Here is a 230,686-nt window from a genome sequence, read left to right as displayed (position 1 = left end):
CTTTGATTCGCCACATTGGGTTGATGTCTGTTTTCCCGTTAAGCTTCCCACCTTTTATTTCTTTCAATGCCCCTTCTGGCGGATCACAAAGGGCGTTGTAAATATCTAAGTTATTCATATTATTTCACCTGCAATTTCACATTTTGAATTAATTCTGCACCGTCTAGTGCTTTGCCATCTTTAAGAACTGCCCCAACATCCTTTTTAGATACCTTTACTTCATATGTAGCAAATTCAGGATATTTTTTTGCAAACTCTGTTTCATTGGTGATTTTTACGGCGGTTGACTTTCGAAAACTCAACTTGTTTCTTGCTGTTTCCAGTTTCGTTTTCCCTGTTGATTGTAAAGCCTCTGACAAGTAATTTGTAAGGGCTTCAATTCTATTTTCTTTGGCACGATTTCTCGCCATCAGGTTTTTATATTCTTGCTTGATGGCTTCGGATTCTGCCTTTAAATTTTTGATAAGGCAAGCTATGTTGTCTACCTTTTCCGTAAATTCTCCCTCTACAGCTTCCAATGTATCTTGGATTGCTTCCTCTGGGATTTCGTCATTTTCTATGCACTCTAATAATTGTGCATAAGTTTCTTTTATTTCATATAAGGTCACTTGACATCCTCCTTACTCGCTATACAATACGATTCTTGCCAACGCAATTGCAGCAAGATATTCTCGTTCGTATTTCGTCCCTTTATGCACGGTTTTAACACGCTCCTCAAATTCCTGTGCTGTACCAAAAAAGCAGCCAGCACGTACATATAACCCCTCATTTGACCGGATAAAATATGTTTTTCGCAGCTCGCTGCCTATGCGGTCACAGGCAAAGTATGTGCAACCGGTTAAGCCCTCTAGGCTGCAACACTCACCAAAGCTGCAACACTCACCAAAGCTGCAACACTTACCAAAGCTGCACCACTTACCAAAGCTGCACCACTCACCAAAGCTGCAACACTCACCAAAGCTGCAACACTTACCAAAGCTGCACCACTCACCAAAATATTTTATTTGACTGTAATCCCCTGTGGGGCAGAATTTAACCCCATATTCATTACGTGGTAAAGCGTCAAATTCTTCTTGCGTATATATTTTCATTTTATTCTCCTGTTGACATTTTCCTTATACTAAGTTACAATAATAGTGTTGTATTTTGTTAATTGCTCTTGCATACGGTGCCAGCCGTTGCAGGAGCTTTTTTTATGCTGCATGGTTGTCGACCTCTTCTTTTGATTTTTTATGCAACCGGATTGCTTGTGCTATCCGTGGTATCCAGATAACAGCTACTATCATTGCCATGCCGATACCACAACGTATTAGGCATTCGGCGAAAGATATACTAAAGTTATCGCTTGCACCTAATGCTCCTTGGATCAATAGTACACCGAGGACGATTAAGGCGACTTGTCCGGTTTTTATGATGATTTGTTTCATGGCTCCTCCTATCCTATTTCTGTATTAGCGATCGTAGGATCGCATTTTCTTGTTCCAGCTCTTGCAATCTGCGTTTTAGCTTCGCTTTTTCCCCACTACGGCTAAACCATTCTTCTATTTTGCCCAGTATTGGGGATGTGCCGTTTTCATCTGGCGCATAAATCCAATAGCTTGTATTATTGGGGTCAATGCCAATTTCACTAGCTATCATATCTATAACCTCTCTATAACCTCACATGCCGCTTGTGCCCGCCTGAAAAATAGATCGTTATCTCGGTCTTTCATCTGGCAAAATTCCGCGAGGGTTTCCGCCGAAAAAGTATCGTATCTGTAAGGGTCGTTTCTTTGTGTCATCACCCCCTCATATTTGTCAAGGAGCGCTATTTCTTCGTCGTTGATTATGTAGTGTTCGTGTTTCATTGTTTCCCTCCTTCCAGCCGGATCGGGTCTACATTGAGTGCTCTGGCTATTTTTATAATGGTGTCTTTTGACACACTTTGCTGGACGTTGGTAACGGCAAGTTGTATCGTCTTGGTTGATACGCCGCTTTCCCTTGATAATTCCGCCATTGTCATTTCGTGCGCCGCCATTAGGCTTATGAGCAGCTTGTTATTGATCTTCATATTGTTGTTCTCCTTCTTTTTCAATCAATTCTGATAATTCAACATCTAGCACTTCCGCGATTAGTTCCGCCGTGGACTTACGGCAGTTGCCACCATGCTTGATTAGCCGTGTAAACGTTATCGGCGAGATACCAGTGATTTCTGACAATCCGGCTTGTGTCAATTCCTCTTCTTTTAATTTTTCCAAGAAAAATTTTTTATTAATCTTCATTGGTCTCCCTCCAATGTACTTTTCCATCGTCTCCCCGGTAGAGCTGCCCGCTCTGCCAGGCTTCTACGATTTGTTCCGCTAAGTGGCGGCAAAATAGTTTAAACGCCGGTCCCTCACTATAATGATATGGGGCTCTTGGTATTTCTTTTTTTGTTTCCATTGTTTCCACCTCTTTCTACGCTGGTTTGGTTGTTATCATTGCCAAACAATCCTCGAAACCTTTGATGTAGTTAAGGGCATCTTTTTCTCCTTCATCTTCAATCTTTATAAGGCTTTTTACCAGCTTTTCTGTTCGTTCTAATTTTTTGGGGTCAACAAACAGTTCGATGTTTGTTTTTCGCTTCGCATTTTTACTCATATTTTCACCTCCTGTTGAACCCCCTTTCAATTTGTAGTAAAATGTTGGTAGAAGGGGGGTGATTTTATGAAAATTACATTTGATGATGGAAAAGAATTTGATTTAGAATCTGCTTATCGCGATATTGCTGCTGAGTATGTTTTCCGTAATTTTGAAAAAGATTTGGAAAAAGGAATCCATGACAAATTAAATTATTCTCAAAAATTAGAATTTCTGTTAGAAGAATATGCAAAAGCGTATGGATGCTTGTCTAGAATGGACACTACTCATATTGCTAACTTATTGCGATATGAGAACCCAGACAAATAAGCTTCGTCCCTGGTACTGTCCCATAGTGCCAGGGATATTTTTATCGCTGTCGGGATTCCCACACAAATTCTTCCGCTGAAGCATTGTCATATTTTTTATCTAGTTGTTGTTCGACATCCTTAAATGCTTGTTTAATATCAGCAATTGTCGCACCGGAGTTTTTTACTATTCCCATTACTCTTTCAGCAAAGCACTTGCTTTTAGTGGACTTTTCGCAATCTAAGATATATCGTCCAACAGCTTGTTCCAAAGCTACTACTCCGCCACCCCAATCCTTTTCATTCTTTTTGATTTTTTCGATTTCTGTGATAAGGTCCATTGGCAGTGGGATTGTTTTTGTTGGTAACATTGTTTTCACCTCCTTGTCATTCGCTTAGCTATAATATAACATAGCTTAGATTAAATGTCAAGCTATTTTTTATCGCTTAGCGAATTTTTTTATTGACTTTCTGCTTATCGCAAAGTATAATAAAGACAAAAGAGGTGACATAATGAACGAAAGAATTTTGGAAATTATTAAAACGTTAGGAATCAAAAAAACTGAATTTGCAAAAAGGTTAAATTTATCTCAGCCATATGTTTCTGAATTATGCTCAGGAAAAAAACTCCCTAGCGACCGTACCATAGCGGATATTTGCCGCGAATTTAATATTGACGAAAACTGGCTTAGAACTGGGGAAGGAGAAATGCGCATCCAATTAACAGAAAACGCCCAGTTTGATTTGGTTTGTCAAGAATTAAAATTCTCCGGCAAACATGAAGTAATTAAACAAATCTTAATGGTATATTGGGATTTGCCAGACGATAAAAAGGATATCGTTGATAAATTGGTAGAAGATATCGCTGAAAAAATCGTAAAAGGAAAGCAACAAAAAAAGCCCGAGTAAAAACTCGGGCGATATAAAACAGTTATTTTTTGTATTTGTGAAACGCTTTTTCAAATTGCTTTACTGTTGTAAGTAATTCTTTGAGAAATTGCTCATCATCACAATTGCGATTGATGATAGTTTCAATTTGCTTAATAATTTCGGATTCCAGGCGCAGTTGTCCCTTGGTTTTATTGTTTTGTTTCATGTTTATGTACGCTCCTTTTAACCCTAGCGCTAGCGATTTTTGTATTATTTTGTTATATTTTGTAGCTACAAGTATATTGTAGCATGAATTTTACATCGTGAACGCAAATGGGCTTAAATTGCCGGATCATAGGGCTTGAACGGGTTAAAAGTGTGAATAAACAGTAAACAAAATTCAAAAAAGTGCTTGTTTATGAATTAAAATATAATAAATTTATTCTTTTTACTTATATTTTTTTATAATCTCTGTCACATGTCGTTGCGATAATGGTAATTTAACGCCGTTATCCAATAAAACTGTATTTTGATGGATTTCGTGGACGTGTTTAACGTTAACAATACAAGATCTATGGCAAAAAACGAGGTATCCACAATCTAACTCGCTGTATAACTCTTGTAAGCTTTTCCTTATTTTGAATACGCCATCTAACGTATGCAATTTAGCCCCATGGTGTACAGCTTCTGCGTATATGATACGCCTTTTTAATATGGATTGTTCGTGCCCATATCTAGTAATAGTGTAGTACGTATCTAATTCTCGGATATTTTTTAATTCTCCCAAAACTTCTTTTACTACGCCGTGAATTTTGCTGGTGAAATCTAGCTTGGTAAGCAACATAAATGGGTGATATTTGTATGATGGATAAATTAACCCTCTGTGATGGGTAATGAATACCGCTAAAATATCCGGCTTTAACTTCCGTAATTGCAGCAAAGTTTCGTATCCATTGATTTTGGGCATGTCAATGTCCAAAAATACAATGTCATACAAAGCGGATTCATGCTGTGTTAACAACTCGATCCCGCTAGTGTAATAATCAATCTGAAACATATAATCATATTTTTGCAATTCATCTCGTATTTTCTCGGCAATCAGTTCCGAAAAAATACGTTCGTCATCGCAGACAGCTATATTTATCATAATTATTAATCCCTCCATATAGTAGTAATTAGTATATGGAGTTAATTATAATATATAACGTTTTGTTGGTGCCGGCAAAACGATAGCAATTGATTTTTATACGCCAAGGAGATATAATATTTATATAAACGTAAACCCTTGGCAGTAAACCTTCCACCATACGGGAGAAGTTGAGACCAAAGGTTTTTGTATAGCAGAGGACGGAACGGGCAGCCGTCGCCCATTGTTAGGAGATGCGGGAGTGCCGCCCCGCCTGCTATACCATTTTGTTGATATTAACAAAATGGTATAAAAAATAACCCCCAGTGTTGGCACACCGAGGACTATTTTTTATTATTTACACAATTATTTGTTAGTACACTTTTATTATACCACACATTGGTGTAATATGCAAGCAGAAAGGATTAAGATGAAAGCAGTAATATACGCCCGCTATAGCAGCAACAATCAAACAGAGCAGAGCATAGAAGGGCAATTGAGGGTATGCAATAATTACGCCCAGTCACACGGTATAACTGTGGTAGGCACTTATATTGATAGAGCCTTATCAGGGCGCACAGATAGGCGGCCAGAGTTCCAGCGGATGATTGTGGACGCTGAACGGGCAAGTTGGGACATTGTACTTGTATATAAGTTTGACCGATTCGCTCGCAGCATGTACGATGATAGCCGCTACAAAAAGCACCTGCAAGACTACGGGAAACAGGTAGTATCCGCTTCCGAGCATATCCCTACCGGAGCAGAAGGAAAACTGGCAGAAGGAATGTTGGTGGTATTTAATCAATATTATTCCGAGGAGTTGGCGATCAAAACCCGTAGGGGGATGAAAGAAAGCGCCTACAAATGTCAGGTAACCGGGAACCCGCCGTTCGGGTATTATAATGGGAAAGATAAAAAGTATCATATTAACGACCTGGAAGCGGCAGCAGTGCGGGAAATATATACCCGCTATGCGGCAGGGGATAAGGTACAAGATATTATTAACTGGCTTACTGACCATGGATACAAAACCAGGTTAGGTAAGCAATTTAACAAAAATACAATATCCAATATGATCCGTAATCCTAGATATAAGGGTACTTATATATATGATGATATTATAATAGAGGGTGGTATGCCCGCTATTATAGAAGTAAAAACATGGGAGACAGCGCAAAGGAGGCTTGAAATGGCTAAATCAGGGACATCAAGAAGAAAAGACGTGTACATGTTGACGGGCAAAGCCTATTGCGGTGAGTGCCACGAGGCCATGAACGGGGAAAGTGGCGTAGGGCGCAATGGCACACTATACCGATACTACAAATGCAGCGGCCGCAAAAAGGGGACAGGCTGCACCGCTGAAACAGTACAAAAAGATGTATTAGAACAGACCGTTATCAATCATACACGGTCATTGTTTGGCAACGATAAGACAGCACACAAAATAGCCGCCGAAGTAGCTAGGCAGCTGCAAGACCTTAGAGATAATAATACCGCTGCCAAAGCAGCGGCAAAAGCTCTTGAGGATACCAATAAGGGTATCAATAATATTTTGGCAGCAATAGAGCAGGGGATATTTACAGCCGCCACAAAAGACAGGCTGGAAGAACTGGAAAGTAAAAAAGTCCAGTTGGAAGAAACGCTGGAAATAGAATCTGCTAAAGCGCCGGACTTGTCCGCGGAAGATATCCAACAAATTATAAACAACATTGTCAAAAAATCTAAGAACGACCAGGCATTAATTGATACGTTTATATACCGTGTGTTTGTCTACGATGCCCATTGTGTGATTGTCTACCTTATGCCAGATTTCCCGCCAGAATTAGTTAGTTACGATGATATACAATCCATTTTAGCAGGTAGTGGTTCGCCTGCGGGTAAGGATGGGGAGCCAATAACAGAAACAGATAGGTAAAGAAATATTTACCTATCTGTTTTTTTGTTATATATTATTTTTTATAGATTGAAATACTTCAATCTAGTTGTAATATTTTATATTTGTAATTCCCCTTATTGTGTTTCGGTAGTGGATTCCTATTGATAGATAAATTTTGATTATTTTGGGAATTATTAGGCAATATGAAATTTAGTCTTAAAATTTCTTTTCAGTAAATAGATATTTTCTATAATTATAGAAAAAACTTCTTATAAACTATTTAATGATAACTATAATTATTTTAGTATTTATTTTTTCATAACTGTAATAATTAATTAAAACTACTAATTGAATTGATGATCTATACAAACTCTAAAAAGATACCATATGGGTGTATTTCTTATTAGTATGATGATGTACTGTGCAATTGACTTTTTATTCTGTTCAACTGTTTGTATATAATATCTTCTACACCAGAAGCAACGATTTCAATATTTGTATTTCAAATTGGTGTGTTTTTCTAAAATATTAGATTTTTTTCCTATGATATATTCTATGAATAAATAGGGTAAAATACTTTACTGGTATATGGAGATTGTTCTAGATATCTTTGTACTCCTATGGACTTGCATAACCTTTGTCAGATCCTATATTCTATATACTTTCTATCTATGATATTTTGACACGAATGCTATAGTGCAAAGTCATATGAAATATAATTTAAATACATGCACTAGATTACTATAAATAATGCGATATGATACTAAAATCGCCATTTTGAATCTGCTTAATTTTTTATATTGTTCATGGTAATTCCTTCTTTTACTTTGTAATGCAGCCGATAACTCTACAGCTATTTTAATAAAAATAGATATTCTTTTATCTAAAGATTTTTATTCTCACCGGCTAATCCGGGGTTTCTTTTTGATAAAGCTCCAAAAACAAGCCACTAATCTGAATAGATTAGTGGCTTAAATATTTTTTATTTATGAAGGAGATGTCAAATTAATTATTTTTTCTTTTTCAGGGTTACTACTGCTACGCCTGCCAATACCAGTGCTATTACTCCTGCGATTGGAGCAACATCACCTGTTTTGGCTGCGTTTGCTTTTGTTGTGGTAGATTCTTGCCCTGTTTGTGTACCGTCTGCTTTATTGTCATCTGGTGTTTCGGTAGATGGTTTTTCTACTGCTACCAGACCTTTCATTGCTTCTTGTACTCTTTCTACTGCTGCGTCTACTTCTTCCTGAGTTGCATCTTCGTTCGCCATCACTGCGTTTGCTTCTGCTACTGCTGCTTCCAGTACTGCGTAGCTTTCCGCTGTATATGCGTTTGCATCTTTGCCGTTGGCTTCCGCAATTACTTTTTCCAGGATGGATTTATCCGCTTTGTATCTCAGGTTCAGCATCGCATTTAACAGATTGGTTTCTACTGTTTCGATTTCTGCTTGCATTGCATTGTCTTTATCCGCTAATAAATCTTGTGCTGCTTTCAACGCTTCTAAGAATTCTGCCTGACCTGCTTCTACATAGTCATTCATGTCATAGCCTTCTGCCAAGGATACCAGAGCTTCTAAGGAAGTAATATCTCCTTTGACAAAGCCTAATTTATGGATTTCTGTCATCAATGCTTTCCATGCTGCATCTATTGCATCCTGAGTTGCTGCTGGATCAGCCGCAATTTCTTTTGCTGCATCCAATGCTGCATTAAAGGATTCCTGTACATCTGCGATAACATTGTTAAAGTCATCAGATGCTTTCTGTTCTTCTGCATATTTAATTACTGCATCTAAGATAGATTTATCTCCTTTGAGAACAACTGTAATGGTAGTATCTTGTTTAATATTGGTTAAAGTATACTCTGTCACAGCACCAATTGATTTACCATTCACTAAAATGTCTTGCAGTTCTTTACCATCTTTAACGGAAACTGTAAATGTAGTAGAGCCACCAAATAATACTTCTGAATCTTCGATTGTAACAGTCGCATAATTGTTTTCGATTGCTGTTACAGTATAACTTGGCATGTTTGGTGTATTGTTCCAAATTGGATTTCCACCTTGAACATATGGGATGTAATCCATAGTATGATTGATATTGAGCCAAGTTTCATAGTTGGATTTATCCTGACCACAACTAGCAAAGTCTACTAATTTAACTGGAATACCATTGATAGTTTTTGTTTCTGCAAACAACCAACATCCTTCTTCGCTTCCATCTACAACTTTCATATTTTCTAAGTCACTGGTTTGCAATGTAGCGCCACTAGCAGGCAGGAAGTTATAGTTAGTGTCATATGCAAGTAAAATTGGTCCATAGTAAACAGAAGTTTTACCCGCAAAATTCTTTTCGCCTACCCAATAATGTACTGCGATGTCTAGATTTAATTCTAAGGTATCTCCATTTTTCCATTCACGGTTCATGGTATAGTATTCTCCAGGAACCAAACCGCTAACAGATTCACCATTAATTTTTAATGTGTTTCCTTGCATTGCCCAAACAGGGATTCTCAAATTAAAGTTAAATGTTTCATTTTGTTCCAGATCCAATGTGATTTTAATTGCTCCATCTTTTGGATAATTAGTTTCTTGGTGAATTGTAATTGGATTTCCTGCTGGAGTATAGGAGTGAGCATGGGATGGACCATAATAATTTAAATATAAATCCGTATTATTTGTTAAAACGCCCCATTGTGATAATTCTCCTAAACCACGTGCTGCGTTTGCTTGGCAGCAGTTAAAATCTGGGGAACCACTGTTGTATTGAAATGCGATTTGTTCTTGAGATGAGCCTTTACTGCCATTCATTGGAGTATTGTAGGTAACTTGTTTGTCGTTATTTAACAAGGAGCCTAACATTCCATTGAAATAGGAGATTTCCATTTGGTCCGCTGCGAAGGAATCATGAGATAATTGTAAATATTCTGTGCTAAGAGCCATCCAAGCGACAGTACAGCAAGTTTCAATTGCACCAGTATTGTATGGATCTCCACAAGCTTGTTCACCACTGGTGAAACCTCCTGTATTATGCACATCTGTTTTTTGAATACTGTACCAGATATCCTGCAATGCATTGTAGTAGTTGTCATTATGGTCTACTTCATATAAAGTTCCCAATGTAATAATGGTGTGCAATGCTTCCCATCTTGGCAGTGGAGACTGATAATAATCGTTTCCATTTAATGCGTTATTTAGCCAGTCACCGGATCTTGGCCAGTCTTCTACTACAATCTGACGAGCTGCGTTGAGGTAACGTACATCACCAGTTTCTTGGTATAAAACAGCAAAACCATGGCTAATACCTAAGTTCATTGTCTGGCTTCCAGCAGAATCAAAAGTACGTCCGCCTTCTACAAAATACTTATAAACATAATCAGCAGCTTTTATTGCTGTATTCAAGTAAGTTTGGTTTCCTGTAATTTTATACCAGTTATATAGGCCATAGATGGAATGGTAATGTCCCCAAACATCCCAGTTGCTTCCTTGTCCGCCCATAACGGAATTTCCTGCATAGATTCCTAAATAACCATCTTTTCCTTGTGCGTTTGTCATAGCGTCCGCCAATTCATTTCCAGCAACCAATAGGTCTGGATCTGGATTTAACAAATAGCTATAGGAAATACCAGTCAATAATTTTCCTGGAAACTCATCATACCAAGCAACCAATGCCCCAGTATATTGGGAAGATTGTTTCAAGGAATCCATGTTCCAAACAGTTTTGAAACTATCTTCGGATGAAATTGCAACAGGAGCTGCTTCAGTTCCATTTACATTACCAACAATTGCAAAATTGTCTAAATAAAAGCTCTTGTCCACAGTATCCTCATTTGGATGGATTCTCAATTGGAATTGGTGAACGTCTTTTAAGTCAATTGTATGTTGTTCTTCTCCTAATTCATCCCAATACACTTCAAATACTTCTGGCGTCAGGGCGATTTTGATCCAACCTTTGAATTGAGCAGGAATCAAAAATGCACGATTGGATACAGTAGATTCTGTCCAGTTTACACCATCACCGCATAAATATGCTTTGGAACCGTCTTTCATCTGCCAGGATTCTCTTCCTTTTTTTCCGGTAATATTTTGTTCCTCAAAAGCAAATCGGAATTCCAGATTACCAGAGGTCATTTCGGTATTATCAAGATAGAACCAGACCTCTTTTGCACCAGTCCAATCGATTGTAGCAGTACTATCGCCAACAAATCGTACATCTGTATCAGCGGTAAGAGGTGTATTTTTTAGGCTAGTCCATTGGACAGCCTGTGTTCCATCATAGCCTTTGTACTCGTTAATATCCAATTTGTAAATACCTTGACCTAATGCTCCACTAGCATCGGATAAAATACTGCTTAATGCAATTTTTCCATCTCCTGCGGTTACGGATTCAATCTGTTCGATAATATTAGGGTTATCTTTTAAAGCATTTACTTGCCATTGGTCAATATTACCCTGAATATTTTCTCCAACATATCCTTCCAATCCAAAATCCTTTAACAAGCTAACTGCTCGTTCTGTGTCCGGTTTTGGCATAGTTGGAGCGTCAGGTGTTTCTGGATATTCTGGAGATGGTGGATCAATCGTTTCACCAGCATTTGGATCAGTTTCCTCGGATACGGTTACATTGATTTGAATTGTTGCCATACGAAGTTGTTCATCCGTTACCCGAACAGTAAAGGTATCAGTTCCAGAGAAGCCTTGATTGGGAATATACAACAACATACCAGAATCCTGATTGATATATGCCTGGCCATGAGCAGCACCAAATGTGCGGTAGGTCAACCTGCTGCTGGTTTCACTGGTCGCACTAGCATCGGTAATTGGAGCAGAACCATTTTTATAACAAGTTAAATTTGGATTGTTTAAAATGTTTTGGTTAAATATAGGAGCTCCTATTGTTGGATCAACAGGTTCTACTGGTAAATCCACGCCATTCACATTTCCTACAAATCCAAATCCATCTAAATAGAGAGTCTTGCCAATGTTGCTGTCATTGGAATTGACATGCATGTTAAATTGGTTAATAGAAGTATAACAAACTGTGGTTACATTTCCACCAGATGACCAATATTGAGTAAAGGTAGCATTGCTTAGTGGAATACGAACCCAACCTTTAAACCCTGCATCCAAAGTAATCAAGTTATTTTCTACTTTTTTGGTTGTCCATGCTTTACCATCATTTGTTTGGTAAGTTGTCCCATTTACCAGTTGGAGTGCATGTTGGAATCCATCTGTAGTATCTTCTTGGAAAGCGAACCGAATCTCTGTTGGTTGGTCTCCAAATTCGGTAGCATCCGCATAGAACCAAAGTTCTTCCGCGCCAGTACCATTGGTATCTTTTATTGTACAAGCTTCGCTCCATAAGCGGATATCCACATCGGAATTTGGCAAACCGGCTGTAGATTGATTGATTTTCCACGCCAAGGCAGAACTTCCATTGAATCCTTTGTCTTCGGAAACACTTAAATCATAATATTTGTTTAACATGCCATAGAAGTCGCCCAACATTCCTGGCAAATCGGTGATTCCTTCTACTCCCCACATTTCTTTATAGGAGTAATTTCCTTGTGAGGGCAGTTTGTCTGAAAAGCCTTGGCCAACAATGCCAAAACTATCTAAGTATGCTGTTTTATTTAATGTAGTATCGTTGCCCACAATGTGCATATTTAACTGATTTACATCTTTTAAATACATATCATCATAGCCATTCCAATATGCGGAAAAAGTAGACATATCCAGTGGAATACGAACCCAACCATTAAACCCTACTGGGAAAGTCATCCTTTGGCTACCATCCACTTCTCCTGGAATCCAGTTTAACCCATCATTATAATAGTATAATGCCCCTGATTTCATAGAAAGAGCATGTTGAACATTCAGGGATGTTCCATCTTCCTGATAAACAGTTTCTTGGAAAGCAAAGCGGATTTGTGGTTCCATAGTTCCATATTCCCTAAAGTCCACATGGAACCAAACTTCTTCTGCACCGGACCAATCTGTCTGCCTATTTTCTAATTCATGGTAACGTAGGTCGATATCGCTATAATTTGGGGAAGAAGCAGTATTGGTCCATGCAATAGCATTGCTGCCATCTACACCTTTTCCTTCTGCAATATCCAATGTAAAAATGTTATCCCGGATCATCCCATAAGCATCACCAATAGAAGCCCGAAGCTGTTCCCCTGTAACATCTTCCATTCCCCAAACTTCCTGGAACGTTTGGATGGGTTCAGATGGCGCAGCTGCGCTAACTGTTAAGCCTCCAGTTGCCAAGGATGATGCTAAAATTGCAGCAGCGGTTGCTGCGCTAATTATTTTGCGTAACTTTCGGTTCATTTTTGACCTCCTTTTCAAAAAAGCCTGCAAATTTTAATTTATTTCAATTTCCAATTTCTCTTTTTTTATTAGTTACAACCCTCCTTTAGAATGAAATAATCATTTTTTAGATTGGAAATGAAATGCGCCCAAAACATAAATTATGTAAATAATTACTATTTTCTTTTTTAAAATCGGTATAATTTATGTACTTGATTATATAATATATACAAAGTGGAGAAAAGTCAATTATTAATGAAAAAAATGATAAAAAGCGATAAAAAAATCAAAATCAATCGACTTACAATCATAAATAATCAAAATTAGGGTAAATTAACTTTCATAAATTGGATGATTTTTACCATAATTACTATTTTGGAAATATAGATATTATATGGATAAAAATATTATATTGAAACTATTTTTGGTTTAATAACAGTAGTTTAGATAATCAACTTTTATTTAATTAAATGTGAAAGTAATTATCAAATTGTTTGGATTGGATTTGGTTATAATCGTTATCAAAAATGGATGATTGTTTTTGATTGCAAAATGAGCATATTTTATTGTTATTTAACCGTTTATCAGTTTTTCAATTATATATTGACTTTTTATTTTATTTCAGTTAAACTTTAATTGTAAGAAGAAAACAGTTTTATTGCTAATAAAAAATAATATCTAGTAATAAAACAAACAAATTAGCTTTTTTCTTCTCTTTTCTCATTCTTTATATATTTTTTGAAAATTCATAAGCCCCATTTGTGAATTTTCATCCCTGCAATTGGAATTGTCTCCTTACCAGTTGCAGGGATTTTTTTATTTCGATATGATCGGCAATGAGGAAAACAGGGCTTACGTTAGTGATATAAGAAGGCTGGCGATATAAACCGAATACTTTTTATTAAATTATTTTAATTTTACTACTTGACAAATGGAAATAAAAAGAATAAACTAAATTTAGAATAATAAAATTGCGTTGAAAGGGAAGAAATCCAGAAACTTTGGTTCAGAGAGTTGCCGGATGGTGAAAGGTAACCCAAAATCTGCGATGGAAATCACCCTTGAGCAGCCAGCTGAAATTGAGTAGTTCAAGATTAAGCCAGGCCGGTTTCTCACCGTTAACAAGAGAACGTATTATTGGATACGGTTAAGGGGCTGCATTTTTTTGCAGCAAATAGAGTGGTACCGCGGAGTTATTGCCTTCGTCTCTTTGGATAGAGACGAAGGTTTTTTTATTTTCCTTTTATAAAATAAACCATTCCGTAACATAATTACATTAAGAAAACAATGTAATGTTTAAGGAAAATAATCTGACCAAAATATTCTTAATTGTATCGGCAAGATATCAAAAAGTGAGGATGGATTGTAATGTTGACTTTGGACAAAATTTATCATGCAGCTTATGTATTAAAAAATGTGGCCCGTAAAACAGATTTGATTTATGCCCAAAAATTGCGGCCGGACGCAAGGATTTATTTGAAAACAGAGAATTTACAGGTAACGGGGTCCTTTAAAGTAAGAGGAGCCTACTGTAAGATGGCAGAGCTTTCCGAAGAAGAAAAACAAAAAGGGGTCATTGCCTGCTCCGCCGGCAATCATGCTCAAGGAGTGGCTTTGGCTGCACAAAAAGGGAATATCCCTGCTATGATTTGTATTCCAGAAGGCGCCCCTATTTCCAAAGTAGAAGCAACGAAAAAATATGGTGCCCAAGTGGTTTTGGTCAAAGGTGCTTATGATGATGCTTACCAAAAAGCATTGGAATTGCAAAAAGAAACAGGGCGGACTTTTATCCATCCTTTTGATGATGATGAGGTCATTGCAGGCCAGGGAACAATTGGTTTGGAAATTCTGGATCAGTTACCGGATGTGGATGCAGTAATCGTACCAGTTGGTGGGGGCGGATTAATTGCTGGTGTTGCGTATGCCATCAAAAGTTTAAACCCCCATTGCAAAGTATATGGGGTGCAGTCTGCTGGTGCTCCTTCTATGTTTAACGCAGTAAAACATGGACATATGGAAGAACTGAAATCTGTTGCGACGATTGCCGATGGTATTGCGGTGAAAAAGCCAGGGGATATTACCTATGAACTCTGTAAAAAGTATGTAGACGATATTGTCACTGTAACAGATGATGAAGTATCCAGCGCAATTTTGGCTTTGATTGAAGAACAAAAATTGATTGCAGAAGGTGCAGGAGCAGTAGCTGTTGCGGCGGCTTTGTTCAATAAAGTAGATGTTGTTGGAAAACGGGTGGTATGCCTGGTTTCTGGTGGGAATATTGATGTGAATATTTTGTCCCGTGTGATTACCCGTGGACTATTAAAAGCAGGAAGGACAGCCAACTTTACTATTGCGTTGACGGATAAACCAGGGGAGCTGCAGCGGGTTTCTACCATTGTTGCTGATTTGGGCGCTAATGTGGTTGCGGTACACCATGACCGTGCGGGTGAAAACATGGCGGTAAACGCATGTTTCTTGAAACTGACGATGGAAACCCGTGACCATGAACAGGTAGAGGAGATCCGAAAAGCTTTGGTTGAGGCCGGATATGAAGTTACAGAAATTCACTGAGGAAGAACTTTGGGCTCTATTGAAAGAATGTCGACTTTGCCCCAGAAATTGTGGTGTAGACCGTTTAGAAGGGAAGCAAGGATTTTGCCGTGCGATTGGAAAAGAGATACAGGTGGCACGAACAGCCCTCCATTTTTGGGAAGAACCCTGTTTGTCTGGAACCGCCGGTTCTGGAACCGTCTTTTTTTCCCATTGCAATATGCAGTGCGTGTTCTGCCAAAACTATGAAATCAGCACACAGGATATTGGACAAACCATTGATGTAGACCGGTTAGTAGAGATATTTTTCCGTCTGGAAGAACAAGGTGCGTTAAATTTGAATTTGGTTACCCCAACCCATTATATAGTTCAGATTGTGATTGCCCTCCAGAGAGCTAAACAACAAGGGTTTTCTCTGCCGGTTGTTTATAATTGCAGTGGGTATGAATCCGTTTCCTCTCTGCAATTGTTGGATGGATTGGTGGATATTTATCTGCCGGATTTCAAATATTATGAGGAACAGCTTGCTTTGAAGTACTCCCACGCAAAGCATTATTTTACCTATGCGAAACAAGCGGTCCAGGAGATGATACGTCAAACCGGAATCCCCGTATTTGATTCGGATGGAAGGATGCTATCCGGCACAATTGTCCGGCATTTATTGCTGCCTGGTCAACTGGAAGATTCAAAAACAGTGGTACACTGGTTCGCAAAACACTGGAAGGACCAGGCGTATTTCAGTTTGATGAGCCAGTATACACCGCTATCCTGGGTAGAATCCTATTCAGAGTTAAATAGGAAGGTAACCCAGGAGGAATATGACGAATTATTGGAGTATGCCCTCCAAATGGGGTTGGAACATGTCTTTGTACAGGAAGGAGAAGCGGCCTCCGAAAGTTTTATCCCGTCTTTTCAAAACCAAACCTTGCTATAAAAGGCAGTTGTGAGAATTGGAGTTGATTTTTTCCCTTTTATCCGGTATAATAAAATTGATTTTATATGGAATGAATAGGATCTTTTACTGAATATTAAGAGAAGGATTTCGATACAATGACAAACATACTCAACCAACTGCCAGGTGTACCAGAATTTGTTGGGACTGCTGCTGCTGATACCATTGGGTTGGTAATCGCCAATGTGGATGAGCAACTGCGCAGTAGAATGAACTTGGATTTAACCTATCCTACCATTGGTTTAATAGGTTCCCGTACTGGTGCTGGCGCCCAGATTAAGGCTGTGGATGATGCCGCTAAAATGAGTAATATTGAAGTATTATCCATAGAATTGCCACGTGATACCAAAAGCGGCGGTGGACATGGTAACTTTATTATCATTGGAGGAAAAGATGTTTCCGATGTCCGCCAGGCAGTGGAACTTTCTTTAAAGTTGATTGACCAGAACGCGGGGGAACTTTATATCAGTGAGGCTGGGCATTTGGAAGTACAGTTTACCGCTCGGGCTGGGAAAGCAATTCATATGGCGTTTGGCGCTCCTGTTGATAAAGCGTTTGGTTTTATCTGTTCCTGCCCGGCACCGATTGGGATGGTTATTGCGGATTTGGCAATGAAATCAGCAGGGGTGGAACTGGTCAGTTATGGAACTCCAACCCAGGGGACCAGTTTTTCCAACGAAGTGGTTATCACAATCAGCGGGGAAGCGGATGCAGTCCGTCAGGCAGTAATAAAAGCGCGGGAAACAGGGATTCAACTTTTGTGTACCATGGGAGAATATCCCGACCCGGTAAAGACACCCTATTTATAAAGAAAAAACAAAAACGTTTTGGAGGCTTTATGGCATTCCCAAAACGTTTTTATCATATGGTTAGAAAGGTGATCGAAATGAGTATTGTATTGGATTATTTTAAGGAAATCGCTAAAATCCCCCATGCCACTTACGATGAAAAAAGGATCAGCGATTTTTTGATGGAGTTCGCAAAGCGGCATCAGTTGGAAGCGGAACAGGATGAAATGTACAATGTTATTATGCGGAAGCCATCTAATCTTCCAGGGTATCAGGGGCCAACTGTCATTTTACAGGCGCATATGGATATGGTATATGTTAGTGATGGTACCCGTTCCTATGAAGATGGATTGTTGCTGGAAGAAAAAAATGGCATGTTGAAAGCAGTAGGCACTACATTGGGAGCGGATAATGGCATGGCAGTTGCCTATTATCTGGCTGTTTTAGCAAGCGAAGATTTTTATTACCCTAACTTGGAAGTGGTATTTACAGTTCAGGAAGAGGATGGATTACGTGGTGCCGCTGGTTTGGATTATTCCAAATTAAAAGGAAGTTGTCTGATCAATATGGATTCTGAGGAGGAACAAACTTTTTGCACTGGGTGCGCAGGGGGAGTCAGGACACATATCAAACTTCCAGTACAGGATCAATCAGTATCTGATTTCGTGGGATATCATGTAAGCTTAGAAGGATTACAGGGTGGGCATTCCGGTATGGCAATCCATCTGGAGCGTGGAAATGCCATCCAAATGTGTGGCCGTATATTGCAAAAGATTCGGAAATACGCTTGTTTATCCAAAATTCAGTGTAAAGGCCATGCCAATGTTATTTCCCGTGATGCTAGTATGGTGTTGGCTGTTCGTCCACAAGATCAGCAAAAATTGCAGAAGGATTTACAGCAATTTGAAAGGGAATTTCAACAAGAATTACAGTTTAGCGATACAATTTCGATTGCTGTAAAAGAGTTGCCTTCCTCTGTTTCAACTGTATTTTCTTCTAATACTGTTGATGCTCTTGTAGGGTTGCTAACTTTGATGCCAAACGGTGTGTTGCACAACAACGCTGCAATGGAAGGTCTGGTGGAAACTTCCAATAATATGGGTTCATTGGAACAGTGTGGGGAAGCTCTTGTATTAACTGGCTCGATCCGTAGCAGTGTAGCCAGCAGGAAGCAGCAGGTAGTAAAGCAGCTTGAGGAACTAACCCGGTTATGTGGTGGTACCATTGAATTTTTTGGAGATTACCCACATTGGAGCTATCGTAAGGATTCTCCGTTGCGTGACACAGCGGTACAGGTATATCAAAAATTATATGGCAGGAAACCCGAAATTTTTGCTGTACATGCGGGTTTGGAATGTGGGTATTTTGCCCAGGCAATGCCGGATTTGGATATCCTTTCGTTTGGGCCGGATCTGCATTTTGTGCATACGGTAAAAGAATCCGCTGATTTGGCGTCAGTAGAACGGATGTGGAAATTTTTGAGAGAGTTACTGGCTACATTGGCAAATCATATCGAAACAAGCTGTTAAGCATGACCTTGTTTGCCTGTTTAAGATATTCCTAAACAGGCTTTTTACTTTTTTCTAGTATGACCCTATACAATGCATATTCATAGAGAATGGTTAAGGGGTTACTCAATGTTTAAAATCCAATCAATTTCTCTTTTTTAACTTGCATTTGAATTTTTTTTGCAAACCTATTATAGGAGATTTCCATATTTTCTACTATTAGTTTTTTTCCAGTAATTGTTTTGATAACGATTCTTTCAGAGTTTACCTGATTTTGCTTTACCTGACGTACTACAGAAGAAATTTCACTGAAAGTAAAAGAATAAGGTTTTTTAAAAAAAGAAAAAACGGTTATTTTTTCCCCTTTTATTACTACCTTCCAAGCAAGTGTTTTTAAAATCAGATATATCCCCAACCAAAAGAATAAACCAAAGATACAGTAAAAAATAAAATGGGGAAGTTCTTTTGAAAAGAATGTGAATCCAAGTAAAACAGCACACGATGTTATATTACATAGTATTCCAATTATTATAACTGTACTTGGAATTGAAACAGTAAAATTGTCATCGGAAATTGCTTTACCCGGTTTGTTTTCAGATTTGTGTGTTGATAAAAATGCTAGCGGCAAACAGACTGGAAGAAAAATTATGAATAAAATGATACCAATATTTATGGGTACCACCTCCTATTATGATAGATCAATAAAAGCATATAGTGTTAGTGCTATATTCCTATGAAACATTTAAAAATATTTTTTCATTATGGGCAGTAAACCTTTGATGTCGAAAGGATTGTAGTTTATTATTATGCCCACTGTAATAGTAAACTAGTATGCACTATTGATAACCTGTCATAGAAAACATATTTTCCAATTATTATAACTTAAGTTTACTATCAAATTTTTATTGTTGTCAAGAGTTTTTGTAATATTGAATGATATATTGGGAATTTTTAGTTAGAAAGAATATAGACAATTATTTAAGAATCCATTATAACAGTAGATTTATTTTCTGAATTTTTTGTCAATTTTATCATCTTTTTTCTAATGAAAATAATAGGTAAAAAATCAAAATAATTGTAACAAAAAATTAAAACCCAGCGTAAAATCATTGCGGGCTATTTTGATTTATGCTATAATAAAACGAATAGAGTTTTGTGTAAACTGAGGATTTCTCGGGTAAATCACACAAAGGACTGAAAGTGTATTTTAGTAAAATTCACAAATTTCTCCCTTAGAGATAGGAGATGTCAATGAAAATTATCGGAATTGACCCCGGTTACGCCATTGTGGGCTGGGGTGTTGTGGATTATCAACGTTCCCGTTTTACCACTTTGGATTATGGTGCCATTACTACCAAAGCGGGGATGCCATTTGAGCAGCGCTTGCTAACGATCCATCAGGAATTGGATTCGATTTTAACGATACATAAGCCGGATGCCATGTCAATGGAAAAGCTTTTCTTTACTACCAACCAGAAAACCGCTATTGATGTTGCTCAGGCGAGGGGAGTAATCCTCCTTTGTGCCACCCAACATCAAATTCCATGCTATCATTATACTCCCTTGCAGGTAAAACAATCGGTTGTAGGATATGGAAAAGCGGTAAAAACCCAGGTGATGGAGATGACCAAGAGGCTTCTGCATTTACAGGCTGTGCCTAAACCGGATGATACAGCGGACGCTTTGGCAATTGCTATCTGCCACGCTCATTCCGCTGGTTCCCGTCTAGCACAGTACGGTGCCCGTTACTAAGGGGGAAGGAGAGTCGAAATGATTTATAGTATTTCAGGGAACCTAGTGGTTTCTCAACCTGTAGACGCTTATTTTATTGTTGCGGTAGAATGTAATGGGATTGCGTACGAGATAAAAACTACCTTTACAACGGCTTCCCAGTGCCCGAAAATAGGGGAATCTGTTACCTTATATACCTATCTTCATGTCAGGGAAGACGCACTGGAACTGTTTGGATTCTATGACCAGGAAGAATTGCGCTGCTTTAAGATGTTGATTTCTGTTTCCGGCGTAGGGCCAAAGGCAGCATTATCTATTTTATCCAATGTAACCCCATCCCAATTTGCGCTGTGTGTTGCTTCTGGTGACAGCAAATCTTTAACAAAATCCAAAGGGATTGGTGGAAAAACAGCACAACGAATTGTGTTGGAGTTGAAAGATAAAATTTCTAAAGAGCAGTTATCCAGTAGTGTAGTAGCTGGAAAAGAAATTGAACTGCCTACTAATGCTGGAAATGCGGCGGAAGCTATTAGCGCATTAGTGGTGTTAGGATATTCTAAATCAGAAGCTGCCCAGGCACTCGCTGGAATTGACCCGTCAACTTCTGTAGAAGATATGATTCGGGTTGGATTAAAAGCATTGGCTACCATTCGATAAAAGGAGGAAAAGAACATCAGTATGTTTGACCGTGAAACGGATTTTGAAAGCCGGATTACTACACCGGATTTTTCTCCAGAAGATATGGATGTAGAGTTTACGTTGCGTCCGAAAACCTTAAAAGAATATATTGGCCAGGACAAAGCAAAAGAAAATTTGAGTATTTATATTGAAGCGGCCCGCCAACGTGGGGAGCCTTTGGACCATGTCTTGTTATACGGACCTCCTGGGCTTGGAAAAACCACCTTGTCTATGATTATCGCCAACGAGATGAACGTCAATATCCGTGTCACCTCGGGCCCAGCTATTGAAAAACCAGGGGATTTGGCGGCGTTGCTTTCCAACTTGAATGAAAATGATGTGTTGTTTATTGATGAGATCCACCGGCTTTCCAGGGCGGTAGAAGAAGTATTGTATCCAGCCATGGAAGACTATGCGTTGGATATTATCATAGGCAAAGGGCCTGCTGCCCGCTCTATCCGCATTGACCTGCCAAAATTTACACTGGTAGGGGCTACAACCCGTGCGGGACAATTGACCGCTCCGTTGCGTGACCGATTCGGCGTTATTTTACGGCTGGAACTTTACAATGAAGAACAGCTTTCGGAAATTATTATGAGGAGCGCCAGCCTGCTGGAAATTCCTTGTGAAAGGGATGGGGCTTTGGAACTGGCAAAGCGTTCTCGTGGTACGCCTCGTATCGCCAACCGTTTACTAAAACGTGTTCGTGATTTTGCCCAGGTGTTGGGAGATGGCGTGATTACCAAAAAAATTGTAGATTCCTCCCTGCAAAAATTAGAGATTGATGAACTTGGTCTGGAGCCATTGGACCGCCGGATGCTAACTACCATGATTAAAAACTACAATGGTGGACCAGTTGGGTTAGAAACCATAGCTGCTATTTTGGGGGAAGAAGCGGTTACTATTGAGGATGTTTATGAGCCTTATTTGATGCAGTTGGGCTTTTTGTCCCGTACTCCTCGTGGAAGATGTGTCACCTCATTGGCGTACCAGCATCTTGGAATCAGCCAGGATGGACAGCAAACATTAATATAAATAGAAAATGGATTATTCGAATAGGAGAGATTACATATGGGTCGTTTATTTGGAACAGATGGTGCGAGAGGAATCGCGAATACCGAGTTAACCTGTGAATTAGCAATGCAGATTGGACGTGCTGCGGCAGTGGTATTGACACGGCATAGCCAAGAAGAAAAGCCAATGATTTTGATTGGGCGGGATACCCGTATTTCATCTAAAATGCTGGAAGCTGCACTGGTAGCTGGCTTATGTTCTGTAGGTGCGGATGTCACCTTAATCGGTGTAATTCCTACCCCCGCAGTTGCTTATTTGGTGGGAAAATATGGATGTGACGCTGGGATTATGATTTCTGCATCCCATAATCCGGTGGAATTTAATGGAATTAAAATTTTTAATAACCAAGGCTATAAACTGTCTGATGAGATTGAAAATGAGATTGAAGCTTTAATTTTGGACACCCCTGATCAAATTCCATTGAAACAAGGGGTAGAATTGGGTAGAGTGTTCCAGCGCCGTTCCGCTGTCCATGACTATGTCAACCACATTGCAAGCAGTATTGATGGGGATTTGAAAGGGTTACGGATTGCTGTGGACTGCGCGAATGGCAGCGCCAGCACAACCGCTGATTTATTGTTCCGCAGTTTAGGTGCGGATCCAGTGATTATCCATGCGGAACCAAACGGGGAAAATATCAACGACCGTTGTGGTTCTACTCATATGGAAAGTTTACGTGTCTATATGATGGAACATAACTGTCAGGCTGCAGTTGCCTTTGACGGAGATGCGGATCGTTGCCTTGCGATTGACGAAAATGGTGATGACGTAGATGGCGATAAAATGATTGCCATTTTCGCTAAGGATATGAAAGAACGTGGCTGCCTAGCAAATGATACTGCGGTAGTTACTGTAATGACCAATCTAGGCTTTTTCCACTTTACTGAAAAAGAGGGTATCAAGACTGTCGCTACCAAGGTAGGCGACCGTTATGTACTGGAAAATATGCGTCAAAATGGCCATGTGTTAGGTGGGGAACAATCCGGACATATTATTTTTAGCGATTATGCTTCTACCGGGGATGGACAACTTTCTGCAGTACAATTGCTGAGCATTATGAAACGCACAGGAAAATCTTTGTCTGAGCTGGCTTCTATTATGGAACGATTCCCACAGGTACTGTTGAGCGTACAAGCGGACGCAGCAGCGAAAGATAAATTTAATCAAGATGAAGACTTAAAACAGATGATTGCGGATAGGGATGATGCCTTAGGGAAAGATGGTAGAATTTTAGTCCGTCCATCCGGTACAGAACCAATTATCCGTGTGATGGTAGAAGGAAAAGACCATCAGGAAATTACAAATATCGCAAAGGAAATTGTATCTTTAATCGAGTCCAGAATTTAATGAGTAAGAAGGGAGTATGCAGATGAGAGTTGCAGCGGATTGGAAGGATTATGAAATTATAGATACTTCCAACGGAGAAAAATTAGAGCGTTGGGGGAAAGAGTTCTTTATTCGTCCAGATCCACAGGTGATTTGGCATACTCCACATCAGCATCCTTCCTGGAACCAGATACATGCTCATTATCATCGTTCCAATAGTGGGGGCGGCTCCTGGGAATTTTTAAAGCCCATTCAATCCCCAAAAACAATCTCTTATAAAGGGTTGCGTTTTAAAATAGAACCCACTGGCTTTAAACATATGGGACTATTTCCAGAACAGGCTGTTAACTGGGATTATTTTCGGGAACTCATTCAGTCAAGTGAGCGGCCAATCCAGGTATTAAACCTGTTTTCCTATACCGGTGGGGCAACCCTTGCCTGCGCAGCAGCGGGAGCTTCTGTTTGCCATGTAGACGCCTCAAAAGGGATTGTTTCTTGGGCAAGGGAAAACGCCGTTTTATCCAAGTTGTCTGATCGGCCAATCCGTTGGATTATTGATGACTGTGAAAAATTTGTGATGCGGGAAATCCGCCGTGGCAGAAAATATGATGCCATTATTATGGACCCACCTTCTTATGGAAGAGGGCCAGGCGGTGAAGTTTGGAAACTGGAAGATAAAATTTATGATTTGCTCAACCTGTGTTCCCAGGTATTATCCGACCAGCCACTTTTCTTTGCGTTAAATTCTTATACCACAGGGTTATCCCCTTCTGTTATGAGCTATCTGTTGGGAACAACAGTGGGAACCCGGTTCCGTTCTATTACAGCGGATGAAATCGGGTTACCAGTGAGCAATTCTGGCTTTGTGTTGCCTTGCGGTTCTACTGCGATCGCGGTAAATGAAATCTGAATAAATGTTACAATCAAAACCGCCCGACCTGGCTTTTCAGGCGGACAGGAGTTCAACTAGGAGAACTTTATGAATGAAATGATTCAAACAAAAGATTTGTGTTTTGAATACCAAGGGGAAGAACAAAATACCCAGGTGCTAAAACAGATGAACCTTTCAATCCGTAAAGGGGAATTTATAGCTGTTTTAGGGCACAATGGTTCTGGAAAATCCACCCTTGCCAAACACTTTAATTCCATATTGATCCCTACCAGCGGTACAGTATATGTGGAGGGAATTGATACTTCTCAGGAAGAATTGGTGTTTGACGTGCGTCAGCGGGTTGGCATGGTATTTCAAAATCCAGATAACCAGATTGTAGCCACCTTAGTGGAAGAAGATGTGGCGTTTGCCCCTGAGAATTTAGGAGTACCACCGGAAGAAATCAGAAGTAGGGTAGATTATTCCCTCAAGGCGGTGGGAATGTACGAATACCGCAACCGTGCCCCACATCAGTTGTCCGGCGGACAGAAACAGCGTGTTGCGATAGCCGGGATTATCGCTATGCAGCCGGATTGTATTGTATTGGATGAAGCTACTGCTATGTTGGACCCAAGAGGGCGGCGAGAAGTGCTGGAAACAATCCAAAAGTTAAACCGTGAATTGGGGACAACCATTGTCCATATTACCCATTACATGGAAGAAGCGGTTTTAGCGAACCGTGTGGTTGTGGTAGACAATGGAGAGATTTTATTGGATGGAACGCCAAACGAGGTATTCCGCCACGTAGAACAATTAAAACAGGTGGGGTTGGATGTCCCTCAAGTAACTGAACTCATGTATGAGCTGCGCAAAGATGGCTTTGATGTACCGGAAGATGTATTGACAGAGCAGCAATGTGTGGCAATCTTATCAAAGTTATTGGAGGGTTAAGACGGTGGCAATTATTAAAACAGAACATCTTGTGTATACCTACAATACAGGAACACCACAACAAAAAGTTGCGGTGGACGATGTCAATTTAGAAATTGAACAAGGGGAGTTTGTCGGGGTAATCGGCCATACTGGTTCTGGTAAATCCACCTTGATTCAGCATTTAAATGGTCTGCTTGCCCCCTCTTCTGGAAAAGTATATGTGGATGGGGAGGACATCTGGGCAGATAAATCCAAGCTGCGCCAAGTCCGCTTTAAGGTTGGTCTGGTGTTCCAATATCCAGAATATCAGTTATTCGAAGAAACAGTGGCAAAAGATATTGCGTTTGGTCCAAAAAATATGGGGTTATCGGAAGAAGAAATTGACCAACGGGTACAAGAAGCCGCTGAGTTCGTCGGGCTGCCTAAAAGCTATATGGAAAAAAGCCCATTTGAACTATCCGGTGGACAGAAACGTCGTGTAGCCATTGCTGGGGTAATTGCCATGCGTCCAAAAGTGTTAATTTTGGACGAGCCTACAGCGGGGCTTGATCCAAAAGGACGGAAGAAGATTTTGGGGCAGATTCAGGAATATCATCGCCAGGAACAGAATACGATCCTGTTGGTTTCCCACAGCATGGAAGATGTGGCGCAATATGCTTCTAAAGTCTTAGTTATGAACAATTCCAGATTATTTGCCTATGATACTGTGGATGAAGTTTTCTCTAAAATAGAACAGCTCAAAGAAATGGGGCTTTCTGTACCACAGTTGTCTGAGGTGTTTTACCAGTTGCGCCAAAAAGGGTTTGACGTCAACACCAATATTTATACAGTAGAACAGGCAAAAGAAGAATTGTTGAGAGCGTTGAAGAAAGGAACCGAATTATGCTGAAAGATATTACCATAGGACAATACTTTCCAGGGAATTCGGTTGTACATCGTGCCGACCCCAGGACAAAAATTATCTTAACATTTGTTTATATCGTGTTGCTGTTTTTGATTGATAATCCAATTGGATATATTTTAACTATTGGGTTTACACTATTTTTGTATGGAATTGCACGCATTCCAGTAAAAATGATTTTAAAAAGTTTAAAACCAATTATTCCAATTTTGATTTTTACGGCTATTTTAAACATGTTTTTTGTTTCGGGCGATCCGTTGGTGAAATTTTGGATTTTTTCCATTAGTGGGAAAGGAATTAAAACCGCAATTACCATGGCAATCCGGATTTTATGTCTGATTGCGGGGTCATCCATATTGACGTATACCACATTACCGATTTCATTGACCGATGGGATTGAACATCTACTCCGGCCATTGAAAAAACTCCATTTTCCAGTTCATGAACTAGCGATGATGATGACAATCGCTTTGCGGTTTATCCCTACTTTGATTGAGGAAACGGATAAAATCATGTGTGCCCAAAAGGCAAGGGGGGCGGATATGGAAAGTGGAAATCTGCTGCAAAGAGCAAAAGCGTTGATTCCAATTTTGATTCCGTTATTTATTTCCGCTTTCCGACGTGCAGAGGAACTGGCTATGGCAATGGAAGCCCGCTGCTATCATGGTGGGGAAGGCAGGACCAGATTAAAACAGTTGAAATACTCTAAAGTGGATTTCGGATGTTACATTATTATGGTGCTATTAATTGCCGCTATTATTTGTTTAAATTTATTTGTACCATCATTTTTTTAAAGGATCACTATGAGAAACCTTTTATTTGAAATTTCTTATAATGGAAGCCGTTATCATGGATGGCAGGTACAGCAGAATGCAATTACTGTCCAGCAGGTAGTACAGGATAGTATTGAAAGGCTTTTTCAGAAACGCCTGGATATTTCCGGATGTTCCCGGACAGACACTGGAGTACATGCCAACCAATATTTTTTCCATATGAAAACCGAGTCTAAAATTCCTTGTAACAATATACAGCGGGCAATGAACACCTCTCTGCCAGATGATATTGTGGTGTTGGGTTGTTCAGAAGCCCCATTGGATTTTCATGCCCGGTACAGCTGTACAGGAAAAGAATATGTTTATCAAATTTGGAACGCGGAATATGGCAACCCTTTTTTGCAGGATATGGTATACCATTACCGCTATCCACTTCGGATAGAGCGTATTCAGCAAGCAATGCAATATTTGCTAGGAACCCATGATTTTTCTGCTTTTTGTGCTTTGCATACCGATGTGGAAGATAAAACTAGGACGATTTTCGATGCCAGAGTAGAGCAAGAAGGAAATTTGATCAAGCTGGTTTTTCGAGGAGATGGGTTTTTATATAATATGGTGCGGATTATGGTAGGAACACTGTTATTTGTATCCGAAGGAAAAATCCAACCAGAGCAGATTCCAGAAATCATCCAAAAGAAGGATAGAAGCTTAGCTGGAAAGACAGCGCCAGCCCGAGGGTTGTATTTAAACCGGATTTTTTATTAACGATATGAACCAAGATATTAAGACTATATTCATGGAAGCGCAATGTATATCCAATAAAATAAAATTAACCATACAAACTGTAGGGACAGTATGAATCATAAATGAAAATGAGTAAAAACAAAATACCATTTATGAGGATGTAGTGCCCTTGCTGATACCATATAAAATGGTTAGCAAAATTTTAGTACAAGGAGAACAAAATGGCACGTGTTAAGAACATAGAAGATTATCGAAAAAAAAGGCGCAAAAAGGTTCTGTTAAGACGTGTGCTGTTTTTTTTATTTATTATTTTTATTGTTCTTGGCGGATGGATGATATATCGTTCTTATCAAAATTCCATTGTAGATCAAGGGGTGGCAGAGCAAAAAAACACCAGTTTTCCTGTCTCATTAAAAGGGGATGCTATAAAAGGCTTTACCATGTGTGGCAGTAATGTTGCGCTGCTAACAGATAAAGAATACATGTTATACAGTGCCAAAGGAAGGACATTGCAAACCGTTCAGCATGGTTATTTTAATCCAAGTATTAAATCTTCTTCTAAACGGATCCTGATTTATGATATTAGTGGAACAAAATTTATGGTGGCGAATAAATCAGGGACTATTTTTGATTTATCGACAGAGCAAAAAATTCTGTTTGGAGAAATTGCGGACAATGGCAATATAGCGATTATAACCCAGGATGACCGTTATCAGTGTCGGCTAACGGTTTATGATTCCACTGGTCAGGAAGTATATAAATGGTATTCGGCAGAAGCACTGGTAACCTCCCTTGATTTTACTGGTTCAGGGAAAGGCTGTGTCCTTACAGCGGTAAACACGAAGTCCGGTATTATGCAGTCAGAGCTGATTAAATTGGACTTTGATAAAGAGCAGGAAATTTTTAAGCAGACAATGGAACAGGGAATGGCCGTATCCGTTGTTGTCAAATCCAGTGGGAAAATACAGATGGTGACGGATACTGCGGTCGTCACATTGGATGGTAATGGAAGCCAGATTTCTAGTTACGATTTTTCAAAAGATTTAAAATATTATGTAAATACATCGGGCTATACTGTTGTGCTGCAGGGGGAAGAAGTAAAAGATAACCAAAAATTAACAGTATTGGATTCCAATGGAGGGACGGTAGCGGAGACGACAATCAACGATCAAATCCGAGATTTGGACACAGATGGAAACTATGTTTATTTATTGACCAACCAACAGGTACAAAAATACAACATGAAATTAGAGTTAAAGGGTTCTATTGAAGACCAGGCTGTGGTTAGCCGCATTATCGGAAAAAACAATACTGTATATGGAGTGAGTACCTCCAAGTTAGAATGCAGTTCGTTGTAATAGGAGGCCAAATATGACCAGTATTATTTTGGATTGCTTTGTAATAGGGCTACTTTGTTTATGTGTTTGGGTTGGATACCGGAAAGGGCTAGTGGCTTCTATTGTTTCGTTAGGTGGATATATCATTTCCCTTTTGGCAGCTACCTGGTTGGGAAAGCTATTTGCCCCCATGGTATTTGAACGTTGGCTTCGATCTGGAATGATTGAGAAGGTTGGAGAACAACTGGCTAGTGCAGGCAGTGTAGAGGAATTACAAGCTGCCGTCAACCAAATTTCAGATAAAATACCCAGCTTTTTAAATGGAATCCTGTTTCAGGGGCAAACAGCTTCGGACTATATGGCATCCCATTTGGGGGATAGCGCCTCTTCGATAGCACAAGATCTGGTAGACCAGTTTTTGGGCCCTGCTACCATTTTTTTATTAGAGTGTATTTTATTTGTCCTTTTGTTTGCTGTTTGTAGGCTGTTAGTTCATATTATTTTAAAAATAGCGGTGACTATCAACTATATACCGGTCATTGGCACGGTGAATGGTTTGTTGGGCGGCTGTGTTGGCGTATTTCAGGCAGGTGTTTACTTATTGTTGTTGGCAATGGTTTGTGAGATTATTATTCTCTTTACCCACGACAGTTTAGGCTGGCTGAATACCCAGCAAATAGAGTCTACCTATTTATTTGCTATGTTTTACCGTTTTAACCCATTACACTTCTTTTAATCTATTTTTATTGCAGTAAGTTCATAAACTCGGTATTTATTCATAATATATTACTTGAATTTCTGTTTTATCCAGTGCATAATGGTATTTGTTATCCCAAAAGAGGGGTTGTATTTTGTGTGGTTCACACTTTACGATAAAAGGAGATCAACATGATTTGTAGCAGATGCAAAAAAAGAATGGCTGTTGTTTATGTATCCCGTCAGGAAAACGGTCAGACAATTAATGAAGGGTTATGTTTAAAATGTGCGAAAGAGCTAAACATTCCTCAAATTAAAGAGATGACTGAAAAAATGGGAATTACAGATGATGATATTGAAAACATGAGCAATCAGTTAATGACCATGATGGAGGAAGACTTTGAGCCAGGTGGAGCGGATGTCATGAATCCATTTGTCAGTGGAATGTTTGGCAATGTCAATGGAAATGAAATGGCAGTACCTGCTGAACAGGATGAGGACACGGAAGAAGATGGTTCCGATAAGGATAAAAAATCCAAAAAGAAAAAGAAAGAAAAATATAAATATTTAACTACTTATTGCACTAATTTAAATTTACGTGCCCGCAATGGGGAACTAGATAATATTATTGGAAGGGATCGGGAAATCTACCGTGTAACCCAGATTTTATCCCGCCGTACCAAAAACAACCCTTGCTTGATTGGAGAACCTGGTGTTGGTAAAACAGCAATTGCGGAGGGGATTGCCCAGAAAATCGAAGCCAAAGAAGTTCCTTTCCGTTTGGCTGACAAAGAGGTTTATTTGCTGGATATGACAGCGTTAGTGGCTGGTACACAATTCCGTGGCCAGTTTGAAAGCCGTGTCAAAGGATTGATCAGCGAAGTAAAAAAAGCTGGCAATGTTATTTTGTTTATTGATGAAGTGCATACTTTAGTGGGAACGGGGGATTCTGAAGGTTCCATGAGTGCCGCCAATATTTTGAAGCCAGCATTATCCCGCGGGGAGATCCAGGTGATTGGTGCCACTACCTTTAATGAATACCGGAAACACATTGAAAATGATTCCGCGTTGGAACGCCGTTTCCAACCAGTTACAGTGGATGAACCTACGATTTCCGAAACTGTTGACATCTTAATGGGGATTAAAAAATACTATGAATTACATCATAGGGTACTGGTATCCCCTGAAATTGTCCGCAGTGCGGTGGAACTTTCCGAACGATATATTACAGACCGTTTTCTGCCAGATAAAGCGATTGACTTGTTGGATGAATCCTGTGCATGCCGCTCATTACGCTGTAAAGAGTTGACGGAATATGACCGTTTGAACAAACAGTTAAAAGAGCTGTACCAGGAAGAGGAAGATTTATCATCTGAAACAGAAAACCCTGATTATGAACGGATTGCCAACGTAAAATCCGAAATCAGCAAAGTAAAAGAACATTTAAAAGAGTTGGAGCCAAAGGTAATGAACATCCGTGTTACCATGGAAGATGTGGCAAGGGTGGTAGAATTATGGACAGGTGTTCCAGCAAATAAAATTCAGCAGAATGATATTAAACGTTTGACCACATTGGAAGATGAACTGAAATCCAAAGTGATCGGGCAGGACCATGCAGTAAAACTGGTAGCGGAAGCAATCAAACGGAATCGTGCCCAATTGAGTAAGCGCCGCCGTCCAGCATCGTTTATTTTTGTTGGTCCAACTGGTGTGGGAAAAACAGAGCTGGTAAAGGTGTTGGCATCTACTTTATTTGACGGGGTTGATCCATTGATCCGTTTGGATATGTCCGAATACATGGAGAAACACGCTGTTTCCCGGTTGGTTGGTTCCCCTCCAGGATATGTGGGGTATGACGATGCTGGCCAGTTGACCGAAAAAGTACGCCGTCGCCCTTATTCTGTCATTTTATTTGACGAGATTGAAAAAGCTCATCCGGATGTGATGAATATCCTGTTGCAGATTCTGGATGAAGGAAAGGTAACAGATTCCCATGGTAGGACTGTAAACTTTGAAAACACAGTCATTGTAATGACTTCCAATGCTGGTTCTAGCACCAAAACTGGTGTGGCAGGCTTTAATAAAACGGAAGACCAGGTGGATCAGGAAAAAGCAGTCCGAGCTTTGTCTGAATTCTTGCGTCCTGAGTTTATGAGCCGTGTGGATGAAATTGTGGTATTCCACCACCTAACCCAGGAGAATATGGAAAAAATCGCCTGCTTAATGTTGGACGAATTGAAAGAAGTATTGGCAGAAAAATACATCAAATTCCATTATGACCAAAAAGCGGTTGTTTACTTGACCAAACAGTCGGATGGAGCTCGTTTTGGCGCTCGTGAATTACGGAAAACTATCCGTAAAAAAGTAGAAGATGGAATCGCGAATATTATGATTACCAACACAGATGAAGTGTTAACATCAATTGAACTTTCCGAACAGGATGGGGAATTACTATTCCAAATAAATCAACAATAGAATAAAAGCCTATTATTGTTATTTGCAATAATAGGCTTTTTTCGATATGGATAGACTTCAAGTTATCTTTTGCTGGATAGGTTTTAATCGGTTTATAAATTTTTTACCTGTATTTGTAGCCCTTGCATCACCTGTAAAGCAGCTTGGTTTAATTGGCTATCATTACTGGCAACACAGTGTGCATCCACAATTACTTCTGCTTCTGGTAAAGCTGTTTTTGCCAAAATTGCGTTGGAGATGACACAGATATTAGAGACGATTCCAACCAGTTCAATTTCTTCATAGTTTCCACGCTGTAAAAAGGAAATCAACTCTAAGGAGCCAAAGCTAGGTTTCAAAATAACAGCGTCTTTCTCCTGTTTTTCTTCCGCTACTTTTCCAAATAGTTTCCAACCTTCTGTATGTTGAATACAATGGACGATGGGAAGATATCTGCCCTCTTTTGTATCCAGGTAGTTCTTCTGGTGGGTGTCAAATGTAAATAGGACATCTTGATTTTCCTGATGATATTGTTTTATTTTTTCGCAAATAGGCTGTTCTAGCTGCTCAGCTTCTGGAAAGCCCAGGCTTCCGTTGACAAAATCCTTTTGATAATCTACCACAATTAATAATTTTTTCACTCCAATACCTCCATTTATAAGAAAAGCTTTTTCTTGTATTATAGCATAAACCAAGTGTAAAGTGGCATGCTATTTTTGAGGTGATTTGTTATGAAATCAGAAATCAATTTAAAAGATTTACCAATGGGTTTGGGAATGGCATTGGCACAAAACACAGACGCAATGAAAAAATTTGTGGATTTATCCAAGCCAGAACAAGCTGCTATTATTGACCATACGCACAGTATTCACAGCAAACAGGAAATGCACGATTATATCAATCAAATTTTTGGAGCAGGGCTATAACTTAGCTGGATTTTAGCACAATTTTGAATCCTTCACATATGATATAGTAAGCAATTGCTTCCGAGGTATACCTCAATATCATTTTATTATAGGAGGATTCTTATGGCAGAAAATCAATTTGGCACATTTGGCTGTGGAAATTCTGACGAATTTAAAGAAGCCGTTTGTATCGATGCCGCAAGGATTTACGATTCCTGTGGAGATAAGGATTGTCTTGCTGACTTAAGGGTGTATTTTACTGATGTTACCCAGCCTATTATCGATACTGCTTACACAGTAAAAGCAAAAAACGTGGATGTTGCCAGCGCCTATTTATCGGTTGAGCCGGTACCGTTTAACAAAGGGTTTTATTCGGTGGACATCACATATTTTTTCTTGGTTCAGTTAGATGCCTATACATCTCCGGTTAATCCGCCGACAGCTGTGTGCGGTTTGGCAACAGCGAACAAAAAAGTAATCTTATATGGCAGCGAAGGCAGTGTAAAAGTATTTACCAACGATCAGAATGAACAGGATTATATTGCGCCAAAATACCTTCCAAAGGCACGTTTGCAGGTGGCACAGCCTATGTTGCTTTCCTGTGATTTGTGTGATTGCCCAGAACCAAACCTGGATTGTTGTATTTCCGTTCCAAGCTGTGTATGCAAACAATTTGAAGGTTCCTTTGAATGTGTATTACCACAAAGGATGGTTACTGTGACAATTGGCTTGTTTTCCATTATCCAGTTGGAACGCCAAGTACAAATGATGATCCCTGTTTATGATTTTTGTATTCCAGATAAGGAATGCACCACCACATCAGATAGTCCTTGCGACATCTTTGAAAAAATTCAATTCCCAGTGGATCAATTTTTCCCACCCCGCATTGATGATTGCAGCAGTGATTGTGGAGAATGCGGCAAATAGTTCCATCAACTCAGGCGGTAAACTTCTGGTTTTATACCAGAGGGAACCGCCTGTTTTTTATCTCTGTATATTTGATTTTATTGATATAATTTGCTATAATAAAAGAATAATTGGCATATTATACAATTTCGTGCCACAATCAATGGAGATAGTACAATATAGGGGGTTCGTTTTACATGAAGGTCCAGTTGATTTCTTATACACCAAACCCAGAAAAAACGGTAGCTTGTGCTGCAAAACTCTGTTATAGTCCCATTGGGATTGATCAGGTTTATGACGGGTTAACCGAAGAAAAAGCCAGGGATTTTGTGGACATGCTATCTAGCATGGGGCATGAGAGCCCTATTGAACATGTCAGCTTTACCTTTGGAATCGAAGGGGTATCTCGTGCATTTTTGGCGCAGGTTACTCGTCACCGTTTAGCATCTTACAGTGTGCAAAGCCAACGCTATGTAAAAGAAAATCAATTTGAATATGTAACACCTCCTGAAATTGAGGCTGATCCAAAGGCAAAAGAGATTTTTATAAAAGCAATGGAACAGGATATGGAGAACTATCATGCCTTGGCTGATCTTTTAGCGCAAAAGCATTACCAGGAATTTTTAGAACAAGGCTGCACAGAAAAACAGGCTCGTTCCAAAGCAGAAAAAAAAGCGATTGAAGACGCCCGTTTTGTTCTACCCAACGCCTGTGATACCAAAATGATTTTAACCATGAATGCTCGTAGTTTGATGAATTTTTTCCATCATCGTTGCTGCAATCGTGCTCAATGGGAAATCCGTGCGGTTGCCAATGAAATGCTGCGGTTGGTTTATCAGGTTGCCCCAGCATTGTTCCGGAATGCAGGACCATCCTGCTTAACTGGAAAATGTCCAGAAGGAAAAATGTCCTGTGGAAAAATGGCAGAAGTAAAGGCCTATTTTGAACAATTAAAGCAGGAAAGCGGGGAAGAATAATATGGAACGGCATCAAGAGATTTTAAACCGAATTAATGAATTGGCAAGGACTGCGAAAGAGCGAGACTTAACCCCTGCGGAACTGGTGGAGCGGAATGAACTGCGCCAGGAATATTTAAAAATGTTCCGTGCAAGTTTTAAACAACAGTTGATGGGAATTAAAGTGGTGGACGAACAGGGAAATGATGTTACTCCAGAAAAATTGAAACAAGCACAAAAAGAGGAGCAAGATAAGTAATGCCAGAACGACACTTAATAGTAATCGATGGCTTGGATGGTAGTGGAAAAGCTACCCAAACAGCATTGTTAGCAGAGTATTTTCAATCCAAAGGAATTCCAGTTCGGCAGGTTACATTTCCTGATTATAACAGTAGGTCATCCGAATTAGTAAAAATGTACCTGAATGGAGAAATTTCTAACAATCCAGAGGATATCAATGCCTATGGTGCTGCTGGATTTTATGCGTCGGACCGTTATATCAGCTATTTGACTGACTGGGGAAAAGATTATCAAAGGGGAACATTAATTTTGTGTGACCGCTATGTCAGTTCCAATGCAATCCATCAAATGGTAAAATTGCAGGAAAAAGATTGGGACTCTTTTTTGGATTGGTTGCAGGATTATGAATATGATAAATTGGGGCTTCCACGTCCGGACCAAATCCTATATTTGGATATGCATCCGGATGTATCCCAGAAATTATTGAGCGCCCGTTATCAAGGGGATAACTCGAAAAAAGATATTCATGAAAGCAATCTGAATTATTTATTAAACTGCCGGAAAGCGGCTTTGTACGCAGCAGAAAAATTGGGTTGGACGGTGATTCCTTGTAGCGATAGCCAACAACCCTATACAATTGAAACTATTTCGGAGCAAATCAAAAGAATCATTGGAAAGTAAGGGTATTATGTTGGAATTAAAAGAGATTGAGTTAACGGACAAACCTTGGGTGGATGAATTACTTTCTTATTCGGATTTCCGCGGATGTGAGTATAGTTTTTCCACCATGTTTTTATGGAAATTTATTTATAAAACCAGAATCGCCCGCGTCGGGGATAGATTAATTGTTGGGTCAATGGTAGACGGAAAAATCAGCTTTTTATTTCCGCCAGGTAAAGGGGAGTTACGGCCGGTAATCCAAGCAATGGAAGAATATTCAGTCCAGTTGGGGCAGCCGTTTTATCTTCACAGTGTCAACAAACAGGCACAGGAACAGCTAGAACAGGAATTCCCAGGAAAATTTGAGTTTACCGAAACTAGGGATTATTTTGATTATATTTATTTCACCGAGAAATTAACTACTCTTTCTGGAAAAAAACTTCATTCTAAGCGGAATCATATTAACCGTTTTTTGGAAAATAATGAGGGTAGATGGTCATATGAACCAATTACACCGGAAAATAAAGAAGAATGCCGACAGATGAACAAACGTTGGTGTGCTGTGAATGACTGCTTGATGGATGATGAAAAATTAAGCGAGCAATGTGCTGTTGCGCAGGCATTTCGGCACTTTGATGCACTAGGATTAAAAGGTGGATTAATCCGTGTGGACGGAGAAGTGGTTGCCTATTGTATGGGGGAACCTTTAAATTCTGATACCTTTGTGGTCCACATTGAAAAAGCGATGTCTGAGATTCAGGGAGCTTATCCAATCATCAACCAACAATTTGTAAAAAATACTTGTCAAGATTATCAATATATCAACCGTGAAGATGATACTGGTGCGGAAGGATTGCGCAAAGCAAAGCTCTCTTATTATCCAGCATTATTAGAAGAAAAATGCAATGCAGTTGCAGTTAGGTGAGAACAGAATGATTGAATTTGCAACCAAACAAGATATTCCAGCGTTACAGGCAATTTGGATGGCATGTTTTAGCGACCCAGATAGCTATATCCAATCTTATTACGAACATCGCGGGGAAGTTGCCAAAACTTTAATTATGCGGGAATCGGATGGAACCGTTTCTTCGATGTTGGATATGATTGATATTACTTTAGTTTCCAATGGTAACCGATATCCAGCTTTTTATATTTATGCTGCTTCCACTTTGCCAGAATATCAGGGGCGTAGGTATATGCACAGTTTGATTGAGTATGCCTGTGATTTTGCGGCAAGAGAAGGAAAAGTCGCTTCACTGTTAATTCCCCAGACAAAAAGCTTGGTAGATTTCTATGAAAAACAGGATTTTACAACACCAATCCTGATTGGACAAAAAGAATACCCAGCAAAAAGCACAGCTTCTATTTTATCCCCTTTATCAGAACAAGAATTTGTTCAGATGAAATTAGAATATGAACGTAACCATTCCAGTTATTTGGAACATAGCCCGGAGATGATTGCTTTAATCTATCAACAGGTAAAGATTGCGGGCGGATTTGTTACCAAAATTGAAACTGAAACAACCAGCTCTTATGCTGTGTATTATAAAGAAAAAAGGAAGTTGTGGGTACAGGAAATTTCCTCCCAGGAGGAAAGCTTAGAAAATGACCTGTCTGCCATTTGTGAGTTTGCGGATGTAAAAAAGGCAGAAGTGTCTTTTCCAGGAAATACAAGGCTTTATGGTTTGGCACGCATTTTACAGCCTTGTGATATTGATTGGACAAAGTTTTATATGAATACAATGTTAGATTAAGGAGGAGTTTATCATGGTATACTTATTTTTAGCAGAAGGTTTTGAGGAAGTGGAAGCGTTAACTCCATTGGATTATCTCCGCCGTGCTGGAGTTGAAGTATGCTCTGTTGGGGTGACGGGGCAGATTGTGACCGGATCTCACGGGATTATGGTACATACGGATATTACTCCAGATCAAGTGAATTTTGACCAGATTGAAATGATTGTACTGCCAGGTGGTATGCCAGGTACTTTAAATTTAGAGAAAAACCAGATTGTCCAACAGGCAATTGATGTTTGTACAGCAAACCATCACATAATTGGTGCAATCTGTGCAGCTCCAAGTATTTTGGGACATAAGGGTTTGTTGCAAGGAAAAAAAGCAACCTGTTTTCCAGGATTTGAACCGGATTTAATCGGAGCGAACTACCAAAATCAACCAGTCTGTGTGGACGGTACGATTATTACTTCCCGTGGGGCTGGAGCCGCTCAACAATTTAGTTTTGCTTTAGTAGAACAGCTTTTGGGTAAGGAGAAAGCCGAAATTCTGGCTCAACAGGTACAATGGTAAAACAGGATATTCGCCCAATAAAACAGGAGCTCCGCCAAAAATATAAACAAATCCGGCGGACCATGGACCCACAGATGAAACAAAAAAAGGATAATGATATTTTTGAAAAGGTCATTTCATTAAAGCAATACCAACAGGCGGATATGTTGATTACGTTTGTTTCCACTGAAATAGAGGTGGATACTCATCAGTTGATGGCACATGCTTGGAGTACAGGCAAACAAGTGGTTGTGCCTCGTTGTATTGATGGAACCCGATTGATGGATTTTTGTGAAATACAATCCATGGAGGATTTAGAACCTAGAACATTTTCTGTATTAGAGCCAAAACAAAATTGTTTTATTTTAAATCAATTTCCAAATTCGTTTTGTATTGTTCCTGGTTTGTCTTTTGATTTATCCGGCTTCCGTTTAGGGTATGGAAAAGGATATTATGACCGGTTTTTAAACCAGTATGATGGAACTACAGTTGGAATTTGTTATTCCAGCTGTTTACACCCATCTTTGCCTCATGGAAAATATGATAGGGCAGTACAATGGCTGGTAACAGAAAAATTTAAGAAGCACCTAGAAAAAAGTAGTAATAAATAGGAGGGAATCCATGTCAGAACAGGAAAAGGATCAACAAAAAATAACGGAAGAACCAGTAAAAGAACAGGAAATTTCGACAGTGTCTGCTTCAGATATACAAGATGATACAGTGATTTTTAGCAGTACTTCTGATAAAGAGTTTTTAGCAGAAGAGGAAGAAAAAAACTCAATAGAACAGCCAAGCCGTAAATCGGTAAAAAAGAAGAAAAAAGGGAAAAAGTGGACAGGATTTTTAGTAGCTGGAATAATTATTATCATTTCTATTGGGCTTGCATTCACTATTTTAACAGGTTTTAACGATGTATTTGCCTTGAGTAAACCGGCGATATCAGCAGATATTGAAATTCCTTCCGGTGCTACTACTGCGCAAATTTCCAAATTACTAAAAGAGGAAGGTATCATTGATCAACCATGGTTATTCCGCTTTGTAGTAAAAATGCGTGGAGAAGGTTCTGGATTTCAGGCGGGAGTCCATAGTTTTAGCGCAAAATGGGACTATGACGCGATTATTGAAGAATTGAATATGGTGCCATCAGAAAATCCGAATGTGATAAAAATTACTTTTCCAGAAGGTTCTACCTTGGATGAAATTGTGCGTTTATTAGAAACGAACGGCGTTTGTGATGGAGACCAGTTCTTGCGGGCTTTAGAGGAGAATTCGTTTGACTTTGCCTATCAGGATATGCTCACAGAGGAAAAGAATGATTCTAAATATCATGTGATGGAAGGATATGCTTTTCCAAATACCTATAATTTCTTTAAAAATGAGGATGCAGAATCTGTTGCGCGTAAGTTTTTACAGGCATTTGATGAACATATGCAAGAAGCAAACCTTTATGAACAGATTAAATCCTCCGAATTTAGTTTGGATGAAGTGATTACATTGGCTTCTATTGTCCAGGCTGAGGCTGGAAGTGTAGAGGACATGCCAAAAATAGCATCTGTTTTAATGAACCGTATCCATAATTCTGACCAATACCCGAAATTGGAATGTGATCCTACTAAAAGTTATGCGAAGGAAATTTCAGGGAATTTAAAATCAGAAGGAACATCGGATGCTATTGCGGAGGCGTATGATACCTACGTTACACCTGGTTTACCCCCAGGGGCAATTTGTAACCCGGGAATTGATGCCATCCAGGCTGTCTTACATCCTGCAACTACAGATTATTATTATTTCTGTGCTAATATTGAAACAAAAGAATGTTTTTATGCAAAAACATTAGAAGAACACAATCAAAACCTGAAAAGAGCCGGTTTAATATAAGGGGGATTTCGTTTTTGAACAATCAAAATCAATCATTTCCAAAATTATTATCTCCAGCAGGGGATTTTGAACGTTTGGTTGCAGCAATTCGTTTTGGTGCGGATGAAGTATATCTTGGGGGTTCCCAATTTGGAATGCGTGCGGTATCCGCAAAGTTTGATTTTCCCATGTTAAAAAAAGCAGTAGATTATGCCCATGAACATGGCGTGCGTGTCTATTTAACTTGTAATACGGTTCCAACCAATGAGGAAGCAGATCAATTACCAGAGTTTTTACAAAATGCACGGGATGCTGGTGTAGATGCTTTTATTATTGCGGATATGGGGGTTTTTGCGGCGGCAAGAGAGTATGCGCCAGAAGTTGAAGTTCATATGTCTACGCAGACAGGGATTGTTAATTACCGTACTGCCAATGAGCTGTATCGTATGGGAGCAAAACGCGTTGTTTTAGCCCGTGAATTAAGTATTGACGATATCCGTACCATTCGAGAAAAAACACCTTCTGATTTGGAAATTGAGGTTTTTGTACATGGCGCCATGTGCATGTCTTTTTCTGGCCGTTGTTTGTTGTCTCATTATCTAGTTGACAGGGACGCTAACCGGGGAGAATGCGCCCAGCCTTGCCGTTGGGGATACCATTTAGTAGAAGAAAAACGCCCAGGCCAGTATTTTCCGATTTTTGAGGATGAAAAAGGGAGCTATATTTTAAATGCCAAAGATCTTTGTTTGATTGAATATATTGACCAGTTGGCACAAGCTGGTGTTACCAGTTTAAAAATTGAAGGAAGGGCAAAATCCTCTTATTATGTTTCAGTTATTACCAATGCTTATCGGATTGCCTTGGATCAATATCAGCGGGATCCAGAACATTTCCAGTTGGAACCTTGGCTGTTGGATGAGGTTTGCAAAGTGAGCCATCGCAGATATAACACAGGATTTTTGCTTGGCCGTCCTGAAGATGGACAGTATTATGAAAATGGTGGCTATTTGAGAAATTTTGATGTTGTGGCAATTGTGGACCGTACAGATGGTGAATTTGCGTATTGCACCCAAAGAAATAAATTTTTGGCTGGGGATACCGTAGAGGTATTGGAGCCGGGCAAAAAACCTTTTGAGATGGTAATCAGTCAGATTTTTGATGAAGAAAACCAATTGGTAGATTCCGCCTGCCATGCAATGATGAAATTTAAAATCCCCTATCAGGGAGTATTACAGACTGGCACAATCATCCGTAAAAATAAAGCGGAATCGTAGTTCTAATTGGCTCCTTTTTACAATAGAAAATTTCTTTTACCATGGCAATAACCTATTTCAATGGATAAAAAATTTTTTCTACATCTAATGGACACTAATTTTGACTATATTTTTAATAAAATGATTAGAAGTCGATTTCTTCCTACTTGTATGGCGATCAGAAGATTTTATAAAAACAGTAAAAAACGCACCTGATAAAACAGGTGCGTTTTTGTATACCTTATTTTTGCTTAAAATGTGCATTAGATGATGGAAACATTTCAATAGAAATATTGGAAATATGGTTTCATAAAATCATTTTATAGCTATTTTTTCTTGCGTAAAATGAGTAAACTGATTCCTGATATCAATAGTCCTAATCCTGTGATTGAAACAACATCCCCTGTTTTCGCTGCATCTGCTTTTGGTGTTGCGCTTTCTTGTACGGTTTGGGTCGCTTCACTTCCTGCTGTCCTTATTGGTTCCAGTTTGCTTTGTGCCGCCTTCAGTTCCATTGCTTTTGCATTAATTGCCCCTTCATCTTCTTTACTTAGGTCATTGTTGTTTAACATTTCCTGGGCTTCTGCTAACAGTACTTGGAAGGTTGCTGCGCTTTCTACTGTATATTGGCTTAAATCGATTCCTTTTGCTTCTTCCACTACTTCCTCTAATAAGCTCTTGTCCGCTTTGAATCTCAATTGTAGCATTCCTGCTAGCAGGTTATCTGCTGCTTCATTGATTTCTTCTTGCGTTGCGTCTACATTGTTATAGACTTCTTCTGCTTTTGCTTTCGCTTCTGCATAGATTCCCCAGGTATTTTCTGTATATTCTTCTTGTTGATATTCTTTTGTCGCTTCGATTAATGCTTTTAGTTGTCTTTTATCTGCTGCCTTTTCTAACAGGCTATATGCTGTTTCCAGTTCGTCGTATGCTTTGTCAATTTCTTTTTGCATTGTATTTGGGTCTGCCAACACTGTTGCTGCCTGTTCTAATGCCTTTACAAAATTCTCTTTGGATACAGCATCTTTGTAATCGTCTAGGTCTACTTTGCTCATTTCATCATACAGTGCTTGCAGTTTTGTTTTATCACCTACTTGAAATCCTAGTTTATGGATTTCATTCAATAATGTTCTCCATGCTGTGTCTATTTGTTCCTGGGTTGCGGAATCATTATCATTGATTGCTTTCGCATCGGTCAAAGCCTTGTCAAAACTATCTTTGACAGATGGGATTGCATTGGTATATTCATCCGTTGTTTTTGCGTTTTCCGCATACTGAATGACTGTCTGTAATATCGATTTATCTGTTTCTTCTACCACCGGTTGGGTTTCATCTACAATAAACATAGATTGTATTCCAGTTAAGCTCAATTGAACTTTTGTAATACCATTTTCCACTGTAAAGGTTGCTGCTTGTTTTGTTCCTGTCATGGGGTCCCACAGCATTGGCTGTTCCATTTCTCCATGCAGTGAAACGGTTATATTCATAGCAGTATCACTGGAATTTGCGATAAAGTAGATGTCCTGATTATCCTTTACTTTATGAATGTAGCTTAAATTACCGCCAGAAATAGCTGGAACCTGGTCAATTTCCACATCATAGGTTGGGAGAGCATCATCTAAAACAGTTTGCAGTTTTGTTTCAAATCCAGTTTGAATGAAATATGCTGTACCACCTGCCGCATTGGTATTTTTGGTGTATTCCCCCGTAGAAGATGCCAAGGATTGCCCTGTAACAGGATCAACCTGGAATATTTCTTTAATAATAGAAATTACTTGTTCATTTTCGCTGTCTTCGATTCCACGATAAGGGAGTTGGGTGGTAGCAATTACTTTTCCGCCATTATCGTAGAAATCTTTAATTTTTTCCAGATTGGAAAGGCTGATTACCTTGGTACCTGGAATTACAAAAACTTTATAGTCTTCATAGTTGGTTTCATTTTCTAAATGGAAGGTGTCTCCATCTACAGAACATCTTTCATCAATAATATCTGGATGCAAATAAGTAAAATCTCGACGAGCAGTTAAGGATAAAGTTTCCCCAACACGCATATAGTCTGCGTCAGAAGGGTTATTTGCGTCACCATTGAAGATAAAGCTGGATTCTAAATAATCGATTGGATAAAGCATGGCAATGTCCGCAACATGCCTACCATCTTGCAACATGGTATTTAACCTTCCCATATAGTTATTATAGATTGGCAATTCTTCACGATATCGTTCATTACGGTAGGAAAGTTCAGGTGGAGCATCAACATGGTTGATGTTATCATACCAGATAGCATGTGGAATAATCATATTAACTCCTTTTGCGTACTGGTCCATAGAAGATTTATATAAGATATTTTTATCCATATTTTCTCCCATGGCTCCAAATGATTCGGACATTACCACTCCTTTATCCCAATTGTTGGCAGAAGAAGATATAATTTTATAAGCTTCTTGGGTGTAGCCATAGCTGCCAATAACGTCCACACCAGGAATTTGCTGGTCTTTAAACACTTTCATCAAATCACCATGAAGTCCGACTGGATTGACCCATTCTTCCAATAACATATGTCCCATCAGGTCGATTCCATGGTCGTCACACCAGTCCGCAATCTGTCCAATATAATTTTCTGCGAACAGCTCGGTACGTACATATTGCAACTTATTTCTTGCTTCGTCGGTGTCTTCACCAATATCATACCACAAAGCAGGATAATTTAACACAGGGCTTTCACCATTAAAGGTTTCTTCATAAGCTTTGTTATATTCTGGTGTCCATAAACGCGCTCCTTCCGCACCATAAGGAGTAGTACCCGGCCAAGGCCAGAAAGTTGGTTCGTCATAAAAAGCGGATGTAATGGTACCATTTTCAAAATATTTTTGGAACCGGCTATAGTATTCTTCATAGGTAATATCGATAAAGGCACGTACAGAATCGGCGTCTAAATAATCCATGCCATTGTTGCCGTCTTTTACGCACATAAAGGCCATTACTTTCCAGCTTCCATCTGGGACAGTATATTCCAAATGAGAACTTTCTGGCTGCTGTTGATCTTCATTAATCTGAATTTTTGTATTGCCATCATAAAGTTCCATTTCCCAGATAGTTGGGCTCATTCCATTTAATCCGTCCATTAATAAACGCATTTTTGTAGTTTGGACAGAGTCAAAATTTAAGGTAAGCCCAGCTGAACCAATTGTAGAACCTGTAGCACAATCCACCCAGGAATCACCATTCCAGTATTGTAAATGGAATGAGGTAATACGGTCCAAATCTTCATATAAAACTGCTTTGTTTACATTCCGGACTTCCCCAAAAGAAATCTCTAACCATTGGGGCGCTGTACCCCGGGCAGCTGCATTCCAACGGGTTGTCATATCTCCATCGAATGCTTTATCAGCCTCATAACCTGCTTCGATTTCATAAACAGAAGAAGCGGAATATCCAGCTTTCTCTGGAACAAGTGGGGTAGGAGGAACTTCTAACTGTTGATTTCCATTAAAAATTTGGAACTCGCTAATAGAAGCACTATCCTGTGTAATATTTCTGATATAAAGGCGAACTAATTGGGCAGTAACAGGCTCAAAGCTGTGGGTTGCACCCTGATCGGTAATTTTAGTTCCAGTGGCAACAGTTTTCCACCTATTTTCAGCTATATCCCAGTATTGGATGGAATAGTCTTTGGTTCTATGTAGTTCTTCCAGTTTATCTTCATATACTTTGACAGAATCGAAGGTTTTTTCTTCTCCAAAATTGATTTGCAGATACTCACCACCACCGGATAAGGATTCTGCGTTCCATCTAGTAGAGAGTTCACCATCTACCGCTTTGCTAGCTTCGTAACCACTGGTTACACTATAGGTAGAAGAAGCGGAAACCCCCAGAGGCTGGGTATCTGGGCTGAATGGAGGAGGATCAACAATTGTAGCTTGGTCGCTGATATCAATCCGTTCCATTGTATCCATATTCATCGCAACTGCACCCATTAGTTTTCCTTCTGGAAGGGATAAATAAACTTTTTCACCGTTGGAAGCATCCTGTTCAAATTTATCCAAACGTTTTGTAGTCAGCTCAGGATAATTTTCTTCCAATAATCCTCCAGCGTTATAGCTGGGAAAACCATTTTCATCATATAGTGAGAAGTGCATACCATATTTGCTTCCCTCATCCAATGCAGCTTCGTACAACTCAAAATAGTTATCCGAAAGATATTGGCTAATCCAGTTTGGTAAAATTCCAAAGCCATTATATCCGCTTTGTTGATAGGATTCTCGAACAAGTTCTCGCACTTTTTCTGGCGTCATTTCATCCAGTTCGGTATTCCAAAACCATAGCGGACGGGTTTTACTGCTGTCTGGTGGCGTTTGAAAAGCAGACCATAATTGGTTTCCCGATGTTTCTGATTTTGCGAACGAAACCATGCCTGTACATTGGAGGCATAAGCATCCGGCTAACAATAGACTCATAAATTTAACTCTTTTTTTCATTTTCTCTTTCTGCTCCTTCCCAGTTCCAAGCAAAAATTGCCCGTTATTTTTCATTGAAATGGTAAAATAAATCTGTATCTTCCTATAATAGGAAAAATTTACTAAAATTTATTCTATCAGATTTCTTATCGAAATGATATTGTAGTTTTAAACAAAAAACAGAAGTGTTCTTTGTAAGAATTATTTTTGTATATAAGTAAAACAACGCAAATCATTTTGTTTGCGTTGCGTGTTAGATGAATATGATAAAAAAATAAGCCATCAGTTTTCCTGATGGCTTATGGTTATTGTACATCTTCGATGGATTTCGTAACAGTATGTTCGATTGGTTTCCATTCGATTTTTTTAAATAGGGCAACCAATGCGATTGGAATATAAGTAAACATAAATAAAGGAAATGTAAATAGGGATAGAACTATTTTAACAGGTTTTGCATAAATCTTTTTCCATTCTGTAATTAAAGTTAAACCACCAAAGAAGAAGAAAATACAATAAAAGTTTAAAAGTGTTCCTCCTAATGAAGTTAAGGTTGTTGTAATAATTGCTTGAGATGATTCTGGGGATAATAACCCACAAATTAAGAAGACGGCATTCATTACAATACTGGATAAAGAAACAAACATTGCTGGAGAAATCGTCATAAACATATCAAAGCAAGCAAAACTGTGATTTTTGAAAATGCCTTTTAACAATCCACCGCCATATCTTGCAAATACTTGATAAAATCCTTTTGCCCAACGCAGTCTTTGATTCCATGATTGTTTAAATGTAGTTGGCTGTTCATCATATAATACAGCAGTGCCACAGTAACCAATTTTTTCTCCTTGAATAATATTATCTGCTGAGAACTCAATATCTTCTGTTAAAAGATGGTGCTTCCAGCCGTTATTTTTAATGATAATATCACGATGAACAAGGAATCCTGTGCCAGAAATTGCACAACTTGTATTCAACATCATACGTGCATTATTTAGGTATTTTGATTCCCTTAAGAACCATAGGGAATAACCAGAGGATAGCCAGTTAGTATCATAGTTTTTAGAGTTCCGGTAACTGGTTACAATGCGGTAACCATTATCAAATACTTTGTTCATTTCTGCGATATAATTTTCATCTAACAGATTGTCTGCATCAAAAACAAAATATCCTTCATATGCATCTGCTTTGGAAGAATTATGGATAATTTTAAAAATATAATCTAAGGCATATCCTTTTCCTACTTGTTGTGTATTAAAACGTTCATAAACAATCGCGCCAGCTTCACGGGCAATTTGGGCCGTATTATCGGTACAGTTATCGGCTACTACATAAATATCAATGAGTTTTGCCGGATATTTTTGCTGCCGAATACTTCTGATTAACTGGGCAATTACAGCGCTTTCATTTCTAGCCGAAATAATCACAGCATAACTGTGTTGTTTTGTAGCATCATATTGTTTTGGCTTTTTGAATAAAGCATAAAAAGCATAAAAAAATTGGTATGCATAGCATACTGTAAATATTATCATAATTACCAAATTGAAATTTTGAATAAAATTAAGCAAAAGAACTTCCCCCTATATCCTCTAAAACAATAGCGTTATTTTGTTTTGCTTACAATAAATTTTTAATACCATTTTAACGTAGCATAGTTTAACACAACAAAGATATTCAAGATCAAAAAATATTATAGCATGATATTTTTAAGAAACAATTGAAATATGCAGATTATAAGAAAGTGTTCATAATAAACAATGAAATCCATAAATTTTAATGTTATTTTATGGGTTAGTATGGCAATTTTAACAATAAAAAGATTTGATTTTTTGCATGATTGACAAAAAATTATCATAATTTTGGTAATACATGATTTCATTGGAATTCATTTCAAAATATGTTATAATAAATTTGATTAAAATAGCTGTTTATCATGATCAGAAGATTAAATTGAAACAACAGTACTCGAAATTAAGATTTTAAAAAAGGACTATTATTATGAGTATATTTTTATGTCCATGCTGTGGAAGGCCATTACAACAGGACCCCGCCAAATATTATTGTCCCAAGGGGCATGTATTTGACCGTTCTAAAAGCGGATATGTCAATTTATTACTACCCAATAGTAAGCATTCAAAATTGCCAGGGGACAATAAATTAATGGTTGCTGCACGTCGTAATTTTTTATCCAAAGGGTATTATCAGCCACTGGCAGAACTAATTTGTAAAATAGCAGAACAATACTTCCAAAATGGTGATATTTTGTTGGATGTTGGATGCGGGGAAGGATATTATACCAATCAAATACAGCGCCATCTTAATCATAATCAAACTCAGGTTTCTTTATCAGGGATTGATATTTCTAAATTTGCGTTGGACAAGGCTGCTAAACAGAATAAAGCGATTAATTATGCAGTAGCCAGTGCGTTTCATCTTCCAGTAGATGATCATAGCTGTAACGGTGTATTTAATTTGTTTGCCCCTTATTGTGGGGAAGAACTATTGCGTGTTTTGCGGCCAGATGGATATATGATATTGGCTGTTCCTGGAAAAGAACATTTATGGGAACTAAAACAGGCAGTATACCAACAACCATATAAAAATGAAGTAAAAGACACAATACTGCAAGGATTCCATTTGATTGAGCAACAGCATTTATGCTATCAAATACATCTGGAAGAACCAGAATTGATAGATTCCCTGTTTAAAATGACCCCTTATTACTATAAAACATCTATAGAAGATTACCAACGTTTAGCTTCCTTAAAGGAATTGACGGTTACAGTAGAGTTCCATTTATTCGTATATCAATCCAATTTAAAATAGGAGAATTATTTTTATGGAAAAAGGACATGTTTTAGGATTGTTGCCAATTGGCATCTTTTTGATTATTTTTGTAGGTACAGGAATCATTACAGGAGATTTTTATATTATGCCTGCTGTGGTTGGTTTTTTAGTGGCATTGGTAGTAGCACTATTTCAAAACAGGTCGCTTCCATTGGCAAAAAAGATTGAAACAGCCTGCAAAGGCGCCGGAGATGAAACAATTATTACCATGGTGTTTATCTTTATATTAGCTGGAGCTTTTTCTGGTATTGTAAAAGCTGCTGGTGGGGCAGATAGCACCGTAAATTTTAGCCTTTCTATTATCCCTCCTAATTTGGCTGTAGTGGGTATTTTTATAGTGGGATGCTTTATCTCTCTTTCTATGGGGACTTCGGTAGGAACAATTACTGCCTTAACACCAATCGCGGTTGGTATTTCAGAAAAAACCAATCTTCCATTGGCTTTAACGGTAGGAGCCGTAGTATGTGGGGCCATGTTTGGAGATAACCTTTCTATGATTTCAGATACTACCATTGCTGCAGTACGGACACAAGGTTGTGAAATGAAGGATAAATTTAAACAGAATTTTTTAATCGTCCTGCCAGCGGCAATTGTTACTATTATCATCTTAGTATCACGTACTTTTCATAGTACCTATGTTGTTACAGGGGACATGAGTTACAATATATTTCAGATTTTACCATATTTGGTAGTTTTAATTGGGGCGTTAATTGGCTTTAATGTATTTATTGTATTGTTTTCCGGTATCGGGGTATCTATCATTGTTGGACTGGCAACAGGAAAGTTTGATTTTTTAGGAATGTTTGAGGCTCTGGGTTCTGGTATAGAATCCATGTATGAAATTTCTATCCTTTCCATGGTGGTTGCTGCAGTGGTAGCTTTAGTGAGGCAAAATGGAGGGATTCAGTTCTTAATTTATGCCATCCGAAAATGCTTTAGAGGAAGAAAAGGGGCAGAATTGGGGATTGCCGGAATTTCCGCTGCTGTCGATGTCTGTACGGCGAATAACACCGTAGCGATTGTAATGGCCGGTGGAATTGTAAAGGAAATTGGAGAGGAATATGAAATACCTCCGAAAAGGGTAGCTTCTATTTTAGATATTTTTACCTCAGTGATACAGGGAATCCTTCCGTACGGAGCGCAGTTGTTGACAGCTGCTTCGTTAGCATCCCTACATCCAACGGATATTTTACCAAATTTATATTACCCTGTTTTAATGGGTGTTAGCGCAATTCTATTTATCTGTTTTGGAAAGAAGGTTATCAAAAATAATGGCAAAAAAGAATGATAAAACCAATGTAATGCGTATTTTAGACCAGGCAAATATTCCGTATCGACACTATACATATTCCCATAAAGGGAACGAGGCAGTAGATGGGGTTTCAGTTGCTGAACAACTTGGACAACCTTTGGAACAAGTGTTTAAAACCTTGGTGACAAGAGGACATAGTAAAGATTATTTTGTATTTGTAATTCCAGTAGTAGCAGAGCTAGATTTAAAAACTGCGGCAAGGTCTGTGGAAGAAAAGTCAGTGGAAATGATCCATGTAGCAGAAATCAATAAGATAACTGGCTATATTAGAGGAGGATGTTCCCCTATTGGAATGAAAAAACAGTATCGCACTGTAATCGACTCTACTGCACAAAGTTTAGACACGATGATTTATAGTGGAGGAAAGATTGGATATCAAGTAGAAACTTCTCCAACCGACCTTTCAAGATTAATTGGCGCTAGTTTTGCGGATATTACCAAAAAGTAATTTTGGTTACTGGAGCAGTAATTGATTTTCTAACAGAAATCCTACCATATTATGTAATCGAAATAGATAAAATTTAGTTCCTTTAAAATAATATTTTTATTCTCATTGGAATAAGCAAACTGCCTTATCAAGTGAAAAAGAGAAAAACTCCCTGAATTTACTCAGGGAGTTTTTTCGTAACTAGTGTTTTTTTCGGTTTGCTAAAAAATGTTGGCTTTCTGAGATAACAAGGCCGGTTAATGTTAAGCATGTGCCTAAGATAGTGATCCAAGTTATGTTTTCGTGCAGAATAAGAAAAGATGTAACAATAGTAACCACTGGAACCATATAAATATAAACGCTTGTTTGAATAGCACCAAGCTGTTTTACTGCTAAATTCCAGCTGACAAAACAAAGCGCACAAGCCCCTAAACCCAAAAATAAAATATTGCCCAGATAGGTGGGATTGGAAAAACGGATAAGGTCAAATTTAAAATCCGAGAAAAATAACGCTGGTATCATAAATACAGTCCCATAAAAGAACGTCCTTCTGGTTGTTTGTATCGTATTGTATTCATACATGCTAATTTTTCGAGTGAGAATGGAATATATAGACCAAATAAAGGAAGCTAAAATCGCTAATATCTCCCCAATCGGATTTAGGTGCACATCAGAATAATCCGGAAAGCTAATCAAGCAGATTCCAGTAATAGCTACGATAAAACCGATCAAAAAGTTTATTTTTAATTTTTCACCTTTCAAGAAAAAATGAGATAAAATTGCCGTAAAAAACGGTGAAATAGAAACAATAACACCTACATTAGAAGCCATTGTATAAGTTAAAGCAATGTTTTCCAGCAAATAATACAAGGTTACACCGGTTACCCCAGCTCCTATAAAAAGTAACTCTTGTTTTCCATTAGTTAATTTTAAACGTCGTGGATAGGCAATTACCAACGCGATTAGTCCCAATACAAACCGAAAAAATAATATTTCGATTGGTGTAAAATCTACTAATAAGATTTTTGTAGAAATAAAGGTAGTTCCCCATATGATAATTGTAAATAATGCTGTTAAATGTCCAAAAAATCGCTTATGTTCCATTGTAAATTCCTTTAATTCTTCGTTTATTATATAGTCTATCATAGCAAATATTGTTTTTCAATAGTTGTATAGAATGTTATATGATATTGGTATACCTGATAGAATTAATCTTGTAAAGAGCGCTATCGTAGTTCTCTTTTTTATTTTAAATTTACAGTTGTGTAAAGAGAACGCATATTCTTGAAATATACAGGTAATAGGAATACAACTGCGCCTAACCATGCCATTGGGGTAGCAAAACAAACTCCTTTATATCCCCAAAGATATACTAATCCCAAGGCACATGAAACACGCATTACCAGTTCAATCATGCAAGCGATAAATGGCCCCCATGTAATGCCAATACTTTGTACTGCGGAACGGTAAGTAATTAAAATCCCCAACAGAATATAAAAGGGGACTACAACAAATAAATAATCTTTTGCGTACATAAAAATTTCTGGATTTGGGTTTTCTACAAATAAGGGAACTACCCATGGCTGCAACAATAACATTAATCCAGCAATGAGAATATTGGCTATGGTTGTCATAATAAAACAATCCAGGACGCCTTTTTTTATCCTTGCAACCAGCCCAGCTCCATAGTTTTGTGCCACATAGTTTGAAATAGCAATACCAAATGCGTTATTGATCAATACGGAAATTTGGTCAATTTTTGTAGCTGCGGTATATCCTGCAATTGCGTTGGTTCCAATGCTATTTACAGCAGATTGCATCGCTAATAGTCCAATACACATAACTGACATCTGGAAGCCCATAGGAAATCCAATTCTTAAATGGGAAAAGATATCTTCTTTTGTAATTTTCCAATCTTGCCTTTGTAAATGCATGATATCAAACTTTTTCAAAGCAAACAGGGTACATAAAATAGCCGAAACAAGTTGGGACAATACAGTAGCATAAGCAGCGCCAGCTACTCCCCATCCGAATGGGACGATAAATATATAGTCTAATATAATATTCAGAATAGAGGATAAAATTAGAAAATACAGTGGCGTTTTACTATCTCCCAATGCTCTTAAAATATTGGAAATTAAATTGTAATATACCGTCGCTCCTGTTCCAAGCATGATAACAAACATATAGTCATAAGCCATTTGATAAATATCATTTGGTGTATGGATCCATCCCATTATTGGGTGGGCTAGGGAACAGCTGATAATAGTAATAAAAATGGTAAACAGAATGGATAGCAAAATAGAAGTAGCAACACTGCGTTTCATTTGCATTTTATTTTTGGCTCCGAAGAACTGTCCTAATTTAATACCAAAGCCACTGGTAAGACCTTGGATAAAATATAGAATCAAACATACTACAGTACTGGTCGCCCCAACTGCAGCTAAAGCATCAGCACCCATTGTTTGACCTACAATCATGGTATCCGCTAAAGTATAAAATAGCTGAAATACATTTCCTCCAATAACAGGAATTGAAAATTTTAACAGTACTGGAAACGGGTTTCCCTTTGTCAAATCCTTTTCCATCAAGTCACCTTCTTTTTTCAAAATATAAAAATCAATTTATTATAGAAAAAATAAAAGTGATTTTCAATAGTTTTCTTTATAATAATTTAATTTTATCATTCTATATAATTTATATTATCATCAATTAAATTTTTTGTTATTGAAAAGGCAGTACCTATTTAGATACTGCCTCTCCTAACATTATACGAATTCTTTTACCGCAATCCACATAGCAGGACGTATTTCCATTCGGTTTTCTGCATATTTACCTACCATATTTATTTCACCTACTGTAGATACACAGGATATTAGTCCAGCTGTCATACCAGGAGAACGTAGATACCATCCATTTCGTGGTAAAAATTCTGATAATATGGTATCTTCAAGTTGTTGAGTTGGAAGTGAAAACCTGTTTTGTTTTTCTGGAAAATAAGTTTCTACTTCATCAATGCTAAGTAAAAACAGTTTATCTTTTGTATCTTGTCCTCCTAAAGTACCATATGTTGGATTTGGAGGGGTAGATATAGTGCTAGTTATAATTTTTTGTTGTTCTTGTTTTGAAAAAGCGGTTTTCATAAAATCTTCATTTAACCATTTTCTTAAAGTAGAATGATACCAAGTTCCATAATCATCTGATGAATCAATAAAAGGCTGGCAGTCTAAACTTTTATCGGATAGCAATAATGCGTTTCCGTCCTTTACAGTAAGAATTCTCCATTCAATAGGTTCTTTTTGATTCGGGTCAGTCTGAGGATAGTTGCCAAATGTAACCGTTTGACCGTTGAGGTTTTCGATACAATTTTATAAATAGTGAGAGATATCTTGATAGGAGTCTGCTTTTGAAAAAAGTTCGGCTGCTTCCAGATAATTTCCATTATTAAAATCAGAAATTGCTTGATTGTATTTCATGGATGGAGAAATGACAACAGAAAAAATAATAATACCTATTGTAATTAAAACAGATAAAATTACAATAAGGATAGAGATTGTTGTGGTTTTCTTTTTTCGTCTTAGTTTTTCTTGGTATTGCTGTTCTATTTCTCTTTGCATTTTTTTCTCTGCTTCAGTAATTTTTATTTCACATTGTTTTAATAATTCTTTAGCATCCAAATAATTAATAATTTTTTCTAATTTCGCTCTGGCAATTTGTAAATCAGCTAGATTATTACTCTCTAATAATTCTTTTGCAGAAGAATAGATAGGAACATAACGAGCCTGTTCAATTTTTTCCTTACATAATTCAATTTTATCTTTTGCATCTTTATAATCCGGAATTTCTTCTAAAAGAGATAGAACGCTATGAAATGATGTTACGGTAGATGAAGTTTGAAATTCTTGAATTGCAGACTGATAAACTTTTTCCTGGCAAAATTGTATCTTTTCTTTTGCGTCTTTGTGTTCAGGAACTTTTTCTAGAATTGACATGATACGGATAAAAGCAGGGGATTGGGTTGCAGACTTTAGTTGTTCCATTGCCTGTTGATAGATTTCCTCGTTTTTTTGATAATGATAATTTTTTAAGGTCTGTTCTTGGTAGGATTTTAGTTTTTGAGCTGTTTCTGGGTCAGCAAAACGGAGAGCTTTTTCAAAATTATTGTTGTTCTCAATGGGAATACAAAGCTTAGTTAATTCTTGTTCTGTCTTACAATGATAAAATGCCAGAAGTTTACCTATATACGCATCCGAAAATTCTGGGTCCATATCCAATACTTTTTCACAGTATTCATCTGCGGACGCCCAATCTTCATCTTCCAAAAAAATGTGCGCACGTTTTAACAAGGAATTTACGGTAACACCATTGGTAGCAGTATCATCCTCTTGTTCCTTTTCTGGCTCTACTAGTTTTTGGATTCCATGGGTCAGGTCTTGCATAAAACCTAATTTAGACATATCCAATGCCTGCAAATGGGAGAATTCTTCTGGGAGGTCATAGGGGTCCATATCTTTGTATGCAGGGATTAAGGTCTTTTTTGCCCCTTGTCGGATTAATGCCAAATAACGATTCCATTCATTTTTTACCCAGACAGCATTAAAATACTCTGCCCGAGTTCCCAGTACCACCATTACTTTTGAAGAATTTAAGGCTGCGAAAATATAGGGTTCATAAGCGGAACCCAGTTTATCCTCTAGTGTAATACGGGAAAAGAATACTTTAAATCCAATTTCAGTTAACTCATGGTATAATTCTGTTGCTAATACACTATCTGGAGTTCTTCTTCCATGATTATCTGTTTCTTTATAGCAGATAAAAATGTCAAAGGGTTCCTCTTTTTGTGAAATTTCCAAAATCTCTTTTTGAATTTCATCAATTGCTTTTGCTTCAGTTTCGTAAATCCTTTTTTGGTTTGGATCTGCGTATTTCAAAGCGGATTGGTAATCTACGTCGTCAAAAATGGAAGTAAACTGGGTGCGGTTACAGGTTGGAACTCGTTTATGGGAAGAGGGATCTTCTACATATTCAATCCCATATTTACATAAAATCAATGACCAATATGCTTCTGCATCCGTGTGGTCTTCTTCTAAAATCGACTCATATATCGACATCGCTTTATCAAACTCATTATTTCTGCGGAAATGATTGGCGCGGTCATAAAGATTCATCCGTTTTTCATCATTTAGTTTTGGGATTGTTTGCTGGGTACCACAATACTCACATTCGGCTACTCCAGTTTCCCCGGTAACATTAAGGTCCCCTCCACACATTTTACATTTAAAAATTGCCATGAATAATTCCCTCCAAAGATGATTGTATTACGCCTAAAAAGGTAGGCAGAAAGATACACTGTTGAACTTCAACAGTGTATCTTTCTTATTTTAGTAATTTGCATTTTTGGTTTCGCTCGGTTAATAAAAGTCCGATTTGGTTACAAATCATTTTTACCTGTTCCAGCTGGTTCGATGTCACTGCATATTCTAAAATACGGCATTGCTCAGAAATTCTGGATTCTACCTCCTGCAATGCTGGATTGGACATTGGGTCACTGTACCGGACAGCTTCTTTTATTTTTGAAAGTTCTGCAGAAATAGCTTGGTCAGTAGATTTGGCAGCCATGGTTTCCAGTTCTACCGATAAAAAGCGAATAAAAATAGTTTGATTTTTCACTTTTTCATCAATTCCTCCAACAATATTTCGAGTAATGAATACAGAAAGGATTTGAATAACAAAAAACGCTGTTAAAACTGCACTGACAATCAATGCAACCCAACCTGGAATTACAGGAACAAACATGCAAACAAAGCTGAAAATTACCTGTAAAATAAGGTAGATAGAAGAAAGCTGGATGACTGACAATCCCATAAAAGAGGTTTTTTTATTGTTTCCAAACGCAAGAGCAGAAAAAATAATTTCTAAAACAAAAGCCAATAAGCAAAAGCCATATCCAATCCAAAAACTAAGTGTTGGAAGATGTGGTACACAAAACGCCACAATATTAAATGCGATTAAGCCAACCAGGGCTATTATTATTTCTACCAAAGTATTTTTTTTCATAATTGCCAAACCTCCTACAGTTTCTCACCACATTCCAGGCAGAATTTTGCTCCGTCTGGAAGTTCTGCACCACAGTTAGGACAAATTGTATTTAATTTATGGCCACATTCCAAGCAGAATTTTCCTTTTGGAACAGCCTTTCCGCATGCGGGGCAAATAATGGTATCATCGGATGCAGTTGGAACAGGTTCTCCACATTCTGAACAGAATCTTGCGCCATTGGGTAGGGAAGCTCCGCATTTTTGACACTTTAATGCAATAGCAGCTGTATTGCTGGATGAAGTAGGAGGGTTAAGGGTTCCCATTGCATCATTGATTGCGCCACCAACAACACCGCCGACAGCTCCACCAACGCCAGCCATGGTTCCTAATCCAATCCCCATATTCGTAAACTGGCCAACAGCTTCGTTTTCCGCTACTTTCCCAGCTACATCAAATCCGCGTTCCTGCTGGTATGTATAGCCTTCCTGTGCTCGTTTTTGTGCGATTGCTTGGGATTCAATGATAATCTTCTGGGCTTCTGTCTGCTGTTCAATAATTCCTACCTGCTGGCGCAATTTTGCTTCCGCAACATCTGCATATTGACGGAAATGCAGTGATTTAAATTGCTCATAAGCAGGGTCTCCATCTGGTTTTACTACCGTTGTGACAAAAAAGCGTTCCAGCGCAACACCATAGTCAGAAAAATCTTCGATTAATTTTTGATGTAATGCTGTAGAAAGTTCACTGAGATGCTCATCTATCTCAAAAATACTAATTTGTTTTTCTTTGATCGTCTGCGCTAAGTAGGTTTTTACTTTTGTCATTAAAAATGCGCGGAAATAAGCAACTAATTTGGACTGATCTAAAGAAGTTTCTGTTCCTACCAATTTTAAGAGCAGTTTACGGGAATCCTCTGCCCGTAGGCTCATCTCCCCGCAAGCACCAATCTGAATTGGGAACTGATAGGTAGGCTCCATAAACTGGACTTTACTATCCGTCCCCCATTTAATCGCCATCTGTTCAGTTTTATTAATGAAATAGACTTCACAATGGAAAGGGGATTCCCCGCCAGTAGGAATTTTAACCAGTTTATTCAACAGTGGGATGTTTTGTGACTCCAATGGATAACGGCCAGGACCAAAGAGGTCCAAAGCTTGGCCATTCATAAAGAATAATGCTTCTTGGGATTCATGTACAATTAACTGGGAAAGTTTATTAAAATCTTCACGGGGATGTTTCCAGATAAACGTACCGTTATCACCTTCATATTTAATAACATCAATTACTGCCATATGGATGAGACCTCCTCTTCTTGAATCGAGAAAAATAGTAATTTCGACAAAATAATTGTGATAGAAATGATATATTCAAACAAATGATACAATTATAATCGGATTTATATTTTATATTTTGATGATTATTCATAAGTTATATGATACCGTTTCTCACGAAAATTGTCAATATATTCAGGTAAAATAGATAAGGATTACCGATAATTTATATTCTAGCCAAAAATAAAAAATACCTTCTTCAGTTCATGAAGAAGGTAAGCGTTTTAAAGACGTAATCCTTTAATATCCTTAATGCGGGATAGGATAATATTGCAGCTAATCTGTTCTATTCCAGGAAGATGGTCGATGGTTTCGCAAATAAATTGATCCAGTTCTTCCTGATTCGCGGCGACTGCATGTACATGGAGTTTATTTTTTCCTGTTACCCGATAAATTTGGGTCACAATAGGATGATGATATAATTGATCTATCACATTTTGTAAGGAATCCGGGTGAAGTTCAATTTCAAAATAGCAGGAAACAGCTCCACTTATTTTTTGTGGATTAATTACTGTAGTATATTCCTCAATTACGCCCCGTTCTTCCAACGAGCGAATACGCATTTTTACCGCAACCCGGGAAATTCCTACCTGTTCTCCAATATCTGAATAGGACATTCTAGCATTGTGAATTAACAGCGTAAGAATTTTTTGGTCTAACTCGTCCAAGCCATCTAAGAACATTCTGGAATCCCTCCTTTTACTTTATTATAAACCTTTTTTTCATTTTTGCAATCAAATTACTTGACAAATTGTTCGATAATAGATTATGATGATTACAAAACGTAATATAAAAATATCGTTTCGTAATTAAGAGGGTGAATTTATGCAACAGGATTTGACAACAGGTAATATTACTAAAAAAATGTTGGCATTTGCTGTACCAATGATTTTGGGAAATTTATTGCAGCAGTTTTACAATATAGCAGACACTTTAGTTGTAGGGCAGTTTTTGGGGGCGAATGCGTTGGCGGCAGTGGGATCTTCCTATACCTTAATGACGTTTTTAACCTCTATATTATTAGGGCTTTGCATGGGGAGCGGGGCTGTCTTTTCGATTCAATATGGGCAAAAAGATATGGAACGCTTACGCCACAGTTCCTTTGTTTCGTTTTTGTTGATCGCCCTAGTTGCGCTGGTGATTAATGTGATAGTATTTGTTGGTATGAACCCAATTATTTCGTTACTACAAGTACCAACGGATGTTGTTCCCTATATGCAGAATTATTTACAGGTGATTTTTATTGGAATCGGTTTTACCTTCCTCTATAATTATTTTGCATCCCTATTGCGTGCGGTGGGGAACTCTATGGTGCCATTGGTATTTTTGGCAGTGTCCGCACTGTTGAATATTGGTTTGGATATCTGGTTTATTTTGGATTTCCATTGGGGGGTTACTGGAGCTGCAATTGCCACAGTGATAGCACAAGGTGTATCCGGTATTGGCATTACAATCTATGTATTATGGAAATGTCCTTCTTTAAGGGTTGGAAAACGGCATTTGTATTTGGATAAAGCCTCTGTAAAAGAGATTTCCCAATATTCTTTTTTGACCTGTATCCAACAATCTGTTATGAATTTTGGAATTTTGATGGTACAAGGACTAGTAAACAGCTTTGGTACTGCTGTTATGGCGGCATTTGCGGCAGCGGTAAAAATAGATTCCTTCGCCTATATGCCCGCACAAGATTTCGGGAATGCCTTTTCCACCTTTATTGCCCAGAATTACGGAGCAAGAAAATCAGAACGGATTCAAAAAGGAATCCATAGCGCGGTAAAGATAGTATTATTATTCTGTGTGATTATTTCAGTTGGCGTATTTGTATTTGCGAAATGGTTGATGTTGATTTTTATTCAGCCTCAAGAAACCGAAATTATCGCCATTGGTGTACAGTACTTACGGATTGAAGGGACATTTTACTGTGGTATTGGCTGTTTGTTTCTATTTTATGGGCTATACCGCGCTATGCGGAAACCTGGAATGTCAGTGGTGCTGACTGTGATTTCCCTTGGAACACGGGTAGTATTGGCATACATTCTGGCTGCTATCCCTGCTGTTGGCGTTGTGGGTATTTGGTGGTCTATTCCAATTGGTTGGATATTGGCAGATTTGGTAGGATATTTCTATTATAAAGGGAAACGGAAACAAATTTATCAATCATTGGATAATTAATTTTTTAATAAGCAATAGACTGGTTGCGATAGGATTTTGGCGTAATGCCATAGTGTTTTTTGAATAAGCGATAGAAATACGCCTCATCCTGGAATCCAATGGCTTTGGCAATCTCTCCAATCGAAAGGGGAGTGTGGGTCAGATACCAAGCAGATTTTTCTAGTTTAAATTTTTGGATTAGTTCTCCAAAGTGTTTTCCGCTGGTTTGTAAAATGAGTTTGGATAGATAGCTGGTGGAATAGTGAAATTTTTCTGCCAATTGTTCCAAAGTAAGGGAGGTACAGTTTTCATCCATGTAGGAGATAATCTCAAATATTTTAAAGTTTTTATCCTGTTGATGAAGGGGTAACCCTTTTGTTTCAGTTTGCATTCTAGATAAATGGGCGAATAACATCATTAAAGCTGCCTGCATCATATTATCTTTACAAGGGCGTTGGTTGATGGATTCTAGAATAATGGTATGAATTAGTTTTGTTGCTTCTGGAGATTTACCCGATTCAAAATATAGATAACGCTGATTTTTATTGTTGGAATACAGCGAGTCCATAAAAAAGAAAGAAAAGAGCGGGTTATCCTTTAAAATAGAAGCTGCCGACTGCTGAAATAGATTGCGGGAAATCATAATATCGAATACAATGTCCTCTTTACATTCGGTGTAAACACTGTGTAGCACATTGGAATTTAATAAGAGTAAATCTCCTTGATGGAGTTGTAGCGTTTGATCCTGGAACTGATTATAGAAATTTCCGTGATAAACATAAATTAGTTCAAAATAATCATGTCGGTGGAAACATCTCAAAATATCTTTCAATTCTGGTTCTGGTGGAAATCCATGAAAATGGACGGCCATCCCACCAGGAATATTTTCCGGTACAATTGCATGCCCAAACTGTTTGTTTTCTTTTTTTAACCGCTCAATTAGCTGCTTTTGAAACAAAATATCCTGGTCATTTTTCGGGGATTCTAAGTATTGTTGGTAACACTCCTGGATATATTGGTTTATGGTTTTCATGGTATATCTTCCTTTCTTGATACTATAAATATAGCATATTTTCACAGAAAAAGAAATAAAAAACCGTCATACTGTATTTTAAGTTCATTTTTGTCATAGTTTTTGCACAATTCCCTCCAATTGTTTTGTTGTTAAAAATAAATATAATAAAAATCAAGTTCATTTTTATGAATCAACAATAAAACGATTTTAAAATTGGAGGAAGAGTATGAAACAGTTGAAACGAATGTTAGCCTGTGTGATTGCAGCGGCTGTTGCGATACCTACAGTAGCGGCAAGCCTGCCAGCAACAGCTGCAGAACAGGATTCATCAATTAGCATGGTGGATAAGTTCCGTAATCCGGATAACCAAGCCCAAGGAATGTTCCGGTTTTGGTTACCAGATGCTTCGGTGGATCAATCAGTATTGGAAGCGCATTTCAAAGCAATTCAGGAAGCTGGATTTAGCGGAGTGGAAATTGCACATGTGCCTTATAGTAGGGTAGAAGGTGACCTTGCAACCAATGGTTGGGGGACACCAGCATGGCAACAAGCTTTGATTAAGGTGTACAAAGCAGCTAACGCAGTTCCAGGAGAATTTAATGTGGATTTAACGGTATGTACCCAATGGCCAGCAGCTTTGGATACGATTGATCCAAACGATGATGCTGCTTCCCAGGAATTGCAGATGACTTATCAAAAAATTACTACAACAGGAATCAACGATTTATCGTTGCCTCAAACCAAACTGGCAACAGAATCTGGGGAGTCCTTTATTTTCGCAGACCATTTTGTAGCGGCTACGATTGCAAAGGTAAGTGAGGTAACAGAAAAAGGATTAGTATTAGACAATAGTACCATGCAGGATGTTAGCAATCTTACTACCCAAGCAGAAAAACAAACACCTGCAGGAATTCCAAACCCGGATGATGAATATTGCCAACAGTTATATCATAATGCCGGTGTTACTTTGGACGTATCTGGCTGGGGTGATAAACAAAAATTGCAAGATCAGCAGTATTATTATCAAACCGATTTATCTTCTGTTCCAGAATTAAATGGTTATACTCCTTCTACTGGTGATGATATCCAGGCAGGGGATTGGGTTGTATTTAGTTTTTACCGCCGTGGTACAGGGGATACTGTTTCACCATCTGGTCCGTTTGGAGAGATGGGAGTAATCGGAAAATCATTTGCAACCTGTGGGACGGTATTGGATAGTTACAGCCAAACCGGGGTATCTACTTTAATTGATTTTTGGAACAACAATATTTTAAATGAAGAACTGATCTCTTTGATGCAGCAACGCGGAGGCAATATCTTTGAGGATTCATTGGAAGCAAATAATGCTACTATGTTTTGGAATAAAGATATGTTAAATTCGTTCCAGGAAGTATTAGGGTATGATGTGACAAAATATTTACCTTACTTATTTAGTGAGTTAAATGGAATCACATCTAATGAAGGAAATGAGCAGGACTTTATCCAAGACCGTGGTTTGGTAGAGGATTACCTTTATAATAATGTGCACTTAAAATCTCTACAGGATTGGGCAAAAACATTTGGATATGGGTTAAAAACCCAGAGTTATGCCCATTACGGTTCTATGGACCATGGGCTTGCAGCAGCCACAGTAGACGTAGCGGAAGGGGAAACGATTGAGTTTGGAAAATCCTTTGACCGTTTCCGTACTGTTGCTACAGGAGTACATACAGCAGGAAAAAATTTAATTTCAGATGAAACATTGGGAAATGGTGCACCATATACCTTAACCTGGAAACAGGATGTTGCTACCCTCAATGCGGAATTTGCTGCTGGTGTAAACAGGATCATTATCCATGGATATTCTTATCCAAATACAGAAAATAGGAATGTTCCCGGAAAAGATTCTGCCGATGTATGGCCAGGATGGACCACTTTCGTTTCCACTGGGGACTGTTGGGGAACTCGTCAGATTTCCTGGCAGAATATTGATATTTTCTCTGACTATATCGCACGGACAGAGGCAATTTTACAATCTGGAATTTCAAAGGCTGATCTAGCGATTTTAACACCAGCTTTTGATGAGACTCATCAATCCTTATCCGGAGCCAATGATGGAAGAGAAAACGATTTATCTTCTTATACAGCTTTGTTGGATCAGGGGTATACTTATGAAGTGTATACAGAGGGTGTTCTGAATATGGAAGAATGTTCTGTAACCAATGGAGTATTAAATGCAGATGGTTCCGAGGCGAAAGCGTTTATCGTAGATAATCTGGATACATTACAATTGGAAACAGTACAAAAACTTTATCAGATGGCGCAACAGGGGCTTCCTGTTATTTTTGCGGGAAGCTTACCGGAAAAAGTAAAAGGTTCTGATACTAACCAGACAGGTTCTATAAACGGATCCAGCAGTGAATTGCAAGAAACTGTATCCAAAATGCAGCAGTTGGATAATGTGTATTTCGTACAGGATATGGATTCTTTGTTTGGTATATTAAAAGAACAACAGCTTTCTCCAAACGCTAGTTATTCCCAAAAAGATGTAAGGGTAAACCTCCATCAGGATACGGACGGCAGTAACTACTATTACTTGTATAATGATAACGGAAAACCTGTTACCTTTGATGTTACTTTTAATGGTATAGGAGTTCCATATCAGTTGGATGCTTGGACAGGGGAAATAGAACCAATTGCCTGCTATCAAAAACAGAATGATAAAGTTTCTATGACAGTGACTTTAGATGCTGGAGAAGCAGATTTTATCGCAATTTCCAATGACCAGCAAGAGTTTGGAGAAACAAATTCTGTATGGGCAACCGATGCGGATACTACCGTAAATTATACAGAAAACGGAATGGAAATTCGAGCAACACAGCCAGGAAAATATCATACTGCATTTTCAGATGATACCTATAAGACCATAACAGTGGATGAGATTCCAGAACAAATGAATTTGACTGATTGGAATTTATCCATTGAAAGTTGGGGGCCAGATGTGGAAGCCAACCAAACGGATTTGACTGCTTCCAAAAAGACCACAGTGGATTTTGGCTCGGTTGGTTTAGGGCTGTGGAAGGATATTCCAGCTACAGCGGAACAGCTGGCTAAATTGGAAGTTGATGAAATGGGAAATGTCAGTGGTATTGGCACCTACACTACTACTATAAATCTTCCAGATAACTGGGATAACCATTCGTCTGGATATTATTTGAACTTCTCCCATAACAATGATATGATTACTAATATTTATGTAAATGGCAATCAGATTCATCATATTAATCAATCCAGTGACCAAGTGGATATTGGTAAATATCTGCAACCAGGAGAAAACTCCATACAAATTGAGTTAACAACCACAATGTCCAATCGTATTTTGTACGAAGCAGACCCAGATTCTCTGTTTAGTAAACTCAGTTTTATTAATAAAACTTGTGATTTTGGTTTAACAGATGTGACATTAACTCCTTATGTAATGGAAACCGTGTATGAAAATTCACAGGAAGAACCAATACCATCTCAGCCAGGGGAATCCTCTCAACCAGAATCTTCAACAGATTCTACTTCAAGTACTGATGGACAGAATAGTCCACAAACAGGAGATGTATTTCCAATTGTAGGGGCTGCTGCACTATTAGTAGCGGGAGCTGGAATTGTATTTTTAAAACGGAAAAAATAATCTTGCCATAAGAAAAACACCGGTATAAAATACCGGTGTTTTTTGATGAACTAAATAAAAAACTGGTTTTAATTTATCCTAACACTTATTGGAATCAGTAAATTATAAAGCCAGAAAACAGATTAAGCTGATATCAATCCTTTTTCCACTAAAAATTCATGAGCGACATCTTTTGCGTCCATTCCATCAATATCAACTTTTGAGTTTAAAGAACGCATAGTTTGTTCATCAAATAATCCTTCCATTTTTGCTAGCACAGGTTCTAATTCAGGGAATTTATCTAATGTTTCCTGACGGACTACATTTGCTGCATAGTATGGAGGGAAGAAATGGATATCATCCTCAATTAAGGTTAACCCCTGTTTTTCAATTAATGCATCTGTAGAAAAAGCATCAATGACATCAACTTCGTTGGAAGCTAAGGCGTTGTATCGAATTGCTCCTTCCAAGCCATTCACCGATTGGAAGCTAGTTCCAAATGTTTTTTCCATCAACGGTAAACAGTCTTCTCGTTGAGCAAAATTCACCGTACAACCCAACCGTAATTGATCCGAAACTTTCATCAATTCGGATAAAGTATGGACATTGTATTTTTCTGCAACATCTGGTTTCATTGCCATAACATAGGTATTATTAAAGCCCAATGGTTGTGATAACTGAAGATTATAATTATCTTTCATTGCTTTAGAAGCTTGGTCATATACTTCTTGAGGATCGGTTGTTTCTATTTTTTGATGGAGGTAGTTTGGTAGGATGGAACCAGTATATTCCACATACATATCAGCATCTCCACTTTTAATTGCATTGAAGCAAACAATTCCACCATTCAGATTAAACCGTTGTTCCACCTCAATGTCTGTATTTTCTTCAATTAGTTCGCTGTACATGTACCCTAAAATAATAGTTTCTGTGAAATTACTAGATGCAACTGTAATCTTTTTTTCATTTTGGCTAGCAATTGTTTCAGATAGGGTAGTAATTGCAGGAATCAGCACAAGTAAACCACATAAGCAAAAAATAATAATTCTTTCCAAACGGCGTTTTTTCTTTGGAATATTCTGTATCTGATCCGCTGGCATGAGACCTTCTGGTGTAACAGCGTGTTCCAAACGCCCTAACAGAAAATCAATTCCTAAAGCCAATAGTGAAGCTGGAATTGCTCCTAATAATACCAATCCAATATTTTGCGAATTTAAACCCAAATTGATAAACCAGCCTAATCCACCAGCACCTGCAAAAGCGGCAATGGTCATGGTACCAACTGCGGCAACTGCAGAAATACGGATACCGGACATAATAAATGGTGCAGCAATTGGCAGTTCAATTCGGAACAACCGTTTCCATTTTGTTAACCCCAAACCTTTTGCGACCTCTATTGTTTTGGGATCAATACTGATAATACCAGTGTAAGTATTTTTAATAATTGGCAGCAGGGCATAAATAATGACCATAAAAATCGCTGGCTTGGTGCCAATTCCTAAAAATGGTACAGAAAAAGCCAATAACGCAATGGAAGGAATCGATTGCATAATATTTGCAATTCCAATTACAATTTTAGAAATCGTTTTATTCCTGGTAATAAGTACACCAATTGGAACACCAATTGCCAAAGAAATGAATACCGCCAATGCAGTCATATTCATATGTTCTAGGAACAGCTGTAGTAGTTCCCCTTTTTTCTCCATAAATAACTGGAAAAACTCAGTCAATGATACCACTCCTTTCTTCGGAAGAACCTTCTGGAGTGAATTGACGGCTTAGGATAGAAAGCATTCTACCTTTGGTTAAAAATCCTTTTAAATTGGATTCATGGTCAATTACTGGTATAATTCCAGAAATATTATAATCTATGGTAGATATGATTTTTTTCAAAGAGGTATCATTAAATACAGAAATGTAATCATCAGAGACGTAGTTTCTGATTTTGTCATTGTCATTTTTAATTTTACGTAAATCATTCATCCAAACAACGCCTTTTAATTTGCCATCCTCTGTAACTAAAAGGCTATCCACGTTATAGTGTCCCATAATATGAATTGCCTGAATTACAGTGCGTTCCCCAGAAGCCTGTACTGGACGCTTTAACATAATGTCTTCCGCTTTTACAAACTCAGGATTGCTCCACAACTTATTTTTACCAATAAATTCTTCCACATAGCTATTCGCTGGATGTTTTAAAATTTCTTCAGGGCGGTCACATTGCACAATATGGCCGTTTTGAATAATACAAATCCTAGTGGCTAGTTTAATTGCCTCGTCCATATCATGAGTGACAAACACAACAGTTTTATGGGTGCGATTTTGTAGATGGAATACTTCATCTTGTAATTCATTCCTTGTTACTGGATCCAAGGCAGAAAAAGGTTCATCCATCAGTATGACAGGAGGATCTGTTGCAAAGGCACGGGCAACCCCCACTCTTTGTCGTTGTCCCCCTGAGAGTTGTGATGGATATAAATCACGGTAGATTCCAGGTTCCAGAGCTACCATTTCTAACATTTCATCCACACGGTTCTGAATATCTTGTTTGGAGAACCCAGCTAATTTCATAGTAAGCGCAATATTATCCCCTACTGTCATATGGGGAAACAGTCCACCTTCCTGAACAACATATCCGATTTGTTTTGGAAGGTCCGACTCTTTTATTTTTTTCACAGACGTTCCATCAATCAACAGTTCGCCGCGGTCAATGGAATTTAATTTATTAATCATTTTTAAAAGGGTGGTTTTTCCACATCCACTGGCACCAATTAATACAAAGAATTCATCATCGTTAATGGTCAAGTTGATATTTGCTAGAACAGATTTGTTTTTATAGGATTTATAAACACCTTTAAATTCAATCATCCTGCTATCTCTCCTTTCCACATACTAGTATAGTGTAACATCATTTTATGTAAAGAGTAAATTTATTTCTCATGGATTGTATTAAAATCATATTAAAATTTAGAAAAATAAATAAAAAATTAAATAATTAGCTATAATTTATTTAAATAGATAAAAATAAAAAGCTCAATTATGATGAACATAATTGAGCTTAAAAAATGGTGAAAATATTAGTTACATAAAAATAATTGAAATAAATAAGATACAAACAATCCATGCAAGATATAGAATCAGTAATTTTTAATTGGGAATCGTTATTTAAATTGACTTGTGCAACGAAATGCCAAGAAAATTTTGCTCTGCTTGATTCCAATCTACAATTTTGAACCAATCGTCAACATATCCGCTACGGACATTGTAATGTTTTAGATAATACGCATGTTCCCATACGTCTATTGTAAGAATAGGGAAAAGTCCTTGTTCAAGAGGACAATTTTGATTAGAGGTTGTAATCATTTTTAATTTGCACCTATTTGATACGAGCCAGGTATAACCAGAACCAAATACAGATAGCGCAGATTTTTTAAACTCTACTTTAAAATTATGAAAACTCCCGAATTGGCAGTTGATTTTTTGAATTAGTTTCCCTTCTGGCTCTTTTTCTATGGGAGGTGCTATTCCTTGAAAGAAGAAACGATGATTATAGACTCCTCCCGCATTATTTCGTATAGATATTTGTAGTTTTTTCGGTAAATTTCCTGCGATTTTAATCAGCTGTTCTAAGGATAGCTTTTGTAGTTTTGGCTGGTCTTTTAAAATAGCGTTTAAGTTATCAATATAAGTTTGCAGATGCTTATCATGATGTAAGTACATTGTTTTTTCATCAATAAATGGTTCAAGGGCATTATAGGCATATAATAATGGTAAATTAAAAAATGGATAATAACTATTTTCCATAAAGAACCTCCCTTATTATTTGTTAGGACGATAGAAATATATGCGTCCATTTTTGATAGTATGAAAGTTGCATATTGATATTGAAATAAAAAACATGGTATTAATTTTTATCCACTATTATATAAAGGAGTAAAGTCATTCATGAAGTGATAATATCATAATTTCCAAAAGGGATTGATGCTTAAAGAATGATATCTTTTCTATTATGGAAATTCAAAAAGAAATGACTGTTGAATGTAAGAGTTCTTTTTTATACTTTACAAAATTTTGTTTTTGTTACGTAAAATAGAAACAATAGATATCTGATTCATCCTATGTTAATGAGCTTATGCTATCAAATATCTTGTAGTAATAGATAAAAGAAAAGAATCCAAACATTACTAGTGTAAAGTATTTTGAAATAGATTTGCATGAACAGGATATAAAGATAGATATAAAAAATCTTCGATGAGTAAATGAATCATCGAAGATTTGGGCTTGTACTACTAAAAAGATCACCACAATAAATGCAAGACCATTGCTTACAAAAGTCATGACCACCCCTCTTAGGGGTGGTCATGACTTAAAAAGAGAAGATAAAACTATTTTTTCTTTCTGGAAAGGATCAATGTTATACCAGCGATTGCTATTGTTGCAATACCTGCAATTGGGACAAAGTCTCCTGTTTTTGCTGCATTCGCTTTGGTTGTCGTCGTTTCCTGTCCTGTCTGTACTCCTTCTTCTGTTGGTTTTGTAGATGGTGTTTCTGTTGTTCCACCTTCTACTGCTACTAAGCCATCCATGGCAGCCTGTACATTTGCTACTGCTGTATTTACTTCTTCTTGGCTTGCGTTTTCATCCGCCATTACTTCATTCGCTTTTTCTACTGCTGCTTGAAGTGTTGCATAGCTTTCTTCTGTGTATGCGTTTGCATCCACTTTGCTTGCTTCTGCAAGGACTTCTTCCAGGATGGACTTATCTGCTTTGTATCTCAAGTTCAACATTGCGTTTAACAGGTTGTCCGCTGCTTCATTTACTTCTGCCTGCATAGCGTCTCCATCTTGGTATACTGCCTGTGCCGCTTCTAATGCTGCAGTGAATTCCGCTTTGCCTGTTTCTACATAACGGTCAAGTTCCGCGTTGATTCCGTTTGCTGCTTCGATTAAGGATGCCAATGTTGTTTTATCCCCTGCTACAAAGCCTAGTTTGTGAATTTCGTTCAACAGGGTTTTCCATGCTTGGTTAATTGTTTCTTGGCTTGCATTATGATCTGCTGCTATTGTTTTTGCTTCTTCCAACGCTTTATCAAAGGATTTCTGTACGCTTTCAATAGCATTGTCATATTCTCCACTTGCTTTTGCATTTTCTGCATAAGCAATGACAGAATTTAAAATCCCTTTGTCCACTAATTCAATTTCTGTTACCTGGTATGGAGTTAATACAACTGGTCCCATCATTCCATATTCATCTGGTTTTCTGGTATCAGTTGGATTTGCTACTAAAACTGCATTCAATAAAGTGGAAGCAACTTCTACTGTAATGGTGTTCTCTCCGAATTTTAGATATTTTCCAATATCAATAGTAGTGTCAATCTGACTTACTGGTACCTGTGTTCCATTTACATAAATTTGATAGGAATCCACTACATCCCCTAAACTGATGATAGCTCCTGTGCCTTCTTCCCAGCCTTGTTCCAGGTTAAAGCTGGTTGTATAGGTTCCGATTCCAGATACATTTTCTAAACCAGAGATTTCTGTCCATGGTTTTAATCCGTCTACCGTACCAACATCAATTGTTGTTTTCTTGGTATCTGTTGGGGTATCCCCTTTACTCCAGCTTTCTACAGACAGGTTCCAGCTGGAAAGTTCCATTGGGGCAGCAACTTGTTCTGTCTCGACTAAAACCTTCTTGTTATTACTTAAGGTAACTGTTTCTGTACCAGCTTCATATGATTTTGCCAGTATAGTTTGTCCGTCAAATTCTGTATCCAGGTTTGATTTAGTTACATAGGTAGAATGTTCCTGACCCCAATCTTCATTGGTCAATGCAACCATAATGGAATCGTTTCCAGCGATCGTAACAGGGATGGTAACACTATTACCATTGCGGGTATATTGGCTTACAGGGGTAACTTCACCAGTCCAGGTATTGAGGAAATATGGTATTCCAGAACCTTGTAAGGTTACTTCAGTTGTAACAGGCTGAATCTCTTTTGCAGTTGGATAGTTATCCGCATTGCCATAATTATAAAGGTAATAGAAATCAGTAGAATCTGTTTGGCGATGGACATTGATTACATAATCCTGTTGGCTGTAAGAAACATCTGGTGTAACGCCTAACTGTTCCAATGCCTGTGGGACAGAAGCAGTGTCGGATACTTGGACAACAGAGTCACAAGCCATAATTTCGGATACAATACCAGCAATATCGGCATTTTCACAGAAAGCATCCTGAGAAGGGGCATCTCCAACAATAATGATAGGGAAGCCCTGTTTTGCATAGTTTAACAACTGGTTGGCAGCATCTACAGTTAAAGTTTCCTGCTGATTTAAAATGATAGCTTTATAAGCAGGGCCAGATGCATCCAAACGTCCATTGGAAACAACAGCATTTTCCAGGGATAAGGCAGATGGGCTAACAAAATCATAGGTATAGCCGTTTTGAGTTAACAATTCGTCATCTTGATATACTCTAATTCTATCAAAATTATCGGTAGTAGAACTTTCTCCTAGGGTATAGAAAGAATGGTTGTAAATTGCTAAATCCACTTTTGATTCGCCTTGGCGCAAGATATATTGATTACGAGCAATGTAATCAATATAGTTTTGTGCATGTTTCCAGCTAGGTAAGCGATCTCCCCAACTGTTTGAGAAAGAATTAGGAGCTCCCATACCTTCAAACCCAGGCCATTGAGTTCCCGCTACATAACCATTTTCATTACCTTCTCCATCGTATTGTCCGTTATAGGAATATCCATGGAATACAATCTGGTTGACCCCACCTGCAAATGCCCGTTGAACATGCCATATTTGGTCATCCCAGGTTTGCTGATAGTTGCCAGCCCCTTCTTCGCCATTTCCTCTATGCAATATCCAAGAACCAAGATTCATATCGTATTCAGCGGATGCTTCAATTGAATAGAGCTTTTTATCTGTCATATGGACAGTTCCAGACTGCAAACGGTAAAAATCAAAGAAGTCTCTTCCATACAGAGTTTCTGTCTCTGGAATATCCACATATATTGCTGTTTGTGCTAATTCCAAAGTTTTTCCATAAGAAGTCTGGTAACGGAGGTCTACCCCGTGTTTTTCACAGAATTCGGATAATGGTTTTAGATGGTTTTCGATATACAACTGGGTTAATGTATCTTTATAATCATTTTGTAGGGCATCACTATTTTTATTAAATTGGAAGTCTGGTTTTGGTTCTCCAGTATAGTCCGCACGAGAATCGGTATCATAAATTGCTGGCAAATAAGCGGTAAGATCGTAGTTTTTATACGCTTTAAAATCATCTAGAAAACCTAAAGTCCAATCGAGATGGGTTCTAAATTCCAAAGAATCAATAAACAAGGCAGAGGTGTTTTTAAAATCCTCTCCGTAGTATGGAAGGAGGTTATTTTCCCAGTAATCAATAATTGCCTGGGAACCTGCTTTTCCAAAGTGGTCTACCTGATAATTATCGTATGTTTTATTTCCAGAAGGATGTTGCCACCAGCCAAATAATACATATTCCCCATCATCTTCTGGAGTAAAGTTTACTGTATAGTCGGTTGGGTCATCGCTGTTTTGAACAACCTGGGTTTCCATATTTAATGTTTGAGCGGAATCATAATCTAAAATATTATTTTCCTTATCCACATATTTTGCTACGGTAACAGCCAGTAGAACAGGAGTTCCAGTGTCTAGTTCTGTAGCTACAGGGACTTTTCCGTTGTATGGATTATTTTTGGTGATACCATCCACATGATTAGCGTCCACTTCCATTTGCGCTCCTGAGTTTGGGTCGTCTAAATCTTTGATAGTGGGTAGAGCCAAAGGCCATGCCGGAGTCATGGTAAAATCAATGGTAAAATTATATTTTCCAGCTACTTGGAGCATATGTTTAATCATTTCATTCCATTGGTCTGTGCCCCAATCAATAGAAGAGCTTCCTTCAGCTCCTCCAATAGAAACTGGTACAACTTCAGCACCGCTAAATCCAGCTTCAGACATGGATTTGATTTCCATTTCAATTTCTGATTTTGTCATATGGGAACCTGGAACCCACCACCTTGTCTTTGGACGATTTTCGCCGGATGGGTCCTTAAATTCTTGTAAAAAGGAATTTTCTGTTGTTGAATTGGAAGAATCTACTGCAAATACAGAAGTAGTAGAGCCTACCATTAGAGCAGCTAAGCAGATAGCAACCCCTTTTTTAACCATATTCTTCATTTATTTTCCCTCACATTCATAAAAAATTACCTGATCAGGATTGCCTGTAGTTTATAAATGATTTCCATTGACATGTCTGTGAATATATTATACAATAAGTACAATCAGAAAGATAGTTCCAAATCAGAAAACTATTTTCATCTTTTTCAGAAATAAGGAAAGGGAAAGTAATGGATGAAATACAAAAAATAGTTCAACAATATGTTCATCGGCATAAAGAATGGTGTGGTTCTCCTCCTAAGTACAATAGAGAAAAACAAGATTATCATGAAACCGAACAATGTTTAAGAAATACTTATTTTACTTTTTCAGAAAATAAATATTTCTTGTCAAATGAGGTTATTCATATCTCAGTCGATCAAATTCGAGAGTGGGACGTTCTCTACCATACCATAAAACGTCAGAATATATTCCATAACCATGAATTTTTTGAGCTGTTTTATGTGTATTCTGGAAAATGTATTAGTACAATTGACGATGTTCCAATGGAATTTCAGAAAGGAGATATTGGACTGTATTCCCCAAAAGCGATACATTGCATGAAAACGCCAGATGATGGGGATGTGGTCATCAATGTTTTAATCCGAAAAAATTTATTTGACCAAACCTTTTTAAATATGGCAGATGATAACGATTTAATTACCGGCTTTTTTATGGATGCATTGTACAATCCAAACAGCAACCAGAAACATGTTGTTTTTAAAAGGGAACAGACAACGATCGCCCCCAGTATTGTTATACAAATGCTATATGAGTATCAGAAAAATGATATGTTTTGCCAAAATATATTATCCGCTTATTTGGTTTGTTTATTGTCTGATTTAGCACGTAGCTATACCAACCGGTTATCCCATGTGCCAATGCACCGGAATAACTTACCGATTACTTCCTTGCTTTCCTATATCAACGAGCACTATCAAACCATTACCTTGGAGGAATTAGCGGAACAGTTCCATTATTCCACCCGTACTATCAGCAATTTTATCCAGAGGGAAACAGGAAAAACTTTTCGGGAAACCTTACAAAACTATCGGCTAATCCACGCCTGCCGTTATTTAACCAAAACAGATATTTCACTAAATGACTTACCGGAATTGGTTGGCTATTCCCAAAGAACTGCGTTTGAACGGATTTTTAAAAAATATTTCCATTGTACGCCAGCACAGTATCGGAAAAACCACCAATAGCCTTTATAAGAAAACAGGAACCTGCCATGTGACAAGTTCCTGTTTATTATTGGTGTTGTTTTCGATATTGCGACATCGTCATGCCAATTTCCTGTTTAAATACAGTGGATGCGAATTTTATGCTGTAACCTACTTCCTCTGCAATCTTACTGACAGGCATTTTGGTGGTAGAAAGTAAGCGTTTCATTGCTTGAATACGGGCTTCTTTTTGCAGTTCGGAGAATTTTTTTCCGGTATGTTTGTGAAGATAATAAATCATATTGCGAGGGGAATAGTGAAAATACTCTGCCATTTTTGCCAGTGTCCCATCTGCATAATGATTAGAAATATATTCCATAATCTGAATTTGGGTTAAATCAAGTTGTTCCAGGTTCAATTCCTTTCCATATTCAGCAGCAAGCTGGGTTAAAAATCCTAACAATAAGATTTTTAGATATTTTTGTGTCCCTTCATTAGATTTATTGCTAAAATATTCTACAATCATTTTTTGTAGATAAAATTCGATACTACTTCCTGGTTCACAATGGGACAGCATATATGGATTTTCCAACTCTTTATCCTGCAAAGAATCCACAAAAAAGTGGGTAATAGGGTTATTATCCGCCAACATGGTTAAAAAAGTTTCTTTTAATAAAGAAGGGCGGATCAGGATATTAAAGATAATATCGGTTTCTTCTGGTTTGATAATATTGTGTACGGATTGCAGGCTATACAAGCAGATATCCCCCTGCTGAAATTCCCGATATTGTCCTTCGATTGTAGAGTAACATTTCCCCTGGTACACATAAAAAAATTCAAAAAATTCGTGGGTATGGTAGGGAGGAGTAACTGGAAAATCAGGGATAGCGATTAGGGGAATTTCAGCATTTACAGAAAAATCTTCTAACAAAGGTTTCGTATATTTACTATCAAAAATAATTGCAATGTCCTGCCCAGGTTCAAAAAAATTTTCTGTTTGGTAAATGGTTATCTCGTGGCCATCCCATTGTTGAACAGGATGTTGTAATTGATGTTTTTTTAAACGGTTGCGCAATTGCTCCTGAGTATTTAGTTCATGCTTTACAATCCCTTTGAGTTGTTTGATTAGATTATCTTTTTCCATCGTACATTTCACAGCCTTTTTCTCGGTTACTTTTATTATAAAGGTTGTTTTTCCGCTCGTCAACAGTTTGCATTTTTTCAAACTTTTTTCAGATAGGTTTGCAGTTCTATGGATTTTTCTTTTTGATATTCTTCTGTAAAATAGAATTATCAAATCTGATAGGAGGAAAAACAGATGAAGAAAAACAAACGATTCCGTCAGCTGTTATCTGGACTATTGGCAGCAGCAGTTGTAACAACCAGTCTGATGGTCATTCCAGCACAAGCGGATCAACTACAAACTCCAACCAATTGGGGAGATGCCCATTGGATATGGAGCAGTGAGGACTTAGATGAAAATGGGCTTGCTTCCGCACAGGATGTGTGGATGGATTTCCGTCGTGATTTTACGTTGGATTCCATACCAGAACAGGCAGAATTGAACATAGCAGTGGACTCAAAATATTGGCTGTATGTCAATGGAAAAGAAGTCGTTTGGGAGGGTGGTGTTAAACGCGGCCCAAATCCGGATGATACTTATTACGATACAGTGGATATTACGGATTATCTAGTAACCGGAAAAAATACTATTGCCATTGAAACCTGGTATTGGGGTCATGATTCCGGTCACATTTTAGATAGCGGAAGCGGAGGGCTATTGGTATCTTCCAATTTGACTGATGCTAATACTGGGAAGTTAGTAGAAACCGGGGATGGACAATGGTGGAGTATGAAAAACCCCGCTAATCTCCACGATGCACAAGCGACAGCAAATTATATTCCAGAATCTAGTACTATCTATGATGGAGCTTTAGCGATAGATTGGACTGCTTCGGATTATATTCCATCTGAAGAAAATGGTTGGAACCGTGCTACAATAGTTGGGGAAGATAAAAATGATCCTGGATACGCAGGGGATGGACCCTGGAATGACCTAATAGAACGGCCTATTCCACAATGGAAAGATTATGGAAGAACTGAATTGGAACTAACTCCAGTGGATGGTTTTGCTGCACAAACCAATGTAAAACCAATTTCCGACCTTGGCGTTCAATCGGATACCTATTCGATCCAATCCGATTTACAGTTAACCACATACAATACGCCATACGGAAAAGCAGCGAATGCTACTTTTGTATTTGGAGCAAAATCTGATTTGGACTATTATGAGGCAACAATTGACTGTTTGGACTATTTAAATGGAGGAGATACTGCCAATTTAAGTATATCCCATAGTGGCGTACCGGTACAAACGGTAGATATCTCAGATGTGATTACTCCAGAAAACTACAAAGAGCTTATCCAATTAAAATTAGATGTTGCTAATGAGGAACAGGCTACATTATCTTTAAATGGTACAACAGTAGCAACCATTGATGCAAACCTTGCTTCCAATCAAATGTCTTTTGGATATCAAGGATATTTAGTATTGGGATACGCAAGAAGTTGTGTTACAGTGAAACAGCTTACGATTAGCGACACCACTGGGATTGTATACCAAACTGATTTCAGTGAAGAATCGGATGCAGAATTTTTCCCAGCAGCAAAAATCAACAATGGTTTAGAAATTACCACAATGGTGTTTTACAGTTATTACAGTTATGATGGGCAAAAATATGAAGCAAGACTTCCATACAATGCACAGATGGTTCCATACATTATTTTGGATGAAGGAACAGAAGCAGGTAAACAGATTAAAATATACAGCGATACTTATGATCAATCCAAAGAGAGAATTACTTATATTACCAAAGCAGGCACACAGGAGTATGAAGCAAAAAACTGGATTAACGGGGATTATTTATATATAGAGCTTCCAGATGGTGTTACGATAAAAGAGTTTGGGTTCCGCGAAACCGGTTATAATGTTCCATCAGGGGAAACTACAGATTTTGTCGGATATTTTGACAGCTCTGTCGAGGAAAACGATCCTTCTGTTACAGAATTTACTGGCGGACATACTTGGACAGAAAACCAAGTATGTACAGAGAACAATTTTTATGATGAATTGTGGAAAAAAGCGGCCAGAACACTATACGTTACGATCCGGGATACTTACATGGATTGCCCAGATCGGGAGAGAGGACAGTACATCGGGGATGCAATCAACGAAATTGAAGAAGCATTTTATTCTTTAGGTCCCTCCGTTAATAGTTTGAGTGAAAAAGCGATCCGTAATATTTGTGATTTTCAGTTTGAACACGAATACAATGGTAGGACTTATTATGTCATGAGTAATGTCCGCCCTGGTGTCCATGAACAGGAAATTGACATCCAATCATTAGGTACCGCCCATGCGGCATGGACATATTACCAATATACCGGAGACCAGGATGTGTTGGTGGATTGTTATCAGGCACTATATAACTATTTGACGAATTATGATATGGAATCCCAGGGTAATTATATTGGAACTGTAAAGCCAAGGGATCCAAATACAATGATTTACAACCGTTTAACAGGATGGAGCGACTGGGGAGATAACCAGGATAGCAGGATTGCCACTACTATGTGGTGGTATATTTCTGCTAGTAGTGTCCGTAAAATGGCAGACCTGGAAGGAGTTCCAGCAACTGAGGAACAAAAATTATGGATGGATGAACGTTTAGTTAGTATTGAACAGAACTTTGAAAAATTCTGGAATGAAGAATTACAGGCATATGCAACTAATTGGAATACTACTGACTGGTATAATCCTAAAGAATTAGAAAACAGTACCCATCTAGTAGATGAACGTGTCAATGCGCTGGCAATTGTATTTGGCCTAGTACCAGAAAACCGTTATAACGCAATACGGAATCTATTTATGGGGACAGAAACAACACCAGCTTATGAAAATGCCAGCATTTATATGGAGAAATACGTGATTCAAGCATTGTATTTGATGGGATACGACACTGATGCTATGAATCGCATGGAAAAACGTATGATAGAAATGGTCAATGTTTCTACTGATAGTACTTTATGGGAAAAGTGGGATAGAGCTGGTGGCACCAAAAACCATGGCTGGTCCGGCGGTAGTATGATTGCTATGTCCCGTTATGCAGCAGGTGTAGAACCAACTGGAGCAGGCTATTCCACCTGGCATGTGGTTCCTCAAATGGGTAACTTTGAATCCATCAATACCCGTGTACCGTCCGAAATCGGCAATATTGATGTAACCATCCATAAAACAGCAAATGGATTAAATATGACTGTGGTTTCTCCTGGAAACAACGCTGAAATTTGGGTTCCAATAGAATTAGGTCAGCAAGTAGTAGCGAGCAGGGGTGAATACAAGGGAATACAACAAGTACATCAAAAAAATTACGCTGTGTTTGAAGTTTCCGGTGCAGGAACTTATAGTTTTACTGCATCCCAAACAAATAAAGATATTTTGGATGCTGTAATTACCTATGCGGAAAACGCAAAAGCAAGTGGAGAATATGACAATGCCATCGAATCGGTACAAAAGTCCTTTGATAAAGCGTTGGAAGAAGCAAAAACAGTAGCAGCAGATCATAACGCAAGTCAGGAAACAATTAACCAAGCATGGAAAACCCTGTTGAACGAAATTCACAAACTAGGCTTTGTAGCAGGGGATAAAACAACATTGGCATCCTTAATCGAAGCAGCAAACGGAATCAACGCGGAACTTGACCGTTATGTAGAAACAGGCAAAGCGGAATTCACTGCAGCATTAGAAGCGGCACAGGCAGTATATGAAGATGGAGACGCTATGCAGGCAGAAGTAAATGAAGCAGCGGACAACCTGTTAAAAGCAATGTTGAATCTGAGATACAAAGCAGATAAATCCATCCTGGAAGAAGTACTTGCAGAAGCAAACAATATTGATGCGAATATATACACAGAAGAAAGCTATGCAGTATTACAAACAGCAATAGCGGAAGCGAATGAAGTAATGGCAAATGAAAACGCAAGCCAAGAAGAAGTAGATATAGCAGTAGCAAATCTACAAACCGCAATAGAAGGTTTGACTTCAATAGAAGAAATCGAAGATAAAACGTCATCTGCTGATAACAATGGTATCCAAATGGGACAAGAATCTACGATGCCAAAAGCAGATGCAGCAAAAACAGGTGATTGTGTTCCAATTTTTGGAATTGTAGTACTTACAATAGCAGGAGCCACAACACTGTTATTATGTAAAAAAAGATAATTCAGATAGTATTTAAATTTTATCTCTTCTATTCTCTTTCTTTTCCATAATAGCCCCTAACCTGATAATAAACCAGGTTAGGGGCTATTTTAGGAAATAAAACCCCCGACTGTGTCAGGGGTTCCCAAAAGCTTTAGCGGTGAGTATGCAAAAAAAAACTCCTTTTGGTAAAATATAAGTGCGGCCTGACAACTGCACAAAAAACCAAAAGGAGGGCATTCGAGATGAATGACAATAAAAGTTTAGCACACACAACATGGAATTGCAAATATCACATAGTCTTTGCGCCAAAATACAGAAGGCAAATTTTCTATGGAGAGCACAGAGTAGAAGTGGGGAAAATATTAAGGGAATTGTGCGAATGGAAAGGGATAACGATAATAGAGGCGGAAGTGTGCCCAAATCACATACACATGCTGGTAGGAATACCACCAAAAGAAAGTGTATCAGGATTCATGGGATATTTGAAAGGAAAAAACCGAAGCTTTTGGTGCAGGGGATACTATGTAGATACAGTAGGGAAGAATAAGAAAAAGATAGCAGAGTATATACAAAATCAGCTGAAAGAAGGCCAATTACATGACCAACTAACATTGAAAGAATACATGGACCCGTTTACGGGTAGCAAGTAACAATCCATTCGCAGGTGTGAGGACGTAAAAAGCGCCTGGGGGCGCTGCTAGTAACAGAGCCTTACAGGCGCATCTGTAAAACCCCCGGCTATGCCGGGGGATATTTATTGTTCACAACTATTTTGATATCAAATCTGGTTTCCTTTCACATTTAGAAACTGGAAAGATCATATTTGATATACTTTTATGCCTCTTTAGAAGAGGTATCATTTGGATTTGGAATAACGGATTTCATATCTTCTACAACACTATTTAAATCTTTTAAATCCTGATTTAAATCAGAAATATAAGTGATATAGCTTCCAGAAATATAGATAACCGTATTGTACAATTCATCATAAGAAGTTTGTGCTTCTTCTACTACCTGTTGGATTTTTTGAAGTTCCTCATCTTCTGGATCTGGAAGTTCCCCAGTTAAATTATCATATAAGTCGTCAATAATACCATCGGTGGATTCAATAGCAGAGATCTCATCTGCATTATCTTCCCTTGCGGCTGCTATTGCACTGTCTGGGTCATAAATTGTGTGCCCTTCATAATATGTTTTACCATCAATATAAGCATCCCAATAATCCACATAATCTGAACCTAACATTCCAACTTGGTATGCGTTTGTTACAATAGCGCTGTAATAACTATAAGCGTCCTCTTTGTATTGAGCGATTGCCTCCTGTTTTTCTTTTTCTGCTTGGATAGAACTATAAATAAAATATCCGGCAATTCCACCAGCAATTAAGAGGATAGCTAACACGATAGAAAGGATAATAACTAGTTTCTTTTTGCTTTTCTTTTGCGGTGTCATTCCCATTGGGGGAACTCCTGGTGGGATAAAATTAGGGTCTGTTGGTATCATATCAGGCTGTGGTTGACCATCTACAGGTATTCCAGCATTTGGGTTAGATTGGTTTGAAATTGGTTGCACTGGATGCCCACATAGGGAGCAAAAATTTTCGTTCTCTTGGATTGGAGAACCACAATTTTGACAGAAACTTGGTGGAACCATTTCTATCTGTTCTTTTAAATCTGTTTGCTCCGTTGGCAATTCCTGTTCTACTGGTTCTGTTTCAACAGATGCTTCTACTGATTGTTCAGTGGTTTCCTGTTTTTTTCGATATTCTGAACATGTTTCAATACAGCATCCATGGCTGGTTTCCCAACACTCTTTATGGTAAACGGTACCACATCCTGGGCAAATTATGGTTTCCTGCTCCCCAATTTCTTTTTGGCATATAGGGCATATTGGATTTTTGGTTTCCTCCATACCATACTCCTCCTTCTTCATTTATCAATAATATCATATCATATTTCCCTATATTTTTCAATTCAAAATCACAACTCCTGTTGTTTTTTTGAATATTTTGTCGATATTTCTAACTGTACCATTATATTCTGTGCAAAAGCAATATAATAAAAATCCTCTATGTATTTGGATTAACATAGAGGGAATTATTATGATGTTATGCTTTACAATGGAAAATTATTCTTCCATTAATTTTTCTACACTTGCCAATTTTACGCAGATACAGAATAACTGCATCGCTTGTTCCAGTTCTTCTACTGGTGGGAAAGTTGGCGCAATACGAATATTGGAATCGTTTACGTCAATTCCATATGGAAAAGTTGCTCCAACACCTGTTAAGGTAACGCCGGCTTGTTTACATAACTCGCCCACACGTTTTGCACAACCATTCATTGTATTAAAGGAAACAAAATAGCCACCCTTTGGTTTGGTCCAGCGTGCAATCTCCAATGGAGCGATCTCGCGATCCAAATAGTCCAAAACAATATCAAATTTTGGTTTAATGGAAGCAGCGTGTTTTTTCATGTGTTCTGTTAAAAATTCTTGGCTCTTTAAATATTTGCAATGACGGATTTGATTTAATTTATCATATCCAATTGTTTGTACTGTCATTAATTTTAAAATCCATTTGATATTGGACTCACTTGCAGCCATTGCCGCTACTCCTGCACCTGGAAATGTAATTTTTGAAGTAGAACAAAATTCATAAACCATATCCTGATTGTTATATTTTTTACATTCCTCAAAGATATTTAACAGTTCGTCATGTTCATCACTTAAATGGTGAACCACATAGGCATTATCCCAGAAAATACGGAAATCAGGTGCCGCTGGCTTTAACGCAGCAAAACGGCGTACCACATCATCGGAATAAGTAATACCAGTAGGATTTGAATATTTAGGAACACACCAAATTCCTTTTACACTAGCATCTGTATTAACTAGTTTTTCTATTTGATCCATATCCGGGCCATTTTCGTCCATAGGAATATTGACCATTTCAATATTCATCAACTCTGTAATAGCAAAGTGGCGGTCATACCCTGGCACTGGACATAGGAATTTTACTTTTTCCTGTTTGGACCATGGCTGATTACCCATAATGCCAAATTGCATTGCCCGAGCAATTGTATCATACATCAATTGTAAACTGGAGTTTCCACCAACAATAATATTTTCTGGCTGTACTTCTAATAGGTTCGCAAAGAATTTTTTTGCGGCAGGGATTCCATCTAAAATACCATAGTTACCTGCTTTTAAAATTTCTTCTGGTGTTAAGCATCGTAACATCTCCATAGAAAGCGCAATTTGTTCTACGCTAGGTTTTCCGCGGGACATATCTAATTTTACACCTAACTCTTTAAAAGCGTTATATTGTTTTTGTAAATTTGCTTTTTCTGTAGCTAATTGTTCTTTTGTCAAACTTGCATAAGAAGCCATGATGCTCCACCTTTCAAAAAATGATAGTTTACCTTATTATTATACTATATATTTCAAAAAATGCAAGATCAAAATAAAATTCTTGCAAACTTAAAATGACGAATTTTAGGTTTTTTCAAACCTGGTTTATGTGCAGGTTTTTTGTGACGGTTATATCAGAGTAAAAATGGATAAAAAACAATAAATAAAAGCTTGAATGAATCATTTATCTGTTTTAGTTGCAAAAAATAAAAAAACCTGTGGATTTCTCACAGGTTTTTTGTTTATATACTTCTTTCTTAGAATACACAATACTGTTCCATATATTGTTCCATATGGGTGAGGATATCAGCATCTGTCCCTTGTTCAACCAGATAATCATGGATATCTTTTACTGTTACAATAGAATGTACTTGAATGCCGAACTCTTCCATAACCTCCATTACCGCTGTTTTACCAGGATTTTGTCCAACTTCACAGCGATTTACCGAGATGAACATATCATTTACAGTAACATCTGCACACCCTTTTAAAATTGGCATAGTTTCACGGATTGCGGTGCCTGCTGTAATTACATCTTCAATGATAATGATGCGGTCACCATCTTTAGGTTTATACCCAACAATGCTGCCACCTTCTCCATGGTCTTTTACCTCTTTTCGGTTAAAGAAATATGGTTTATCAATTTGATAATCCCTTGCCAATGATGCAGCTGTAGCTGTTGCCAATGGAATGCCTTTATAGGCTGGGCCAAACATCGCTTCAAACTGGTCACCGCAGGTTTCTTTTACCAAAGTGGCATAAAATTTACCTAAAGTCGCAATCTGTGCGCCAGTTTTGTAGTTTCCTGTATTCACAAAATAGGGGGTATTTCTTCCGCTCTTGGTCACAAAATTACCAAAACGCAAAACATCAGCGCTCATCATAAATTCTATAAACTCTTTTTTTGCAGGTGTCAACATTTTTATCATCCTTCCGCCGTTTTTTTCTATTATACTATAAATACTGGATATTGTTCAACTATTTTTTTGATAGGATATTGGATGGACAAAATCAAATTAGTTTTATTGGCTCACTCCAAAAAATAAAATGAGACCATCATTTTATCCGCTATAACGAATATAGTTCAAATAAAGCTTTGTTCATATTTGTTGCAACTTTGCCTATCATGTAAAAAATAAAGATAATTTTTATTACCTATCTTTATTAGTAGACTATTTTGTTCCACCTAAACTTTTCATCCTTATCAGTAAGGTAGATGATTTTTGGTAAAAGCGGTAGATTACAAAATAGAAAGAGTTTGCTTGACAGCATTTCTAGTTTGACTAGAGAAATAGAATAGTAGTTACAAAAGGTATTCCCAATACTAGACTTATCATTATATGCCAAACATATGCTCTACAAAAATTTTAAGTCCGATTAGAATTAAGATAATGCCTCCTACAATTTCAGCTTTTTGCTTTAACAAATCTCCAAACTTTTTACCGATATAAACGGCAATAAAACTTAAAATAAAGGTTGTAGCAGCAATAATGCAAACCGAACTGATAATATTTACTGTTAAAGCTGCAAAACTAACTCCTACTGCCAATGCGTCAATACTAGTAGCGATTGCTTGCACCAATAATAGCCGGAAGGTTAATACCTTACAGACTGTGTGATCTTCATCCGATTTTACCGCCTCATACACCATTTTGCCACCGATGAATCCAAGTAGGATCAGAGCCAGCCAGTGGTCAATCGCATTCACTTTTTCGGCAAATACAGAACCGGCAAAATAGCCAATTAAAGGCATAATGCCTTGGAATAGTCCAAAAGCAAGAGCTGTTACAAAAGCATGTTTGACATGCATCTGTTTTAAACACATTCCATTTGTCATGGATACTGCTACCGCATCCATAGACAATCCGATTCCAATTAAAATAATTTCAAAATACCCCATGTTGTGCTGGTAATACCAGCGCACCCCCAAACTATTACAGAATTTTATTCTACCATCATATTTATGAAAGGGGAAAAATTTATATACGTCGATCTAAAATCGGAACATATTTTTCTTTAAATGTATCAAATGTATCGGTATCAATCGCTTCCCTAATCTTTTCCATTAATGTATTATAAAAATACAAATTGTGCATAACAGCTAAGCGGTTGGATAACATCTCTTTTGACTTAAACAGATGACGTAGATATGCTTTGGAAAAATGGCGGCAGGTTGGACAATCACAGTGTTCATCAATTGGGGTGTCATCCTTTTCATATTTGGCATTGTTTAAATTGATGACGCCATTCCAAGTATTCAGATGGCCATGGCGGGCATTTCGGCTTGGCATAACACAATCAAATAAATCCACACCACGGGATACCGCTTCGATAATATTGGTTGGTTTACCTACTCCCATTAAATAGCGAGGTTTTTCCAATGGCATATATGGGGTAACAGTACTAATAATATGGTACATCTCCTCTTTGGTTTCTCCAACTGCCAAGCCACCAATAGCGTAACCATCCAAATCCAATTCCACAATCTCTTTCATATGCTGTACTCGTAAGTCCTCATAAATACAGCCTTGGTTGATACCAAATAACATCTGGTTTGGATTAATGGTATCTGGCAAAGAATTTAACCGTTCCATTTCCGCCTTGCATCGATGCAGCCAACGGACGGTACGGTCACAGGAATGTTTGGTGTATTCATATGGGGAAGGGTTCTCGATACATTCATCAAATGCCATCGCGATGGTGGAACCCAGATTAGATTGGATTTGCATACTTTCTTCTGGACCCATAAAGATTCGTTTTCCATCTACATGGGAACTGAAATAAACCCCTTCTTCCTGTATTTTCCGCAAAGAAGCAAGGGAAAATACCTGAAATCCACCGCTATCGGTTAAAATTGGTCCGTTCCATCCCATAAAATGATGCAATCCACCTAATTCTTTAATTAATTTGTCTCCTGGGCGAATATGTAAATGATAGGTGTTACATAGTTCTACTTGGCATTTTAAATCTACCAAGTCATAGGAGGAAATACCGCCTTTAATTGCAGCTGCTGTTCCCACATTCATAAAAGCGGGAGTTTGTACAGTACCATGTACTGTAGTAAATGTCCCCCGGCGCGCTTCTCCTTGCTTTTTTAATAGTTGAAACATGGATAGCCCCTTTCTAATCTCAAATTTATTGTTATTCATTTTATTTTCATAAAGTTATCTTTATATTATAATATACGAATTGTTTCAGTTCAATAGAAAATCAGAAAGTTTTAAAAGATGAAGATGGATAATCACATGAATTTTGTTGGAAAAATGGATATATGTTTTTGGAAATATTGTAAAAAAAGAGGTTTGTATAACAATCTATGCAACATGTTATATTATAAAATTGGTAGTTCTTCAAGTAACTAAAAATACACAAGCAATTTAGATATCTGATATAAATGTAACAGTTAGATATACCGCAACAGAACAAAGTGGAGACTTTTTGGTAGCATAATACTTTGTTGATACAAAAAATTTATTGTGGCTTAAACGTCATAAAAGTTTTGGTTCTATTAGAGGTAGGTAAGCGGTCTTGGCTAACAATTACAATAAAATATTGCTAGTCCAATAAGAAATAGAGTTTGTCAGGAATCTAACCAAGGGTTTTGGAAGTTTGGGGGAAAATCTAGAATTAGGTGTGGCTAGTTAGGCTCCTAGAAGGAGAATGAACAATATTATTGCATCGCTTGCGCTGTAACGGATAAACCAGTGCGTTCCATGTCTAAGCAAACCACTAGTTTATTGGTGGTTTTGATGATAGATACAAAATGTCCCTGTACCGTTGGGGCCGGATACAGGGACAAGGAAAATTTCTATTCTTTTTCTTTTCCGTAATATGCTCTACGGTAGAGGTCTTTGATTTCCGAAATCAATGGGTAACGTGGATTTGCGGTGGTGCACTGGTCCTCATGTGCCTTTTCAGAGAGGTCATCCAGGTGTGCCATAAAGAGGGTTTCGTCTACATTGCAGCCTTGAATCGTTGGGGTGATGTTCAAGTCCGCATTGAGTTGACGGATTGCCTGTACCAGGCTGTGCACTCCTTCTTGTGGAGTAGCAGCTGGCAAGCCCAAGGTTTGGGCGATTTCCGCATACCGTTGATCCGCAATAAATTCGGAATATTTTGGCCAGGTCGCAAATTTGGTTGGCTTTTGCGCATTGTATTCAATTACCCATGGTAACAGGATAGCGTTTGCCCGGCCATGTGGAATATGGTATTCCCCACCTAATTTGTGCGCCATGGAGTGGTTCAATCCTAGGAACGCGTTGGTAAATGCCATCCCCGCAATGCAGGAAGCATTGTGCATTTTTTCCCGTGCAATTGGATCTCCTTCATAGGATTTTTTCAGGTTTTGGAAAACCAATTTGATTGCCTGTAAAGCCAAACCATCGGTAAAGTCAGAAGCCAATACGGATACATAAGCTTCGATTGCATGTGTTAAAACATCCATGCCGGTGTCGGCAATCAAACCTTTTGGTAAAGTCTGCACAAACTGTGGATCAATAATCGCCACATCTGGGGTCAACTCGTAATCCGCCAAAGGATATTTGATATTGTTGTTTTTATCGGTAATTACAGAGAACGAAGTTACCTCGGAACCGGTTCCAGATGTGGTTGGAATCGCCACCATTTTTGCTTTTTGTCCCAGATTAGGGAAGTGGAACGCACGTTTCCGGATATCCATAAATTTCAAGCGTAATCCATCAAAAGAAGTGTCAGGATGTTCGTAGAACAGCCACATGCCTTTTGCGGCGTCCATTGCGGAACCGCCACCCAGTGCGATAATCACATCCGGCTGGAAGCGGTTCATTGCTTCTACACCTCGCATAATGGTTTCTACGGATGGATCAGACTCTACATCGGAGAAAATTTCCGCATGGCAGTAGTTTTTCCGTTTTCTCAAATAGTGGAGAATTTTATCCACATTCCCCAGTTGTACCATCATTGGGTCGGTCACAATGAAAGCACGGCTGATTTCCGGCATTTTTTCCAGGTATTGGATAGAATCATGCTCAAAATAAATTTTTGGTGGGATTTTAAACCACTGCATATTTGTTCTCCTTTTGGCAACACGCTTGATGTTAATCAGGTTGGTGGTGGAAACATTTTGGGTAGTGGAATTCCGTCCAAAAGAACCACAACCTAAGGTTAAAGAAGGCATATTGGTATTGTAGATATCACCAACACCACCTTGAGAGGAAGGGGAATTCACCAGGATACGTCCTACCTGCATTTTTTCACCAAAAGCAGCAACCATATCATTGTCTTTGGTGTGGATGGAAGCGGAGTGGCCCATACCGCCTAGGATTAACATCTGTTTGGAGAGGTCAAACCCTTGTTCTACGCTGTCTACCTCGATATAAGCCAGGACAGGGGAGAGCTTTTCTTTGGAAAGTGGATATTCTTCTCCAACGCCATCAATGGGAGCTACTAGAATTTTTGTTCCTTTTGGTACTTCGAATCCAGCCTGCTGTGCGATCCATTCTGCGGACTGTCCTACAATAGTACCATTTAATGTACAGCCTTTTTCTTTTGGGAAACAGAATTCCGATAATTGTTCTAATTCTTTTCCTTTTACAAAATAGCAGTTGTTGTCTTGTAAAATTTTACGGAATTCATCGGAAATTTCTTTGTCTATGATCACTGCCTGTTCGGATGCACAGATCATACCATTATCAAAGGTCTTAGAAAGCATGATATCGTTGGCGGCAGCTGGAACATCACAGGTTTTATTGATATAAGCTGGAACATTACCAGAACCAACTCCCAATGCTGGTTTTCCGGCACTATAGGCTGCTTTTACCATACCGGGTCCCCCTGTTGCCAAAATCATGTTTACCCCAGGATGGTTCATTAGTAAGCCAGTTGCCTCAATGGAAGGGGTGTCGATCCATTGGATACAGTTTTCAGGGGCGCCTGCCTGGATTGCAGCATCTCTCAAAATGCGTGCGGATTCGGCGGAACAGTTTTGAGCAGATGGATGGAACCCAAAAATAATTGGGTTACGGGACTTGATGGCAATTAACGCCTTGAACATTGTGGTAGAGGTTGGGTTCGTTACCGGTGTTACTCCGGCAATAACGCCGATTGGTTCCGCAACCTCCATATAGCCTTCCAGTTCATTGTCGTTGATAATACCAACAGTTTTTTCATCTTTAATACTATGCCAGATGTATTCGGTAGCAAACATGTTTTTAATAATTTTATCTTCACAAACACCTCGTTTGGTTTCTTCCACAGCCATTTTAGCTAGTTTCATATGGTTATCCAAACCAGCCAAAGCCATTTGGTGGACAATATGGTCCACTTGTTGTTGATTGAGGGACATAAACTCCTCTAAAGCGTTTTTTGCCTTGGATACCAGATTGTCAATCATTGCGGATGTATCTAAGGGTTGTTTTTCAATAGTTACTGTTTTGTTTGTAGCCATATAGGGAACCTCCTATTCATCACAGTGATATACCAACTAAGTTTGTTAAAGTTTTAACGATTTCTTGACTACATTATACCTGATTGTTAAAGTTTTGTCAATGTGTTTTTGAAAAATAATTTGAATTTTTCTTTTTTTCTCTATTATTGATTTTTATCCTGAAAATATGCTATAATGCTTTTCAGCTATTTGACTGGAATTTGAGGTGAAAAAAATGAACTTGTTTGCGTCACCAAAAGAAATTTTGCCACAGGAACAGGTGGAGGAACTGGTTTGTTCAAAAAGTGTTCGGATCGAAAAAATTGTTTCGCAAGGACATTGTTCTCCCAGTGGATTTTGGTACGATCAAACAGAGGATGAATGGGTTTCTGTATTACAAGGGAACGCTGTGATTCAGTTTGAGGACCATGAAATTTGTTTGCAGCCAGGGGACAGTTTGTTGATTCCCGCCCATCAGAAACACCGTGTTGCGGAAACTTCAGTAGAGCCAAATTGCATTTGGCTCTGTGTATTTGGAAATTTGACGAAATAAAGAGGATGAAATTATGAGAATTCGGACAAAACCTTGGGCTCGCCCAGAACTCTATGCTTGCGATTATTTTATTGAACAGCCAGAGCAATGCAAGGGAAAATGGAACCAGCTGTTTTCCAAAAATCAACCATTTCACTTGGAACTGGGATGTGGAAAAGGGGTATTTATCTCCGAGTTGGCTTATCAAAACCCAAATATCAATTATCTTGCGGTGGATATTAGCATGGATATTTTAGGGGTTGCCCGCCGGAATGTTGCTCAAATTTTTGGAGAAACTCCTGTAGAGAATTTAAAATTGACTTCTTTTAATATTGAATATATTGATGGAGTATTAAACCAACAGGATGCCATTCAGCGGATTTATATTTATTTTTGCAATCCCTGGAGCAAAAAACGCCATAAAAAACGCCGCTTAACCCATACCCGTCAGCTCTTAAAATACCGTGAGTTTTTAGCGGATAATGGAGAAATTTATTTTAAAACAGATGATGACGAATTATTTGAGGAATCCTTTGAGTATTTTGAACAGGCTGGATTTGAAATTGTTTACCAAACAAGGGATTTGCACCATAGCGATTACCCGGAGGATTTATTAACTACCGAACATGAAATAAAATTTACAGAGCAGGGGATTCCCACGAAATTTTTACTTGCCCGTAAAACAAACTTACCACAATTGTAAATTGAATTTTATAATTAGGAAAAAATTAAAAAAAAGATAAGCCACACCCACATAAAATATGTTATAATAAATTATCTATAAATATAGATCATTCGCAGTATCAAAGGGGGATAGAAAAATATACTGCAACAAAAGCGCCAGGCCTACTCAGGTGACGAGGTGAAAGGTAATCGAAATATTCGGCGGATACCTTTCCGGTTTATAAAAAGGACCGTTATGCCAGTTACAAAAAACAAATTTTTCTGTAACAAAAAGCTGGCAGCCTTTTATTTCAAAATAAGAAAGGATATGGATCAACTATGTGCGGCATCGTAGGATATGTTGGCAAACAGAATGCCACTGACGTATTAATAGATGGATTAAGAAAATTGGAGTACCGGGGATATGACTCCGCCGGTATTGCTGTATTTGAGAATCATAAAATCGTAATTGAAAAAGCAAAAGGTCGTTTGGATAACCTAGAACAGAAAATGGAAGAAACCCACCGCCCTACTGGACACTGTGGGATTGGCCATACCCGTTGGGCAACCCATGGGGAACCATCTGATGTAAACTCCCATCCACACGGAAATGAAAGAGTTACTATTGTCCATAATGGGATTATTGAGAACTATCAACAATTAAAGGAAAAGCTGGAACACAGAGGGTATAGCTTCCTCTCCGAAACAGACACTGAAAGTGTTGCAAAATTATTGGATTATTATTACAGTGGTGATCCAATCGAAACCCTACAAAAGGTAATTTCTGCGATTCAGGGCTCCTACGCTTTGGGAGTGATGTTTAAGGATAATCCAGGGACAATTTACGCAATCCGTAAAGAAAGCCCATTGATTGTAGGAGTTGGTAAAGGGGAGAACTTCATTGCGTCCGATGTTCCTGCAATCATCAAATACACCAAAGATTATTATCTACTGGATGAAAATGAAATTGCTGTTTTAACTCAGGATAGCGTTCATGTTTATGATCTTGATGGGGAAGAAATCCAAAAAGAACTACACACTGCGAATTGGGATGTAGAGGCAGCTGAAAAAGGCGGTTATCCTCACTTTATGATTAAGGAAATTCATGAACAGCCATCTGCATTTCGTAATACAGTATCCCCTCGAATTATTGATGGATTGCCAGATTTACAGTTGGAAAATTTATCAGATGAACATCTGAAATCAATTGAGCGGATCCATATTGTGGCTTGTGGAACCGCAATGCACGCAGGCATGGTAGGGAAGTATGTGATAGAAGAAATGGCACGTATTCCTGTTGATGTGGATGTAGCTTCTGAGTTCCGTTACCGCAATCCGATTTTAGGCAAAAATGATTTAGTAGTTATTATTTCACAATCCGGTGAAACTGCAGACACTCTGGCAGCGTTAAGGCTTGCCAAACAACAAGGGGTTCCTACATTAGCAATTGTCAACGTAGTTGGTTCCTCCATTGCAAGGGAAGCAGACAGCGTTTGTTATACCTGGGCTGGTCCAGAAATCGCTGTGGCAAGCACAAAAGCCTATATGGTTCAGCTGAGTGTGATGTATCTGCTGGCAGCGAAGTTCTCCCAGTTAAAAGGGACATTATCCGAAAATGAAGTACGAAGTTTTTGCGGTAAACTGATGGAAATTCCGGATTTACTGGAGACCGTCTTAGAACAGGCAGACAATTGCCAATACTTTGCAAGTAAATTCCAAAACGCACGGGATCTGTTCTTCATTGGACGTGGTGTGGATTATTCCTTGTCATTGGAAGGTTCCTTAAAATTAAAGGAAATCTCTTATATCCACAGCGAGGCTTACGCTGCTGGTGAACTGAAACATGGAACGATTTCGTTGATTACAGATGAAGTCCCAGTGGTGGCTATTGCGACCCAACAGGCGTTGTATGAAAAAATGATCAGCAATGTAAAAGAGGTAAAGGCACGTGGGGCGAAAGTATTACTCATCTGTCGGGAAGATGCTCCAGAGCAAAAGGATATTACTTCCTATCAGCTGAGAATCCCTCTGGTAGATGATATTTTGATGCCATTGTTGACTACCGTTCCACTCCAGCTTTTTGCTTATTATACCGCTGTATTACGTGGCTGTGATGTGGATAAACCAAGAAACTTAGCAAAATCTGTTACAGTAGAATAAACAGCAACAAACCCGTTCTGGATTTAAGCCAGAGCGGGTTTTCATTAGTGCTTTAGCGAGAAATCCTCGGCATAGCGGAGGATTTTAAAAACCACCCGCTATGCGGGTGAGATTCAAGCTTAAGCAAAGGAACATCCTTTCTGCTATAATGGTGATTGTTCAAGCCACCTAAAAAACAGAAAGGATGTTCCTCATGGCAAATAGTTTAGCACATACAAAATGGATATGCAAGTACCCTATCGTGTTTACCCCGAAATATCGAAGAAAAGTAATTTATAATCAGTTAAGAAAAGATATACGAGAAATCATTAAAGATTTGTGTAAATGGAAAGGTATAGAAATCATAGAAGGGAATATGATGCCAGATCATGTACACATCTTGATAAGTATCCCACCGAAAATGAGTGTGTCCAGTTTCACGGGGTATCTCAAAGGAAAAAGCGCAATGATGATTTTTGAGAGACATACAAACTTAAAATACAAGTTTGGAAATAGAAATTTCTGGGCAACAGGATATTATGTGAGTACAGTTGGCATCAATACATCGACTGTGCAAAAGTATATCCGAGAACAGGAGAAACAAGATCAAATCGAAGATAGTTTGAGTCGGAAAGAGTATAGTGACCCTTTTAAGGGTAGCAGGTAATCATACCACTTGTGGCTTGAACAAAGTGAAAGCCAGCGTCATTTAGGCGCTGGCTTGTTTTAAGGCCTTCTAGGCCTTGTTCATGCCACCCCTCTTAGGGATGGTCATGACTGATTATGGAAACCACCATCTATGCCGGTGGAGGTGCTTCGTAAAAAAGCTTTCGATTCAAGTATCAAGCGAAGCGAGCTACTAACAAGCAATCTAGCAAGTTTATCAAGCTCGGAAAGAAGCATAAGTGCCCGTTTACGGGCGGCGGAGCAGTGAAAGAATGTTCAGTAGTGCGTCTTTAGATGCCCGCCAGTAAAATGCCCTTCTAGGGCTCAATCAAGCCTCCGGATAAGCCGGAGGTCATGACAAACAGAAATCCCATCCTTTTATATTGAGAGAAAGAGAAAAAGGTTATAATAAGTTATTTTTTTCTGTGGGTAAACAATAGCGCTGCTCCTGCCAAAGCAACAATGGACAACGCCGTTGTTAGAGCAATATCTCCTGTTTGAGGAGAATTTACATTGTCATGAATAGGAGGGGAATTTTCTGAAACGTCAGATGATATAGGGTGATCAATATCTTGTGATGCTACCTTTGTGTATAATTTTAAAAAAGTATTTCCTACCATACCGTATTCATCTGGATAAAGCGCATTTTCCCCTAAAAGTTTCCAGTTTCCTTTTTCAGCATATCCTAATTCCAGCATAATATTCCGCAATGAGGAGGTTACCCGTACTTGAATTGTATTATCACCTGCTGTTACATAACCCGAAAGATCTGCTTTACCTGTGTTCATATCAATTGGTACTTGAGTTCCGTTAATCCAAACTGCCGCAGTGCCCCCATTAAAAGAATCCGCGCGAAATTCAATTGCCTGTTTGTCGTTGTCCCAGTCTTCTGGCAGATAAAATGTGTTTGTATAATTGCCTACGCCGGATACTGTTTCACCTACCTGTTCCAGTTTACTCCATGGAAGCAGCTCAGTCGTTCCCACTTCAATATTTGTTTTTTGGGTATGATAAGTTGCTTCTGTGGTAATATAGCCATAGCCTTTGTCTTCTGTTCGGGTAACCTTGTCGCCAGGGGTCCAGGATTCTACAGTTAAATTCCAATTTTCCAACTGAATATCCTCCGGTACTGTTACTTCCGTAGAATATGTGGTATTATCAGCATATGTTATTTGTGTTTTTCCAGATTGAGGCACATATAAAATGGTATTTCCGTTTTTTACAGTTACTTTTTCTACATTTTGTTTTTCTACTACTGGGTTGGAAGATTGATATGGATTTAATGCGAACACCATTACTTCACCAGGCTGGATGGCAATATCTATTACTGTCCTTCCATCCTGATAAGAATAATTTCCAATTTCATCTACTTCCCCAGACCACGTGTTGACACAATAAGGGGTGTAAATTCCATCCAATGAAATCTGCCCTTGATAGCTTTCAGTATCCTGATACATATAATTATATACATATAAATAGGTGGCTTCTGCTGATTTTCTCATTGCGGTTAACAAGGTTTGGTTGGATTCTGCAAAGGCAGCGCGTGGTTGAATGCCCATATTCTGGAGTGCTGTGTATGCTTTTGCTTCCGAATCAACACAAGCAACGGTTGGCTGAGCTTTTATCTGAGCCATAACTTCTGCTAACTCTCCATCTTTTCCATCCAAAGAGCCGGTTGTAATGGCAGCACTTTTGTTGTATTTTGTAACATCATAACGGGTGCGTTCTTCTGTAGAACCAGTGACAATCACAAGCGGCATGCCTTTTTTGGCCCAATCCAGTAAGACTTTTGCGCTATCCAGCGGCATTTCTTCCTGATAGATTAACAGTGCCTGATAAGCGACTCCATCTGCCTGAACCAATCCATTTTTACAGGTAATCGCTTCATCTTGTAAAAGATATGGAGAGAAATAATCATAAGTATACCCTGCATTTTGTAATGTTAGGTCTTTCCAGTAATATGCAGTCTGGTTTCTCATATCGTTATTGGCGTATTCTTTGACTACTTCGGAATATTGATCTCCACTACGGAATCCTCTACGGATCAGGGAACACTCAAAATTATAATCCGTCCTTAAAATTCCTAAATCCATCTGTGGAACACCCTGGCGTAAAACAGTTTGAATTCGGTTAATATGAGCCCAAAGTTCATTGTAATCTGTAGAAGCGGGCTGCCGTTTGTTAAAACGGTTTCCAAATAAATCCGACATACCTTCAAATCCAGGCCAGGAACAGTGTTCTTCTGGACCATAAGCAGCAGCATAACCGTGTGTCATTGTCTTTTGAATTCCAGATGCAAATTGGGTATAAAACAGTTGCCGATAGGTGTTATTGTTATCCCAGTAGTTTCCACCTGTAACTGCTGCGGTTTCGGAGGAATACACTTTATCATACAAATGCGCCCCACCAGCTTGGCTGCGGAAACTTTCAATCTCTCCGTTAAATTCAAGGGATTCGGTTTCTACATGGTCTAAGTAAGCTATTGGCTGAGAAATTTCCAACAATGTACCATAGGAGTTCTCCGCACGAAGTGTCATGTCAAAAGAGTGTAGCCAATCTGCTAATACTTCTAAGCAGTTTTGGGAATAAAGCTCGGTATTGGTCTGGTATTGATCATTCCGTATTTTTTGAGGGGTATCGTTGTTGCCGTCCAATTCATAAATGTAATTGGTGTTGTCCATACGTGCATAGCCTTCCATAATGAGAAGAGGAAGGTAAAGGCTCAGGTCATATCCACGTCTGGTATGGAACTGTTCTAAATAATCTTCGCACCAGAGGTTTCCTGTGGTATCTTCCCCATGGGGCTCCAGCTCTAAAGAATCCATATACATTTGCACATGTCCATTTTTTTGGATGGATTCCTTAAATTCAGGGGTTAAAACATGTTCATCCCAATAATTAATTAAGGCGTTGCTACCCTGTTTGGAATAATAATTAATGGTAAACGCAGTGGAAACAGCAGGTGCTGCTGTTTGCGATGTACCATACTGCCAGAATACAAATAGGGTATATTCACCATCTTCAGGCGTTGTATAGTCAATTGTCCATTCTCCATCTTGATTTTGTGTTGCCTGGCTTGTTACATCGGTTAAAGATTCTTCCGACAAATAGGTAATTCCATTGGTGTCAACATTGACTTTTTTGGCAGAAATGACCTTTATCAGTTTCATTTTTGTGGCATATGGAGTTAAGCTCACTTTCGGCAGAATCCCATTAAAATGTTCCCCAGCCTTTAATTCTACTGTTTGATAGCCCAATTCCTGTGCAGCAGTTTCTTCATCTGGTGTGATGGTAAACAGGTTTGCCGTCGACCAGTTCGTTCCGCTTGTAAATGAAACACCCATATCCCGTTTGGTACATTCATCTACAATCAGCTGGGTGTCTTCTACCCATTCTTTTGATCCCCAGGCATATGTAGCGTCATCTAAATAAGCGGATTCGTCCAAGGTTACAACTTCAACAGAACCAAATCCATAGCCGTACAATTCATCAATGGATTCTATCAGTGTTTCGTCGGTGTGGCTTCCTTCTGCTAACCACCAGCGGGCGCCTACTTTTTGTTCCATTTTAGGATTTTTCAAGATGTTTTCAATCGTTTCAGAAAAATTTTCTTGTTGGTTTTCCACAGCAGAACCAGTTGCCACACAAACAGTGGCAAACATACATTGTGCTAAAATAAACGCAACGATCTTGTGCATTAATTTTTGTTTCATATCTTTTCTCCTTTTAAAATTTAAAACGCATTTTATTGATAAGATCCTCTGAGATGCTTTTGTCGACGCTTTTATTATATCAATCAGAATTTATTTTTTCTGTAACAAATCATGCCTATTCATCAACATATTTTTACCTGTTTCTATTTATCATTATTTTTGTTATAATAAAATAAAAAACAACTATGGGGATGATCTTTTGAATTTATTACCATTCCATCTTGGCTATGCAGTATCAGAAGAACAGCAGGAAACCTGCATTAATCAATTTAAAAATAAAATATCCAATTTTGGGACCAAAGATTTTTCTCCTATATTGACAATTTTTCATCCTTCCTGGGTACATACCAAAATCCACCAACATCCTTTTTTTGAATTTTTGTATCTTTATAAAGGAAATTTAACTACTATTGTGGATGGGGAATCACTTGATTTGGTCGAAGGAGACTTATGTTTAATGAATTTGAATGCGAAACATCAGATTTTTCAAGGAGATAATACAAAGGATGTTGCGTTTAACCTTTTGGTTCTTCCAGAAGTATTCCAAGACTGTTTTCTCACTATTACTCATTCTTCTTCATTTATATCGTCTTTTTTCCAGGAAACATTTCAATATCAGATGAAATCCCAGAATTATCTTCTGTTCCATCGGGACAGCCAGGAGTGTATTTATGAAACAATCCTTCAACTTATGATTACCTGCGAACATTCTTCCAGAACAAACAAAAATGAATTATTATTGGGTTTATTTTCAACTTTGCTTACCGAATTGACCTATCAATATCAAAGATTTGCAACGTTAGGGGATCCTGAAAATAGGACTGGGAGGGACATTCATGAAATAATACAGTATATCACAGAGCATTCCAACCAGATTAACCTATCCAGTTTAGCGGAACATTTTAACTATGCGCCGGCTTATCTATCTCGGATGATTAAACAATATTGTGGACAGAGCTTTTCTGATATTCTATTAAATATCAGGCTTACACAAGCTGCCCAAAATTTAATTGAAACGGATGACTCCATCCAAGCTATTATGTACTCGATTGGTTATACAAATTCTACTTGGTTTATTCGTAAATTCAGAAATAAATATGGATTTACTCCAAAGGATTACCGAAAGCAACATCAATAAAGCGTTTGGTTATTGATGTAGATAAAATAAGTACCCTGGCTTTTCTATTAGAAAAACCGGGGTACTTATTTTATATTGAGAGAAAGAGAAAAAGGTTATAATAAGTTATTTTTTTCTGCGGGTAAACAATAGCGCTGCTCCTGCTAAAGTGATTGCTGCCAATCCTGCGATTGGTGCAAAGTCCCCTGTTTTTGCTGCGTTCGTTTTGGCAGTTATGGTTTCCTGTCCTGTCTGGATCGTATTTCCATCTACAGCTTCTATAGATGGTATTTCTGTTGTTGTGTCCTCTACTGTTACTAGGTCATCCATTGCTTTTTGTATATTCGCTACCGCTACATCTACTTCATTCTGAGTTGCGTTTTTGTTATCCATTACTGTGTTGGCTTCTGCTACTGCTGCTGTTAATGCACTGTAGGATTCTGCTGTGTATGCAGTTGCGTCCAGATTATTGGCTGCTGCCAATACTTCTTCCAGGATGGATTTATCCGCTTTGTATCTCAGATTGAGCATTGTATTCAGCAGATTATCTGCCACTTCATTAATTTCTGCCTGCATAGCATCGCCATCTTGATAGACTTTTTGTGCTTCTTTCAATGCTGTGATAAATTCCGTTTTACCTGTTTCTACATATTTATCCAGGTCAATCTTTTCCGCTGCTGCAATTAGTTGGTCCAATTCTGTTTTATCCCCTGCGGTAAAACCTAGTTTATGAATTTCATTCAATAAGTCTATCCATGCGGAATCTATTTCTTGTTGAGAAGCATACATATTCTCGGCAACAACTTTCGCATTTGTCAGCGCCTCATCGAAGGATTTTTGTACGCTTTCAATAGCGTTGTCATATTCGCTACTTGCTTTTGCGCTTTCCGCATAGGCAATGACAGAATTTAAGATACCTTTATTTACTGTTGCCACTTTGGTATAAGTTTGTAAAACTACATCTCCTGTCATACCATAGTTATCTGGTTGCATTTCACCCATCCAGCCGGAGTACTGCTGCTCAATCATTCTGTTACGTAAACTGCTGGTTACTCTTACCTGGATGGTATTTTCTCCAAGTTGTACATAGTCTGAAATATCAGCAATGCAACTGTCCATATCCACTGGAACTTGAGTTCCATTCACAAAGATTGCTGCTGTTCCTCCACAGAAGGAATCCGCGCAAAATTCTAATCCATTTGTTTTTACATTCCAGTTTTCCGGAAGGTTAAAGGTAGTAGTATAAGTACCAACACCGGATACTTCTGGGCCAACCTGTTGCATGTCTTTCCATGGAATTAATTCGGTTTCCCCTACATGGATATCCACTTTATTTGTGGTATAGGTTGCTTCGGTGGTTGTAATTCCATTTCTGGTTTCACTGCGGGTAATTTTATCACCAGGTTCCCAAGATTGTATGGTAACATCCCAGGTGCTTAGTGGGATGTCTTCTGGAACTTCCACGTTGGTTGAATATGTTTTCCCATCTGCGTATTGAACTGAAGCTGTTCCGCTCTCTGGAATATATAAGATATTAGAACCATTTTCCATGATTGATTTCTGTACATTTTTTGAAGAAATTACTGAATTTTCAACTTGGTTGTTGGGATCTAAAGCGAATACCATTACTTCACCAGGAGCTAAATTGACATCCAAGATGGTTTTGCCATCTTGGTAAGCACAATTGTTGATTTCCTCAATGTTTCCGCTCCAAGTATCCAGCACATATGGCTGGTAAATGCCATCTACCGCTACTTGTCCAGTATAGTAGTTATCAGGATTTTCATACATGTAGTTGTATAAATACAAATAACTTGCATCATCGTCCTTCCGCATAACTGAGAGCAATGTCTGGTTAGATTCGGTGTATTCTGCACGTGGATGAACTCCCAAACCGATTAAAGCATCATAGGCTTCTTCCTGTGTTTGTACAGCTGCAACATTATCTAAAGATTTGATTTCATCCATTACTTGGGCTAATTCCGCATCTTTTCCATCATTGCATCCTGTAGTAATAGCACCGCCATGGTTTATTTTCGTTACAGAGTTTTTGCCTGCGATGATTTCAGTAGTTTCCCCTTCTACAATTACTATTGGCAAGCCATCTTTTGCCCATTGTAATAAAGTTTGTGCGCTTTCGTAAGGCATTTCTTCTTGGTAAATCAGTAAAGCCTGATATGCTGGACCATCTGGCTGAACTAACCCATCCGCATAGGAGATATCACTATCCTGTAGTAGATAAGGGGAGAAATAATCATAAGTATAGCCAGCATTCTGTAATGTCTGGTCTCTCCAGTAATAGCCATCTTGGCGATGGAATGCGGAGTCAGCAATATCACTGTTCCAAATACCGTTATTCAGGTTATAATCTGTCCTTAAAATTCCCAAGTCCATCTGTGGAACCCCTTCACGCAGGACTTTTTGCAATCTTGTAATATGTTCCCCCATTACTTCTGGGTAATCAATGGCGTTTGGTTGGCGTTTATTAAAACGTTCTGCAAATTGTTTCCCCATACCTTCGTAACCTGGCCATTGTACATTTTGTTCTGGTCCATATTCGGAGGAATAGCCATGTACAACTGTTCTCTGAATTCCGGCTGCAAATTGAGTATAGAACATCTGTCGGAAATAATGGTTGTTGTTTTTGTAGTTTCCACCTAAGATTGCGCCCGTTTCGCTAGAGAACAGTTTGTTGTAAAGATGGGCACCGCCTGCCTGGGAACGATAACTATCCATTTCTACACCAAATTCCAAAGATTCTGTTTCTACATAATCCAGAGATTTAATCGGCTGGGAAATTTCTAATAATTGACCATAGGAGTTTTCCGCACGGAGTGTCATCCCCAATCCGTGAAGCCATTCTGTCAATACATCCAAGCAATTATCCATATACAGTTCTGTATTTACTTGGAACAAATCGTTGCGTATACCATCACATTTTTCTTCATTTTCCGCCAAAGTATATGGATAAGCAGGGACAGAGCCAAATCCTCCGCCACTGGACATAATCAAAATAGGGAGATATTTGCTGGCATCATAGCCACAGCGTTGTTCAAATTGTTCTAGAAAATCAGTGCACCAAAGGTTTTTGGTGGAATCTTTTCCTCTGGTTCCTAATTCCAAGGAATCCATATACATGGAAACATCGCCATTTTCTTTAATAAGGGATTTCATCTCATCAGTTAGTACATTTTCATCCCAATATTGGATTAATGCGTTTGTGCCCGCTTTATCAAAATAGTTAATGGTATAGGATTTTCCTGTTACAGCTGGTTTACGGGATTCGCCTGTACCATGTTGCCAGAATCCAAATAGGATATAGTCTCCATCATCTGGGGCTGTGTAATTGATATTCCAGGTTCCGTCTCCATTGGCAATAACTTGGTCAGAAATATCTGTGAGGGAATCCTCAACCAATTGGTTGGAACCAGGTTCTGCTCTCTTCGCAGCAATTACCTTGACAAATTTTAGTTTTGTAACGTCTTCTGGCAATTCTGGAGTAGGTAAAACACTATTAAATGTTTCCCCAGCAGAAAGTTCCACTGTTTTGTAACTTAATTCCTGGGAAGCAGATTCATCATCTGGGGTAATGTTGGTTAAGTTTGCAGTTGCCCAGTTTGTTCCGGAAGTAAAGCTGACACCCATTCCTAGCTTATTGCATTCTTCCATAATAACATGGGTGTCATGAATCCATTCTTCAGAGCCCCACGCATAAGTGGCATCATCCAAGTAAGCGGATTCATCTAAGGTAACAAATTCTACTGCACCAAAGCCATTGTTATATAATTCATGGATGGATTCTTTCAGGGTTTCGTCTGTATGAGAACCTTCCGCTAGCCACCACCTTGCTTCTGGATGGTAATCCAACTCAGGGTCTTGGAACTTATCATTCATTTTTTGGATAAAGCTATCCTGTGCAGTATCTGCGGACCCAATTGCGGATACAGAGGATGCCATACAGCTGGCTACCAGGGAAATCCCCAATACAACAGCCAACAATTTACTCAATTTTTTCTGTTTCAATTCATTTCCTCTCCTTTGTATTAGTTTTATTAGATTTGATGCGCACCTTATCTTGATTTTTATTATACGCTAGAAATAGTAGAGTAGGGGAGGTAATTTTTTGCTTGAGTTGAGGAAATTCTTTGTTGAATTGTGTGAAATTAAATAAAAACACCTATCAATTATATGTATTTTATAGTATAATTACAATAGAATAAAAAGTGGAACAAAGTTTTTGAGGTGATTTTATGGAAAAAGAAGAACTATTGGAGTCTTTTTTTAGTTTGGAAGGGGCAATCCAGATTGCGTTAGATACTTATTATCAATTTTTGTCCAATATAAAAGGAAAAAAACTACCTCCTAATAAAAATATAGAATACTCCAGTGAACATAGTGAGATGAATTTTGACGCCTTTGCAAAAAATGAGAATGTTGCTGTTTTTTTCCACACCAACCATACAAAATATGCAATTGAAACTTCAGATGTCCCTTTACATAACCATGATTTCTATGAAATTAATTATATCTACCGTGGTTCTGTAACCAACCAGCTTAATGACCAGACTATCCATCAGGACATAAATAAAATTTTATTGATGAATCCTTATGCGTATCATTCCCCACGGGTGGATACACCAGATACTATTTTATTCAATATCCTGATTCGAAAAAATTTTACAGCGGAAATCCTCAGTGATTTAAGTTACCAGGACAGTAATTTAATGAACCTATTTTTATCTGGAAGTTTGGGGATGAGTCCAATCCAGCCTTATTTAGTATTTGACAATACTCCAAGGATTAATTTTCTGTTACAGGAAATGATACGGGAATTTTACAATAAAAAGCCATATTACCAACAAATTTTATATTCTAAACTGATGGAACTTTGGTCGATGTTCGCACGGCAGAAAGAAGAAAAAAACGCAGCCAAAAAAGGGCAGTATCCAAGTGATATCAATGAGATTTTAAATTATATACAGCATCATTGTGGCTCTGTCTCTTTGGAGGAAATCTCAAAAAAATTTGGTTTTTCTGTCAGTCATCTTTCTCGATATATCAATAAGTATACTGGATATAAATTCAATGAAATCTTGCACCAGTTTAAAATGCAAAACGCAGTCAATTATTTGACTCATTCCAATTTGACAATTCCGGAAATCACAGAGATTGTTGGTTATAGCGATGTAAGTTATTTTCGCAAAGTATTCAAAAAAGAATTTGGAATTTCTCCTAACGCTTATCGGAACCAATCGAAACAATAAAAGGAAAAGGCTTGATGGTAATTTTTCCATCAAGCCTTTTAACTATTGATTGTAGTTGGTGTTGTCAGTTGTTTTTTTCTTTTTGACGTGGTTTAAGATCCAATCTAAAATGTCGTTATATACTTTTAATTTACCCACTTCGTTTAGGATTTCATGTCTCATGTTGGGATAAAGGATACATTCTAAATCTTTGAGGTTGGCAAAATACAATTCATTTCGGACCTTCCAGACACCTTTTCCATAATTCCCGACGGGGTCAGATTTTCCCGCAATCAGAAGGAAAGGCAGCTTTTTAGGGACTTTAGATGCCCACGCCTTTTGAGAGACTTCTGTTAACAGATGAAATAAATCGCGGAACCCACTGGCAGTAAAAATAAAGGTACATTTTGGATCATTTTCATATTCTTCTGTAACCTGCCTGTCGCTGCATACCCAGGCATATGGAGTTTGGTTTCTGGGGCGGCAACGGCGGTTATACTGAAAAAACACAAGGGATTGTAACAGTTTACTGCGATGCCTTGTGCCTTTTAATTTGCAAATCCAGTCCGCTAAGGTGATTTTAAAATGTCCTCTTCTTGGTCCAGAAGTGCCGCAACAAATATAACCATCCAATTCTTTCCCATATTTAGTAATGTATTTTCTGGTAATAAAAGAGCCCATACTATGCCCTAATAAGAAATAGGGGAGGTCAGGGTATCGCTTTTTCATTTCCAAATAACATTGGCGTACGTCTTTTACAAGATATTGATATCCATCTTTTTCTCCAAAATAACCTAAGTCATTCTGGTTCCATTCTGTTACAGTTTGTCCATGCCCTAAATGGTCGTGTCCACAGACTATTACCCCATATCCATTTAAAAATTGGGCAAATTCTTCATAACGTTCTATATATTCACACATACCATGGGTGACTTGTAAGATTGCTTTTGGAGGAGTAAGAGGGGTCCAAATCACGCCATATATGGTATCTTTTCCGTTAGAACTGGGAAAAGTAAAGGTCAATTTTTGAGAATTCATCATCAACATCCTTTAATTTGATTATTTCCATATAACATATTATATCAAAATAGGCACTTAAAGTCTATGGACAAAAATATGACAAGTAAAAAATACTGTTAAAATATTGTAAAATAAAAAGATATAAGGAGAAAGACGGAGATAATGCGGAATATTCTTATTTTTTAACAGTTTATCGTGTTAGCAATTTAATGTAGTAAAGTGTATAATAAATTCATAACTTAACTTATGAATTTGATTAAAAGGAGTGTATATTATGAAAAAAAGAATTTTATCTGTTATATTAGCGGCAGCATTATCTTTAACTGTATTTGCTGGATGTGGAGGTGGAAACGCAGACACTACTGGCGATGCAGCGAACAAAGATACCTATGTAATTGGTTTAGACCCAGAATTTCCACCAATGGGGTTTAAAGATGATTCCGGTAATATTATTGGTTTTGATATTGACTTGGGGGACGCTGTTGCGGAAGAAATGGGCGTTACTTTTAAATATCAGCCAATCGACTGGGCTTCCAAAGAAATGGAATTGGATACTGGAAGTATTGATATGATTTGGAATGGCTTTACCAAAACCCCAGAGCGTGAGGAAGGGATGACTTTAACCAAAGCATATTTGGATAATGCACAGGTAATTGTAGTGCCTGCCGATAGTTCTATTAACAAAAAAGATGATTTGGAAGGCAAAAATATTTGCCTGCAAAAAGACTCCAGTGCAAAAGATGCTTTGGATAAAGATGAGATTGCTTCTAAGGTAGGTTCTGTTTCTGAACTATCCAGTAATGTGGATTGTTTCCAGGATATTGAAATGGGACGTACTGAAGCGATGGTGGTAGACAAAGTAGTTGCGAAATATTATACTAGTTTGGAAACTAATGAAGGAAAATTCCGCATTTTGGAAGATGAATTATCAGAAGAAGAATATGTTATTGCAGTGAAAAAAGGCAATGATGAATTAAAAGATAAAGTGGAAGAAGCAATCCAAAAAGTAATTGACAGTGGAAAAGGCGCTGAAATCTCCGAAAAATGGTTTGGGGAAGATATCATTAGTTTTGATGAATAATCTCTTATAACAATAATAAAAAAGAAAGGCTGATATTAAACTATTAATATCAGCCTTTCTTTTTTATCATGTTTTAGTTATGTTAATTTTTGGGACGTAAGTACAAAATAATCAACGAATAAGAGAAAGAGCAGTGGAATCAATATGGTGGATAAGATTGATATTATTCCCATTGATAATTAGAACCAGAACAATACATATGCTGCTGATAGAATCGCAATGATACATTGTAAACCGAATCCTAACAACAATACCGTCAGCACCTCTTGTAAAATTTGTCCGCTAGCTATAAACATCGTTAACACAATATTGGCAAGTACTAAAAATAAAATCATGGGAACCAGCTCAAAAATGGGTTTTATACTGAGTTGGAAATTGATAAAAACAATATACCCTTAAAATTGTTTGAATGATAGGAACATTTCGGATATATAGTAGGATCTCAATTGTTTTGTATATATAAGTACACACATCTCTAAAATACGTTGGATAAAATAAAGCCCAGCGTTTGTATCACTTCTATAAAACTAGCAGATACAGAAGTGATGTACAAAAATTTTGTTATAACATCCAATCAAGTGGAGATAATGGGAATCTCACTAAGAGAGTTAACGATAAATGTGATACTGAAACATGGAATGAAAGAGATAAAATAGTAAGTAAGATTTGCATAATAGATGCAATAATAGTTCGAATCCCGACCACAAGAGAAACAAGGGGTTTCATTTTTTAATCTTATAGTATAGATGTGCTAAAAAATTACCCAACAAATCGATTTGCTGGGTAATCACAAATAGAACTACAATATTGTATTAATATTCAGCAGAACCAGTTGTTCTTGGGAATGGCAATACATCACGGATGTTGGAAATACCAGTCATATACATAATCAGGCGTTCAAATCCCAAACCAAAGCCACAGTGTTTGGTGCCACCAAAACGGCGTAAATCCAGATACCAGGAATAATCCTCTGTTTTCATGCCCAGTTCTTCAATCCGTTGTTCCAGAATATCCAAACGTTCTTCACGCTGGCTTCCACCGATAATCTCTCCTACACCTGGAACCAATAAATCCATAGCGGCAACGGTTTTCTGGTCGTCGTTTAATCGCATGTAAAATGCTTTGATTTCCTTTGGATAATCGGTAACAAAGATAGGCTTTTTAAAGATTTCTTCTGTTAAGAAGCGTTCGTGTTCTGTTTGCAGATCAACACCCCAATAAACAGGGTATTCAAATTTGTCCTTATGCTGTTCTAAAATTTCAATTGCTTCTGTGTAGGTAACATGTCCAAAGTCGGAGTGGATTAAATCATTTAAACGTTGTAACAGAGTTTTATCATAATGGGCATTAAAAAATTCCATGTCCGCTGGACAGGTATCCAAAACATATTGCAGTACAAACTGGATCATATCTTTTGCTAATTCCATATCATCTTGTAAATCGGCAAAAGCAATTTCAGGTTCAATCATCCAGAACTCAGCCGCATGACGTGCTGTATTGGAATTTTCTGCACGGAAAGTAGGACCAAAGGTATAGGTTTTTCCAAACGCCATGGTCATGCATTCCGCTTCCAATTGGCCAGATACTGTCAAACTAGTTGGTTTTCCAAAAAAGTCTTGAGAAAAATCAACTTCCCCTTCCTCGGTTAAAGGAGGATTTTTGGGGGCCAAAGTGGTAACCCGGAACATTTCTCCAGCGCCTTCCGCATCACTTGCGGTAATCAATGGGGTATGTGCGTAGATAAAACCACGTTCGTTAAAGAATTTGTGGATTGCGTACGCAGCAGCAGAACGTACCCGGAATACTGCGCTAAATGTGTTAGTACGTGGACGCAGGTGAGCAATCGAACGTAAAAACTCCAAAGAATGGCGTTTCTTTTGTAGTGGATAATCTGGAGAGGATGCCCCTTCCAATTGGATTTCCTCCGCATGGATTTCAAATGGCTGGCGTGCGTTTGGTGTAACTAAAACCTTACCAGTTACAATAATTGCGCTGCCTACATTGTATTTTGCTACTTCTTTAAAGTTCGATACTTTACCATCTTCAAATACAATTTGAACTCCTTTAAAACAACTGCCGTCGTTTAATTCAATGAATCCTAATGCTTTGGAATCACGGATGGTACGAACCCAGCCACCAATGGTAACCTGTGCGCCATCCATTTCTGTATATTTTTGATACAGATCAGAAATTTCTGTTCGTTTCATTTTTATTTGCTCCTTTTTATCTTGTTGTCTAAACAGTTTATTCTGTCTCAATTTTTGTTACTTCAAATCCAACATCTTCGATCGCTTCAATTAACTGCGCGTTTGTTGCTGTGCCGTCAAAGCTAGCAACCCGGTTTTCCAAGCTTACACGCACATTGGATAAGCCTAACTCCTCTAATGCGCCTTTTACACGGTTTACACAATGTTGGCACGCCATACCATTAATATACACTTTTGTCATATTAAAAACCTCCTCAGTTAATTAACTTGCTAATAATATCCTCTAGTTCTTTAGTTTTTTGGTCAATATCTTCGTTGTTTTCCATAGCGGTTCTCATACAACTATGCATATGCCCTGCAAGGATGAGTTTATTCGCACGTTTAAGCATGGATTGGGCGGCTAAAATTTGATTGGAAATATCGATGCAATACCGTTCTTCCTCAATCATTTTTATAATACCCTCTATTTGTCCGCGACAGGTTTTTAGGGCTAACAAAGCCTTTTTCTTTTCCTCTGTCAACCAGGTACCTTCTTTCTAAACTATATTATTAGACTTGTATGATTATTGTATCATTTTACTATCTTGTTTGTCAATTGTGCATCCCCATAAATTTGGTATTTTGTTTATATTTTTACATTATATTTTCACATCTTTTTCGTTATATTTAAAAAGTGGGGAAAATAAACCAAATTGCAATTTAGAAAATCACTTTATAATTGGATTTAGATGTTTTTACCGTTTTATATAGATAAAAATAGAAAATCGGTTTGGATTATGGTATACTAATTACAGGAGGCTGATATTTTATGAAACAACCAATAATAGCAAAAACAGCTTATCTTGTACCGGGGGTTGCCGTAGTAGGGAATGTTTCCATTGGGGAATATTCTTCTATATGGTATCATGCTGTGATTCGGGGAGACTTATCACAAATAAAAATAGGGGACCGTTCCAACATTCAGGATGGCTGTATCCTGCATAGCGATGCTGGGATGCCATTAACTATTGGAAACCAGGTAACGGTAGGTCATGGAGCAATTTTGCATAGCTGTACCATAGGAGATAACTCTCTAATTGGAATGGGAGCTATTGTGTTAAATGGGGCCAAAATTGGAAAGAATTGTATTGTTGGGGCTGGTGCCTTAGTGACACAAAATACAATCGTACCTGATAATTCTTTGATCTTTGGCAACCCTGCAAAGGTGAAACGCAGCCTTACACCAGAAGAAATTCAGCATAATACAGCCAATGCGGAAGAATATGTTGGCTGCATCCCAAACGAATAATAGAAAGAAAAGAAGTATAAAAATAATTTACCATTTATATGAAAAACTTTTTAGTCCATGTGGTAATAAAAAGGTGGGTATAGAAGTACCTGCCTTTTTTAGTTGTACGGTTTTTTATGAAATTAGTCTATAAAAAATTTTGCTTTCTATTACTGAGAACAACAAAATGATAATAGGTAATCTATGGTTTATTATAATAGAATATCCTTATAATCATGGCAAAGGGGAGATAAGGACATCTATTTATATAGGATAAACAAGAAACTATAATTATTGATGCCTATAATTGATACAATAAATAATTTTGTTATTATTTTTACGATAGCAAACTGTAAAAAATAATAAGGAAAGTTTGTGTAAAATGGTGATAGAAAAGTATATATAAAAAAGATATAATAAAATAACATGAAATTGTTAAATTGGTGTCTTAATTTATAACATAGGAAGGAGGAAAGTAGAATATTTTATAAGATACCATTTATATATTTATAACACAAGGAGGAAAAGGCATGAAGATGTGGAAACGTGCCTTGGGAATTTTGATTTCCGGGGCAATCTTATGCAGCAGTATGGTTGGAAATTTTGCTTTTGCTGCGGAAGAACAAGAACATGTCAGCACGTGGGATGCCCAGTGGATCTGGGATGACGATTCAACTGCCCGAAATACTTGGATGGATTTCCGCAAAACAGTAGAATTAACCGAAGTTCCAGAAAAAGCGGAAGCCAGATTGGCAGTAGATTCCCGATATTGGCTGTATATCAATGGTGAATTAGTCGTATTTGAAGGTGGATTAAAACGTGGTCCTACACCGGAAGATGGCTATTATGATGTGGTGGATATTGCCCCATATTTAAAAACTGGCACAAACACTATTGCAGTAAAAGCTTGGTATTGGGGACCAAAAGACCAGTATGCCAGCTATTCCAACTACAGCAGTAAAAAAGCGGGCTTTTTGTTTGAAGCGCAAATTGGAGACCAATTGGTAATCTCAGATGACAGTTGGAAAGTAAAACGGGATGAGGCATATCTGGACGATACCAAAATCGCAGGAGTTGGTCAGCCAAACTACCGAATTCCAGCATATAATATCTATTACGATGCGAGAAAAACAGAAGATAATGGTTGGGAAGAGCCTGGATATAATGACAGTGGCTGGGAGAACGCCACTGAAATGGGACAGGCTCCTTGTGCACCTTGGAATGAACTGTATAAGCGTCCTATCCCATTGACAAAAGATTATGGCTTAAAAGAGTATTTAAATATGGACGAGTACCGGGATTATACCACAACCCAGACAGAATCCATTACCATGAATGTTCCTTACAACGCTCAATTGACCCCATATCTAAAAATTGAAACAGACAAGCCAGGTCTGGAAATTAAAATGACTACCGAAAACACCAATATTGGGGCAGTGCGCAGTACCTATATCACTAATGGAAATGGTGTACAGGAATTTGAAGCACTGGGCTGGTTTAATGGGCAATATATTACATATGAAATTCCAGCTGGCGTAAAAATTATCAGCCTACAATACCGTGAAAGCGGATATAATACCGAATTTACAGGTTCATTTACCAGCGATAATGAATTTTACAACAATCTGTGGCAGATGTGTTTGCGTACCCTATATGTCACCATGAGGGATAACTTTATGGATTGCCCGGACCGTGAACGTGCCCAATGGTGGGGTGACGCCACCAACGAGATGATGCAGATTGTGTACTCCATGGATGAAAATTCCTACCTGTTATATGAAAAAGGTCTGGACCAAATGTTGGGCTGGATGGAAACTGACAATGAAAATGAGTACCGCAATGATGTATTGCAAACAGTAGTTCCAATTGCTGGGGATTATTTTGAACTTCCGATGCAGCAGTTGGCTGGTATTTGCGGTTTCTGGGAATATTATCTGTATACAGGTAGAACCGAATCTCTGGAAAAAATGTACGAGGCTTCCAAAACCTATTTATACAAATGGGATATGGGTAGCAATGGCTTAGTTGTCCATCGTGCAGGTAGTTGGGATTGGCCTGACTGGGGTTCCAATGCAGATGTTCCAGTATTAGAGAACGCTTGGTACTACAAAGCAATGTCCGATGTAGTAAAAATGGCAGAAGTATTGGGATATAAAGAAGATATTTCCGCAATGCAGGAACGTCTGGACAGCATTGAAATGAACTACAATAGCTTCTGGACCGAAAAAGGATACAAATCTACAAATCAAGCGAAACCAGATGATCGTGCCAACGCAATGGCAGTATTGGCTGGCTTGGTGAACGAAAGCCAGTACCCAACAGTAGAAAATGTTTTGGAAACCATCTTTAACGCAAGCCCATATATGGAAAAGTATGTATTGGACGCAATGTGTGAGATGGGATATATGGAACAAGCCCAAAACAGAATGGTAACCCGTTATACCCCAATGGCAACTGATAATGGTTATACTACCCTGTGGGAAATGTGGGATAAAGGAAGCGGAACCAGAAACCATGCATGGTCTGGTGGTCCAATGATTACCATGTCCAAGTATATGGCAGGGGTAAAACCAGTTACTGCCGGTTATGATGTTTATGAGATCACTCCGGATATGGGAGAATTAAACCAAGTTCAAGTTTCTGTTCCTTCTGTAAAAGGTGCGATTGATGTTGCCATGCAACAGGATCTGGCGGTGAATACATTCTCCATGAATGTGACTTCACCAGCAGAAACCACTGCGTTGGTTGCAATCCCTCGCTTTGAAGGGATCAACTCTATTATTACAGCTAACGGTTCTGTTGTATTTGAAAATGGAGTGGCAGTAAACGGAAACCAAAATGTTGTATATACCGGACAAGATGGAAAATATGTTTACTTTACTGTAAATCCAGGCAGCTATCAAATCCAGTCAACCCCTAAAACAGATAGCAAAGAAAGCTACACTGTAACAATTCAGGGTACAGAAGGTGGGACTGTTTCTGTTGATAATACTATAGTAGAACTGCCATATACAACAACAGTAGCAGCGGGTAGTAAACTAACCCTTACCGCAACACCGGATAGTGAACATAGTTTTGACTATTGGAGTGGTTCTATTGGCTCTGAAAATACCCAGATAGAGATTACAGCAAATACTGATTTGAACATTACCGCAAACTTTAAACAAAAAGAACAAAAGGAATACAGCTTAATAAAATTATCCAATCCAGAAAATAATGATGTAATAGTAGAATATAATGGCCAGGATTATACTTTACCAACTACTTTGGTAGTAAAAACAGGTGATGTGGTACAGCTAAAAGCAAAGGATCAAAAATTTGGCATCACCCATTTTATGAACTGGCAAGGCGATATTTATTCCGCTAACTCAGAACTAGCTGTAAAAGTTGACAAGGATATCTCTTTAGAAATTAATAGCGGTTATGCAGCAAATATAAACTTGGCAAAAGGCTCTGAGGTAACTGCAACAGATAGTATGGAAGCTCCTCCAACCTGGAGTAAAAATAATTTAACCGATGGTAATATTTCTACTGGTTATACTACAAATGTAATTGCTAATGTTCAAAATGGCAATGATATTTCCGATCATCCAATAGATATTACCTTAAATTTAAAAGAGCAAAAGAATTTTAACAGCATATCTATTTATCCACGTACCGATGCTGTTACAGCGGATGGAAAAACTCCAAACTTCCCAACGGATTTTATCATCCAAACCAGTACAGATGGAACAAACTTTACAGATGTATTGCATGTACAGGATGATACCAACCCTATGGGAAAACCTCAAATGTATGAATTTGAATCCCAAGATGCACAATACATTCGTCTACATGTGTTAAAATTAGGACCTTATGCAAGCCCAGAAGGTGTTGCTGACCCATACCGGATTCAGTTAGCTGAAATTATGGCTTATAGCACGGATTCTTCCAATGAGCAAATTCTGTCACTGACTGGTACAGGAGAAGGTTCTGTTCTTGTAAACGGCAAGCAAGAAACCTTACCATTTACTGCTTCTTATCCATCAGGTACTACAGTAGCGGTAGAAGCATGCCCAGTAGAAACCGCTATCTTTACTGGATGGAGTGGAACCTATCAGGATAATTCCAAAGTAACCTATATTACAATGAACCAGGATATTACCTTAAATGCTGGTTTTGAGGAATATATTTCCGCTGAAAAACCACTGGAAAATATTGCTTTCGGGAAACCTGTAACAAGTAACAATTCATTGGAAATGGGTGGACCATGGACGGTAAGTAATATTACAGATGGAATTACCGATGCAACGGGATCTGTAGAAGGATACACTTCTTCTGAATTCCAGGACGCGGATATTTCCGCTAACCCAATTGATGTTACAATCAATTTAGGGCAGCCACAACAATTTAGCAAATTAGTATTATATCCTCGTAACGATGTCCAAACTGCAAATGGTGGTACAGAATCACCAAACTTCCCAGTTGGATTTGATATTCAGGTATCGAATAACAATAAAGATTGGTCTACTGTTTCTTCGTATTCCAATTATCCAAATCCACAAAATCAACCAGCTATATTTGAGTTTGAACCTCAAACTGCACAATATGTACGTATTTTAGTTAATACATTAGGGGAACCTACCAATGATGAAAAATTCCCGGATGGACGTGTTGCACGTCGTGTACAATTAACCGAAATAGAAGTATTTGCTCAAGCAGACGATATTACTAACTTTGCCAAAGAAGCAACCATTACAGCAACCAATTCTTACGAGAGTGCTGCATGGAAACTCAGTTTCCTGAATGATGGTATTTTGCAAAGCCAGGGTAGAAATAATGGAAATGTAGGTCCAAAGGGATATTCTTCAGAGGGATATAACACCAAAGATATTAGTGCAACACCTCACCGTATCACCTTCGATCTTGGAAAAGACCGTGTAATCAATAATGTTTCTCTTTATCCAAGGACGGATAGTGATGCAGAAAAAGAGGATTCTAATATCACTGCCAACTTCCCAGAAGACTTTAAGATTTTGGTAAAAGACAGTAATTCTTCTGAATATACCGTAGTAAAAGAAGTAACAGGAGCTAAAATTCCAGATGCTCCGCATACAGAACGCGGATGTTATTCCGTAGATTTTGGCAAGGATGTTACAGCGCAGTATGTAACTATCGAAGTTACCAAATTAGGTCTTCCTACTTATGACGAGAAAACATCTGTTGTGAATCGTGTACAACTTGCAGAAGTTACGATTAATGGAGAATCCTCCAAACAGGAACCAAATTCTGTAGGTAGTATTAAAATCAATCCATTGCAAGGAAGTTCTTTGGGCATTGGAAGCTCTATGCCTGTATCAGCGGTTGTAACACCTTCTACCATGCAAAATAATGATATTATTTGGTCAGTGGAAGATGAAAACGGTATGCCTTCTATGGTTGCAGAATTAAGCCAGGCTAATACAGAAACCCCTGTGCTTCAAGCGAAAATGGAAGGTACAGCATACTTGGTAGCACGGTTTACCAACGGTTCTCCAGCAATGGATAAAGTAAAATTTGAAGTGACAAAACCTGTTGATAAGTCTATTTTGAATCGAGTAATCGCATATGCGGAAGAACAACAGGCATCCGATGAATTTAACAATGTCATCAAAGATGTACAGGAATCCTTTAAGGCGGCATTAGCAGCGGCGAAAGAAGTTTCTGAAAATGCGTATGCGATACAGTCTGAAGTAGACACAGCATGGCAGAATCTGATGAACGAAATCCATAAACTAGGATTTGTTAAAGGTGACATCACATCCTTAGAATCCTTGGTAGCATTGGCGGAAACCTACGACATGAATGACTTTGTAGAAGCAGGTCAGGCAGAGTTCCAGGAAGCATTGAGAGCAGCACAAGAATTGTTAGCAGATAAAGACAATGCAATGCAGGCAGAAATCGAAACAGCAGAAACCAATCTGTTGAACGCGATGCTGAACCTGAGATACAAAGCAGATAAATCCATCCTGGAAAAAGTAATTGCGGAAGCCAACGGCAAAGATGCGAACGCATATACAGCGGAAAGCTATGCAGTACTGCAAGCAGCAGTAGCAGAAGCAAACGCAGTGATGGCGAACGAAGATGCAACCCAGGAAGAAGTAGACGCAGCAGTAGAAAGTGTACAAGAAGCAATGAAAGGTCTGGTAGCAGTAGAAAAACCATCTACCGAAACACCAGATGACAACAAAGCGGATAGTACACAAACAGGGCAAGAATCTACCACAACAAAAGCAAACGCAGCCAAAACAGGTGATGTTGCACCAATCGCAGGAGTAATGGCACTGGTATTGGCAGGCGCAGCAGTAGTAGCTCTGAAAAAGAAAAAATAGTATTTCTTTTCTGTGATGGTTTATAACCACCAATTATAGTGTTAAAAATAAGACCCCCGACCTTTTTATAAGGTTGGGGGTCTTATTTTTATTTCTTTTAATTTTTCATTAAATTTAATCAAAAATAGAAATTTTAGATAGTATAAACGATAAAATACTTAAAAATTTATTAATGTTCCTCTCGTAAATACAAAAAATAAATAGAACAGAATCTATTTACTTGATTGTTCTTTAAAAAGTTTTACGATAAATATATGTTTTTCGACAAAATAACTTATAATATTGTATGAATTTATTCAAATTATTGTTAGGGAGGATATTAAAAATGGAAATCAGCAACGAAACTTACTTTTCTTTAAAAACAGAACATATTTATCAATTTAAACAGGTATTATATGACCGGGAAAATGCTAGTGCTACTATTCGTAAATATATTACCGATATCCGCACGTTTTATTCTTATCTAGGAGATAACAAACAAATTAATAAACAACGCATCCTTCTTTACAAAGAATGGCTCATGGAACATTATGCTATCACCAGTGTAAATTCTATGTTAGTAGCTTTAAACCAGTTTTTAAATTTTCTGAATTTGGAGCATTTAAAAACAAAACAAATCAGGATACAGAATAACTTTTTTATTCGAAAAGAAAAAGAACTAACCAAAGTAGAATACGAAAATCTAGTTAAAACAGCACAGTCTCAAGGGAAAGAACAGCTTGCATTGATTATGGAAACAATATGTTCCACTGGTATCCGAATTAGTGAATTAAACTTTTTTACAGTAGAAGCAGTAAAATTAGGTGTTGCAAAAGTATGGAATAAAGGGAAATACCGTTTGGTATTAATTCCAAATCTGTTGCAAAAAAAATTAAACTGTTATGCAAAGAAAAAACAGATCCAATCCGGTATTATTTTCAAAACAAAAAGTGGTAAACCAAAAGACCGTTCGAATATATGGCGAGAGATGAAAAAAATTGCGGAACTGGCTGGTATTTCACCAGAAAAAATATTTCCGCATAATTTACGACATCTATTCGCAAGAACTTTTTATTGTTATACCAAAGACTTGGTTAATTTAGCAGATATCCTTGGCCATAGTAGTTTGGATATAACTAGAATTTATACTTCCGAAGGGATAGAAGCTTCTCGAAAAAACATTGACAAACTACAACTCATAATAACCATATAGTATTAATTATGTTGTTATTTTTACTGATTTTATTTTCTATTTTATAACGCAAAGAGCAATAAGTCAATACAGATATATACAAGATTGTAATATTTTGTATTGTTTTGAATGTTTATGAATTTTTTTTGTATAATTAATAAAAATTATTTGGTAAATATATGTAGGTGTTGGAACCTTTCCTGTTTTATTTCCATTTTTAAACAACATAATTAATATTATGTTGTTTTAATTGAGTGGAAAATTTAAGTTTTAAGACAAAGTGAAAATCGTGAAAAGAGCAGATAGAAGAAGTGAAATAGGGCAGAAAGGTAAAGTTTATGGCAATGGAAAACATAAGAACAACTGAACAGAAAAATTTATTGCATGACGATGAAATAGAAATAGGTGAATTGTTAGGAAAGTTATGGGGGATAGTAAAACGGTATTTTATTTTACTAGCATGCTTTTTACTAATAGGGGGGATAGGAGGATATTTAGTGAGTAACTATTTAGTTGCTCCTAAATATCAATCTAGCGCAACTATGATTGTAAATAACAATCAAAACGTAACAGGTACATTCTCTCCAAGTGACTATACTGCTTCTACAAATTTGGTAGAAACTTATGCCGTTATTATCAAAAGCGAAGCAGTATTAAATCCAGTTATCCAGGCCTTAGGAATAAATGTTAGTAGTAGCGATTTAGCGTCGCAGATATCGGTGAGTTCGGTAAATGCAACACAGGTGATGAGGATTTCTGTAACCGATACGGATAGGGAATTTGCTCGGTCGGTAACAGAAAAAATAACAGAAATCGCACCTGAAATTATCATTGAGAAAGTAGAAGCAGGCTCCTGTAACATTGTAAGCCAAGCAAGTGACGCGGTTCAAGTATCTCCAAATGTAAAAAAATATACTATGATAGGCATATTAGCTGGAATTGCTGTAGCAGTAATTATTATCTTTTTGAGGGAAATTTTAGACCGTACTATAAAATCGGAAGAACAACTGGCTGCTTTAACCAATAGTTTGGTAATCGGAGTGATACCATTTGAAGGGAGTAAAAACTAATGGGAAAGGTTAGAAAACACATTAGGTTGAATTCCCTTAGTGGAGAAGAAACCTCATTTGCATATGTAGAAGCATTTAAGACGCTGCGTACCAATTTGGAGTTCCTATCATCGGAAACAGATTGTAAAAAAATAGTTGTTACTTCTCCATTAGCGGAAGAAGGAAAAACTAATGTATCTATCAATTTAGCAGTTACACTTGCGGATGCAGGCAAAAAAGTAATACTGCTTGATTGTGACTTGAGACGATCTATTTTAGAGGATTATCTATTATCTGAAGATAAAAACAAATGGAACAAACAATTTACCAAAGGATTATCAGGGATATTGTGTGGAAAATTTAATTTGGCAGAATCTTCGATAGAAATGAAAAATTTAGGTATTACTGTTCTGCCATCAGGCAAGCATCCTCCAAATCCATCGGAATTGTTGGCAAGCAAAAAAATGGGACAGTTAATTCAAGAATTAGATGAGATATATGATTACATCATATTTGATGCCCCACCAATTTCTTTGGTTACTGATGCGGCGGTAATTGGGAAATATGCAGATGGTGCGCTATTAGTTGTAAGATATAAATCTACACCAGTTGTAATGATTAAAAAAGCAATGGAAAATTTGAATAATGCCGGTATAAAGGTAATAGGTTCTATACTAAATGCGTTTGATATCAAAAAATCCAATATTTATGGCAAAAAATATTATGGATATTATAGATATGCATACAAAAAAGAAGGTGAGGGGCTATAGTAGATTTACATACTCATATTTTACCTGGAATCGATGATGGGGCGCAGGAATTGGAACAGGCACTACAACTGTTGGAGATGCAAGTAAGACATGGGGTTAATAAAATTGTATTTACACCACATTTTCATTTTGAGGAACAAACACCAGAACACTTTTTTGAACAAAGAGAACTAGCGTATCAAAAACTAATGTTGTCATCAAAAAAGCGAGAAATTCAATTTGAGGCAAAACTAGGCGCAGAGGTTTATTTTTCAATTCGGCTTAGCAAATATGATCTATCAAAATTTTGTATTGAAAAAACAAATTATCTGTTAATAGAATTTTCTCCAATGTATCATTATGTTGCATTGATTGAAAAGGTAATGTTTGATCTATTAAGTAGCGGGATTGTCCCAATCATAGCCCATATAGAAAGATATCCATTTTTAATGGAAAATCCAGCGTTATTATCAGAATGGGTAAGCCAAGGTGTTATCGTACAAGTGAATGCCAATAGTTTAAAAAGAACAAAAAAGACAAGAAAAAAAATAGTAAAACTATTGGAATGGGGGCTTGTACATGTAGTAGCATCCGATACACATTCAGTAGATTTAAGGCCACCCAATATTTGGACAGGTCTGGAATCGATAGAAAAGTATCAAAACCAACTGATTGAACATGCAGAAAAGATTTTCCAAGGAGAAAATTTGCAAAAAGCATCACCATATATGCCGCATAAACGGTTTGGTATGTGGATGTAAAAGGGATACTTTTTCGTTCTGGGTATTTTTGGGGTTAAATCTCTATTTTTTTGCCTATTTTTAAGTTTTTTGGTCAAAGTAAATACGAACGAAAAAGTATAGTTATCACGAAAAGAAAAAGTAGTCAATAAAACCCTCCTTTGCCTATATAAAAGTTTTGGAAGGTGAACGTAAAAAGAATTGATAGATATTTGTAAAATATAGTAAAAGGAAAATTATCCTCTAAATTTTATTGTGAAAAGAGGAACGACAATGAAAAACGTGACAAATGAAAGACAGAATAACGATTTAAAGGTAATGAATAAAAATACGAAAGTTCTAAGAAAAAAGAGATTGGAACATTGGAAAGTAATAGCACTCTATCTTTTTTTCTATGATGTAATTGTTATTAATTTATCCTATTTTTTAGGGCTTTGGTTGCGATTTGATCTAAGTTATTCTCTTATTCCAGATATATATCTATCTTCATTTTTAAAATTTGCACCATTCTACACTATATTTACAGTAATTATATTTTTTTGTCTTCATCTATATAACAGTTTATGGCGCTTTGCCAGCTTTAGTGAATTAAACCGTATTTTACTCGCATCTGGTATTACTACTTTGTTTCAGATAATTGGCATTACTGTTTTTCTATGCAGAATGCCAATCTCCTATTATGCTTTTGGTGCAGTAATCCAATTTTGTTTTGTTACAGCGGTAAGGTTTATCTATCGTTATATTACTTTGGAAAGGGCACGTAGGGCAAAAAATTTACGGGCTGTTCACAATGCCATGATTATAGGGGCTGGTGCCGCAGGTCAGGTTATTCTGAAAGAATTAAAAGTTTCAAACGATGCATCCGCAAGGCCATTGTGTGTGATAGATGATAACTCCAATAAATGGGGTAGAATAATAGAAGGGATTCCCATTGTAGGAGGAAGAGAAAGTATTCTGGAATCGATTGAGAAGTATCATATTGACCAGATTTTGTTTGCCATCCCAACAGCTTCTGCCGAAGAGAAAAGAGATATTTTAAATATCTGTAAAGAAACAAATTGTGAATTAATGACTTTGCCAGGAATCTACCAACTGGCAAATGGTGAAGTATCTTTAAATAAGATGAAACCAGTGGTAGTGGAGGATTTGCTGGGACGGGAAACAATTCAAGTGAATATGGAAGAAATATTCCAATATTTAAAAGATAAAACGATCCTTGTAACCGGTGGCGGAGGTTCTATTGGAAGTGAACTATGTAGGCAGATTGCTGCCCATGAACCGGAACAGCTTATTATTTTTGATATTTATGAAAACAATGCTTATGAGATAGAACAGGAGTTAAGAAGAAACTATCCCGAACTAAATTTAGTGGTATTAATTGGATCTGTTAGGGATAGCAGAAGGATTAATTGGGTTTTTGAACATTATAAGCCGGATATTGTGTACCATGCTGCTGCCCATAAGCATGTTCCCTTGATGGAGACAAGCCCCAATGAGGCGATTAAAAACAATGTAGTAGGTACCTATAAGACAGCATACGCAGCCTTAAAGTATGGAACGAAACGGTTTGTTTTAATTAGTACTGACAAAGCGGTAAATCCAACGAATATTATGGGGGCTAGTAAGCGGATTTGTGAAATGGTAATCCAGAGTATGGACGCCATTAGTAAAGAAGGAAGGATAGATTTACTTCCTTTTCTTCATGACCATATAGATAAAAATAGAAATGGTCAAATTGTTAGCGATCCAATGGACCATGTAACGATAGATAGTATAGAAAAAGTAGACTCTAGTGTACAGATTGAGAGTGTAAAAAATAAAGTTAGATCAGGGACACAGTTTGTTGCAGTCCGATTTGGAAATGTATTGGGCAGTAACGGCTCTGTTATTCCATTGTTTAAAAAACAGATTGAAGCAGGTGGTCCGGTAACAGTGACACACCCTGATATTATTAGATATTTTATGACCATTCCAGAAGCTGTCAGCCTTGTATTACAGGCAGGAGTTTATGCATGGGGCGGAGAAATTTTTGTGCTTGATATGGGAGCACCAGTAAAAATTGATACTTTAGCTAGGAATTTGATTAAACTGTCTGGTTACCAACCTGATGTGGACATTAAAATTGAATATACAGGGGAGTGGGATATAATAGGGACAACCAGAGAAAACTCTAGTATTTATGCGGCATGTGTGGCGTAAACGTTTTATGATAATTCGATTTTTCATTGCTGCAGCAGGGTCACATTATAGCGGTTCATAGATATTGGATGGCTCTTTGGATGCTCAGTTTGACCCAATCATAGAGCAATAAAAATCGAAAAGGAGAAAACTTGAGCCTGTTAATCTGAAAAGAATGACGGGCTAAGGGACGTTAGGTTGCCGATATGAATAATAAAAAACTAAAAAATTAAAATCCCCCAGAGTGCGTATGTGTGTGTGGGGGGGGTAAAGCGAGGTATGAAAAATGAAGCAAATGAGGATCGCTGAGTGCAAATGCAATTCCCTAGCCCCTTATAGTGGGAAAGAAGCAAACGGAAAAATTGAATATGGCAAGAATCTGATGAAACATCGGAAAATCTATCTGGCAGTTTCTATAGGCTGTTTGCTTATGGCTGCTATCTATTATCAAATAGAATCACATTTCTTAATTAATACAAATCCATTTTTTTATTGTGCTTTGCCTGCCCTGATAATCGGGTTATGTGCCGGGCATAGATTGTTTCTTAGTAGTATTGAATGTAATATACAAAGTTCTGTGAAGGACTTCGTATTTTCTTATAAAAAGTCTTTGTTCGTTGGTAAGTCAGAGGATTGTAGCAGTTAGTTGAAAACGAACGTAATGGGATCTGAAAAATGAGTAAAGGGGAAAGAAAGTATGTATAGAAAAGATTCTACAGGATGGATAAAACATGTGGATTTTATCATCTTGGACTTGATCTGCTTGCAGGTGGCGTTCGTTTTGGCGTATGCGTTAAGCGGATATGGAGCTAATCCATACCAGCTAATTCTTTACAGAAATATGGCTGTCTTTATGGAAGTGGCAGATTTGGTAGTACTGTTTGCAATGGGAACATTGAAAAACGTTTTGAAAAGAGGATACTATAAAGATTTTGTTGTAACAGCACAGCATGGAGTAATTCTTGGAGCATGTTTATTGCTTTATTTGTTTATGCTTCAGGAAGGACAACAATATTCCAGACTGGCATTGGTACTGAATATCATTATCTATATGCTACTTACTTATCTGGTAAGAGAACTGTGGAAACATTTACTTAGGAAGAAAATGGAAGATGGAGAAAATCGTTCCCTACTTCTTGTAGTTACAGCAGATGTGGCAAGTGCAGTAGTAGAGAGCATGAAAGAACATAATTATGCTCGCTATAAGATTTCTGGAATTGCCGTTATTGATAAGGAAATGATAGGAAGGCACATTGATGGTATAAAAGTAGTTGCCAATATGGATAATGCTGCTGAATATGTTTGCAAGGAATGGATTGATGAAGTACTGATTGTGACATCAGGTGTTGTGCCTTATCCAAGAGAACTGATTGAACAGTTTACAGAAACAGGCGTTACGGTTCATCTGAATCTGGCAAAGGTAAAAAGTGTGCCAGGTAAGAAACAGTTTGTAGAAAGAGTAGGCGATTATACTGTACTGACTACCAGTATTAATTATGCATCTACAAGAGATCTGATGTTGAAACGTCTGATGGATATTGCCGGAGGTCTGGTAGGATGCTTGATTACCGGAATCTTGTTTATATTTGTTGCTCCAGCAATTTACATAGCATCACCGGGACCGATTTTCTTTGCACAGGAACGTGTAGGAAAGAATGGAAAGAGATTCAAAATGTATAAGTTCCGAAGCATGTATATGGATGCAGAAGAACGTAAGGCTGAATTGATGAAAGATAACAAATTGGGTGATGAAAAGATGTTCAAATTGGATTTTGACCCACGAGTTATCGGAAATAAGATTCTTCCAGATGGAACACATAAGACTGGTATCGGGGATTTTATCAGACGAACAAGCATTGACGAATTTCCGCAGTTTTTTAACGTGTTGAAAGGTGATATGTCAATAATTGGAACCAGGCCACCTTTGATTTCGGAAACGAATTTTTATGAGCTGCACCATCGTGCAAGACTGGCAATTAAGCCAGGAATAACCGGTATGTGGCAGGTCAGCGGACGTAGCGACATTACTGATTTTGAAGAGGTAGTTCGTCTTGACAAGGAGTATATCACAAATTGGAACATTGGGCTAGATATAAAAATATTGTTTAAAACAGTAATGGTAGTTCTTAGAAAAGATGGATCTATGTGATGAAATGATTGTGGCTTGATTTCTGTAAAAAGAATTTAAGCCACAGAAAGTAATAATAGATAAGTTATAAATATAATAAGAGGAAGTTATGAATAAAAGGAAAAATAATACTTCTCCACTTAAAATTGCAGTTCTTGGACATAAGACAATTCCGAGTCGCCAAGGTGGAATTGAAATTGTCGTTGAAGAATTAACGGTTCGCATGGCAAAACTAGGACATAAGATAACAGTATATAACCGTAATGGACATCATGTAAGTGGTAAAGAATTTGATGAGAAGAAATTAAAAGAATATAAAGGTATCCGAATGAAATATGTACCAACGATAGATAAAAAAGGACTAGCAGCGATGAGTGCTTCATTTTTTGCAGCGGTAGCAGCAGCGTTTGGAAAATATGATGTGGTACATTTTCATGCAGAAGGACCATGTGCAATGTTATGGTTGCCAAAATTATTTGGAAAACGTTGTATCGCTACGGTTCATGGACTTGATCATCAAAGAGCAAAATGGGGCAAGTTAGCCAGCACATATATTATGCTTGGCGAAAAATGTGCTGTTAAATTTGCAGATGAAATTATTGTTCTCAGTGAGGGAGTACAAAATTATTTTAAAGAGACTTATGGACGTGATACAAAGTTTATCCCTAATGGTGTGAATCGTCCAGTTATTAGAAAGGCAGAACTTATTGACAAGAAATTTGGTTTAAAGAAAGATGATTATATTTTATTTTTAGGACGACTTGTTCCGGAAAAAGGAATTACTTATCTGATAGAAAGCTTTAAGAACGTAAAAACAGATAAGAAGTTAGTCATTGCAGGAGGCAGTTCGGATACTGATGAATTTGCTAACCAGTTAAAAGAAATGGCAAAAGACGATGACAGAATTATTTTTACCGGATTTGTTCAGGGACAGTTGTTAGATGAACTATACAGCAATGCTTATATTTATAGTTTACCAAGCGATTTAGAGGGAATGCCATTAAGTCTTTTAGAAGCAATGAGTTATGGAAATTGTTGTTTGGTATCTGACATAGATGAATGTGCTTCTGTAGTGGAAGATAAGGCAATCATATTTAAAAAAAGTAATGTAGCAGATTTGCAGAGTAAGCTTCAAGAAGCATGTGAGGATGCACAACAGGTACAGAAATATAAAGATGAAGCAGCAGGTTATATTTGTGGAAAATATAATTGGGATGATGTTGTGGAGAGAACATTAGAATTGTATAGGAGATAAAATGAGCAAAGAATTTATTGAATTGAAAAACAAGACGATTTTTATTACAGGTGTAGCTGGATTTATTGGATCAAACTTGGCTGAAAGGTTATTAAAAGAAATAGAAGGAATAAAAATAGTTGGACTCGATAATATGAATGATTATTATGATGTTCGTTTAAAAGAATATAGATTAGAAAAACTTTCATCTAGTAAGACATTTTCCTTTGTAAAAGGAAATTTGGCAGATAAGGAACTTATTAATTCGATTTTTGAGAAGTATACTCCTCAAGTGGTTGTGAATTTAGGGGCACAGGCAGGTGTGAGATATTCTATTACAAATCCAGACGCATATATAGAAGGTAATTTGATTGGGTTTTACAACATATTAGAGGGATGTAGACATTATCCAGTAGAACATTTGGTATATGCATCAAGTTCTTCTGTATATGGAAGTAACAAGAAAGTTCCATACAGTACAGAAGATAAAGTAGACAATCCTGTATCGTTATATGCTGCTACGAAAAAAAGTAATGAATTAATGGCTCACGCATATTCAAAGCTTTATAATATTCCATCAACTGGTTTGCGTTTCTTTACTGTTTATGGACCGGCAGGAAGACCCGATATGGCATACTTTGGATTCACAAATAAATTATTAAATGGAGAAACTATTAAAATTTTTAATTATGGAAATTGTAAAAGAGATTTTACTTACGTTGATGATATTGTGGAAGGCGTTGTACGGGTAATGCAGGGGGCACCAGAGAAAAAGAACGGAGAAGATGGTTTGCCGATTCCGCCATATGCTGTTTACAATATTGGAAATAATCATCCAGAGAACTTATTAGATTTTGTACAAATTCTTCAGGAAGAATTAATTAGAGCAAAAGTCTTACCAGAAGATTATGATTTTGAAGCACATAAAGAACTTGTTCCGATGCAGCCGGGAGACGTTCCTGTGACATATGCTGATACGCAAGCATTGGAAAGAGACTATGGTTTTAAACCATCGACAACTTTACGTGAAGGATTACGCAAGTTTGCAGAATGGTACAAAGAGTTTTATATGTAAATATATTTTAAGAATAGGAAGAAGAGAGAAAAAATGAGAGATTTTAATTCATTGAAAATTGCTGTGGCAGGGACAGGATATGTTGGATTATCTATTGCTACTTTATTGAGTCAGCATCATCAGGTGACAGCAGTAGATATTATTCCAGAAAAGGTAGAGTTAATTAACAATAAGAAATCTCCAATTCAGGATGATTATATTGAAAAATATTTAGAAGAAAAAAATTTGAATTTAACTGCTACATTGGATGCAGAAGAAGCTTATAAGGATGCAGATTTTGTTGTTATTGCAGCTCCAACAAACTATGATAGCAAAAAGAATTTTTTTGATACTTCTGCAGTAGAAGCAGTTATAAAATTAGTCATTGAATATAATCCGGAAGCGATTATGGTTATTAAATCGACTATTCCTGTTGGATATACAACAAGTATTAGAGAAAAATTTCATTGTGATAATATTATTTTTAGTCCGGAATTTTTAAGAGAAAGTAAGGCGTTATACGATAATTTGTATCCAAGCCGAATTATTGTTGGAACAGATATTAATAATGCACGTTTAGTAAAAGCTGCACATACGTTTGCACAGCTCTTACAGGAAGGTGCTATTAAAGAAGATATTGATACTTTATTTATGGGCTTTACAGAGGCAGAAGCAGTCAAATTGTTTGCAAATACATATTTGGCATTACGAGTTTCTTATTTCAATGAGTTAGATACTTATGCCGAAATGAAAGGTCTGAATACACAGCAGATTATTAATGGAGTATGTCTCGATCCTCGTATTGGAACACATTATAATAATCCATCTTTTGGATATGGTGGATACTGTTTACCAAAAGATACAAAGCAGCTGCTTGCTAACTACGCAGATGTTCCTGAAAATCTTATTGAAGCAATCGTTGAGTCTAATAGAACGAGAAAAGATTTTATTGCTGATCGAGTCTTGGAAATTGCTGGAGCATATGAAGCAAATGATGACTGGGATGAAAGTAAAGAAAAAGATGTTGTGGTAGGTGTATATCGTCTTACTATGAAGAGTAATAGTGATAATTTCCGTCAGAGTTCTATTCAGGGAGTCATGAAGAGAATTAAGGCAAAAGGCTCTACAGTCATTATTTATGAGCCTACATTGAAAGACGGTGAAACTTTCTTTGGCAGCAAAGTGGTTAATGATTTAGATGAGTTTAAGAGGCAGAGTCAGGCAATTATTGCCAATCGTTACGATAGTTGTTTGGATGATGTAAAAGACAAAGTTTATACAAGGGATATTTTTCAGAGAGATTAATAAACTAAAAATAGAAAACGGTGAAATTAGTGAAAAAATTAGTTATTTTGTTTAAATTATTACTTTTGACAGTTTTAAAGAAAAACCATGCTAAAGCTGAAGTGATTAGAAAATCTAATATCTTTAAAGAATATGGTCGGGGGGGGTATTGGCATCCATGTTGGATTCCTACCCATCCGGATCTAATTAGTATAGGAAATAATGTCACTGTAGCGGCAGATGTTAGAATCTATGAACATGATTTAGTAGCTAGAATGTGGAATAGAGATTGTAATTACACTGGTCCAATGATTGATTATTATACTGGCCCGGTAGTAATAAAAGATAATGCTGTAATTGGAGGAAGGAGTATTATTTTATATAATGTCACTATTGGAAAAAATGCTTTAGTAGCAGCTGGCGGAGTTGTAACTAAAGATGTACCTGATTTTGCGATTGTGGGTGGAAATCCGGCAAAAATAATTGGAGATACAAGAGATCTTTATAAAAAGCGATTATCCATCACAGAGGGGAATAAAAAAGAGTAGGTTTATTGTTTATTAAATATTTGTGTATAAAAAATAGTAAATAATGCTATTTATAAAGATAAGGAGAAAACGTTGAGAATACTTATAGTAAATTATAGATACTTTATTTCTGGGGGCCCAGAAAAGTATATGTTTAATATTAAAAAGATGCTTGAAGATAATGGGCATGAGGTTATACCTTTTTCCATACATTCCAATAAAAATGTTGCAACAGAATATTCAAAATACTTTGTAGAACCAATTGGTGGACGAGATGCAACATATTTTGATGAAGTGAAAAAGACACCTAAATCAATTTGGCAGTTACTTACGCGAAGTATTTATTCTCGTGAAGTAGAAAAAGCAATAAAAAAAGAAATAAAGGATGTAAAGCCAGATTTGGTATATATTATTCATTTTGTTAATAAATTGTCTCCGAGTGTAATTACAGGTGCAAGTAAAATGGGAATCCCGGTTGTGTTAAGATTATCAGATTATTTCTTGTTATGTCCAAGATTTGATTTTATGTATGAAAAGAAAGTCTGTGAAGAATGTTTATCAAAGGGATATAGGAGTTGTATTAAAAAGAGATGTGTGAAAGGATCACTATTTGCATCTGTCGTAAGAGTGTTTTCTATGAAATTTCATAAAATGATAAATGTATATAAAAATGTATATGCATTTATAACACCATCAGAATTTTTGAAGAAAAAATTGGCATTAAATGGCTTTGATGAAAAAAGAATTCATTGTATTCCTACTTTTACAGCAAGTAAAACAACAATAGGGGAACCGCAGATAGGATCGTATGGATTATATTTTGGACGTGTTACTGAAGAAAAGGGAGTTGAAACTGTTATAAAAGCGTATGAAAAATTGCCTGAGTATACAGTTAAAATTATGGGAGACGATACAACAGATGAGGCAAAGCGTCTGAAAAAATATGTAAAGGATCATAAAATGAAGAATGTTGAATTCCTTGGGTTTAAGAGTGGAGAGGAACTAGAGGATATTATAAAAGGAGCTAGATTTACATTGATTCCTTCAATTTGGTATGATAACCTACCTAATACTGCTTTAGAGTCGTTTCAATATTCAAAGCCGGTTATCGCTAGCAATATAGGAAGTCTTCCAGAATTGGTTAGTGATGGGGAAAACGGATATTTATTTGAACCATCAAATGTTGAGGATCTTATTAAAAAAATTAAGATGCTAGATGATGATATTTTGGTTAAAAAGATGGGACAAGCTAGTAGAAAAAGGCTTGAAAACAGATTCGCACCGCAATCACATTATGAAGCTTTGATGAAAATTTTTAATGAGGCTGTCAAAAATAGAAAATAAAGGGGTAATTAATAAAGATGAAAAAGAATACTGAAAAAAAATTAAATGGAACAGTAATTGTTACATATCGTTGTAATGCCAGATGTTCAATGTGCAATCGTTATAAAGCACCATCTAAGCCAGAAGAAGAAATCAGTTTGGACACAATAAAAAAATTGCCAAAGATGTATTTTACAAATATTACTGGTGGTGAACCTTTTATTAGAACTGATTTGAAAGACATTGTACGTGAGTTATATAAGAAATCCGATCGTATTGTTATTTCGACTAATGGATTTTTTACAGATCGTATTGTGGACCTTTGTAAAGAGTTCCCTAATATTGGCATACGTATTTCCATTGAAGGACTTGAGGAGACAAATAACGAAATACGAGGCCTTCAGAATGGTTATCAGCGTGGATATGGTACGTTAAAAAAACTTAGAGAAATGGGAATGAAAGATGTTGGATTTGGTATGACTGTACAGGATAAAAACGCACCAGACCTTGTACCATTATACCAAATTAGTAATGAAATGGGGATGGAATTTGCAACGGCTTCTTTACATAATAGTTTCTATTTTGTAGAAGCAAAAAATATTATTCATGATCGTCCGATGGTTGCAAAGAATTTTGAAAAGTTAGTTAATGAGTTATTACGTAGTAATAGTCCTAAAAAATGGTTCAGAGCATATTTTAATCATGGATTAATTAATTATATTTATGGGCAAAAGAGGCTTCTTCCATGTGACATGAGTTTTGATACATTTTTCATTGATCCATATGGTGATGTTATGCCTTGCAATGGAACTAAGGATAAAGAAGTTATGGGAAATTTGAATAATCAATCTTGGGATGAACTGTGGAATAGTTCTCAGGCAGAAGAGGTGCGAAAAAAAGTTCGTTGTTGTGATCGAGATTGCTGGATGATAGGCTCTGTTTCTCCGGCTATGCATAAATATATTTGGAAACCAGCAACATGGGTTTTAGTGCATAAATTTAAAGCTTTATTTACTAAACAACCATACAGTATGTATGAAAACAAAATTTGCTGTGATTATCGTGATGGAAAAGTTACGAAAGAAGAACTTGATAAATGTAGTACATGTGACATAAATTGTGTAATTGATAATGGCTTAAGTGAGGCTTCAAAAGAGCAGTTAAAACATAAATCTGGAGAGGAAATTGTGGACGAGGATATTGCAAATCAGCTTGGAAATAAATAAAAAACATGATTAATATAGCATAAAAATCTCGGAGGTTATCTAAAAGTGCTGAAAATAAATTTAAAAAAATTTTTTATGGGAATAGCATATAATTGTTTGTTTTTTTCCATCATACTTAAAATGCTATATCAAACAAACCAAAATGGCACTATAAGACTTTTGGGGTTTGGTATGCAGGCAATTGTTTTGTTATGCTATTTTTTTGAGGAATTGATAACGCTAAAGAGGAAATCAATAAACAGTATTACTTTGATTTTAGGAATTTTAATTGTATATCAATGTGTAATTACTATATTAAATAATTCAATTTACTTACCCTATACGCCAATTGATATATTTATTTGGCCGTTAAGTGTTATTGTGTATTATGACTTTACTTGTCATAATGAAATGAACAAAAATATTGAAAAAAAGACATTTATATATTACTTAATAATGTGTCTTATCTCAGTATCACTTATAAGAATACATTTAGCTGGAAATGGAAACATAGGGCAGGTAGTATTTTTAACATATTATTGCTTAACTGCATTACCGTTAATTATCATTTTTCTTAAAGAAAAGAATTTGCGAAATTTATGTATGTTATTATGTATTGCTATATCTGTTGCATCAACGAAAAGAACTGGAACGATAGCATTAATTTTAGGAATATTGGTGATGTTAGTATTAGATGCACATATACAAGGTTCATTAAGAGAAAAATGGAAAAAATATATGTATCTTTTTATTGCTATTTGTATAGGTAGTGGAGCAGTATTGTATCTCGAGAATAGATCGGGACTTGAGATTTTTGACCGTTTTTCAAAATTAAGTACAGATGGAGGAAGCGGTCGAGATATTATTTGGGCGATTACTCTTCAAGCGTTCAAGACGTCAAATATAAGGGAAAAAATTTTTGGACATGGTTTCCAAAGTGTTTATTATCGCCTTAAACCAGGTGGATTTTCTCGCTTTTCACATAATAGTTATATAGAGTACCTATATGATTATGGGATAATAGGATTATCATTATTAGTATTATTTGTTTTATCTTTAATTATAATAGAAATAAAATTTATACGAGAAAAAAATAAATATGCTCCAGTTATGGGGATGTTATTGATTATTACTGTTTTCCTAAGTGCGTTTAGTTATTTTTTTGAAGAATCAAATATTATACAGCCAATAGCTGTTGCATATGGAATTATTTTAGGACAAGCTCATAAGGAAAGGAAGAGGTATGAAAATTAGTATAATTGTACCTGTATATAATGCGGAAAGGTATTTAGATAAATTAGTACAATCTGTTTTGAGTCAAACATATGAGGATTATGAATTAATATTAGTCGACGATAGTTCAAAAGATAATAGTTATTCATTGATGAAAAAATATCAAGAAATGGATAGTAGAATCAAAGCGTATACGAAAGAAAATACTGGACCTGGTTTAACAAGAAAATTTGGATTTGAAAAATCATCGGGAGATTTGTTTTTCTTTGTAGATAGTGATGATTGGATTACGACTTCTGATGTACTTAGAGAAATCAATGATCTGTTTGAAAAAAATGAAAAAATAGATGTTCTCTTTTTTGATAGGGAGGATATTATTGGTGATACGAAAGATATTATTTCTGGGTTCAATGAAACTAGGGAAGGATTGCACAATATTGATGAATTAAATGAAGTTGTCAGACCTGGTTTAGGTGCAAAGATTTTTAGAAAAAGTATATTAACAGAAGATATGTTTTATGAGTCAACTATATTTGAAGATTTATATACTACATATATCTATCTGGATAAATGCAGTAATTTTTTCTATTCAGCTAAATGTTATTATACTATATATCATGATATTGATTCATCGTCATTGTCCTCAAAACCTACTGCAGAATCTTTTGCAAAATCATTAGAGATGATTTTGATGGTACATGAAAAATTGGAGAAAAGTTCACTAAGATATAGTTTGGAATTATGGATGGCACTTCTCTTTACTACATATTGGAAAGCACGGGTGAAAAATGATACTTCTTATAATTCAAAAATGATAAATGATAGTATTCAAAAAATTGCTGGAATTTTGAAAGAAAATAAAATTGTTATAAAACCAAGTGGGAAAAAACATATTAAGGTATTAATATATAAGATGCTTTTAATGATTAGCAAAAAAAAATGTGAATAATAGTCCCCAAATTATATATTATTACATTTTTGCTATGAGGAACTTATATAGAGGATTAATTATGAAAAATAATAAAAAAACAGCAGCGATTGTTTCACTGTATGGTAATTCAAATTTTGGGAATAAACTACAAAATTATGCGGTGCAAGAGATTCTGAAAAAAGAAGGATTAAATACAGTTAATATTGTAAATATTCCCTGTTTGAATAACAAAAAGGTGAATCATATTGAAGTATTAAAGTTATACATAAAAGGTTGGTTCCGTTATATTTTGAAAGGCGACAAAATAAAGGACTGTGTTGATCCCAAAGATCCTAAAGAAAGAAAGAAAAACTTTTTGGAATTTAACAAAAAAATTGTAAACTCAAAACATTTTTTCTCTTTTTCAAGATTGCAAGAATTTGATAAATATGATTACTATTTTGTCGGTTCAGATCAGATATGGAATCCGATTTATGGCGGGCTGAGTGATTTGGATTTGCTTACTTTTACTCAGAAAAAAAAGATTGCAATAAGTGCATCATTTGGAATAGAAGAGATACCGTTAGATTATAAAGGAAGAGTGGAACAGTATATTTCAAAATTTGATGCAATATCAGTAAGAGAGGAAGCTGCAAAAAATATAATAGAAAAAATAACAAACCGTCAGGACGTAGAAGTACTGATTGATCCAACAATGATGTTACAAAAAGAAGAATGGGATCGAATTGTAAAAAAACCGAAGGAAATACTTCCGGATAAATATATTGTTTGCTATTTTTTGGGAACTGAAACAAAGGAATATATAAGTGCTATACATAAAATCGCAGCAGAAAAAGATTGTGAAATTATTGATTTATCTAATTTAGAAAGTGAATTTTATTGTTGTGGACCGTCTGAGTTTGTATATCTTATAAAAACAGCTGAATTTGTATGTACAGATTCATTTCATGCGTCGGTTTTCTCAATTTTATATAATAGACCATTTCTAGTATTTGATAGAAATGGAAAACACACAGGAATGGGAAGTAGAATAAACACTTTATTAAAAACATTTCATTTGGAAAAACTGCATTATACTGGAAATTTTCAAGATGTCAAGTTTGAATATGATTTTTCAATAACCAATCAGTCATTAAAAAAGGAAAGGGAAAAGGCATACAGATTTATTCACCATGCATTAGATGAATAATGATAGTACAGAAAGGATAATGCGAGGCTAAATAAATGAGTGAGAATAATTATAAAAAATTAGTATATAATACCGCAATTTTTGCGGTGGGGAATTTTGGAAGCAAAATATTAACCTTTTTGATTGTTCCATTATATACATATGTGTTGACAACAGCAGAATATGGAACAATTGATTTGTTTATAACGTCATTAGGTATGGTAATTCCATTTTCAACTATGATGGTTAATGAAGCACTTATACGTTTTGTTCTTGGAAAAGACTTAACGCCAAAAGAGGCAGCAAGTAATTGTTTTGCAGTTTTTTTATTTGGAACTGTAATATCTATAGCATTTACTCCACTGTATAAAATGATTTTCAAATTTGATGAATATATTTGGCTATTTGTTGTTCTTCTAGTTGTTCGAACATTTAATCAAATATATAGTGAGTATTTTCGAGCAATAAATCAGAATGTAAAATTTACAATTTTTGGCTTAATTACAACAGCTACGACATTGGGATTCAATGTACTTTTTCTTTTAGTTTTTAAGTGGGGAATGGCTGGATATTTATATGCGACGTTGCTGGCAGCAGTTATTGGCACAATATATATTCTTGTATTCAGTGATTTTTTTAAAGTTGTTTCCTTTAAATGTATTGATAAAAAAATATTGAAAATGATTTTGAAGTATAGTATTCCGTTAGTTCCTAACAGTTTAATGTGGTGGATTATGGCGGCTGGTGATAAATATATTATCAATTACTTTTTGGGTGATAGTGCAAATGGAATATATTCACTTGCTTTAAAAATACCTCAGATCATAAATATGGTATATTCTTTGTTTGTTCAGGCTTGGCAAATGTCTGCTATTGAGGTTGAATCAAGTGAAGATAAAAAAGGATTTTATCAAAATGTTTTTAATGTTACGTCATTTGGAATGGTATTTATTACAATTGGAATAGTTATGCTTATTAAGCCGGTCTATGTAGGCGTTATGAGCAAGGAGTTTGCCATAGCATGGGAATATGTACCCTTATTATCAGTGTCAACAATTATTAGTTGCTATGCATCTTTTTTTAGTGTTGTGTATACGGTAGGAGCTAAAACAAATAAAGTTTTTATTACAACTGCATTAGGTGCTGCGACCAATCTTTTATTCAATTTTATTTTAGTCAAGCCGCTTGGAATGCAGGGAATTGCGATTGGAACTTGTTTAGGATATTTTGCTGTGCTTTTGATAAGGGCACGTGATATGAAAATAGAAATGAACATAGGGATAAGTTTCAAGCGTAATATTTTTTCGTTTGTATTGCTAATTATACATTCACTTATTCTTATTTCATTTGGTGAAATACAGGCATTTTTATTTGGAATAGTTTCTTTGATGATAACTTCGTTTATGTATCGTGAGGAAATGAAAGCGATAATTCATAAATTTGCCAAAAGAAAGTAAATGAAAGGAAAAAACATATGAAATTATATAAAAAAGTCTTTGTAAATTTAGCTAAAGTCTTGCCGGATTCAATTTATTTAAGAATGGTTTTTTTTAGTAAATTGAAGAGAAAGCTGAATTTGAGTAATCCAAAATCTTATAATGAAAAACTTAATTGGTTGAAAATAAATGACCGAAAAGAACACTACCAAATAATGGTAGATAAATATGAGGCAAAGAAATATGTTGCAGATAAAATTGGTGAACAATATGTTATACCTACTTATGGTGCGTGGGATCGTTTTGAAGATATAGATTTTTCAAAATTGCCATCTAATTTTGTTTTAAAAACAACACATGATTCTGGTGGAGTAGTACTTATAAATGATAAAAACAATATGGACATAGATAGAACAAAAGATGTATTGGAAAAGAGTTTAAAAAATAATTACTATTATCTATGCCGAGAATGGCCATATAAAAATTTGAGACATCGGATTATAGCAGAAAAAATGATAACGAATACCGTACCAAATGATTATAAATTTTTTATGTTTAATGGAAAAATGGATAGCGTGATGGTATGTACGAATAGGGCATCTGGACATCCAACTTTTCGTTTTTATGATAAAGAGTGGAATCGCTTATTATATCAAAAACCGGAATTAGAACCCGAATCAAATGTGGAAAGACCGGAAAACTATGAAAAAATGATAAGGATTGCCGAACAACTCTCAGAGAATTTGGTTCATATGAGAGTAGATTTATATAATATAGATGGGCAAATTTATTTTGGAGAACTAACCTTTTTTGATCAAGGCGGTTTTGATACGGATATTACGCTTGAGACAGATTTGAAATGGGGAGAACTCATGGATTTGGAGAAGATCAAATAAGGCGTATTTGGGAAAATTTACAGTTTGGAGGGAGATTAGAATATGGCGATAAACGAAAAAAAAGCGTATGCGGCATATTATGATAATGACATAAGGATGAAAAGCTCTTCAGGTGCAATTTTTTCTTTATTGGCAAATGAGGTTCTTGAAAAAAAAGGAATTGTTTATGGAGTTGCAATGAATGCATCTTGCACAGAAGCTGAGTATATTGGAGTTACAGAAAAGCAAGATTTAGAGAAACTTCTAGGATCTAAATATTTACAAGCTAAAATTAAAAATATTTTTAAGAATGTTCGTGAAAATCTAGTGTTAAATAAATTGGTTTTATTTACTGGAACAGGATGTCAAATTAATGGATTAAAGAAATTTCTTCAGAAAGATTATAAAAATCTTATTTGTGTTGATATTATTTGCCATGGGGTTCCATCACCTGCATTGTGGAAAGAATATGTAGGTTATATGGAAAATAAAATGCAAGGCAAGATGGAGAAAGTCAACTTTAGATGTAAAGATCAAGGATGGGAAAACTTTGGAATGAAAGAGTATGGTTCATCTAAAGAAGTTTACATCTCTAAAAGCAAAGACCCGTATATGCAAATGTTTTTAAGTGATTTCTGCCTTAGACCATCCTGCTATGAATGCAAAGCTAAGACATTAAGATTATCAGATTTAACGATAGGAGATTTCTGGGGGATTGACACTATTGCTCCAGAAATGAATGATAGTAAAGGAACATCTTTGGTAATTGTTCGAACGAATCAAGGAGAAAAAATATTTAACAGGCTCATATCTAAGTCATCTGTAAAAGTTATGGAAGTAGAATATGACGACGCTACAAAAGAAAATCCAGCAGAGTTCCGTTCTGTTTATAGACCAAAAGAGAGAGAAACTTTTTTTATAGATATGAAGAAAATGGATTTTGAAGAGTTAAGAAAAAGTTATTTATCTTTGCCAATAAAACAAAGAATAAAAAATGCTATTAAGAAAGTATTAAAACCGGTGCTTAAAAGAGCAAGACGGGGGGGTATAAAGTCAAATCTTGATTACGGTATGTTAATGCAGTTCAATATGGGAGAGAAGAATGAATAAAAAAATACAAATAATGCGAGGGTTATCAATTATTGCAGTAATTGTTATCCATACATATAACACTAATACATATGCTTGGGGGGGTACGGAGTAATAATTCGACCATTTGTTAATTTTGCAGTAGGTATGTTTATATTTCTTTCCGGTTATTTAACCAAAGAAAACGAAAATGGAGTATATAGAGATATAATATATCGCAGAATTAAAAAAATAATTATTCCTTATATAATTTGGTCATTTATATTTGCGGTCGTGAATCGGAGAATAAATACATTTATACCGGATGTTTTTATGTCAAAATGTAATGGAATATATTATTTTATTCTGGTTTATATACAGATGGTACTATTAATACCAGTTACGTTTAAACTTTTGCGGAGTAGATTTTCTAAATTAGGGTGGTTTGTAACACCCGTTAGCATTTTTCTAATTCGTTATATAAGCTTGTGGTTTAATCTTGAATTAGGCTTTCCATTTCAGGGCGAATTATTTGTTTTTTGGTTTGGATTTTATTACTTAGGGGTAAGTTTAAAAAACGGGTATATTAATTTACAATTATCTAAAAAATGTTTAACTAACTTGTGTCTGTTCTCATTGGTAATTCAAGGTGTTGAAGGATTTATTTGGTATTGGATGGGAAACTTTGATATGGCGACAACACAATTAAAAATGAGTTCCATTATAACAACGGGGCTTTTTTGTATAAGAGCATACATATATATAGAAGCTGGTGATTTAAATTTGAATGAGCAACCAGTTATTTTGAAAAAATTTTTAAAAGTTTTGGGTGATAATTCTTTTGGAATATATCTGTGTCATATGCTGATAATTAGAATCTTAAATAAGTTAGTTCCAATGGCAAATGTATTTCCGATAAATGCAATATTTGTAATCATGATTTCTACAGTGTGCGTTATGATGGCACATAGAATACTAGGAAAATATGCTTATGTAATAGGCGTATAAAGGGAGGAAAAGATGGACAGGAAAATACCTGTACTATTTAAAGAAAAAAAAGAATGTTGTGGGTGTACCGCATGCTATGCAATTTGTTCTCAAATGGCAATTTCAATGATTGAAGATGAAGAAGGATTTGAATATCCTCAAATAGACGAAAAGAAGTGTATTAAATGCTATCAATGTCTGAAGGTATGTCCATTTAAAGAAACATAATAAAATAAGGGAAACAATAAAGTAAAAGCTAAGATAATAATTTTGCTATAAAAGATTTATTATAAGGCAAGATTACGAGTAAAAGGGAGTAAATAATTATGTGTGGGATTGTAGGATTTACAGGTAAAGAACAGGCAGCACCTATTTTATTAGAGGGCTTGTCTAAGTTAGAATATCGTGGTTATGACTCTGCAGGAATTGCAGTTCGTGATGGAGATAGGGATGTTGATATTGTAAAAGCAAAGGGACGACTTAAAATTCTTGCTGAAAAAACCAATGATGGGAAGGCAGTAATTGGTTCATGTGGAATTGGTCACACCAGATGGGCAACTCATGGAGAACCATCGGAAAATAATGCTCATCCTCATAGAAGTGATGATGGAAATATTGTAGCAGTACATAATGGCATTATTGAAAATTATCAGGAATTAAAAGAAAAGCTTGTGAGAAAAGGGTATACATTTTATTCCGATACAGATACAGAAGTTGCAGTTAAACTTATTGATTATTATTATACAAAATATGAAGGAACACCAGTAGATGCAATTAATCATGCTATGGTTCGTATTCGTGGCTCTTATGCTTTGGCAGTAATGTTTAATGAATACCCAGAAGAAATATATGTTGCAAGAAAAGATAGTCCGATGATTCTCGGAGTAGAAGATGGGGAATCTTATATTGCGTCTGATGTACCTGCTATCTTAAAATATACAAGAAATGTATATTATATTGGTAACATGGAGATGGCTCGTGTAAGAAAAGGTGAAATTACTTTCTATAATCTTGATGGAGATGAAATTGAGAAAGAATTAAAAACTATTGACTGGAATGCAGAAGCAGCAGAAAAAGCTGGATATGAACATTTTATGATGAAAGAAATCCATGAACAGCCAAAGGTTGTAGGTGATACAATTAATTCTGTTGTGAAAGAGGATTTTATTGATTTATCAAATGTGGGGCTTTCTGAAGAAGATATAAAAGAAATCAGTCAGATTTATATTGTTGCGTGTGGATCAGCTTATCATGTTGGTATTGCAGCACAGTATGTAATTGAAGATTTAGCCAAAATTCCTGTTCGTGTAGAACTTGGTTCTGAGTTCCGTTATAGAAATCCTTTGCTTGATAAGAATGGCTTAGTAGTAGTTATAAGTCAGTCTGGAGAAACAGCAGATAGTTTAGCAGCACTTCGGGAAGCAAAGGAAAAAGGAGTACGAACATTAGGAATTGTAAATGTAGTTGGCTCATCTATTGCCAGAGAAGCTGATTCAGTATTTTATACTTTGGCAGGACCTGAAATTGCTGTCGCTACAACAAAGGCTTATAGTACACAGCTTGTTGCAACTTACGCTTTGGCAATCCAATTTGCAAAAGTTCGTGAAGAAATTTCAGAAGAAAGATATGTTGAGCTTATTAAAGAAGTAAAGACTTTACCAGAAAAAATTGCAAAGATTTTAGAAGATAAAGAACGTATCCAATGGTTTGCATCAAAACAGGTAAATGCCCATGATGTATTCTTTGTTGGAAGGGGCATTGATTATGCAATCTGTATGGAAGGTAGCTTAAAGATGAAAGAAATCAGCTATATTCATTCAGAAGCATACGCCGCCGGAGAATTAAAGCATGGAACAATTTCTTTAATTGAAGACGATATTTTAGTAGTCGGTGTATTGACTCAGCCAGAACTGTACGAAAAAACTATTTCTAATATGCTAGAATGTAAGAGTCGAGGAGCGTATTTGATGGGACTGACTACTTTTGGAAAGTATAACATTGAAGATACAGCAGATTTTACAGTCTACATTCCAAAGACAGATCCACTTTTTGCAACATCACTTGCAGTGATTCCATTACAGTTATTGGGATATTACATCAGTGTAGCTAAAGGCTTGGATGTAGATAAACCACGAAATCTGGCGAAAAGTGTAACTGTAGAATAATTATCTTTAAGGGAAAGAACAAATTATGAGAACAACATTAGTTATCATGGCTGCCGGTCTCGGTTCCCGATTCGGCGGCGGAATCAAACAACTTGCTCCGGTTGGCTTAAATGGAGAAATCATCATGGATTATTCTATCCATGATGCAATCGAAGCAGGCTTCAACAAAATTGTTTTTATTATCCGTAAAGATATTAAGGATGCATTTAAAGAAGCAATCGGTGACCGCATCGAAAAGATTTGCAACAATCTTGATGTGGAGATTGCCTACGCATATCAGGAATTAAGCGAACTTCCAGAAGGTGTGGAGCTTCCTACAGGACGTACCAAACCTTGGGGAACAGGACATGCTGTTCTTGCCTGTAAAGAAGTTTTGCATGAGCCATTTGCAGTTATCAATGCAGATGACTACTATGGAAAGGAAGCATTTGTTAAGCTTCATGATTTCCTTGTAGGCTATACGCCGGAAAAAGCGAATCAGTTCTGTATGGCAGGTTTCATTTTAAAAAATACTTTAAGTGAGAATGGTGCCGTTACCAGAGGTATCTGTGAGACAAATGAGGAAGGCTATCTCACAGCAGTACATGAAACTTCCAATATTGTTAAGACTCCAGAGGGTGCAGCAGTAGATAACGATGGACAGCTCACTTCAATTAATGCAGAATCCTACGCATCCATGAATATGTGGGGACTTACACCGGAATTCATGCAGACTTTAGAAGATGGATTTAAAGAGTTCTTTGCTAACATGGGGGACAAAGATATTTTGAAAGCAGAATATTTACTGCCAATTTACATAGATGAACTTCTTCAGGCAAGCAGAGTTTCCGTAAAAGTGTTAGATACGAATGACAAGTGGTTTGGAGTAACCTATAAAGAAGATAAAGACTATGTAGTGAAATCATTTGCCAAGCTGATAGAAGATGGTGTATATCAGAAGAATTTATTTGAAGATTTGAAATAAATAATAAAGGAGAACGATGGGAAGTAAGATAATCGAAATATTTAATAAGATAGCATATAATGTATTATCAGCATTTTATCAGCCCTTCTGGGCTGCCGTTCTCCTTGCCTTTTTAACAATGTTCTTATATTTATATGGTAAGGAGCATGGGTGGAAAAAGAATAATTTTATCCGAAATATGTTTGCAACATGGTGGAGAGCATTTAGAAGTTCTTCAAATTTTCGCCGGACATTCTTATTAGCTTTTTATACAGCAATGATATTACTCCGAACAGTTTTAAATCGTGAGATATGGTTTGATCCACTTGGAAAGCTTTTGGGAGGATGGGGACTATATGAAGATGGAGAGTTTACAACAGAATCTATAGAGAATTTCATGTTATTTGTTCCATTTTCTATTTTACTATTGTGGGCATTTCAAAAAGAATTACTTGATGAATCTGAGAATATTAGATTTGGAAAAACCGTTTGGGAAGCCACAAAAGTTGTAGCAGTATTTTCTTTTCTGATAGAATTTACTCAGCTATTATTCCATCTTGGAACATTTCAAATATCAGATCTGACCTATAATACACTTGGTGGAGCAGTAGGCGGTGTCATCTATTATTTGGGATATTCCAGAAAGCGAAAGAAATAAAATAAGAAACAGAGGACAGCTATCGGAGCATTAGTCTGGAGCAAGGAAGCCTCTGTTTTAGGTGCAAGATGATTGGATTCACATGAAAATGGGAGTTAAAAAATGGCAGGAAGACCCAAAAAGAAACCAGAATATAATCCAGAACTTCAATTTAATAATTTTCTTCAAGAGTTAAGAGATGTCTATGAAGAAGCAGATTCATTAAGATCACTGGCAGATGAGTTAAATATTAGTCTGCTTAAACTTCGTAAGCTACTTATTACTGCTGATATATTCACATCAGATATATGTACACAAATCAATGATTTGCACCAGTCAGGAAAAAAAATTCCGGAGATTATGAAACTCACAGGTCTTTCCAGAGCATCGGTTCATTCCTATCTGCCCTACACTAAGGGAATTTATAATGCAGCAGAGATAAGTTTAAATGCGGAGCGGTGCCGGGCATATAAGATTCGGCAAGAGCAGGTTCGGCTTCTAAAGGAAATAGCATCAGAAGAAAATTTGTGGCAAGCTGTTATTGCATTTCAGGATTATCCATTTAAAACGGCAACAGGATTACCGTTTCGGTATAAATTAAAGGTTGGCAAAAATGGAGAGTATAACAGAGAGCTGCTGATAGACCGGAGAGAGAAAAGTAAGAGCCTTGCCTGGAGTAGTGTGGTGCTGGCATTTGAAAATAGTAAGAGGATTTCAGAAGAAGTGAAGAAACCGAAGGCACTTGGAGACATTAGAGGAGTTTCATACATTTATCCGATACTATGGCGATTTGGCTTGATCAGAGTGCCGGAAGCAATAGAGAAGAAAATGGGAAAGCAGAGATAAATCCCTGCTTCATTGTTTGCAAGTGATTAGATTAACATGGATATATTAAAGAGTTTCTCGTAAAATAGAAAACGCATCAATGATTCCTTGCTTATAGGCAATACGGACATATTCTATAGATGCAATGTTTTCTGCTGTGATAGCGGCATCAACCGCATCCCATTGCTGGGGAGTTAGATTTAGATCCTGCATTTTTTCATTGGCTTTATTACAGTTTTTCTGAGCTTTTTGATATTTTTTATCTTGTCTGAGTGCGGCAGGTAATCCTGTTTCCATGCGAAAAGAGGCAAGCTGATCCAGAATACTTTCTGTTATGAATGAAATATTCTGTGAGTGCCTTATAGAGATTCTTTTTTAGTTTCTGTTCTTTTTTGCTCATTAGATAAATTCCTCCTTAAAGTTGTGCAAGTAAATAACGGTATAACGTTAATTTATCATCAGTTTGCAGAGGTGTCAACGGCACACCGTTAATAAACGAAAGGAAAATCCTTTATACTGAATATATATTGTGATTTAAGGAGAATTTGCATGACGTATTCAGATGCCATAATAAAGAGATTGACTGATCTGTGTGTTGAGAGAGGGATAACGACAAATAAACTTGCTACATTGTCAGGAATTACGCAATCAACGCTTAATAGTATGATGAGGGGAGAAACAAAGAATCCAAAGCTGAAGACTTTGCGTAAGATTGCTATGGAGTTTAATATGACTGTTTCTGAGTTGCTGGATTTTCCAGAAATGAATGAAATGGAGTTCGAAGACGAATAAAAGAAAATATGTTTGATAAAATTGGGAAAATGTATTGACTTCCGTATATATGTTCGGTATAATACAGCTATCAGAAACGTATCGTTTCCGATAGAAAGGTAAGGTGAAAAGATGCGGCATAAGAGCGAAGAGTTAATGCAGCAGATATTGAATTACGCTGAGAAGTTTTTATTGCTGAATCATCGTTCACCTTATACCAGCGAAATTGCAGATGCGCTCGGTATAGTCAAGAGTACAGTATACAGATACCTCGTTGAGATGAACGAAAGAGGAATGTTGCGCTACCACAATGGGGAGATTGTTACTGAGAGGACGGAGAAGTTATCTCCGGATACAAAACCGGCGGCGGTGCTTGGATCAGTGTCCTGTGGTATGCCGCAGCTTGAGGAGGAATATGTCGAAGAATATGTTTCTCTGCCGGTTTCACTATTTGGAGATGGAGAGTTCTTTATCTTGCGGGCGAATGGAGATTCTATGACTGGAGCAGGTATCAACAGTGGAGATATGGTTGTTATCCGGAAGCAGAATACAGCTTCGGACGGTGATATTGTTGTTGCCCTGGTGGAGAATGAATCGACATTGAAGCGATTTTTTCTTGATACGGAAAGAAGGTGTGTACATTTGCATCCGGAGAATCCGAAGTACCCGGAGATTTACACGCAGAATTGCAGTATTCAAGGTGTTGCTGTTCATGTGATTAAGTCATTGCAAAAGTGATGACAGAGTGATGGCAGCAGGTGTAAGTTGCGATGAGATTGTCAGAGCAGATCCCAGTGAAAACAGGATATAACAGGTGGCATGGCTCGATGCTGCGGAATCGCCTGTTATTTACTCATCAACGGTTTTCAATTTCCCTTATCCGTTTGAGTGATAGTATGTGTAGATATTACTTGGAGGATTGATTGATGAGCGAAGAAGATGTATTAGTTGTAACCTGCCCGGTATGTGGCAAAGTAACTCAGAAAAGTATTTTTACCTATTCAGAAGTGAGATGTCAGAGATGCCACAGAGATCTGACGGCATTTGCAGACCTTGGTGTTGTAGTTGGCATTGATATGAATAAGAAGCGTTCTAAGGAAGATGTAGACCGTCTGGAGCGTTATATGACACATCTGGTAGGCGTGATTCGGAACTGTAAGAGTTCTGATTGAATGACAGCATGGATGGTCAGAAGAGAATATTGGATGCAAAGAATGAGAATATTTATGAACTGTAAGATTGGACAGCAGAATCCTCAGATGCAGCGTAGATATTCAAGAGTTTGCTGAACGTGTTGGAGATGGCACAGAATCATCAGGAACCCGGCAAAACATATGCAGCTATCTGTAAAAAGACAGGAATATTGTCTTTATACAGAAGAGGCATGATGTTTTGCCGTTTTTTTATGTTTAAAAATGGAAATTTATGTGAAAAAACTGTGTATTTGTGGACAAAAAGATTTCAAATGTGTTAAAATTCATTTGCATTAATCGTAACAATTATTTGACTTCACAGACATTTAGAGGTTCGATACTTTTGGTTTATTTCGTTTGATACAGGTGTAGTGTCCTGCCGGAATAAACGGTAAATGTATTTTACACAGACATCATAGGCAGAGGATGACAGAAGTTGTGCCTAATAAGCCTATGATGCATGGAATGTAAAATCTTTGCTGTTTATTCCGGTTTTTTTGTTCTCAGAAGATTATGTCAGAAAGGGGGTATTGCACGATTTGAAAGAGATACGATCAGAAGAACGGATTGCCTTTGGAAATTCGCTGAGCGAGAAGCGTAGGGAAAGTGGTCTTTCTCAGGAAGAACTGGGACAGATCATTGGCAAAAGTTCTAATGCAATATCCCGATATGAGAATGCGGAGAACACTATGGATGTACATACTTTTGCAAAGACAGTGAATGCCTTGAAAATAAGCCCGTATGAGTTGTTACTGGAATTGGAAGAACCGGAGAGAAATCCAGAAGTCGTATCTCTGATTTTTGAACTGGGGAGGCTGGAACATAAGAAACAGAAAGTGGTACTGGAAACAATGAAAGCGATGATAAACAGCCTGTCCTCGATGGAATAGAAAATTTTATGCCGTTGCAGATTCTTTTTTATAAAGAGTTTGCAGCGGTATTTTTTTGCTTTTTTACAGATTCCACAGATGTGGGGTGGAAAGCATGAAGATTCCCCACATCTGATGAGGTATAGCAAAAATGTTTATTTTATAATCATTTCATCAACAGCAGACAGGCTGATAAGAACAGGAGGACAGAAGATGACACTGGAAGAAGAACTGAGATTTCGCCGGATGTGTCCCTATGATGCTTTTGGAGATTACTCGGATGTATTGAAGGAAATTCGCCAAAAAGAGAAGGAGAAAAAGACGGATACCGTATCAGTAACAAATAGAAATAAATAAGACTGGATAAATATGGTGTAACACTTATGCCATGGTTTTCCATAGAGAAGGCAGCAGGCTGGAACTTCGGTTCCGCTAATAAAAAAAATTAGCGGAATCGGGGTCTATTTAGCTTAGCTGCCTTTCTTTTTGCCACCGATTCTGGCAGGAAAGGTGGCAAATTATGCTGACATTAAGAGAGTTAAAGAAAATGATCCAGACACCGGAGAAGAACGAAAAGATACCTACGGATAAGCTACTGAAGGAGAGAAAGATTCCGGTAGTTGCTTCTAAGAAGATTGGAAACGGAGAGAGAATGGCACTCGTAGCGGTGTACCAGAATGGGTATGCGATGTATCAGACAGCAGGAAGGGTAACGGTTTTTCCAGTGAGTAGCTGTCGATATGAGTATGAATCGGTAATGAACGGAAAAACAGTCCGGATGGAAGAAAGTTTCTTTGATGAAAAGGAATGGTATCTGAGTCTGCTAATGATCGGGGAGGACCGTATTGTCAGCAATAGTTTAAGTCGTGACCGTAACCATAAATGTTTTTCTTATCATGCGATTGCAGAAGATTATGGGGAGCTGGAAGACAAACTTACAAAAATAGAGGAACAGGTCAGTCAGGAGCAGATGGTTGAACTGCTGATGAGTGTATTGACGGAAAAACAAAAGGAGATATTGAAAAAGGTTTACTGGGAACAGAAAACGCATAAGCAGATTGCGAGTATGTATGGAATGAGTAGAAGCAGTGTGTCTGATGCAGTGCATAAAGCATTAATGAAAATATCCAGAAGTTTTGATGAAAATGGAGAACCGAGATGATTTTGAGAAAAAAATAAAAAAATTTCAATTTTTGCCGTCCAAACACTCTCTGAAACTTGCAATTAGTGGAGAGGTAAACATCTGAAAGAAAATCTTTAAGATAATCCCAATCCGGCGAACCTTGATAACTGAATAAAAGGTCAGAAGGGAGCGGATGCTCAGTTACGCATTCTGCGACCAGCAAAAGTTTTCTTCTGATCGGAAAATGCTCAATCCTTATTTTTGTTATGCCCGGTTCGCCGGGCGATGACAGTAGACTATGCGCCGGAACTTTTGCATGATGCAGGCTCCGGCGTATGACTGTGCTGTTATCAGAAGTGATGTTCGCACAAATAATTTAAAACGGAGTGATGCTTATGATTGTATCAGACAGGTGAAAGCCTGTAAATCAGTAACAGAAAAATAAAACAAAGTGAGGTATTGAGAAATGAAAGGATCTTGGAAAAGAGTAATGTCTGGTGTGCTGTCTGTTCTTACGATTGCAACCACAGTATTTCAGCCGATTACAACTTATGCAGCAGAACCGGATAATACGGCTTCTTCTTTTGAATCTCAGTATCCGGAACTGGAAACGGTGAAGGATAAACTGGCAGAGGATGAGATTGTGACGGCCAGTGATTATACGGTGGAATATGGTTCTGATTTTGACATCAAAGTTGATTTTTCCGGTATAGAGGGAATCAATGATGCCAAGGTAAAGATAGAACTTTATGAAGCGAAGAATGAAGCAGGTGAAGATTTTGATACAGGCAGGGCAGATACCTATAAAGCAGTTTATAAAGTAGAGCCAGTCAGTGGAAATCCGTCTTATCGTGTCAGCAGAAATGTGACGGTAAGGGAAGCGGAAACGGAAGCCGTAACAATGTCAAATACTTCTGAGAATACTACGGGTGAAGGTAATGCCGGAGAAACAGAGGATATTGGAACTGCAGATGATGAAGAGACGGACAGGCAGACAGAAACAGAAGTAGTGACTGATCTCACAGAAGAATCAGAAACAACAACAGACGAAGAAACTGGACTGACAGTTTCTGATGTGATGGAACAGGCTGACGAGGAAGGAATCGACCTTTATTCTTTAGATGAAGGGGAATCAGTTACTTTTATGGCAAGGGTAGCATCTACGACAAGCACCAAGAAAGTAACAGTGACAAGAGGAGCCTGCTATCAGTATTCTGATTATGGTTACGGAAGTTATTTGACTTATCAGTACACTGTAAAGTTTGGAAGTGTTTCTGCTACTGCTTACTGTATTCAGCCGGAAAAATCCAGTCCAGGAAGTGGAACTTATGATATTACCAAGCTGAGTGATGGTAAGAAACTTGCGAAAGTCTGCTATTACGGAACAAAGGCATCCGGGGATGATGGATTTTTTACAGAAGAGAATGGCTATGGAAATCTGAGTACAGGAGCAAGATTTATTCTGGTGCATCTGGCAGCATCTTATGCCAACAGCGGAGATTCTGCTTTTTCCGGTGCAAGTAGCAAAGCAAAAACACTTGCTATGAAACTGTATAATTACTGTATTTCGCAGCCAAATATTCCAGATGTTGAGATGAGCTTTTCAGATGCGAATGTGACTGCCTATGTAGATGGCAGCAGCCAGAGAACAAAGGAGATTACTTTTAAGGCAGATGAACTGCAAAGTATCACAATGAAACTTCCAAGTGGAGTAAAGCTTCATAATGTGACAACAGGAAAGACAAGCAAGGCAGGAGAGTCCGTAGTGATCAGTGGCGGAACAAAGTTCTATCTGTCTGCACCGCTTACTCAGGTAAGTGATGTAGCAGGAAGCTGGTCCGCGACAATGAAGGGAAGTATCACAAAAGATTATTCTGCTTATAAGATCAGTACCGGTTCTGGTTCACAGGATTTGGCATTGGTATTTGGTGAGGGTGTCGATGATGAAAAGTATGTGGATTTTAAAGTGACATGGGTACAGTATGCCAGTGTGAAAGTCATTAAAAAGGATTCCAAAGCAAATGCAAAACTGTCCGGAGCTGTATTTGGCTTATACAGTGATGCAGATTGTAAGAATCTGATTACAAAACTGCCTGCAACGGATGCGAATGGAGAAGCATCTGCACAGATCGTTAAGACACAGGATACCGTTTATCTGAAAGAAATTACTGCACCAAGCGGTTACCGTATTAATGCTACAGCCTACAATGTGAAGCTGGAAGTCAGCAAGACGACTACGGTAACTGTTCCGGATGAAGAACAGCTTGGACAGCTTACTGTGTATAAAGAGGGTGAAGTCCTCACAGGTGCCGATGTGACAGAAAACGGAACAACATTCCGATATGAAAAACGCCGACAGAAAGGTGCTGTTTATAATGTTTATGCCGGAGCAGATATTACAACTGCTTATGGTACAAAAGTTTACAGTAAAGGTGATCTGGTAAAGGAGAACCTGACAACAGATTCCAATGGTGCTGTAATTCTTAAAAATCTGCATCTTGGTACATATGTTGTAAAGGAAGTACAGGCTCCGTCTGGTTTTTATAATGCAGGGGAAGAAAAGACAGTAAAACTTGCTTATGCAGGACAGAATGTAGAAGTGGTATTTTCTGAAACAACTTTTACGAATGACAGACAGAAAGCAGAAGTTATTGTGACAAAGCAGGATAAGGATACAGAAAATCCTCTGAACGGAGGTATTTTTGGAATTTATGCTGCCAGTGACATTACAAATGTGGACGGTACTGTAGTTGCAAAGAAAGGCACACTGATTGAAAAGGCAACCACTGGAACAGATGGAAAGGCAAAATTCAGTGCAGATCTTCCGCTTGGATTTTCCTATGAAGTTAAGGAAGAACAGGCTCCAACAGGATATGTGAGAAATACGGAAGATGTTTACCAGTTTGCTTTTTTATATACAAACGATAAGGAAGCAAAGGTGACATTTAATCATACTTTTAAAAATGAACGTGTGACAGCAAAGATCTCTTTACAGAAGCTGGATGCAGAAACAAAGAAAGCAGTTCCGCAGGGAGATGCGACTCTGGAAAAAGCAGTTTATGGACTGTATGCCAGAGAGAACATTGTCCATCCGGATGGTGCAACCGGTGTGATGTATAAAGCAGGAGATCAGGTGGCAACACTTACTACGGATGAAAATGGACAGGCTTCCGTCAGCGGGCTGTATCTTGGAAGTTATTATGTGAAAGAGATTACACCACCAACCGGTTATCTGGCAGATGAGAATGAATATGACCTTTCCTGTGATTATGAGGGTGATATGACTGCTGAGGTGAAGCGTGAGTGTACTTCGCTGGAACAGGTAATGAAACAGCCATTTCAGATCATCAAAGCAGCCAATAATGGAAAGACAGATGCGGATTTACTGAAAGGGGCAGGATTTAGTGCTTATCTGGTATCTTCTTTGAAGGTGAAAGAAGATGGCAGTTATGATTTTGATTCTGCAAAACCGGTAGTGATCGGAGATAATGGTGCAACGGAAATCTTTACAGATGAAAAAGGATATGCCTGCAGTATTGCAATCCCATATGGAACATATGTAGTGCGTGAAACAACAACACCGCATAATTATACTCCGGTAGATGATTTTACAGTCAGCATTACAGAAAATAATCCGAACACACCGCAGACATGGCGTGTGCTTTTAGATGATGAATTTGAAGCCAAACTGAAAATTATCAAAAAGGATGATGAAACAAAGAAAGCGGTACTCCAGAAAAATACAGAGTTCAAAATCTATAACATGGACACTGGAAAATATGTGGAGCAGGTAACGACTTATCCAACTACTGTGAAGCATAAGTCTTATTTTACAGATGAGGATGGATATTTGATCCTTCCACAAAATCTGAAAATCGGGCATTACCGCATTGAGGAAGTAAATGCACCTTATGGATATACGCTCAATGAGAATTACTATGAGGTTGATGTAGATTCCAATACAGCATATCAGATGGACGGTACTTCCGGGGATGTGATCATCGAGGTTTCCTATGAGAATCATCCGGTAAAGGGTGAACTTAATATTGTGAAAAAAGGTGAAGTTCTTGATGGCTTTAAAAACGATTTTACTTACCAGAGTGAGAATCTGGAAGGCGCAGTCTTTGAGGTTTATGCGGCAGAAGATATTTATACTGCGGATTTCCAGAAAGATGACAATGGAAACCGTATCTTAGAGTATGCTGCCGGAACACTGGTAGGAACGGTTACAACTGATAAAGATGGAAAGGCACAGATTGCGGATCTTCCTCTTGGAACTTATAAAGTTGTCGAAAAGACAGCACCAGATGGTTTTGTGTTAAATGAGGAAGCACAGACAGTTACTTTCTCTTATAAAGATCAGGATACAGCAGTGATCGAGCAGACAGCAGCCTTTGACAATGACCGTCAGAAGGTAGAAGTATCTGTTGTGAAAAAAGATGCAGAAACGGATGCGGTTGTTGCTGGTGCAGAGTTTGGTCTGTATGCGAAAGAGGATATTCTGGCACATGAAAATGTGATTGTGAAAGCAGATACACTTCTTGGAAAAGCAGTAACCGATGAAGATGGCAATGCAGTCTTTGACCTTGACCTGCCATTTGGCAAATATTATATCAGAGAACTTGCAGCACCGGCAGGTTATGTGTCTTCGGATGAAACATTGGATGTCACTGCAGCTTATCAGGGACAGGATGTGAAAGTAGTAAAACTTGCATCTGAATTTAAAAATCAGCCGACCAAAATCACAGTGAAAAAATCTGACATTACAACAGGAGTTGAACTTTCCGGAGCAACACTGACAGTTCTCGATAAGGATAAAAATGTAATAGATACATGGAAATCTGTAAAGGGTGAGGAACATCTGATTGAGCGGCTGACTGTGGGTGAAACATATACTCTTCGTGAAGAAATGGCTCCTTATGGTTATCTGAAAGCGGAGGAGATTACCTTTACTGTAGAGGATACTGCTGAAATCCAGAAAGTGGAAATGAAAGATGATGTGCCGACTGGAACTCTGATTATCAATAAGAAGGGTGAATTTCTGGAAAAAGTATCTGCACTTGATTCCGTAGGTGGATGGCTCAGCCATTTATTTGAATATATTTCCGGTTCCCTGAAAGAAGTTACTTTTGAGGTTTATGCACTGGAAGATATTAAAGCTGCGGATGGTGAGAGTGAAGATTATTACAAGAAAGATGATCTGATAGCAACGATCACGACAGATGAAACAGGAGTGGCAAAACTGACAGATCTTCCGCTTGGCAAATATTATGTCAAAGAAAAGGAAACGGCAAACGGCTATGTACTGGATGGTACAGCTCGTGAGATTGACCTGACATACCGGGATCAGGATACTGCCGAGGTAACTTATTCTTCCGACTGGCAGAATAACCGTCAGAAAGCGGAAGTAAAGGTGCTGAAAAAAGAAAAGGATTCTGACAGGGTACTGGAAGGTGCAGTATTCGCTCTTTGCAATAAAGAGGACATTGTAAATGCAAATGGTGATGTCATTCTGAAAGCAGATACCGTTATTGAGGAGCAGGCTACGGACAAAGAGGGAAAACTGACATTTACGGCAGATCTTCCGATTGGTTACACTTACTATGTCAAAGAAACTTCCCCGGCACCGGGATTTGCAACAACGGATCAGGTACAGGAGTTTACTTTTGAATATGATGGTGCAGATAAGGAAACACTGTCTTATGAGTTTACCTTTGAAGATGAACCAACAGTTGTGGAGATTACAAAAACTTCTTTGACTGATGGAAAGGAACTGGAAGGGGCGAAACTGGAAGTGACGGATGAAGATGGCAAGGTAGTAGATTCATGGACTTCCGGGAAAGAGGCTCATATCATTAAAGAGCTTGTTGCAGGAAAAAAGTACACTCTGACGGAGACAAAACCGGCAGATGGCTATGTGACTGCGGAGAGTATTACTTTTACAGTAGAAGATTCTTCTAAAGCACAGAAAATCGAGATGAAGGATGATGTGACGAAAGTGCAGATTTCCAAAACGGATATTTCTGGGAAGGAACTTCCGGGAGCGAAGCTGACCATTCTTGACAAAGACGGAAAGGTCGTAGAAAGCTGGACTTCTGAAGAGAAAGCACACTATATCGAGATGCTTCCGATCGGAGAATATACGCTTCGTGAAGAAACAGCACCGGACGGTTATCTGGTGGCAGAGGATGTGAAATTCACTGTAAAAGATACCGGGGAAATTCAGAAAGTTGTGATGAAGGATGAAGCCAAGCCGACGGAAACGCCAACGGAGACATCAACAGAAACTCCTTCTGAGACACCGGAAACAACGGATACTCCATCCAGTACAATATCCACTGATGCACCAAAAACAGGTGATAACACACCTGTGATGTTCTGGATTCTGCTTGCAGGATTAGGAATGATCGGATTTGGAACATCTGCGGTATATTTACGTAAAAAAAGGAAAAAATAAGTAAACTGTAAGGTTTTGAAACAGGATAGGGGCATTTATGGGCAAAAACAGTTCATAAATGCCCTTTTTCATAACAGATGTATCTGTGGAAAGCTGGTAGTGGCAGGTTCCCAGAAAAAGAAGAACAGGAGGAACAGATAAAATGAAAACAGTATTGATCGCTGCATCTGTTGCGGTGTTTTTAGTATATGGATTTGTCATGTACTGCTGTATCAAAGTAGGTGCAGAATCGGAGAAAGACTATGACAGACTGACAAAGGGTGAGGGAAAGGAAAATGGCGGTTAAGAATCATTGGAAGCCATGTAAGGGCTGTCCTTATGGCAAATATCATCCCTGCCTTGGATATTGTATTGCAAAAATACTGAAAGAAGTGAAGGCGCATCGGAACACCGGATAAAGACTGCATATTTCCGTACCATTATGGGGAGGAAGCAGAACAATATACTTTTTACCGGATTCCTAAAGTTCTTTTTACCAGTCCGAAGTTCAGAAAGTTGTCCTGTGAGGCAAAACTGCTGTATGGATTGTTACTCGACCGGATGCAGCTTTCAGTGAAGAACCGATGGCTGGATGCAGATGGAAAGGTTTATATCTATTTTTCCCAGGAACAGATTGCGGAAATGATGGGTTGTGGGCTGAAAAAGGTCGGAAGCCTGCTTGCGGAGCTTGACAGCAGAAAGGGAATCGGATTGATAACGAGGATACGGCAGGGTTTGGGAAAACCGGACAGGATTTATGTACGACGGTGCATCTGTGTAGATTTATCAGAAGGGAATATCCAGACATGTCAAAATGACATTTCTGGATATATCAAAATGGCAGATACAGATATGTCCAAAGTGCCTGGTAATGATACTGATAAGAATAAGACTGAGATAAATGATACTGAGTATCTATCTTTTCTTTCTGCGGATGAGAGTGAAGAAAGCCGCAGGAAACAGATAGAAAGAGAAGCGTATTACAAAATTATCTGTCATAACATCGGGTACGAGTACCTGATAGAAGAATGTGACAGGGAAATGCTGAATGAGATTGTTGCATTGGTGGTGGATGTTATCAGTTCAGACCGGGAATTTATCTGGATTGGCAGAGACAGGAAACCATTTGATGTGGTAAAAAGTCAGTTTTTAAAATTAAATGCAGAACATATCCGGTTTGTGATGAAATGTCTAAGAGAAAACACCAGTAAAGTGGTGAATATCCGGCAGTATCTTCTCACAGTTTTGTATAATGCACCACTTACGATTAGTAATTATTATTCCGCATTGGTGCAGCATGATATGTATGGTAATGAAGATTGATTCGACATAAAGGAGCAGACGAAAATGAAAGAAAAGGATAAAGTGCTTCAGGCATTATGTGATGGTCTGGGCGAAAATTATAAACTTATGGAGATTGACCTGGAGCTTTGTATTTACAGAAACTTTGGAAATCGCTTTGAAGTAGAAGTCAGTGGAGTACATACAGCCAAGCAAAATAAAAAAGCAACAATCTACCTGTGGTGTATGGATGAAACAGGTGCCCATGGGTACATCATTAAAAAAGTTGGTGAAGTTCCAAGAAACAAAATTGGTAAAACGGTGGAGGAACTGTATGAATACAGTGAGAACCTGATCAGCCAGGGATATGACTGTTATGAGAAAGTACAGGCTTATCTGAAAGAGCTGGTAAAGAAAGAACAGATTAAGAAAGAGGAGGACAACGGTGCAAGATGAAGTAAATGAAAAAACGGTATCCCTGTGTATCCGGGGTGGAAAGATAACTGCCCAGTTGCTTAAAGCTGCCATGAGAAAAGCTCTTGCCCAGATGGAACAGGAGAAAGCAAAACAGAAGCAGCAGAGTAAAGTAGAAAAACAGCAGGATGACAAGACGAAGGATAAATCTTATCGAGGAAAACAAACCATGGATAAGCTGATGCGGCAGAATGTACAGCTTTCCAATATTGAAATTACTGATGGGAATATCAAATCTTTTGAACGGGTGGCGAAAAAGTACAGTATTGATTTCAGTCTGAAAAAAGATACGACAGCAAAGCCGCCGAGATATTTTGTTTTCTTCAAAGCAAGGGATGCAGATGTCATGACCGCAGCATTTAAGGAATATACTGGTAAATCTCTCAATAAGACAAAGAAACCGTCTGTAAGGACAAAACTGAAGGATGCGATCACACAGGCGAAGGATAAGAACCGAGAACGGGAGAAAACGAAGCAGAAAGAAAAGGAGCCGACACTATGAACCGATTTCAGAAGATGCGTAAAGTATGCAAGGGGTATCTGGAGAGAATCCCGCCACTGCTTATGCAAGGCTTTCAATGGGGAGCTGACTGGCTGAGAGAAAAAATCTTAGATTTAGGGGAGTATCTGAAAAGAAATTCCCTGCGGATACTGGCATTGAATACTCCTTATGTCATAATCTTTTATCTGGTAGATAAAGAAGCATGGCTGTATCAGTATTGTCAGGGAGATTCATCGGTGGAACGGCTGATGGTGCTGCTTTTGAATTTTCAAATGGCATTTACTTCTGTTCTGCCAAGCATAGAAAAGATGCCACTACTGGCAGGTTTTACCGGGGCATTGGCTGTAAAACTTCTGGTTATGATGAAGATGAAAAATGCCAAAAAGTTCCGACAGGGAGAAGAGTATGGTTCGGCAAGATGGGGAACTGCAAAAGACATTGCACCCTTCATTGATCCAATATTTGAAAACAATATTCTTCTTACTATGACGGAAAGGCTGACCATGAACAGCAGACCAAAGCTGCCGAAATTTGCAAGGAACAAGAACGTGATTGTAATCGGTGGCTCCGGTTCCGGTAAGACGAGATTCTATGTAAAGCCGAATCTGATGCAGATGGGAAAATACATCAGTTATGTCGTGACCGATCCCAAGGGTTACAATAATATAGGACAGAGAAAAAGTCACACGGTAAGACAAAATCTTCTGCCATGTGGCTTTTTCTGTACCCTATATGAATTTCCAGAAAGGAGGAAGCCAATGGAAACCAAGAAAACCAAGTACACAGCCCTCTATGAGCGATTGAGCCGTGACGATGAAATGCAGGGCGAATCCAACAGCATTACCAACCAGAAGAAATATCTGGAAGAGTATGCACGATCACAGGGATTTAAGAATATCCGCCATTTCACGGACGATGGTTATAGTGGCGTTGATTTTAACCGCCCCGGCTTTCAAGCTCTGATTGCCGCAGTCGAAGTAGGAGAAGTCGATATTGTCTGCGTAAAGGATATGTCGAGGTTTGGGCGTAACTATCTGAAAGTCGGCTTTTACACGGAAATCATGTTCCCCGAAAAAGGTGTCCGATTTATCGCTATCAACAACGGCGTGGATAGTGCCAATCCAAGCGAAAATGACTTCACTCCGTTTTTGAATATCATGAACGAGTGGTACGCAAAGGACACAAGCAACAAAATCCGTGCCATCTTCCGTTCAAGGATGCAGGACGGAAAACGATGCAGCGGTGCTATCCCTTATGGCTATAAGCGTGACCCGGAGGACAAGAACCATCTGCTGATTGACGAGGAAGCCGCAAAGGTAGTCCGCAGGATATTCCAGATGATTATTGACGGCATGGGGACAAAGGCGATTGCAAATAGGCTGTCTGAGGAAAAAGTGCTGATACCGTCTGCCTATCTGGAACAATCTGAGCATGGAGAGAGCCGAAACCACAGCTACCATGACCCCTACCGTTGGAACTGTACCGCAGTTGCCTACATTCTTGAAAAGCAGGAATACATGGGGCATACCGTGTTGGGCAAGACCATCTGCGAGAACTTCAAGACCAAGAAGCGAAGAAAAGCCACTCCCGATGAACTTATCATCTTTGAGAATACCCATGAAGCCATTGTCGATGAAGAAACATGGCATCTGGCACAGAAGCTCCGCAGGAAAACAAAGCGAACTCTGGCAAATGGGACTTACTCACACCGACTGTCTGGACTGGTTTACTGTTCGGATTGCGGAAAACGCCTTTCATATGCAAGCCCCCACTCACAGCACAGAGCAGACGGAAAGACCTACGATGCAGACAGCAACTTCCGCTGTCCGACCTACAAATCTATGTACGGCGAGTGTACGATGCACTTTATCAAGGCATCCACTCTGGACAGTCTGGTGGATGAAGCTATCCGCAAGGTTGCCGCCTATGTGCTGAAAGATGAACAGGCATTTTTACAGCAAGTCAAAGAGCTTACAAGTGCCAGTCAAGCAGTTGTGCAGACCGACAGCAAAAAGGAGCTTGTGACCGCAAAAAAGCGTATTGCAGAACTGGATAATTTCATCAAGAAACTCTATGAGGGCAACGCATCCGGCAAGATACCCGACAGGCAGTTTGAAAAGCTCATGGCTCAGTATGACACCGAGCAACAGGAGCTTGAAGCGAGGGTAGCTGAAATCGAAGCGAAAATCAGCGAACTCCGGCAGGAGGAAGAAAGAGGAGAAATGTTTGTCCGACTGGTAAAGCGATACCGTGACTTTACGGAAATCACACAGACCATGCTCAACGAGTTTATTGACAAAATCGTTATCTTTGAAGCCACAGGCGGCAGAACGGTCAACCGCAGCCAGAGGATTGATATTTACTTCAATTTTATCGGTCAGTTTGTGTTGGAAGATACCGAAGAAGAAATCCTGTCAAAACAGGAGGAAGAAAATCGACTGGCAGAACTCAAAGAGCAGAAACGCAAAGACCGCAGGAATGAGACTGTCCGCAGATACAGACAGCGTAAAAAAGAGAAAAAAGCCGCAGAAGCGGAAGCCGAGAAAACGGCAGAAAGGAATATCGCATGAAAGAATTGAAGCCCCGAATCCATGAAAACGGTATCGACTACATCCTTGTAGGCGATTACTATGTGCCGGACTTGAAGCTGCCGGAGGAACACCGCCCCATCGGAAAATGGGGAAATCTCCACAGGGCATATTTGAAACAGTATCGCCCTGCCGAGTATTCCACCCTTGTTCTCTCCTGCAAGCTGCATACTTACCTTGCTGATCTGAATGAACAGGCAACGGCAAGATGCGACTGCATCATCGAGCAGATGAAGAAAGCGGAGAATGTGACCGAAGCTCTGAAAGCTATCGACCAGATGTTATGGGTGCAAGCCATGAACTCCATCCGCAACCGAGCCGAGGAAATCGTCAAGCACGAAATGATTTACTGCTGAGAAAGGAGCGTGAACTTATGATTTTAGATGCCATCTTTGACGGGCAGATTTATCCGTCAGAAACTGTTGTTCCGAAATGCAAAGCATTTTGGGAAGCCAACGAAGCCGCAACAACTATTATGAGCTACTTTGAACAGAAGTTAAGCAAAGAGGACTATGAGAAGTTGGAAAGGCTCAATGACCGTCTGGCAGACAGCCAGAACATTCAGAACAAAGAGCAATTCAAGTATGGTTTTGCTATGGGCGTTCTGCTGATGAAGGAAGTCTATGAGCATCCAGAGTTTAAGCCGAAAGAATAAGCCGAATTTCATAAGTCCAGACCCAACAATTTCATATCGTAAACAAAGCGACAGGCATTTCCTTGTGAAGTCTCTGTCGCTTTTATTTTTACCAACATTCAAGGAGGAAAACACTATGAAAATGAACCTTAACGAAATGGAAGCCCTGTATGCCTTTGGTTGCCCTAACCGCAAAGCCACTATTGAGCGTTTGCGTTTGGTAGCTGCCATTGCTCCCGATCCTGCGGCGAAGAAGCTGTTTTATATGCTCTCCATCAAGCTGAGTGCAGAGGGTGCGGACAGATGGTATCGCTGCTTCTACCACAATCTGCGTGTACGAATGGATGAATACTACCACGACAAGGCAGTTATGGAGCGTGTGCTGAATGACCGCAGAGAGGATTGCTATGGCGAAGCTGACGAAGTATGAAAAGGAAACCATCGTCCTGTTCAACGAGGGCGAGGACACAGCACACATCCAGACCTACAACGCCGGACTGAGAAACAGACTGGCATCGTTCTCCAAGAAGTACCCCGACCTCTGCCGACTGGATAAGACTTATGACCAAGGCGGCGTGACCTATGTTCTGGACAAATCCCGACTGTCCATCCGTCTGCAACCGCCGTACAGCGAGGAACGCAGACGAAAAGCAAGCGAGAACGCCAAGCAAAACGGTTTCGCCAGTCAGACGGAATAATGTAGCGTTTAGGGTTGATATGCGGTCAAAATGTCGGGTCTGTATCCGATGTTTTGACCGCAAGTACATAGGGATGTATAAGGTATCGAATATGACGAAAATGTAAAATTTACCGCTATAGATGTGAATTTCTTTCAAACTATATTGACTGAACTTGCAGACCGTAGTATAATTAGTTTTGCTATTTAGGGATGCTAATTAGCAAAACTAAAGTGAGGTAGAGAGTATGGATAATAAGTATGTGCAACAATTCAAAAAAGGCTCTCTTGAAATGATACTCTTATCCTTAATCGGACGCAAAGAAACCTATGGCTATGAAATTATCACAGAGTTAAATAACAGTGCGTCTGTTTTGGGATATGCGAAAGAGGGGACGATTTACCCTATTCTGTATCGCTTGCAGGAGGCAGAGCTAATTCAATGTCGTTTAGCACCAGCGGCAGCTAATGGTGGCTCTAAGAAATATTACTCCCTTACTCCCAAAGGAAAGGAAGTTTTACAGGAATTGATTATGTTTTGGGCAAGCTACACAGATTGCGTAAATGGCTTTATCGCCAGCTATCAACAAACGGAGGTGTCAGAATGAAAGAACAATATATTAAGCAGGTTGAAAAGGAATTGAATTTATCACGCAAAGCCAAAACTGAGGTTGTGCGTGATCTGAATGAAATCTTTGCTTCTGCTGCAGAGCATGGAGAAACTGAACAACAGGTAATCGAAAGGTTGGGGACACCAAAAGAATTTGCTGACAATACAGCAGAACAGTTTGGAATTGATAATTCTGCTCCCCAGAAACGAAAAGGGATTATTTCAAGCGTTACTTCCCTTGTGGTAGCTGTTGTTGCTTTTGTAATTTATGCTACTGCAAAATCTGATAAAGTGCCAGATGGAGCTATCGGGCAAGCAGACGCAATGACAAACATTCAAGTTGAGGGGACTTTCGGTTTTGATGCATCACAAGTCATTTTAGTGGTCGGCATAATCGCTGTTACATTTGCTGTCATTCAGATTATCCGAACAGTCCGAAACAACAGGAGGTAACTATGAAAAAATATATTTCAATACTTGCGGTTTTACTTATGCTGTCATTGACAGCGTGTTCCAACCTGGGAACAACACCAACTGGCACAGGAAACACAAGCAATACACAATCTGAAAGTATTACGATGCTTGATGAGGGTGTATGGCCTGTGAATGAATACACAGAGGGACTTCCTGTTCCGTCCGGTACAGTTGCGTGGGCTATGCTCGATACAGAACACGAGAATTGCAGTATCAGCATTGTAGATATAGACGAAAGTGCTTATAACGAATATATGGAGCTGTTGAAACAAGAAGGCTTCTCCGTGATTGAGGATGTATCAGAAGAAATCAAGGGACAGGACTATGTTTCTATTGGTACGCTTCTATCTAATGACGAAAAAGGATTGAGTATCAGCTACATACCCGATAATTTAACTATTTACATTTCATTTGAATAATGACTAAGCCAAAGGCGATCAACCGTAAAAAGTTGGTCGCTTTTGTTTTATCCATTATTGCGAAAGGAGTTGACCCGATGTCCAATGAGAAGTTGGAAAAGCTGAAACGAGAACAGTATGTTGCGGAGAAAAAGCTGACCGCAGCCAAGCACAAGGAAAAGCGACTGGAAAGCGAAATCAAGCGACTGACCCGAAGCGAGAGAACCCACCGCCTTTGTACTCGTGCCGGAATGTTGGAAACCTTTTTGAGAGAACCGACCATTCTGACGGACGATGATGTGATGGAGCTTCTGACTTTCATCTTCCACAGCGAAGCGGTTCAAAAGAAGCTGAATATGCTGATTGCGAACCGAAAGGAAAATGAGCAACCGAACGGGAGCTAAAAACCCTGTTGAGAAACAGGGCGCAATTATACACCACCTAAAGATGGTGATTGCGTTCTGCCGAAAGCCCCTTGCAGGGAGCTTGATGATTTCCGCAAAAGACCTTTGCTCCAATCATCCAGAGGAAGCTACACTTCCCCTGCGCTGTCTTGCGACAGCTACCCCTTTGTGGACTTGCCGCCCAGGAACGATTGCAAGGCAATCATTCACCGTCAGCAAGTTTTATACTTTCCCCATCTGACCGCTGCTGAAAAGTATCGGTCATTTTTTATTGCACCGAGAAAGGAGGTTCAAACAAAATGCCAGTACCCCATCTGAACATACGAATTGTTCAGAGAAGCAAAGGCAACTCTGCCGTTGCCGGAGCCGCCTACCAAGCCGGAGATAAATTGTTTTCCGAGTATGACCAGAAGCACAAAGACCACCGCAGAAAACAGCATGAGGTTGTTTACACGGAAATCATGCTCCCAACCAATGCACCACCCGAATACGCAGACCGAGCTACACTCTGGAACTCTGCCGAGGAAGTGGAGAAGCAATGGAACTCACAGCTTGCAAGGCGTTTCGTTGTTGCCCTGCCGAGAGAAATGCCACTTGAAATGTGTCCGCAGATGATGCAGGAATACTGCAATGAGCATTTCGTGTCCAAAGGAATGTGTTGTGATTTTGCAATCCATGACCCAGATCCTCCGGGACACAATCCCCATTGCCACATCATGCTGACCATGCGAGCCATTGATGAAAACGGAAAGTGGATGCCCAAGAGCCGAAAGGTTTATGACCTTGACGAGAACGGCGAGCGTATCAAGCTCCCGTCCGGCAGATGGAAAAGCCATAAGGAAGATACCGTTGACTGGAACGAACAGTATCATGCCGAGGAATGGAGACACGGATGGGAAGTCATTCAGAATAAATATCTGGAGCTTGCCGGAAGTGCTGAGCGTGTGGATATGCGTTCCTATGAAAGACAGGGACTTGATATTATCCCGACTGTTCACATGGGAGCCGCTGTCTCTGCTCTGGAACGCAAGGGCATTGAAACCAATATCGGCAATCTGAACCGAGACATTAAAGCCGCTAACCGCATGATGAACGCTATCCGCAGTACCATCAAAAGTCTGCGAGACTGGATTGCGGATATTCTGGAAGCGACCAAAGAAGCCTTTGCAGAAGTGGAAGCCGAAAAGAAAAATGCTTCGCCCAATCTCTCCAATCTGCTCCGTGATTATATGAATCTGCGAAAGTCAGAACGCAGCGAATGGTCGAGGTACGGACAGCAGAAAGGCACAGCCGATGATTTGAAAGCTGTCTCCAAAGCTCTGATCTATTTGAAAGAACATGAGCTTTTCACTCTGGAAGATTTGGACACCGCCCTGCAAGGTGTGAATGAGAAAGCCGGAGCAATCAGCAAGGAAATGAAAACCGCATCGAACCGAATGAAAGTCATTACCGCTATTCAGACTGCGGTTGCCGATTGCAAGACCCACAAGGCAGTCCATGACAAATATCTGAAAATCGGTTGGAAAGCAAGGCAAGCCGCTTATGCAGAAAGTCACAAGGACGAACTGGATAGCTTCAACAAGGCGTTCCGTTATCTGAAAAAACAGGGCGTTGATTTGAATGTCAATCTGGATGCCCTGCAAACAGAGTATGACAAACTGAAAGCAACCCACACCGAGCTTGCCGGACAGCTTGCTACGGTCAAAGAGGAATTACAGCCGATGAAAGATATTCGCTACTGGGTCGGCAAAGTCCTCACGCCGGAACAGGCAGTTGAGAAGAAACCCGAACCGAAACACTCCGTAACGGAGAAAATGAAGTTCCTGCAGGAGCAGGGCAAGAAACAGCCGGAGCAAAAATCTCCGCAGCACAAAAAACAGAATATGGAACTCTAACAGGCACTTGCCGTTTTCTTTGCGAAAATGTCGAGTGCCTTTTTTGTTTCCCGAAAGGATGATGCAATGAATGTATTTGAAGCAGTAAAAGGCAATGTTACCACCCGACAGGCGGCAGAGATGTACGGCATCCGTGTCAACCGTCACGGCATGGCAGTCTGCCCGTTCCACAATGACAAAAATCCGAGCATGAAAGTGGATATGCGTTTTCATTGTTTCGCTTGTCAAGCGGACGGAGATGCAGTTGATTTTGTTTCCCGACTGTTCGGACTGCCGAGCAAAGAAGCCGCCATGAAATTGGCTGATGATTTTGGTATCTGCTATGACAGCAGACAGAAGCCATCCGTCAGACCCAAGATAAGAGAACCCACCCCCGAACAGAGATACCAACAGGAAGAAAACCGATGCTACAAGGTGCTGACCGATTACTTCCACTCTCTCCGAGCATGGAAACAGCAGTACGCACCGAAACAGCCGGAGGATGAATGGCATCCCCTGTTCGTGGAAGCCCTGCAAAGAGAAAGCTATATCGAATATCTGCTTGATATTCTCTTGTACGGCACTCCCGAAGAAAAGAAAGCTCTGGTTGCCGAGCAAAGAAAAGAGGTGATGAAACTTGAACAGCGATTTGCAGACCCCACAGCCAACCATGACCGTGGAAGAAGTCAGAGGAAGTCTGGACTTGACCGATAGCGGAGCTATCAAGAACAGCATAAGGAACTGTCTGACGGTATTTCAGAATGACCCATATCTGCAAGGTGCTGTCAGGTACAACATTCTCACGGAGCGTATCGACATTGTAAAGCCCCTTTGGTGGAGCAAGCAGACAGCGACACTCAATGATACAGATCTGAATTATCTGATGCTCTATCTGGAAGATAAATACGGACTGACGAGCGAGAAGAAAATCCAGAAAGCTATCTCCATTGTCGCTGACTGCAATAAGTACCACCCCATCCGTGACTATCTGAACAGTCTGGAATGGGACGGCACAGAACGCATCCGCTACGCTCTGACCCGTTTCCTCGGTGCAGAGGACAGCGAGTACACCTATCAATGTTTGCGACTGTTCATGTTGGGAGCTATCAGCAGAGTGTTCAAACCCGGATGCAAATTTGAAGTCATGCTCTGCCTTGTTGGTGGGCAAGGTGCAGGAAAGTCCACTTTCTTCCGTCTGCTGGCAGTCAAGGACGAATGGTTTTCCGATGACCTAAAGAAGATTGACGATGACAATGTTTACCGCAAGATGCAGGGGCATTGGATAATCGAAATGTCGGAAATGATTGCCACAGCCAATGCCAAGAGCATTGAGGATATTAAGTCCTTTATCAGCAGAGCGAAAGAAACCTATAAAGTGCCGTATGAAACCCATCCGGCAGACAGGCTCCGTCAATGCGTGTTCGGCGGTTCTTCCAATACGATGGACTTCCTGCCCCTTGACCGAAGCGGCAACCGTAGGTTCCTGCCCATCATGGTACACCCCGAAAATGCCGTGGTTCACATTCTGGAAGATGAAGCTGCATCCAGAGCGTTCATTGACCTTATGTGGGCAGAAGCCATGTTCATCTATCACAATTTCCCTGTAAAGCTGACCTTATCCAAGGATATGGACAAGGAACTGAAAGAACTGCAAAAGCAATTCATGCCGGAGGACACCAAGGCAGGACTGATACAGTCTTTCCTTGATAATTACAACGGCACACAGGTCTGCTCCAAGCTGATCTATGCAGAAGCTCTGAACCATCCCTTTGACGAGCCGAAGCAATGGGAAATCCGAGAAATCAACGAGATTATGAACAACAGCATCGAGGGATGGACACCATTTTCAAATCCCCGTATCTTTGCTAAGTACGGCAGACAGCGAGGATGGGAACGCACCCCACCGTCCGGCAACGAGCTATCGGCAACAGGCTCAAATTTGCTTGACGGTTTTCGGGAACTGACCGAGGAAGAAGCCCGACAGATGGAACTTCCATTCTGAAAAACTGACCGTGTTGCCGAGCCAGTTGCTATCCCGTTGCCGACCCCGTTGCAGGGCTAATCCCTTAAAACCCCTTTATTTACAAGGAGTTTTCTTCTCCGGCAACGAAAGCAACGGAGAAATCAAAGAAAAAAGTAAAAATAGTAAAAGAGCCAGATAGGACTATGTTTGAGGTTTTTTGAAGCCCGTTGCCGGACTTCGTTGCCGACCCTCACACCCTGTCTGGCTTTTTCCATTTCAAGGAGGTATTCAATGGCAAAAACAAAGAACACAGCACCCACAACCACCGAGCAGACCGCACCCGTCCTTGTCAGAAAGATTGGAAAGACCACCTACATGGTGGGCATCCATTTCAGTCAGACGAGCAAGGAAACAATGGACGATAAGGTGCTACGCCTTATCAAAAACGACATTCGCAACGCCGCCATGTGCGGATAAAACCATCGTCAAGGCAGGATGTGAGTTGTTCATAAAATGTTTGCAAATAAAATGCACATTCTGTCTTGACGAAACGCTTCCGAAGGGAACGATTATTATTGAGTGCGGCATGATGTTAGTAAGGAATGGATATAGGATAAAAGTGCTGAATACCATCAACTTTTCAAAGAGTATGCACTACAATCCTTTCCATTACATCCGGTCAGAAAAGGATATTTTAAAATTGGTGAATACGATTATGGTAAATACAAAAGGGGAAGGCGAGAAGTCCAGTGAAGATTTCTGGAGTAAAGCGGAACGCCTTTTATACTGTGCTTTGATTGGTTATATCTGGTATGAAGCACCGGAGGAAGAACAGAACTTTGCGACACTGCTTGAATTTATCAATGCCAGTGAAACAAGGGAAGATGACGAAACCTTTAAAAATGCAGTGGATATGCTGTTTGAGGAACTGGAAAAAACAGAGCCGGAACACTTTGCTGTACGTCAGTATAAAAAATATAAATTAGCCGCCGGCAAAACGGCAAAGTCGATTTTGATTTCCTGTGGTGCCAGACTTGCACCATTTGATATTGCGGAACTTCGTGAGATTATGAGTTACGATGAAATGGAACTGGATATGATGGGAGATCAGAGGTCTGCATTGTTTGTTATTATCTCGGATACAGATGATACCTTTAACTTTGTGGTAGCAATGATGTACAGTCAGTTATTCAATTTATTATGCGACAGGGCAGATGATGTACACCATGGCAGACTGCCGTATCATGTAAGAATCCTCTGTGACGAGTTCGCAAATATCGGACAAATTCCGAAGTTCGACAAGCTGATCGCAACCATACGAAGCAGAGAAATATCTGCTTCTATTATACTCCAGTCGCAGTCACAGTTAAAGACTATTTATAAAGATGCTGCAGAAACCATTTTAGGGAATTGTGACACAATGCTGTTCCTTGGAGGAAAAGAAAGTTCCACCTTAAAAGAGATTTCAGAAACACTTGGTAAGGAAACCATTGATTTATATAATACTTCGGATACGAGAGGGCAGAGCCGTTCTTACGGGATGAACTATCAGAAAACCGGAAAAGAACTGATGAGCAGAGATGAACTTGCGGTGATGGATGGAAATAAGTGTATCCTCCAGCTAAGAGGTGTCCGTCCGTTTTTCAGTGACAAGTATGATATTACAAAACATAAACGCTATAAGGAACTGTCTGATTACGATAAACGCAATGAATTTGATGTGGAAGCGTACATGAGACACAGAATGGAAGTAAAACTTACAAGGTCAGAGGAGTTTGACCTGTATGTGTTCTCAGGGGACAGTCTTATGGAACAGGAAAATAGTGAAAACAAGGAAGCGGAGCATGTAGAAAATCCAACTACATAGCTCTTTTTCTTTGCCCTTTTGGGAGGTGAGAGGATGCACAGGTATGAACGACCGCCCATCAGGGCAGAGCCGGTTAGAATACAGCAGGAATTTATGAGCAAAAAACTTGAGAGGAGATAAAACATATGTCGTTTTTTAATTCAGCAATCAATATTTTACAGACACTTGTAGTAGCAATCGGAGCAGGTCTTGCAGTATGGGGAGTTATTAATCTTCTGGAAGGATACGGCAACGACAATCCTGGGGCTAAGTCACAGGGAATCAAGCAGCTTATGGCTGGTGGTGGTGTGGCACTGATCGGAACACAGTTGGTACCACTGTTATCCGGATTGTTCGGTTAAGTGCAAAAAGAGAGGAGATAACTCATGGATCGTATATTTGAGGCGATTGAAACATGGATGAGGGATCTTCTGACAGGCATGGTAAGTTCCAACCTGACAACAATGTATACCGATGTCAATGAAAAGACAGGTGAGATTGCTGCTCAGGTTGGGCAGACACCGCAGGGCTGGAATGGGAACATTTTCAGCATGATACAGAATCTTTCCGATTCGGTAATTGTTCCGATTGCCGGTATGATTATCACTTTTGTACTTTGTTATGAATTGATTTCCATGCTCACAGAAAAAAATAACATGCATGATTTGGACACATGGATGTTCTTTAAATATTTTTTCAAGATGTGGGTGGCAGTCTGGATTGTCAGCCACACGTTCACAATTACTATGGCGGTATTTGATGTCGGACAGACGGTGGTAAGCCGGGCGGCAGGTGTCATCAGTTCTGATACAGCGATCAATATAGATACGATGATCAGTACGATGGAAACAGCTATGGAATCTATGGAAATCGGTGAACTTGTCATACTGGCACTGGAAACGATGCTGGTGAGCCTGTGTATGAAGATTATATCTGTATTGATCACAGTTATTTTGTATGGACGAATGATTGAGATTTATCTGTATTCCTCGGTCGGTGCAATACCATTTGCAACGATGTCAAACAGGGAATGGGGACAGATTGGAAACAACTATCTGCGGGGATTATTTGCACTGGCATTTCAGGGATTTTTCATGATGGTTTGTGTGGGAATCTACGCAGTCCTTGTGGCAAATATCCAGATGTCAGATAACGTACATTCCGCATTGTTTGGTGTGATGGCATATACAGTGATTCTGTGTTTCAGTCTGATGAAAACAGGTAATTTTGCAAAAAGTGTGTTTAATGCCCATTAGCAGGAAGGGGGAAAATGATGGCTTTTGTATCTGTACCAAAAGATCTGACCAAAGTAAAAAACAAGATTATTTTAAATCTTACCAAAAGACAGCTTATCTGTTTTGGACTTGCGGCAGCAGTGGGAGTACCGTTTTATTTTTTGACCAGAGGAGTGATCGGTTCCAGTAATGCTGCAACCGGAATGTGTCTTCTGATGCTTCCGGCATTTGTATTTGCCATGTATGAGAAGGATGGGCTTCCGTTAGAAAAAGTTCTGAAGAATATAATTGTGGTCCGGTTTATCCGGCCATCTGTAAGGAAGTATCAGGTGGAAAATATGTATGAGAAAAAACAGAGGATAGTCAGAAAGAAAGGAGGAAGGGAACGTGTTAAAAAGAAAAAATAAGAAAGCATTGCCAGAACAGTTGGAGGACAGTTTATATCCGGATGATTACTGGCTGGATAAGGAAGATGGGCAGGAAGTTTCAGAACCACTGCCAGATGGAGAAAATCCAGTGAGCGGAAAGTTACGCAAAGAACCGATGGTAACTGGTTATGAAGCACTGGAAAGACAAAGAGGTGTCCGCAGACCCAAAAGGAAGATAACCAGAAGGGAAAAGAAAGCATTAAAACAGGCACAGAAATATGAAGCAAAGCTGCGTAAAGAGCAGGAAAGGGCAGATAAGAAAAGTGAAAAAAGAGAAGCAAAACTTGCTGAAAAAGCAGAAAAAGAAGCCAAGCGTCAGGCAAAAAAAGACGCAAAAAAGAGAAAAAGTAAACAGGCTTCCACATCCGGGCAAAAAGCGGCAGGAAACAGGAAACCTGTAAAGACAGGGACAAATAAGACAGCAGTGAAAGCAGATACAGCAAAGGAAAAACAGATTTCAGCACAGCAGTCTATTCCATATCATGAGATGGCAAAGGATGGGATCTGCCGGGTGCAGGATAAGTTTTATTCAAAAACGATCCGGTTTTATGACATCAACTATCAGTTGGCACAGAATGAGGATAAGAACGCAATCTTTGAAAACTGGTGTGATTTTTTAAATTACTTTGACAGCACTATTCATTTTCAGTTGTCTTTTATCAATCAGCACAGTAACATGGCGGAATTTGAAAAAGTTATCCTTATCAAGCCACAGGATGATGAATTTGATGAGCTGCGTATGGAATTTGCACAGATGTTAAAGAATCAGCTTTCCAAAGGAAATAATGGATTGCTCCGTACCAAATATATTACATTTGGCATTGAAGCGGACAGCATCCGGGAAGCAAAACCGAAGCTGGAGAGGATTGAATCGGATATTCTCAATAACTTTAAGATTCTTGGAGTTTCGGCTTATCCACTAAATGGAGAAGAAAGACTTCAGATCATGTATGAAACCTTTAATCAGGACAGTAAGGTTCCGTTCCATTTTTCTTATGATGATGTGCTTCGGACAGGACTGAGTACCAAAGATTATGTTGCTCCGACCAGTTTTGTGTTTAAAAATGGCAGGGATTTTCAGATGGGTGGTACGATAGGGGCTGTTTCTTATTTGCAGATTCTTGCACCGGAGCTTACTGACAAGATGCTTGCGGAATTTCTGGAAATGGACTGTAACCTGATGGTCAATCTCCATATCCAATCTATCGACCAGATGAAGGCGATTAAACTGGTAAAGAGTAAGGTAACAGATATTAACAGGATGAAAATTGAGGAGCAGAAAAAAGCGGTACGTTCCGGATATGACATGGACATTATCCCATCAGACTTAAATACATACGGTGGGGAAGCAAAAAGGCTTCTGGAAGATTTACAGTCCAGAAATGAGAGAATGTTCCTTGTGACGGTATTGTTTTTAAATACTGCACAGACGAAGCAGGAACTTGAAAATGTGGTATTTCAGACTGCAGGAATTGCACAGAAATATAATTGTGCGTTGAAACGTCTGGACTATCAGCAGGAGCCGGGACTGATGAGCTGTCTGCCTCTTGGGATGAATCTGGTTCCGATCAAAAGGGCACTGACTACAACATCCACAGCAATTTTTGTCCCGTTTACCACACAGGAATTATTTATGGGTGGGGAATCTATTTATTATGGATTAAATGCCCTTTCCAATAATCTGATCATGGCAGACCGAAAGAAGTTAAAGAACCCGAATGGTCTGATACTTGGTACACCGGGTTCTGGTAAATCCTTTGCTGCAAAACGTGAAATTGCCAATGCTTTTATTGTGACAAGAGATGATATTATCGTCTGCGATCCAGAAGGGGAATATTACCCACTTGTTCGGGCATTTCATGGACAGGTTATCAGGATTTCGCCAACCAGTCATGATTATATTAATCCGATGGACATTAACCTTGATTATGCAGATGATGATGACCCGTTATCTCTAAAGTCAGATTTTATCCTGTCTTTATGCGAGTTGATCGTGGGAGGTAAAAATGGTCTGGAACCAGTGGAAATGACTATCATTGACCGTTGTGTGCGTCTGGTTTATCAGGATTATCTTTCTGACCCAGTGCCAGAGAATATGCCAATACTGGAAGATTTATACAATCTTCTCCGGGAGCAGAAAGAGCAGGAAGCACAGCGGCTTGCTACTTCCCTTGAAATTTATGTTAATGGTTCTCTGAAAGTATTTAATCACAGAACAAACGTGGAACTGAATAACCGTATGGTCTGCTTTGACATTAAAGACCTTGGGAAACAGTTGAAAAAACTGGGGATGCTCATTGTACAGGATCAGGTCTGGAATAGAGTAACAATCAATCGCTCTGCAAATAAGAGTACCCGATATTATATTGATGAGTTTCATTTGCTGCTGAAAGAAGAACAGACAGCAGCATACAGTGTGGAAATTTGGAAGCGATTCCGTAAGTGGGGTGGTATCCCGACAGGTATTACACAGAATGTCAAGGATTTGCTTGCATCAAGGGAAATTGAAAATATCTTTGAAAACTCTGATTTTATCCTGATGCTGAATCAGGCTTCCGGGGACAGACAGATTCTTGCGAAACAGTTGAACATTTCTCCACATCAGCTTTCTTATGTTACCAACAGTGGAGAAGGTGAGGGACTTGTTTTTTATGGAAGTACGATTATTCCATTCAAGGATAAATTCGATAATTCACTGATGCTGTATGCACTCATGACTTCCAAACCAGATGAAGTAGAAAAGCGGAAGCGTCTTGGAATCGGGGAAAGAGATGAAGAGTAGTTGTAAAAAAGATAGCACAAAACAGAGAAAACGGAGGATTACAGAATGGAAAATAATTGTATGGCAAATCCATGTGAAGGATGCACAGAAGAGGCTTGTGTAGAAATGATGAAAAAACTGCAGGCCGATGAAAAGGTTAAGCAGCTTTTAGAGGCAGGAAAGGACAGCAACGGTGAAGAAGTATTTGGTGAAATGTTGGATGATATGCTTTTCCTGTCAGAAATGATTGACTTACAGCAGGTGCTTTTTTATCTGAGAGAAAAGGAAGGGCTGAGTGAAAGGATGCTGGATATGCTTTTGACTTCGATTCTTTCTAATGTAGATGAAATCTCACATAAATGGGAAGTGTACAAAGACAAAGCGAATTAAAGAAAAACCGCAGCAAAGGGGATGGTGAAATTGCAGGAGCATGAATATAAAGCCAGAGATAAAACCGTCCATAAGATGAGCAGGGATGGTCTTAGGGAAGAAAACCTGCATAACAAGGAAGAAAAACGGATCACCAGTCGTGATGAGGATATAGAAGTTTCCAGAAATCCGAAAAAAGAAGAAGATTTCGGAAAAAATCGACGGGAGCGAATAACGGAAAATAAAGATATACCGACCAGAAAGAAACCCTCTGATATAACCAGATACAGTATAGATGAAGAACAAAAAGTGAAAATGGAACAAGATCTGGGGAATGAGGATGCGAAGGAAGATATGTCTTTAACGGAAGATTCCGGGCCAGATAAACATGCCGTATTTCGTACAGAAAGTATCCGGGGACAGCCAAGAAGTGAACGTGCTGCTCTGGAAACCGCAGTGGACAGCAGAAAACTTAGACAGAGAAAAATGGTCAGAGATTACGCAGAAAGAGAAAAACGGAAGGAAAAGGAGGCTTCCAGACAACAAAAAACTGCGGAAAAAGAAAATATCCGTTATCGTGAAACATCTCAGGTTACAGAAGAATCACTGGAAGGATTTCAGGATGAGATCAAAGGTAAGGTAAAGCGGGAACGGATACTGAAAGAACAGAAAAAACAGTCCCGGCTTTCTTTTGGAGATGAAGGGGATGGCATGGTACATGGAGCAGGAACCGGAATCCGCAAATCAGCTTCGGCAGTGAAAAATGCTGCTTTTACTGTGGGACACTGGAAAGCCCATGAAGCAGAAGATGATAACGCTGCTGTGGAAGGGGCACACAGGATGGAACTTGCGGGGGAAAGTCTTGCAAGAAAGTCCATTTATGTCCGGCAGCGATTGAGGGAAAGCAGGAAACAATCTGCCCGTCTGACAGAAAATATGCTGGATGAAGCAGAAAATAGCAGGCTGATGTTTGATGCTGCTTACGGAAATCAGGCAAAAAATGCAGTGAAGAGAGAAGCTGACCAGAAGAAAAAATCAGCACTTCAAAAATTACTACAGAAAAAACGATACCAAAAGCAGTGCCGGGCGGCAAAAGAAAGTAAAAAAGCCAAAGATGCGGCAATCACATCGGCACAAAGATTTACAGAAAAAACAAAAGATGCAGTCAAAATGGTGGCGGCACAAAACAAAGGAATCTTTGCTACAGTAGCTCTTTTTGGACTGATTTTTGTTCTGATAGTAGCCAGTTTTTCCAGTTGTAGTGCAGTTTTGCAGGGTGGTTCTTCAGCGATCATTTCAACCAGTTATTCCAGTACGGATGAAGATATTTATGCTGCAGAAAATGCGTATAAAGCTCTGGAGGAGGCATTGAACACACAGATCAATCAAATAGAATCCAGGCATCCGGATTATGATGAATACCGTTATCAGATTGATGAGATCGGACACAATCCATATCAGCTTATTTCTTATCTGACAGTGAAATATGGCGGTTTTACTTATGCCGAAGTCGCAGACGAGATAAAAGAAATCTTTCAGCAGCAATATGGAATCAATACACAGTCTACCAGAGAAACTGTAACAGAAACAAAAACTGTCCGGGTTGGAGAATCATTGGGACAGGTTGTTACCAGTGGATATTGCAACTGTTCCATCTGCTGTGGTCAGTGGAGTGGCGGACCGACCGCAAGTGGAGCAATGCCTACCGCAAACCACACGATTGCCGTAGATGCGACAAATCCTTTTGTTCCGATCGGTACTCATGTAGTGATGAATGGCGTGGAATATGTGGTAGAAGATACCGGAGCTTTCGCAAGATATGGTGTGCAGTTTGATGTTTATTATGATAATCATGCGGCGGCATCTGCCCATGGACATCAGACATGGGAGGCTTACATAGCTGACAGCAACGGAAGTCAGGAAGTGGAAGTGACAACAACAAAAGAAGTGAACCGTCTGGATGTTACTATGACCAATCATAATCTGGATACGGTGTTAAGAAGCCGTATGACAGAAGAGGAACAGGAAAGATACGATGCGTATAACCGATATTATGGAAACAGGGATTACCTGTTTGACCTGAATTCCATTCCGACAGGAAGTAGTGGTTTTGGCTATACGATTCCTGGTGAAGCGTTATCTGACCCGCAATTCGCAAAGATGATACGGGAAGCAGAGAAATATCTGGGAGTGCCTTATGTATGGGGTGGTTATTCTCCAAGTGGTTTTGACTGTTCTGGATTTGTAAGCTGGGTAATCAATAATTGTGGAAATGGGTGGAACATAGGAAGGTGTACTGCCGATGAACTTCGTTCTCATTGTTCACAGGTATCCCCATCAGAAGCAAAACCGGGAGATCTGATTTTCTTCCAGGGAACTTATAACACAAGCGGAGCGAGTCATGTAGGAATTTATGTTGGCAACAATATGATGATACATTGCGGAAAGCCGGTACAGTATACAAGCATTGCAAGTTCTTACTGGCAGGAACATTTTATGGCATTTGGTCGTCTGCATTAGGAGGTGACAGGGTAGATGAATATGAAGTTAAAAAAAGTTCTGGATGATATTCAGAAAACAGAAGAAAAGATTGCAGAACTGCAGAAGCATCTGAAAAAGCAGAATGATTTAAAACAGCAGATGGAGGACATAGAAATTATCAAATCTTTCCGTTCACTGAAGCTGGACAGCAGGGAACTTCTTGTACTGCTTGATGGGATTCAGAAAGGAACGGCAACGATTCGGCTGGATGAAGAAGGCGGTATTGCAATAGAAGATGCAAGAGAAAAGAAAGACGGAAACAAAGAAAATAACAAAGGATCTGATGTACAGATACCGGAAAGAGAGGGCTTAGAACATGAAAAATAAAGTAGTAAAAAAACTGATGATGATTGTAATGGCAGTTACAATGCTTTCGGGATTTTCGTTTGCAACTGTATATGCAAATGCTGATCCGCCTGCGGAAGAAACAACTACCGAGGTTGTGGCAGAAACATCATCGGAGGCAACCACAGAAGAAAATACGGAGGATACGGGCAGAGTGATCGCAGAAAGTGATTCCTCTGCCTTTTCTACGCCGGGAAATGCACAACTGGTCGATGATAAGGAAAATGATGATACAAAGCAGTTCCTTACCATCCAGACAAAAAAGGGAAATACTTTTTATATGGTAATTGACCGTTCCAGCACATCAGAAAATGTCTATATGATGTCGTTGGTTGATGAAAATGACCTTGCAGAATTCCTGGATGAAACAGAGGACAGCAAGACAGAGGAAGAACAGAAGGTAGTGATTCCGGAAACAACCACAGAAACAACACCTGCTGTGGAAAAAGAAACAGAAGAAGAAACAACGCAGAAAAATACAGGCGGTGCAGACATCTGGAAACTCTGTACCATTGTATTAGCAGGGGGACTTGGTATTGGTGCAGTGGTTGTATATCTGAAATATGGTCGTAAAAAAGAAGATGGTTTTGTCAGTGAACAACTTGAATTTACAGACGGACCGTTTATTAATGAAGAACAGGAAAATGAAGATGGACAGGAAGATTAAGATTTCTGTTCTCTGAGGTTTAGCACAGAAAAATAAGATACAGGAAAGGGACAGCTACTCTGGCTGTCCTTTTCAGAAAGGACGAAAAATGGCGAGATTTTTAGTGATTGCAGAAAAACCAAGTGTAGCACAAAGTTATGCGAAAAATTTGTCTGCATATAAAAAACAGGACGGGTATATGGAGGGAGAAAACTGCCTTGTGAGCTGGTGTCTTGGACATCTGGCAGAATATGCACGACCGGAAGAATATGATGAAAGATATGCGAAATGGCAGTTTGATGACCTGCCGATCATTCCTGAAACGTGGAAGCTACAGGTGTCAGCAGATAAAAAGAAGCAGTTTTCAGTATTAAAGGATCTGATGAACCGGGAAGATATAGAGTATCTGGTAAATGGCTGTGATGCAGGACGGGAAGGAGAATTGATCTTCCAGAGAGTATATGATCTGTCCGGATGTAGAAAACCAGTCAGACGATTATGGATCAGCTCTATGGAAGATGAAGCAATACGAAATGGTTTCCATGAGATGAAAGATGCCGGCTTTTACAGTAACCTTTGCATGGCGGCGGTATGCAGGGCACAGGCAGACTGGCTGATTGGAATGAACGCTACCAGAGCTTATACGACAAAGTATTATAAAAAACTGGTAGTTGGAAGAGTACAGACACCAACTCTTGCCATGCTGACGGAACGGCAGGACAGGATTGAGCATTTTCAGAAAGAAACCTTTTACAGAGTGGAACTGACAGATGGAAAGCTCGTTGCCGTATCAGAGAACATTACCAATAAAGCAGACGCAGAACTTCTGGTAGCATTATGCGACGGTTCTGAGGCAATTATTACAGAGCTAAAAAGAGAACAGAAGAAAGTATCCCCTCCTAAATTATATGATCTGACAAGCCTGCAGAGGGAAGCGAACCGGTATTTTGGATTTACGGCAAAGAAAACGCTTGATCTTTTACAGGAATTATATGAAGAAAAGCTGGTAACGTATCCGAGGACAGACAGCCGCTTTGTTACAGAAGATATGATTGGAACAGTAGAAGAACTGGCAGGGAAAATGCCGTTGATGCTGCCTTTTGTAGAATATGGGCAGTTAGGACATAACATAAAAAGAGTTGTAAATAATGAAAAGGTATCTGACCATCACGCTATTCTTCCGACAAAAGAGGCTGTGGAAAAAGGAATCATGGATTTGTCAGAGGATAAAAAGAATCTGATGATACTGATTGGACAGCAGGTACTTCAGGCAGTCGGGGAAGATTATCTGTATGAACAGACAGATGTTACTGTGAACTGTCAGAAAAATGAGTTTACTGCCAGAGGAAAAACAGCGGTGCAGATGGGATTTAAAGACGTGGAAAAAGCCTTTCGCAGTCATTGTGTAAAAACGGAGAAAGAGGATTCAGACAGACAGTTGGAAATTCCATACGGATACCAGAAAGGTATGCAGCTTTTTAATGTCAAGGCAGAAACAAGTATCCATTATACTTCTCCACCGAAATCATTCAATGAAGATACGCTTCTTGCAGCAATGGAAACAGCAGGTAATAAAGAATTTGATGAAAAGACAGAGAAAAAAGGGCTTGGAACACCTGCAACGAGAGCCAGCACCATTGAAAAACTGGTGGCATCCGGATATGCACAGCGAAAGGGGAAACAGATTATTCCAACAGCAGAGGGCAGGGAACTCATTCGTGTAATGCCAGAGAATTTAAAATCTGCAGGACTGACAGCCGAATGGGAGAACAGGCTTTTGCTGATGGAACGAGGGGAGCTTAATGGAGAACAGTTCATGGATGATATTGTAACCATGCTGGAAGAAATCCTGAATGGCTGCAGAAAAATCCCAGAGGAAGAAAGAAATCGTTTTCAGACAGCAAAAGAATTAATTGGGAAATGCCCGGTCTGCGGTTCTGATATTTTTGAGGGGAAAAGGAATTTTTACTGCTCGAACCGTCAGTGTGATTTTGCTCTTTGGAAGGATAACCGATTTTTAGAAGGTATGGAGAAGAAACTGGACAAGAAAATGGCAAAAGAACTTCTGGATAAGGCTTGTACCCATGTAAAAGGGTTATATTCCAAAAAGAAAGACTCCAGGTTTGATGCAGATCTTCTGATGACATTGGAAAATGGAAAGCCGAAATTTCATTTGGAATTTCCGAAAAGAAAGCATAAAGGATAAAGCAAAAATTAAAGATTGGAGGAAGAGACATGGCAAGAGTACAGGAGATTCGTGGTATGGCAGAATGGTATGCCACTGACATAGCCAGTTCCCCGGCAGACTGGATGAAATATCTGGATACTGCCGCCAGATTATACCGTTATTCCTTTACTGACCAGCTTCTCATTTATGCACAGCGTCCACAGGCAACTGCATGTGCATCCCTGGAATTGTGGAATGAGAAGATGATGAGATGGGTAAACCGAGGGGCAAAAGGAATTGCTTTGCTGGATGAAACAGGGACAAAAGCAAAAATCCGGTATGTGTTCGATATAAAAGATACCCATATGGTACAGGGCGGCAGATCACCATACCTGTGGCAGCTTCAGGAACATCAGAGGGGAGAAGTGCTTGCACATCTTTCTGATGTTTATAATCTGGAAGAGAAAGATACGGCAGATCTGGCAGATGCGTTGATGTCTGTGGCAAAAGAGATGGTCAATGAAAATCTGGAGGATTATCTGGATGGCTTATCGTATGCAACAGAAGGAACCTATCTGGAAGACCTGGATGAAGGGACGATTCGGAACGATTTCCGGCAGCTTGCAACGGACAGTGTATATTATATGCTTGCAAGAAGATGCGGACTTGATCCTATGTTGATTCTTGAAGAAGAGGATTTCATGCACATCACCGATTATAACAGGCTTTCCGTATTGACTTTTCTTGGAAATGCTGCAAGCCAGCTCGCTGAGAGTGTACTGATTGATATTGGAAAAACGGTACATAAAATTTCTCTGGAAGAAATCAGGAAAGGTCTTGAAAATTCTGAAGAGAGGAATTATAATAACTTTAACACGTTAATGCGTGAAAACAAAATACAGGACACAGAAGAGAGAATAAATGATATTGAGGATAATGAAGGAGGAACTGACTATGGAACTGACCTATCATCGCAAGGGGGACTACCTGTTTCCGAACCTGACCGTAGAGGAAGAAGAAGTGACAATCGGGAAATACGGGATGCTGAGGAGAACATTTCTGAAGGAACACAAGAACAGCCTTTACCAGAGCCTTTTCCTGACAGGGAAGCTGAACAAGCATCTTTTGGAGATCGAGAAAGCGGCTCAGGAGAGAATGGAGAGCCAGATGGAGAAATTGCTGAAGAACAAACCGGCACCGGACAAGGAAGCCGATCCGATGGCATGGACAGCACATATGAACGCACTGACAGCAATAGCAGAAGAGAGCATCTTGACGGAATTGGTATACAGTTAGTTACAGATACAGGAGAAGATGGATTGAGTGAAGCAGAGGAAGAAATCGCCTCTGCTTTATCTTTGCCCGAATTACCAACTGTAAATCAGCAGATCCGGAAGATTGAGGAGCATATGTCTGCCCTGTATGCCGGGGAAATCCCAATTCCGGAAGAAGTTGTGGATGAAATCCTCCGTACCGGAAGTAATAAGAGTAAAAGCCAGTTACGGCTTATCTACAATTTTATGAGTGAACAGTCAGCAGAAGATTATACAGAATTTGTGAAGCGTGAATATGGCATCGGTGGCAAAGGTCTTAAAATTAATGGAAACGAGTATTCTGTGTGGTTTGATGAAACAGGGATGCAGATTGCCGTAGGACATACGGTGAACGATCGACTTTTAGATAAGGCTTTTTTATCATGGGAGGATGTCAGTGGACGTATCCATCAGTTATTAAAACAGGGAGAATACGCACCACAGTCTGTCCTTGATGCAGCAAGGGAAAATGCCTTGCAGGAACACGCACAAGTGCTTGCCTACATGGAAACTGATATTGTGGATGATCTGTCTGAACTGGTATTTTCAGCAGATGATATGAAGATTTTTCATAATGGTTATCCGGAAAAGACAGATGCTCTGGCGGAAAAGCTGGATGATGCAGAGTGGCTTTCCGAATTAAATGAAAGACTGGAAGGTCTGGCTGAAATGTATGACATAGACAAATCCATCATGCGTTTTCATTATTATAAACCAACCCTTGTTTCTGAGCAGTTTCAGAAATTTGCCGAAGAAGTCATTCCCTATCAGGCAAGAGAGGGATTTGCTTGGAAAGAACAGGAAATATTTATCACGCAGGATGAGATTGATGCTTTCCTTGCAAGAGGTGGAGCTTTTTCAGAAGGAAGGCTTCGCATATATTCTTTTTATCTGCGGCATCAGGATGAACAGGAGAGAACAAATTTTATGAAAGAGCAGTATGGCATTGGAGGACAGAGCCATGCCCTTTCCAGAGCGGACAATTCCTATGCAGATTACAATGGAAAAGGATTACAGCTTTCCAGAGGAAATCCGGGTGCATACCATACAAAAGAAGAACTGAGCTGGCAGAAAGTGGCAAAAAGAGTGGATTATCTCATAAAAAATGACCATTTTCTTCAAGCCGGAGACTACGCTCATATGCCGGAATATGAACGATACCAGATGGCAATGCGGGTGATTAATTTTTATAACAGACTGCCACAGGAAATTGAGCGTCCATTTACGGATGAACTTTTGCATGAGGAAGCAAGAAAACAGGTGCCAAGGATGCTGGCAGATGAAGAAATGGCACAGGAATTGTTACAGAAGATGGATGCAGCTCTTGCAGAACTACCCTTGGATTTTGAAGCCTATGGGACAAATTACAACGAGAAAGCACAAAGTCTGTCAATACTCCATCAGTATGTAGAGGGAACGTACACTATATTTCCAACCAAGGAACTGGAACAGCCGACCATAGAGTTAAGCGGTCATCAGATGTCCATGTTTGATTATCTGGATACGAAAGCATATATGGAACCGGATGTTGTAGACATGCAGGATGTAGAGGAAACGGTGGAATCGGTTTTAGACGAAACGGAAGAAGAAACTGATGAGATTGAACAGTCAGAAATTTCAGAAGAAAACGATACAATGGTGCAGTCAGAAATACCGGAAACTCCTGTGGAAACGGCGGAAAAATCAGCAGGTGCAATAGCTGACCAATGGGAACAGGGTGTTTTTGAATATCAGGGATACCATTTTGAAGCAGTTGGTGTCTTGTCTGATGGGCTGGAAGGAAAAGAATTGGTTGCGCAGACACGTTCCAATACGGAACTGCATTTGTCAACGTACCATACAGAAGATTTCCCTAAGTATTCCTATGATGAATTTTATGCTGTCAGCAATGCCCCGGATGCGGATATATTCCGATGTCTGGAAACAGGAAAAAACTATATTCCGGGAGAAAATGAGCTGTTTGGCTATGAGGGAGAATTTCAACCATATATCAGACAGGAAAAAACAAAGATTGTGACTATGCCACATAACTTCCGTATTGAAGATAATGACCTTGGTGCAGGCGGTCCGAAAGCAAAATATAAAGCGAATATAGAAGCAATCCGTTTATTACAGACTTTGGAGAAAGAAGAACGTTTGGCAACACCAGAAGAACAGGAAGTATTATCCCATTATGTTGGCTGGGGCGGTATCCCACAGGCATTTGAAGAAAACAACGGAAGCTGGGCAAATGAGTACAGCGAACTGAAAAATACGCTGACTTCAGGAGAGTATAGTGCAGCAAGAGCATCCACCCTAAATGCGTTTTATACTTCTCCGACAGTGATACATAGTATGTATGAAGCATTGGAAAATATGGGATTTACAAAAGGAAACATTCTGGAACCATCCTGTGGAGTAGGAAATTTCATGGGACTTATCCCGGAAAGCATGAGTAAGGCAAAAATGTATGGTGTGGAACTTGACCCGGTATCCGGCAGAATCGCCAGACAGTTATATCAGAAAAACCAGATTGCCATACAGGGATTTGAAACAACACAGTTTCAGGATAGTTTCTTTGACTGTGTGATTGGTAATGTACCGTTTGGAGCGTACCAGGTAAATGACAAAAGATACGACAGGCATCATTTTCTGATTCATGATTATTTCATTGCAAAATCTCTTGATCTTGTGCGTCCAGGCGGTGTGGTTGCAGTTGTGACTTCCAGTGGAACCATGGATAAACAGAATCCGGCAGTCAGACAATATATTGCAAACAGGGCAGAGCTGCTGGGTGCGATCAGGCTTCCCAATAATGCTTTTCAGAGAAATGCAAATACAAATGTTGTATCAGATATTCTGTTTTTTCAGAAAAGGGACAGGGCGGCAATCGAGGAGCCAGAATGGGTAAACCTAAAGACGACAGAGGAAGGCTATTCTGTAAATGCGTATTTTGCAGAGCATCCGGAAATGGTTCTTGGTGAATTTACCACAGAAAGTACCCAGTATGGTAAGCAGGAAGTTACTGTAAAACCAAAAGAAGGCATTACTCTTGAAGAACAGTTAAAGAAAGCTGTACAGAATATTCATGGAACAATCACAGAAATGGAATTTTCAGATAGCGAGTTAGAGGAACAGGTAGTTTCTATTCCGGCAGATCCAGATGTGAAGAACTTTAGCTTTGCTGTTTTGGATGATGACATTTATTACAGGGAAAATTCTGTGATGAATAAAGTAGAACTTCCAATGGCAACTACAGAACGAGTAAAAGGCATGGTGAAGATGCGTGACGCAACAAATAAATTGTTACAGCGTCAGATGGAAGACTGCGGTGATCAGGAAGTTGAAGAACTTCAAAAAGATTTGAATGAAATTTATGATTCCTTTACTGCAAAATATGGTTTGCTTAGCAGTAATGCAAACAAAAGGGCATTTAGTCAGGATAGCAGCTATTGTCTTCTGACTTCACTGGAATTTCTGGATGAGCAGGGCAACCTCAAAAGAAAAGCAGATATTTTTACAAAAAGGACAATCCGTCATGCTCAGGCAGTTACTTCGGTGGATACCGCCAGTGAAGCATTGGCAGTGTCTATTGGAGAAAAGGCACAGGTTGATCTTGCTTATATGTCACAGCTTACCGGGAAAACAGAAGCAGAACTGACGGAAGAACTGACAGGTGTGATATTTAGGAATCCGCTAAATGAAAAGTGGGAGCCATCTGATGAATATTTGTCTGGAAATGTCCGGGAAAAATTGAAGATTGCCAGAGGATTTGCCGAGAACCGCCCGGAATATGCTGTTAATGTACAATATCTGGAACGAGTGCAGCCAAAAGACCTGGATGCCTCAGAAATTGAAGCAAGACTTGGTGCAACATGGATTTCTCCAGATTATGTGACACAGTTTATGGCAGAAACATTCCATACACCAAGGTATTATATTGGAAGTCGGATAAAAGTCCAGTATGCTGAAGTAACCGGTCAGTGGAATGTTTCGGGAAAGAGTGTGGACAGTTATCAGAATCCACTTGTTACTTCTACTTATGGAACACAGAGAGCAAATGCGTACAGACTGTTAGAAGATGCTTTGAATCTTCGAGATACAAAAATCTATGATACAGTGCAGGATGCGGAAGGGGAACACCGGGAACTGAACCGGAAGGAAACCATGCTGGCACAGCAGAAGCAGGAACTTATAAGGGAAGAATTTAAGTCATGGATTTTCCGGGATATGCACCGAAGGGATGCCCTTTGTCAGATATACAATGAGCGTTTCAACAGTATCCGTCCGAGAGAGTACGATGGCAGTCATATTCAGTTCGAGGGAATGAATCCGGAAATCACGTTGATGCAACATCAGAAAAACGCAGTGGCTCATATTTTATATGGAAATAATACTTTGCTTGCACATTGTGTAGGAGCAGGGAAAACTTTCCAAATGATCGCTGCGGGTATGGAAGCAAAACGTCTTGGACTATCGCAAAAGAATCTTTATGTTGTGCCAAACCATCTGACAGAGCAGTGGGGCAGTGATTTCTTACGTCTGTATCCGGGAGCGAATATTCTGGTAGCAACCAAGAAAGATTTTGAACCGGCAAACCGTAAACGTTTCTGTTCCCGTATAGCAACCGGGGATTATGATGCGGTGATTATCGGGCATACACAATTTGAGAGAATCCCTCTTTCAAGGGAACGTCAGATTGCCATGCTGGAGCAGCAGATAGAGGATATTACCTTTTCTATTGAAGAAGCTGGCAGGGAAGCAGGACAGAATTACAGTGTAAAACAGATGGAAAAAACAAAAAAATCATTGCAGGCAAAACTGCAGAGATTAAATGATCAGACAAGGAAGGATGATGTAGTAACCTTTGAACAGTTAGGCGTAGACAGGCTTTTTGTAGATGAGAGCCACAACTTTAAGAACCTTTTTTTGTATACAAAAATGAGAAATGTTGCAGGTATTTCACAGACGGACGCACAGAAAAGTTCGGATATGTTTATGAAATGCCGTTATATGGATGAACTGACAGGCGGGCGTGGAATTGTTTTTGCGACGGGAACTCCAGTGTCAAATAGTATGACCGAACTGTATACTATCATGCGTTATCTCCAGTATGATACATTGATGCGTATGGGAATGGGACACTTTGATTCCTGGGCGGCAACGTTCGGGGAGACAGTAACCGCAATCGAATTATCACCGGAAGGAACGGGCTATCGTGCAAAAACACGATTTGCCCGTTTTTTCAATCTTCCGGAGCTGATTTCAATTTTTAAAGAAGCTGCAGATATTCAGACTTCTGATATGTTAAATCTTCCAGTGCCGGATGCAGAGTTTATTAATGAGGTATTAAAACCAAGTGAAGAACAGCAGGATATGGTAGCAGCATTTTCAGAACGTGCAGAATCAGTAAGGGCAGGGATGGTAAATCCTACAGAAGACAATATGCTCAAGATTACCAATGATGGAAGAAAATGTGCCCTTGACCAGAGATTATTGAATGAGCTTCTTCCAGATGCGGAAAAAAGCAAAGTCAACACCTGCGTAGAAAATGCCTTTCAGGTATGGGAGGAAGGAAAAGAGCAGAAAACAACACAGTTGATTTTCTGTGACTTATCTACTCCAAAAGGGGATGGAACTTTTAATGTTTATGATGATGTACGAAACAAACTAACAGAAAAAGGAATCCCAAAGGAAGAGATTGCATTTATCCATGAGTACAACACAGAAGTAAAAAAAGCAGAATTATTCGCAAAAGTGAGGGCGGGTCAGGTAAGAATCCTGATGGGTTCCACTCCAAAACTCGGTGCAGGTACCAACGTGCAAGACAGACTCATTGCTCTGCATCATCTGGATTGCCCCTGGAAGCCATCAGATGTAGGACGGATTTTGCGGACATTCAAAATAAAAAAGAATGTGGAGGTAACAGACAATGGCAAAATCATTATTTGAGGAACTGGGCGGCAAATACGAAAGGCAAGGGGATTATTTGATACCGTGCTTAACTGTACCCGCCGAAGAAGAACAGGCAATAGGCATCTGGGGGCAACGGCATTTAGATTATCTAAAACAGTACCGTAAAGTTACATACACCAATCTTCTTACAAGCGGCAGGCTAAACGCCTACCTTGCCGACATCAACAGACAGGCACAGGAACGCTTTGAAAGGCTCATAGAGGGTATGAAACAGGCACAGGGCATAACGGAACAGCTAAAGGCAGAAAACGCCTTAGAATGGACAGGATGCCTCAATAACATAAGGGCTTGTGCGAGGGAGATTGTGGAAAAGGAAATTATTTTTGCATAAACAGATGATTAGTGGCAGGGGGAAATCCTGCCGCTTTTTCTGCTTTAGTTTGTCAGCTTGACAAATAAAGGGTTAAGGAATATAATTAGATTCAGTATTATACAAGGAGTTAATAAATATGCGGCAAGGTATTCTTAAATAAACTGTCAATTTGATAGTGGGAACAAAAAGTAGCAGTCCCGTTTCACTTTTAATATGGGGCTTAGTTTTTTGTACCCAGTTTAAGAATACTTTTATCATGTAATTTTATATGCCCGAAAACATATAAGTGTTTTGGGGCTATTGGAGTTATTTACCCAGTGATAGGAGTATTTATCACTGGGTATTTTTATGCCCTTTTTTGGGTGTTGATAGGAGGAAAATCACATGAAAATAATTAACTTAGGCATTCTGGCTCACGTTGACGCAGGAAAGACAACATTAACGGAAAGTTTATTGTATACCAGTGGTGCAATTGCAGAACTAGGGAGCGTAGATGAAGGCACAACAAGGACAGATACAATGAATTTGGAGCGTCAAAGGGGAATCACTATCCAGACAGCAGTGACATCTTTTCAGTGGGAGGATGTAAAAGTCAACATTATAGATACGCCAGGCCATATGGATTTTTTGGCGGAAGTATACCGTTCTTTATCCGTATTAGACGGAGCAGTATTATTAGTTTCTGCAAAGGATGGCATACAGGCACAGACCCGTATACTGTTTCATGCACTACAGATAATGAAGATTCCGACAATTTTTTTCATCAATAAAATTGACCAAGAGGGGATTGATTTGCCAATGGTATATCGGGAAATGAAAGCAAAGCTTTCTTCGGAAATTATAGTGAAGCAAAAGGTTGGGCAGCATCCCCATATAAATGTAACGGACAATGACGATATGGAACAGTGGGATGCGGTAATTATGGGAAACGATGAACTATTAGAGAAATATATGTCAGGGAAACCGTTTAAAATGTCAGAACTGGAACAGGAAGAAAACAGGAGATTCCAAAACGGAACGTTATTTCCCGTTTATCACGGAAGCGCTAAAAACAATCTGGGGATTCGGCAGCTTATAGAAGTAATTGCCAGTAAATTTTATTCATCAACGCCTGAAGGTCAATCTGAACTATGCGGGCAGGTTTTTAAGATTGAATATTCAGAGAAAAGGCGGCGTTTTGTTTATGTGCGTATATATAGCGGAACATTGCATTTGAGGGATGTTATTAGAATATCTGAAAAAGAGAAAATAAAAATCACAGAGATGTGTGTTCCGTCAAATGGTGAAATCGTCCCGGCTGACCATGCCTGTCCGGGAGAAATTGTTATTTTAGCTGATGATACTTTGAAACTGAACGACATTCTGGGAAATGAAAAACTCCTGCCTCACAAAACATGGATTGATAATCCCATGCCATTACTTCGGACAACGGTAGAGCCGCAAAAGCCGGAGCAAAGGGAAGCCCTGTTAAATGCCCTCGCAGAGATTGCTGATACAGACCCTCTTTTGCATTTTGACATTGATACTGTTACACATGAGATTATACTTTCTTTTTTGGGGAATGTGCAGATGGAAGTCATTTGTGCCATCCTTGAGGAAAAATATCATGTGGAGGCAGAAATAAAAGAGCCTACTGTTATATATATGGAAAGACCGCTTAGAAAAGCAGAATATACCATCCACATAGAAGTCCCGCCAAATCCTTTCTGGGCTTCTGTCGGGTTGTCCATAGAGCCGCTCCCTATTGGAAGCGGAGTGCAGTATGAAAGCAGAGTTTCACTTGGATATTTAAATCAATCGTTCCAAAATGCGGTTATGGAGGGGGTTCTTTATGGCTGCGAGCAGGGGCTGTATGGATGGAAAGTGACAGACTGTAAAATCTGTTTTGAATATGGATTGTATTATAGTCCTGTAAGTACCCCCGCAGACTTTCGGCTGCTTTCCCCTATCGTATTGGAGCAGGCTTTAAAAAAAGCAGGGACAGAACTATTAGAGCCATATCTCCACTTTGAAATTTATGCACCGCAGGAATATCTCTCACGGGCGTATCATGATGCTCCAAGGTATTGTGCAGATATTGTAAGTACTCAGATAAAGAATGACGAGGTCATTCTGAAAGGAGAAATCCCTGCTAGATGTATTCAAGAATACAGGAACGATTTAACTTATTTCACAAATGGGCAGGGAGTCTGCTTGACAGAGTTAAAAGGATACCAGCCAGCTATTGGTAAATTTATTTGCCAACCCCGCCGCCCGAATAGCCGTATAGATAAGGTTCGGCATATGTTCCACAAGTTAGCTTAACAGCTTGCAAAAGTCATATAAAATGAGATTTGAAAGGATTAGAGACTAATTATGATGAAATGCGAATGGATATTGTGTCCTGTTTGTGGGAGCAAAACCCGTAATAAAATTAGGAAGGACACTGTTTTGGAGAATTATCCCCTTTATTGTCCAAAATGCAGACAAGAAAGATTGATTAAAGTTGACAACTTGAAGATAACTGTCATCAAAGAGCCAGACGCTTAAGACGCAGAGCCGATGAAATTGTGGAACAATTCACGAATCATCGGCTCTTTTTGTTTCGTATTTGAAAGAACAAACTCACCAAATAAAAAAAACGATATTCGGGTGGGTTATTTTGTTATACCCTAAATTACCCTCTGAATTTGTTTTTAAATTTGGAGGGATTTTTTTATGTCCTTTTTTCGGGCAGTTATCTATCTGCTCATACGAAGCAAAATTTATCAATACATAGCATATCAGAGAACGGCAGGAAACCAGTTAAAAAAATTTCTGCCAGTGCAACGGTACTTCTCACCTTGAAAGTAGAAGTACAATCTCCATACAATAGAATTACTATTTCCTATAACCGTAAAGGTCACAGAGCCTTTGCGGTTTTTCTTTTGTCGATTTTTGTTGGAAAGTGCCGTAGGGCTGTTTCTGATATGCGGTGTCGTTCTCCGCCTCTCCATCTGGATTTTTTACATTTCAAAAATTCAGATGGGAGGTATTTATGGTGAAATATGCACCAAGAAAGGTATATATCAGAGAAAGTGGCGGCTATGTGGAATTATCCTACACGGAGTTCTGCCGTTGCAGGGAATCCGACCAGACCTATATGGACAAGCTGTTTATCCCCATCTGTCTGCTTGAAGTCGTGAGGGAGCAATACACAGACTTCTACCGTGACAAGGAACGGTGGCGTTATCTGCAAAAATTAGATACAAAGAATAGACTGCTATCTCTCGACGGATTTACGGACAGCGAGGGGAATCCTCTGGACTTTATCACTGATGAAGCGGTGGACATTGCAGAAACCGTTGTCAATGCGGTCATGGTGGACAGGCTGAAAGCCGCCCTGCCTTTGCTGTCGGATAGTGAACAGGAGCTGATACAGGCAATCTTTTTTGACGGACTTTCCGAGCGTGAAGTCGGGGCGAGGTTGGGCATAACCCAGAGCGTTGTAAACAAACGCAAAGCCAGAATCCTAATAAAACTAAGAAAGATAATAGAAAATTAAAATTTAAGGCGTTCAGCCCCCTTGTTTTTTCCTTTGGGAAGATGAGGGGGCTTTTCTCTGCCCTCTCAATCAATTCTGATTGGAGGAAGTAAGAATGGCATACAACCACGGACGGGAGGACAGGAAATGGCGTATCTGGAAAGAAGCGGAGGAAAAGCTGCTGCGTGAGTGCGGCGTTGATGAAGCGACCATTGAGCAGATACGCATGGCGGACAGGGCAGACTTCAATTCCAACAGGCGGTTTTACCGATGGACGAATGACGTTGCGGAATATCTTGAGGACATGGCAGGCAGGGAGCGGCAGGCGGAAGTGGGTACGGTTGCGGAGTTACTGGAAGAGATTGAGAGCGAAAATCTCTATCAAGTATTAGTCACGGTGGACGGGCGTACCTTGAAAATCGTCCTGCTGAAAATGCAGGGGTATTCCACAAAGGAGATTGCCCCGCTTGTGCATTTGACGACTGGTGCCATCTATGCGAGGTTAGACCATCTGCGGAAGAAGCTGCGGAAAATTTTATAGCTTCTAAAACAGCCTGCCATCCTGCGGGCTACTGGGTGAGGGATGGAAATCCCCTCACTCATTTTTTGCAGGAGGACAACAGGATGGCATACAGGGTTAAGGCATACACGCTTCGGGAGGAATCCACGGAAAGCGGCACAAGGTATTTTATCAGCTTTAAGGACGGGCAGGGCAAATCCCACGAGTTGGAAGTGTCGGAACAGTTCTTTATGGAGTTTCGGCAGATGGAGCGCAGGAACAGGAATCTTTTCTAATGGGACGAGCGGCACAGGGAGTTTAACGAGGTATGGGACGAAACCCTTTACAGACGGGCGTTGCGTGTGCCTAAGAGCCTTGATGAACGCATGGTTGAGGAAGAACGGAATGAAACGCTCTATAAGGCGGTTGGGAGCCTTCCAGAGATACAAAGGCGGCGTTTCCTGCTCTACTACGAGTATGAGTTCAATTTTTACCAAATCGCCGCTATGGAGCATTGCACCGCTTCGGCAATACAGAAATCTGTTGCGATTGCAAAGGAGAAAGTAAAGGCGGAAATTGAAGAAATATCTCCAACCGTGACCGACACCGCCCGAAAAAGAAATCTGTTTTTTATTTGTGTGGGATTGGCGGCATTACATACTCTCACTTTTTTCCGTGGGAGTAAATCTATTTTTAAGGAGGTCAACGCCTATGTGCAACGAAAACAAAGACACCGCCCGAAAGGAGGAAAGCCATGCAGAAGTTACAGACAGTCAACGCCGAAACGCTCCTTTATGAACCGCTTGAGAAACCATCCTTTGTGGTGGACAGCCTTATCCCGACAGGCTTATCGCTGTTCTGCGGCTCACAGAAGATAGGCAAAAGCTGGCTCATGCTGAAGCTATGCTTATGCGTGTCGCAGGGAATCCCTTTATGGGATATGCCGACAATGGAGGGCGATGTGCTTTACCTCTGCCTTGAGGACACGTTCTGCCGCATACAGGACAGGTTATTTCGTTTGACGGACGAAGCAAGCGGGCGGCTCCACTTTGCCGTGGCAAGCTGCAAGCTGTCAGACGGTCTTATCGTGCAGCTTGAAGATTATCTGAAAGATTACCCAGACAGCAGGCTCATTGTCATTGATACCTTGCAGAAAGTCCGTACAGCTTCAAAAGACAATGCCTATGCAAGCGACTATGGGGACATCTCCCTCATCAAAGACTTTGCCGACAGGCACTCTCTGGCGGTCATTGTCGTACACCACATCCGAAAGCAGAATGACAGCGACGTGTTCAACAAGGTGTCTGGGACGACAGGATTAACGGGGAGTGCGGACGCTACCTTTGTTCTGGAAAAGGAGAAACGTGCGTCTGACACCGCCAAGCTGTATGTGACGGGCAGGGACACGCCTTATCAGGAATACACGCTGCGTTTCCGTGATTGCCGTTGGGAGCTTGTGGAGCGGAAAACGCAGGAGCAGCTTGCGAAAGAAACGATACCAGATGTCCTTTTTCGGTTGGTGGATTTTATGAGGGATAAGGAAGAATGGATAGGCACGGCAACGGAACTGTTAGCCGCTATGGGGGAAACGGAAACCATACCCACGGTGATTACGAAATGGCTGAATGAATACCGCACCACATTTTTAAGCGAGAACCGTATCTGCTACCAGTACAGCCGCAGGAAAGACGGCAGGCGGATTGCCCTTGCAAGGAGGGCGGGTGACAGCGGTGATGGTGGTGACAGCGATATTAGGATACCCCCCTGTTACTGTCATTGACGCTTAAAGCCATGTAAAGCTGGCGGCTCTGCCCTGCGGGTGACAGCAGTGACGGTGGTGACAGTGATTTTAGGATACCCTGCCGCTGTCATCCCTACGGGAGAACACCCCGTAAACGCAAAATGCAGGCGTGAGATTTACTCGCCCTTTTCGGTCGTGTAAAACCACCCCTGCGGTCAGAAAAATCATTCCGATTTTTCCGACTGCGTTTACAGGGTGTAACACACTACACTTTGCCCTGCAAAGTCGTGTGCCAGACGTTCCCTCTGGACTCCCTTAAGGCAGGGCTGTGCCCTGCTATCCTACGCCTTACGGCTTCGGATAAAAGAATGGCGGCATGACGGTGACGGCTCTTGCGAGGGGGGTATCCCAAAAACACCGTCATCATCGACATGACCGTCATGCAGGGGGTGAGGGTGACAGTTGCGGCAGTCGGCAGGGGGTATCCCAAAACTGCTGTCACCACCGTCACCGCTGTCACCCCAAAGGACGGTCACCCGCCGAAAGAAAGGAGGAATCCGCCTATGCCTTATGCAATCCTGCGTTTCCAGAAACGAAAAGCGGGCGGCGTTGCGGCTTGTGAACGCCACAACGAGCGGAAGAAAGAAGCCTACAAAAGCAACCCAGATATAGATATGGAACGCTCTAAAAACAATTACCATCTCATAGCACCACCAAAGTACACCTACAAGAAAGAGATTAACCGCATGGTAGCCGAAGCGGGGTGCAGGACAAGGAAAGACAGCGTGATGATGGTGGAAACGCTCATCACAGCTTCACCAGAATTTATGAACCAGTTACCGCCCGAAGAACAAAAAGCGTATTTCCAGACGGCTCTTGACTTCATTTCGGAGCGTGTTGGAAAGCAGAATATCCTCTCCGCTGTCGTCCATATGGACGAGAGAACGCCCCATATGCACCTCTGCTTTGTGCCGATTACGCCAGACAATAAGCTGTCAGCGAAAGCTATCTTAGGCAACCAGAAATCATTATCCGAGTGGCAGACCGCCTACCATGAGCGGATGTCCTCACGGTGGAATCAGCTTGAACGGGGGCAGTCCTCAATGGAAACCAAGCGGAAACACGTCCCCACATGGCTCTATAAATTAGGCGGCAGGCTTGATAAACAGTATGAAGAAATCGTGTCTGCCCTATCCGACATCAACGCCTTTAACGCAGGGAAGAAAAGGGATAAAGCGTTAGATTTACTCTCTGCATGGCTGCCAGACGTGGAGAAATTCTCTAAGGAAATCGGGAAACAGCAGGCGTATATCGACAGTTTGAAAGAGAGAATTGGGCAGGAATCAGACTATGCGGGGCGTATGCGTGATGAAAAGTACGAGCAGGAACTAAAGGTGCAGAAAGCGAATCAGAAGATATTTGAATTGCAGAGAACCAACGAGCAGATGGGGCGGCTGCTGTCAAAAATACCGCCCGAAGTGTTGGAAGAATTGCAGAAAAATCATAGAAGCAGAGCGAAAGAAAGGTAGATATGTGAATGAAGAAACAGGATTTTAAGGTGTTAAAGACCAAAGACTTGTACCCGTTCCCCGACAATCCGTTTCATGTGGCAGAAGATGAAACACTGTCAGAGTTAGCGGAAAGCATCAAGGAATTTGGCATTGTCACGCCGATAATCACACGCCCGAAAGAGGACGGGGACGGTTATGAAGTGATTGCAGGACAGCGGCGTGTCCGTGCTTCTGAACTTGCAGGGATAAATACCGTGCCTGCGTTTGTCCTGCCCTTAGACCGTGACCGAGCCATCATCACCCTTGTAGACAGCAATTTGCAGCGTGAGAATATCCTGCCATCGGAGCGGGCGTTTGCTTACAAGATGAAATCCGAAGCCATGAAGCGGCAGGGTTTCCGCACAGACTTAACCTCGTCACAAGTTGTGACGAAGTTGCGGACGGACGACAAGGTGGCACAGGGCTTCGGCGTGGGCAGGATGACCGTGCAGCGTTTTATCCGCCTGACGGAACTGATACCGCCGATTTTGCAGATGGTGGACGAGGGGAAAATCGCCCTCACGCCTGCGGTGGAACTGTCCTTCTTGAAGAAAGACGAGCAGGAAAACCTCTTTGCCACGATGGAGAGCGAAGAAGCAACGCCCTCACTCTCACAGGCACAGCGGATGAAACAGTTAAGCCAGAGCGGGCGGCTTGACATGGATACGATATTTGCGATTATGACGGAGGAAAAGGGCAACCAGAAAGAAACCTTGAAAATCAACACAAGCAAGCTGAAAAAATACTTTCCGAAGAACACAACGCCGAAGCAGATGGAGGAAACCATCATCAAACTTTTGGAGCGTGAGTTGCAGAGGAAACGCAACCGTGACAGCCGCTAATCTTCTTTTTTCGGGAAGTAAATACAGAGAGTTGAGGTATGGAGAATGAGAGAAATCCAGTATGAAATCGTAAAGGAAATCGCAGTATTGTCTACGGGCGACAGTGGCTACACAAAGGAAATCAATCTCATTTCATGGAATGGGAAAGAGCCGAAGTATGACATCCGCAGCTTTTCCCCGAACCGTGAAAAGTGCGGCAAGGGAATCACGCTGAACGCTGATGAAGCGGCGGCACTCCTTAAAGCATTACAGAAAGAATTAAACAGCGAGGATTAATGGTATCTGATTGGCAGGGCGGGGACATTTCCAAACTCTTCCCTGCCCTGTCTGGAAAGGAAGATTTAAGTATGGGCGAGGATAAGAAAGCAGATAAAAAGAGAAAGCGTATCGTGCCAAAAGCACCAGTGCAGATGATAATCAGCCGTGAATATGTCGGCACACAGACCGTTACAGAAGCGTTTGTCCCGATTATCTCCGAGGATATTCGGAAGAAGATTGCCGAGGGCGACACCTTCGACAATGAGGGGCTGTCCGCTTAGAATGTACGCAATGGGACATGAAAACAGATAGGACAGATACGGAGGTTTTACAGTATGGCAGGAATCAAAGAAGAAAAGAAAATCTATTTAGTCGGCATTTATTGCCGCTTATCTAAAGACGATGGTACGGATAACGAGAGTGCGAGCATTGCGACACAGAAATCCATCCTCACGGATTATGTGAAAAAGCAGGGATGGCACATAGCAAAAACGTATGTGGACGATGGTTATTCTGGTACAAATTTCCAAAGACCAAGTTTCCAGAATATGATAAAAGACATTGAAAGCGGTCTGATAAACTGCGTGATTACGAAAGATTTATCCCGTCTGGGGAGAAACTATCTTGATTGTGGGTTATATCTGGAAGTTTTCTTCCCAGAGCATAACGTGAGGTATATAGCGGTCAATGACGGCGTAGATACCTTGAATAAATCTGCTATGGACATCACGCCTTTCCGCAACATTTTAAACGAAATGTATGCCGCTGACATATCTGTTAAGATAAAATCGGCATATCGGGCGAGGTTTCAACAGGGGAAATTCATGGGAACTACCGCCCCTTATGGCTATATCAAAGACCCTGCCGACCACAACCATCTGCTGATAGATGATAAAGTGGCACATGTTGTAAAAGAGATATTCGACCTTGCATTAAAAGGGAATGGAGTTGCCAAAATTTGCAGACATCTTAATAAACAGCATATCCTACGCCCTGCCGCTTATGCGGCGGAGCGTGGCGAAACAGGCTTTGAACGTCATTTTGAGGGGAACGAGGACAAACGCTATATTTGGAGTGGGAACAGCGTGAGGAGCATTTTAAGAAGCCCGATATATGCGGGAAATCTTGTAGGCTACAAACGGATTGCCGCCAATATGAAAAGCAAGAAACGCCCCTCTAAGCTGCCCGAAGAATGGGAAGTGATACCCAATACCCATGAGGGAATAGTCACGCAGGAGGAATTTGATATTGTCCAACAGCTTATTACAAGTCGTAGGCTTCCACAGAACAAGGGAGGATTTGTAAATATTTTTGCAGGCGTTATCAAGTGTGTGGACTGCGGATGTGCTCTGCGGGCAATGAACGTACACAGGAGGAAACGCCCAGAGATTATCGACTGTGTACAGTATTCATGTAATAATTATGCAAGAAACGGAAGAAGCGAGTGTAGTGCCCACAATATAGAAGCAAGGGATTTATTCAATGCCGTTCTTGCCGACATCAACTGTTTTGCGGATATGGCAGTGAATGATGAAAAGGCGGTCAGGGCCATAGAAAAGCGGCTCACGGAAACAGACCAGAGCAGGGCGAAAGCATTAGAGAAAGAACGTAAGAAGCTGAACAAACGCCTTGCGGAACTGGACAGGCTGTTTTCCTCTCTCTACGAGGATAAGGTCATGGAGCGTATTACCGAGCGGAATTTTGAGATGATGTCGGGGAAATACCAGAAAGAGCAGCTTGAAATTGAAGCAAGGCTGAAAGAGGTGACGGAAACTCTTAATGAAAGCTACGAGAAATCACGGGGAATCCGTGACTTCCTCGCCCTTATCCGAAATTATCAAGGCTTAAAAGAACTGGATGCAACAGTTATAAACGCACTCATAGACAAGATACTTGTTTCGGAGCGTGAGAAGATGGCAGACGGAACAGTGAAGCAGGAAATCAAGATTTACTATAAATTCATCGGCTTTGTCGATGAATTACATATCATACCTACAAAACGGTGGGCAGCAATGCCCGCTAAAAATTGTACGGTGTGCGGCGTTGAATATGTCCCGGGCTCTGGTGCATCAAGGTATTGTCCTGCTTGTGCCAAGAAGATACGGAGGGAGAAATCAAACGAGAGCAAACGCAGGAGCAGAGAACAGAAAAGGATAGCATGTATGAACTGTCCGCAAAAAATGACCGACTGATCTGGAGCAGCAGGAGGGACGAATTTTACGACAGGGAAACCAGAATGAGAAAGTTAAGATATTCCGCTATGTAACAGAGAATACGTTCGATGCATACATGTGGCAGATTTTGGAAAATAAACAGAAGTTTATTTCTCAGATTATGACCAGTAAGTCACCAGTCAGGGCGTGTGAAGATGTGGATGATACTGCACTTTCTTATGCAGAGATCAAAGCCCTTGCAACAGGAAATCCCTATATAAAAGAAAAAATGGATCTGGATGTTCAAGTCAGTAAATTAAAGCTCTTGAAGGCTAACCACACCAGTCAGATTTATCGTCTGGAATCAGATATTGCAAAGAATTATCCAGTTCAGATCAGTGCATTGAAAGAGAGGATTGCCGGAATGCAGTCTGATGTTAGTGTGATAAAGAATGTTGATCTGCAGGATAATGACAGCTATTCTATGAATATAGGGAATGTTGCCTATACAGACAAAAAAGAAGCAGGCGAAGCTATGATAGCTGCCTGTGCAGGATTAAAGGCAGTCACCACAGGAGGAAAAGTCGGAGAGTACCATGGATTTACTTTATCTGCATCATATAACCTGTTTGCAAATTCCTTTGAATTGACCATAAAGGGAAAATGTTCCTACAAAATTGAAATAGGAAAAGACCCTTTGGGAAATATCCAGCGTATTCATAATGCCCTTTCTTCGATTGATAAGAAACTGGCAGAGAGTGAGCAAAAGTTAGAGACAGTACAACAGCAGCTTGCAACAGCACAGGAAGAAGTAAAAAAACCATTTCCAAAAGAAACGGAACTGAATGAGAAAATGGAGCGTTTATCGGAGTTAAATGCTTTGCTCAACATGGATGAAAAAGGGAATGAAACAATTCTGGCAGATGAGGATATTGGTACAGAAAAGATTCCAGACAGGGATTCTTCGAGAAAGGAAGAAGTCCGGGATGCAGACAGGAATCTGCAGGAAACAGCAGACAAGGTTCATAAGCCGTCCATACTGGAACGTCTGAAACAGGAAAAGGCTAGACAGCTTGCACCGAAGCAGACTGGTACACCGAAACCAAAGAAAAATCACGAGCAGGAGTTATAAATAATGTCCCGTCAGAGAACTTTCTGGCGGGATAAATTCAAAATTGGAGGACAAACTATGGCAGAAACAGATAAAAAATTAAAAGAAATCACAGAGCGTCTGGAACAGGGAGTAAAGGAAATTTTTACATCAGAGCGTTATACAGAATATCTGGATACGATGTCAAAATTTCATAATTATAGTTTCAACAATACTCTTCTGATTACGATGCAGAAACCGGATGCGACACTGGTGGCAGGTTATCAGGCATGGCAGAAGAAATTTAACCGTCATGTAAAACGGGGTGAAAAAGGAATCCAGATTATTGCACCGACGCCAGTAAAAGAAAAACAGGAAATAGAAAAGATTGATCCAGATACACAGGAACCAATCATTGGCGAAGATGGACAGCCGGAAACAGAGATTGTAGAAATGGTAATCCCAAGATTTCGGGTAGCGACAGTATTTGATGTCAGCCAGACAGAAGGAGAACCGATTGCAGAACTGGATGTACCGGAGCTGACAGGAAGCGTGCAGTTTTATGATATTTTTATGGAAGCATTGCAGGATATTTCACCGGTACCAGTACGGTTTATGGAAATAGACGGGGAGGCAAAGGGCTATTATCATCAGACAGAAAAATATATTGCGATTAAAACAGGAATGAGTAATCTCCAGTCCATGAAAACCGGTGTCCATGAAGTTGCCCATGCAATTCTGCATGACAATGATGTAATGGATGCAGATGGCATTATAAAAGGAAAGACAGCCAAAGAAGTAGAAGCAGAAAGCATTGCTTATATTGTATGTAGTCATTTTGGACTGGATACTTCGGAATATTCCTTTACTTATATTGCAAGCTGGTGTGAAAGTCAGAACATGAAAACGCTGAAAGCGTCTATGGATACAATCCGAAAAACTTCAGCGGGAATTATTGAAAATATTGAAACAAAGATGCATGAGTTGGAAATGGAAAGACCAATCAGAGAAACATTCCATAGAGAGGATGTGATTCTGCATCTTTCAGGCAGCATGGGTTCAGAATATGCGTATGATCTGGTTGAGAACATGACAGCAGAACAGTTGCAGGAGAATGTGAAGGAATATGTCAGTCGGCTGGAGCAGAAAGAAATCTCAGAGGATGAGAAATCTTTGGAAGAATTTCTGGAGGACAGAGGTGCAGTAATCACAGTATTGTATGCAAGTGATGGAGTGGGAGGAAATTATCCGATTCACTTTTTTGATGCAGCGTATGATGCAGATACAGGCAGTGCTTATTTTTCAGAGCAGACACCGAAAGAACAGGCAGAAATGCTGGTGGAAAAAGCGGAATTTCCGAGAACAATTTTTACAGAAGAAGAGAAAGCATTTGTAACGGAATATGCAGAAACCTTTCCCGGACAGATAGAAAGACTGAATGATCTGGTCTGGGATATGCGGGAATCTTATGATGAAGCCGGTGCAAACTTAGTACATGAAGTGATCCAGGCAGCAAGAGCGAACTTTCCAACCACAGAGCTTCCAGAAGAAAGGGAAAGTACCATGCAGTATGCCCATAGACTGATTGAAGCTGCAGAAACCGCCAGCCATGAAAATTTTACGGAATCCCAAAGGAACCTTATCGTCAATTTTGCTTATAAGATGGATGACCGAGACGAAGTTTTGGGACTGGTAAACCGTATGCTGACAGCGAATCGGGGTGACCGAAGTGAAGTTATGAGAAGTCTTGTGCATGAAACAGAGGCACAGATGGATAATTTTCCAGATGGAAGAATCGGTTTTACAGAAATGCACGAAGCAGGAATCCGACTGGAGCATATGTATCCTCTTGAAAAAAACAGGGCAGTAGAATTGTATCGTGAAGGTGCAGAAGTTTTTATCTTAAATGGAAATCCAGATCATCCAGAACAGGCAGGACAGATTCTTGCAGAAACAGAAAATGCGATCCTGGGGCATGACGGTATCTTTGGTATTACGGAAACGGAATGGGAAGTACATAAAGAAAGAGAAGCAGCGATAGCCAGACAGGAAAAACTGGAACAGGATAGTGCAGAAAAGATTGATGAAACCTTACTTCTTCATGGAGAAAGCGGTCGTTTTGCAATCTATCAGATGGATACGGATGGAGAGCATACTTATCAGTTTATGGGGGTTGAATCGGCTCAAAAATTAGGCTATAGCATTGATGGAAAAGACTACAGGATGGTGTATGCGGCTCCATGGACACCAACGATCACATTAGATGATATTTTTGAGAGATTTAATATCAACCGCCCAAACGATTTTCATGGACATTCCTTATCGGTAAGCGATGTCATAGTTATAAACCGGACGGCGGAAACAAAGGCTTATTATGTGGATTCTTTCGGCTTTGAGGAACTTCCGGACTTTGTACAGCAGAGAATGGAGATACTGGAAAATAATCATACCAGAGCCTACCCGCCAGTCTATAAAGGAACACTTGCACAGGCAATGGAAGAACGGGATGTAGATGCCTATCTGGATTCCAGAAAGTTAAACATTGATTGTAAGAAAGCAATCGAGGAAGCAATCGCATTAAAATTTGACGGGCTGCATTTAGAGGAAGATGCCGCAACGCAAGTGTTAGAGCAGTTTGGAGAAGAGCGTATGACATTTATTATGGCAAATACGCTCCGGGAACTTTCTTATGACGGCAGATTTTCCAAACAGAACAAAGACTGGGCAGAGCATATCGAAATCCCGGAAAATATCAATCAGGGAAAGAATCTGAATCAGGATTATGTGATAGAAAGCCACCCAGCGGTGTTAGATGGATTTATTGATATGGCAAGAGCAGAGATCCGTATGCAGAAGATTGAACAGGCATTGGATGAAGCGGAAGTCACCATTACAGCAGATACCAGAGGATTTGAAGCAGATGGACATGCGGGAACCTGGCATACAGTAGATGAAAGAGAGTATGCAGGGGAGAAGTTCTTCTTCATGGAACATGATGAGTATGGTTCAGATGTGGCAGGGATTATCGTATCGGAACATGGTCAGCTTGTAGCCGAAGATCTTTGGAATGGGTATGATGCAGGAGCATTGGAAGCTATTTCAGAATATCTGCAGGAGAAAGGAATTTCTGTAGAGGGACTTATGCCGGAACTGGAACCGGATGAACTGGCATATAAGATTGATGATAGATATTTTGCAATCCAGAGAACAGAGGAAGGCTATGATTATACCTTTTATGCTTTGGATTACGATGAGATCGACGGTGGTGCTTATGACAATCCTGATATTTCTATGCGGCAGGCAATGGAAGATATTCTGGAAGATGAAGATGTGTCTCTGGAAAATGCAGTTTCCGTTGATTATGAAGATTTGATGGCAGAAGTGGAAGAAGCAGGCGAACGGCAGATGCAGCGGGCACAGTTATTAAAGAATTGTCCTCCAAGTATTTTTGAGGACTATGACCGGGAAAGAGCAGTGGATACCTGTGAGGGAATTGCCATGCAGTTTACTAAGAGTAAAGGGTATCTGACTGTACAGGCAACGGAAGAAGGTTATTTTTATATTTTCTATGATTCTGATTTGCATGAAATTAATGAAAGTGATTACGATAATCCAGATATATCTATTCAGAAAGCTACTTATGAAATCTTAAAAAGTGAAAGAATGGATGATATGGAGTGCGTTAAAGTAGACTATAAAGAATTTGAGGCAATGACCATCCAACATTCAAAGGATTTACTACAGGCAGGTGAGCTTCGTGCGACTTCTGAGATTGGAAGAGATGAAGTAGCATTAAATGGTCTTAGCAGGGCAGAAGTGGAACGAGGTGTCTTGTATCACGCACAGGGTATTCTGGAAGAAATGGGACTGGAAAATGAAGTAGAGCTGCTTGCTGCAAGGGTGCATGGTTCCAGAAGCAGAGAGGAACTTTACAGAAATGATTCTGACCTTGATGTGGTGCTTTCTTATCGTGGCAATATCCGAGAAGATAGTTTCTTCAATGAATTAAATGCTCATGCTATAGCAATGGCAGGTATTAAGGTGGACATCAATCCTATCGCAGAAGAAAGAATCACTCTGGCAGAATATATGAAGGAAGCAGATACTTACCTTGATCAACAGGAAATTAAAAAGCTGGCAGTGGATTTGGATAATTTCAGCTATGAATATGACACTTACGAATATAAAGATACCATTGAGAACAGGGAAGAACAGGTGGAGAAGATCACAGAGGACATTCTGAATAAGAAAATAGGGTGTTTAAAGGACTGGCTGGTTGAAGTATCGGAAGAATCCGATATAGACAGTGATGTGATAACTGCCCGTTCACTGCTTTCCCGTCTGGAAAAAGCAGAAACTCTTTCTATCTTTACCAGACAACCAGAACAGGAACAGTCAGAAGCTACGATTACTTTTTATGTAGCGGAGTGCATGGAGTTTCCGGTCATGGGGGAATACCATAATAATCTCACGCTAGAAGAAGCGATTAAAATTTATGAAAGTATTCCGGCAGAACGAATGCATGGAGGCAAAGGTATTGGCTTTGATCTGCAGGATGGGGATGAAGATTATTCTGGAGAATACGAACTGATGAGCTGGGATAGAGTAGACAGGGAACTGATAGATATGATTCCGCATTATAAGGAAAGCCCATTGGTACAGAAAGCAATCAATGATATGGAAAAATATCTTGCAGATAAAAAGAATAAGCAGGCAGAGATTACGGAAGAATTATCCGAAAAACAATCAGGAAAAAATATAGATGTTGAAAAAAATGCAGAGAAGAAAGTAACAAGAGAACCAGGAAGCATTAAAAAATCTGTTCTGCAGTCTTTAAAAGACTATCAGGCGAGAGTAAAGGCACAGGAAAAAGCACAAGAAAAAAATAATGAACATAAGAAGGGAGATATGGAATTATGATGGATCTGTCTATGAATTTTGATATGGAAGAATGTATCGTAACTGCAATGCTTGATCAGGGCAACCGAATTGATACGATGGAAGCAATCGACCGGGTTATACCATTTCTTGCAGGAGATTCGGAAATGATTATGCTGGTCTGCGAAACAATAAGAAAACTGTTCTGTATGAGCGATGAAGGCTACGAGGTTTTCCTCATGGATTTGGAAGAGTATAAAGAAGATTTAGAGTTGATGGAGGAGAGTGAAGCATGAACACAAGTCAGTGTGCAGTATATCAGGTGAAAGAAACACCAGAGTACAGAAATGTCCGTTTCCGTTCTTATGCCAAATTAAAAAGTGAAGGAAAAGAGGTCAGGGCAGAAAATTATCAGCAAGTATATATTGGAAGAATCCAGCCGGAGGAAACTCCGGCGGATATAAAAACACGCTTGCAGAAACAGCGACCGAAGAACTTTAAAGGTCACTCCATTGGATGCAGTGATGTCATTGTCCTTACGGATGATGGAAAAACGACCGTCTACTATGTAGATAAAGATGGATTTATCATTGTTTCAGATTTCTTCCAGATGAAAAATTCTTCAGATACAAAGCTGGATGTTGACACAAAGGGATATACCATCGAAGGGAAAAAGGGAACATGGCAAGTCATTGATTACATTTTGATGAATGAAAGAAAATGGTTTCTGATGGAACACGAAGAATACGGACCGAGAGCTGCCTATGTGGTTCTTAGTGATGATGGTGCCGTTGTTATGAATGATAATTATAACGGACTTGATGCCGAGGCAAGAGAAAAGATTCAAAATTTCATAAAACAGCAGGAAGAAAAAGAACAGGAAACACCGCCACAGCAACAAACGTCAACACCAATCGGACAGGAACAGCCACCGCAACAGAAGAGAAAAGAACCAGAGCTGGCAAACTGGCAGAAGGTCATGGACAACGGAGAATATCTTCGCAGTGCGGAGATGGCAGAAGAAGCTAACTACAACATGATTGACGGACTGATGAACAATGTCCGCAAGGTAAAAGATAAAGATAAACCAAGAGAATCCGTACTTGCCAAGCTCCGGCTCAACCAGAAGAAAGTCGCAAAGCAGGGGAAGAAACAGACGCAGCAGAAAGCGATGACGGAGGATATGGAGAGGAAGAAAAAATAGTATTTGACAGAAGTGGTCTTGCTACATATGTGGCAGGGCCATTTTTGCTGAAAAAAGCAAGACAAGATATAAAAGATTTGCTATAATATGCTCCATAAATGTAGAAAAACTGGTCTATAGGAAACAATAGGAGAGTGATAAAATGTATTACAAACCAGAATCATTAGAAGAAAATTTCAGCAATGTTTTGAAACTTAGAGATAATTTTATGAATAATATTAAATCTTACATGTGGGAATATGATTGGATATGTCGGGTATATACAGATGCAAATACATATAATTTTTATTTAAGAAATTATATGATCAATCCTTATGTAAACAGTTTTGATGCTGCGATGGAACAGTTGGCATACAAAGTATTTGGATATACATTAACGGTGTTTGAAACATTGTCATATGCTTTAGATTATTGGCGTATACACACAGACTCAAAACAGAAAAATAGAAATGTAACTGATAAAGAATACGACCAAGCGTTAAAATTATTATCTCGGAAAAAGAAAATATCAAACAGCGATAAAGAGATATTATTGAAATTTCGGCCACAAAGAAACTATTGTACTCATTACGGAAGAATTCAGTTTTGTACATTTATTTTTAATCATCAGACGATTTTATATAATCTTATTCAAGTGATACTTAGCTTATTGGGGCAGATGGATATAAATTATGCTGTTGTATCAGAGTATAATTTATTGCAAGGAGATTATATAGAACAAATAAAAGAAACCTTAGATGAATTTTCAAGAGATAATAATTGTGTGGCATAAAAATGTGGGCAAGTGTAAATTTGCCCACATTTTTATCTTATAAATGCTGAGATTTTTCTTTCACCTGTCCACGCTCAGGCTTCTTCCCAAGAATCATATCAATATTAGCATCTACAGTCTTCAGTTCCCGTTCTTGATCACGATGACTGTAAAAATCGGATCGTTGTACTTCACGCAGTTCTGTGAGCCGGTCTTTTTCCTGATAGAGTGATTTCATGGAAGGAAGTTTCTGACCATTGGATTTTTCTTTCAGAACACGCAAAGCAGTTTCGTAAAGAGAGAGTTCCGCTTTATGCTCCTCATAAAATTTATTACGGTTGTGGCTTCTTCGGTACTGGGCATAGAGGTCTTTGTAGGCAAGGTACTGTCCTGTAAAATGAATCTGTTCGTTGACATTTTTGAGTTGTTGTTCGGTATCTTTCATCTTTTTACGGGCAAGGCTGGTTTGGCTTTCTGCATTTGTAAGAGCAGTATTAAAATCTGCTCTGGTGTCATACCCATGTTCCTGTATATAGGCAACGGTTTGAGCCATCTGCTTCAGGTTCGTCAGTTTTACTTTTTGAGCATAGGCTTCGCTCTGCTGTGCTTTGATACAGGTCTGTAAATCTATCACAAGCCGGAGATCCGATTTTATGAAAATGAATGGAACAGGAATCTGGGATGAATCGGAAGAAAGTGCCTGCTGTAAATTGGTAGCGGTATCCGAAACAGGTTGTTCCTGGACATTCTCTTTCTCTTTTGAGAGCAATTTTGTATTTTCCATAAATGTTTTCATGAGAAAATCTTCTTCATATCTGGTTCCAAGATTTCTGCCAGTAACATATTTTTTACGGTCAGGGTGAAGGTAACTGTAACGTCCTCGACTAATTTTGAAAATAATACGATACTTTTCTTCAAGAATTTTTGAAAATTCTTCGGGAGATTTTGCGATACCTGCAGCATTGTCAATCGCATCCCGGAGAAATTGCTTCTCTGTCTGGTATTTCGTTTCTTTTGGGGTAATCCCATCTTCACGCATCTTCTGGTTGAACTTATCAAGTTTTTTCTGCCCCCGGCGTTGTGCCCAGTATTCTTTTTCTGTGATTTTTCTTTCAGCAGGAGTGAGCAGATCAACCTGATGCAATCCCTCTTTTTGGCACATATCCATAACTTCTTGTTTTAAATGGGCAAGGTAGGCTGTGCTTAGATGATGCTTATAGCCAGCTTTTGATTCACAGGCATATTCCATGAATGGTTCTTCTGGTACATCATATTTCCGGATACTGTTGATTACGATGTGGACATGGATGTTGCCGCTTTCGTTGTGCCCATCTGTATGTGTACAGATTAAAGCCTGATGACCGGGAAAGTTTTTCTTTGCAAAAGTCAATCCAAGCTGCTGTGCCCGTTCACCGGTCAATCCATATTCATCCCGGTCTTTCGGGTCAAAACTGATAATGTAGTGATGAGACTTGATTTCGTTGAAGTTCTGATTTTTATGGTAATAGCTGTTCAGTTCCTGACATTCAGAAGCAAAAGTAAACGGATCACAGTTTAGTCCATCCAGATAATACTCATCCCGGAGAATCATGTGCCCATTTTCATCCAAGACAGGTTTTTGAGTATATTCGTTGTGTTGAAAAATAAGATACCGTTCCGATTCTCCATAGTCTGCATTTTTACTTGCAATATGTTTAATCACTGCCACGAAAATCACCTGCCATCTTCATCACTTCATATTTCATTTCATAAATATCTCGGATACATTTCTTTATTTCCCCACGCATTTCTGCCGATATGATTCCGCCTTGGTTAAAATATCGGGCAATCTGGTTGAGGTTGCTGCCAATCTTGCCAAATTCTCCGATCAGTTTTTTTATTTCCGGAACATCAGCAACAAGTTCATATTTGATTGTTACCTGCTGATTGTCCAGAGCATTTCGTATAAATTCAGCCATGCTCATGTTGACGGCACTGGCTCGCTCCTGTAAAAGTTCATACTCCGTATCGTTCATGCGAATATGGATGCTGTTACTGCGGACGGTCTGTTCGTCTTTTTTCGGTCTTGTCATATTCTTTTCCTTTCTGCTGTACGGTTCCGAATACAGGAAGAAACATTCACAGAAGTCTGTGATGACAAAGGATGAAAATTCATCCTGCTGTGACCATGTACATGGGAACCAATACGTCTGCTTTTGATAGTAGCCGAGGGTATGGGGAAACGGAATCCCCATCAAGTTGCAAGTGACCGATGAGCCTGTAAGGGTTATTGGGCTACGTTGCGAAACTTGCTCTAAGAGAGAAATCCCCTCACTAATAGTCAGTTTGAAGCTATGAAATGACGGTGAAAAATAAAAAAAGTTAAAAAAGTGCCGACCAAACACCCTCTGAAACTTGCAATTAGTAGAAGACAAAAAAATGGAGGTTGGAAAATGACGCAGAAAAGATTACCAACAGCGGCTCAATTAAAGGAAATGGCACAGATAGATATTCATACTGTAGAGAAAGAATCCCTTGTATCAGCAGAAGATGTGCAGATTCATACAGAACTTTCAGATAGGGAAAGACTGGAAGATTATATCCGGCAGATTAAAAATCCGTATTGTTATCTGTCAAATGGGGTGATAGTAAAGATTAGTTTTGCAGGCAGAGATACTTTGGAAGAATGTCTGAGCAGATGCATCATGTCAGAAAAAAATTATAAAAATAAAAAAGATGTGGCAAAGAACCAGAAGTTATGTTAATATGGATGTGGGTCAAAATTTAAAGAGTATTCAAAGAGCCATGAATTTTCTGGTTTACAGCTATAAGGCTAGTAGATTAGGAGGTTGATGGCTTTATGTATTTTAAAAGTCAAAATTCATATTTAGCTGCGGTATATCTGCGACTTTCCAGAGATGATGGAGATAAAGTGGAAAGTGACAGTATCCGCAATCAAAGAAGTCTGCTTCGTGACTTCGCAAATCAGCATAATGATATAACACTGGTCAAAGAGTATATTGACGATGGATATAGTGGTGCAAATTTTGAGCGTCCGGGTTTTCAGAAGATGCTTGAAGATGCAAAAGAACATAAGATTAACTGTATCATCGTAAAAGACCTTTCCAGACTGGGACGAAACTACATTGAAACAGGGCGATATTTGGAAAAAATATTCCCGGTGCTTGGTATTCGTTTTATAGCAGTGAACGATCATTACGACAGTGCTGATACGGAGAACGATGCAGATCAAATCATAGTTCCTTTTAAGAATCTTATAAATGATGCTTATTGCAGGGACATCTCAATTAAAATCCGAAGTCAGTTTGATGTGAAAAGAAAGCGGGGACAGTTTATCAGTAACTATGCCTGCTATGGGTATAAAAAAGATCCGGACAATAAAAACCATCTGGTCATAGACGAGTATGCCGCAGAGATTGTGCGGACAATTTTTAATATGAAGCTGGATGGATTTAGCGCACAGAATATTGCGGCTGATTTGTCAGACATGGGTGTGTTGATACCAACCGAATACAAGCGTTCATGTGGAATCAATTATAACAATGGTTTCAGAGCAGGAAAGAATCCGAAGTGGGATGCCGGAACAGTTCTCAGAATTTTGAAAAATGAACTTTATACCGGAACGATGGTGCAGGGAAAGACGAGAAAGATTAACTACAAAGTCAAAGCGTGTCAGATGATAGAACCGGAGAACTGGATTAGAGTAGAAGGGACACATGAGCCGATCATTTCCAGAGAAGTTTTTGAAACCGTACAAAGGCTGATGGCATTAGATACAAGAACATCACCAGAGGAAGAAAGCATTTATGTGTTTTCCGGTCTGCTCCGATGTGGAGACTGTGGGCAAAATATGGTACGCCGGAGTGTAAAGAAAAAAGGAAAACGCTACTTCTATTATCATTGTTCAACTTATAAACGTGGAGAAGGATGCAGCTCGCATAATATCAGTGATATTAAATTGAAGAAGATAGTTCTGGAAGCAGTCAGAAATCAGATTGCCTTGATTGTTCGAGCGGACAATATCCTTTCTCAGATTGAAGACATTCCTCAGCAGCAATTTGGAGTGAAGATGCTTGATACACAGATAAAAACGCTTTATAAAGAAATGCAGAAATATGAAGAACTAAAAAATAATCTTTATGAAGATATGACAGATGGAATCATTTCGAGGGAAGAATACCGGGATATTAAACAGACGTTTTCAAAAAAAATCGAGACGGCGAAAAACACAAGGCATGAGCTGGAAGAAAAGAGAAAAAGAATGCTGTCCAATGAAATGTGTACACAGCAATGGGTAGAAGAATTTAAGAAGTATCATAATATCGAATCTCTGAATCGGAAAGTAATAGCAATATTGATTGACAGAATTATTGTGTATGGCACTGATAGGATAGAAATTCATTTTAACTATGAAGATGAAATCGCAGAATTTGTAGAGTGTGCAGCAATGCATGAGAATGAAACGGAAAGAAAGGCTGGGAGCTTATGAGATGTGCGAGTTATACGAGGATGGTTTCCTGTATGGAGAAGGGAGAAATTCCGAATGATATTATTAGTCAGCAGAACGAGAGAATACAGGAATATATAAAACAGAGAAAATGGAAGCTGGTAAAAAAATATTCTGACAGGAAAAAAGAAGAATTTGAAGAAACTGCATATCTTCAGATGAAGCAGGATGCTATGGGAAGACAGTTTGACTGCTTAGTGATAGATTCTATGTTTCGCTGTGGAAGAAATTCTAATGTAGCGGCAGAGCTTTTTAAAAGTATGTTTCTTCCGGCCGGATTACAGATTGCAGTGGTGGAAGACGATTTTTGTTCTTTGGATGTGACAGAACAGGAAGCTGTTGAGTATCTGGACAGGAAAGCAAAAGAGTATAAAGATAAATTGGTAACAGAGGACATGAGAAAGTTCAATGAAACCAAGAAATATTATAAATATGGTTTTCGATATAAGGATGGGAAGATGGAACTTGAAATAGATCCGGAACCTGCAGAAATAGTAAGAAGAATCTTTCGTTTGTCAAGTGAGGGACAGTCTTGCTCAGAAATAGCTAAAATCCTTACCGAAGAAAAAATAGAATCCTCTGGAAATTATGTTAACAAGTTGTGGGGAAGAAAAATTAAAGATGAACATGCTGCATGGAAACGGGATCAGATAAAAAGAATCTTATATAACCGTCAGTATATTGGTGAATGGGAACGGACGATAGATGGAAAGAAGCAAATGTTCTCCTGCCCAATGGTGGTGGATATGGAACTTTTTCAGAAAGCACAAAAATCACTTACTCACAGGAGCATCAATAAAAAAAATCTGGGTCTTGGGAAATTAAATCCGTTTTCCGGTAGAATTTTTGATAAAGAATCCGGCATACCGTTAAAATTATATCCACATCAGAGATTGAAGATAAGAGTATTTCGCCTGAGTTATCCAAAGCCGGCAGAAATATCTTATGAGAGAGGCAATATTCCTTTCGAGGAAGTGTATCAGGCTGTTTATGAAATTCTCGTAAATGAAAATCAGACTGCCAGAAAAATTGCAGGGATGATTGGAAGCCAGATATGGGAAGAAGAAAAGGTTAAAAAGATTCAGAAAGTAAAAGCATCTGCTCAAAAAGTTTTTCAGAAAATGCTTTCTGTAGAAGAAAAGAACCTGCCACTTTACAACCAGATGATAGCAGGAGAGATTTCAGAAGATGAATATGAGATGCAAAAAGAGATTAATGTGCAGGAATTTATGGAGTGCGATGAAAAACTGGAATTTTATCTGGAAGAAATCAAAAAGATAGAAAAGTGTTTCAGTAAAAATAATCCATGGATAGAAATGTTTTCTGAAATGGTGATTCCGGAAGAGATTACCAGACCAGACGTAAAGAGATGGATAGACCGGGTGGAATCTTTTCGATATGAAAAAATAGAAATACAGTTTAAAAATCGGGAATGGAAAGAAATGTTACCTGAAGAATGGTTTGAGGAGGCATAAGATGGCACGAAAGAGCAGAAGAAATAATAATATTATTGAAAAGAAGCAGGAGATGATGACACCGGAAATCATAACAGGACCACAGTTGGAGACAGGTGTCTATGCCAGACTTTCCGTAGAAAAAGACAATGAAGAAACGATACAGACACAGATAGAGATGCTTCATCAATATGTTGAAGAACATGGAGAATATCATCTGGTAGATACTTATGTAGATAATGGTTATACAGGAACAGATTTTGCTGGGGTTAGATAGCGATACTTTTTACATCTACCATGTTACGGCGGTCATGGTTGACAACTTGCGTCGGCTCCTGCTCGGTATCAACCTGTCCGACAAAGCTGTAATGGATTTCGATTTTCCGGGTGTTGGTTTCCCGGTCTAATTCATGTATCAAAATACGGTCGATAAACTCATGGACGTTTTCATAGGTCAATTCCTGTATGTCGCTGTATTTCCCGACAATCTGAATAAACCTTGATATATCCCTTTTTCGCTCGGTAACGGTTGCGATCTGCTGTTGTAACTCGTCTATCCTTGCGGCAAGGGATTTCTTTTCGTCCTCGTAGCCGGAAGTTAGAAACACAAACCGTTCATCTGTCAGTCTGCCTAATGCGTTGTCCTCGTACAGCTTGCGGAAAAGCGTGTCAAGTTCGGTCATACGCGCCTGTGCTTTGGAAAGTTCCTTTTGCTGCTGCGCTAATGCCTTTCTCGCTTCCATGTCGCCGTACTCGGTAGCTTTACAGATAAAGTCCTGTTCGTGTTCCTTAACATACTGCAAAACCCGCCGCATATCTTCCAGCACTAAATCAAGAAGTACGTTTTTGCGGATATAATGAGAGGTACACTCGCTGCCTGTCCTTGCCCTGTTGCGCCATGCGCCGCAAGAATAGGAAAACCTGCGCGGCTCGATATTTACGCCCTGTTGGTAATACATCTTATGTCCGCAACCAGCGCAAAACAGCAAGCCGGAAAAAATATCAATCTCCGCTGCTTTTGTCGGGCGGTGGCGGGTAGCAATCCGCTTTTGCGCAAGTTCAAAGGTTTCCTCGTCAACAAGCGGCTCATGGGTGTTTGGGAAGAAATAGCGTTGTTCTTCTTCGTTCTTCCGGGTCTTTTTCGACTTGTAGGATACCTTGTGAGTTTTCGCGGTTATGGTATGCCCTAAATATTCCTGCCTTGCTAATATGTCATAGAGCGTTTTGTCCGGCCAAGTATAGGGGGCGATCATTGCCCGCTGATACCGCGCCTGTCCTGTGCGCTGATAGCGCAACGCTCCAATCGTCAAGACTTTGTTTTCCGCAAGCCATTTTTGGATTTCGCACATACGCACGCCGCTAACAAACATAGCGAAAACCTGTTTGACAATCGGCGCGGTTTCCGGGTCGGGTATAAGGTGGTGGCGGTTGTTCGGGTCTGGGATATAGCCGTATGGATATTCCCCGTTGACACGCTCGCCTTTTTGCGCCTGTGCCTGTTTAACTGCACGGATTTTCTTGCTTGTATCGCGGGCGTAAAACTCGTTAAACCAGTTCCGCAAGGGGGTAAACTCGTTATCCTCCCGCGCTGTGTCAACTCCGTCGTTAATCGCGATATAGCGCACTCCGTTTTCGGGAAATACAATCTCTATGAGTTCGCCCGTTTTCAGATAGTTTCTGCCAAGACGGGAGAGGTCTTTGGTAATAACCGTCGCCACTCGTCCGGCTTCCACTTCCTGCAACATCGCTTGCAGCCCCTCGCGCTCAAAACTCACGCCGGAAAATCCGTCGTCCACAAAAAACTTTGTGTTCAAAAAATGGTGTTCGTCCGCATAGCGTTGAAGTATCATTTTTTGGTGCTGTATGCTTCCGCTTTCTCCGGCCTGCATATCCTCTTGACTTAAACGGCAGTAAAGGGCGGTGATTTTATTCGACTGTAACATTAGTCCTCCTTTCCGACAGCCGAATAAACAGGTATAATGTGTTGCTATCATTATACCATATCCCGCCGCCTAATGCACTACTCGGACGCTAAAAAGCCCGGATTTCCGGGCTTTTTCTGCAAATCCTTTACAATGAGTTTTTCAATCTTTTTATGGATTGTATCGGTTGCCTTTTCACTCGGCAACGCTTGAACAAGATAGGTGATTTTCCCTATTTTGCGTTCGGTTGTAATTGTCTGTTTTTTATCCATTAGAAAAACCTCCTTTTCCTGTATGGATAAACTATATTCGTCAAAAGGCAAAACGGGCGGTTGTTAGCTGCAACCTCACGGGAGTTTCACCCCGGCCCATGCTTATGGGTGCGCCGCGCAATACTTTGAGGGTGTTCAACGCGGGAGTATCATTGTGCCGCCTTGTATGTCGTCGCCCACAAGCTGCTAAACTTGTTTTACGGCGCGGTAGTTCTCGCTCGACTTTTCCCCAACGGGGAAAAGCGGTCATGGCGTACCCGCCGCCCGGCTCGGTACAGACGGAATGTACCCGTTGCCTGTTATGCTGCGCACCAAAGGCCGCTTTCTTTGTCAAGGAACAATAGGCTTTGTCGGCCTGTAACAGTACACCGTTTCCGATGTGCTGTTACGGAACGACAAATAGCCCATAACGGGAAGCGTGGAAAGGGGACACGCTCCCCGCATGGGCTAAAAGATTATCCTACATGAAAAGCAAGGGTGCGGGTAATAAGGCGCACTTGCAGCCTGTTACGCATTTCCTCGTCCACATAGGAATAGGTATTGCCCGCGTCGTCTTTCAGCGTGCGGGTACAAAGTTTCGCTATGTAACCCTCGTAATGCTTCAAGATCGCGCACATGGCGGTTGTGTCGCCGTTTGCCGCTGCGGAAATGACAGGGAACGGCAACAGATTTTCAGATTTCCTAACGGTATTCATCATCTGCTTTTCCCTCCAAATACTGTTTGATTTTCGCAAGCGCGGATTTCCTGTGCCGGAAAACCGTCGTGCGTACAACATTCAGCAGTTCAGCAATTTCCGCGTCGCTCATGTCCAAGAAGTAGGACAAAAGGATAATGTCGCGTTTCCTTTCGGGCAAAGCGTTAAGGGCTTCGGCAAGCAGTTCATTTTTGACGAGTACATCAAAGCCGGACACTTGAAAACGGAAATAATCGCTTTTGTATTCGTCCGTTGTGAAAAGCTGCGCGAGTTCGCTTTCGCTCAAATCCGAAAAAGGTACTTCGCGTGCTGCGCGTTTCGCAAGAGTGCGGCGGTGGCTTTTCGCTTCGCCAACCAAAGTTTTCTTTGCTAATGCGTCGTACTGATGTTGTATTCTTTCCTTGTCGGAAGAAGATAGCTCCATAGAGTTCACCTCCTTCCCGCGTGGAGTAGAGGACGGGAGTTAAGGGCTTGTCCTCTCTGCCCCTTTCGCTCCGTACCCGTTCGGGAGATGGCTCTTGAGTGCGTTTTTCAGAAAAAAGTTGAAAAAAGCAAAATGCGCCCGTCCGCAAGACGCGGACGAGCGCAAAGGAAATGTAAGAAGTATTTAGATGTATTGACAGTTCATACTCATAGCCGGAATATCCCGCTTGCGGAGCATAGCTTTTTTTGACCGCAAAGCATTAGGCGGGTTACAGTAAATAAAAATGGACACGGCGATACCTCCCCGATACCGCCGTATCCTTAAAAAAGGGCGACTTTAATACACTACCCGCAATCCATTCTATAATAGGGAACAGCGGCTTTTGCGCAATATTAAATAAAAAAGCCGATAACACATAGGTTTTTTGACCTAATGCGTTATCGGCTCTGCGTCTATGCGTCTGGCACTTTTAATCATTTTTTTTTGAATTTATTATATGTGTTAGCTAACTGTCCACAAGCCGCGTTAATCTCTCTGCCATGAGAAACTCTCATAGTAACTTCAAGTCCTGCTTGCTCTAATTGATGTTTGAATGCAACTATTTCCCGTTTCTGTGGTGCTTTAATTCTTGAATTGCTTGTTGGGTTGTATTGTAACACGTTAATCATAACTTTTTTGCCCCGAAACCATTTTGCAAGTTGTCTTACATCTGAGGGCCGGTCATTTATACCCGGTAAAAGCAAATACGCAAAGACAATTTTGCGATTATGCCTTTCAGAATAGGATAAGGCTTGCTTAACAACATCTTCAATAGCATATATGCGCATGTGAGGAATAATACGATTTCTTGCAGATTGTGTTGCTGCGTGTAAAGATATTGTCAACTGAATTTTAAGATGTTCCTCGCGCAATTTTTTTAATTGATCGACCGGACCAACTGTTGATATGGTAATGCCGTCGGTTGGAAAGTTGAGCCCATATCTATCTCGGAGAATATGGATTGCTTTTATCAAGTTGTCATAATTGAATAAAGGCTCTCCCATACCCATAAAAACGATACGGTTTACTTTTCGACGCAACAATATAATCTGTTGTACGATTTCTGACGATGTTAGATTACGAACAAAGCCATTTCGCCCGGACTCACAAAAAATACAACCAACAGGACAACCGACTTGTGTGCTCACGCAAACAGTTCCACCATCTCGCCGCTTGATAAAAACCGTTTCAATGTATTTGTTGTCTTTCAGTTCGTAAACATACTTTTCAGTATCACTGCTTTTGCAAATATTTTTTACCAACATTGATAGATTTTTTTTGCGTGGTAATTGCTTATATAATTCTTCATATAAGGCTTTTGCTTCATTCTCGCCAATAACTTCCGACATTTCTTTGTAAGTAAATCCGTATGGATCATTCCGTACTTCCGCAGGCGTATATTTAGGTAAACGTTTCATTTTTATATCCTTTCTTCTAAATAATAAAAGTTTGTTTTTCTGTATTTTTGATTACAATCTCTAATTTTTCTACATCAATGATATGCGTCAATTTGCATTTAGGGCAGAAAAGAGGAAAATCTTTTAATACAGTATTATGAAATACTTGAACTCTCGTCTTTCCGTTACAAATCGGACATTTTATCCAATATTTTTTAAGCATTATATTTCACTCGTCCTTTTTACACAAAAAAATGCAGGTCAATCCTCAACATGAGCATTGACCTGCATTTATAATGCACAGAGCAGTACAACAAAACTAAGGCATAGCTTGCACTATGTCTATACTATATCTATACGTCGTTAGTTTTTTGTATAGCATCCGCAAAATAAGCATGACAAAAAAGCCCATGTTGAAAATGGGAAAATCCTTTTTTTCAATGCTTATCTAATACGCATGCTATGCAACATAAACGCCGCCTCCTTTTACATAAATTTTATTTTATCAGAAAATCAGTCTACTGTCAATACACAACAGGAAGTATTTAACCTAATGATATGAATTGTGTGGACATATCCAAAAAGAAAGGTGAACTGTAAAATGTAACAGGGTGAATGAAAATGGCAAAAAGACCCGTACCATTGTACGACTTTAAGGCTTTCGGGGCAGCTATAAAAGCCGCGAGAAATGAATACGGCGAGAGCCGCAAAAAGGTAAGCGACGAGTTATATATTTCCCCGCGCTACCTTGCGAATATCGAGAACAAGGGACAACAGCCGAGTTTACAGGTATTCTATGACCTTGTAACCCGGTATCATATTTCGGTAGATCAATTTTTCTTCCCGAACAGCAATGCGGAGAAATCCACCGGGCGGCGGCAGCTTGACGCGCTGCTGGACGGTATGAGCGATAAAGGCATACGGATTGTAACCGCAACAGCAAGGGAGATAACGGAAGTCGAAAAAGCAGAGGATTAACCTCACAATATGAGAAATCGGGAGATTGCAGCGCATGGCGGCTGCAATCTTTTTTTGCGTCCAAAATCAAAGGAACGCGCAACAAATACCGCCTTTCGGTGGGGGTATGGAGTAGATAGCAAGCACAGCAAACGAGTACCCGTTTGCGGAAAATGCTTGTTGGGATAATCCCAAACCCTTATACCGAAAGGCGGTGCGGAAATGGAAAACCGAAAGAGAAATATACAGATGAAGTTTTACGTTACGGAAGAAGAAAAGCGGCTGATCGACGAGAAGATGAAGCAGCTTCCCATAAAGCAGTATGGGGCATACTTCCGTAAAATGGCGATAGACGGGTATATTCTTGTCGTTGACCGAAGCGACACAAAAGCATATATCCGGGAACTGCAAGCGGTGAGCCGGAACATCAACCAAATTGCAAAACGCGCCAATGCGACGGGGACGGTTTACAGGCAGGATATAGAGGACATTAAAAAGGCGGTGGACGAGATATGGCGGTTACAAAGACGCACCCTATTAAATCAACCTTAAAGGCTGCGATAGACTATATCTTAAATCCCGAAAAGACAGACGGGAAGCTGCTTGCGTCCTCTTTCGGCTGCGGGCTGGAAACCGCCGATATTGAGTTTGCATGGACGCGGGAAGCTGCCGGAGATCGCGGCACACATTTAGGGCGGCACTTGATACAATCCTTTGCGGTGGGAGAAACCACACCGGAAGAAGCGCACAAAATCGGCATGGAACTTGCCGGGGCGGTATTAGGCGGCAAGTATGAGTTTGTTTTGACAACTCACGTCGATAAAGACCATCTGCATAATCACTTGATTTGTGCGCCCATAAGGGGCAGAGTAAATCCGCTTAGCAAGCGGCAGGCGTGAGGTTTCATGCCTGTGGTCAACGGCTAACCTGGATGGGGAAACCCAAAGGGGACAATAGCACGACCGTAACGCTGTGAGTTGGCAAGTTGTCATGCCACGACTGAGCAGCAAGACCAAAGTTCATATGAGGATAAAGCCTACACTGGTTGAACGGCAGTCCGAGGGACATTTGTGGTGGTCGCAGCGGAAGACAGCTATATCCGCTGCGCTGTGCATCTCCGCCAGAAAAGATGACTGGCAGGAGCGAAACCGATGTGCAGCCCGTATGTATCAGCATAAAAGGACGAAAACCGTATCCGACAATGAACACAGCTTTTTACTCTGTTACTAAATGGGGATTGCCTAAGTTGGAATGCTCGCAAGAGCTATGGGTGCAGGCCCTGAAAATCCAATATGGCAACGGAGCCGCCGTAGTAGTCCGAGCGTGTTAATGGCACGCACATGGCGAAGGGCGGCAGTTCATTCGATTCAATGCAAAAGAAAGGAAGGTGCGTGAGGCACTATGAGAAATCCAGAAAATGTATTGAACAGTCTGCAAGAGCATTCAGCTCAATCCGGCTATGTCTATGACAGATTGTACCGCAATCTGTTCAACCGGGAATTTTTCTTACAGGCGTATCAAAATATCTATGCCAGTCAGGGAAACATGACCGCAGGCACAGACGGGAAAACCATTGACGCAATGAGCCTTGAAAGAGTTGACAGGCTTATTGCAGCCCTGAAAGACGAATCTTACCAGCCCAAGCCGTCCAGACGGACATATATTCCCAAAAAGAATGGAAAACTCCGTCCTCTGGGCATCCCGTCCATTGACGACAAGCTGGTACAGGAAGTTGTCCGTATGCTGTTGGAATCCATCTATGAAAACAGCTTTGAGGACACCTCCCACGGCTTTCGACCCAATAAAAGCTGTCACACAGCCTTGAGAATGATTCAAAATCGCTTTACACGGTGCAAATGGTTTGTGGAGGGAGACATTAAAGGCTTCTTTGACAATATCGACCATAATGTCATGATTGGCATCCTCCGCAAGAGAATCAAAGATGAACGCTTCCTGCGCCTTATCCGTAAATTTCTTAATGCGGGATATATGGAAGATAACCAAGTGCATCAAAGCTACAGCGGCACGCCACAGGGCGGCATCATTAGTCCTATTCTCGCCAATATCTATCTCGACCAGTTCGACAAATATATGGCAGAGTTTAAGAAACGGTTTGACCGTGGGAACAAGCGAGCCGTCAATGTGGAATACCGCAAGCTGAGCGATAAGAGAATCCGACTCAAAAGAAAGCTGGCAAAGGCAAAAACTGAGGAAGAAAAGCAGTCCTTACTGGAAAGCATCTGGGAACTGGACAAGGTTCACAAGTCCATCCCCTGTAAAGACCCTATGGACGAAAACTTCCGCAGACTGCAATATGTCCGCTACGCTGATGACTTTCTTATCGGTATCATCGGAGCCAAAGAGGATGCACAGGCTGTGAAACAGGAAATCGGCACATATATCGCCGGACAGTTGAAATTGGAACTGTCGGACGAAAAGACGCTGGTAACCAAAGCGACAGACCGGGCAAAATTCTTAGGATTTGAAATCAGGGTTACACCGCAGAGCAATCACACCAAGAAAACCAAAAGTGGTTCTACGGCCAGAAATTACAGCGGCCATGTCATGCTGGAAGTCCCAACTTCCGCCATTCAGAAGAAGCTGCTGGAACTGGGAGCCATGAGAATCGATGTTCGCAATGGAACAGAGATTTGGCAGCCCACCCATCGCGGAAAACTTGTCGGGCGAACGGACCTGAGTATTCTTGACCAGTACAACGGCGAGATACGAGGATTCTGTAACTATTATGCGATTGCAAACAATCGCTCCAAGCTACACAAGTTCCGCTATATCATGGAGTACAGCTTTTACAAAACTCTGGCCTGTAAATACCGCACAACAAAGCGCAAAATCATTGTTCAGTATCGTATCGGCAAAGACATCGGTGTGAAATTTCAGGACAAACATGGCAAGGAGCGTATTCGACTACTGTGGCAAGGCAGTCTTGCCAGAGACCCCTATCCTCTGGGAAAAGAAGCGGATATTATCCATAAGCCAAAAGGCATTCTGAAGAAGCCCAGTCTTGGCGCACGATTGAAAGCAAATCGGTGTGAATGGTGTGGAAAAGAAACTTCAGTGTTGGTGATGCACCAGGTAAGAACGCTGAAAGAGCTGGATGAAAGTCAACCGTGGGCAGCTTTTATGAAAAAGATTAACCGGAAAACACTGGTAGTCTGTGAAAGCTGTCACACTAAAATACACAGTGCAGACTGTGAATGAATGGAGAGCCGGATACAGCGAGAGTTGTAAGTCCGGTTCGGGGGCGAGTGTCCGGAAACCTACCGCAGCAATGCGGCAAGGCGCTGGGTACTTAGCCTACTCAACGCGGTTAGCTTCGTTGACTACAAAAAGTACCATTCCAACAAGCAAAGCTATCACTTTATCCGGCGCACCAGCGACAGGATATGTAAAGAGCATGGGCTATCCGTCGTCGTACCGGGACAGGACAAGGGAAAAAGCTATGCAGAATACACCGCCGAAAAGCAAGGGACAAGCTACAAAGCAAAGCTGAAAACGGCGATAGATACTCTCATTCCCCAAGTGAAAGATTTTGACGAACTGCTGCGCCGCTTGCAGGAAATGGGGTATGAAATCAAACAGGGCAAATACATTTCCTTTCGCGCTGCCGGACAGGAACGGTTTACCCGCACAAAGACGCTCGGCGCGGCCTATACGGAAGAAGCGATAAAGGAGCGTATCAAGGGCGTGTATGTTGCCAAAACAAAAACGCTGCGGGAAGATAAGAAAATCCGGCTTGTCGTCGATCTTGAAAACAGTATCAAAGCCCAACAGTCGGCGGGCTATGAACGGTGGGCAAAAATCCATAATCTGAAACAGGCTGCTAAAAGCATGAACTTCCTAACCGAAAACAAGATTGAGTATTATAGCGAACTTGAAAGCAAGATAGCCGATATTATGACCGCTCATGACGCGGCGGCAAAGGCGGTTAAGGAAGTGGAACAGCGTATGTCTGATTTGTCGCTGCTTATCAAGCACACCACCACATACCGACAGTTAAAACCGATTTACGATGAATACCGAAAATCGCCGGACAAGGAAAAGTATCTGCGGGGGCATGAAAGCGAAATTATCCTGTTTGAAGCTGCGGCAAGGGCATTAAAGGAAATGCAGATAAAGAAGCTGCCCGATCTCGCCGCGCTGCGCAAGGAGTATAGAAGCTTAAACGACAGGAAAACCAAATTGTATGAAGATTATCGGCAAGCCAAGAAGCAAATGCAGGAATACGGCGTTGTCAAAAAGAACGTCGATAGTATTCTTTACCCGTCCCAAAGCAGGGCGCGGGAGCAGGAGCGATAAGGCGCAAAACATGGGGTGGCAAGTGGAATGTTAAGGGCTGAAAACGCCTGTGTTTCTGCGGCTTCCAGCGCATGAAAACGACATAGACGATAAAGTATATTCAAACCCGCAAAAACGGCTTTCTAATTGTCCACGCAAGGACAAAAAAAGAACAGGGGCGCGGTGCCGGAAATCGGCAACCGCGCCCCTGTTCTCTATGGGCTATTCCTCGTCGGTCAAGATAAACTCCCTTTCGGAAAACTCGCTGTCCGTCATGGCTTGCAGCTTGTTCACCGCTGCGGCGGCAAGCTGGCGCATATCCTCGTCCATGTAGGGCATGGCGGCAAGGATATTTTCAAGCGTTGTTTCCCGGCTGTCCTCGGCGTAGATCGCAACAATGTTTTCTTCCTCAATGGTAAAGCGGGTATTCATGCTATCAAACCTCCAAATCCTTTTTATGCTCTTTCTGTTTATCTTTCGGCTGCTGCGCCGCCTGTTTCTTGTATTCGTCCAGCTTCTTCAAAATGGACGGTTTTTTCTGCGGCTGTTCCCGTTTCTCGGCTTTTACCGCTTTTGCAAGGTCGGTAACGGAAATCGCTTCCCCCGCCTTTGCCCGCTGCTCAAAATCTGCAACGGTGGGCGTTTGCGGCGTATTGTTGATAAGCCCGTCAAAATTGTTGTCGTTCTGCTCTATGGTGTCCTCGACGTGCTTTAAGGGATTATCCCGCTGCGGCTGCTCGGCGGCTATGGCATAAGCCTGTGTGCCATTCCCCATAATGAGATACTTCCCGTCCTCCGACGCATGGTGAAAACCAAATCCCGCCGCTTCGATCTGTTCACGGCTCATATCGGTAATATGAAAATTGCCCCTCGGCGTTCTAACGGTTTCACCCGTCAAAAGGCTGTCGGGGGTCGCTTCCGGCTGCTGCTTTTCAAGCTGCCCGTCCTTGTAGGAATATCCTTGCGCCGCGATTGCTTCAAGGGTCTTGCCCGTAACGTCGCCATAAATCCGCTTGTCTGCGTCAACCAGCATTTGCAAAGTGTCTTGTACGGTGTCGGACAAGGCTTGCTGCTGTTCGGGCGGCAGCTTGTCAAATACGGGGGTCTGCTGCTCCTGCAAAAACTCCGGCACTTGCTGAAAACCGATACTGTCTACATAGTGGGCGGTGTCCTCGTCGTTCTGATGAAGCACAACAATGTCGGAAACGGAAAGGCTATGCCCCTTAAAGTCGGCGGGGTGGTCGATATTAAACCTTTCCCAAATGTCGCCCAGCGTCATATCCTTTGTAAGCGGTGCAGTATAGACGAGTTCATAATTTACCCGGTCAATGGTAAGTCCAGCCGCTTGCAGACGGTCATAAGGCTCAAAGCGCAAGTCCCTTGTTTCGTCCCCGCGCTTTAACTGATAAATGGAAAAGGTATCGCCCTGCTCCTGCTCGGCTTGCCGCTGCTGCTGCAACTCGGTAAAATGCCCCTCAATCTCGGTAATGAGTTCCTTTGCGGTGGTCTGTATTGTTTCAAGGGACGCTTTTAACTCGGTCATTTCCTTGCCGCTGCTCCAACCAGCCACATAGCCGAAAGAGTAATCGGAAGTATCAAGGCCGAAATGCTGGCAAACCGTATAAGCGACGCTTTCCGCTTCTACCTCGCAGGTATGGCGGTCAACGCGGTTTTGCTGCTCCGGCGGGGCGTTTAAGTCTACGTCGTGCAGCTTCGCATGCGCGATTTCGTGAATGGCGGTCTTTACCGCCTGTAATTCACTCACGCCCTCTTTGATTGCAATACGCTTGTCGGTCAAACTGAAATACCCATTTGCGCCGTTTGTGATCTGCTCAAATGCAATCGGGACGGGGGACGCTTTTTCAAGGGCGGCGAAAAAATCCTCGTACTGCTCCACATCGGCAAGCAGCGGTTTAACGGAAAGGTCGGGAAACTCCTTGCCCTCGGTCTGCGAAATATCAAAGACGGTTATAACCTTAAAGGCGGGGACGGTGATTTCCTTTTCTTCCTTTACCACTTTTCCCTCGCGGTCAAGCATGGGCTTTCTCGTTTCGGGGTCGATTTTATCAACCAGCTTTTTCACCTTGTAGGGCGCGGGGGCAAAGATTTTAATGCCTTTCTCGCCTTTCTTTACATGGCGGTCAAACTCCTTTTCCCATTGACGGAAGCCCATTACCAAATTGCCGCCCTGCATAGCAATTAGGATAGTGTTATTCAAACTATAATCATGGAACTTTGACATAGCGGTTAGAAACTCTTTGTAGCGGTCGCTGTCAAAAATCGCCTGTACGCCCTGTTCCAAACGCGCGGTGATCTCCTTTACCTTTTCGGCGGGCTTTTCGGAAGTAAGGATAATGGGGACGACGGGGCGGGGCTGCTGCGGCTCTGCGGCCTGTGCGTCTGCTTGCTGCGTTTCGGCTGCGTCCATATAGGCTTTGTCCTGTTCGCCGCGCTCCGGCTGCGGGTAACTCATAATGCGGTATTCTTCCGGCACTTCGCGCCCCTCAAACTGCCGTTCCCACTCGTCGCCGCTTTCCACGATATAGCCGTACTCGGTAAACGCGCCTTTTTCCTGCGCGGCAGCGTTCCTGCCAAAAGTAGAAAGGTCAATGCCGCCTTTCCATTCTTCGGGCATTTGTACCATGCCGGATTGATTTAAGTAATAGTCGCCCAAATCGTGGTAGTTATGTACTTCGGGGATATGGACGTAAAAATCCACGTTGTAGGTGAAGTCAATTACCTGTCCAATATTTGCAAGCCCGTTTTTCTGCTGCAAAGCTGCGTTCAGCTTGCCAACCTCGGCGGGGTCAAGCTGTTCGAGCCGCGCCGCAAGAAAATTGAGTTCGTCCACGTCGGCGGCGCATACCATTTCATAAGGCAAGGCAATATGTTTCTCCGGGTCGTCGGAATAGCCGCGAATGGAAAAATCCTGCGGGTTGTCGGCGGTAATGCCGACGTTCCGCATAGCTTCGTGCAACTGCTCCTTTGTGGCGGGCATATCCAACCAATAGCCGCCGGGGTCGCCCGCGTCAAAGCGGCTGCGGTTGCCTATCATAATAGAAAACTGTTCGCTCATGTGTTCACGCTCCTTTTCCTGCCCGGTATTTTCGGGGATAGCTGCCGCCTGTTGCTGCTGCGGGGGTTCTTCGCCCTCTATGGTGTAGTCCGGCATGAGCATACCGTTTACTTTGAAATAGTCGGCGTACTCCTGCGGGATAGGCGGGGAGATTTCCGTAAACAAGCGGTCATACGCTTTGATACGCCCATTCAGATACTTTTCCATAGCTGCCTTGTCGGTGAAAACCTTTCTATCTTGTCCGGCAATCTTCGCTTGGGTTCTGCTTGGGCTGTTGGTGCGCACGCTCCATGTAAGCGTCCATGAATACGGGATAGATTTCTGCGCTTCTTTGTCGTAGCGGGTATTCTCGTAAATGTAGTAATTCATCTGATATACCCGGTTGCTGCGAATATGGCGGTTATGCTCGGTGGTCTGCCACTCGTTAGCGGTGTGCTGGACGTGCGGCGTTCTCACATATTCAAGTGTTTTATCCAGCAAAAGCGTTCTTCCCGCCTGTTCTTCCCATGCGGCGGCGCGTTCTTTAAGGTCGTCAAAAATCGCCTGTTCTGCCGCCGCGCTTTCGCTGCGCATGGAAAGTAGCTGCGCAATCGGCAAGGAAGCATAAGGGGCAATCTCCCTGTCCTTTGCTTCAAAATATATCCGGCGTTCTATCCGCATGGTTTCGGCGGCTTCTAATTTGTCATGGTCGTATGAGGAATACGGCATATTCTTTCATCACGTCCTTTCTCGGTCATATAAGGGTTTGGGACTATCCCAACAAGCAAAATGCCCGCGCTCTCTATGGGAAGCGCGGGCATTTCTCGCAAACGGGTACTCGTTTGCTGTGCTTGCTATGTAGTTGTTTTTATCCGTAAACGCCTGTTTCTCTCGCTTTGGGCTTTCTGTCTGCGGCGTATCTTTGCCGCGCAATCGGGGCAGTATTTCGCCCGGTTGCTGCCCGCCGCAAACGTGCTGCCGCATACCGCGCAACGCTTCAAATCGGTTTCCCCGCTGCGGGTGATCTGTTCGCAAAGCTGCCTGTCGGCGGGTAATACCGCTTCGCGGAAATAGCGGCATAGCAGCGAATAGCTGATACTCTGCACACAAACGCAAGTTTCCCCGTCGTCCAGCAGCAGACAATTCCCGCAATCGTTGTTTGCACAAGCGGCGCGGGTCATTTTCTTTACGGCGCGGTATTGCTTTTCATCAAGCCTTATCATTTTCGGTTCTGCTCGACGCGGAAGTTTACATACTTGCCGCCTGTGTCGGCAAGCAGCACAACTCCGTCAAAGGTCTTTCCCGTCTTGGTCGAGTACATACCTTTGATTTTTACCTTTCCGTCTTTCAAAAGGGCGGCGGCAATCGCCTTTGTGAAAGCCTTTTTGCGCTGCTCAAAAAAGCGGTCATTCTTCCACATCACAAAGCTGCAAGCCCTGTCGGAGCAGTAAAAGTTTTTCTTGCCCTCGTAAACCGCCGCGCCGCAACGGGGGCAAGTGCCGATTGCTTCCCGCTGCGGGGTAAACAGCTTCGCTTTATCCTCGGAAATCGCGGAATAGGTCTTGACAAGCCCCGCTGTCATTTCCTCAATCCCGCGCATGAAGTCGGCGGGGCTGTCGCTGCCCTTTGCAATCCCGGTAAGGCGCGTTTCCCATTCTGCCGTAAGCTGCGGGGACGTAAGGCTGTCGGGCAGAATAGCGACAAGGTTATACCCGTCCTTTGTGGGGATTAGCTTTTTGCCCTTGCGCTCGGCAAAGCCCGCGCTAATGAGTTTTTCAATGATACCCGCCCGCGTCGCGGTGGTGCCTAACCCTTTGCGCTCCGCGTCCTCCGGCGTGTCCTCCTTTCCCGCACTCTCCATAGCCGAAAGTAACGTATCTTCGGTAAATGCCTTTGGGGGCTGCGTGTAACGTTCGGAGATCTCCGCTGCCGGATTGTCAAAGGTCTGCCCCTCGGCAAGCGGGGGTAAAACCGCTTCCGGCTCTGCGTCCTCGTCCTGTTCCCCGGACGCGGCGCGGGATAGTCTTTCAATCTCGCGCCAACCCTCGCAAAGCGTCGTCCTGCCCTTTGCGGTAAAGGTATAGCCGCCGCAAGTGAAAACCGCCGTAACCGCTTCATACTCATAGGGCGCGGCAACGGCGCAAAGCAGTTTTGCGCACACAAGGGTCATTAGCTTTTTCTCACTTTCGGCAAGGGAAGAAAAGCCCGTTTTCACAAACTCCGCTGTCGGCAAAATGGCGTGATGGTCGGTTACTTTGCTGTTGTCGCAAATCCTCGCAAGGTCGGCTTGCAGCTTCACGCCCTGCATAAAGGGGAGAGCAGCGCAAAGGCCGGTGATAAGTTCCTTTGTGCTGCCCTCCATATCGGAAGTGATATATTTGCTGTCGGTGCGGGGATAGGTCAAAAGCCGTTTTTCATAAAGGGCTTGCGCATAGTCAAGGGTCTGTTTCGCCGTAAACCCATACAAACGGTTTGCTTCCCGCTGCAAGGCGGTGAGGTCAAACAGTTTCGGCGGGGCTGCGGTCTTTTTCTCTTTTTTAAGGGAAGTACAAACGGCCTGCGATTTCTCGCAAGCCGCTTTCATCTGCCGCGCCGCCGCTTCGTCGTCCTGCCTTTCGGAAAGGGCGGCAACGCCGCCAACGTCCAGCCGGACGACATGATATTTCTCTTTCTTAAAGCTGCTGATTGCATAGTCGCGGTTTACCAGCATAGCAAGGGTGGGCGTTTGCACTCTGCCGACATTCAATGTTTTATGGTAGAGGATAGAGAAAAGGCGGGTCGCGTTAATGCCAATGAGCCAATCGGCCTTTGCTCTGCAAAGCGCGGATTGATAGAGGTTGTCATAGCCGCGCCCGTCTTTGAGATTTGAAAAGCCCTCGCGGATTGCACTTGCTTCCATGCTGCTAATCCAAAGGCGGGAAAAGGGCTTTTTGCAATTCGCCTGTTCATAGACAAAGCGGAAAATGAGTTCCCCCTCGCGCCCGCTGTCGCAAGCATTGATAATCTCGGTAACGTCGCTGCGGTGCATAAGGTCTTTGAGAATGGAAAACTGCTGCTCCTTGCCGCTGGCAACAATAAACTGCCACTCCTGCGGGACAATGGGAAGATCGTCGTACTTCCATTTACGGAATTGTTCATTGTAGGTCGCCGCGTCTGCAAGGCTAATCAAATGCCCGATACACCACGACACAAGGTAGCCGCCGCCCTCAAAATATCCGCTGCGCTTTTCATTCGCGCCCATAACGGCGGCAATCGCCGCCCCGACGCTCGGTTTTTCTGCAATTACAAGTTTCATAGATTATCGTCCTCCTGCTCGGTCTGTTCGGTTTCGACTACTTCCGTTTCCTCGTCGTCCTCGTCAAAATCAAGGTCGTCAAGGCTGCTGCTGCCTTTCGCCGCGTCCTTTTTGGGCTTCAAAATCTTAAAGTAGTAGAACGCGCCGCCGCCCGCTGCGGCAACAAGCAGCACGACAAGCAGAATACCCATGCCGCCGCCTTTTTCTTCTTCCGGCGGCTGCTCGGTTTCTTCCGGCTCCGGCTCGGCTTCCACACCCGCGCACTCGCTCATGTTGACGCTGCAAACCGGGCAAGCGGTGTTGACGCTTCCGGCAACGCATTTATCGGTGCAGCTACAAACGGGGGCTTCGGTCTGCCCGTCCTCCATAAGGGCGGTTAAATCCGCTTCGTCCACTTGGTTAAGGAAATGGACGGTATTTTCCCCGTCCTCGGCGCGGTCAATGATGATGTAAAAATAGTTGCCACTTTTGGTAACGACGGTGATAAACTGCTTGTCGCCGGACGCTTCACCCGTTATATCGTCCACAAGGGACATATTCCCGTCCGGGGTAAGGGGCTGCGGCTCATAGCCGCCCGTCGTTTCTTCCGGCTCGGTTTCCGGCGCGGGGGTTTCCTCGGTTACGGGGGTAGGCGTGTCGTCGCTTTCATCGCCACCGCCCGCATAAGCGGTAACAGAAAAGCCGCACATGATAACCAGTGCGGCAAGCAATACGGTAAACTTTCGGATTATCTTTTTATTCTTCATTGTCGTTGTCCTCCTGTTCGGCGGGGTAAGTGGCTTCCGGCTGCGGCAAGGTGATTTCGCCGCTGGCGTAAGCGGAGAGGAACGCGGCAAGCTGCGTCCCGTCAAGGTGTACCGCCTTTACCATTTGCACGATCTGCGCGTTTTCTTCCTCGACTTTCTGCGCTTCAAGGTCTTTCAGCTTCTTTTGCTGTTCAAGGATTTTTGCCCTCGTTTTCTCAATATCCCTTTCGATACGGTCAAGTTTCGTGTTCGCCATAGTCATTTACTCCTTTCCAAACTGTTCTTTCCATGAATAGCTGCGCCCCAATCCCTTAACGGTTTTAAGATAGGGCATAGCGTTTTCTTCCAAAGTCGCCGCCCGGTTAAATAGATCGGGATAGTGTTCTTTGAGATATAAAATCTCTTGTTTCTTCATGCTCGGACAAAAGAAACAGGACGATTTACCCGGCTGCGGCAATCCTGCCGCTTTGATTTCCCGGATACAATCGTCCCTGTTCCAGCCCCATTCTTCAATGAGGGGGTAGCGGTTATGATATTTTTTGTCGGCTTCGTTGTACTTGCGGGAATGTTCATACCGTTTCACTTCTCCCGCGTCATAGCCGATATAGCGGTTGACTTTCTCGCCGCGCTGCCATACTTCGCGGCAAGGCGCATAGTGGTTGCAAAACTTTTCCTGCGGTGCGATTTTGTGTTTCTGCGAACAACGCTTATGCCCGTAGGCAATCGACGGGAGCGTATGAGAGCGCAAGCACTCGGTTTCAAGAGATAGGCGGTTGCCGTAGCGGTCAACATACTGCACAACGGTAATCTGCGGCATACCGTGTTCCGCAAGCCATTGATTGATTATCTCGATAAATTGATAGGTATGCGGGTGTTCCGCGCCCGTATCGGCAAAGGTGATAAGGTCAATCGGGATTTTGTGCTTGTATAGGCCAATAAGTAAGGCGGCACTATTCGTGCCGCCGCCAAAAGATACAATATTCATTTTTCAACTCCTTTTAATTGTAATTTAACCGCCCGTAGGCGTAAAAGTGGGATTGCCAATAGCTGGTGTCCAGCTTTGAATACTGGATAGGGTCGCCACAATGCAGCATGACGGGGCTTCCGTCCCCGTCCTCGCCCACATAAATCCCCACATGGGAAACGCCGGGGGTGTCGTATGTACCCGTAAAGAACACCAAATCCCCCGGCTGCGGGTTAGAAACAGGGGTTGAGATGTTGTAAAGCCCTTGCGCCCCAAGTCTGCCCGTATTGTATAGGCCGCTGTTCGTCAACACATAACTCACAAAGCCGCTGCAATCAAAAGAGGTTTCCGGGGTGCTGCCGCCCCACACATAGGGAAAACCGACGTATTTATCTGCTTCCTCCATGAGCCGCGCAAACTTTTCATCGGAACCCAGCAGCGCGGCGGGTACTTCATAATCGGCGGGCGGGTTTTCATAGTATTTAGACACATAGCCGGATTGCGGGAAAAGGTCGGGTCTGTTTCCCAGCGACGACATATACATAGCGTACATGGATAGCTGTTCTTCGCCCATGATGTAAACGGGGACATGGGAGAGGTTGAAGTTTTCCAAATCCACATGAAGAATGTAATAGTTATAGGGGACTTCAACCGTATAGGGGTTGCCCTCGCTGTCCGTCCTTGTTTCGGTGCGGTAGCGTACCTGTACTTCTTCCTCGACCGTCAAGATATACTGTTTCTCAAAGAGCATTTCAAGGGTGCTTTGCACTTCATCGAGTGTAAACACGCCCTCATGCCACGCGGAAAGGATAGAAATTAGCACATAGGGGTCATGCTCGATCTCGTCCGCGTTTACCCGGTATTCGTCATAGCCGGGGTATTCGCTTTCGATATTGTCCAGCATATCTTGTAACTCGGCTTCCATAGCGGCATACGCGCTTTCCGCGCCCGTTATATCCGCGTCCTCGGAGAGATAGGACGACGCAATCAAGCCGCTGCCGCTGTTGCCGCCAAAGAGGGAGCAAGAGGACAGCCCGCCGAAAAGCAGCAGCACGATAAAGGCAATCCCGCCCACAATCAAGCAGCCTTTCCAATGCCGGACAACAAAGAACGTCGCCCGTTTGGTTTCCTGCGCGGTTTTCTTCGCCGCCTTTGCGGTGGCTTCAGCGGTTTTTTTCGCTTTGCCGCCCGCTTTCAGCGTTTTTGCATACTGCTTTTTAATGCGCTGCTTCTGCCAAAAACGGGAAATGGGGTTGGAGTGCGCAAGCGCGGGGTTATCGTGCAACGCCTTTTGATAGAGAAAATCTGCGTTTGCCTTTACCGCTTGTTTTTCCGCTGCCGCCGCTGCCCGGTAGGGTTTCAGCTTATGGCGGCGTATGCCGCCCTTAACTGCCCGCGCCGCCATGCCGCCCGCTTTCTCTCCGGCAAGTTCTACCCGGTGCCCGCTTTCCACACCGACGTTTTCTTTCTCTACCTCGTAGATTTTCCCATGTACGGTACTGTTTAACTCCTGTGCCGGACGGGATAAGGGGTTATGCCGCAACTTGCCGTTTGGGGGCTTATCCGTCTTTTCAAAGGAAAGGCGCGTCTTTGCCTTGCCTTTCGCTTCGTCAAAAACGCGCTCTTTCTTGATTTTGGTCTGCTTGGGGATAGCCGCCCGCGCTGCGTCTAAACAGTCTGCCGCCTTATCCGATTTCTTGATCGCTTTTTGAAGTTCCGGCGTTGCCCGTTCCGCTTCGGAAAACTGCAAGCGGGAAGAATGGGTTTTAGGCTGCGTCGCGTCAAGGGCTTTTTTCTCCGCGCCTTTTGCTGCGTGTCGCTCAATCTCTGCGCCGATATGCTGCACAACCTTTTCCGCTGCCACCCCTGCGGGGGCTGAATAGTTTTCTTCCTGCGGCCTTTCGCTGATACTGGACGTTTCGCCCGTCGTGAGGTTTTCCGCAACCGCACCGTCGCGGGTCATTTTTTGCGTTACCTTGTCGGGGGCTTTCAGTTCCTTGCTCAATCTTCATCACCTCCAATCCGCTGTTTTGCAAGTTCGCAATAGTCGGGGTTTAACTCAATGCCGATATAGCGGCGGTTAAGCCGTTTTGCTACCATGCCCGTCGTGCCGCTGCCGAAAAAGGGGTCAAGGACAATCCCGCCGATGGGACAGCCCGCCAAAATGCACGTTTCCGCAAGTTTCGGCGGGAACGCTGCGAAATGCCCGCCATGATAGCCGACATTGTTAATCTGCCAAACGTTGCGGCGGCTGCGGACGGGAGAAATCAACTCGTCGGCGTATGCGCCCTTTTCGCGGGGGCGGTTGATTTTCTGCGGTTGGTTTTGCCCCGGAACAGTAACGTTATACTTATTTCCTTTGCTAACTCCGCTTTTCAGCCGCCCCGCCGTTGTGGGGGCTATCGGCTCGGCTACTGCTTGCCAATCGTAATAATACTTCTTTGACTTGGTAAGCAGAAACACATATTCATAGCAGCGGGTCGGCCTGTCCCGCGTGCTTTCCGGCATGGGGTTTGTTTTGTGCCAAATGATAGAACTGCGCAAATACCAACCGTCGCCCCGCAAGGCGAGGGCTACAAGCCACGGAATACCAATTAAATCTTTGGGCTTGCAGCCGGGGGCGCGGTGGTTAAACGCCACTTGCTGCCCGTTCCTGCCTTTGGGGTATTTGGGGTCTTGGTGGTCGGCTTTGCTGCCTGTGCCGCAATAAGTGTCCGCGATATTCAGCCAACAAGTACCCTCCGGCGTAAGCACCCGCTTTACCTCATGGAATACCGCCGTAATACGGGAAACATATTCCTCCGGCGTTGCTTCCCGTCCGATCTGCCCGTCTGCGCCGTAGTCCCGCAAGGCATAGTAGGGTGGGGACGTTACGCAACAATCAACTGCATTTTCCGGCAAGGTTTGAAGCACCTGCAAGCTGTCGCCGCAATAGATTTTGTCCATTTCTATCCTCATGCCGACACCTCGCCGGGTTTGGTCGTCATTACACGATAGAGTTCCGTATCTTGCGGGAAACGGTCAATAAAGGGCAAAATCACGTTGCCATAGAAGATAAGCCCCTCGCCCGCGTCGGAATGGGTTACATAGGTCATTTGCTGCTGCGAAATGTTAAGCTGCTTTGCAAGGATTTCCCTGTCGCCCTGGGCTTGGTTGAGCATATACACAAAATCGCTGTTTTCAAAAATGTTCTCCACCTCGCGGGACGATAACAAATCTTTCACGTTTTGGGTGATACCTGTCGGAATACCGCCCCATTTTCTAAAACGCTTCCAAATCTCAACGCTGTACGCTGCGGTCTGTTCCTCTTTGAGCAGCAAATGAAACTCGTCGATATAGTACCGCGTCGCCTTGCCTTCGCTGCGGTTTATGGTAACTCTGTTCCAAACTTGATCTTGGACAATGAGCATACCGAGTTTTCGTAGCTGGGTGCCGAGTTCTTTAATATCAAAGCAGACAAGGCGGTTGTGAATGTCAACGTTTGTTTGGTGGTTAAACACGTTCAAACTGCCATTTACATAGAGTTCCAATGCCGACGCGATACGCTGCGCTTCCTTTTCCGGCTGCTTCTTGATTTCATTGTAGAGGTCGCCCAAAATCGGCATATTCTCCGGCTTCGGGTCTGCAAGGTAGCTGCGGTACACGCTGATAACGGCGCGGTCAATCAAAGTCTTTTCAACCGCTTCCAGCCCGTTTTTGCCGCCCATAATCAACTCGCAAAAGGAAAGGATAAAATCGCTCTTTAAGGCTATGGGCGTGTCGCCCTCGCTGTAATTGAGGTTTATATCCATCGGGTTAATGTACTGCGTGCTGTTCTGCGAAACCTTGATAACCTGCCCTTTCAGCCGTTCCACAAGGGGGTAATATTCCGCTTCCGGGTCGCAAATGATAATATCGTCTGCGGTAATGAGAAAAGCGTTGGTGATCTCGCGCTTTGCCGAAAAACTCTTGCCGCTGCCGGGTGTGCCGAGTATCAAGCCGTT

At 39.9% G+C, this 230,686-nt stretch carries 194 protein-coding genes, 3 pseudogenes and 1 other annotated feature (2 of these 198 only partly in view); of the genes and pseudogenes, 135 read left to right on the top strand and 62 right to left on the bottom strand.

All coding sequences use genetic code 11. The features are described 5' to 3' along the window. The 10 genes from BQ2683_RS12585 to BQ2683_RS12550 all read right to left on the bottom strand — a co-directional run. Nucleotides 1-118 carry the start of a hypothetical protein gene (locus BQ2683_RS12585; protein ID WP_069989401.1) on the bottom strand. It extends 506 nt beyond the left edge of the window, so 118 of the gene's 624 nt are visible here — the first part of the coding sequence; the start codon lies at nt 116-118; its stop codon lies beyond the left edge, outside the window. Between the two features lies 1 nt (nt 119). After that, nucleotides 120-608 carry a siphovirus Gp157 family protein gene (locus BQ2683_RS12580; RefSeq protein WP_069989400.1) on the bottom strand — a complete coding sequence of 163 codons (489 nt, stop codon included), beginning with the start codon at nt 606-608 and terminating at the stop codon, nt 120-122. Between the two features lie 12 nt (nt 609-620). Continuing rightward, nucleotides 621-1,091, bottom strand: coding sequence for a hypothetical protein (locus tag BQ2683_RS13305; protein WP_141720222.1), 471 nt, complete (start codon nt 1,089-1,091; stop codon nt 621-623). Between the two features lie 102 nt (nt 1,092-1,193). Then, nucleotides 1,194-1,427, bottom strand: a complete 234-nt coding sequence (locus tag BQ2683_RS12575; protein WP_069989399.1) for a hypothetical protein — start codon at nt 1,425-1,427, stop codon at nt 1,194-1,196. A 13-nt stretch (nt 1,428-1,440) separates the two neighbouring features. Then, nucleotides 1,441-1,638, bottom strand: a complete 198-nt coding sequence (locus tag BQ2683_RS12570; protein ID WP_069989397.1) for a coiled-coil domain-containing protein — start codon at nt 1,636-1,638, stop codon at nt 1,441-1,443. 2 nt (nt 1,639-1,640) lie between these two features. Then, nucleotides 1,641-1,847: a hypothetical protein gene (locus tag BQ2683_RS12565; RefSeq protein WP_069989395.1), complete on the bottom strand. Its 207-nt coding sequence runs from the start codon at nt 1,845-1,847 to the stop codon at nt 1,641-1,643. After that, nucleotides 1,844-2,050, bottom strand: coding sequence for a helix-turn-helix domain-containing protein (locus BQ2683_RS12560; protein ID WP_069989393.1), 207 nt, complete (start codon nt 2,048-2,050; stop codon nt 1,844-1,846). Before BQ2683_RS12560 ends, BQ2683_RS12565 begins: the two co-directional genes overlap by 4 nt. After that, entirely contained in the window at nt 2,037-2,261 is a 225-nt protein-coding gene (locus tag BQ2683_RS12555; protein ID WP_069989391.1) for a helix-turn-helix domain-containing protein, read from the bottom strand. The genes BQ2683_RS12560 and BQ2683_RS12555 overlap by 14 nt, the downstream gene beginning before the upstream one ends. After that, nucleotides 2,251-2,421 (bottom strand): hypothetical protein, encoded by a 171-nt coding sequence (locus BQ2683_RS13480; RefSeq protein WP_159427386.1) that lies wholly within the window; start codon nt 2,419-2,421, stop codon nt 2,251-2,253. Before BQ2683_RS13480 ends, BQ2683_RS12555 begins: the two co-directional genes overlap by 11 nt. A 15-nt stretch (nt 2,422-2,436) precedes the next feature. Beyond that, on the bottom strand, nt 2,437-2,619 hold the full coding sequence (locus tag BQ2683_RS12550) for a hypothetical protein (RefSeq protein WP_069989390.1): 183 nt from the start codon (nt 2,617-2,619) through the stop codon (nt 2,437-2,439). Nucleotides 2,620-2,685: 66 nt separating this feature from the next. Here BQ2683_RS12550 and BQ2683_RS12545 point away from each other — a divergent pair, with 66 nt between their 5' ends. Next, nucleotides 2,686-2,928: a hypothetical protein gene (locus BQ2683_RS12545; protein ID WP_069989388.1), complete on the top strand. Its 243-nt coding sequence runs from the start codon at nt 2,686-2,688 to the stop codon at nt 2,926-2,928. A 40-nt stretch (nt 2,929-2,968) separates the two neighbouring features. Here BQ2683_RS12545 and BQ2683_RS12540 read toward each other — a convergent pair whose 3' ends face one another. Further along, entirely contained in the window at nt 2,969-3,277 is a 309-nt protein-coding gene (locus BQ2683_RS12540) for a hypothetical protein (RefSeq protein WP_069989386.1), read from the bottom strand. Between the two features lie 142 nt (nt 3,278-3,419). On the opposite strand from BQ2683_RS12540, the gene BQ2683_RS12535 reads away from it, so the two are divergent. Continuing rightward, the gene (locus BQ2683_RS12535) at nt 3,420-3,815 is read left to right on the top strand and encodes a helix-turn-helix domain-containing protein (RefSeq protein ID WP_069989384.1); all 396 of its coding nucleotides are present in this window, start codon (nt 3,420-3,422) and stop codon (nt 3,813-3,815) included. A 22-nt stretch (nt 3,816-3,837) separates the two neighbouring features. Here BQ2683_RS12535 and BQ2683_RS13475 read toward each other — a convergent pair whose 3' ends face one another. Both BQ2683_RS13475 and BQ2683_RS12530 read right to left on the bottom strand, forming a co-directional pair. Further along, complete coding sequence (locus BQ2683_RS13475) at nt 3,838-4,002, bottom strand: hypothetical protein (RefSeq protein ID WP_159427385.1); 165 nt, start codon at nt 4,000-4,002, stop codon at nt 3,838-3,840. Between the two features lie 222 nt (nt 4,003-4,224). Beyond that, a complete protein-coding gene (locus BQ2683_RS12530; RefSeq protein WP_069989383.1) occupies nt 4,225-4,923 on the bottom strand; it encodes a LytR/AlgR family response regulator transcription factor in 699 nt (232 codons plus the stop codon). A gap of 409 nt (nt 4,924-5,332) precedes the next feature. Here BQ2683_RS12530 and BQ2683_RS12525 point away from each other — a divergent pair, with 409 nt between their 5' ends. Then, nucleotides 5,333-6,817, top strand: a complete 1,485-nt coding sequence (locus tag BQ2683_RS12525) for a recombinase family protein (RefSeq protein WP_069989381.1) — start codon at nt 5,333-5,335, stop codon at nt 6,815-6,817. 970 nt (nt 6,818-7,787) lie between these two features. On the opposite strand, the gene BQ2683_RS12520 is transcribed toward BQ2683_RS12525, so the two are convergent. Beyond that, on the bottom strand, nt 7,788-13,109 hold the full coding sequence (locus tag BQ2683_RS12520) for a beta-L-arabinofuranosidase domain-containing protein (protein WP_069989380.1): 5,322 nt from the start codon (nt 13,107-13,109) through the stop codon (nt 7,788-7,790). Between the two features lie 946 nt (nt 13,110-14,055). Continuing rightward, nucleotides 14,056-14,301: a binding site (T-box leader), on the top strand. 155 nt (nt 14,302-14,456) lie between these two features. Here BQ2683_RS12520 and ilvA point away from each other — a divergent pair. The 4 genes from ilvA (at nt 14,457) to pepD (ending at nt 18,907) form a co-directional block, all read left to right on the top strand. Next, on the top strand, nt 14,457-15,659 hold the full coding sequence (ilvA, locus tag BQ2683_RS12515; RefSeq protein WP_069989376.1) for a threonine ammonia-lyase: 1,203 nt from the start codon (nt 14,457-14,459) through the stop codon (nt 15,657-15,659). Continuing rightward, nucleotides 15,637-16,572 carry a radical SAM protein gene (locus BQ2683_RS12510; RefSeq protein WP_069989374.1) on the top strand — a complete coding sequence of 312 codons (936 nt, stop codon included), beginning with the start codon at nt 15,637-15,639 and terminating at the stop codon, nt 16,570-16,572. Before ilvA ends, BQ2683_RS12510 begins: the two co-directional genes overlap by 23 nt. A gap of 116 nt (nt 16,573-16,688) precedes the next feature. Beyond that, entirely contained in the window at nt 16,689-17,399 is a 711-nt protein-coding gene (pduB, locus tag BQ2683_RS12505; RefSeq protein ID WP_069989372.1) for a microcompartment protein PduB, read from the top strand. 29 nt (nt 17,400-17,428) lie between these two features. Continuing rightward, entirely contained in the window at nt 17,429-18,907 is a 1,479-nt protein-coding gene (gene pepD / locus BQ2683_RS12500) for a beta-Ala-His dipeptidase (RefSeq protein ID WP_083256492.1), read from the top strand. A gap of 112 nt (nt 18,908-19,019) precedes the next feature. On the opposite strand, the gene BQ2683_RS13300 is transcribed toward pepD, so the two are convergent. Next, entirely contained in the window at nt 19,020-19,568 is a 549-nt protein-coding gene (locus BQ2683_RS13300) for a DUF6560 family protein (protein WP_141720221.1), read from the bottom strand. Between the two features lie 569 nt (nt 19,569-20,137). On the opposite strand from BQ2683_RS13300, the gene ruvC reads away from it, so the two are divergent. The 12 genes from ruvC to BQ2683_RS12435 all read left to right on the top strand — a co-directional run bounded on the left by ruvC (nt 20,138) and on the right by BQ2683_RS12435 (nt 32,425). After that, the gene (gene ruvC, locus BQ2683_RS12490) at nt 20,138-20,638 is read left to right on the top strand and encodes a crossover junction endodeoxyribonuclease RuvC (RefSeq protein WP_069989368.1); all 501 of its coding nucleotides are present in this window, start codon (nt 20,138-20,140) and stop codon (nt 20,636-20,638) included. An 18-nt stretch (nt 20,639-20,656) separates the two neighbouring features. Continuing rightward, nucleotides 20,657-21,274 carry a Holliday junction branch migration protein RuvA gene (gene ruvA, locus BQ2683_RS12485; protein WP_069989366.1) on the top strand — a complete coding sequence of 206 codons (618 nt, stop codon included), beginning with the start codon at nt 20,657-20,659 and terminating at the stop codon, nt 21,272-21,274. 21 nt (nt 21,275-21,295) lie between these two features. Next, nucleotides 21,296-22,330 (top strand): Holliday junction branch migration DNA helicase RuvB, encoded by a 1,035-nt coding sequence (ruvB, locus tag BQ2683_RS12480; protein WP_069989365.1) that lies wholly within the window; start codon nt 21,296-21,298, stop codon nt 22,328-22,330. A gap of 36 nt (nt 22,331-22,366) precedes the next feature. After that, complete coding sequence (gene glmM / locus BQ2683_RS12475) at nt 22,367-23,716, top strand: phosphoglucosamine mutase (RefSeq protein WP_069989364.1); 1,350 nt, start codon at nt 22,367-22,369, stop codon at nt 23,714-23,716. A 22-nt stretch (nt 23,717-23,738) separates the two neighbouring features. Next, on the top strand, nt 23,739-24,605 hold the full coding sequence (locus BQ2683_RS12470) for a class I SAM-dependent methyltransferase (RefSeq protein ID WP_069989362.1): 867 nt from the start codon (nt 23,739-23,741) through the stop codon (nt 24,603-24,605). 69 nt (nt 24,606-24,674) lie between these two features. Continuing rightward, complete coding sequence (locus BQ2683_RS12465) at nt 24,675-25,517, top strand: energy-coupling factor transporter ATPase (RefSeq protein ID WP_069989360.1); 843 nt, start codon at nt 24,675-24,677, stop codon at nt 25,515-25,517. Between the two features lie 4 nt (nt 25,518-25,521). After that, nucleotides 25,522-26,388: an energy-coupling factor transporter ATPase gene (locus BQ2683_RS12460; RefSeq protein ID WP_069989358.1), complete on the top strand. Its 867-nt coding sequence runs from the start codon at nt 25,522-25,524 to the stop codon at nt 26,386-26,388. After that, nucleotides 26,382-27,194 carry an energy-coupling factor transporter transmembrane component T family protein gene (locus BQ2683_RS12455; protein WP_069989356.1) on the top strand — a complete coding sequence of 271 codons (813 nt, stop codon included), beginning with the start codon at nt 26,382-26,384 and terminating at the stop codon, nt 27,192-27,194. The genes BQ2683_RS12460 and BQ2683_RS12455 overlap by 7 nt, the downstream gene beginning before the upstream one ends. Nucleotides 27,195-27,203: 9 nt before the next feature. Then, on the top strand, nt 27,204-27,938 hold the full coding sequence (gene truA, locus BQ2683_RS12450; protein ID WP_069989354.1) for a tRNA pseudouridine(38-40) synthase TruA: 735 nt from the start codon (nt 27,204-27,206) through the stop codon (nt 27,936-27,938). Nucleotides 27,939-28,138: 200 nt separating this feature from the next. Beyond that, on the top strand, nt 28,139-29,275 hold the full coding sequence (locus BQ2683_RS12445; RefSeq protein ID WP_069989353.1) for a DUF5711 family protein: 1,137 nt from the start codon (nt 28,139-28,141) through the stop codon (nt 29,273-29,275). Nucleotides 29,276-29,288: 13 nt separating this feature from the next. Further along, nucleotides 29,289-29,990 carry a CvpA family protein gene (locus BQ2683_RS12440; RefSeq protein ID WP_069989352.1) on the top strand — a complete coding sequence of 234 codons (702 nt, stop codon included), beginning with the start codon at nt 29,289-29,291 and terminating at the stop codon, nt 29,988-29,990. A 152-nt stretch (nt 29,991-30,142) separates the two neighbouring features. Further along, nucleotides 30,143-32,425 carry an ATP-dependent Clp protease ATP-binding subunit gene (locus BQ2683_RS12435; RefSeq protein ID WP_069989351.1) on the top strand — a complete coding sequence of 761 codons (2,283 nt, stop codon included), beginning with the start codon at nt 30,143-30,145 and terminating at the stop codon, nt 32,423-32,425. 92 nt (nt 32,426-32,517) lie between these two features. Here BQ2683_RS12435 and BQ2683_RS12430 read toward each other — a convergent pair whose 3' ends face one another. Then, nucleotides 32,518-33,045, bottom strand: coding sequence for a cysteine hydrolase family protein (locus tag BQ2683_RS12430; RefSeq protein WP_069989349.1), 528 nt, complete (start codon nt 33,043-33,045; stop codon nt 32,518-32,520). 90 nt (nt 33,046-33,135) lie between these two features. On the opposite strand from BQ2683_RS12430, the gene BQ2683_RS12425 reads away from it, so the two are divergent. The 11 genes from BQ2683_RS12425 (at nt 33,136) to BQ2683_RS12375 (ending at nt 41,485) form a co-directional block, all read left to right on the top strand. Further along, the gene (locus BQ2683_RS12425) at nt 33,136-33,330 is read left to right on the top strand and encodes a hypothetical protein (protein WP_069989347.1); all 195 of its coding nucleotides are present in this window, start codon (nt 33,136-33,138) and stop codon (nt 33,328-33,330) included. 102 nt (nt 33,331-33,432) lie between these two features. After that, nucleotides 33,433-34,236, top strand: a complete 804-nt coding sequence (locus BQ2683_RS12420; protein ID WP_187118745.1) for a hypothetical protein — start codon at nt 33,433-33,435, stop codon at nt 34,234-34,236. 176 nt (nt 34,237-34,412) lie between these two features. After that, the gene (thyX, locus tag BQ2683_RS12415; protein WP_069989345.1) at nt 34,413-35,192 is read left to right on the top strand and encodes an FAD-dependent thymidylate synthase; all 780 of its coding nucleotides are present in this window, start codon (nt 34,413-34,415) and stop codon (nt 35,190-35,192) included. Between the two features lies 1 nt (nt 35,193). Beyond that, nucleotides 35,194-35,430, top strand: a complete 237-nt coding sequence (locus BQ2683_RS12410; RefSeq protein WP_069989343.1) for a DUF896 domain-containing protein — start codon at nt 35,194-35,196, stop codon at nt 35,428-35,430. Further along, nucleotides 35,430-36,092, top strand: coding sequence for a dTMP kinase (locus BQ2683_RS12405; RefSeq protein WP_069989341.1), 663 nt, complete (start codon nt 35,430-35,432; stop codon nt 36,090-36,092). The genes BQ2683_RS12410 and BQ2683_RS12405 overlap by 1 nt, the downstream gene beginning before the upstream one ends. Nucleotides 36,093-36,099: 7 nt before the next feature. Then, on the top strand, nt 36,100-36,996 hold the full coding sequence (locus tag BQ2683_RS12400; protein WP_069989339.1) for a DUF2156 domain-containing protein: 897 nt from the start codon (nt 36,100-36,102) through the stop codon (nt 36,994-36,996). A gap of 7 nt (nt 36,997-37,003) precedes the next feature. Beyond that, on the top strand, nt 37,004-37,825 hold the full coding sequence (locus BQ2683_RS12395) for a GNAT family N-acetyltransferase (protein WP_159427384.1): 822 nt from the start codon (nt 37,004-37,006) through the stop codon (nt 37,823-37,825). Between the two features lie 13 nt (nt 37,826-37,838). Next, complete coding sequence (locus BQ2683_RS12390; RefSeq protein ID WP_069989334.1) at nt 37,839-38,375, top strand: DJ-1 family glyoxalase III; 537 nt, start codon at nt 37,839-37,841, stop codon at nt 38,373-38,375. Continuing rightward, nucleotides 38,369-38,965, top strand: coding sequence for a 5-formyltetrahydrofolate cyclo-ligase (locus BQ2683_RS12385; RefSeq protein ID WP_069989332.1), 597 nt, complete (start codon nt 38,369-38,371; stop codon nt 38,963-38,965). Before BQ2683_RS12390 ends, BQ2683_RS12385 begins: the two co-directional genes overlap by 7 nt. Before the next feature lie 10 nt (nt 38,966-38,975). Then, complete coding sequence (mltG, locus tag BQ2683_RS12380; protein WP_069989330.1) at nt 38,976-40,232, top strand: endolytic transglycosylase MltG; 1,257 nt, start codon at nt 38,976-38,978, stop codon at nt 40,230-40,232. A 14-nt stretch (nt 40,233-40,246) separates the two neighbouring features. After that, a complete protein-coding gene (locus tag BQ2683_RS12375) occupies nt 40,247-41,485 on the top strand; it encodes a peptidase U32 family protein (protein WP_069989328.1) in 1,239 nt (412 codons plus the stop codon). Between the two features lie 305 nt (nt 41,486-41,790). Here BQ2683_RS12375 and BQ2683_RS12370 read toward each other — a convergent pair whose 3' ends face one another. Further along, nucleotides 41,791-45,918: a discoidin domain-containing protein gene (locus BQ2683_RS12370; RefSeq protein ID WP_159427383.1), complete on the bottom strand. Its 4,128-nt coding sequence runs from the start codon at nt 45,916-45,918 to the stop codon at nt 41,791-41,793. A gap of 305 nt (nt 45,919-46,223) precedes the next feature. Further along, a complete protein-coding gene (locus BQ2683_RS12365) occupies nt 46,224-47,483 on the bottom strand; it encodes a glycosyltransferase family 2 protein (protein WP_235843923.1) in 1,260 nt (419 codons plus the stop codon). A gap of 430 nt (nt 47,484-47,913) precedes the next feature. Between BQ2683_RS12365 and BQ2683_RS12360 the strand changes: the two genes are divergently transcribed. Genes BQ2683_RS12360 through ybaK form a run of 3 tightly spaced genes read left to right on the top strand, consistent with a single transcriptional unit; the run spans nt 47,914 to nt 50,522 of the window. Beyond that, nucleotides 47,914-48,741 (top strand): putative RNA methyltransferase, encoded by an 828-nt coding sequence (locus BQ2683_RS12360; protein ID WP_083256490.1) that lies wholly within the window; start codon nt 47,914-47,916, stop codon nt 48,739-48,741. 13 nt (nt 48,742-48,754) lie between these two features. Then, nucleotides 48,755-50,050 carry a Na+/H+ antiporter NhaC family protein gene (locus BQ2683_RS12355; protein WP_069989322.1) on the top strand — a complete coding sequence of 432 codons (1,296 nt, stop codon included), beginning with the start codon at nt 48,755-48,757 and terminating at the stop codon, nt 50,048-50,050. After that, complete coding sequence (ybaK, locus tag BQ2683_RS12350; protein ID WP_069989320.1) at nt 50,034-50,522, top strand: Cys-tRNA(Pro) deacylase; 489 nt, start codon at nt 50,034-50,036, stop codon at nt 50,520-50,522. The genes BQ2683_RS12355 and ybaK overlap by 17 nt, the downstream gene beginning before the upstream one ends. Before the next feature lie 180 nt (nt 50,523-50,702). Here ybaK and BQ2683_RS12345 read toward each other — a convergent pair whose 3' ends face one another. The 7 genes from BQ2683_RS12345 to BQ2683_RS12315 form a co-directional block, all read right to left on the bottom strand. Further along, a complete protein-coding gene (locus tag BQ2683_RS12345) occupies nt 50,703-51,605 on the bottom strand; it encodes a DMT family transporter (protein WP_069989316.1) in 903 nt (300 codons plus the stop codon). 140 nt (nt 51,606-51,745) lie between these two features. After that, nucleotides 51,746-53,089 carry an MATE family efflux transporter gene (locus BQ2683_RS12340; RefSeq protein WP_069989309.1) on the bottom strand — a complete coding sequence of 448 codons (1,344 nt, stop codon included), beginning with the start codon at nt 53,087-53,089 and terminating at the stop codon, nt 51,746-51,748. 180 nt (nt 53,090-53,269) lie between these two features. Further along, on the bottom strand, nt 53,270-53,779 hold the full coding sequence (locus BQ2683_RS12335; protein ID WP_268873786.1) for a DUF6273 domain-containing protein: 510 nt from the start codon (nt 53,777-53,779) through the stop codon (nt 53,270-53,272). A gap of 90 nt (nt 53,780-53,869) precedes the next feature. Beyond that, nucleotides 53,870-55,792 carry a toll/interleukin-1 receptor domain-containing protein gene (locus tag BQ2683_RS12330; protein ID WP_069989307.1) on the bottom strand — a complete coding sequence of 641 codons (1,923 nt, stop codon included), beginning with the start codon at nt 55,790-55,792 and terminating at the stop codon, nt 53,870-53,872. Nucleotides 55,793-55,877: 85 nt separating this feature from the next. Beyond that, nucleotides 55,878-56,558, bottom strand: a complete 681-nt coding sequence (locus BQ2683_RS12325) for a hypothetical protein (RefSeq protein ID WP_069989306.1) — start codon at nt 56,556-56,558, stop codon at nt 55,878-55,880. A 14-nt stretch (nt 56,559-56,572) separates the two neighbouring features. After that, nucleotides 56,573-57,832, bottom strand: coding sequence for an SPFH domain-containing protein (locus BQ2683_RS12320; RefSeq protein ID WP_083256489.1), 1,260 nt, complete (start codon nt 57,830-57,832; stop codon nt 56,573-56,575). Between the two features lie 263 nt (nt 57,833-58,095). Then, nucleotides 58,096-58,554 carry an Lrp/AsnC family transcriptional regulator gene (locus tag BQ2683_RS12315; protein ID WP_069989304.1) on the bottom strand — a complete coding sequence of 153 codons (459 nt, stop codon included), beginning with the start codon at nt 58,552-58,554 and terminating at the stop codon, nt 58,096-58,098. 142 nt (nt 58,555-58,696) lie between these two features. On the opposite strand from BQ2683_RS12315, the gene BQ2683_RS12310 reads away from it, so the two are divergent. Then, the gene (locus BQ2683_RS12310) at nt 58,697-60,043 is read left to right on the top strand and encodes an MATE family efflux transporter (protein WP_069989302.1); all 1,347 of its coding nucleotides are present in this window, start codon (nt 58,697-58,699) and stop codon (nt 60,041-60,043) included. A 4-nt stretch (nt 60,044-60,047) separates the two neighbouring features. Here BQ2683_RS12310 and BQ2683_RS12305 read toward each other — a convergent pair whose 3' ends face one another. Further along, nucleotides 60,048-61,055: an AraC family transcriptional regulator gene (locus BQ2683_RS12305; RefSeq protein WP_069989300.1), complete on the bottom strand. Its 1,008-nt coding sequence runs from the start codon at nt 61,053-61,055 to the stop codon at nt 60,048-60,050. A 208-nt stretch (nt 61,056-61,263) separates the two neighbouring features. On the opposite strand from BQ2683_RS12305, the gene BQ2683_RS12300 reads away from it, so the two are divergent. Continuing rightward, nucleotides 61,264-64,698: a glycosyl hydrolase gene (locus BQ2683_RS12300; protein ID WP_069989298.1), complete on the top strand. Its 3,435-nt coding sequence runs from the start codon at nt 61,264-61,266 to the stop codon at nt 64,696-64,698. A 122-nt stretch (nt 64,699-64,820) separates the two neighbouring features. Here the strand turns inward: BQ2683_RS12300 and BQ2683_RS12295 are convergent, their stop codons facing one another. The 4 genes from BQ2683_RS12295 to BQ2683_RS12280 form a co-directional block, all read right to left on the bottom strand. Then, entirely contained in the window at nt 64,821-66,416 is a 1,596-nt protein-coding gene (locus tag BQ2683_RS12295; protein ID WP_235843922.1) for an ABC transporter permease/substrate-binding protein, read from the bottom strand. Continuing rightward, nucleotides 66,400-67,545, bottom strand: coding sequence for an ABC transporter ATP-binding protein (locus tag BQ2683_RS12290; RefSeq protein ID WP_069989296.1), 1,146 nt, complete (start codon nt 67,543-67,545; stop codon nt 66,400-66,402). The genes BQ2683_RS12295 and BQ2683_RS12290 overlap by 17 nt, the downstream gene beginning before the upstream one ends. Before the next feature lie 297 nt (nt 67,546-67,842). Then, nucleotides 67,843-68,481 carry a superoxide dismutase gene (locus BQ2683_RS12285; protein WP_069989294.1) on the bottom strand — a complete coding sequence of 213 codons (639 nt, stop codon included), beginning with the start codon at nt 68,479-68,481 and terminating at the stop codon, nt 67,843-67,845. A gap of 581 nt (nt 68,482-69,062) precedes the next feature. Next, nucleotides 69,063-72,893: a glycosyl hydrolase gene (locus BQ2683_RS12280; protein ID WP_069989293.1), complete on the bottom strand. Its 3,831-nt coding sequence runs from the start codon at nt 72,891-72,893 to the stop codon at nt 69,063-69,065. Nucleotides 72,894-73,063: 170 nt separating this feature from the next. Between BQ2683_RS12280 and BQ2683_RS12275 the strand changes: the two genes are divergently transcribed. After that, nucleotides 73,064-74,080 (top strand): AraC family transcriptional regulator, encoded by a 1,017-nt coding sequence (locus BQ2683_RS12275; protein WP_069989292.1) that lies wholly within the window; start codon nt 73,064-73,066, stop codon nt 74,078-74,080. Between the two features lie 46 nt (nt 74,081-74,126). On the opposite strand, the gene BQ2683_RS12270 is transcribed toward BQ2683_RS12275, so the two are convergent. Continuing rightward, a complete protein-coding gene (locus tag BQ2683_RS12270; RefSeq protein ID WP_069989290.1) occupies nt 74,127-75,182 on the bottom strand; it encodes an AraC family transcriptional regulator in 1,056 nt (351 codons plus the stop codon). A 174-nt stretch (nt 75,183-75,356) separates the two neighbouring features. Here BQ2683_RS12270 and BQ2683_RS12265 point away from each other — a divergent pair, with 174 nt between their 5' ends. Both BQ2683_RS12265 and tnpA (BQ2683_RS12260) read left to right on the top strand, forming a co-directional pair. Beyond that, on the top strand, nt 75,357-79,319 hold the full coding sequence (locus BQ2683_RS12265; protein WP_069989288.1) for an alpha-L-rhamnosidase-related protein: 3,963 nt from the start codon (nt 75,357-75,359) through the stop codon (nt 79,317-79,319). 224 nt (nt 79,320-79,543) lie between these two features. Further along, entirely contained in the window at nt 79,544-79,951 is a 408-nt protein-coding gene (gene tnpA / locus BQ2683_RS12260) for an IS200/IS605 family transposase (protein ID WP_069989284.1), read from the top strand. A 184-nt stretch (nt 79,952-80,135) separates the two neighbouring features. Here tnpA (BQ2683_RS12260) and BQ2683_RS12255 read toward each other — a convergent pair whose 3' ends face one another. The 6 genes from BQ2683_RS12255 to adhE form a co-directional block, all read right to left on the bottom strand. Then, complete coding sequence (locus BQ2683_RS12255; RefSeq protein ID WP_069989281.1) at nt 80,136-81,212, bottom strand: zinc-ribbon domain-containing protein; 1,077 nt, start codon at nt 81,210-81,212, stop codon at nt 80,136-80,138. Nucleotides 81,213-81,428: 216 nt separating this feature from the next. Then, the gene (locus BQ2683_RS12250) at nt 81,429-82,691 is read right to left on the bottom strand and encodes an aspartate aminotransferase type Ic (protein WP_069989280.1); all 1,263 of its coding nucleotides are present in this window, start codon (nt 82,689-82,691) and stop codon (nt 81,429-81,431) included. A 278-nt stretch (nt 82,692-82,969) separates the two neighbouring features. Then, nucleotides 82,970-83,632 carry an orotate phosphoribosyltransferase gene (gene pyrE / locus BQ2683_RS12245; protein WP_069989279.1) on the bottom strand — a complete coding sequence of 221 codons (663 nt, stop codon included), beginning with the start codon at nt 83,630-83,632 and terminating at the stop codon, nt 82,970-82,972. A gap of 416 nt (nt 83,633-84,048) precedes the next feature. Then, nucleotides 84,049-84,612 (bottom strand): manganese efflux pump MntP, encoded by a 564-nt coding sequence (locus BQ2683_RS12240; RefSeq protein ID WP_069989278.1) that lies wholly within the window; start codon nt 84,610-84,612, stop codon nt 84,049-84,051. 79 nt (nt 84,613-84,691) lie between these two features. Next, nucleotides 84,692-85,822, bottom strand: a complete 1,131-nt coding sequence (gene tgt / locus BQ2683_RS12235) for a tRNA guanosine(34) transglycosylase Tgt (protein WP_069989277.1) — start codon at nt 85,820-85,822, stop codon at nt 84,692-84,694. A 698-nt stretch (nt 85,823-86,520) separates the two neighbouring features. After that, complete coding sequence (gene adhE / locus BQ2683_RS12230) at nt 86,521-89,136, bottom strand: bifunctional acetaldehyde-CoA/alcohol dehydrogenase (protein ID WP_069989276.1); 2,616 nt, start codon at nt 89,134-89,136, stop codon at nt 86,521-86,523. A gap of 214 nt (nt 89,137-89,350) precedes the next feature. Between adhE and BQ2683_RS12225 the strand changes: the two genes are divergently transcribed. The 4 genes from BQ2683_RS12225 (at nt 89,351) to tnpA (BQ2683_RS12210) (ending at nt 93,116) form a co-directional block, all read left to right on the top strand. Further along, the gene (locus BQ2683_RS12225) at nt 89,351-89,668 is read left to right on the top strand and encodes a cupin domain-containing protein (protein WP_069989275.1); all 318 of its coding nucleotides are present in this window, start codon (nt 89,351-89,353) and stop codon (nt 89,666-89,668) included. Between the two features lie 13 nt (nt 89,669-89,681). Next, on the top strand, nt 89,682-90,350 hold the full coding sequence (gene trmB, locus BQ2683_RS12220; protein WP_069989274.1) for a tRNA (guanosine(46)-N7)-methyltransferase TrmB: 669 nt from the start codon (nt 89,682-89,684) through the stop codon (nt 90,348-90,350). Nucleotides 90,351-90,649: 299 nt separating this feature from the next. Continuing rightward, complete coding sequence (gene glmS, locus BQ2683_RS12215; RefSeq protein WP_069989273.1) at nt 90,650-92,470, top strand: glutamine--fructose-6-phosphate transaminase (isomerizing); 1,821 nt, start codon at nt 90,650-90,652, stop codon at nt 92,468-92,470. A gap of 184 nt (nt 92,471-92,654) precedes the next feature. Further along, nucleotides 92,655-93,116, top strand: a complete 462-nt coding sequence (gene tnpA / locus BQ2683_RS12210) for an IS200/IS605 family transposase (protein ID WP_069989272.1) — start codon at nt 92,655-92,657, stop codon at nt 93,114-93,116. A 412-nt stretch (nt 93,117-93,528) separates the two neighbouring features. Here tnpA (BQ2683_RS12210) and BQ2683_RS12205 read toward each other — a convergent pair whose 3' ends face one another. Then, entirely contained in the window at nt 93,529-96,828 is a 3,300-nt protein-coding gene (locus BQ2683_RS12205) for a glycosyl hydrolase (RefSeq protein WP_069989271.1), read from the bottom strand. Nucleotides 96,829-97,027: 199 nt separating this feature from the next. On the opposite strand from BQ2683_RS12205, the gene BQ2683_RS12200 reads away from it, so the two are divergent. Next, nucleotides 97,028-97,966, top strand: a complete 939-nt coding sequence (locus BQ2683_RS12200; protein WP_069989270.1) for an AraC family transcriptional regulator — start codon at nt 97,028-97,030, stop codon at nt 97,964-97,966. A 105-nt stretch (nt 97,967-98,071) separates the two neighbouring features. On the opposite strand, the gene BQ2683_RS12195 is transcribed toward BQ2683_RS12200, so the two are convergent. Then, on the bottom strand, nt 98,072-101,968 hold the full coding sequence (locus tag BQ2683_RS12195) for a glycosyl hydrolase (protein WP_069989269.1): 3,897 nt from the start codon (nt 101,966-101,968) through the stop codon (nt 98,072-98,074). Nucleotides 101,969-102,195: 227 nt separating this feature from the next. On the opposite strand from BQ2683_RS12195, the gene BQ2683_RS12190 reads away from it, so the two are divergent. After that, on the top strand, nt 102,196-103,209 hold the full coding sequence (locus BQ2683_RS12190) for an AraC family transcriptional regulator (RefSeq protein ID WP_069989268.1): 1,014 nt from the start codon (nt 102,196-102,198) through the stop codon (nt 103,207-103,209). 42 nt (nt 103,210-103,251) lie between these two features. Here BQ2683_RS12190 and BQ2683_RS12185 read toward each other — a convergent pair whose 3' ends face one another. Then, nucleotides 103,252-104,226: an alpha/beta fold hydrolase gene (locus tag BQ2683_RS12185; RefSeq protein ID WP_069989267.1), complete on the bottom strand. Its 975-nt coding sequence runs from the start codon at nt 104,224-104,226 to the stop codon at nt 103,252-103,254. Between the two features lie 256 nt (nt 104,227-104,482). Between BQ2683_RS12185 and BQ2683_RS12180 the strand changes: the two genes are divergently transcribed. Then, nucleotides 104,483-105,289 (top strand): amino acid ABC transporter substrate-binding protein, encoded by an 807-nt coding sequence (locus tag BQ2683_RS12180; RefSeq protein WP_069989266.1) that lies wholly within the window; start codon nt 104,483-104,485, stop codon nt 105,287-105,289. Nucleotides 105,290-106,101: 812 nt separating this feature from the next. Here BQ2683_RS12180 and asnS read toward each other — a convergent pair. From asnS to BQ2683_RS12165, 3 genes are read right to left on the bottom strand one after another with little or no spacing between them, the layout of a single operon-like run. Further along, nucleotides 106,102-107,496, bottom strand: a complete 1,395-nt coding sequence (asnS, locus tag BQ2683_RS12175) for an asparagine--tRNA ligase (RefSeq protein WP_069989265.1) — start codon at nt 107,494-107,496, stop codon at nt 106,102-106,104. A gap of 37 nt (nt 107,497-107,533) precedes the next feature. Continuing rightward, entirely contained in the window at nt 107,534-107,737 is a 204-nt protein-coding gene (locus BQ2683_RS12170; RefSeq protein WP_069989264.1) for a heavy-metal-associated domain-containing protein, read from the bottom strand. A 13-nt stretch (nt 107,738-107,750) separates the two neighbouring features. After that, the gene (locus BQ2683_RS12165) at nt 107,751-108,017 is read right to left on the bottom strand and encodes a metal-sensing transcriptional repressor (RefSeq protein WP_069989263.1); all 267 of its coding nucleotides are present in this window, start codon (nt 108,015-108,017) and stop codon (nt 107,751-107,753) included. Nucleotides 108,018-108,304: 287 nt separating this feature from the next. On the opposite strand from BQ2683_RS12165, the gene BQ2683_RS12160 reads away from it, so the two are divergent. From BQ2683_RS12160 to BQ2683_RS12030, 26 genes are all read left to right on the top strand, one after another. Continuing rightward, nucleotides 108,305-108,784 (top strand): gamma carbonic anhydrase family protein, encoded by a 480-nt coding sequence (locus BQ2683_RS12160; protein WP_069989262.1) that lies wholly within the window; start codon nt 108,305-108,307, stop codon nt 108,782-108,784. A 509-nt stretch (nt 108,785-109,293) separates the two neighbouring features. Then, on the top strand, nt 109,294-115,113 hold the full coding sequence (locus BQ2683_RS12155; RefSeq protein ID WP_069989261.1) for a discoidin domain-containing protein: 5,820 nt from the start codon (nt 109,294-109,296) through the stop codon (nt 115,111-115,113). 325 nt (nt 115,114-115,438) lie between these two features. Next, nucleotides 115,439-116,305, top strand: a complete 867-nt coding sequence (locus BQ2683_RS12150; protein ID WP_069989260.1) for a tyrosine-type recombinase/integrase — start codon at nt 115,439-115,441, stop codon at nt 116,303-116,305. A gap of 317 nt (nt 116,306-116,622) precedes the next feature. Then, on the top strand, nt 116,623-117,354 hold the full coding sequence (locus BQ2683_RS12145) for a Wzz/FepE/Etk N-terminal domain-containing protein (protein WP_076939174.1): 732 nt from the start codon (nt 116,623-116,625) through the stop codon (nt 117,352-117,354). Further along, nucleotides 117,354-118,103 (top strand): CpsD/CapB family tyrosine-protein kinase, encoded by a 750-nt coding sequence (locus BQ2683_RS12140; protein WP_069989258.1) that lies wholly within the window; start codon nt 117,354-117,356, stop codon nt 118,101-118,103. Before BQ2683_RS12145 ends, BQ2683_RS12140 begins: the two co-directional genes overlap by 1 nt. Before the next feature lie 50 nt (nt 118,104-118,153). Then, complete coding sequence (locus BQ2683_RS12135) at nt 118,154-118,843, top strand: CpsB/CapC family capsule biosynthesis tyrosine phosphatase (RefSeq protein WP_083256487.1); 690 nt, start codon at nt 118,154-118,156, stop codon at nt 118,841-118,843. A 297-nt stretch (nt 118,844-119,140) separates the two neighbouring features. After that, on the top strand, nt 119,141-121,021 hold the full coding sequence (locus BQ2683_RS12130; RefSeq protein ID WP_083256516.1) for a polysaccharide biosynthesis protein: 1,881 nt from the start codon (nt 119,141-119,143) through the stop codon (nt 121,019-121,021). A 676-nt stretch (nt 121,022-121,697) separates the two neighbouring features. Continuing rightward, entirely contained in the window at nt 121,698-123,149 is a 1,452-nt protein-coding gene (locus tag BQ2683_RS12120; protein ID WP_069989255.1) for a sugar transferase, read from the top strand. An 88-nt stretch (nt 123,150-123,237) separates the two neighbouring features. Next, the gene (locus BQ2683_RS12115) at nt 123,238-124,383 is read left to right on the top strand and encodes a glycosyltransferase family 4 protein (protein WP_069989254.1); all 1,146 of its coding nucleotides are present in this window, start codon (nt 123,238-123,240) and stop codon (nt 124,381-124,383) included. A gap of 22 nt (nt 124,384-124,405) precedes the next feature. Then, nucleotides 124,406-125,437, top strand: coding sequence for a GDP-mannose 4,6-dehydratase (locus BQ2683_RS12110; protein WP_162840615.1), 1,032 nt, complete (start codon nt 124,406-124,408; stop codon nt 125,435-125,437). A gap of 51 nt (nt 125,438-125,488) precedes the next feature. Beyond that, complete coding sequence (locus BQ2683_RS12105; protein ID WP_069989549.1) at nt 125,489-126,721, top strand: nucleotide sugar dehydrogenase; 1,233 nt, start codon at nt 125,489-125,491, stop codon at nt 126,719-126,721. A gap of 29 nt (nt 126,722-126,750) precedes the next feature. Continuing rightward, entirely contained in the window at nt 126,751-127,248 is a 498-nt protein-coding gene (locus tag BQ2683_RS13790) for an acyltransferase (RefSeq protein WP_069989252.1), read from the top strand. Nucleotides 127,249-127,320: 72 nt separating this feature from the next. Then, nucleotides 127,321-128,571, top strand: coding sequence for a glycosyltransferase (locus BQ2683_RS12095; protein ID WP_069989251.1), 1,251 nt, complete (start codon nt 127,321-127,323; stop codon nt 128,569-128,571). Between the two features lie 17 nt (nt 128,572-128,588). After that, complete coding sequence (locus tag BQ2683_RS12090; protein WP_069989250.1) at nt 128,589-129,776, top strand: radical SAM protein; 1,188 nt, start codon at nt 128,589-128,591, stop codon at nt 129,774-129,776. 45 nt (nt 129,777-129,821) lie between these two features. After that, nucleotides 129,822-131,009 (top strand): O-antigen ligase family protein, encoded by a 1,188-nt coding sequence (locus BQ2683_RS12085; RefSeq protein ID WP_069989249.1) that lies wholly within the window; start codon nt 129,822-129,824, stop codon nt 131,007-131,009. Next, nucleotides 130,999-131,937: a glycosyltransferase family 2 protein gene (locus BQ2683_RS12080; protein WP_069989248.1), complete on the top strand. Its 939-nt coding sequence runs from the start codon at nt 130,999-131,001 to the stop codon at nt 131,935-131,937. Before BQ2683_RS12085 ends, BQ2683_RS12080 begins: the two co-directional genes overlap by 11 nt. A 61-nt stretch (nt 131,938-131,998) precedes the next feature. After that, nucleotides 131,999-133,108: a polysaccharide pyruvyl transferase family protein gene (locus BQ2683_RS12075; RefSeq protein WP_069989247.1), complete on the top strand. Its 1,110-nt coding sequence runs from the start codon at nt 131,999-132,001 to the stop codon at nt 133,106-133,108. A gap of 35 nt (nt 133,109-133,143) precedes the next feature. After that, nucleotides 133,144-134,544, top strand: coding sequence for a lipopolysaccharide biosynthesis protein (locus tag BQ2683_RS12070; RefSeq protein ID WP_069989246.1), 1,401 nt, complete (start codon nt 133,144-133,146; stop codon nt 134,542-134,544). A 17-nt stretch (nt 134,545-134,561) separates the two neighbouring features. Next, a complete protein-coding gene (locus BQ2683_RS12065) occupies nt 134,562-135,419 on the top strand; it encodes an ATP-grasp fold amidoligase family protein (protein WP_069989245.1) in 858 nt (285 codons plus the stop codon). A 42-nt stretch (nt 135,420-135,461) separates the two neighbouring features. Beyond that, complete coding sequence (locus BQ2683_RS12060; RefSeq protein WP_069989244.1) at nt 135,462-136,508, top strand: Coenzyme F420 hydrogenase/dehydrogenase, beta subunit C-terminal domain; 1,047 nt, start codon at nt 135,462-135,464, stop codon at nt 136,506-136,508. A 75-nt stretch (nt 136,509-136,583) separates the two neighbouring features. After that, nucleotides 136,584-137,474, top strand: a complete 891-nt coding sequence (locus BQ2683_RS12055; protein ID WP_268873777.1) for an acyltransferase family protein — start codon at nt 136,584-136,586, stop codon at nt 137,472-137,474. A 12-nt stretch (nt 137,475-137,486) separates the two neighbouring features. Then, nucleotides 137,487-137,681 (top strand): 4Fe-4S dicluster domain-containing protein, encoded by a 195-nt coding sequence (locus BQ2683_RS12050; protein WP_055299463.1) that lies wholly within the window; start codon nt 137,487-137,489, stop codon nt 137,679-137,681. 98 nt (nt 137,682-137,779) lie between these two features. Then, entirely contained in the window at nt 137,780-139,618 is a 1,839-nt protein-coding gene (gene glmS / locus BQ2683_RS12045; RefSeq protein ID WP_069989242.1) for a glutamine--fructose-6-phosphate transaminase (isomerizing), read from the top strand. Nucleotides 139,619-139,643: 25 nt separating this feature from the next. Beyond that, complete coding sequence (locus BQ2683_RS12040) at nt 139,644-140,582, top strand: nucleotidyltransferase family protein (protein WP_069989241.1); 939 nt, start codon at nt 139,644-139,646, stop codon at nt 140,580-140,582. Between the two features lie 16 nt (nt 140,583-140,598). Then, nucleotides 140,599-141,219 carry a VanZ family protein gene (locus BQ2683_RS12035; RefSeq protein ID WP_069989240.1) on the top strand — a complete coding sequence of 207 codons (621 nt, stop codon included), beginning with the start codon at nt 140,599-140,601 and terminating at the stop codon, nt 141,217-141,219. A 102-nt stretch (nt 141,220-141,321) separates the two neighbouring features. Then, a complete protein-coding gene (locus BQ2683_RS12030) occupies nt 141,322-142,044 on the top strand; it encodes a hypothetical protein (RefSeq protein ID WP_069989239.1) in 723 nt (240 codons plus the stop codon). Between the two features lie 45 nt (nt 142,045-142,089). On the opposite strand, the gene BQ2683_RS12025 is transcribed toward BQ2683_RS12030, so the two are convergent. Beyond that, nucleotides 142,090-142,320, bottom strand: a complete 231-nt coding sequence (locus tag BQ2683_RS12025) for a hypothetical protein (RefSeq protein WP_069989238.1) — start codon at nt 142,318-142,320, stop codon at nt 142,090-142,092. Nucleotides 142,321-142,572: 252 nt separating this feature from the next. On the opposite strand from BQ2683_RS12025, the gene BQ2683_RS12020 reads away from it, so the two are divergent. The 54 genes and pseudogenes from BQ2683_RS12020 to BQ2683_RS11780 all read left to right on the top strand — a co-directional run bounded on the left by BQ2683_RS12020 (nt 142,573) and on the right by BQ2683_RS11780 (nt 202,701). Further along, nucleotides 142,573-142,815, top strand: a complete 243-nt coding sequence (locus tag BQ2683_RS12020) for a helix-turn-helix domain-containing protein (protein WP_069989237.1) — start codon at nt 142,573-142,575, stop codon at nt 142,813-142,815. Between the two features lie 111 nt (nt 142,816-142,926). Then, nucleotides 142,927-143,532, top strand: coding sequence for a transcriptional repressor LexA (lexA, locus tag BQ2683_RS12015; protein WP_069989236.1), 606 nt, complete (start codon nt 142,927-142,929; stop codon nt 143,530-143,532). A gap of 188 nt (nt 143,533-143,720) precedes the next feature. After that, complete coding sequence (locus BQ2683_RS12010; RefSeq protein ID WP_069989235.1) at nt 143,721-143,966, top strand: hypothetical protein; 246 nt, start codon at nt 143,721-143,723, stop codon at nt 143,964-143,966. Between the two features lie 560 nt (nt 143,967-144,526). Further along, a complete protein-coding gene (locus BQ2683_RS12005; protein WP_069989234.1) occupies nt 144,527-144,877 on the top strand; it encodes a helix-turn-helix domain-containing protein in 351 nt (116 codons plus the stop codon). A gap of 192 nt (nt 144,878-145,069) precedes the next feature. After that, nucleotides 145,070-145,213: a hypothetical protein gene (locus BQ2683_RS13520; RefSeq protein ID WP_162840613.1), complete on the top strand. Its 144-nt coding sequence runs from the start codon at nt 145,070-145,072 to the stop codon at nt 145,211-145,213. 163 nt (nt 145,214-145,376) lie between these two features. Next, nucleotides 145,377-146,018 carry a sigma-70 family RNA polymerase sigma factor gene (locus tag BQ2683_RS12000; protein WP_069989233.1) on the top strand — a complete coding sequence of 214 codons (642 nt, stop codon included), beginning with the start codon at nt 145,377-145,379 and terminating at the stop codon, nt 146,016-146,018. 277 nt (nt 146,019-146,295) lie between these two features. Continuing rightward, nucleotides 146,296-146,424, top strand: coding sequence for a hypothetical protein (locus BQ2683_RS13760; protein WP_268873776.1), 129 nt, complete (start codon nt 146,296-146,298; stop codon nt 146,422-146,424). A 21-nt stretch (nt 146,425-146,445) separates the two neighbouring features. Continuing rightward, the gene (locus BQ2683_RS11995; RefSeq protein WP_069989232.1) at nt 146,446-152,436 is read left to right on the top strand and encodes a SpaA isopeptide-forming pilin-related protein; all 5,991 of its coding nucleotides are present in this window, start codon (nt 146,446-146,448) and stop codon (nt 152,434-152,436) included. Nucleotides 152,437-152,578: 142 nt separating this feature from the next. Continuing rightward, nucleotides 152,579-152,722 (top strand): hypothetical protein, encoded by a 144-nt coding sequence (locus BQ2683_RS13515; protein ID WP_162840612.1) that lies wholly within the window; start codon nt 152,579-152,581, stop codon nt 152,720-152,722. A gap of 95 nt (nt 152,723-152,817) precedes the next feature. Then, entirely contained in the window at nt 152,818-153,738 is a 921-nt protein-coding gene (locus BQ2683_RS11990; RefSeq protein WP_338061278.1) for a DUF6017 domain-containing protein, read from the top strand. Between the two features lie 24 nt (nt 153,739-153,762). After that, entirely contained in the window at nt 153,763-154,152 is a 390-nt protein-coding gene (locus BQ2683_RS11985; RefSeq protein WP_069989230.1) for a hypothetical protein, read from the top strand. Beyond that, nucleotides 154,142-154,672 carry a PcfB family protein gene (locus BQ2683_RS11980; protein WP_069989229.1) on the top strand — a complete coding sequence of 177 codons (531 nt, stop codon included), beginning with the start codon at nt 154,142-154,144 and terminating at the stop codon, nt 154,670-154,672. Before BQ2683_RS11985 ends, BQ2683_RS11980 begins: the two co-directional genes overlap by 11 nt. Beyond that, entirely contained in the window at nt 154,669-157,242 is a 2,574-nt protein-coding gene (locus BQ2683_RS11975; RefSeq protein ID WP_069989228.1) for a recombinase family protein, read from the top strand. Before BQ2683_RS11980 ends, BQ2683_RS11975 begins: the two co-directional genes overlap by 4 nt. Then, nucleotides 157,239-157,616 carry a TnpV protein gene (locus BQ2683_RS11970; RefSeq protein ID WP_069989227.1) on the top strand — a complete coding sequence of 126 codons (378 nt, stop codon included), beginning with the start codon at nt 157,239-157,241 and terminating at the stop codon, nt 157,614-157,616. The genes BQ2683_RS11975 and BQ2683_RS11970 overlap by 4 nt, the downstream gene beginning before the upstream one ends. Nucleotides 157,617-157,633: 17 nt before the next feature. Continuing rightward, on the top strand, nt 157,634-157,915 hold the full coding sequence (locus BQ2683_RS11965; protein WP_069989226.1) for a DUF6809 family protein: 282 nt from the start codon (nt 157,634-157,636) through the stop codon (nt 157,913-157,915). A 115-nt stretch (nt 157,916-158,030) separates the two neighbouring features. Then, on the top strand, nt 158,031-158,324 hold the full coding sequence (locus tag BQ2683_RS11960; protein WP_069989225.1) for a ferredoxin: 294 nt from the start codon (nt 158,031-158,033) through the stop codon (nt 158,322-158,324). Beyond that, complete coding sequence (locus BQ2683_RS11955) at nt 158,302-158,592, top strand: molecular chaperone (RefSeq protein ID WP_069989224.1); 291 nt, start codon at nt 158,302-158,304, stop codon at nt 158,590-158,592. Before BQ2683_RS11960 ends, BQ2683_RS11955 begins: the two co-directional genes overlap by 23 nt. Before the next feature lie 241 nt (nt 158,593-158,833). Continuing rightward, complete coding sequence (locus BQ2683_RS11950; RefSeq protein WP_235843921.1) at nt 158,834-159,178, top strand: PadR family transcriptional regulator; 345 nt, start codon at nt 158,834-158,836, stop codon at nt 159,176-159,178. Then, on the top strand, nt 159,175-159,633 hold the full coding sequence (locus tag BQ2683_RS11945) for a DUF1700 domain-containing protein (protein ID WP_069989222.1): 459 nt from the start codon (nt 159,175-159,177) through the stop codon (nt 159,631-159,633). The genes BQ2683_RS11950 and BQ2683_RS11945 overlap by 4 nt, the downstream gene beginning before the upstream one ends. Before the next feature lie 2 nt (nt 159,634-159,635). Then, a complete protein-coding gene (locus BQ2683_RS11940; protein WP_069989221.1) occupies nt 159,636-160,073 on the top strand; it encodes a DUF6591 domain-containing protein in 438 nt (145 codons plus the stop codon). A gap of 77 nt (nt 160,074-160,150) precedes the next feature. Then, a complete protein-coding gene (locus BQ2683_RS11935; RefSeq protein ID WP_069989220.1) occupies nt 160,151-160,456 on the top strand; it encodes a DUF3847 domain-containing protein in 306 nt (101 codons plus the stop codon). Beyond that, complete coding sequence (locus tag BQ2683_RS13470; protein ID WP_159427382.1) at nt 160,434-160,697, top strand: hypothetical protein; 264 nt, start codon at nt 160,434-160,436, stop codon at nt 160,695-160,697. Before BQ2683_RS11935 ends, BQ2683_RS13470 begins: the two co-directional genes overlap by 23 nt. A gap of 58 nt (nt 160,698-160,755) precedes the next feature. Next, complete coding sequence (mobQ, locus tag BQ2683_RS11930) at nt 160,756-162,351, top strand: MobQ family relaxase (RefSeq protein ID WP_069989219.1); 1,596 nt, start codon at nt 160,756-160,758, stop codon at nt 162,349-162,351. Between the two features lie 66 nt (nt 162,352-162,417). Beyond that, nucleotides 162,418-163,044: a CHC2 zinc finger domain-containing protein gene (locus BQ2683_RS11925; RefSeq protein WP_069989218.1), complete on the top strand. Its 627-nt coding sequence runs from the start codon at nt 162,418-162,420 to the stop codon at nt 163,042-163,044. After that, the gene (locus BQ2683_RS11920; RefSeq protein ID WP_069989217.1) at nt 163,001-164,332 is read left to right on the top strand and encodes a virulence-associated E family protein; all 1,332 of its coding nucleotides are present in this window, start codon (nt 163,001-163,003) and stop codon (nt 164,330-164,332) included. Before BQ2683_RS11925 ends, BQ2683_RS11920 begins: the two co-directional genes overlap by 44 nt. 252 nt (nt 164,333-164,584) lie before the next feature. Continuing rightward, the gene (locus tag BQ2683_RS11915) at nt 164,585-164,770 is read left to right on the top strand and encodes a transposon-encoded TnpW family protein (protein ID WP_069989216.1); all 186 of its coding nucleotides are present in this window, start codon (nt 164,585-164,587) and stop codon (nt 164,768-164,770) included. A 73-nt stretch (nt 164,771-164,843) separates the two neighbouring features. Further along, a pseudogene (locus BQ2683_RS11910) lies at nt 164,844-166,160 on the top strand (VirD4-like conjugal transfer protein, CD1115 family); the annotation flags it as partial. Between the two features lie 125 nt (nt 166,161-166,285). Then, nucleotides 166,286-166,501 (top strand): Maff2 family mobile element protein, encoded by a 216-nt coding sequence (locus BQ2683_RS11905; RefSeq protein WP_069989215.1) that lies wholly within the window; start codon nt 166,286-166,288, stop codon nt 166,499-166,501. A 24-nt stretch (nt 166,502-166,525) separates the two neighbouring features. Further along, nucleotides 166,526-167,395: a VirB6/TrbL-like conjugal transfer protein, CD1112 family gene (locus BQ2683_RS11900; RefSeq protein WP_069989214.1), complete on the top strand. Its 870-nt coding sequence runs from the start codon at nt 166,526-166,528 to the stop codon at nt 167,393-167,395. 17 nt (nt 167,396-167,412) lie between these two features. After that, nucleotides 167,413-167,781: a PrgI family protein gene (locus tag BQ2683_RS11895; RefSeq protein WP_069989213.1), complete on the top strand. Its 369-nt coding sequence runs from the start codon at nt 167,413-167,415 to the stop codon at nt 167,779-167,781. After that, the gene (locus BQ2683_RS11890) at nt 167,762-170,584 is read left to right on the top strand and encodes a VirB4-like conjugal transfer ATPase, CD1110 family (RefSeq protein ID WP_069989212.1); all 2,823 of its coding nucleotides are present in this window, start codon (nt 167,762-167,764) and stop codon (nt 170,582-170,584) included. Before BQ2683_RS11895 ends, BQ2683_RS11890 begins: the two co-directional genes overlap by 20 nt. A 45-nt stretch (nt 170,585-170,629) precedes the next feature. Further along, nucleotides 170,630-170,953: a hypothetical protein gene (locus BQ2683_RS11885; protein WP_069989211.1), complete on the top strand. Its 324-nt coding sequence runs from the start codon at nt 170,630-170,632 to the stop codon at nt 170,951-170,953. 30 nt (nt 170,954-170,983) lie between these two features. Then, nucleotides 170,984-173,452 (top strand): C40 family peptidase, encoded by a 2,469-nt coding sequence (locus tag BQ2683_RS13935; protein ID WP_069989210.1) that lies wholly within the window; start codon nt 170,984-170,986, stop codon nt 173,450-173,452. 15 nt (nt 173,453-173,467) lie between these two features. Further along, the gene (locus BQ2683_RS11875) at nt 173,468-173,800 is read left to right on the top strand and encodes a DUF4315 family protein (protein WP_069989209.1); all 333 of its coding nucleotides are present in this window, start codon (nt 173,468-173,470) and stop codon (nt 173,798-173,800) included. Next, on the top strand, nt 173,790-174,485 hold the full coding sequence (locus BQ2683_RS11870; RefSeq protein ID WP_069989208.1) for a CD1107 family mobile element protein: 696 nt from the start codon (nt 173,790-173,792) through the stop codon (nt 174,483-174,485). The genes BQ2683_RS11875 and BQ2683_RS11870 overlap by 11 nt, the downstream gene beginning before the upstream one ends. Before the next feature lie 88 nt (nt 174,486-174,573). Then, nucleotides 174,574-176,670 (top strand): DNA topoisomerase 3, encoded by a 2,097-nt coding sequence (locus BQ2683_RS11865; RefSeq protein ID WP_069989207.1) that lies wholly within the window; start codon nt 174,574-174,576, stop codon nt 176,668-176,670. A 29-nt stretch (nt 176,671-176,699) separates the two neighbouring features. Next, nucleotides 176,700-183,875: an Eco57I restriction-modification methylase domain-containing protein gene (locus BQ2683_RS13975; RefSeq protein ID WP_069989206.1), complete on the top strand. Its 7,176-nt coding sequence runs from the start codon at nt 176,700-176,702 to the stop codon at nt 183,873-183,875. Continuing rightward, nucleotides 183,856-184,230, top strand: coding sequence for a TnpV protein (locus BQ2683_RS11855; RefSeq protein ID WP_001129922.1), 375 nt, complete (start codon nt 183,856-183,858; stop codon nt 184,228-184,230). The genes BQ2683_RS13975 and BQ2683_RS11855 overlap by 20 nt, the downstream gene beginning before the upstream one ends. Before the next feature lie 366 nt (nt 184,231-184,596). Beyond that, a complete protein-coding gene (gene tet(O), locus BQ2683_RS11850; RefSeq protein ID WP_055159350.1) occupies nt 184,597-186,516 on the top strand; it encodes a tetracycline resistance ribosomal protection protein Tet(O) in 1,920 nt (639 codons plus the stop codon). 51 nt (nt 186,517-186,567) lie between these two features. Further along, nucleotides 186,568-186,757 (top strand): annotated as a pseudogene (locus BQ2683_RS12990) (cysteine-rich KTR domain-containing protein). 471 nt (nt 186,758-187,228) lie between these two features. Beyond that, nucleotides 187,229-187,735, top strand: a complete 507-nt coding sequence (locus BQ2683_RS11845) for a sigma-70 family RNA polymerase sigma factor (protein ID WP_069989205.1) — start codon at nt 187,229-187,231, stop codon at nt 187,733-187,735. A gap of 94 nt (nt 187,736-187,829) precedes the next feature. Continuing rightward, the gene (locus BQ2683_RS11840) at nt 187,830-188,255 is read left to right on the top strand and encodes an RNA polymerase sigma factor (protein ID WP_000323895.1); all 426 of its coding nucleotides are present in this window, start codon (nt 187,830-187,832) and stop codon (nt 188,253-188,255) included. A gap of 83 nt (nt 188,256-188,338) precedes the next feature. Further along, on the top strand, nt 188,339-188,509 hold the full coding sequence (locus BQ2683_RS13970; protein ID WP_000331638.1) for a hypothetical protein: 171 nt from the start codon (nt 188,339-188,341) through the stop codon (nt 188,507-188,509). A gap of 458 nt (nt 188,510-188,967) precedes the next feature. Further along, complete coding sequence (locus BQ2683_RS11830; RefSeq protein ID WP_001170964.1) at nt 188,968-189,993, top strand: AAA family ATPase; 1,026 nt, start codon at nt 188,968-188,970, stop codon at nt 189,991-189,993. Nucleotides 189,994-190,517: 524 nt separating this feature from the next. Continuing rightward, nucleotides 190,518-191,483, top strand: a complete 966-nt coding sequence (gene mobV, locus BQ2683_RS11825; RefSeq protein WP_001820668.1) for a MobV family relaxase — start codon at nt 190,518-190,520, stop codon at nt 191,481-191,483. Nucleotides 191,484-191,491: 8 nt separating this feature from the next. Next, nucleotides 191,492-192,346 carry a ParB/RepB/Spo0J family partition protein gene (locus tag BQ2683_RS11820; RefSeq protein WP_000743700.1) on the top strand — a complete coding sequence of 285 codons (855 nt, stop codon included), beginning with the start codon at nt 191,492-191,494 and terminating at the stop codon, nt 192,344-192,346. A 45-nt stretch (nt 192,347-192,391) separates the two neighbouring features. Next, nucleotides 192,392-192,622, top strand: coding sequence for a YdbC family protein (locus BQ2683_RS11815; protein ID WP_001206986.1), 231 nt, complete (start codon nt 192,392-192,394; stop codon nt 192,620-192,622). A gap of 71 nt (nt 192,623-192,693) precedes the next feature. Next, on the top strand, nt 192,694-192,885 hold the full coding sequence (locus BQ2683_RS11810) for a hypothetical protein (RefSeq protein WP_001820669.1): 192 nt from the start codon (nt 192,694-192,696) through the stop codon (nt 192,883-192,885). Nucleotides 192,886-192,939: 54 nt separating this feature from the next. Next, nucleotides 192,940-194,796, top strand: a complete 1,857-nt coding sequence (locus BQ2683_RS11805) for a recombinase family protein (RefSeq protein WP_001820670.1) — start codon at nt 192,940-192,942, stop codon at nt 194,794-194,796. Between the two features lie 109 nt (nt 194,797-194,905). Further along, nucleotides 194,906-195,889, top strand: coding sequence for a helicase (locus tag BQ2683_RS11800; RefSeq protein ID WP_338061270.1), 984 nt, complete (start codon nt 194,906-194,908; stop codon nt 195,887-195,889). 57 nt (nt 195,890-195,946) lie between these two features. Next, a complete protein-coding gene (locus tag BQ2683_RS11795; protein WP_069989547.1) occupies nt 195,947-200,767 on the top strand; it encodes a DUF3849 domain-containing protein in 4,821 nt (1,606 codons plus the stop codon). Then, nucleotides 200,764-201,021: a transposon-transfer assisting family protein gene (locus BQ2683_RS11790; RefSeq protein ID WP_069989203.1), complete on the top strand. Its 258-nt coding sequence runs from the start codon at nt 200,764-200,766 to the stop codon at nt 201,019-201,021. Before BQ2683_RS11795 ends, BQ2683_RS11790 begins: the two co-directional genes overlap by 4 nt. Beyond that, nucleotides 201,018-201,929 carry a YodL domain-containing protein gene (locus tag BQ2683_RS11785; RefSeq protein ID WP_069989202.1) on the top strand — a complete coding sequence of 304 codons (912 nt, stop codon included), beginning with the start codon at nt 201,018-201,020 and terminating at the stop codon, nt 201,927-201,929. The genes BQ2683_RS11790 and BQ2683_RS11785 overlap by 4 nt, the downstream gene beginning before the upstream one ends. A 142-nt stretch (nt 201,930-202,071) precedes the next feature. After that, nucleotides 202,072-202,701, top strand: coding sequence for a hypothetical protein (locus BQ2683_RS11780; RefSeq protein ID WP_069989201.1), 630 nt, complete (start codon nt 202,072-202,074; stop codon nt 202,699-202,701). 37 nt (nt 202,702-202,738) lie between these two features. Here BQ2683_RS11780 and BQ2683_RS11775 read toward each other — a convergent pair whose 3' ends face one another. Together BQ2683_RS11775 and BQ2683_RS11770 are read right to left on the bottom strand one after the other, a co-directional pair. Beyond that, nucleotides 202,739-204,388, bottom strand: a complete 1,650-nt coding sequence (locus BQ2683_RS11775; protein ID WP_069989200.1) for a relaxase/mobilization nuclease domain-containing protein — start codon at nt 204,386-204,388, stop codon at nt 202,739-202,741. Beyond that, nucleotides 204,375-204,752 (bottom strand): plasmid mobilization protein, encoded by a 378-nt coding sequence (locus BQ2683_RS11770; RefSeq protein WP_069989199.1) that lies wholly within the window; start codon nt 204,750-204,752, stop codon nt 204,375-204,377. Before BQ2683_RS11770 ends, BQ2683_RS11775 begins: the two co-directional genes overlap by 14 nt. A gap of 360 nt (nt 204,753-205,112) precedes the next feature. On the opposite strand from BQ2683_RS11770, the gene BQ2683_RS13560 reads away from it, so the two are divergent. From BQ2683_RS13560 to BQ2683_RS11750, 4 genes are all read left to right on the top strand, one after another. Further along, nucleotides 205,113-205,424, top strand: coding sequence for a DUF6870 family protein (locus BQ2683_RS13560; RefSeq protein ID WP_069989198.1), 312 nt, complete (start codon nt 205,113-205,115; stop codon nt 205,422-205,424). A gap of 95 nt (nt 205,425-205,519) precedes the next feature. Next, nucleotides 205,520-207,169, top strand: a complete 1,650-nt coding sequence (locus tag BQ2683_RS11760; RefSeq protein ID WP_069989197.1) for a recombinase family protein — start codon at nt 205,520-205,522, stop codon at nt 207,167-207,169. After that, a complete protein-coding gene (locus tag BQ2683_RS11755; RefSeq protein WP_076939172.1) occupies nt 207,166-208,662 on the top strand; it encodes a recombinase family protein in 1,497 nt (498 codons plus the stop codon). The genes BQ2683_RS11760 and BQ2683_RS11755 overlap by 4 nt, the downstream gene beginning before the upstream one ends. A gap of 1 nt (nt 208,663) precedes the next feature. Continuing rightward, nucleotides 208,664-208,918, top strand: coding sequence for a recombinase family protein (locus BQ2683_RS11750; protein ID WP_069989195.1), 255 nt, complete (start codon nt 208,664-208,666; stop codon nt 208,916-208,918). Here the strand turns inward: BQ2683_RS11750 and BQ2683_RS11745 are convergent. From BQ2683_RS11745 to BQ2683_RS11725, 6 genes are all read right to left on the bottom strand, one after another. Next, on the bottom strand, nt 208,911-210,584 hold the full coding sequence (locus BQ2683_RS11745; protein ID WP_069989194.1) for a recombinase family protein: 1,674 nt from the start codon (nt 210,582-210,584) through the stop codon (nt 208,911-208,913). The genes BQ2683_RS11750 and BQ2683_RS11745 overlap by 8 nt on opposite strands. 77 nt (nt 210,585-210,661) lie before the next feature. After that, nucleotides 210,662-210,835 (bottom strand): transposon-encoded TnpW family protein, encoded by a 174-nt coding sequence (locus tag BQ2683_RS12970; protein ID WP_002604472.1) that lies wholly within the window; start codon nt 210,833-210,835, stop codon nt 210,662-210,664. 455 nt (nt 210,836-211,290) lie between these two features. Beyond that, a complete protein-coding gene (locus BQ2683_RS11740) occupies nt 211,291-211,533 on the bottom strand; it encodes a helix-turn-helix domain-containing protein (RefSeq protein ID WP_002604473.1) in 243 nt (80 codons plus the stop codon). Further along, on the bottom strand, nt 211,517-211,954 hold the full coding sequence (locus BQ2683_RS11735; protein WP_003502131.1) for a sigma-70 family RNA polymerase sigma factor: 438 nt from the start codon (nt 211,952-211,954) through the stop codon (nt 211,517-211,519). Before BQ2683_RS11735 ends, BQ2683_RS11740 begins: the two co-directional genes overlap by 17 nt. Nucleotides 211,955-212,427: 473 nt before the next feature. After that, nucleotides 212,428-213,411 (bottom strand): 23S rRNA (adenine(2503)-C(2))-methyltransferase RlmN, encoded by a 984-nt coding sequence (gene rlmN, locus BQ2683_RS11730; RefSeq protein ID WP_002584956.1) that lies wholly within the window; start codon nt 213,409-213,411, stop codon nt 212,428-212,430. 16 nt (nt 213,412-213,427) lie between these two features. Continuing rightward, nucleotides 213,428-213,613 carry a cysteine-rich KTR domain-containing protein gene (locus tag BQ2683_RS11725; RefSeq protein ID WP_003431289.1) on the bottom strand — a complete coding sequence of 62 codons (186 nt, stop codon included), beginning with the start codon at nt 213,611-213,613 and terminating at the stop codon, nt 213,428-213,430. 398 nt (nt 213,614-214,011) lie between these two features. On the opposite strand from BQ2683_RS11725, the gene BQ2683_RS11720 reads away from it, so the two are divergent. From BQ2683_RS11720 to BQ2683_RS11700, 6 genes and pseudogenes are all read left to right on the top strand, one after another. After that, nucleotides 214,012-214,368: a helix-turn-helix transcriptional regulator gene (locus BQ2683_RS11720; RefSeq protein WP_002584957.1), complete on the top strand. Its 357-nt coding sequence runs from the start codon at nt 214,012-214,014 to the stop codon at nt 214,366-214,368. Nucleotides 214,369-214,569: 201 nt separating this feature from the next. Next, complete coding sequence (locus tag BQ2683_RS11715; protein WP_002584958.1) at nt 214,570-214,899, top strand: plasmid mobilization protein; 330 nt, start codon at nt 214,570-214,572, stop codon at nt 214,897-214,899. After that, nucleotides 214,860-215,195, top strand: a pseudogene (locus tag BQ2683_RS11710) (relaxase/mobilization nuclease domain-containing protein); the annotation flags it as partial. The gene BQ2683_RS11715 and the pseudogene BQ2683_RS11710, both read left to right, overlap by 40 nt. A 124-nt stretch (nt 215,196-215,319) precedes the next feature. Beyond that, complete coding sequence (locus BQ2683_RS13285; RefSeq protein ID WP_147625741.1) at nt 215,320-215,577, top strand: hypothetical protein; 258 nt, start codon at nt 215,320-215,322, stop codon at nt 215,575-215,577. Between the two features lie 171 nt (nt 215,578-215,748). Beyond that, a complete protein-coding gene (ltrA, locus tag BQ2683_RS11705; RefSeq protein WP_002610947.1) occupies nt 215,749-217,566 on the top strand; it encodes a group II intron reverse transcriptase/maturase in 1,818 nt (605 codons plus the stop codon). A 321-nt stretch (nt 217,567-217,887) separates the two neighbouring features. Continuing rightward, nucleotides 217,888-218,664, top strand: a complete 777-nt coding sequence (locus BQ2683_RS11700; protein ID WP_394337384.1) for a hypothetical protein — start codon at nt 217,888-217,890, stop codon at nt 218,662-218,664. Nucleotides 218,665-218,865: 201 nt separating this feature from the next. Here the strand turns inward: BQ2683_RS11700 and BQ2683_RS11695 are convergent, their stop codons facing one another. The 10 genes from BQ2683_RS11695 to BQ2683_RS11650 all read right to left on the bottom strand — a co-directional run. Further along, entirely contained in the window at nt 218,866-219,075 is a 210-nt protein-coding gene (locus BQ2683_RS11695; protein WP_002584960.1) for a transposon-transfer assisting family protein, read from the bottom strand. Between the two features lie 4 nt (nt 219,076-219,079). Then, the gene (locus tag BQ2683_RS11690; RefSeq protein ID WP_002584961.1) at nt 219,080-222,427 is read right to left on the bottom strand and encodes a YodL domain-containing protein; all 3,348 of its coding nucleotides are present in this window, start codon (nt 222,425-222,427) and stop codon (nt 219,080-219,082) included. Between the two features lie 125 nt (nt 222,428-222,552). Further along, nucleotides 222,553-222,879 (bottom strand): cysteine-rich VLP domain-containing protein, encoded by a 327-nt coding sequence (locus BQ2683_RS11685; RefSeq protein ID WP_004452811.1) that lies wholly within the window; start codon nt 222,877-222,879, stop codon nt 222,553-222,555. Between the two features lie 38 nt (nt 222,880-222,917). Then, nucleotides 222,918-224,993 carry a type IA DNA topoisomerase gene (locus BQ2683_RS11680; protein WP_002584963.1) on the bottom strand — a complete coding sequence of 692 codons (2,076 nt, stop codon included), beginning with the start codon at nt 224,991-224,993 and terminating at the stop codon, nt 222,918-222,920. Further along, the gene (locus tag BQ2683_RS11675; protein WP_002584964.1) at nt 224,990-225,739 is read right to left on the bottom strand and encodes a DUF4366 domain-containing protein; all 750 of its coding nucleotides are present in this window, start codon (nt 225,737-225,739) and stop codon (nt 224,990-224,992) included. Before BQ2683_RS11675 ends, BQ2683_RS11680 begins: the two co-directional genes overlap by 4 nt. Then, nucleotides 225,729-225,995, bottom strand: a complete 267-nt coding sequence (locus tag BQ2683_RS11670; protein ID WP_002584965.1) for a DUF4315 family protein — start codon at nt 225,993-225,995, stop codon at nt 225,729-225,731. The genes BQ2683_RS11675 and BQ2683_RS11670 overlap by 11 nt, the downstream gene beginning before the upstream one ends. A 6-nt stretch (nt 225,996-226,001) precedes the next feature. Next, nucleotides 226,002-226,724, bottom strand: a complete 723-nt coding sequence (locus tag BQ2683_RS11665) for a phosphoadenosine phosphosulfate reductase domain-containing protein (protein ID WP_002604475.1) — start codon at nt 226,722-226,724, stop codon at nt 226,002-226,004. A 13-nt stretch (nt 226,725-226,737) separates the two neighbouring features. After that, nucleotides 226,738-228,666, bottom strand: a complete 1,929-nt coding sequence (locus BQ2683_RS11660; protein WP_425516017.1) for a C40 family peptidase — start codon at nt 228,664-228,666, stop codon at nt 226,738-226,740. 38 nt (nt 228,667-228,704) lie between these two features. Beyond that, nucleotides 228,705-229,661, bottom strand: a complete 957-nt coding sequence (locus tag BQ2683_RS11655) for a DNA-methyltransferase (RefSeq protein ID WP_002604477.1) — start codon at nt 229,659-229,661, stop codon at nt 228,705-228,707. Next, on the bottom strand, nt 229,658-230,686 hold the 3' end of the coding sequence (locus BQ2683_RS11650) for a VirB4-like conjugal transfer ATPase, CD1110 family (protein WP_002604478.1). 1,368 nt of this gene lie beyond the right edge of the window; only the last 1,029 of its 2,397 coding nucleotides appear in the window; the start codon falls outside the window, past its right edge; it ends in the stop codon at nt 229,658-229,660. Before BQ2683_RS11650 ends, BQ2683_RS11655 begins: the two co-directional genes overlap by 4 nt.

The organism is Massilioclostridium coli (assembly GCF_900095865.1).
GTDB lineage: Bacteria > Bacillota > Clostridia > Oscillospirales > Ruminococcaceae > Massilioclostridium > Massilioclostridium facile.
This window is presented reverse-complemented; position numbering and strand designations above follow the sequence as displayed.

Excerpts from the sequence above, each read along its gene's own strand:
- BQ2683_RS13305 (WP_141720222.1), bottom strand. The coding sequence starts at position 1,091 with ATGAAAATATATACGCAAGAAGAATTTGACGCTTTACCACGTAATGAA.
- BQ2683_RS12575 (WP_069989399.1), bottom strand. The coding sequence starts at position 1,427 with ATGAAACAAATCATCATAAAAACCGGACAAGTCGCCTTAATCGTCCTC.
- BQ2683_RS12570 (WP_069989397.1), bottom strand. The coding sequence starts at position 1,638 with ATGATAGCTAGTGAAATTGGCATTGACCCCAATAATACAAGCTATTGG.
- BQ2683_RS12565 (WP_069989395.1), bottom strand. The coding sequence starts at position 1,847 with ATGAAACACGAACACTACATAATCAACGACGAAGAAATAGCGCTCCTT.
- BQ2683_RS12560 (WP_069989393.1), bottom strand. The coding sequence starts at position 2,050 with ATGAAGATCAATAACAAGCTGCTCATAAGCCTAATGGCGGCGCACGAA.
- BQ2683_RS12555 (WP_069989391.1), bottom strand. The coding sequence starts at position 2,261 with ATGAAGATTAATAAAAAATTTTTCTTGGAAAAATTAAAAGAAGAGGAA.
- BQ2683_RS13480 (WP_159427386.1), bottom strand. The coding sequence starts at position 2,421 with ATGGAAACAAAAAAAGAAATACCAAGAGCCCCATATCATTATAGTGAG.
- BQ2683_RS12550 (WP_069989390.1), bottom strand. The coding sequence starts at position 2,619 with ATGAGTAAAAATGCGAAGCGAAAAACAAACATCGAACTGTTTGTTGAC.
- BQ2683_RS12545 (WP_069989388.1), top strand. The coding sequence starts at position 2,686 with ATGAAAATTACATTTGATGATGGAAAAGAATTTGATTTAGAATCTGCT.
- BQ2683_RS12540 (WP_069989386.1), bottom strand. The coding sequence starts at position 3,277 with ATGTTACCAACAAAAACAATCCCACTGCCAATGGACCTTATCACAGAA.
- BQ2683_RS12535 (WP_069989384.1), top strand. The coding sequence starts at position 3,420 with ATGAACGAAAGAATTTTGGAAATTATTAAAACGTTAGGAATCAAAAAA.
- BQ2683_RS13475 (WP_159427385.1), bottom strand. The coding sequence starts at position 4,002 with ATGAAACAAAACAATAAAACCAAGGGACAACTGCGCCTGGAATCCGAA.
- BQ2683_RS12530 (WP_069989383.1), bottom strand. The coding sequence starts at position 4,923 with ATGATAAATATAGCTGTCTGCGATGACGAACGTATTTTTTCGGAACTG.
- BQ2683_RS12525 (WP_069989381.1), top strand. The coding sequence starts at position 5,333 with ATGAAAGCAGTAATATACGCCCGCTATAGCAGCAACAATCAAACAGAG.
- BQ2683_RS12520 (WP_069989380.1), bottom strand. The coding sequence starts at position 13,109 with ATGAACCGAAAGTTACGCAAAATAATTAGCGCAGCAACCGCTGCTGCA.
- ilvA (WP_069989376.1), top strand. The coding sequence starts at position 14,457 with ATGTTGACTTTGGACAAAATTTATCATGCAGCTTATGTATTAAAAAAT.
- BQ2683_RS12510 (WP_069989374.1), top strand. The coding sequence starts at position 15,637 with ATGAAGTTACAGAAATTCACTGAGGAAGAACTTTGGGCTCTATTGAAA.
- pduB (WP_069989372.1), top strand. The coding sequence starts at position 16,689 with ATGACAAACATACTCAACCAACTGCCAGGTGTACCAGAATTTGTTGGG.
- pepD (WP_083256492.1), top strand. The coding sequence starts at position 17,429 with ATGGCATTCCCAAAACGTTTTTATCATATGGTTAGAAAGGTGATCGAA.
- ruvC (WP_069989368.1), top strand. The coding sequence starts at position 20,138 with ATGAAAATTATCGGAATTGACCCCGGTTACGCCATTGTGGGCTGGGGT.
- ruvA (WP_069989366.1), top strand. The coding sequence starts at position 20,657 with ATGATTTATAGTATTTCAGGGAACCTAGTGGTTTCTCAACCTGTAGAC.
- ruvB (WP_069989365.1), top strand. The coding sequence starts at position 21,296 with ATGTTTGACCGTGAAACGGATTTTGAAAGCCGGATTACTACACCGGAT.
- glmM (WP_069989364.1), top strand. The coding sequence starts at position 22,367 with ATGGGTCGTTTATTTGGAACAGATGGTGCGAGAGGAATCGCGAATACC.
- BQ2683_RS12470 (WP_069989362.1), top strand. The coding sequence starts at position 23,739 with ATGAGAGTTGCAGCGGATTGGAAGGATTATGAAATTATAGATACTTCC.
- BQ2683_RS12465 (WP_069989360.1), top strand. The coding sequence starts at position 24,675 with ATGAATGAAATGATTCAAACAAAAGATTTGTGTTTTGAATACCAAGGG.
- BQ2683_RS12455 (WP_069989356.1), top strand. The coding sequence starts at position 26,382 with ATGCTGAAAGATATTACCATAGGACAATACTTTCCAGGGAATTCGGTT.
- truA (WP_069989354.1), top strand. The coding sequence starts at position 27,204 with ATGAGAAACCTTTTATTTGAAATTTCTTATAATGGAAGCCGTTATCAT.
- BQ2683_RS12445 (WP_069989353.1), top strand. The coding sequence starts at position 28,139 with ATGGCACGTGTTAAGAACATAGAAGATTATCGAAAAAAAAGGCGCAAA.
- BQ2683_RS12440 (WP_069989352.1), top strand. The coding sequence starts at position 29,289 with ATGACCAGTATTATTTTGGATTGCTTTGTAATAGGGCTACTTTGTTTA.
- BQ2683_RS12435 (WP_069989351.1), top strand. The coding sequence starts at position 30,143 with ATGATTTGTAGCAGATGCAAAAAAAGAATGGCTGTTGTTTATGTATCC.
- BQ2683_RS12425 (WP_069989347.1), top strand. The coding sequence starts at position 33,136 with ATGAAATCAGAAATCAATTTAAAAGATTTACCAATGGGTTTGGGAATG.
- BQ2683_RS12420 (WP_187118745.1), top strand. The coding sequence starts at position 33,433 with ATGGCAGAAAATCAATTTGGCACATTTGGCTGTGGAAATTCTGACGAA.
- thyX (WP_069989345.1), top strand. The coding sequence starts at position 34,413 with ATGAAGGTCCAGTTGATTTCTTATACACCAAACCCAGAAAAAACGGTA.
- BQ2683_RS12410 (WP_069989343.1), top strand. The coding sequence starts at position 35,194 with ATGGAACGGCATCAAGAGATTTTAAACCGAATTAATGAATTGGCAAGG.
- BQ2683_RS12405 (WP_069989341.1), top strand. The coding sequence starts at position 35,430 with ATGCCAGAACGACACTTAATAGTAATCGATGGCTTGGATGGTAGTGGA.
- BQ2683_RS12400 (WP_069989339.1), top strand. The coding sequence starts at position 36,100 with ATGTTGGAATTAAAAGAGATTGAGTTAACGGACAAACCTTGGGTGGAT.
- BQ2683_RS12395 (WP_159427384.1), top strand. The coding sequence starts at position 37,004 with ATGATTGAATTTGCAACCAAACAAGATATTCCAGCGTTACAGGCAATT.
- BQ2683_RS12390 (WP_069989334.1), top strand. The coding sequence starts at position 37,839 with ATGGTATACTTATTTTTAGCAGAAGGTTTTGAGGAAGTGGAAGCGTTA.
- BQ2683_RS12385 (WP_069989332.1), top strand. The coding sequence starts at position 38,369 with ATGGTAAAACAGGATATTCGCCCAATAAAACAGGAGCTCCGCCAAAAA.
- mltG (WP_069989330.1), top strand. The coding sequence starts at position 38,976 with ATGTCAGAACAGGAAAAGGATCAACAAAAAATAACGGAAGAACCAGTA.
- BQ2683_RS12370 (WP_159427383.1), bottom strand. The coding sequence starts at position 45,918 with ATGAGTCTATTGTTAGCCGGATGCTTATGCCTCCAATGTACAGGCATG.
- BQ2683_RS12360 (WP_083256490.1), top strand. The coding sequence starts at position 47,914 with ATGAGTATATTTTTATGTCCATGCTGTGGAAGGCCATTACAACAGGAC.
- BQ2683_RS12355 (WP_069989322.1), top strand. The coding sequence starts at position 48,755 with ATGGAAAAAGGACATGTTTTAGGATTGTTGCCAATTGGCATCTTTTTG.
- ybaK (WP_069989320.1), top strand. The coding sequence starts at position 50,034 with ATGGCAAAAAAGAATGATAAAACCAATGTAATGCGTATTTTAGACCAG.
- BQ2683_RS12345 (WP_069989316.1), bottom strand. The coding sequence starts at position 51,605 with ATGGAACATAAGCGATTTTTTGGACATTTAACAGCATTATTTACAATT.
- BQ2683_RS12340 (WP_069989309.1), bottom strand. The coding sequence starts at position 53,089 with ATGGAAAAGGATTTGACAAAGGGAAACCCGTTTCCAGTACTGTTAAAA.
- BQ2683_RS12330 (WP_069989307.1), bottom strand. The coding sequence starts at position 55,792 with ATGGCAATTTTTAAATGTAAAATGTGTGGAGGGGACCTTAATGTTACC.
- BQ2683_RS12325 (WP_069989306.1), bottom strand. The coding sequence starts at position 56,558 with ATGAAAAAAAATACTTTGGTAGAAATAATAATAGCCCTGGTTGGCTTA.
- BQ2683_RS12320 (WP_083256489.1), bottom strand. The coding sequence starts at position 57,832 with ATGGCAGTAATTGATGTTATTAAATATGAAGGTGATAACGGTACGTTT.
- BQ2683_RS12315 (WP_069989304.1), bottom strand. The coding sequence starts at position 58,554 with ATGTTCTTAGATGGCTTGGACGAGTTAGACCAAAAAATTCTTACGCTG.
- BQ2683_RS12310 (WP_069989302.1), top strand. The coding sequence starts at position 58,697 with ATGCAACAGGATTTGACAACAGGTAATATTACTAAAAAAATGTTGGCA.
- BQ2683_RS12305 (WP_069989300.1), bottom strand. The coding sequence starts at position 61,055 with ATGAAAACCATAAACCAATATATCCAGGAGTGTTACCAACAATACTTA.
- BQ2683_RS12300 (WP_069989298.1), top strand. The coding sequence starts at position 61,264 with ATGAAACAGTTGAAACGAATGTTAGCCTGTGTGATTGCAGCGGCTGTT.
- BQ2683_RS12290 (WP_069989296.1), bottom strand. The coding sequence starts at position 67,545 with ATGATTGAATTTAAAGGTGTTTATAAATCCTATAAAAACAAATCTGTT.
- BQ2683_RS12285 (WP_069989294.1), bottom strand. The coding sequence starts at position 68,481 with ATGGAAAATAGTTATTATCCATTTTTTAATTTACCATTATTATATGCC.
- BQ2683_RS12280 (WP_069989293.1), bottom strand. The coding sequence starts at position 72,893 with ATGAAGAATATGGTTAAAAAAGGGGTTGCTATCTGCTTAGCTGCTCTA.
- BQ2683_RS12275 (WP_069989292.1), top strand. The coding sequence starts at position 73,064 with ATGGATGAAATACAAAAAATAGTTCAACAATATGTTCATCGGCATAAA.
- BQ2683_RS12270 (WP_069989290.1), bottom strand. The coding sequence starts at position 75,182 with ATGGAAAAAGATAATCTAATCAAACAACTCAAAGGGATTGTAAAGCAT.
- BQ2683_RS12265 (WP_069989288.1), top strand. The coding sequence starts at position 75,357 with ATGAAGAAAAACAAACGATTCCGTCAGCTGTTATCTGGACTATTGGCA.
- tnpA (WP_069989284.1), top strand. The coding sequence starts at position 79,544 with ATGAATGACAATAAAAGTTTAGCACACACAACATGGAATTGCAAATAT.
- BQ2683_RS12255 (WP_069989281.1), bottom strand. The coding sequence starts at position 81,212 with ATGGAGGAAACCAAAAATCCAATATGCCCTATATGCCAAAAAGAAATT.
- BQ2683_RS12250 (WP_069989280.1), bottom strand. The coding sequence starts at position 82,691 with ATGGCTTCTTATGCAAGTTTGACAAAAGAACAATTAGCTACAGAAAAA.
- pyrE (WP_069989279.1), bottom strand. The coding sequence starts at position 83,632 with ATGTTGACACCTGCAAAAAAAGAGTTTATAGAATTTATGATGAGCGCT.
- BQ2683_RS12240 (WP_069989278.1), bottom strand. The coding sequence starts at position 84,612 with ATGGGGTATTTTGAAATTATTTTAATTGGAATCGGATTGTCTATGGAT.
- tgt (WP_069989277.1), bottom strand. The coding sequence starts at position 85,822 with ATGTTTCAACTATTAAAAAAGCAAGGAGAAGCGCGCCGGGGGACATTT.
- adhE (WP_069989276.1), bottom strand. The coding sequence starts at position 89,136 with ATGGCTACAAACAAAACAGTAACTATTGAAAAACAACCCTTAGATACA.
- BQ2683_RS12225 (WP_069989275.1), top strand. The coding sequence starts at position 89,351 with ATGAACTTGTTTGCGTCACCAAAAGAAATTTTGCCACAGGAACAGGTG.
- trmB (WP_069989274.1), top strand. The coding sequence starts at position 89,682 with ATGAGAATTCGGACAAAACCTTGGGCTCGCCCAGAACTCTATGCTTGC.
- glmS (WP_069989273.1), top strand. The coding sequence starts at position 90,650 with ATGTGCGGCATCGTAGGATATGTTGGCAAACAGAATGCCACTGACGTA.
- tnpA (WP_069989272.1), top strand. The coding sequence starts at position 92,655 with ATGTTCCTCATGGCAAATAGTTTAGCACATACAAAATGGATATGCAAG.
- BQ2683_RS12205 (WP_069989271.1), bottom strand. The coding sequence starts at position 96,828 with ATGAAACAAAAATTAATGCACAAGATCGTTGCGTTTATTTTAGCACAA.
- BQ2683_RS12190 (WP_069989268.1), top strand. The coding sequence starts at position 102,196 with ATGGAAAAAGAAGAACTATTGGAGTCTTTTTTTAGTTTGGAAGGGGCA.
- BQ2683_RS12185 (WP_069989267.1), bottom strand. The coding sequence starts at position 104,226 with ATGAATTCTCAAAAATTGACCTTTACTTTTCCCAGTTCTAACGGAAAA.
- BQ2683_RS12180 (WP_069989266.1), top strand. The coding sequence starts at position 104,483 with ATGAAAAAAAGAATTTTATCTGTTATATTAGCGGCAGCATTATCTTTA.
- asnS (WP_069989265.1), bottom strand. The coding sequence starts at position 107,496 with ATGAAACGAACAGAAATTTCTGATCTGTATCAAAAATATACAGAAATG.
- BQ2683_RS12170 (WP_069989264.1), bottom strand. The coding sequence starts at position 107,737 with ATGACAAAAGTGTATATTAATGGTATGGCGTGCCAACATTGTGTAAAC.
- BQ2683_RS12160 (WP_069989262.1), top strand. The coding sequence starts at position 108,305 with ATGAAACAACCAATAATAGCAAAAACAGCTTATCTTGTACCGGGGGTT.
- BQ2683_RS12155 (WP_069989261.1), top strand. The coding sequence starts at position 109,294 with ATGAAGATGTGGAAACGTGCCTTGGGAATTTTGATTTCCGGGGCAATC.
- BQ2683_RS12150 (WP_069989260.1), top strand. The coding sequence starts at position 115,439 with ATGGAAATCAGCAACGAAACTTACTTTTCTTTAAAAACAGAACATATT.
- BQ2683_RS12145 (WP_076939174.1), top strand. The coding sequence starts at position 116,623 with ATGGCAATGGAAAACATAAGAACAACTGAACAGAAAAATTTATTGCAT.
- BQ2683_RS12140 (WP_069989258.1), top strand. The coding sequence starts at position 117,354 with ATGGGAAAGGTTAGAAAACACATTAGGTTGAATTCCCTTAGTGGAGAA.
- BQ2683_RS12130 (WP_083256516.1), top strand. The coding sequence starts at position 119,141 with ATGAATAAAAATACGAAAGTTCTAAGAAAAAAGAGATTGGAACATTGG.
- BQ2683_RS12120 (WP_069989255.1), top strand. The coding sequence starts at position 121,698 with ATGTATAGAAAAGATTCTACAGGATGGATAAAACATGTGGATTTTATC.
- BQ2683_RS12115 (WP_069989254.1), top strand. The coding sequence starts at position 123,238 with ATGAATAAAAGGAAAAATAATACTTCTCCACTTAAAATTGCAGTTCTT.
- BQ2683_RS12090 (WP_069989250.1), top strand. The coding sequence starts at position 128,589 with ATGAAAAAGAATACTGAAAAAAAATTAAATGGAACAGTAATTGTTACA.
- BQ2683_RS12080 (WP_069989248.1), top strand. The coding sequence starts at position 130,999 with ATGAAAATTAGTATAATTGTACCTGTATATAATGCGGAAAGGTATTTA.
- BQ2683_RS12075 (WP_069989247.1), top strand. The coding sequence starts at position 131,999 with ATGAAAAATAATAAAAAAACAGCAGCGATTGTTTCACTGTATGGTAAT.
- BQ2683_RS12070 (WP_069989246.1), top strand. The coding sequence starts at position 133,144 with ATGAGTGAGAATAATTATAAAAAATTAGTATATAATACCGCAATTTTT.
- BQ2683_RS12065 (WP_069989245.1), top strand. The coding sequence starts at position 134,562 with ATGAAATTATATAAAAAAGTCTTTGTAAATTTAGCTAAAGTCTTGCCG.
- BQ2683_RS12060 (WP_069989244.1), top strand. The coding sequence starts at position 135,462 with ATGGCGATAAACGAAAAAAAAGCGTATGCGGCATATTATGATAATGAC.
- BQ2683_RS12050 (WP_055299463.1), top strand. The coding sequence starts at position 137,487 with ATGGACAGGAAAATACCTGTACTATTTAAAGAAAAAAAAGAATGTTGT.
- glmS (WP_069989242.1), top strand. The coding sequence starts at position 137,780 with ATGTGTGGGATTGTAGGATTTACAGGTAAAGAACAGGCAGCACCTATT.
- BQ2683_RS12040 (WP_069989241.1), top strand. The coding sequence starts at position 139,644 with ATGAGAACAACATTAGTTATCATGGCTGCCGGTCTCGGTTCCCGATTC.
- BQ2683_RS12035 (WP_069989240.1), top strand. The coding sequence starts at position 140,599 with ATGGGAAGTAAGATAATCGAAATATTTAATAAGATAGCATATAATGTA.
- BQ2683_RS12030 (WP_069989239.1), top strand. The coding sequence starts at position 141,322 with ATGGCAGGAAGACCCAAAAAGAAACCAGAATATAATCCAGAACTTCAA.
- BQ2683_RS12025 (WP_069989238.1), bottom strand. The coding sequence starts at position 142,320 with ATGGAAACAGGATTACCTGCCGCACTCAGACAAGATAAAAAATATCAA.
- BQ2683_RS12020 (WP_069989237.1), top strand. The coding sequence starts at position 142,573 with ATGACGTATTCAGATGCCATAATAAAGAGATTGACTGATCTGTGTGTT.
- lexA (WP_069989236.1), top strand. The coding sequence starts at position 142,927 with ATGCGGCATAAGAGCGAAGAGTTAATGCAGCAGATATTGAATTACGCT.
- BQ2683_RS12010 (WP_069989235.1), top strand. The coding sequence starts at position 143,721 with ATGAGCGAAGAAGATGTATTAGTTGTAACCTGCCCGGTATGTGGCAAA.
- BQ2683_RS13520 (WP_162840613.1), top strand. The coding sequence starts at position 145,070 with ATGACACTGGAAGAAGAACTGAGATTTCGCCGGATGTGTCCCTATGAT.
- BQ2683_RS12000 (WP_069989233.1), top strand. The coding sequence starts at position 145,377 with ATGCTGACATTAAGAGAGTTAAAGAAAATGATCCAGACACCGGAGAAG.
- BQ2683_RS13760 (WP_268873776.1), top strand. The coding sequence starts at position 146,296 with ATGATGCAGGCTCCGGCGTATGACTGTGCTGTTATCAGAAGTGATGTT.
- BQ2683_RS11995 (WP_069989232.1), top strand. The coding sequence starts at position 146,446 with ATGAAAGGATCTTGGAAAAGAGTAATGTCTGGTGTGCTGTCTGTTCTT.
- BQ2683_RS13515 (WP_162840612.1), top strand. The coding sequence starts at position 152,579 with ATGAAAACAGTATTGATCGCTGCATCTGTTGCGGTGTTTTTAGTATAT.
- BQ2683_RS11985 (WP_069989230.1), top strand. The coding sequence starts at position 153,763 with ATGAAAGAAAAGGATAAAGTGCTTCAGGCATTATGTGATGGTCTGGGC.
- BQ2683_RS11975 (WP_069989228.1), top strand. The coding sequence starts at position 154,669 with ATGAACCGATTTCAGAAGATGCGTAAAGTATGCAAGGGGTATCTGGAG.
- BQ2683_RS11970 (WP_069989227.1), top strand. The coding sequence starts at position 157,239 with ATGAAAGAATTGAAGCCCCGAATCCATGAAAACGGTATCGACTACATC.
- BQ2683_RS11965 (WP_069989226.1), top strand. The coding sequence starts at position 157,634 with ATGATTTTAGATGCCATCTTTGACGGGCAGATTTATCCGTCAGAAACT.
- BQ2683_RS11960 (WP_069989225.1), top strand. The coding sequence starts at position 158,031 with ATGAAAATGAACCTTAACGAAATGGAAGCCCTGTATGCCTTTGGTTGC.
- BQ2683_RS11955 (WP_069989224.1), top strand. The coding sequence starts at position 158,302 with ATGGCGAAGCTGACGAAGTATGAAAAGGAAACCATCGTCCTGTTCAAC.
- BQ2683_RS11945 (WP_069989222.1), top strand. The coding sequence starts at position 159,175 with ATGAAAGAACAATATATTAAGCAGGTTGAAAAGGAATTGAATTTATCA.
- BQ2683_RS11940 (WP_069989221.1), top strand. The coding sequence starts at position 159,636 with ATGAAAAAATATATTTCAATACTTGCGGTTTTACTTATGCTGTCATTG.
- BQ2683_RS11935 (WP_069989220.1), top strand. The coding sequence starts at position 160,151 with ATGTCCAATGAGAAGTTGGAAAAGCTGAAACGAGAACAGTATGTTGCG.
- BQ2683_RS13470 (WP_159427382.1), top strand. The coding sequence starts at position 160,434 with ATGAGCAACCGAACGGGAGCTAAAAACCCTGTTGAGAAACAGGGCGCA.
- mobQ (WP_069989219.1), top strand. The coding sequence starts at position 160,756 with ATGCCAGTACCCCATCTGAACATACGAATTGTTCAGAGAAGCAAAGGC.
- BQ2683_RS11925 (WP_069989218.1), top strand. The coding sequence starts at position 162,418 with ATGAATGTATTTGAAGCAGTAAAAGGCAATGTTACCACCCGACAGGCG.
- BQ2683_RS11920 (WP_069989217.1), top strand. The coding sequence starts at position 163,001 with ATGACCGTGGAAGAAGTCAGAGGAAGTCTGGACTTGACCGATAGCGGA.
- BQ2683_RS11915 (WP_069989216.1), top strand. The coding sequence starts at position 164,585 with ATGGCAAAAACAAAGAACACAGCACCCACAACCACCGAGCAGACCGCA.
- BQ2683_RS11905 (WP_069989215.1), top strand. The coding sequence starts at position 166,286 with ATGTCGTTTTTTAATTCAGCAATCAATATTTTACAGACACTTGTAGTA.
- BQ2683_RS11900 (WP_069989214.1), top strand. The coding sequence starts at position 166,526 with ATGGATCGTATATTTGAGGCGATTGAAACATGGATGAGGGATCTTCTG.
- BQ2683_RS11895 (WP_069989213.1), top strand. The coding sequence starts at position 167,413 with ATGGCTTTTGTATCTGTACCAAAAGATCTGACCAAAGTAAAAAACAAG.
- BQ2683_RS11885 (WP_069989211.1), top strand. The coding sequence starts at position 170,630 with ATGGAAAATAATTGTATGGCAAATCCATGTGAAGGATGCACAGAAGAG.
- BQ2683_RS11875 (WP_069989209.1), top strand. The coding sequence starts at position 173,468 with ATGAATATGAAGTTAAAAAAAGTTCTGGATGATATTCAGAAAACAGAA.
- BQ2683_RS11870 (WP_069989208.1), top strand. The coding sequence starts at position 173,790 with ATGAAAAATAAAGTAGTAAAAAAACTGATGATGATTGTAATGGCAGTT.
- BQ2683_RS11865 (WP_069989207.1), top strand. The coding sequence starts at position 174,574 with ATGGCGAGATTTTTAGTGATTGCAGAAAAACCAAGTGTAGCACAAAGT.
- BQ2683_RS13975 (WP_069989206.1), top strand. The coding sequence starts at position 176,700 with ATGGCAAGAGTACAGGAGATTCGTGGTATGGCAGAATGGTATGCCACT.
- BQ2683_RS11855 (WP_001129922.1), top strand. The coding sequence starts at position 183,856 with ATGGCAAAATCATTATTTGAGGAACTGGGCGGCAAATACGAAAGGCAA.
- BQ2683_RS11845 (WP_069989205.1), top strand. The coding sequence starts at position 187,229 with ATGGTGAAATATGCACCAAGAAAGGTATATATCAGAGAAAGTGGCGGC.
- BQ2683_RS11840 (WP_000323895.1), top strand. The coding sequence starts at position 187,830 with ATGGCATACAACCACGGACGGGAGGACAGGAAATGGCGTATCTGGAAA.
- BQ2683_RS13970 (WP_000331638.1), top strand. The coding sequence starts at position 188,339 with ATGGCATACAGGGTTAAGGCATACACGCTTCGGGAGGAATCCACGGAA.
- BQ2683_RS11830 (WP_001170964.1), top strand. The coding sequence starts at position 188,968 with ATGCAGAAGTTACAGACAGTCAACGCCGAAACGCTCCTTTATGAACCG.
- mobV (WP_001820668.1), top strand. The coding sequence starts at position 190,518 with ATGCCTTATGCAATCCTGCGTTTCCAGAAACGAAAAGCGGGCGGCGTT.
- BQ2683_RS11820 (WP_000743700.1), top strand. The coding sequence starts at position 191,492 with ATGAAGAAACAGGATTTTAAGGTGTTAAAGACCAAAGACTTGTACCCG.
- BQ2683_RS11815 (WP_001206986.1), top strand. The coding sequence starts at position 192,392 with ATGAGAGAAATCCAGTATGAAATCGTAAAGGAAATCGCAGTATTGTCT.
- BQ2683_RS11810 (WP_001820669.1), top strand. The coding sequence starts at position 192,694 with ATGGGCGAGGATAAGAAAGCAGATAAAAAGAGAAAGCGTATCGTGCCA.
- BQ2683_RS11805 (WP_001820670.1), top strand. The coding sequence starts at position 192,940 with ATGGCAGGAATCAAAGAAGAAAAGAAAATCTATTTAGTCGGCATTTAT.
- BQ2683_RS11795 (WP_069989547.1), top strand. The coding sequence starts at position 195,947 with ATGGCAGAAACAGATAAAAAATTAAAAGAAATCACAGAGCGTCTGGAA.
- BQ2683_RS11790 (WP_069989203.1), top strand. The coding sequence starts at position 200,764 with ATGATGGATCTGTCTATGAATTTTGATATGGAAGAATGTATCGTAACT.
- BQ2683_RS11785 (WP_069989202.1), top strand. The coding sequence starts at position 201,018 with ATGAACACAAGTCAGTGTGCAGTATATCAGGTGAAAGAAACACCAGAG.
- BQ2683_RS11780 (WP_069989201.1), top strand. The coding sequence starts at position 202,072 with ATGTATTACAAACCAGAATCATTAGAAGAAAATTTCAGCAATGTTTTG.
- BQ2683_RS11770 (WP_069989199.1), bottom strand. The coding sequence starts at position 204,752 with ATGACAAGACCGAAAAAAGACGAACAGACCGTCCGCAGTAACAGCATC.
- BQ2683_RS13560 (WP_069989198.1), top strand. The coding sequence starts at position 205,113 with ATGACGCAGAAAAGATTACCAACAGCGGCTCAATTAAAGGAAATGGCA.
- BQ2683_RS11760 (WP_069989197.1), top strand. The coding sequence starts at position 205,520 with ATGTATTTTAAAAGTCAAAATTCATATTTAGCTGCGGTATATCTGCGA.
- BQ2683_RS11755 (WP_076939172.1), top strand. The coding sequence starts at position 207,166 with ATGAGATGTGCGAGTTATACGAGGATGGTTTCCTGTATGGAGAAGGGA.
- BQ2683_RS11750 (WP_069989195.1), top strand. The coding sequence starts at position 208,664 with ATGGCACGAAAGAGCAGAAGAAATAATAATATTATTGAAAAGAAGCAG.
- BQ2683_RS11745 (WP_069989194.1), bottom strand. The coding sequence starts at position 210,584 with ATGTTACAGTCGAATAAAATCACCGCCCTTTACTGCCGTTTAAGTCAA.
- BQ2683_RS12970 (WP_002604472.1), bottom strand. The coding sequence starts at position 210,835 with ATGGATAAAAAACAGACAATTACAACCGAACGCAAAATAGGGAAAATC.
- BQ2683_RS11740 (WP_002604473.1), bottom strand. The coding sequence starts at position 211,533 with ATGATGAATACCGTTAGGAAATCTGAAAATCTGTTGCCGTTCCCTGTC.
- BQ2683_RS11735 (WP_003502131.1), bottom strand. The coding sequence starts at position 211,954 with ATGGAGCTATCTTCTTCCGACAAGGAAAGAATACAACATCAGTACGAC.
- rlmN (WP_002584956.1), bottom strand. The coding sequence starts at position 213,411 with ATGAAACGTTTACCTAAATATACGCCTGCGGAAGTACGGAATGATCCA.
- BQ2683_RS11725 (WP_003431289.1), bottom strand. The coding sequence starts at position 213,613 with ATGCTTAAAAAATATTGGATAAAATGTCCGATTTGTAACGGAAAGACG.
- BQ2683_RS11720 (WP_002584957.1), top strand. The coding sequence starts at position 214,012 with ATGGCAAAAAGACCCGTACCATTGTACGACTTTAAGGCTTTCGGGGCA.
- BQ2683_RS11715 (WP_002584958.1), top strand. The coding sequence starts at position 214,570 with ATGGAAAACCGAAAGAGAAATATACAGATGAAGTTTTACGTTACGGAA.
- ltrA (WP_002610947.1), top strand. The coding sequence starts at position 215,749 with ATGAGAAATCCAGAAAATGTATTGAACAGTCTGCAAGAGCATTCAGCT.
- BQ2683_RS11695 (WP_002584960.1), bottom strand. The coding sequence starts at position 219,075 with ATGAATACCCGCTTTACCATTGAGGAAGAAAACATTGTTGCGATCTAC.
- BQ2683_RS11690 (WP_002584961.1), bottom strand. The coding sequence starts at position 222,427 with ATGCCGTATTCCTCATACGACCATGACAAATTAGAAGCCGCCGAAACC.
- BQ2683_RS11685 (WP_004452811.1), bottom strand. The coding sequence starts at position 222,879 with ATGACCCGCGCCGCTTGTGCAAACAACGATTGCGGGAATTGTCTGCTG.
- BQ2683_RS11680 (WP_002584963.1), bottom strand. The coding sequence starts at position 224,993 with ATGAAACTTGTAATTGCAGAAAAACCGAGCGTCGGGGCGGCGATTGCC.
- BQ2683_RS11675 (WP_002584964.1), bottom strand. The coding sequence starts at position 225,739 with ATGAAGAATAAAAAGATAATCCGAAAGTTTACCGTATTGCTTGCCGCA.
- BQ2683_RS11670 (WP_002584965.1), bottom strand. The coding sequence starts at position 225,995 with ATGGCGAACACGAAACTTGACCGTATCGAAAGGGATATTGAGAAAACG.
- BQ2683_RS11665 (WP_002604475.1), bottom strand. The coding sequence starts at position 226,724 with ATGAATATTGTATCTTTTGGCGGCGGCACGAATAGTGCCGCCTTACTT.
- BQ2683_RS11660 (WP_425516017.1), bottom strand. The coding sequence starts at position 228,666 with ATGACCCGCGACGGTGCGGTTGCGGAAAACCTCACGACGGGCGAAACG.
- BQ2683_RS11655 (WP_002604477.1), bottom strand. The coding sequence starts at position 229,661 with ATGAGGATAGAAATGGACAAAATCTATTGCGGCGACAGCTTGCAGGTG.